This is a genomic window from Aridibaculum aurantiacum, from assembly GCF_017355875.1.
Classification (GTDB): domain Bacteria; phylum Bacteroidota; class Bacteroidia; order Chitinophagales; family Chitinophagaceae; genus Segetibacter; species Segetibacter aurantiacus.
Genome location: NZ_JAFEWC010000003.1, coordinates 5001 through 235686, shown reverse-complemented (window position 1 = coordinate 235686; position 230686 = coordinate 5001). Strand labels below are relative to the sequence as shown.

At 42.8% G+C, this 230686-nt stretch carries 179 protein-coding genes, 1 tRNA gene, 2 rRNA genes and 1 pseudogene (2 of these 183 only partly in view); 68 read left to right on the top strand and 115 right to left on the bottom strand.

Annotation, left to right across the window (positions count from 1 at the left end):
- The 16 genes from J4N22_RS14795 to J4N22_RS14720 all read right to left on the bottom strand — a co-directional run.
- Window positions 1-454 carry the start of an alpha-L-arabinofuranosidase gene (locus tag J4N22_RS14795; RefSeq protein WP_207495818.1) on the bottom strand. It extends 1283 nt beyond the left edge of the window, so the window shows 454 of its 1737 coding nt (coding positions 1-454); its start codon is at window positions 452-454; its stop codon lies off the left edge, out of view.
- Window positions 455-475: 21 nt separating this feature from the next.
- Entirely contained in the window at window positions 476-3352 is a 2877-nt protein-coding gene (locus tag J4N22_RS14790) for a glycoside hydrolase family 31 protein (RefSeq protein ID WP_242692243.1), read from the bottom strand.
- Window positions 3353-3367: 15 nt separating this feature from the next.
- Entirely contained in the window at window positions 3368-4474 is a 1107-nt protein-coding gene (locus tag J4N22_RS14785; RefSeq protein ID WP_207495816.1) for an SGNH/GDSL hydrolase family protein, read from the bottom strand.
- Between the two features lie 10 nt (window positions 4475-4484).
- A complete protein-coding gene (locus tag J4N22_RS14780) occupies window positions 4485-5438 on the bottom strand; it encodes a glycoside hydrolase family 5 protein (RefSeq protein ID WP_207495813.1) in 954 nt (317 codons plus the stop codon).
- 6 nt (window positions 5439-5444) lie between these two features.
- Window positions 5445-6848 carry a sialate O-acetylesterase gene (locus J4N22_RS14775; protein ID WP_207495811.1) on the bottom strand — a complete coding sequence of 468 codons (1404 nt, stop codon included), beginning with the start codon at window positions 6846-6848 and terminating at the stop codon, window positions 5445-5447.
- 197 nt (window positions 6849-7045) lie between these two features.
- A complete protein-coding gene (locus J4N22_RS14770) occupies window positions 7046-9355 on the bottom strand; it encodes a glycoside hydrolase family 3 N-terminal domain-containing protein (protein WP_207495809.1) in 2310 nt (769 codons plus the stop codon).
- Between the two features lie 32 nt (window positions 9356-9387).
- The gene (locus J4N22_RS14765) at window positions 9388-10566 is read right to left on the bottom strand and encodes an AGE family epimerase/isomerase (RefSeq protein ID WP_207495803.1); all 1179 of its coding nucleotides are present in this window, start codon (window positions 10564-10566) and stop codon (window positions 9388-9390) included.
- A 70-nt stretch (window positions 10567-10636) separates the two neighbouring features.
- Window positions 10637-11872: a glycoside hydrolase family 130 protein gene (locus J4N22_RS14760; RefSeq protein ID WP_207495802.1), complete on the bottom strand. Its 1236-nt coding sequence runs from the start codon at window positions 11870-11872 to the stop codon at window positions 10637-10639.
- A 68-nt stretch (window positions 11873-11940) separates the two neighbouring features.
- A complete protein-coding gene (locus tag J4N22_RS14755) occupies window positions 11941-13362 on the bottom strand; it encodes an MFS transporter (protein ID WP_207495801.1) in 1422 nt (473 codons plus the stop codon).
- Window positions 13363-13829: 467 nt separating this feature from the next.
- Window positions 13830-14999 carry a glycoside hydrolase family 26 protein gene (locus J4N22_RS14750; RefSeq protein ID WP_207495800.1) on the bottom strand — a complete coding sequence of 390 codons (1170 nt, stop codon included), beginning with the start codon at window positions 14997-14999 and terminating at the stop codon, window positions 13830-13832.
- Between the two features lies 1 nt (window position 15000).
- On the bottom strand, window positions 15001-16239 hold the full coding sequence (locus J4N22_RS14745; protein ID WP_207495799.1) for a glycoside hydrolase family 26 protein: 1239 nt from the start codon (window positions 16237-16239) through the stop codon (window positions 15001-15003).
- A gap of 2 nt (window positions 16240-16241) precedes the next feature.
- The gene (locus J4N22_RS14740) at window positions 16242-18584 is read right to left on the bottom strand and encodes a glycosyl hydrolase (protein ID WP_207495798.1); all 2343 of its coding nucleotides are present in this window, start codon (window positions 18582-18584) and stop codon (window positions 16242-16244) included.
- A gap of 152 nt (window positions 18585-18736) precedes the next feature.
- Entirely contained in the window at window positions 18737-20287 is a 1551-nt protein-coding gene (locus J4N22_RS14735; protein ID WP_207495797.1) for an IPT/TIG domain-containing protein, read from the bottom strand.
- Window positions 20288-20317: 30 nt separating this feature from the next.
- A complete protein-coding gene (locus J4N22_RS14730; protein ID WP_207495793.1) occupies window positions 20318-21463 on the bottom strand; it encodes a glycan-binding surface protein in 1146 nt (381 codons plus the stop codon).
- A 38-nt stretch (window positions 21464-21501) separates the two neighbouring features.
- Window positions 21502-23178: a RagB/SusD family nutrient uptake outer membrane protein gene (locus J4N22_RS14725; protein WP_207495789.1), complete on the bottom strand. Its 1677-nt coding sequence runs from the start codon at window positions 23176-23178 to the stop codon at window positions 21502-21504.
- Between the two features lie 12 nt (window positions 23179-23190).
- On the bottom strand, window positions 23191-26358 hold the full coding sequence (locus J4N22_RS14720; RefSeq protein ID WP_207495787.1) for a SusC/RagA family TonB-linked outer membrane protein: 3168 nt from the start codon (window positions 26356-26358) through the stop codon (window positions 23191-23193).
- 218 nt (window positions 26359-26576) lie between these two features.
- Between J4N22_RS14720 and J4N22_RS14715 the strand changes: the two genes are divergently transcribed.
- Entirely contained in the window at window positions 26577-27461 is an 885-nt protein-coding gene (locus J4N22_RS14715; RefSeq protein WP_207495785.1) for an AraC family transcriptional regulator, read from the top strand.
- A 13-nt stretch (window positions 27462-27474) separates the two neighbouring features.
- Here J4N22_RS14715 and J4N22_RS14710 read toward each other — a convergent pair whose 3' ends face one another.
- The 39 genes and pseudogenes from J4N22_RS14710 to J4N22_RS14520 all read right to left on the bottom strand — a co-directional run bounded on the left by J4N22_RS14710 (window position 27475) and on the right by J4N22_RS14520 (window position 76177).
- Window positions 27475-27735 (bottom strand): hypothetical protein, encoded by a 261-nt coding sequence (locus tag J4N22_RS14710; RefSeq protein WP_207495783.1) that lies wholly within the window; start codon window positions 27733-27735, stop codon window positions 27475-27477.
- Window positions 27736-27996: 261 nt separating this feature from the next.
- Window positions 27997-28725 carry an oxygen-binding di-iron domain-containing protein gene (locus J4N22_RS14705; RefSeq protein ID WP_207495781.1) on the bottom strand — a complete coding sequence of 243 codons (729 nt, stop codon included), beginning with the start codon at window positions 28723-28725 and terminating at the stop codon, window positions 27997-27999.
- Between the two features lie 137 nt (window positions 28726-28862).
- The gene (locus tag J4N22_RS14700) at window positions 28863-29780 is read right to left on the bottom strand and encodes a DUF5655 domain-containing protein (RefSeq protein WP_207495779.1); all 918 of its coding nucleotides are present in this window, start codon (window positions 29778-29780) and stop codon (window positions 28863-28865) included.
- A gap of 211 nt (window positions 29781-29991) precedes the next feature.
- Entirely contained in the window at window positions 29992-30324 is a 333-nt protein-coding gene (locus J4N22_RS14695) for a four-helix bundle copper-binding protein (protein WP_207495777.1), read from the bottom strand.
- A gap of 110 nt (window positions 30325-30434) precedes the next feature.
- Complete coding sequence (locus tag J4N22_RS14690) at window positions 30435-30965, bottom strand: DUF2911 domain-containing protein (RefSeq protein ID WP_207495775.1); 531 nt, start codon at window positions 30963-30965, stop codon at window positions 30435-30437.
- 140 nt (window positions 30966-31105) lie between these two features.
- The gene (locus J4N22_RS14685; protein WP_207495773.1) at window positions 31106-31852 is read right to left on the bottom strand and encodes a hypothetical protein; all 747 of its coding nucleotides are present in this window, start codon (window positions 31850-31852) and stop codon (window positions 31106-31108) included.
- Window positions 31853-31914: 62 nt separating this feature from the next.
- On the bottom strand, window positions 31915-32481 hold the full coding sequence (locus J4N22_RS14680) for a DUF3347 domain-containing protein (RefSeq protein ID WP_207495771.1): 567 nt from the start codon (window positions 32479-32481) through the stop codon (window positions 31915-31917).
- A 28-nt stretch (window positions 32482-32509) separates the two neighbouring features.
- Window positions 32510-33709 carry an efflux RND transporter periplasmic adaptor subunit gene (locus J4N22_RS14675; protein WP_207495770.1) on the bottom strand — a complete coding sequence of 400 codons (1200 nt, stop codon included), beginning with the start codon at window positions 33707-33709 and terminating at the stop codon, window positions 32510-32512.
- Window positions 33706-35016 carry a heavy metal-binding domain-containing protein gene (locus J4N22_RS14670; protein ID WP_207495768.1) on the bottom strand — a complete coding sequence of 437 codons (1311 nt, stop codon included), beginning with the start codon at window positions 35014-35016 and terminating at the stop codon, window positions 33706-33708. The genes J4N22_RS14675 and J4N22_RS14670 overlap by 4 nt, the downstream gene beginning before the upstream one ends.
- Window positions 34994-36247 carry a TolC family protein gene (locus J4N22_RS14665; RefSeq protein WP_207495767.1) on the bottom strand — a complete coding sequence of 418 codons (1254 nt, stop codon included), beginning with the start codon at window positions 36245-36247 and terminating at the stop codon, window positions 34994-34996. The genes J4N22_RS14670 and J4N22_RS14665 overlap by 23 nt, the downstream gene beginning before the upstream one ends.
- Entirely contained in the window at window positions 36231-38165 is a 1935-nt protein-coding gene (locus tag J4N22_RS20125) for an efflux RND transporter permease subunit (RefSeq protein WP_207495766.1), read from the bottom strand. The genes J4N22_RS14665 and J4N22_RS20125 overlap by 17 nt, the downstream gene beginning before the upstream one ends.
- Window positions 38162-39454: an efflux RND transporter permease subunit gene (locus J4N22_RS20120; protein WP_207495765.1), complete on the bottom strand. Its 1293-nt coding sequence runs from the start codon at window positions 39452-39454 to the stop codon at window positions 38162-38164. Before J4N22_RS20120 ends, J4N22_RS20125 begins: the two co-directional genes overlap by 4 nt.
- A gap of 185 nt (window positions 39455-39639) precedes the next feature.
- On the bottom strand, window positions 39640-40035 hold the full coding sequence (locus J4N22_RS14650) for an HYC_CC_PP family protein (RefSeq protein WP_207495764.1): 396 nt from the start codon (window positions 40033-40035) through the stop codon (window positions 39640-39642).
- Between the two features lie 217 nt (window positions 40036-40252).
- Entirely contained in the window at window positions 40253-40609 is a 357-nt protein-coding gene (locus J4N22_RS14645) for an L-rhamnose mutarotase (protein WP_207495763.1), read from the bottom strand.
- Complete coding sequence (gene fucP / locus J4N22_RS14640) at window positions 40606-41808, bottom strand: L-fucose:H+ symporter permease (RefSeq protein WP_207495762.1); 1203 nt, start codon at window positions 41806-41808, stop codon at window positions 40606-40608. The genes J4N22_RS14645 and fucP overlap by 4 nt, the downstream gene beginning before the upstream one ends.
- 33 nt (window positions 41809-41841) lie before the next feature.
- Window positions 41842-44037, bottom strand: a complete 2196-nt coding sequence (locus J4N22_RS14635; protein ID WP_207495761.1) for a right-handed parallel beta-helix repeat-containing protein — start codon at window positions 44035-44037, stop codon at window positions 41842-41844.
- Complete coding sequence (locus tag J4N22_RS14630; protein ID WP_207495759.1) at window positions 44034-44684, bottom strand: GDSL-type esterase/lipase family protein; 651 nt, start codon at window positions 44682-44684, stop codon at window positions 44034-44036. The genes J4N22_RS14635 and J4N22_RS14630 overlap by 4 nt, the downstream gene beginning before the upstream one ends.
- A gap of 19 nt (window positions 44685-44703) precedes the next feature.
- A complete protein-coding gene (locus J4N22_RS14625; protein ID WP_207495757.1) occupies window positions 44704-47745 on the bottom strand; it encodes a T9SS type A sorting domain-containing protein in 3042 nt (1013 codons plus the stop codon).
- Window positions 47746-47851: 106 nt separating this feature from the next.
- On the bottom strand, window positions 47852-48886 hold the full coding sequence (locus J4N22_RS14620) for a DUF5017 domain-containing protein (RefSeq protein WP_207495755.1): 1035 nt from the start codon (window positions 48884-48886) through the stop codon (window positions 47852-47854).
- Between the two features lie 25 nt (window positions 48887-48911).
- Entirely contained in the window at window positions 48912-50825 is a 1914-nt protein-coding gene (locus tag J4N22_RS14615) for a RagB/SusD family nutrient uptake outer membrane protein (protein ID WP_207495753.1), read from the bottom strand.
- A 19-nt stretch (window positions 50826-50844) separates the two neighbouring features.
- Window positions 50845-53463, bottom strand: a pseudogene (locus J4N22_RS14610) (SusC/RagA family TonB-linked outer membrane protein); the annotation flags it as partial.
- A gap of 12 nt (window positions 53464-53475) precedes the next feature.
- Window positions 53476-54219 (bottom strand): TonB-dependent receptor plug domain-containing protein, encoded by a 744-nt coding sequence (locus J4N22_RS14605; protein ID WP_207495751.1) that lies wholly within the window; start codon window positions 54217-54219, stop codon window positions 53476-53478.
- 331 nt (window positions 54220-54550) lie between these two features.
- On the bottom strand, window positions 54551-56539 hold the full coding sequence (locus tag J4N22_RS14600) for a sialate O-acetylesterase (RefSeq protein ID WP_207495749.1): 1989 nt from the start codon (window positions 56537-56539) through the stop codon (window positions 54551-54553).
- 3 nt (window positions 56540-56542) lie between these two features.
- The gene (locus J4N22_RS14595) at window positions 56543-58303 is read right to left on the bottom strand and encodes a glycoside hydrolase family 3 protein (protein ID WP_207495747.1); all 1761 of its coding nucleotides are present in this window, start codon (window positions 58301-58303) and stop codon (window positions 56543-56545) included.
- Between the two features lie 48 nt (window positions 58304-58351).
- The gene (locus J4N22_RS14590) at window positions 58352-60583 is read right to left on the bottom strand and encodes a right-handed parallel beta-helix repeat-containing protein (RefSeq protein ID WP_207495745.1); all 2232 of its coding nucleotides are present in this window, start codon (window positions 60581-60583) and stop codon (window positions 58352-58354) included.
- A 118-nt stretch (window positions 60584-60701) separates the two neighbouring features.
- Entirely contained in the window at window positions 60702-64763 is a 4062-nt protein-coding gene (locus J4N22_RS14585; RefSeq protein ID WP_207495743.1) for a hybrid sensor histidine kinase/response regulator transcription factor, read from the bottom strand.
- A gap of 156 nt (window positions 64764-64919) precedes the next feature.
- Entirely contained in the window at window positions 64920-66686 is a 1767-nt protein-coding gene (locus tag J4N22_RS14580; RefSeq protein WP_207495741.1) for a hypothetical protein, read from the bottom strand.
- A 24-nt stretch (window positions 66687-66710) separates the two neighbouring features.
- Entirely contained in the window at window positions 66711-66881 is a 171-nt protein-coding gene (locus J4N22_RS14575; protein WP_207495739.1) for a hypothetical protein, read from the bottom strand.
- A gap of 66 nt (window positions 66882-66947) precedes the next feature.
- Window positions 66948-67865 (bottom strand): bifunctional molybdenum cofactor biosynthesis protein MoaC/MoaB, encoded by a 918-nt coding sequence (moaCB, locus tag J4N22_RS14570; RefSeq protein ID WP_207495737.1) that lies wholly within the window; start codon window positions 67863-67865, stop codon window positions 66948-66950.
- A gap of 42 nt (window positions 67866-67907) precedes the next feature.
- On the bottom strand, window positions 67908-68354 hold the full coding sequence (locus tag J4N22_RS14565; protein ID WP_207495735.1) for a molybdenum cofactor biosynthesis protein MoaE: 447 nt from the start codon (window positions 68352-68354) through the stop codon (window positions 67908-67910).
- Window positions 68355-68386: 32 nt separating this feature from the next.
- A complete protein-coding gene (locus J4N22_RS14560; RefSeq protein WP_207495733.1) occupies window positions 68387-68620 on the bottom strand; it encodes a MoaD/ThiS family protein in 234 nt (77 codons plus the stop codon).
- Window positions 68621-68628: 8 nt separating this feature from the next.
- A complete protein-coding gene (locus J4N22_RS14555) occupies window positions 68629-69369 on the bottom strand; it encodes a TSUP family transporter (protein ID WP_207495731.1) in 741 nt (246 codons plus the stop codon).
- Entirely contained in the window at window positions 69369-70550 is a 1182-nt protein-coding gene (locus J4N22_RS14550) for a molybdopterin molybdotransferase MoeA (protein WP_207495729.1), read from the bottom strand. The genes J4N22_RS14555 and J4N22_RS14550 overlap by 1 nt, the downstream gene beginning before the upstream one ends.
- Window positions 70551-70567: 17 nt before the next feature.
- Complete coding sequence (gene moaA, locus J4N22_RS14545) at window positions 70568-71548, bottom strand: GTP 3',8-cyclase MoaA (RefSeq protein WP_207495728.1); 981 nt, start codon at window positions 71546-71548, stop codon at window positions 70568-70570.
- A gap of 105 nt (window positions 71549-71653) precedes the next feature.
- Window positions 71654-73036 carry a tRNA uridine-5-carboxymethylaminomethyl(34) synthesis GTPase MnmE gene (gene mnmE / locus J4N22_RS14540; RefSeq protein WP_207495727.1) on the bottom strand — a complete coding sequence of 461 codons (1383 nt, stop codon included), beginning with the start codon at window positions 73034-73036 and terminating at the stop codon, window positions 71654-71656.
- 84 nt (window positions 73037-73120) lie between these two features.
- Window positions 73121-73969 carry an energy transducer TonB gene (locus tag J4N22_RS14535; protein WP_207495726.1) on the bottom strand — a complete coding sequence of 283 codons (849 nt, stop codon included), beginning with the start codon at window positions 73967-73969 and terminating at the stop codon, window positions 73121-73123.
- Between the two features lie 53 nt (window positions 73970-74022).
- On the bottom strand, window positions 74023-74559 hold the full coding sequence (locus tag J4N22_RS14530; protein WP_207495725.1) for an ExbD/TolR family protein: 537 nt from the start codon (window positions 74557-74559) through the stop codon (window positions 74023-74025).
- Window positions 74560-74587: 28 nt separating this feature from the next.
- The gene (locus J4N22_RS14525) at window positions 74588-75253 is read right to left on the bottom strand and encodes an ExbD/TolR family protein (protein WP_207495724.1); all 666 of its coding nucleotides are present in this window, start codon (window positions 75251-75253) and stop codon (window positions 74588-74590) included.
- Between the two features lie 63 nt (window positions 75254-75316).
- Window positions 75317-76177 (bottom strand): MotA/TolQ/ExbB proton channel family protein, encoded by an 861-nt coding sequence (locus J4N22_RS14520; RefSeq protein ID WP_207495723.1) that lies wholly within the window; start codon window positions 76175-76177, stop codon window positions 75317-75319.
- Between the two features lie 357 nt (window positions 76178-76534).
- Between J4N22_RS14520 and J4N22_RS14515 the strand changes: the two genes are divergently transcribed.
- A complete protein-coding gene (locus tag J4N22_RS14515; protein ID WP_207495721.1) occupies window positions 76535-79087 on the top strand; it encodes a zinc-dependent metalloprotease in 2553 nt (850 codons plus the stop codon).
- 186 nt (window positions 79088-79273) lie between these two features.
- Window positions 79274-80416, top strand: coding sequence for a lipid-A-disaccharide synthase (gene lpxB, locus J4N22_RS14510; RefSeq protein WP_207495719.1), 1143 nt, complete (start codon window positions 79274-79276; stop codon window positions 80414-80416).
- Window positions 80417-80541: 125 nt separating this feature from the next.
- Here lpxB and J4N22_RS14505 read toward each other — a convergent pair whose 3' ends face one another.
- The gene (locus tag J4N22_RS14505) at window positions 80542-80778 is read right to left on the bottom strand and encodes a hypothetical protein (protein ID WP_207495717.1); all 237 of its coding nucleotides are present in this window, start codon (window positions 80776-80778) and stop codon (window positions 80542-80544) included.
- A gap of 41 nt (window positions 80779-80819) precedes the next feature.
- Window positions 80820-81143 carry a DUF6728 family protein gene (locus J4N22_RS14500; RefSeq protein WP_207497033.1) on the bottom strand — a complete coding sequence of 108 codons (324 nt, stop codon included), beginning with the start codon at window positions 81141-81143 and terminating at the stop codon, window positions 80820-80822.
- Between J4N22_RS14500 and J4N22_RS14495 the strand changes: the two genes are divergently transcribed.
- Window positions 81142-84528 carry a fibronectin type III domain-containing protein gene (locus J4N22_RS14495; protein ID WP_207495714.1) on the top strand — a complete coding sequence of 1129 codons (3387 nt, stop codon included), beginning with the start codon at window positions 81142-81144 and terminating at the stop codon, window positions 84526-84528. The two genes, J4N22_RS14500 and J4N22_RS14495, sit on opposite strands and share 2 nt — an antisense overlap.
- Window positions 84529-84539: 11 nt before the next feature.
- On the opposite strand, the gene J4N22_RS14490 is transcribed toward J4N22_RS14495, so the two are convergent.
- Window positions 84540-85226: a phosphatase PAP2 family protein gene (locus tag J4N22_RS14490; RefSeq protein WP_207495712.1), complete on the bottom strand. Its 687-nt coding sequence runs from the start codon at window positions 85224-85226 to the stop codon at window positions 84540-84542.
- Between the two features lie 180 nt (window positions 85227-85406).
- Between J4N22_RS14490 and J4N22_RS14485 the strand changes: the two genes are divergently transcribed.
- The 15 genes from J4N22_RS14485 to J4N22_RS14415 all read left to right on the top strand — a co-directional run bounded on the left by J4N22_RS14485 (window position 85407) and on the right by J4N22_RS14415 (window position 101279).
- Window positions 85407-85886 (top strand): nucleoside deaminase, encoded by a 480-nt coding sequence (locus J4N22_RS14485; protein WP_280923986.1) that lies wholly within the window; start codon window positions 85407-85409, stop codon window positions 85884-85886.
- Window positions 85886-87307 carry an FAD binding domain-containing protein gene (locus tag J4N22_RS14480; RefSeq protein ID WP_207495711.1) on the top strand — a complete coding sequence of 474 codons (1422 nt, stop codon included), beginning with the start codon at window positions 85886-85888 and terminating at the stop codon, window positions 87305-87307. Before J4N22_RS14485 ends, J4N22_RS14480 begins: the two co-directional genes overlap by 1 nt.
- On the top strand, window positions 87304-89601 hold the full coding sequence (locus J4N22_RS14475) for a xanthine dehydrogenase molybdopterin binding subunit (protein WP_207495710.1): 2298 nt from the start codon (window positions 87304-87306) through the stop codon (window positions 89599-89601). Before J4N22_RS14480 ends, J4N22_RS14475 begins: the two co-directional genes overlap by 4 nt.
- Window positions 89598-90929, top strand: a complete 1332-nt coding sequence (allB, locus tag J4N22_RS14470; protein WP_207495709.1) for an allantoinase AllB — start codon at window positions 89598-89600, stop codon at window positions 90927-90929. The genes J4N22_RS14475 and allB overlap by 4 nt, the downstream gene beginning before the upstream one ends.
- The gene (alc, locus tag J4N22_RS14465; RefSeq protein WP_207495708.1) at window positions 90911-91945 is read left to right on the top strand and encodes an allantoicase; all 1035 of its coding nucleotides are present in this window, start codon (window positions 90911-90913) and stop codon (window positions 91943-91945) included. Before allB ends, alc begins: the two co-directional genes overlap by 19 nt.
- Complete coding sequence (locus J4N22_RS14460; protein WP_207495707.1) at window positions 91942-93348, top strand: urate hydroxylase PuuD; 1407 nt, start codon at window positions 91942-91944, stop codon at window positions 93346-93348. Before alc ends, J4N22_RS14460 begins: the two co-directional genes overlap by 4 nt.
- 4 nt (window positions 93349-93352) lie before the next feature.
- Entirely contained in the window at window positions 93353-94219 is an 867-nt protein-coding gene (gene uraH, locus J4N22_RS19990) for a hydroxyisourate hydrolase (RefSeq protein WP_242692242.1), read from the top strand.
- 60 nt (window positions 94220-94279) lie between these two features.
- A complete protein-coding gene (locus J4N22_RS14450; RefSeq protein ID WP_207495706.1) occupies window positions 94280-95698 on the top strand; it encodes a DUF6986 family protein in 1419 nt (472 codons plus the stop codon).
- Window positions 95698-96681 carry an XdhC family protein gene (locus J4N22_RS14445; RefSeq protein ID WP_207495705.1) on the top strand — a complete coding sequence of 328 codons (984 nt, stop codon included), beginning with the start codon at window positions 95698-95700 and terminating at the stop codon, window positions 96679-96681. Before J4N22_RS14450 ends, J4N22_RS14445 begins: the two co-directional genes overlap by 1 nt.
- A 30-nt stretch (window positions 96682-96711) precedes the next feature.
- A complete protein-coding gene (locus J4N22_RS14440; protein ID WP_207495704.1) occupies window positions 96712-97098 on the top strand; it encodes a response regulator in 387 nt (128 codons plus the stop codon).
- A gap of 95 nt (window positions 97099-97193) precedes the next feature.
- Window positions 97194-97508, top strand: a complete 315-nt coding sequence (locus J4N22_RS14435; RefSeq protein ID WP_207495702.1) for a hypothetical protein — start codon at window positions 97194-97196, stop codon at window positions 97506-97508.
- 100 nt (window positions 97509-97608) lie between these two features.
- A tRNA-Ala gene (locus J4N22_RS14430) sits at window positions 97609-97681 on the top strand.
- A gap of 718 nt (window positions 97682-98399) precedes the next feature.
- Window positions 98400-99653 carry a putative DNA modification/repair radical SAM protein gene (locus J4N22_RS14425; protein WP_207495700.1) on the top strand — a complete coding sequence of 418 codons (1254 nt, stop codon included), beginning with the start codon at window positions 98400-98402 and terminating at the stop codon, window positions 99651-99653.
- Window position 99654: 1 nt separating this feature from the next.
- Window positions 99655-100422, top strand: a complete 768-nt coding sequence (locus J4N22_RS14420; protein ID WP_207495698.1) for a TIGR03915 family putative DNA repair protein — start codon at window positions 99655-99657, stop codon at window positions 100420-100422.
- A 200-nt stretch (window positions 100423-100622) separates the two neighbouring features.
- Window positions 100623-101279, top strand: a complete 657-nt coding sequence (locus J4N22_RS14415) for a hypothetical protein (protein WP_207495696.1) — start codon at window positions 100623-100625, stop codon at window positions 101277-101279.
- An 8-nt stretch (window positions 101280-101287) separates the two neighbouring features.
- Here the strand turns inward: J4N22_RS14415 and ade are convergent, their stop codons facing one another.
- The gene (gene ade, locus J4N22_RS14410; protein ID WP_207495695.1) at window positions 101288-102940 is read right to left on the bottom strand and encodes an adenine deaminase; all 1653 of its coding nucleotides are present in this window, start codon (window positions 102938-102940) and stop codon (window positions 101288-101290) included.
- A 79-nt stretch (window positions 102941-103019) separates the two neighbouring features.
- On the opposite strand from ade, the gene J4N22_RS14405 reads away from it, so the two are divergent.
- The 3 genes from J4N22_RS14405 (at window position 103020) to J4N22_RS14395 (ending at window position 106761) form a co-directional block, all read left to right on the top strand.
- Window positions 103020-103826 (top strand): hypothetical protein, encoded by an 807-nt coding sequence (locus tag J4N22_RS14405; protein WP_207495693.1) that lies wholly within the window; start codon window positions 103020-103022, stop codon window positions 103824-103826.
- 167 nt (window positions 103827-103993) lie between these two features.
- Window positions 103994-106360 (top strand): TIM-barrel domain-containing protein, encoded by a 2367-nt coding sequence (locus J4N22_RS14400; protein ID WP_207495691.1) that lies wholly within the window; start codon window positions 103994-103996, stop codon window positions 106358-106360.
- Between the two features lie 179 nt (window positions 106361-106539).
- A complete protein-coding gene (locus J4N22_RS14395) occupies window positions 106540-106761 on the top strand; it encodes a hypothetical protein (protein ID WP_207495689.1) in 222 nt (73 codons plus the stop codon).
- A 67-nt stretch (window positions 106762-106828) separates the two neighbouring features.
- On the opposite strand, the gene glgP is transcribed toward J4N22_RS14395, so the two are convergent.
- Both glgP and J4N22_RS14385 read right to left on the bottom strand, forming a co-directional pair.
- On the bottom strand, window positions 106829-108490 hold the full coding sequence (gene glgP, locus J4N22_RS14390; RefSeq protein WP_207495687.1) for an alpha-glucan family phosphorylase: 1662 nt from the start codon (window positions 108488-108490) through the stop codon (window positions 106829-106831).
- A gap of 191 nt (window positions 108491-108681) precedes the next feature.
- A complete protein-coding gene (locus J4N22_RS14385) occupies window positions 108682-109632 on the bottom strand; it encodes a hypothetical protein (protein WP_207495685.1) in 951 nt (316 codons plus the stop codon).
- Window positions 109633-109747: 115 nt separating this feature from the next.
- On the opposite strand from J4N22_RS14385, the gene J4N22_RS14380 reads away from it, so the two are divergent.
- On the top strand, window positions 109748-110407 hold the full coding sequence (locus tag J4N22_RS14380; RefSeq protein ID WP_207495683.1) for a metal-dependent transcriptional regulator: 660 nt from the start codon (window positions 109748-109750) through the stop codon (window positions 110405-110407).
- Window position 110408: 1 nt separating this feature from the next.
- Window positions 110409-111233, top strand: coding sequence for a ZIP family metal transporter (locus tag J4N22_RS14375; protein ID WP_242692241.1), 825 nt, complete (start codon window positions 110409-110411; stop codon window positions 111231-111233).
- A gap of 110 nt (window positions 111234-111343) precedes the next feature.
- On the opposite strand, the gene J4N22_RS14370 is transcribed toward J4N22_RS14375, so the two are convergent.
- From J4N22_RS14370 to porU, 6 genes are all read right to left on the bottom strand, one after another.
- Window positions 111344-112702: a murein hydrolase activator EnvC family protein gene (locus J4N22_RS14370; RefSeq protein ID WP_207495681.1), complete on the bottom strand. Its 1359-nt coding sequence runs from the start codon at window positions 112700-112702 to the stop codon at window positions 111344-111346.
- Window positions 112703-112731: 29 nt separating this feature from the next.
- The gene (gene lolB1, locus J4N22_RS14365; RefSeq protein WP_207495679.1) at window positions 112732-113550 is read right to left on the bottom strand and encodes a lipoprotein insertase outer membrane protein LolB1; all 819 of its coding nucleotides are present in this window, start codon (window positions 113548-113550) and stop codon (window positions 112732-112734) included.
- Window positions 113551-113563: 13 nt separating this feature from the next.
- Window positions 113564-114025 carry a dUTP diphosphatase gene (dut, locus tag J4N22_RS14360; RefSeq protein WP_242692240.1) on the bottom strand — a complete coding sequence of 154 codons (462 nt, stop codon included), beginning with the start codon at window positions 114023-114025 and terminating at the stop codon, window positions 113564-113566.
- A 45-nt stretch (window positions 114026-114070) separates the two neighbouring features.
- Complete coding sequence (gene ispF / locus J4N22_RS14355; RefSeq protein WP_207495677.1) at window positions 114071-114547, bottom strand: 2-C-methyl-D-erythritol 2,4-cyclodiphosphate synthase; 477 nt, start codon at window positions 114545-114547, stop codon at window positions 114071-114073.
- Between the two features lie 67 nt (window positions 114548-114614).
- Entirely contained in the window at window positions 114615-115781 is a 1167-nt protein-coding gene (gene porV / locus J4N22_RS14350) for a type IX secretion system outer membrane channel protein PorV (protein ID WP_207495675.1), read from the bottom strand.
- A gap of 80 nt (window positions 115782-115861) precedes the next feature.
- Window positions 115862-119278 (bottom strand): type IX secretion system sortase PorU, encoded by a 3417-nt coding sequence (gene porU / locus J4N22_RS14345; RefSeq protein WP_207495673.1) that lies wholly within the window; start codon window positions 119276-119278, stop codon window positions 115862-115864.
- A 417-nt stretch (window positions 119279-119695) separates the two neighbouring features.
- Here porU and J4N22_RS14340 point away from each other — a divergent pair, with 417 nt between their 5' ends.
- From J4N22_RS14340 to J4N22_RS20115, 4 genes are all read left to right on the top strand, one after another.
- The gene (locus J4N22_RS14340; RefSeq protein ID WP_207495671.1) at window positions 119696-121234 is read left to right on the top strand and encodes an SUMF1/EgtB/PvdO family nonheme iron enzyme; all 1539 of its coding nucleotides are present in this window, start codon (window positions 119696-119698) and stop codon (window positions 121232-121234) included.
- A gap of 175 nt (window positions 121235-121409) precedes the next feature.
- Entirely contained in the window at window positions 121410-121814 is a 405-nt protein-coding gene (locus J4N22_RS14335; protein WP_207495669.1) for an RNA-binding S4 domain-containing protein, read from the top strand.
- 70 nt (window positions 121815-121884) lie between these two features.
- Window positions 121885-122568, top strand: a complete 684-nt coding sequence (gene trmD, locus J4N22_RS14330; protein WP_207495667.1) for a tRNA (guanosine(37)-N1)-methyltransferase TrmD — start codon at window positions 121885-121887, stop codon at window positions 122566-122568.
- Between the two features lie 644 nt (window positions 122569-123212).
- Window positions 123213-123347 (top strand): hypothetical protein, encoded by a 135-nt coding sequence (locus tag J4N22_RS20115; RefSeq protein WP_255551711.1) that lies wholly within the window; start codon window positions 123213-123215, stop codon window positions 123345-123347.
- A 143-nt stretch (window positions 123348-123490) separates the two neighbouring features.
- On the opposite strand, the gene J4N22_RS14325 is transcribed toward J4N22_RS20115, so the two are convergent.
- A complete protein-coding gene (locus J4N22_RS14325) occupies window positions 123491-124012 on the bottom strand; it encodes a thioredoxin family protein (protein WP_207495665.1) in 522 nt (173 codons plus the stop codon).
- Window positions 124013-124046: 34 nt separating this feature from the next.
- Between J4N22_RS14325 and J4N22_RS14320 the strand changes: the two genes are divergently transcribed.
- Both J4N22_RS14320 and pckA read left to right on the top strand, forming a co-directional pair.
- Entirely contained in the window at window positions 124047-124607 is a 561-nt protein-coding gene (locus J4N22_RS14320) for a UbiX family flavin prenyltransferase (RefSeq protein ID WP_207495663.1), read from the top strand.
- A 212-nt stretch (window positions 124608-124819) separates the two neighbouring features.
- Window positions 124820-126427: a phosphoenolpyruvate carboxykinase (ATP) gene (gene pckA / locus J4N22_RS14315; protein ID WP_207495661.1), complete on the top strand. Its 1608-nt coding sequence runs from the start codon at window positions 124820-124822 to the stop codon at window positions 126425-126427.
- Window positions 126428-127122: 695 nt separating this feature from the next.
- Here pckA and J4N22_RS14310 read toward each other — a convergent pair.
- The 4 genes from J4N22_RS14310 to trpS all read right to left on the bottom strand — a co-directional run bounded on the left by J4N22_RS14310 (window position 127123) and on the right by trpS (window position 130787).
- Complete coding sequence (locus J4N22_RS14310) at window positions 127123-127701, bottom strand: TPM domain-containing protein (protein WP_207495659.1); 579 nt, start codon at window positions 127699-127701, stop codon at window positions 127123-127125.
- A 921-nt stretch (window positions 127702-128622) separates the two neighbouring features.
- A complete protein-coding gene (locus J4N22_RS14305) occupies window positions 128623-128928 on the bottom strand; it encodes a hypothetical protein (RefSeq protein ID WP_207495657.1) in 306 nt (101 codons plus the stop codon).
- Between the two features lie 179 nt (window positions 128929-129107).
- Window positions 129108-129743: a deoxynucleoside kinase gene (locus J4N22_RS14300; protein WP_207495655.1), complete on the bottom strand. Its 636-nt coding sequence runs from the start codon at window positions 129741-129743 to the stop codon at window positions 129108-129110.
- A gap of 63 nt (window positions 129744-129806) precedes the next feature.
- Complete coding sequence (trpS, locus tag J4N22_RS14295; protein WP_207495653.1) at window positions 129807-130787, bottom strand: tryptophan--tRNA ligase; 981 nt, start codon at window positions 130785-130787, stop codon at window positions 129807-129809.
- 162 nt (window positions 130788-130949) lie between these two features.
- Here trpS and recG point away from each other — a divergent pair, with 162 nt between their 5' ends.
- From recG to J4N22_RS14280, 3 genes are all read left to right on the top strand, one after another.
- Window positions 130950-133058: an ATP-dependent DNA helicase RecG gene (gene recG / locus J4N22_RS14290; RefSeq protein ID WP_207497002.1), complete on the top strand. Its 2109-nt coding sequence runs from the start codon at window positions 130950-130952 to the stop codon at window positions 133056-133058.
- A 200-nt stretch (window positions 133059-133258) separates the two neighbouring features.
- Window positions 133259-136873: a DUF7948 domain-containing protein gene (locus J4N22_RS14285; protein ID WP_207495651.1), complete on the top strand. Its 3615-nt coding sequence runs from the start codon at window positions 133259-133261 to the stop codon at window positions 136871-136873.
- A 20-nt stretch (window positions 136874-136893) separates the two neighbouring features.
- Window positions 136894-137910 carry a PorP/SprF family type IX secretion system membrane protein gene (locus J4N22_RS14280; RefSeq protein ID WP_207495650.1) on the top strand — a complete coding sequence of 339 codons (1017 nt, stop codon included), beginning with the start codon at window positions 136894-136896 and terminating at the stop codon, window positions 137908-137910.
- A 119-nt stretch (window positions 137911-138029) separates the two neighbouring features.
- On the opposite strand, the gene J4N22_RS14275 is transcribed toward J4N22_RS14280, so the two are convergent.
- Window positions 138030-138845 carry a hypothetical protein gene (locus tag J4N22_RS14275; protein WP_207495648.1) on the bottom strand — a complete coding sequence of 272 codons (816 nt, stop codon included), beginning with the start codon at window positions 138843-138845 and terminating at the stop codon, window positions 138030-138032.
- Between the two features lie 206 nt (window positions 138846-139051).
- Here J4N22_RS14275 and J4N22_RS14270 point away from each other — a divergent pair, with 206 nt between their 5' ends.
- Window positions 139052-140464 (top strand): FAD-binding oxidoreductase, encoded by a 1413-nt coding sequence (locus tag J4N22_RS14270; RefSeq protein WP_207495646.1) that lies wholly within the window; start codon window positions 139052-139054, stop codon window positions 140462-140464.
- 59 nt (window positions 140465-140523) lie between these two features.
- A complete protein-coding gene (locus J4N22_RS14265; RefSeq protein WP_207495644.1) occupies window positions 140524-141138 on the top strand; it encodes a hypothetical protein in 615 nt (204 codons plus the stop codon).
- Here the strand turns inward: J4N22_RS14265 and J4N22_RS14260 are convergent.
- A complete protein-coding gene (locus J4N22_RS14260) occupies window positions 141107-141658 on the bottom strand; it encodes an LOG family protein (protein WP_207495642.1) in 552 nt (183 codons plus the stop codon). The two genes, J4N22_RS14265 and J4N22_RS14260, sit on opposite strands and share 32 nt — an antisense overlap.
- Before the next feature lie 87 nt (window positions 141659-141745).
- Here J4N22_RS14260 and J4N22_RS14255 point away from each other — a divergent pair, with 87 nt between their 5' ends.
- The 8 genes from J4N22_RS14255 (at window position 141746) to J4N22_RS14220 (ending at window position 150204) form a co-directional block, all read left to right on the top strand.
- On the top strand, window positions 141746-143302 hold the full coding sequence (locus tag J4N22_RS14255; protein ID WP_207495640.1) for a sodium:solute symporter: 1557 nt from the start codon (window positions 141746-141748) through the stop codon (window positions 143300-143302).
- Window positions 143303-143345: 43 nt separating this feature from the next.
- The gene (locus J4N22_RS14250; RefSeq protein WP_207495638.1) at window positions 143346-143984 is read left to right on the top strand and encodes an O-methyltransferase; all 639 of its coding nucleotides are present in this window, start codon (window positions 143346-143348) and stop codon (window positions 143982-143984) included.
- Complete coding sequence (locus tag J4N22_RS14245; RefSeq protein ID WP_207495637.1) at window positions 143984-145084, top strand: glucosaminidase domain-containing protein; 1101 nt, start codon at window positions 143984-143986, stop codon at window positions 145082-145084. Before J4N22_RS14250 ends, J4N22_RS14245 begins: the two co-directional genes overlap by 1 nt.
- 29 nt (window positions 145085-145113) lie before the next feature.
- Window positions 145114-145656, top strand: a complete 543-nt coding sequence (hpt, locus tag J4N22_RS14240; RefSeq protein ID WP_207495636.1) for a hypoxanthine phosphoribosyltransferase — start codon at window positions 145114-145116, stop codon at window positions 145654-145656.
- Window positions 145657-145778: 122 nt separating this feature from the next.
- Entirely contained in the window at window positions 145779-147476 is a 1698-nt protein-coding gene (locus J4N22_RS14235; protein ID WP_207495635.1) for a vWA domain-containing protein, read from the top strand.
- A gap of 125 nt (window positions 147477-147601) precedes the next feature.
- On the top strand, window positions 147602-148996 hold the full coding sequence (gene fumC / locus J4N22_RS14230) for a class II fumarate hydratase (protein ID WP_207495634.1): 1395 nt from the start codon (window positions 147602-147604) through the stop codon (window positions 148994-148996).
- Window positions 148997-149186: 190 nt separating this feature from the next.
- Window positions 149187-149528 carry a PadR family transcriptional regulator gene (locus J4N22_RS14225; RefSeq protein ID WP_242692239.1) on the top strand — a complete coding sequence of 114 codons (342 nt, stop codon included), beginning with the start codon at window positions 149187-149189 and terminating at the stop codon, window positions 149526-149528.
- Window positions 149529-149535: 7 nt separating this feature from the next.
- On the top strand, window positions 149536-150204 hold the full coding sequence (locus J4N22_RS14220) for a hypothetical protein (protein ID WP_207495632.1): 669 nt from the start codon (window positions 149536-149538) through the stop codon (window positions 150202-150204).
- 19 nt (window positions 150205-150223) lie between these two features.
- On the opposite strand, the gene J4N22_RS14215 is transcribed toward J4N22_RS14220, so the two are convergent.
- The gene (locus tag J4N22_RS14215) at window positions 150224-150661 is read right to left on the bottom strand and encodes a response regulator (RefSeq protein WP_207495631.1); all 438 of its coding nucleotides are present in this window, start codon (window positions 150659-150661) and stop codon (window positions 150224-150226) included.
- A 184-nt stretch (window positions 150662-150845) separates the two neighbouring features.
- On the opposite strand from J4N22_RS14215, the gene J4N22_RS14210 reads away from it, so the two are divergent.
- Together J4N22_RS14210 and J4N22_RS14205 are read left to right on the top strand one after the other, a co-directional pair.
- On the top strand, window positions 150846-151844 hold the full coding sequence (locus J4N22_RS14210; protein ID WP_207495629.1) for a 2-hydroxyacid dehydrogenase: 999 nt from the start codon (window positions 150846-150848) through the stop codon (window positions 151842-151844).
- Between the two features lie 157 nt (window positions 151845-152001).
- A complete protein-coding gene (locus J4N22_RS14205; protein ID WP_207495628.1) occupies window positions 152002-153522 on the top strand; it encodes a hypothetical protein in 1521 nt (506 codons plus the stop codon).
- Window positions 153523-153841: 319 nt separating this feature from the next.
- On the opposite strand, the gene J4N22_RS14200 is transcribed toward J4N22_RS14205, so the two are convergent.
- The 7 genes from J4N22_RS14200 to gldF all read right to left on the bottom strand — a co-directional run bounded on the left by J4N22_RS14200 (window position 153842) and on the right by gldF (window position 163008).
- On the bottom strand, window positions 153842-154522 hold the full coding sequence (locus tag J4N22_RS14200) for a lipoprotein signal peptidase (protein ID WP_207495626.1): 681 nt from the start codon (window positions 154520-154522) through the stop codon (window positions 153842-153844).
- 173 nt (window positions 154523-154695) lie between these two features.
- Complete coding sequence (gene arsM, locus J4N22_RS14195; RefSeq protein WP_207495625.1) at window positions 154696-155670, bottom strand: arsenosugar biosynthesis arsenite methyltransferase ArsM; 975 nt, start codon at window positions 155668-155670, stop codon at window positions 154696-154698.
- Between the two features lie 2 nt (window positions 155671-155672).
- On the bottom strand, window positions 155673-156794 hold the full coding sequence (locus tag J4N22_RS14190; RefSeq protein WP_207495624.1) for an inorganic phosphate transporter: 1122 nt from the start codon (window positions 156792-156794) through the stop codon (window positions 155673-155675).
- Window positions 156795-157018: 224 nt separating this feature from the next.
- The gene (locus J4N22_RS14185) at window positions 157019-159478 is read right to left on the bottom strand and encodes a bifunctional UDP-N-acetylmuramoyl-tripeptide:D-alanyl-D-alanine ligase/alanine racemase (RefSeq protein WP_207495623.1); all 2460 of its coding nucleotides are present in this window, start codon (window positions 159476-159478) and stop codon (window positions 157019-157021) included.
- Between the two features lie 15 nt (window positions 159479-159493).
- A complete protein-coding gene (locus tag J4N22_RS14180; RefSeq protein ID WP_207495622.1) occupies window positions 159494-160474 on the bottom strand; it encodes a TerC/Alx family metal homeostasis membrane protein in 981 nt (326 codons plus the stop codon).
- A 64-nt stretch (window positions 160475-160538) separates the two neighbouring features.
- Window positions 160539-162248 carry a gliding motility-associated ABC transporter substrate-binding protein GldG gene (gene gldG, locus J4N22_RS14175; RefSeq protein ID WP_342450936.1) on the bottom strand — a complete coding sequence of 570 codons (1710 nt, stop codon included), beginning with the start codon at window positions 162246-162248 and terminating at the stop codon, window positions 160539-160541.
- Window positions 162249-162285: 37 nt separating this feature from the next.
- A complete protein-coding gene (gldF, locus tag J4N22_RS14170) occupies window positions 162286-163008 on the bottom strand; it encodes a gliding motility-associated ABC transporter permease subunit GldF (RefSeq protein WP_207495618.1) in 723 nt (240 codons plus the stop codon).
- Between the two features lie 89 nt (window positions 163009-163097).
- Between gldF and J4N22_RS14165 the strand changes: the two genes are divergently transcribed.
- Window positions 163098-164279, top strand: coding sequence for a hypothetical protein (locus tag J4N22_RS14165; protein WP_207495617.1), 1182 nt, complete (start codon window positions 163098-163100; stop codon window positions 164277-164279).
- A gap of 196 nt (window positions 164280-164475) precedes the next feature.
- On the top strand, window positions 164476-164745 hold the full coding sequence (locus J4N22_RS14160) for a hypothetical protein (protein WP_207495616.1): 270 nt from the start codon (window positions 164476-164478) through the stop codon (window positions 164743-164745).
- Between the two features lie 64 nt (window positions 164746-164809).
- Here J4N22_RS14160 and J4N22_RS14155 read toward each other — a convergent pair whose 3' ends face one another.
- The 3 genes from J4N22_RS14155 to J4N22_RS14145 form a co-directional block, all read right to left on the bottom strand.
- A complete protein-coding gene (locus tag J4N22_RS14155; RefSeq protein ID WP_207495614.1) occupies window positions 164810-165139 on the bottom strand; it encodes a HesB/IscA family protein in 330 nt (109 codons plus the stop codon).
- A gap of 68 nt (window positions 165140-165207) precedes the next feature.
- Window positions 165208-165627, bottom strand: coding sequence for a Fe-S cluster assembly scaffold IscU (gene iscU / locus J4N22_RS14150; protein ID WP_207495613.1), 420 nt, complete (start codon window positions 165625-165627; stop codon window positions 165208-165210).
- A gap of 110 nt (window positions 165628-165737) precedes the next feature.
- Window positions 165738-166955, bottom strand: coding sequence for an IscS subfamily cysteine desulfurase (locus J4N22_RS14145; protein ID WP_280923985.1), 1218 nt, complete (start codon window positions 166953-166955; stop codon window positions 165738-165740).
- Between the two features lie 149 nt (window positions 166956-167104).
- Between J4N22_RS14145 and mce the strand changes: the two genes are divergently transcribed.
- On the top strand, window positions 167105-167509 hold the full coding sequence (mce, locus tag J4N22_RS14140) for a methylmalonyl-CoA epimerase (RefSeq protein WP_207495611.1): 405 nt from the start codon (window positions 167105-167107) through the stop codon (window positions 167507-167509).
- 251 nt (window positions 167510-167760) lie between these two features.
- Window positions 167761-168150, top strand: a complete 390-nt coding sequence (locus J4N22_RS14135; RefSeq protein WP_207495609.1) for a hypothetical protein — start codon at window positions 167761-167763, stop codon at window positions 168148-168150.
- 83 nt (window positions 168151-168233) lie between these two features.
- Here the strand turns inward: J4N22_RS14135 and rnc are convergent, their stop codons facing one another.
- The 3 genes from rnc to J4N22_RS14120 form a co-directional block, all read right to left on the bottom strand.
- Window positions 168234-168944, bottom strand: coding sequence for a ribonuclease III (gene rnc, locus J4N22_RS14130; protein ID WP_207495607.1), 711 nt, complete (start codon window positions 168942-168944; stop codon window positions 168234-168236).
- A 4-nt stretch (window positions 168945-168948) separates the two neighbouring features.
- Window positions 168949-170202: a beta-ketoacyl-ACP synthase II gene (gene fabF / locus J4N22_RS14125; RefSeq protein ID WP_207495605.1), complete on the bottom strand. Its 1254-nt coding sequence runs from the start codon at window positions 170200-170202 to the stop codon at window positions 168949-168951.
- A 116-nt stretch (window positions 170203-170318) separates the two neighbouring features.
- Complete coding sequence (locus J4N22_RS14120; RefSeq protein WP_026751146.1) at window positions 170319-170555, bottom strand: acyl carrier protein; 237 nt, start codon at window positions 170553-170555, stop codon at window positions 170319-170321.
- Window positions 170556-170872: 317 nt separating this feature from the next.
- Between J4N22_RS14120 and J4N22_RS14115 the strand changes: the two genes are divergently transcribed.
- The gene (locus tag J4N22_RS14115; protein WP_207495603.1) at window positions 170873-171301 is read left to right on the top strand and encodes a GNAT family N-acetyltransferase; all 429 of its coding nucleotides are present in this window, start codon (window positions 170873-170875) and stop codon (window positions 171299-171301) included.
- A 54-nt stretch (window positions 171302-171355) separates the two neighbouring features.
- Here J4N22_RS14115 and J4N22_RS14110 read toward each other — a convergent pair whose 3' ends face one another.
- From J4N22_RS14110 to J4N22_RS14100, 3 genes are all read right to left on the bottom strand, one after another.
- Complete coding sequence (locus tag J4N22_RS14110; RefSeq protein ID WP_207495601.1) at window positions 171356-171829, bottom strand: YcxB family protein; 474 nt, start codon at window positions 171827-171829, stop codon at window positions 171356-171358.
- Between the two features lie 80 nt (window positions 171830-171909).
- Window positions 171910-173286, bottom strand: coding sequence for an alkaline phosphatase D family protein (locus J4N22_RS14105; RefSeq protein WP_207495599.1), 1377 nt, complete (start codon window positions 173284-173286; stop codon window positions 171910-171912).
- Window positions 173287-173477: 191 nt separating this feature from the next.
- Entirely contained in the window at window positions 173478-176840 is a 3363-nt protein-coding gene (locus tag J4N22_RS14100; RefSeq protein WP_207495597.1) for a vitamin B12-dependent ribonucleotide reductase, read from the bottom strand.
- 568 nt (window positions 176841-177408) lie between these two features.
- Between J4N22_RS14100 and J4N22_RS14095 the strand changes: the two genes are divergently transcribed.
- Window positions 177409-178164: a phosphoglycerol geranylgeranyltransferase gene (locus tag J4N22_RS14095; RefSeq protein WP_207495595.1), complete on the top strand. Its 756-nt coding sequence runs from the start codon at window positions 177409-177411 to the stop codon at window positions 178162-178164.
- A gap of 147 nt (window positions 178165-178311) precedes the next feature.
- On the opposite strand, the gene J4N22_RS14090 is transcribed toward J4N22_RS14095, so the two are convergent.
- Genes J4N22_RS14090 through J4N22_RS14080 form a run of 3 tightly spaced genes read right to left on the bottom strand, consistent with a single transcriptional unit; the run spans window position 178312 to window position 181437 of the window.
- Window positions 178312-179598: a M20/M25/M40 family metallo-hydrolase gene (locus tag J4N22_RS14090; protein ID WP_207495593.1), complete on the bottom strand. Its 1287-nt coding sequence runs from the start codon at window positions 179596-179598 to the stop codon at window positions 178312-178314.
- 22 nt (window positions 179599-179620) lie between these two features.
- A complete protein-coding gene (locus J4N22_RS14085; RefSeq protein ID WP_207495591.1) occupies window positions 179621-180364 on the bottom strand; it encodes a LytR/AlgR family response regulator transcription factor in 744 nt (247 codons plus the stop codon).
- Between the two features lie 14 nt (window positions 180365-180378).
- Window positions 180379-181437, bottom strand: coding sequence for a sensor histidine kinase (locus J4N22_RS14080; protein WP_207495589.1), 1059 nt, complete (start codon window positions 181435-181437; stop codon window positions 180379-180381).
- A 292-nt stretch (window positions 181438-181729) separates the two neighbouring features.
- On the opposite strand from J4N22_RS14080, the gene dxs reads away from it, so the two are divergent.
- The 3 genes from dxs (at window position 181730) to J4N22_RS14065 (ending at window position 186295) form a co-directional block, all read left to right on the top strand.
- Window positions 181730-183664, top strand: a complete 1935-nt coding sequence (gene dxs, locus J4N22_RS14075; protein ID WP_207495587.1) for a 1-deoxy-D-xylulose-5-phosphate synthase — start codon at window positions 181730-181732, stop codon at window positions 183662-183664.
- A 78-nt stretch (window positions 183665-183742) separates the two neighbouring features.
- Window positions 183743-184375 carry a murein L,D-transpeptidase catalytic domain-containing protein gene (locus J4N22_RS14070; RefSeq protein ID WP_242692237.1) on the top strand — a complete coding sequence of 211 codons (633 nt, stop codon included), beginning with the start codon at window positions 183743-183745 and terminating at the stop codon, window positions 184373-184375.
- A 183-nt stretch (window positions 184376-184558) separates the two neighbouring features.
- A complete protein-coding gene (locus J4N22_RS14065; protein ID WP_207495585.1) occupies window positions 184559-186295 on the top strand; it encodes an ATP-binding response regulator in 1737 nt (578 codons plus the stop codon).
- Window position 186296: 1 nt separating this feature from the next.
- Here the strand turns inward: J4N22_RS14065 and J4N22_RS14060 are convergent, their stop codons facing one another.
- Both J4N22_RS14060 and J4N22_RS14055 read right to left on the bottom strand, forming a co-directional pair.
- The gene (locus tag J4N22_RS14060) at window positions 186297-187112 is read right to left on the bottom strand and encodes a segregation and condensation protein A (protein WP_207495583.1); all 816 of its coding nucleotides are present in this window, start codon (window positions 187110-187112) and stop codon (window positions 186297-186299) included.
- A 73-nt stretch (window positions 187113-187185) separates the two neighbouring features.
- On the bottom strand, window positions 187186-188166 hold the full coding sequence (locus J4N22_RS14055; RefSeq protein WP_207495581.1) for a DUF3078 domain-containing protein: 981 nt from the start codon (window positions 188164-188166) through the stop codon (window positions 187186-187188).
- Window positions 188167-188297: 131 nt separating this feature from the next.
- On the opposite strand from J4N22_RS14055, the gene J4N22_RS14050 reads away from it, so the two are divergent.
- The gene (locus J4N22_RS14050; RefSeq protein ID WP_207495579.1) at window positions 188298-189212 is read left to right on the top strand and encodes a DMT family transporter; all 915 of its coding nucleotides are present in this window, start codon (window positions 188298-188300) and stop codon (window positions 189210-189212) included.
- Here J4N22_RS14050 and frr read toward each other — a convergent pair.
- The 4 genes from frr to rbfA form a co-directional block, all read right to left on the bottom strand.
- Window positions 189205-189768 (bottom strand): ribosome recycling factor, encoded by a 564-nt coding sequence (frr, locus tag J4N22_RS14045; protein WP_207495577.1) that lies wholly within the window; start codon window positions 189766-189768, stop codon window positions 189205-189207. The two genes, J4N22_RS14050 and frr, sit on opposite strands and share 8 nt — an antisense overlap.
- 103 nt (window positions 189769-189871) lie before the next feature.
- Window positions 189872-191014, bottom strand: a complete 1143-nt coding sequence (locus J4N22_RS14040; protein WP_207495575.1) for an MraY family glycosyltransferase — start codon at window positions 191012-191014, stop codon at window positions 189872-189874.
- 343 nt (window positions 191015-191357) lie between these two features.
- Entirely contained in the window at window positions 191358-192575 is a 1218-nt protein-coding gene (locus tag J4N22_RS14035; protein WP_207495573.1) for an FtsX-like permease family protein, read from the bottom strand.
- A 30-nt stretch (window positions 192576-192605) separates the two neighbouring features.
- Entirely contained in the window at window positions 192606-192980 is a 375-nt protein-coding gene (gene rbfA / locus J4N22_RS14030; protein WP_207495571.1) for a 30S ribosome-binding factor RbfA, read from the bottom strand.
- A 67-nt stretch (window positions 192981-193047) separates the two neighbouring features.
- Here rbfA and J4N22_RS14025 point away from each other — a divergent pair, with 67 nt between their 5' ends.
- On the top strand, window positions 193048-194880 hold the full coding sequence (locus tag J4N22_RS14025; protein WP_207495569.1) for an ABC transporter ATP-binding protein: 1833 nt from the start codon (window positions 193048-193050) through the stop codon (window positions 194878-194880).
- A 75-nt stretch (window positions 194881-194955) separates the two neighbouring features.
- On the opposite strand, the gene J4N22_RS14020 is transcribed toward J4N22_RS14025, so the two are convergent.
- Window positions 194956-197934, bottom strand: coding sequence for a DUF4394 domain-containing protein (locus J4N22_RS14020; RefSeq protein ID WP_207495567.1), 2979 nt, complete (start codon window positions 197932-197934; stop codon window positions 194956-194958).
- 213 nt (window positions 197935-198147) lie between these two features.
- Window positions 198148-198837, bottom strand: coding sequence for a TraR/DksA family transcriptional regulator (locus tag J4N22_RS20215; RefSeq protein ID WP_342450935.1), 690 nt, complete (start codon window positions 198835-198837; stop codon window positions 198148-198150).
- Here J4N22_RS20215 and J4N22_RS19980 point away from each other — a divergent pair.
- Window positions 198818-199153, top strand: coding sequence for a hypothetical protein (locus J4N22_RS19980; protein ID WP_242692236.1), 336 nt, complete (start codon window positions 198818-198820; stop codon window positions 199151-199153). The two genes, J4N22_RS20215 and J4N22_RS19980, sit on opposite strands and share 20 nt — an antisense overlap.
- On the opposite strand, the gene ileS is transcribed toward J4N22_RS19980, so the two are convergent.
- Both ileS and J4N22_RS14005 read right to left on the bottom strand, forming a co-directional pair.
- A complete protein-coding gene (ileS, locus tag J4N22_RS14010; protein ID WP_242692235.1) occupies window positions 199124-202477 on the bottom strand; it encodes an isoleucine--tRNA ligase in 3354 nt (1117 codons plus the stop codon). The genes J4N22_RS19980 and ileS overlap by 30 nt on opposite strands.
- 157 nt (window positions 202478-202634) lie before the next feature.
- Window positions 202635-204893, bottom strand: coding sequence for a TonB-dependent receptor (locus J4N22_RS14005; RefSeq protein WP_207495564.1), 2259 nt, complete (start codon window positions 204891-204893; stop codon window positions 202635-202637).
- A gap of 199 nt (window positions 204894-205092) precedes the next feature.
- Between J4N22_RS14005 and J4N22_RS14000 the strand changes: the two genes are divergently transcribed.
- On the top strand, window positions 205093-205551 hold the full coding sequence (locus J4N22_RS14000) for an AAA family ATPase (protein WP_207495563.1): 459 nt from the start codon (window positions 205093-205095) through the stop codon (window positions 205549-205551).
- A gap of 55 nt (window positions 205552-205606) precedes the next feature.
- On the opposite strand, the gene J4N22_RS13995 is transcribed toward J4N22_RS14000, so the two are convergent.
- The gene (locus J4N22_RS13995; RefSeq protein WP_207495562.1) at window positions 205607-207826 is read right to left on the bottom strand and encodes a TonB-dependent receptor family protein; all 2220 of its coding nucleotides are present in this window, start codon (window positions 207824-207826) and stop codon (window positions 205607-205609) included.
- A gap of 383 nt (window positions 207827-208209) precedes the next feature.
- Here J4N22_RS13995 and J4N22_RS13990 point away from each other — a divergent pair, with 383 nt between their 5' ends.
- The 4 genes from J4N22_RS13990 to J4N22_RS13975 all read left to right on the top strand — a co-directional run bounded on the left by J4N22_RS13990 (window position 208210) and on the right by J4N22_RS13975 (window position 211477).
- Entirely contained in the window at window positions 208210-208794 is a 585-nt protein-coding gene (locus J4N22_RS13990; protein ID WP_207495561.1) for a YceI family protein, read from the top strand.
- A 30-nt stretch (window positions 208795-208824) separates the two neighbouring features.
- Window positions 208825-210216, top strand: coding sequence for a hypothetical protein (locus J4N22_RS13985; RefSeq protein WP_207495560.1), 1392 nt, complete (start codon window positions 208825-208827; stop codon window positions 210214-210216).
- A 213-nt stretch (window positions 210217-210429) separates the two neighbouring features.
- Entirely contained in the window at window positions 210430-211071 is a 642-nt protein-coding gene (locus J4N22_RS13980; protein WP_207495559.1) for a hypothetical protein, read from the top strand.
- 205 nt (window positions 211072-211276) lie between these two features.
- Entirely contained in the window at window positions 211277-211477 is a 201-nt protein-coding gene (locus J4N22_RS13975; protein ID WP_207495557.1) for a putative periplasmic lipoprotein, read from the top strand.
- A gap of 108 nt (window positions 211478-211585) precedes the next feature.
- Here the strand turns inward: J4N22_RS13975 and J4N22_RS13970 are convergent, their stop codons facing one another.
- Entirely contained in the window at window positions 211586-213211 is a 1626-nt protein-coding gene (locus tag J4N22_RS13970; protein WP_207495555.1) for an amidohydrolase, read from the bottom strand.
- A gap of 121 nt (window positions 213212-213332) precedes the next feature.
- Between J4N22_RS13970 and hemN the strand changes: the two genes are divergently transcribed.
- A complete protein-coding gene (gene hemN, locus J4N22_RS13965; protein ID WP_207495553.1) occupies window positions 213333-214700 on the top strand; it encodes an oxygen-independent coproporphyrinogen III oxidase in 1368 nt (455 codons plus the stop codon).
- A 37-nt stretch (window positions 214701-214737) separates the two neighbouring features.
- Here the strand turns inward: hemN and J4N22_RS13960 are convergent, their stop codons facing one another.
- The 7 genes from J4N22_RS13960 to gyrB form a co-directional block, all read right to left on the bottom strand.
- Window positions 214738-215271: a CopD family protein gene (locus J4N22_RS13960; protein ID WP_207495551.1), complete on the bottom strand. Its 534-nt coding sequence runs from the start codon at window positions 215269-215271 to the stop codon at window positions 214738-214740.
- Between the two features lie 47 nt (window positions 215272-215318).
- Window positions 215319-216386 carry a ferrochelatase gene (hemH, locus tag J4N22_RS13955; RefSeq protein ID WP_242692234.1) on the bottom strand — a complete coding sequence of 356 codons (1068 nt, stop codon included), beginning with the start codon at window positions 216384-216386 and terminating at the stop codon, window positions 215319-215321.
- 303 nt (window positions 216387-216689) lie between these two features.
- Window positions 216690-217262, bottom strand: coding sequence for an outer membrane beta-barrel protein (locus J4N22_RS13950; RefSeq protein ID WP_207495547.1), 573 nt, complete (start codon window positions 217260-217262; stop codon window positions 216690-216692).
- Window positions 217263-217681: 419 nt separating this feature from the next.
- Window positions 217682-218197, bottom strand: a complete 516-nt coding sequence (locus J4N22_RS13945) for an outer membrane beta-barrel protein (protein WP_207495545.1) — start codon at window positions 218195-218197, stop codon at window positions 217682-217684.
- A 130-nt stretch (window positions 218198-218327) separates the two neighbouring features.
- Window positions 218328-218846 carry a hypothetical protein gene (locus J4N22_RS13940; protein ID WP_207495544.1) on the bottom strand — a complete coding sequence of 173 codons (519 nt, stop codon included), beginning with the start codon at window positions 218844-218846 and terminating at the stop codon, window positions 218328-218330.
- 125 nt (window positions 218847-218971) lie between these two features.
- Window positions 218972-219178, bottom strand: coding sequence for a hypothetical protein (locus J4N22_RS13935; RefSeq protein ID WP_207495542.1), 207 nt, complete (start codon window positions 219176-219178; stop codon window positions 218972-218974).
- Window positions 219179-219336: 158 nt separating this feature from the next.
- Complete coding sequence (gene gyrB / locus J4N22_RS13930; protein WP_207495540.1) at window positions 219337-221316, bottom strand: DNA topoisomerase (ATP-hydrolyzing) subunit B; 1980 nt, start codon at window positions 221314-221316, stop codon at window positions 219337-219339.
- 542 nt (window positions 221317-221858) lie between these two features.
- Here gyrB and J4N22_RS13925 point away from each other — a divergent pair.
- The 5 genes from J4N22_RS13925 to J4N22_RS13905 all read left to right on the top strand — a co-directional run bounded on the left by J4N22_RS13925 (window position 221859) and on the right by J4N22_RS13905 (window position 228876).
- Window positions 221859-222263 (top strand): RNA recognition motif domain-containing protein, encoded by a 405-nt coding sequence (locus J4N22_RS13925; protein WP_207495538.1) that lies wholly within the window; start codon window positions 221859-221861, stop codon window positions 222261-222263.
- Between the two features lie 167 nt (window positions 222264-222430).
- Window positions 222431-223333 (top strand): formate/nitrite transporter family protein, encoded by a 903-nt coding sequence (locus J4N22_RS13920; protein WP_207495536.1) that lies wholly within the window; start codon window positions 222431-222433, stop codon window positions 223331-223333.
- Window positions 223334-223545: 212 nt separating this feature from the next.
- Window positions 223546-224838 carry a hypothetical protein gene (locus J4N22_RS13915; protein ID WP_207495534.1) on the top strand — a complete coding sequence of 431 codons (1293 nt, stop codon included), beginning with the start codon at window positions 223546-223548 and terminating at the stop codon, window positions 224836-224838.
- Between the two features lie 302 nt (window positions 224839-225140).
- Window positions 225141-227792 carry a bifunctional acetaldehyde-CoA/alcohol dehydrogenase gene (adhE, locus tag J4N22_RS13910; RefSeq protein ID WP_207495533.1) on the top strand — a complete coding sequence of 884 codons (2652 nt, stop codon included), beginning with the start codon at window positions 225141-225143 and terminating at the stop codon, window positions 227790-227792.
- 208 nt (window positions 227793-228000) lie between these two features.
- The gene (locus J4N22_RS13905) at window positions 228001-228876 is read left to right on the top strand and encodes an aldo/keto reductase (protein WP_207495532.1); all 876 of its coding nucleotides are present in this window, start codon (window positions 228001-228003) and stop codon (window positions 228874-228876) included.
- Between the two features lie 260 nt (window positions 228877-229136).
- Here J4N22_RS13905 and rrf read toward each other — a convergent pair.
- Window positions 229137-229248: ribosomal RNA gene (gene rrf, locus J4N22_RS13900) — 5S ribosomal RNA — on the bottom strand.
- Window positions 229249-229379: 131 nt separating this feature from the next.
- Window positions 229380-230686: ribosomal RNA gene (locus tag J4N22_RS13895) — 23S ribosomal RNA — on the bottom strand (it continues 1577 nt past the right edge of the window).

Sequence of the window (230686 nt, the reverse complement as noted above, 5' to 3'; positions counted from 1 at the left end):
GGGCATCTGCAGGCGGGCTATTCCTATTAGCATTCCAAAAAAAGATGTCGCTGATGCTGCCGCCCGGACCTCTTAAATATCCCGGCTTCAACTGCGTGATATGATTCAGTAGAGTTGGCTCCGTTACCATCTGCGTCATCCAGGTGTTTGTATTGTTTCCAAAAAGTGTAGGTGGAATTTTACTGATGACAGTAGCATTATTGACCGTGATGTTATAGCTGGCTGTAGCTGGAACAGTAGTATCAATATATGCAGGTGCTGTAAAATTTCTCGGTAACCAATCGTCCATGAAAAAGCCTATGGTGGCAGCTACCGGCGGATCGGTTCGCGTAGTCGTGTCTGTACCACCACTGCCACTACCTCCAGTATTGCTAATGGCTTTTTTGCAGCCAATGCTACTTATCAATAGCCATATTGCTAGTTGGTGAAGAAAAACCTGTAGGCACTGTTTCATATTAATGATTTTAGACCGCCTTTACCTATTTGACTGCGTCACTTTCACAGCACTACCATTGTATCGAACTGTAGTAGCCGCAGCTTGTTCAAAGTCTAGTGGCTTGGCTGCATTCTTATTTACCCATATCACCCTGAACGTCCTGTTGGTTAGCATGCCGTTGAAACTTCCTTTTCTTTCACCAATGGTCAGCTGCTTCGTCTTTTCGTTGTAAGTAAATGAAATATTGCTATACTGGCCCTTCTCATAATTGTAATTCACATCTTCATCTTCATACAAATTAAAAGAAGCATCTCTGCCTGTATACACAAAGAGGGTGATGGTATCTGCACGTTTTTCAGAAGTATACTGCAGCTCCGGACCGAAAGGAATAATGGAACCTTCTTTTACAAACACAGGCATGGTTTCATAAGGCGCATCTACATTTATAGATTGTCCACCGGCAAAATATTTACCTGAATACAAGTCGTACCAGCCGCTTCCTGCAGGCAAGTATAGTTGCTTCCTCCTCTCCTTGTATTCATACACAGGATTGATGAGTAGCGATGGTCCAAACATATACTGATCGCCTATGGAATGCACTTTTTTATCTGCGGCAAAATCCATCACCAAACCGCGCATCATAGTGTAGTTGTTATGATAGCTGGCGCCTGCCAGTGAATAGATGTAAGGCAGCAAACGGTAACGGAGCCTGTTGTAGTACACCATGCTTTTATAGGCAGGATGATCTTCCGGTGCTATGTTGAAAACTTCGCGGAATGGATACTGGCCATGCACCCTGAACAGTGGTGTGAACGCACCAAACTGGAACCACCTTGTATTCAGTTCACGCCACTCTTCTGTATCTGTTGCAGTCGGTCTTTCATACCTGTTCTCTACTACAAAGCCACCAATGTCCATGGTCCAGTAAGGCAGCCCAGACATAGAAAAATTTACACCGGCAGCTATCTGTGCTTTCATATCATGCCAGCGTGCACCTATGTCGCCACTCCATATAGCAGCAGCATACCGTTGCGAACCGGCAAAGCCTGAACGTGTAAGCAGGAACACACGTTTGTTGTTATCAACAGAGCGCTGGCCTTCATATATACCTTTTGCATTTTGCAATGGATAAGCATTTACATATTCGGCCACCAGTCCTGCAGACACTGGTGTCATCTGTTCTTTCCTTCGCTGTGGCGAAACGTTGGATAACAGGTCGGGTTCGCTTGCATCCATCCACCATGCATCAATGCCCTTTGTATAGATCTTGCTGTGAATGAGGTTCCAGAAAGCCTTACGTGCTTCAGGATTGAAAGCATCATAAAATGTAGAAGTATAGCCAGGGCCAACCCAATCTTTTTGCCTGTCGGCAATGTTGCGCTTGTACAACCAACCCCTTTTATTGAAGTCATTATAAGCAGGTATGCCTTCATAAAATTTTGGCCATACCGATATCATCAGCTTCGTATTGTACTGGTTGTGCAACACCTTTATCATACTATCTGGCGAAGGAAAACGAGCGGCATCAAACTCCTGGCTGCCCCAGTCATTTTCCTTCCAGTAAAACCAATCGAGTACAATGTTATCAAGTGGAATTTTTCTCTTGCGAAATTCAGCTACAACATTCAGCAACTCTTCCTGTGTTTTGTATCGTTCACGGCTTTGCCAAAATCCCATTGCCCATTTCGGAACTATAGGAGCTTTACCAGTTAATGTTCTGTAGCCGCTTATAACTTCGTCAATGTTCTTACCATACACGAAGTAATAATCCATATGCTTACCAGCTTCAGAAGAGAAACTGAATGTATTGGCATCTGCTGTTGGTACAGGCTCCTGCCATTTAAGTGAGATATAAGATTCTGATCCTTCAGGTATCCATTCGATTTTTATTGATTGCTTCTGGCCTTTTTGCATTGCCACATCCAACAATGCAGGCGCAGGATTCCATGCTCTTCTCCACCTGTCTAGCACCAGCTTATTGTTCAGCCAAACCTTTAGATAACCACCATAGGTAAACCTCATCTTGTGATTGCCGCTGAATGAGCTTGCTATACTTCCTTGCCACGTTACAGACCCATTCTCAGTTTTGAATTCAGCTGGCAGCTTTAGCTTTGAATCGTTTACAAACTCCATATCAATGGTGGTCTCTGCACGGGTAAGCACTACATCATCCGATTTTGTTTTATCATTTGCATACGAGGCAGTCAGCCAACCTTCTTCACCAGTTTTAGCAAATAGTTGTAAAGAAGAAAGCGGAAGATATTCCCTTACGTCTCCAGCTTTTGTTATAGAATAATTATCCCAAAGGATACCATAGTTGTTGGGTGAAACAAGAAATGGAATGGCCACTTCTGTATTGTTTTGAAACATGGTCACCTGCTGTCCCATGTAGTTGTAAACATCATCCTGGTGCTGGCCAAGACCGTAGATAGCGTCCCCGGGTTTTGTCTCAAATGTTTGGATGATGTTGTACGAGCGCTGCCCTTCAAAGGTCACAGGAAGTAGTTGTTTTGCAGCTGCACGCTCCGCTATAATTTGTTTGCCTGCTTTGTCAAAGAAAGCAACAGCACCGGTTTGCAATGAAGCAACAGCTGTTATAAAAGGCGTAGCAAGCCGCACTTCGTTTGCAGTATTGGTTATAGTAAAACCAGATGTTTGTGTGGTGGGATAGATCGTCACCAGGCTTTGCACTTGCGGCATTTCTTTAGCAGGCGACGCAGTTACCCGAATGATGGAGTTGTTGATGACCTGCAGCCTTACAGCATGTGCACTGCCAGGGTATTGTTGCGCCGGGTAAATGATAATACCATCTGCCATCTTGGTAAAAGGAACTACAGGAGTAGCATGTGCTATGCTCGTAAATAGCAGCAGGAACATTAAAATCGTGCTTTGGCTTCGTAGGTTCATCTTAATCATGTTAGGTTTTTTTGGCTACAATAGCTGTCGGTAAACAGGCAGCAGTTCTTCAGCAAGTATTGCATGGTCTTCTACACTTGGATGACCGGTACAACCTCGTGCTTTCATCTCTTTGAAGAAGTATACATTAACAGGCTTTGCAGCTGGATAAAGCTTATCCACACTTGCTTTTACAGCAGCTATACAATTTTGTAATGTTGTTCTTCTGTCACCACCAACCATTGGGCTGCTGAGCAATAGTATCTGAGCAGCAGGATATTTTGACCGCACCAGTTGAACGAATGGAATGTAGTTGTTTACAAAGCTTGCGCTGTCAAAAGGCAGGCGTGCTTTCTTTCCATCACCATTGCTATAGTCGTTGGTGCCTAAAGCAATACTTACGATAGCAGGTTTATATGCATTGAAGTTCCACTTGCGATCACTGTTTACCTGGAAGTCAGCATTCTCATACACCTGCGGCATGTTTGGCCCATTACTGTTCCAGTTTCTATAAATGCCAATACCGCTTACACTGCTTACTACATAGTCGGTTCCTAAAGCCCTTGCTACACGCGGTCCATAAGCCATGTAAGCATTGTGCTGGTCATGGTATTGGCCTTCACCGCATGGCACTTCCGATGGGTCGGCAGCAGCACCACATGTAATGCTGTTGCCAATGAACTCAATAATTGGTGCTATAGGTTTCACTAAAGGCGCTATGTTCTTTGCAGTAACCTGTTGTATATACACAGGACCAGTATGCGCCTCAGTTGCTTTGTACAACCACACAGTATGAGTGCCTTCATCATTAGCCGTTATGGTAATAGGCTGGTTATTGCTTCCATTAATTCTAATACGTTTTTGATAAACACCATCCAGTTCGTATTGAAGATAATTATGACCCGAAGAATTATTGATGGAAGCATGAATGATACATTCTTTACCCGTAAAAGAAAAACCAACATGCGCTGCTGAACTGATCAACTCCAGTCCACCCTGTTCAGTAGTGATGGTTCTGCCATAAGGATGTAAGGCAGAAGCAGCCAAAACATTAGAAGTAGAACCAGCTCTACGCATTGCACTGCATCCTGATAAAACAAGTGCAACCAGTAGTAACAAAATTCTATAGTTGTACATCATCATCACCCTTCATTTATTTCATTCGCTTGTTATACTTCCGTAAAAGTTCTCTTGATCTTATTCCTGATTCTTTCAGGTCACTTTCTTTCCAACCGCCTGTAGCACTTGCTCCTTTCTTAAGCACCGAACATGTTTCATCTTTATCAGATACTGACCATGTAACCCAGCTGATCTTATTCTGTTCGCACCATTCTATCCATCTCATCCATTCCTCATTATCCAGGGCACCATCACCACTGGCTTCCATACCTGCTGACTCAGAAATGAAGATAGGAATGCCTTTTTTCAATGCATCGTTGCACCTGTCCCTTAGCTCCTGTTTATGGGTGGCTGCATAAAAATGAACGGTGTACATGATGTTGCTATAGCCCTTCAATGGATCATCGGCAACAATATGAATGTCCTGGTCCCAATGCGGGTTACCAACAAGAATGATGTTATCACCATCAATACCACTGATGGCTTCAATGATTTCTGCAGAATATGCTTTTACTTCTTGCCAAGTTTCCTTATCAGGCTCGTTGAATATTTCGTAAATAACATTTGGATACTTGCCATACTTGGTAGCCATCTCCATGAAAAACTTTTTGGCCTCTTTGGTTTGGATATTATGGCTGTGCCAATCGATGATTACATAGATACCTGCTTCAATGGCCGCATCTACAACAGCTTCTATTTTTGCTTTAGAACCTTCCGGGTCCTTCAGGTATCCACCATTTGGTTCTATACCCATTGCCGCACGAACTACGTTGCATTTCCAATCCTTCGCCAACCATTTTACTGCTTCCTTATTGTAAAACCGTGGCCAGAAGTTGTGCCAACCAAAGCTCATCCCGCGCAGTACAACAGGCTTGCCTTTTTCATCTACTAACTGTACACCCTTCACTTTTAGTTTACCGTGCTGCTTTACCGGTTGCGCATTTACAACCATGGAAAGCAACAAACACACAAGAAGTACCAGGCGCATAAGTTTCTATTTTATTGATGAAGTATCTACCTCCCAATCATCCGTTCTGAACGGAGCAAGAGGTAAACCAATTTTATTGAAAACATTACCAATGGCAGTATTGCTAAAAGCATAACGAACAGCTACAGGCTGAGCAACAGTTTTATTCGTAACGACTATTGTATTTCCTTTGATTGCAGCCTCTGCAGGATAGAAAACTTTATCTGCTCCGGCTATTGAAAAACCTGTGATCACTTTGCCTTGCTGTTGCAGACCGTACTGCGCATGCTGAAAATGCAAGGTCACTTTGTTCTTATTTATTTGCATGCTGCTGTACATCGGACTGTTAGCATCAGTAGTATCAGTTACATATGTCAGGTGTAAAGCAAGGTTGGCTAATCGATAACCAACATCACGTTTTTTGATGGGATGTATATCAGCTGTATCATGCGCAAGATCTGTGGTAACTACCATTCCTGTTTTAGGTACTGATAGCGTTTGCTGCTGCGCCTCACGAAGCAGTGCAGCTATGTTACGATTTCCATATGCGTGCGGCGCCAGTTGTACATAGTAAAATGGAAACTCGTTGTTCCACTTATTGCGCCACGATTGTATCATTGCTGAGAACAGCTCTTTATACGTCCTTGCAGTACCGGTGTTGCTTTCGCCCTGGTACCAGATAGCTCCTGCAATGTTGTAGTTGGTAAGTGGAGCAATCATTGCATTGTAAGCAAGGCCGGGCGTTACCGGCCACCATGGCTTAGGCTCTTGTTTAGCAGCTGCTGATTTCAATCTTTCATTGCTGTTAACAATCTCTGCAGGTGTAAATGCTTCTGCAGGTATCCCACCCCAACTGGCATGTACCAGGCCGATGGGCACATTCATTTCAGCATATAGCTTCTTGCCGAAATAATAAGCAACCGCGCTAAACCATTTTACATTGTTGGTATCACTAGCCATCCAAGCACCTTCTGAGTTTTCCTGTGGTGCTTCAGCCGATTTACGTGCAATGTGAAAGAAGCGAAGGTTAGGATTAGCAGCAACAGGAATATCTTCCTTCATCTGCGGCAGCCCCCAGTAGTAGTTCATTTCCATGTTAGATTGGCCGGAGCAAACCCATACTTCACCTACCAGTACATTCTCAAGAACAATTGTATTCTGCCCTTTTAGTGTAATGGTGTATGGACCACCTGCTTTCGGTGTAGGTAGCTTTATTTGCCACTTCGCATGTCCATCTCCTTTTACAGAATCTGTTTTATTATTCCACGATGTGGTGATGTAGATCATTTCACCAGGCTCGGCCCACCCCCATAATCTAACGTTGCTACTTTGCTGCAATACCATATTGCTGCTAATGATGTTGGGCAGCCGCACATTCGCATGCGCCATCATTGAAACAAACACGCTAAGCAGTAGAATAAAATTCTTCATCAATCAATTTTATTTGATAGCAGTTAAACGCAACACCAGTACATCGTGCGGTGGAACCGTTGCTGATAAAGGCTTTCATCATGGCACGAGCATTAGTTGCAATGACATCATCCTTGCTGCCTGCCCCGTCTTTTCGGGGTCGCACACTTAATCCACAAATCATTATGCAACCACAGTTTCACTTACTACTAGCACTACTAATACACCTGCGTCTTGTTCACTATAACAGTAGTATTCAAACCTGCTACCTGTATTTTAAAATCACCTTGCTCTACAACACGCTTGTTGTTGGTGTTTACAAAAGCAAGGTCCTTCACAGGAATTTTGAACGTCACCTGCCTGCTCTCACCAGCCTTTAGATTTATCTTATCAAAACCTCTCAATCTTTTTACATCAGGTGTAAGCGAAGCGATCTCATCAGATATATACAACTGCACAACCTCTTTTCCTTCCCTGTTACCTGTATTGGTTACAGTAGCTGTAATGGTGATGGTTTCAGCAGGTGAATAAGCTTTTTTATCAGTAGTAAGATTGCTATAGGTAAAGCTGGTATACGACAAGCCATGACCAAAGGCATACTGCGGGTTAAAGTCTGCAGAATAATCATAAGCGCCTTGCGGGTTGGCTATCTGGTCAGAATGCTTGTGAATGTATGGCGTCAGAGAATTTGCATAACGAGGGTAGGTAATTGGTAGTTTACCACTTGGGTTCACGTCACCTGATAATACATCAGCCAATGCATCACCACCATAGTTGCCAGGCAAGTATATGTTCACAATAGCAGCAGCGCCTGGTTCTATTTGACTTATAATACGAGGACGACCTTCACTCAATACCAGCACCACTTTCTTCCCTGTTTGCATCATGGCTCTTGCAAGCGCTAGTTGGTTATCAGAAAGATTGAGTTCATTCAGGTTGCCTGGTGTTTCTGTATAACTGTTCTCGCCAATACATAGCAGTACAACATCAGCATTGCGTGCAGCAGCTACTGCGGCGTCTATATTCACTACACTGTCTTCCCAATATTTGCCTTGCATTTTGTAAGCAACACCTTCAGCAAAAGTTACATTTCCATTGCCAAACTTCTTTTGAACAGCTTCCAAAATGGTGTTGTGTTCTTTGGTGAATTCATCTGTTCTTTCGCCTTGCCATGTATAGCTCCAGCCACCATTCAGCACGCGCATTGAATTAGCATTCGGACCTGTTACCAATATCTTAGTTGAAGTAGCCAGTGGTAAAGCATTGTTCTCATTCTTCAGCAGCGTGATAGATTCTGCAGCTGTATTGTATGCACTTCTTGCAAAATCAGCACTTCCAAATTTTGAATAGTTACCTGCAGTTGTTACAGGAGTATTGAAAAGATCCAACTCATACTTCACACGCAATACCCTGCGCACCGCATCGTCAATACGTGCCTGTGTTACTTTCCCTTCTTTAACCAATGCAACCAGGTCATCACAAAATTCTTTGTAGTTGTATGGTATCATGCTCATGTCTATCCCGGCATTGATACAAAGCATCAACGCTTCCTTATTGTCTTTTGCAATACGGTCACGCTTGGCTATGTTCTCTACGTCCTGCCAATCGGTAACGATGAAGCCTGTAAAGCCAAGTTCATTCTTCAGCACATCGGTAAGCAGGTACTTATTCATGTGTGTTGGAATGCCATTGATAAGGGCAGAATTAACCATTACATTACGTGCACCTGCTTTTACAGCAGCAGCAAATGGTGGCAGGTGATACTCACGCAGGTAATGCTCAGGTATCCATGCATTGGTCCTGTCTTTACCATATTTAGGATCAGAATAAGCCAGGTAATGTTTCAGGCTTACAGATAGTTTTTCTTTACTACCAATCGGATCTTGTGCACCACGTACATAAGCTGCACCCAACTCACTAATTAGGTATGGGTCCTCACCAAATGTTTCCCATATGCGTGGCCACATTGGATTGGTGCCAAGGTCAAGTACAGGAGAGAATGTCCACGGCACACCGGCAGCGCGGCTTTCATAAGCTGTCACCACAGCACCCTGGTGGACCAGCTGCCTGTTCCATGTTGCAGCCTGTCCTATCTCCTGCGGGAAGGATGTAAAGCCTTTTACATAGCTGGCGCCATGTATTTGGTCAAGGCCATAGATAACAGGGATCTTCAGCTTGTTTTGCTGCGCAGCATTATGAATGTCACTAACTACTTTATTCCACTCCTGTGCAGATAATAAGATGCTCGGAGGCGTATTCAATATAGAACCTACTTTGTACTTCACCACTACATCACGCAGCTTATTCTCATCCAGCGTAAAAGTCTTGGTTGCATAATTTACATTGCCGATCTGGTCAATAGCCACCTGCGCCATCTGGCCCACCTTTTCTTCCAGGCTCATCTGTTTTAGCAGGTTGGTAATCTTAGCTTCTGTAGCGGAATTTAGCTGAGCCATTGTCTTACTACTTGGTGTTATAAAAAATATTGCAGTTGATATAGCCAGCAGTATGCTTCTCCTGTTATTCATATTGGTTTACTTAAGCTTTCGTTATTGGTTATTTATTTAATCCTGTTTATGATCTCAATACATGCGCGTCCATTATGGTAATTACATTTCCACAACCCGGCTTTATCCTGTCCTTCCATGATGCTATAGTCTTCAGTCACTCCCCAATACCATTCACCTTTGTTATGGTCTTTTATGTGACGCTTGATGAATTGCCAACTCGCAATAGACTTCTGCAGGTAATCTTCCTCATCACTCACCTGGTAAGCATTGTAAAAGCCAACCATGGCTTCAGCCTGTGGCCACCAGTGTTTTTCTTTTACAAGATGTTCTCCCTCCTTTTCATACCATAGTCCTCCATCTTTATCTAAACCTCTTGCAGCAGCATCGGCTAGTGTTTTTGCTTTTTCTTTTAACGCTTGCACCAGGTTATGATCCTGAATTATTTCAGCTGCTTCATGTACCAGCCAAGCTGCTTCTATATCGTGTCCATACGATACCATATTACCTTTCGATGTCCAGTCTTCGCTAAAGAACAGGCGCAGGTGATTCGTTTCCTTATCTATGATATGATCTAAAAAATTATGAATGAGCTCAGCTATCTTTTCTTTCAATCCTGCATCTGGCCAAACGCGGTATAGGTTGGCGAAACCTTCCAGCACATGCAGGTGCGTGTTCATGGTCTTTTTCTCATTGGCATCTTTATCACTTAGCCGAAGATCTTCTATCTCTTGCCACTCTCTGGTGTAAGCTTCTATGTAGCCACCATACTTACTATCATAGCTATGTTTCAAAATGTCTTTATACAGTGAGATAGCTAGTTCTTTTGCATCATTATCTTCAGCAGCTTTGGCATATTCACTCAGTCCATATATAGCGAAAGACAAGGCGTATACCTGCTTTTTTGTATCCAGTGCATCACCCCTGTGATCCACCGTCCAATACACGCCACCAAACTTTTTATCTATGAAATAATTGCGGATGTACTTATATGCACGTTCTGCCATTTGCAGGTACTGCACATTCTTATTAAGATTATAAGCAGCTGAAAAAGTCCATAAGAGCCGGCTGTTCAGAACTGATCCTTTAGGTGCTTTCACATCTACCTCATTGTCATTGTTCACTCTTCCCACAAAGCCGCCATTGGCAACATCTACTGTATGCTTCATCCAATAGTCGAGTATATTCTTCAGCTCTTCCTGTACCTCTGCTTTATATTCCTGTTTCGTCATTCGTTTCTGTAGTAGTAATAAGTACTAAAATAGAGGGAGCCAATAGAAATGGGCTCCCTTTCATTAAACCTTAACGATTGCTTGCATGAGAAAAAGTTTCAGCTAACACAGGTTTAACCTGCTTCTCTGTTGCTGATAAATGTTGGTTGTTGTTTATTATGTTGTTGATGGTATTCACACTTGCAGCAGAACGTAATCCATCTTCCGGCGTGTTCATTACATAGTCCACAAGTTTATCAATGGTAGATGTGGCTACATGCTGGCGTGTATCAGATGAAGCATAATAAATGAGGACTGTTCCGTCGTCATCAGCTATCCATCCGTTAGCAAAAAGAACATTCGATACATCACCAATCCGCTCTTCACCTTCAGGTGCCATAAAATAACCAGCAGGCTTATGTATCACTTTGGTTAGATCATGAAGGTCAGTCATGAACATGTACAAGACGTAGCGTAAGCCCGCTGCAGTATTACGCACACCATGAGCCAGGTGAAGCCATCCATGTTCTGTTCTTATAGGTGCAGGACCTAAACCATTCTTAGCTTCATACACTGTATGATATGTCTTTGGATCTATTACCTCCTCGTGTGGTACAATGGCACCATTGATATCATCACTCAGGCCAAACCCAATGCCACCACCTTTACCTGCTTCTATAAAACTATCCTGCGGCCTTGTATAAAAAGCATATTTACCTTTCACAAATTCAGGATGCAAAACAACATTTCGTTGTTGTGGTGATGGTGTTCTCAAATCAGGTAAACGCTCCCATGTATCCAGGTCTTTTGTACGTGCAATACCACATTGCGCAATAGCCGCAGATTGATCTCCAGGTGCTGCACCAGGATCTTTCCGCTCTGTACAAAACAGTCCATATATCCAGCCATCTTCATGCTGCACCACGCGCATGTCATAGACATTTGTATCAGGTACATCTGTTTCAGGCATAGTAATAGGATGCGACCTGAACCTGAATCCATCAATTCCATTATCACTTTCAGCAACGGCAAAAAACGATTTACGATCAAGACCTTCCACCCGAACCACAAGACAATACTTACCATCTAACTTAATGGCTCCACTGTTGAAAGTGGCATTGATGCCGAAGCGCTCCATCAGGTAAGGATTGGAGTCTTCATTCAAATCATACTTCCAGTTCAAAGGAATATGTTGGGCTGTAACAACAGGATATTCATACCTGTCATACACGCCATTGCCTATCACTTCTTTTTTATTTTTTCTTTCTACCAGCTCCGTATGCGCTTTTTGCAAAGCCTGCAGCCTGCATAAAAACTCTGACCTCATTGTAGTAGTTGTTTATCTACCTCACGGTGTTAAAAAATATATTCCTCTAGTTGTTTTTAAAAATGTTTCTAAACCAGTTCTGGTAGTGCTATCACTTTCTCTTCATTCCTTCTTGCTACCAGGTCATTGCTTACTTCCAGCATAAACGAGTCGCTTAGCTTGTAGAAAACAATGAATGCAGCTGATAGTAATGCCCCTGCAGCAGGTATAAAACTCAACATCATCCTGATACCTGTTTGTGCCTCTGCAGATTGAACGGCATTGGCTTCAAAACCCCACACCGCCAGCAGCCAACCGGTTAATGCTCCTCCTAATGTCCATCCCAATTTTTGCGACATTGACGAGGAAGAAAATATCAATCCTGTTGCTCTTCTACCTGTTCTGTATTCGGAGTAATCAGCAATGTCGGCATACATACTCCATAGCAATGGGAACACGGTACCTGCACATATGCTTATCAAGAATTGGAAAGAAAATATGAGCATTAAGTCGTTCTCGCTAAACGTAAAGAAGATGCAGCTGAGCGCCGACGCCAGTAGCATCGCATACAAAAAGGTGTTCTTCTTTCCTATTTTATCTGATATTGGTTTGGCCAATACAACACCTATGATATTTGCGGCTTGTCCCAGCACCAGGTACAAAGTGCTATAGTTGATCGCTACATCAAAACCAGGCAGCATGAAGGCTTGTTGGTTAGCGAAGTAGTATTTGAAATAGTATATAGCTGAACCATCACGCAGCGAGTTGAAGATTAAGGTAAACACGCCAGCTCCTAACAGTATGAACCACGGCTTATTCTTCGACAGGTCTTTCAGGTCTTCCTTCAGCGATGTCTCCTGCTCCTTTGGCGGCTTCACACGCTCTTTTGTCCAGGCAAAGGTGAAGTAGAATAAGGTAGATGCTATGATGGCAAACACCACCAGTGTCCATTGCCAGCCGCGCTCAAGGTCAGCAGTACCGCCTGCAGTTTTACCAAATACATCCACCAATGGCTCTGCACATGCCAGCACCAGTATACTACCTGCAAAAGCAAAAATGAAACGGAAGGTTGAAAGCGTTGTTCTGTCCTTGATGTTTGGTGTCATCACTCCCATCAGCGATGCATATGGCACATTGATGGCCGAGTACACCATCATCATAATGGTATACGTGATGTAAGCATACACCAGGTTGCCTGCAGTAGAAAAGCCTGGTGATGTAAACGTGAGAATACCCATTAATCCAAAAGGCACCGCCATCCACAGAATATACGGGCGAAACTTACCCCAGCGGGTTTCTGTTCTGTCGGCAGCAATACCAAACAGCGGGTCGTTCACGGTATCCCAGATACGCGTCACCAGGAACATAGTACCTACCGCAGCCGCAGCTAATCCCATCACATCGGTATAGTAAAACAGCAGGTATACCGAAAACAATTTCCAGAACATGGACGAGGCGAAGTCGCCAAATCCATAACCTACTTTTTCTTTTAATTTTAATGGTTCAGTCATCCTTTTTTTTGTTTTTGGGCCTGGGCTATTGTGCTACTATTTTGCTTCTGTTGCGTCGCACACTTGTACTGTAATTTTTTAATGTGCTGTTTTCTACCTTTTGCTTTATTGGGCTAAAGCCCAATTTTGATTGATATTTTTTTCCGCCGGCTGAAGCCGGCGGCTATTGATTCAAATTTCACCTTCATCTATTTTCTTTTCCGCCGGCTAAAGCCGGCGGCAATTGATTGAAACATTTTTCTATCCACCGGCTAAAGCCAGCGGCTATTGATTGAAATCTCACCTTCATCTATATTCTTCCCATCGGCTAAAGCCGGCGGCTATTGATTGAAACATTTTCCAACCACCGGCTTAAGCCCGGCGGCTATTTGAAAACTCACCATTCACAATTCATCATTCACATCTCACATCTCACATTTAGACAACTCACATCTCACAACTCACCACACTACTCACAACTCACCACACTACTCATACATCTTCGGTAGATCCTTTTCAAACAAAGTGTACGGGTCGTTGTAAAACTTCATGAAATCAGGAACACTGCCCTGCCCCGGGAAGGGTGCATAATAATGCGTTGGACTTGTTCTATCATTCCGCCATACCAGCACATAACATAGTTGAATACCCGGCTCCTTCATCACCTTTAGCAGCACATCTGTCCACCATGTTGGATGAGGAATTGACTCCAAACCTGTCTCTGTAAAGGCTGCTAACTTGCCTGCTTTCTTAGCATAGTCTGAAATTATCTTCAACAGCTTGGTGGCTCTTGCTACATTGTATTTTCCATCCCTTCCCATGTCGCCGTAGTTATCCATCCCTACCATGTCCACCCACTCATCACCAGGATATCTTTCTAAGAACTCTTCTTCTGTTTCGAACTTGTTATCCGGTGAAAAGGCATACAAAAAATTATGGACCCCTATACTATCTCTTAAATAAGAAACAGTGAACTTCCAGAGCGTTACAAACTCTTCTTTTGTGCTGTGCGATTTACCCCACCAAAACCAATCTCCATCGAACTCGTGAAATGGGCGAAAGATCATAGGCACCAGCTTGCCATCATTACCGCGTGTACTTTTAGCCCATTCACCTATGCCACGTAGTATTTCTTTATACTGTTGGTTAGCACTACCTCCCGGAATGATATACCGGACAGCAGGTAATGAAACCGAATCTTTCCAATAAAAACCACCACCTGCTATAGGATTAGAGAAATGCCAGGCTACAGTAACTACACCGCCACGGTTGTATGTGTCTGCTACCGTCTTACGTAATTCTTCTTTAGTCTTTTCTATAGCCGCCGCAGGCCTTCCAGAAAATCCACTTAAGTCAACACCTATAACAGCAGGGTGTGAACCGGTCACTGATTTAACGTCGGATCTGTCTGCATCGCCTGCCCATCCATGTCCATATTCCGTCGCATGCTGGTGACCAAACAGTGTATGGTTCTTTGATAGCTGCATCAGGTTTTTGAAAAGTGCTTTCGTTTCTGGAGTAGCATTTCTATCAATGGTATTAGTTGCCGCTATTCCCGTTGGCGTAATCGTTCCTGCCTGTTTAGCACTATTGCAACCCAATAGCATCACCAGGCTAACTGCTATTGCTCCTCTTGATATTTGTATTATCCCGCTCATGCTATTTTAATTCGTACATCTTCGGCGCTTCATCGCCAAACATGATATACTCACTGTTCTTGAACGTGTTGAAATCAGGCGCTGCTGCATGACCTACATAAGGTGTCCAAAATGCGCTGGTGGTATTGGCCCAAACCAATGCATAAGCTATCTCTACTTTATTTAGTTGCAATACTGCCTGTAGCTTTTGCGTATACCAGTTTGTTTGTGTCAGGTTTTGCAAACCTGTCTCGGTAAGCGCTGCTATCTTGTTTGCCTTCTTAGCATAATTAGAAACTATCACCAGTTTGGATGATGCAACTGAATTCGAAATATTGGTAGCGAGGTCGCCATAATTATCTACGCCCACAAGGTCTACATATGCATCGCCTGGGTAGCGCTCCAGGTATTGCGCTTCACTCGTAAAATTTTTATCAGGCGACCAGCCATACAAAAAGTTGCGAACGTTCAGACTATCGCGCAGATACGTAACAGTAAACTGGAAGAGCGTCTTGTATTCAGCAGGTGTGCAATGCGCAGCGCCCCACCAAAACCAATCACCATCAAATTCGTGAAAGGGACGAAATATAACGGGCACAAGCTTGCCATCTGCACCAACCAATGATTTCGCAAAATCACCAATGGTTTTCAAAGAATTTTTATACACCTGGTGGTGGCTGCCACCGGGGATGATTTTGTTAACAGCAACTACAGGTGACTGTGCCCAGTAGAAACTTCCTTGCGAAACCGGGTTTTGATAATGCCATGCAAAAGTGTTGACACCACCTCTATTGTATGCTTCTATTGTAAGCTGCTTTGCTATCTGCGCTTCATAACTAAACCAGTTGCCGGTTTGAAAGTTGGCGATGTGCAGGAAGTCGTGGCCGTATACTGCAGGGTAGCTGCCTGTTACATCCTTCACATCCGATTTTTGCGATGATACTGAAGGCAAATGCTGTTCGTTGGCCCACTGCGTATTGGCATTTGTAACACCTCGTTTCGTAGCATCCTGGTGCCCAAACAATACATTTGTTTTAGCTAGTTTTTTCAGGTTGTAAAATAATGCTGCTGTTTCGTTGGTTGCATTCTTATCTACCAGCCACGATTTTACCGTAGCCAATGTTGGTATAGGTTCTGGCTGTGTACCAAGACCGGTAGTACCTACAGTCCAATCATCTTTTTTATTACAAGCTATACATGCTGCTGCACACATTACTACTAGCACCTTATGAGCAACCTTATAGTTGTTAATCATTTTCATTGTTATTGATTACCGTTCTTACTATACAGCTTTTCTTTACTTACTTCCTTTTGAAACAATGTCTTCGGGTTGTTGTAAAACCGCTTGAAATCTTCCTCTGATACATCACCTCTCTTAGGTGTATAGTAGTGCCACTTACCGTTGTGAAGGCCAGCATTTCTCCAAAGAAGGATATAAGAAATTTTGTGGTTAGCAACGGCTGGCCATAATGTTTTTGTCCACCATTGAGCATAAGGAGTAGCTTCAAAACCAGTTTCTGCCAATGCAGGTAATTTATCTTTCTCGCTTGCTATCTCAGTTAGTATGCCTAAACGTTGATCAAGGCTTTTTGCAAAGCGTGTATCTTTTATTGGATCACCAAACTGGTAGGTGTCGAAGCTTACCATGTCTACATACTCATCACCAGGATACCGCTCAAGAAAATCTTCTTTGTCTTTAAAATCGGCAGTGTTGTATAAGTACAAAAGGTTGTGAACGCCTTTATTCTTTTGCAGGTACTCATAAGTAAAGATCCACAAGCGCTTGAATTCATCCGGGGTGCAGGTGTTTTTTGTCCACCAAAACCAGTTGCCGGTTAGCTCGTGGTAAGGACGAAACAGTACAGGGATATATTCACCCTTGTCACCTTTCAGCGATAACATAAATGCTGCAAGTTTATCAAGCCACTGCTTGTATAACTCATGCTTGCTTCCACCTGGTAATACTGCTGCTACACCACCGTGCGTAGTATCCCACGAGTTCTTACCCGTTACCGGATGCGCATTGTGCCAACTGATGGTATTTACACCACCTCGTGCATAACCTTCTTTGATGAACCTTTTCATTGCATCAAATGGAACACTATCCAGGTTATGCTTCCGTCCCAGTTCCAGGTCGCCAAGTTCCCAACCATATACTGCAGGATAATCACCCGTTACCTCTTTTACATCACTCTTACCTGGAACATACTTCCAGTCTACACCATAAGCCAGGTCATCCTGGTGGCCAAACATGATGCCTTTGTCAAGCAACCGAAACAGGTTGTTGTACAAGTTCACTGTTTCCTTTGTAGCCTTTTTATCGGATGGAAGTTTAGTAGTACTTGCCTGGGAGGTTCTGTTGGTAAAAGAACTAATGAGTTTCCATGTAGATGAATCGCTGTCGAAAACCGTATTCAATCCTTGCTCTTCCATCGGCGGATCGCCCATATAATCATCTCCATCTTTCCAGAATGTTTGCCCGGCTATTGGTCGTGCAGTGCCGCCAAAAGCCCAGAAGTTGAGGCCAGCCAACACATCATTATTCTCTTTATTCCGCTGCCACTCGTTCAGTACGGTCCTGTATAAGTTGTCGCGAACTTTAGTAGATGCAGTTGGATCAAAAGAATGATGATCGCGTGGAAGCCCAAATTCTTCTAACACCAGTGGCTTCTGCAGTTCGGTAGCAACCACAATGTGTTTATGTAAATAATCAAGTGTGTTCTTCCTTACCGTAGGGTAATCTTTTTCTAATGTTTCTTCTTTAAACCATCCCCAGTTCTTTGGCCAGATGTGAATGGTGGCGTAGTCAATATTTTTATTCGCGTGGATCGTTCTGTACAAATCCATATCACCATCGGTAGCCATGCTCCCTTCGTGACCAATGGTAACAAGATGATTGCGATCAACTGATTTGATATATGCTGCTACATTGGCTATCCAATTCTTATAATCTTCGTTAGCTGAAGGACGCATTGGTCGTGGTTCATTACCCAGTTCCCACGCCATAATAGCCGGATCGTTGATGTACTTCCTGTTGGTTAATTTGTTGGTTCTGTTTACCACCAGTCTTACCTGTTCCAGGTAAGACTCTTTACATGGCCTACAGCTATAAAACTTACTTGTATAATCTCTTAGTTCATCCCAGTTCAACTTCCGCTGCATAACAGAATCTGCTATCTGTCCATTCCAATTCAGGTATTGAAGAAAGCCGCCACTCCACTCCCAGTTGTTGCTGAGAAAAAGTACCGCCTTCATGTTTCGCTTGTTCAGTTCTTGCAGCAACAGGTCGAGGCCTTGCAATTTGGTCTCATCAAAAACACCCTTCTTCGGTTGCAGTGCAGGCTTTACTCTTTGCACACCGTTTATCTGACCAGTACCTTCTACCCCTACCAGCACTCTAAGATTTACAACGCCATTTGTTTTTAGAAAGTCAAGTTCCTTCTGCAACCTTTCTACTCCGCGTTTCTTGTCTTTCTGCAAACCCAGGTAGCTGCCATACCAGTAGTTGGTGCCAACATAGTAATACGGTTTTCCATCCAGCATGAACTGGTGATTTTGTACCCGCACAAATTGTTGAGCAACGCCACTTGCAGTTATGAAAAGCATACAGAGAAAAAGGAGAATAAATGGGGGTCGCATTATGATCACAGATGAACGATAATTGAATATTCGGTTTAGACAAAAGCCGGCTCAGGTAACCGAGGTTGTATGAACCGGCTTTTGATTTTATATTTTGTAATACAGTAGTGACCTATCTACTAGCGTAATCCCACATGGTCAATATGAATAGTACCTGCAAAACCAGCAGCCTGCAGTACTATCTCATCCAGGCTGGTTGGATTACCCATACTTGCCAACGTTACGCTGAAAGTTGTCCATTCGCCACCAACAATGGTAACCTGTGGAGCAGGACCTCCATAGTTTCCATTGGTGATCACCTGTAGTTTCTTTCCATTCATACTTGCATCGCCAAACACAGAGAACTCAAGGCGAGTATAGCCGGCAGTAGACTGTGAAGTTGTTGCATGGAAAGTGATACCCTGGTAAGTATTTCCACCATACACAGCGCGGATAGAATGTGTACCCTGGCGCACTACTGATGTACTGCTAAAATCAGCTACCTCGGTATACGACCAGTTCTGGAAGGTATTGTGTAGCTGATCTGTATAAATAGGGAAATTGAAATTTGCTAAAGGAGGCAGACCACCATTCAGGTCAAGTGTTTGTGGTGTTTCTACAGTGAGTGTAGAATTAAAAACACCCAATACCAATTTGCCTTTTAGTGTACCAACAGGAACAGTAACCACCAATTGAGTAGCTGACTGGCTAACAAAATTTGTTACAGCAGCTGGTGCACCGGTAAATGATACAGAAGTAACAAGATCAAGGTTGGTACCAGTGATGGTAAGGTTTGCACCCGGATCGATTGGATTAGGTGCAAGGGAAGTAACCGCAGGCAGCATCACATCCAGGTCAACAGGTGACTGAACAGCAACACCAGAAGCCGCTACCAACTGCAGTTTTCCTTTTACTGTAGCAGCAGGCACACGCACTTGAATTTGTGTAGCAGACTGGCTGAGGAAAGTGGTAACATGCGCACTTACACCAGGGAATATGATCCTTCTTACAAGGTCAAGATTAGTACCGTTGATAGTAAGTGTAGTTTGGTGCTTTACCGGGTTTGGAGTCAGAGTTGTAAAAGCTGGAAGAGTTACACGCAATGTATCCGCAGTTATGAATTGCTTTGGTTCGGTACCAGAATAAAACAGTGTTAGCGGACCTGTTTGTGCATCTTCAGGCACCTTTACTACCAGTTGAGTCATTGTCCTGCTAACAAAGGTGTCAACCACTTTATCATTGGCAAAAACTACTCTTGTTACCCAGTTAAGGTAATTACCATTGATGGTAATATTTTCTCCGGGACGAGCCTGTGGCGTAAGGGAACTAACAGTTGATTCTACCTGCAGGTTCAGCTGTGTTTTAGAAACGATATCACCTTGTGGTGTTTTAAGCGTTACAAAACCTTTTTCCGCTTGCTGCGGTACTCTTACCAGTACCAGCTCTGGTGTTTGTTGTATAAAAGATGATTGAGCTACAGTAGCACCATTTCCTGTAAATGTTATTTCTGTTACCCGGTTCAGGTTGTTTCCAATGAAGCGTAAGGTATCTCCATGCATAGCTCCTGTTGGGCCAAAGCTCAAAAGAACCACTGCATCAGATCCAACATCATTATTCTTTTTACATGCGGCCACCCCTACTACCAGGAGGCATAACAATGAAAGCAGTCGTAGGTTGATATATTTGATCATTATTGTTGTGTTTATAATCTGGTAAATAGGTTATCGGATGACCTTTGGAACAACCCTGAAGTTGTCGAAAGAGATATCTGCATCTAAATCACCAGGACCTTGAATAAGCAATCTTGTCCAGTAACCGTTAGGATTTACAGTAGGTCTTACGGCATAGCTTGCTACTATATCCTCGAAAGGAATGATAACAGTATTCCATTTACCTTTTGAATCGTATGGAGGCTTCCATAGGTAGTTGTTATTGTCTTCCTGTTGCAGACCTACGTTTATCCTTATCCAACTGTTGTTGTAAGGCTTCATGGTATTGATCTCAAACTTCAGGTTGTAATCTTCTGGCTTGATGATAGCAGCATCAGGGATATTCTTGCTGTGGTTAGGCATTGCCGATGCAGGTCCACCAGCTATCTCATTCCAGCTCCATGCGCCCAGCATTTTCTTTACCCTTATATAGTTGCCATTGATCTTTGGAGGATCGTTAGGGCCAGGATTTGAAACAACATAAGAAGAGTTCCACCAGCCCTCGTATGGATCGCTTGTGATGACCATATTCCTGTTATCCCTGAACCAGAAGTCTGATTTTGTTTCACCAAAATTCGTCTTAACAGTTATCTGTCCAGGCTGAGCACCTGCAGGAACACGCACTTCAATTATCCTGTCAGTTACAGATACCAATGTACCTGTAACACCACCTGTAAAATGAACAGAAAGCGGCTCGTAGAAATAGTTACCATGAATAACAGCTATATCTCCCTCATTTACATATTCGCTCACCATGCTGCTCACAACCGGCTTACTAATCTGCACTTCAAAGTCGTGCAGTAGCTGCTTGCCATTGGAGAATATGATCTTCATTTTGTTGTTGATAGAAGTAGGGATCGGCTGCGGTACATTCACCAGGATGGTTGTGCTGGTAATGTAGGTCGGATTCAAAGTAGCACGTTGATCGTTGAACCATATCTCTACTGCATCCTGCAGGTTCTCACCTACTATTGCAATTAAGCTTCCCTGGCCAGCACCAACAAGTAATGAATCAGCAGAGGCAGGATTCGTTACACGTACATACTTTATTCTTGGTTCACCTCCATTAGGAAGTTGTTCCTTTTTACACGATGTATAAGTACCTATAACAGCCACTGCCATTATAAGCATCAGTATCGTTTGTTGTATTTTTTTCATAATGACTTCAATGATGTTTTTGGAAAAAGTTTTTCTGCTTATGGATAATCAACAGCTGGCTTATTAAGATTAGGCGCCTGGCTCAGCTCCACATTTGGAATAGGCAGACGGAAGTTACCTGCGTTAGCATTTATTTGTCTTTCTGTAGTGTGCCAGGTAGTTTTCTTGATGGTCCACATAGTAGGATTAGGGAATGCATCAGGAGTGATGTTGTAGTATCCTCTATCCTGCTCGTTCAGGATGCTATAAGCTTTCTGTGGATTGTAGTAATGCAGGCTTACGAAGTCGTACCATGCCATACCTTCCATTGCAAATTCCAATATCCTTTCTCTAAAGATCATATCGAATGTCAATGGATCTGTTTCAGCAGGAAGTCCTGCCCTTGTATGCACTTTATTGAAATACTCTAATGCTGTTGCATCTGTAGTTGAAGCACTGTTACCCAAAACTGCTTCTGCATAGATCAGGTACATTTCTGCAAGACGCAACATGTATGTGTTGTTAGGATAGTTCTGTGAAGCGGCTTCTCCTCCTACATCTTCTGCTTTACCTACCACATATTTTTTGATGCTGGCAAAATTCACATCACCGGCTACATATGGGAAGATCAAACGCTGGTCAACTCCATTCAATGTTTGTGTTATCTCAGGATAGTGAGCGCCAGGCAGCATGTAAGTAGCTTTCAGGCGTTGATCAAGTGTACGGCCTCTTAGCATGGTATCACCAGAAGCTGTAAATCCTTCGTACTGCTTGAACATCCACCAGGTTGCTCCTTTATCACCTCCCCAGCCATCGCCATTGGCAATGTCAGGACCATAGTTTAAATAAGCAGGAGCTGTATTTTGGAAACCCCAGCTACCTGGTGCAAATACCCACTGCAGCTCAAACAAACTTTCCCTGTTGTTGTCGTAAGGAAACTTGAAAAGGTTCTCGTAATTAGGCAGCAGTTGCGCACCGCTGTTGGTGATCACACGCTGTGCATAATATTTTGCACTATCAAGAAATTCTTGCTTTCTACCGGTAGGACCAGTTGCTTCAACACCTGCTCTTGTAAGGTAAAAACGGGCCAGCATACCTTCTGCAGACCAGCGCGTAATGCGGCCAGGCTGTGAAGCTGTGGTAGGTAGATTTTCTGCTACTGCACGCATTTCACGGGTAATGAAACGCCAGATGCTAGGAACAGTATGCTTACGAAGTGAAGTATCAGTAAGCAGTTCAAGGTTGTTCTCAATTACAGGAACCTCGCCCCAGTTGCTCACCAGGAAACGATAAGCTACAGCACGCATAAATCTTGCTTCAGCAATAGCCGTTGCTTTTACGCTTGGCGATACACCTGCACCTGCATACTTGTTAATGTTGTTGATGGTAAGATTTGACTGCGCCACCACGTTAAAGAATGCACGCCATGCTGCACCATTCTCACCATTATCACCTGTAGTATTGAAGAGGACGTTTCCCCTGTCGTTCCATGCAGAGAAGGCTGTACCCGCCCTGAAGTCACCAAGGTTATAATAGGCTTTGTCGTTGTAATCAAACCATACCCTGTTGTAGAGCGATGCTGTACCAGCCATTACTTGCGCATCGGTTTGATAGAAGCCGGCATCAACAATGGCGGATGTTGGAGGTTTCTCTAAAAACTCCTTTTTACATCCTGTAGCGAACATGACCGGAATAACTAATCCAATCAAATATTTTATAGAAGTTACTTTCTTCATTGTCTTAAAAGTTTAGAAGTTAACACCTAAAGTGAAGGTGTAAATCGGAGTTAACGGATAGCGACCGAAGTCTAGACCAATAGCCTGGTTGGCAGAACTTGCATCTCTTCCCACATATGCACCCACCTCAGGGTCGAAACCAGTATATCTTGTTAGTGTAGCAAGGTTCTGAGCACCTAATGTAGCTCTTACGCCTCTTACATAACGCTGTCTTGAAATAAGCGATGTAGGCAGGTTGTATGATAATGAAACGTTCTTAAGCCTGATGAAAGAACCATCTTCTACAAATAGACTTGTGTTGCGTACATAGTTACCATTTACATCGGCACCAGCAATGATACGCGCTACTCTTGTTCCAGGATTTGCCAGGTAAACTTTACCGGAAGGATCCGTATTTACTTTAGCATAATCAAGTGCGTTAGTTAGCAGGTTTCTACCAAGGTTGATGTTGTTAGGATTTGAATTAGCTGAAGCCATGTAGTTATAGATATCATTTCCATAAGTACCTGTGATCAGCACACTAAGGTCAAAACCTTTGTAGCTAAATGTATTGGTGAAACCGCCAAACAATTTAGGCCAAGGATTACCTATAAAGGTTTGGTCTGCTACATCTATTTTACCATCACCATTCACATCTTTAAACTTATAATCGCCTACCCAAATACCGCCTGAAGCAGCTGTTGGATACCTGTTGCCATTGTTATCAACCGGCACAGCACTATTGTTTATTTCATCAACAGATTGGAAAACGCCTTCTACCACATAACCACGGAACAACCATGGCTCCATACCTACAGCAGAACGCTGTGTCCAGTTGTTCAACCACCATGATGTACGCTCAAAGAATGCTCTTTCAGAGTTCAGGTTTTTGATGACTGTTTTAAAGCTTGACAGGTTCAGGTTACTTTCCCACCTGAAGTTCTTGTTGCTAACATTTGTTGTGTTGATGGTTAAGCCCCATCCTTTTGTTTGAAGTGCACCTGCGTTCACTGTTGGCGCACCTACAGAACCAGTACCATTGGTTCCCATATACCATGGAAGACCAGCAGGCATGATCAGGTTGTCAGTGTTTTTAATGTAGTAGTCAAACTCTACGTTGATCCTGTTGTTCAGCATACCTATGTTCACACCCACGTTATCTGTTCTTGTTTCTTCCCACTGCAGCTTTGGATTAGGATAAACTGAAGGAAGGAAACCTGTACCCCATGGAGTAGCACCTGCACTTAGCGGAGAATAGATGGCTGAGTTACCACTACCCTGGTTACCTGTAAGACCAGTTTCAAATCTCAGTTTCATTTCGCTGATGAAAGGGATCTTGAAGAAGTTCTCCTGGCTTATTCTCCATGCTGCAGAAAGTGAAGGGAAAGTACCCCAACGATTTTCTGGACCAAAGTTGATAGAACCATCTCTCCTGATAGTACCGGTGAAAATGTAGCGGTTGTCGTAGTTATAGTTCAACCTTCCAAGGTATGACTCCATAGCCCACGGACCAGAACCACCACTGTTGCTTGCTGTTGTTGCATCACCTGCATCCAGGTCAAAGATGTCATTGGTAAGAAAACCTGTTCTTCTTGCCATTACATTTTTCCATTGTGACTCCTGTGCTTCGTGGCTCACCATGATGCTGGCGTTGTGCTTACCAAACTGTCTGCTGTATTCCAGCAACTGGTTAAAGTTCCAGTAAGTGCTTTGGTTGGTACCATTGGTAAGCGTAGCAGTTACGTTTCTTGCCCATCCTATAGCATAAGTAGGTGTGTACAAGGTAGAGTTACCATAGTTCACACTGGTGTTAAAGGAGGTTCTGAAAGTAAGGCCTTTGTAAAGGTTCAGTCCAAGGTTAAGACCACCTAAGAACTGCCTCCTGGTGTTGTTATTGGTAGTTAAAGTAGCTATAGCAATCGGGTTTACCGGGCTGTACTGGTGAGCAGGATTGGTTATATCACCACCACCCCACGAACCATTCAGGTTTTTCACCGGGATCTCTGGGCTCAACTGCAAAGCGTTTGAGATAACATTTTCATTACTGGTAGTAAGTTGCTCTTTAGTCTGGTTAAAGTTCAGGTTGGTTCCCAAGGTGATCCACTCTCTTGGCTTTGTCTCCAGGTTCACCCTGAAGCCATACCTGTCAAATCCAGAACCTACAGCTATACCTTCTTGCTTCAGGTACTCGCCAGATACATAGTAAGTAGTATTGTTGGCACCACCACTTAAGCTAAGCTGGTGCTTGCTCATAGCGGCATTATTGAAAAGCTCACCCTGCCAGTCAGTTCCAGGTCCAAGTAAAGAAGGATCCATCAATTCTCCTCTTACCGCACCACCTGCAATTGCCCTGAAATCTTTTACCATCTGGGCGTATTGTGGCAGGTTCATTACAGCCAATCTTCTTGGAGGAGTTTGCACGTTGTATTGGAACTGGTAGTTCAAACGTGCTTCACCAGACTTACCTCTTTTGGTAGTGATCAGGATAACACCATTTGTACCACGTGAACCATAGATAGCAGTAGCAGAAGGCCCCTGCAGTATCTGCATATCTTCTATATCATTTGGGTTCAAACCAGCTAAAGGGTTAGCAGAACTTTGTGCACCAAAAGATACTTGTGACCCCTGTACCTGCACTCCGTCTATAACATACAGAGGTTCAGTATTACCATTAATAGAACTCACACCCCGAATGTTCACTGATATACCACCACCAGGCTGACCTGAATTCTGGGTGATATAAACACCGGCAGCTCTACCTTGTAAAGCTTGTTCGATAGTGGTATTTACTGTGCGCTCAATTTCCTTTGCCCCTACTGAAGTTTGTGCAGAGGTAAGGTTTGCCCTGTTGGCGCGGCCGTAACCTACCACCACCACATCAGTCAGGTTGCTGGTACCAGGCGTTAATGCCACAGTATAGGCAGACGTTCCGCTTTCAATGGCAACTTCCCTGTTTTGCATACCTACATAAGATATAACCAGGGTTCTTGCATTGGCAGGCACACTTAAGGTAAAAATGCCTTCCGCATTGGTGGTTGTCAAAATACGGCTATCCCTTACAGCAACGGTAGCGCCACTTAAAGGATTTCCTTTATCGTCGCGTACAACCCCTGTGATAGTCCTGTTTTGAGCAAAAGTGTTGAGAAATAGTAGTGCACATGAAAAGACCATGAGCACTCTTCGGAGTAGAAGATTCTTCATATAGCTTGCAGTTATTTGTACCAAAACTATTTGTCTTACTAACACCACTTCAATACTATTTTATCTTTTACCAGTATTTTTTTGATTTTTCGGTAAAAAATGTAATCGGTAACAATTTTTGTAAGCCTTTAAAATCAATAGCTTTGGAGATGCAGCTTTTTTACTCTTTATAATGATACTATATTGATATCCTGACTGCTATAACTAAACCTGGAGCTATGAACGCACAATTACTTAGAGAGATTACCCCACTTACCCAAAGTGATTGTTTTACCCTTTTTTCACGTACAAAAACAGATTTTGACTTTCCCCTGCACTACCACGAAGAGATGGAAATCAACTTCATCATGAATGGAAAAGGAGCAAAAAGGGTGGTTGGAGATCATATAGAGGAAATAGACGACCTGGAACTGGTGCTGGTAGGTTCCGGCTTGCAGCATGGTTGGTTTACGCATAAATGCAAGAGCGAAGAGATCAAGGAGGTAACCATCCAGTTTCACCGCGACCTGTTTGACGAAAAATTCCTGCAACGCAACCAGATGTCGTTTATCAGGAGCATGTTTGAAAGATCAGTTAGGGGCATCCTATTTTCAAGGGAAACGGCAGAAGCAATTATGCCGCGAATGATGGCTCTACCACAAAAACATGGATTTGATTCAGTGATAGAATTAATGTCCATACTGCACGACCTATCTACTTCGCGCAATATGCGTACACTAAGCGATGTATCGTTTGGAAACAGCGAGCCGCAATCGTACAACAGCCGCAGGGTAGAGAGCGTAATGCAGTACCTGCAAAAGAATTTTGATAAAGAAATTTTGCTGAGCGATGTAGCCAAAGTAGCCGGCATGACTGAAGTAGCACTCAGCAGGTTTTTCAAACTACGCACCGGCAATACTTTCATCGATACGCTTAATGAAGTGAGGCTTGGACATGCATCGCGAATGCTGATAGACACCACGCAAAGCATAACAGAAATAGCCTACAAATGTGGCTTCAACAACATCTCCAACTTCAACCGGCTGTTCAAGAAAAAGAAGCATTGTACACCTAAGGAATTCAGGGAATCTTATACAACCTCAGGCGTTAGAACATTTGTTTAGAAAGCCATCAATCTTACGTGGCATGAGCAAGCCAATACCTGGTTTGCTTATCACTGCTGGTTTCCATTTTTAGCATGCCATCGTGCTGCAATTGCCGCAGCGCTTCATTGGTTGCAATTGTCAATTCTGCTACCCCTTCTTCAGTTGCAGTTCCCTCTAATTCCATTATTTCCATAGCCACTTCGTCGGCAGTAGCTCTTTGCAGCAACGATAGTACATACATAACCTTTTGCTCTAGCGAAAGATTTCCCTCATATGTTCCAGGCACATTCATAGCTTCCCGTTTTTCTGAAACTTAATTAGATAAATATGTTGCCAGCATTTGTACAATAAGCATCCCCGGTTGCCACGCTCGGTTCATCTTTATATTTTCATGGCGGCGCTGCCAGGTTCAGTGTTTATCCAGGAGAGGCATCTTGTTCCATGTGCTGCTAACATGATATTTGTCTGCCTAATTCATATCATCCAGCCAAACTTGCATTAATACCCTTGTTGGCGGGTGGATTGTTGTCATGGAGTTCCAAGGACTATTTCGTTAGTCTCTATTACCCCACATTTCTTTCATTACAACATTAAGGTCTTTTAATGCCTGGCTGCAATTACCATAGAAAGAGGAACCATGCATAGTAGCTAGTGTCTTTGGCTCAAGGGCTGCCAATGAATAAAGTAATTTCTCTGTATGATGCGTATAAGGGGTGTATTCCATTAGAGGCCCTTGCTCAAATTCAAGCATTGAACTTTTGTGAGGACCTAGAATATCCTTGTCTGTGATATCAGCTCCGTTTCCATTTTGATGAAACAAGTCTGAACATAACAAAGTTTTATTTGTCTCCTCAAACATTACCCCTGCATCCCAACCGTGGGGTAAATGAGGAGTTCGGATAAAGCGGTAATTATATTTTCCTGTATTTAAAACAGCATTGGCTGCCATTGCATATGCAGGTCTTATTGCAAAGTCACTCATATTAACAATAGCCCCGGCTTCGCTACAAACGGCTTGTGCATTTGGCGCCACCTGTAACCATTCATTTAATGCTCCACACTCATCTACTTCAAAGTGACTAAAGCCTATCCACTTTATAGAAGAAGGAGTAATGACTTTACTTACTGCTTCAAGAAGCACGGGAAAGGTTTGTCTTAGACCGGCATGATAAAGCATCGGCTCATCATCTTTAATTAAAAAATGATTGAACTGCAAATTGAATTCCTGCACAAAAATGGAAATTCGAAAAACATCCGGAGCTATTTCTGAAACTTTAGTCATGGGATTTTTCCTTTTATTGTAAAAGCTATTATTAGATTTTTATTAGGTTGACCCAGGAAATGCTAAGGCCTTGCTGACGTTCAACAGCTTGGCGTTGTGACGACATTTTGTGTAACGTCTGCTCACAATGTAAAGGATTATTTTTTGTTCCGCTTGAGCGATTGCTTAACTAAACTCATAATGTATTCGATATCCTCATCAGTTCTTAATGAAATTTCATAATCGCCATTTCCCCAATGTCCTATTTCGCTGACATCTCTTGCAAGATGTTTGGGATCGTCTAAAGCATCCTTTGGAAGATTAAGCCAAAGTTTCAAACCGTTTCTTTGTATATGAATGTCAACTACGTTGGAGCTTGCTACAAATGCAACATATTTTTTCTTCGGCTTTACTTCCAAGTTGTAGAGGTTAAGAATGGCAAGTTTTACTTTTTCATAAAGCTCTTTTGTACCATCAGTTGCTATGTCAAGGTGTTCTTGTTCTGTGTATACTTTTATTTCTCTACTAACAGTTTCAATTGTTTCGTCCTGTCTAGAAATTGTCTTCACACTTTCTTTAGCGCCAGCTGTTTGGATTTTTAATATGTTAACTGTTTGATTACTGAAACGTTTTATCTCCCATAGTTCAATTGGAAGGTCTTTGAAATTTATTGCTTCACGTTGATATGGAGTGAAAGAAGGGGAAATAAATATAACTTTTGATTGGCTCCAATCTACATCATCCCTTTTCAGGGTGTCTGAACAGTTTTCATTATATTCCAGAATGAAGTCTGCTTTATTATTTAGCATCAATGATAAGTAGGCATAACCTTGGTCTATAACACTGAAGTTTTTGTCTCTTTTGTATTCAATTATGACAAAAGATTTTTGGTCTTTGTCAAAGCTCAATGTGTCAATGCGAAAGTTGTTGATACTAAACTCTGAACGTACATAGTCAAGTCCGAATACCAATCTTAGATTGTCTTCAATAAGTTTCTGAATATCTCTTTCTAACTTGAAGTCAGTTTCCTTAATTAGAGTCAGTTTCCCCTTTTCAGTTATGTCAAATAGTGCCATTGGAGTAGTTAGTTGGTAAAACAGATTGTGTGTAATGGATATTTATGTTATTACACGTTGTTAAGCTAAAACTTTTGCATTAATAATTACTGTGTTGCTAGTATACTTTTGTATTGTCATTAAGACAATCCGCACAATTATTAGCGCCAAAAAAAGGCTTGTACATCAGTACAAGCCTTCCATCTTAATAGCCAGCATATTCAAACAACCATTAAGCTGCCATTCTCCTGCACTCTTCGGCACAGCGATGACATATTTCTGCACATTCTTTACAATGATCGTGTTCGTGCTTCGCACATTCGTCACCACAGGCCTGGCAGATATCTGCACAGACCTTACATAACTGAGCAGCGGTTTGGCCATTCATGCTCATTACCTGTGCAGCTGCATAGCAGATGGTTGCACATTCCATATCCAGCTGGATACAACGTGCCATCATTTTTACATCATCTTCCTGCAGACATGCAGAGGCGCAGTGATTACAAATAGATGCGCAACGTAAACAAGCTTCTATACAACTTTGATACTGTTGATTGTGTGCCATAGTTTATTTTTTTTGAAGTGATAAATGCAGCCTACAGCTGAGGCTGCTGTAAAATCGCAAAACAACTATACCACCTTCATCCACTTCATCTTCTAGTACTGGCCTTACTACTACAACACGGTTACCGGCAGCGTTACCTTCACCTTTTCCCAACGTACAGCCAGGTTGCCCTTATTAGTACCTGCGGGTTCTATAAAATACTGCAGCCGCTCAAGATGGGCAGCTTTCTGAGGTTTTACATTCACACGCACTACATCCTCCCCTGCCTCATACTCTGAAGCAAGGTGCTGGTTGAAATTCTTGTTTATAATCAGCGTCCATGTGTTCTTACCCGGAATGGTGAAGAATGCATACGTTCCTGCAGTGACCTTCTTATTACCGATCATTACATCCTTGTCAAAAGTTATCCGGGTAGCATCGTGTGCGCCTGTAACCCATACTTCATCCAGAGGCACCAGGCCGCCCCAGATAATGCGCTTACGCACACCCGGCGAATGATAATTGACGGTAAAACTTGCAGCACCAATTTTGGCTTCAGCAACCGATTTTATGCTCTTCTTGGTGGTGTCTTTTACCAGGTTCGGGTTGTAGCATACATCTTCTTTTTGCGCTTGTACAGCAATGGAGAGTACTGCTAACATAACAACCACAAGGATTCTTAATAGCTTTTTCATTTTGTTCTTGGAATTAATATTTATAGTTTGAATGGTTTAGTTGGCAAATGTGCCTGATATTAATTAAGCTTTTTGCCAACAAGCTGCTATTGTTTTTTTAGCAGCTGTTATGCTTTTGTTGAAGTTGCTCTCCTGCTTCTTAACCGCCCTTTCCTGCTGATCCAAAATAATATGAACCCACTGGCAATGGTCAATAACCCAAAAACAGAAAAGATGCGCAGCAGCCAGTTGTTGATGTTGTCGCGGTTTTCATAATCCATAGTATGCATCATCCATAAAAAGTCGAACACACGCCACTTATCATTTCGGAAAGATTCTACTTTACCTATATCAGCAGAAACATATACTGTGGTATTGGTAGGATGATCAAAGGTGATTGCCCACGCAGGTAGCGGCTTCTCCCTATACTCATGGTGACCATGCGTTGAGGTAAGATATTCTACTTGCTTTACTTCAGGCTCTCCATGAAAACTTTGGGCAGCTACCTGTACAGCTTCTTCTTTAGTTATAGCCCCTCGAACAGTTCCGGTAGTGGCATCAGCCAATGCCTTTTGCTGTTTGCCAGCTGAGAAATAGGTTAATGAATAACAAGGTTTCCCCAGGACCTGGATGAGCTGCAACGATTGGATTGAATCAACCGCAGGTAATGCATGAAAAACTTCAGATGGAGAAACCAGCGGAAGATTTCCAGTGAGCCGCGGCACATGCTTGTGTTGAAAATCTCCATGTATCTCATCGATATTTGTCCAGCTAAAGTATAATCCGCCAACCGTCCAAAAAAGAAACTGTATACCCAGTACAACGCCCAGGTAGCGGTGACTTTTCCTGATATAGTAGTGCCTGCTTTTGGCCATGCAGAGAAGGTTTGGTGTTAGGGTCAAAAATTAAGGAACCTGCTGTTACAGGTTCCTTGAGCTTACTTAATAGTTTCCTTTACTTCACCACACTTCAGCATCTTATCGCCGAAGTAAGGGTTGCGTATCTCTTCATTTGAGCTTAACCACGATGCACCTTTATCGTTGAAAGCCATTGGGCAATGCTGCACATAAACCTGCCCGCTCTCAAGCCCTGCCTGCTTCACAAGTTTGGTCATTTCATTACTCAGCGTTTCATAATGTTTACGCTGCGTTTCCAAATCTTTTGCTGTAGTTATCTTAGCTGCAGCAGATGCTATGGTGCCGCCGCCACTCATTTGTTTTGCGCCAGCTTCTATAGCATTAGCTGCCACCTTTGCTTCGTTGGCATCACTGTTCACTAAAGCAGTAGAAAGATGCACATAATGCTGGTACACGGCGTTCAGGTTATCATCTTTCAGTTTTACACTTGCTGTTTGCTGTGCCTGCTCCACTGGCTGCTGGTTGTTTTGCCTAGCAGCATGATCATGCCCATCTTCCTGGTGATCATTCTTTGCTTCATTACCACCACATGCTACCATTGCCACCATAGAAATCATTGGCAATCCGACTTTGATTATCTGTTTCATTTTGTTTGTTTTTTATTTAAAGAATTATTTAATGATTGTGTTGCCCTGCAGGCGTTTTTCCTTTCTTCAAAACGAATTCGCTGTACAGTAGGTACGCTCCACTAATGACTACTGCTTCACCTTCGCTTAATCCAGATTTGATCTCTACGCGGTTGAAATTTTCCGCTCCTGTAGTTACAGAACGAGCCTCAAAAATGTTTGGCTCTGTCTCTATCCAAAGATGTGTTCCATTGCCATCGCGGATCAATGCATTTACCGGCACGGTTACCGCATCCGACACATTGGAGATAGGCACATCAACAAATACCTGCATACCTGCTGTATACCTGTTACCGGGATTAGGTATCTTCCCCCTGATGGTTAGCAACTGGCTACCTGCCTGCAGTGAAGGCGCTATAAAATCTACACGCATCTTATGCTGCACATCATAGCCTGCTATGGTTACAGTCACCAGCTGTCCTTCTCTTACCGAGCTGGCTTCCGTTGTATATAGATCTGCCTCCACCCACAGGTCCTGGAACCCTTCTACACGTACTATAGGTGAGCCTTCAGCCACATACTGCCCTTCTGCTGTAAATAGTTCGGCTACCACACCTCCGGCTGTAGCATAGTAGGTGATATACGGTGAAGGCTTCCTGCTGGTTCGCAGTTGTCTTACCTGTTCACCTGTCTGGTCAAATAGCAGAAGTCGTTGCTTTGCTGCATCAGCTATCTGCTGAAACTTTGCATCACCAGGAAATTGCTCAGCCTGTGCAATAGCAACCAGGTATTCCTGCTGCATAGCTGCCAGCTGCTCTGAATATATCCTGTACAGCGGCTGTCCTTTGCGGATGCTCACGCCTGTCTCTTTTACCAATAAAGTTTCTAACCTGCCAGCTACCCTGCTCGAAATGATCTCGATTTGTTCAGGGTTTATCACCAGCCTCCCATTCAGCTGTTTGGTAGATGAAAACGTACCTGTACGAACCGTATCTGTAACAACATTTGCAAGCATACGCTGTGCATTGCCTAACATCAGGTTCTCTTCTACATTGTTCTTATCAAAAGGAACGAGATCCATAGCACAAATAGGACAAGTGCCGGGGCTTGTTTGCACGATCTGCGGGTGCATCGGGCAGGTATAGGTTTGTGTTGTAGTAGTCTCTTCCGTATGCTGCTGGTGTTCTTTACATGCATCAAAACCGAACATGTAAAGCAGCAATACGACTATCGTAATGAACTTCTTCATTGATCAATGTTTTCTTGTAAACGAATGAAGCTTTCGCTGTCAACCATAAAGCTGGCGTTCTTTGCTATCAGCCAATCCTGGATATTTTCCTGCACCTGTACCATTCCATGATAACGCATGCCTGCACGCACTTCGCGAGGCACAAAAACCTCGTTCTCTTTTTTGAAAACAATGCTCTTGCTTCCGAGTGCTACCACAGCCGATTCCGGCAGCCACCACCCCCGCGCTACCACGGGTATATTGCCAGCGAGCAATTGCCCCGGCTGCAGGTTACGATCGTGTAAATAAACACGTACACTGGTAAAGCCAGAACCGCTGCGTTGAGCAGGCTCTATTAATCCTATATTACCTGCATATACTTCGTTGGGTGCAGCTACCAATTTGTAGATCATCTTTTGCCCACGCTGCACCTGGGCAGCCAGTGTAGGATCCAAAGAAAATTCACCTACTACACCACTCTGCTCATATACACTGAAAATGGATTGGCCTGCATTTACATATTGCCCTTCACGAACCAGTACAGGCGCATTGTTTACCTGCGGCTGCGCGGTTGCAGAAGCAGTACTACTTCCTCCTCCCATTCCATCCATACCGCCACCGCCTGAGGAAGCAGTAGTAGCCATAGGAGTAGATGTAGCAGGGGCGGCAGATAATGAGGTCTGGTCGAAAATATAGCCTGAAACGCTGCTATACACTGGCACCCGGTACGATGGCTGGCCAGTACGTATCACCTGCGCTATTTGTGCCTGCTGCATACCCAGCAATGCCAGTCGCTGTTTGGCCCGCTGTAGCAGTGCTGGATTGTTATCCTGCCTGCTGATATAGATCAATTCGCGTTGGGCTGCTGCAAGATCCGGAGAATAGATCTCCATGATCAACTGCCCCTTCTTTATAGGTTGATAATTGTACTTCACGTACAGTCTTTCTATGCGGCCACTCACCCTGCTTGAAATGCTCACCTGCTTACGTGTATCATAAGCAATCACACCCTGCACCGGCACAGAAAAGATGCGTGTTCCGCTTTCTGCAACAATGGTGGGAACAGAGGAGATCACCTGTTCATTAGAAAACTTCAGCAAGTGCAGCAGATTACTATCCACGGCCGCTTCTTTGTGCGATGACATGGGTACGAGATCCATACCGCATAAAGGGCATGAGCCGGGTTTATCCTGCACTACCTTCGGGTGCATGGGGCAGGTATATTGTTGCGCCTGCTCATGCACATGCTCCTTTTTTTGTTGTTTACAGGCAATGGCTGCTATCAACAAAAACAACAGCAACCAACTACCTGTACAGCTCTTTTTCATAATCGACGATCATTTGGTAAAACTTTAGTTTTTCATCCAGCAGGTCCATCTGCATCATGTTCAATGCTTCATAACTATCGAGCAGCGCCGTCACCGACAGTTTGTTTTCCTGGTATACCAGGTAGTTAGCATCAAACGTTTTTTGCAGTGCAGGAAGCACTTTCGTTTCTATGGTTGATAATCTTCGTTGCATGGATTGTATCTCAGCCTGCATACCATACAGCATACCCTGCGTTTCCTGCAGCATAGCTGCTCTTTCACGCTCCATCGATTGTATGTTTAGCTGCATGGCTTTGATATCCGATTTGTACATCCTGGATGCCCATGGCGCAATGGGAATGCTTATCATGCCCATGATGCTATAGGCGTTGGGCATCATCCTGCTCAGTGGCATCATATGATCAAACTGCACTTTAAAATCCGGCTTGCTTTCCTGCCGCATAGCATCTATGTTCAGCAGCATAGAACGGATGTTTTCATTCATTCTGTAGATATCGCTGCGCTCTGCAGAAAGTTGTGCAGTATCTATAGCGGCTTCAGGTTTGAAGCGCACATTATAAGTGGTGTCAATCATCAACTGCTGGTTGCCTGGCCTATTCATGAGAGAGTTCAAAATGGCCTTAGCTCTTTCAATCTCACCAAGCTGCATCTGCACCATATTCCTGTTACGCTCTATCTCTGCATCCGACCTGTATATGCTGCTCAATGCTGATTGATTGTACGGGTAACGCACTTCTTCTATCTTCTTCATCATTGCCAGCACCTGCTGGTTGCGTTGCAAAACCTTAATGCGCTGCAACGCTACAAGCCAGGTATAATACTGACGCTTCGCCTGTGTACGCAGCTCGTTAAGCGTAACGCCTCTTGAAGCAAGCTCCACGTTTCCCTGCGACTCAATAAACCTGCTCTTTGCACGCTGTTTAGAAAGGTTGGGTATATCCTGTTCGGCACGTATCATCACCATTCCCCTATCCCGTGCATCCATGATCTTTTGCCCGGGGTACGGCGTTTGCCAGGTACCCATACCAACCATTGGCGCCATCCATGCAGTAGCTGCTTCGGCGCTGTATTTATAACTCTCTGCACGCAGCCCATAGGTCTGCAGCAGGAGGTTGTTACTATCTATTTTTTGAATGATACCCGGTAAACTAAGTACCGTATCCTGCTGTGCAAATGACAGCACAGGAGCAACTACAAGGAGGCTTATCATCCATTTAATGCGCTGCATCATACACTTCTATTTTTCCGTGTTTACGTAATTCGTATTCTTTTGTCATCAGGAAGATGAGCGGGGTAACCAACAGGATATGTGTAGCTGATGTAATGACACCACCTATCACCGGTAGAACGATCGGCTTCATCACATCTGTTCCTACACCTGTAGCCCAAAGGATAGGCACTAAACCAAACAATGTTGTACATACTGTCATCAGCTTTGGCCGAAGCCTTTTAGCTGCGCCGCGTACCACGTATTCTTCAAGGTCTTTTCTTGTTATGGTTTCTCTTGAATTTCCTTTTAGTTGGATCAGTTGGTTCATTGAGTCATTTAGGTAAATGACCATCACAATACCTGTTTCTACTGCTATACCAAATAGGGCAATGAAACCAACAGCTACTGCTACTGAAAGATTAATGCCCCAGAAGAAGATGATATAAGCACCGCCAATAAGAGCAAATGGAATAGAGATAAGGCTGAAGAATGCTTCTCTTAAAGACTTAAAGGCAAAGTATAAAGAGAAGAAAATAATGAGCAGTACGATAGGTGCAATGAGCATGAGCGTACGCTTACCACGAATAAGATTTTCATACTGCCCGCTCCACTCCAGGAAATAACCTTGCGGTAAGATGCCTGCTTGTTGATTGATCTTTGCCATTGCCTCTTCCACTGTACCACCCAAATCCCTATCGCGCACATTGAACATAACAGCGCCACGAAGAATCGCATTCTCGGAAGTGATCATAGGTGGACCATCTTCAAAAGCAACATCGGCTACGGCACTCAGTGGCACTTCGCCAAAACCTGGTGACACCAGCGGAATACGCCGCACCTGCTCCACGCTGTTACGATATTCCTGGGCTAGCCGAACACTAATAGCAAAACGCTGCCGGCCTTCTACCGTTTGGCTTACAGGCGCTCCACCCAATGCTGTTTCTACTGTTTGATTCACATCATCTACATTCAATCCATAACGCGCCATGTCTGCACGACGAACATTTATGGTCAAATATTTTCCCCCGGTGATAGGCTCTACATAAAGATCAGTAACACCGGGTGTGCCTTCCAGCGCAGCTTTCACTCTTTCAGAAACTGCAGCAATGGAATCCAGGCTTTGTCCATATACCTTAATACCTACATCGGTACGAATGCCTGTTGCCAGCATATTGATCCGGTTGATGATCGGCTGTGTCCATCCATTTACCACACCTGGTATCTGCAGCTTCTTATCCAGCTCGTTTACTATGTCTGCCTTCGTGATACCATCACGCCATTCTGACTTAGGCTTCAGCATGATGATGGTCTCGATCATACTGATAGGAGAATTATCTGTAGCAGAACTCGCACGACCAGCTTTACCTAATACCTTATCTACTTCGGGCACCGACATGATGATCTTATCCTGCACCTGCAGTATCCGTTTTATTTCACCATTGGAAATATCAGGCAAAGTGACCGGCATAAATAAGATACTTTGCTCGTCAAGTGGCGGCATAAATTCACTGCCTAAGCTCCTGATCAAAGGAATACTTACGAGTAAGGCTATGATGTTGATAGCAAGGGTTGTTTTTCTCCACCGCAGCACCCTTCTTATTACAGGCTCGTATAGCCTTTCTAAAAAACGGTTAACAGGATTGGAGTTCTCCGGTCTAAACTTTCCTTTTAAGAAGAAAGAGATGAGAACAGGTGCCAGTGTAAGCACCAGTATAGCATCCACTATCATGATGAAAGTTTTAGTGAAGGCCAGTGGGTGAAATAGCTTTCCTTCCTGGCCAGTAAGCATGAATACAGGAAGAAAGGAAGTGATGATAATAATGGTGGCAAAGAAGACTCCACGCGATACCTGCTTGCTTGATTTTTCAATGACAGCAAGCCGATCTTCTTCACTTATCCAAGGTTCTTGTTTGATACGTTTTTTCCTGCGCCAGATCATGATTTGTTTTTTTGTTGTTCCTGCCATAGCGCATAGCGTTCGGCTAAATGTTTATATGCGTTCTCGCTCATGATGATACCATTGTCTACTATTACACCTATAGCCAGTGCAATACCTGACAGCGACATGATGTTCGACGAGATCCCAAATGCATTTAATAAGATGAAACTGGTAACTACAGTAATGGGAATTTGAATGATGATGCTTAACGCGCTTCGCCAGTGAAAAAGGAAGATGATGACGATGATGGAAACCACGATCATCTCTTCAATGAGTGTTTTCTTGATGCTGTCTATGCTTTCCTGTATCAGCTCTCCCCTGTCGTAAATGATATCGAACTTAACCCCTTGCGGCAGCCCACGTGCTACTTCAGCCATCTTTGCTTTTACGTTCTCAATCACTTCTGCAGCATTCTCTCCATAGCGCATGACCACTATGCCACCCACACGTTCACCTTCTCCATTCTGATCAAAAATGCCCAGCCTGGTCTCGCCGCTCATTTGCACGGTAGCTACATCTGCTATGCGTACCGCTATACCATTCTGCGTTTGTACAGGTATATTCTCTATTTCCTGGATGGACTGCAGGTAGCCTGAAGTTTTGATAACATAGCCAATGTCACTCAGCTCAAACTTGCTACCACCACTCTCGTTGTTGTTAGCCCTGATAGCACTGATCACATTATTGGGAGATAGTTTGTAGTACAGCAACCGGTTAGGATTAAGCGTTACCTGGTACTGCTTCTGGAAACTGCCAAATGAAGCGATCTCGCTCACTCCTTTTACATTTTGCAGTGCAAACTTTACATACCAGTCTTGTATGGCACGCTGCTCACCAAGATCAACATCTGGCGCATTTAATGTATACCAAAGTATATGACCCACACCTGTTCCATCAGGTCCTAGCTGCGGACTTACACCTTGCGGAAGACTTTGGTTGACGGTGCTCAATCGTTCCAGCACACGAGCCCGTGCCCAATAAACATCTACATCATCTTCGAATATCACGTAGATGAAACTCATTCCAAACATGGAATTAGCACGAACATATTTAATACGCGGTATGCCCTGCAGGTTGGTCACCAAAGGATAGGTCACTTGGTCTTCTACCAGTTGGGGGCCCCGGCCCATCCATTCGGTAAAAACGATCACCTGGTTTTCAGACAGGTCAGGAATGGCATCAATGGGATTGGTGCGGACAGCATAGATGCCCCAGGCAAGCAAGCCAATACTACAGATCAAAACAATGAACCTGTTTCGTAGCGACCATTCAATAATTCTATGAACCATTGTGTAGGTTTATGTGCAGTTGCTCATCATAAACAGGTGCTTATATAGCACGGCAGAAACGATGTACAACCAGAAATCTATTATTGTTCAAGGAAGACTATCAACAACCAAGAGGAATAAAGAAGGTGTTGATGAAATAGAAATGAGAAGGCATCCTGGACCAGGTGCTTCTAAATGTGAGGGTATCAGATGCGGAAGTTGCAATTGAGCAGGTAAAGCTGATCGTGAACTTGTAATGGCGGAGCATGGCTAACAGGGAACTCCAGTTCTACAGAATTAGCTACCAGTCCCGGAAGTTCAGAAAAACCTGTAGGTATATATGCTACAGGAGGAAGAGGAAAGAATGTAAAACCAGGAGTGATCTTTTGATCGTCCTGTACCTTCAGCTCTTTGTGTTCGTCTTTGCAACAGCTATTGTTGCTTTCTGCCTTCTCCATTCCACACGAAGAACAATCTTCACCTTCATCAGCAAACAAACTTACGTCTACCAGTTTACCCATGCAGTAATGCATGTTGAAGGTAGCGCCAACAGATGTGCCGAGATATAAAATAGATAATATGAGAACGATGAACCGCTTCATGAGCTGAAGCAAAGGTATTTACTTTTTTTACTGTAATGTGCTAAAAAATTTGAAGCCTTTTCCGAATTAGCAAGTGCACGTTTTTAATGCACAAATCGTTTCAGCTTGTTATTGGGTCAGCCGATGTCTTTATACATTTAGAACGGTTCCGCCGCCGGTCATTGCTGCTATTTTTTCTCTAGCCGAAACATCTATTAATCTCAAGGAAGAAAACTTTTTATTCCTCCTTCGTCACCACCTGTTCTTCCAGGTCAAACAACTTTTCCATCAGCATCCATTTTTCACCAGGTTTTGCCAGCGGCAATGGCTCCTGGTATTTCCACATAAGTTGCTCCCACTCCTGCACCTTAGAACTGGCTTTATCAAGTGTACTTTTATACTCAAAGCTAAAACCATCTTGTACATCCATTATCATGAACAGCCTGGTGTGAAGCCGGTAGATCTGCATCTGCTGTATACCCGATCTTGTAATGTTTGACAGCACCTCAGGCCACACATGCTTATGGTGCTCTTCGTATTCTTTTATCAATTGTGGATCATCTTTCAGATCGAGTGTAAAGCAGTAGCGCATCATGCAGTTTTTGGTTTATATCCTGATATAGCAAATATGAAAACCACTATAAAACAGCCAAGTGGTATGATGTAAGAGAAAGGTGTAGAATATGCTTCGGCCAGTGAGCCCATTGCAAAAGGCACAAAAGCTCCTCCTGCTATAGACATGATGATGAATGAAGAACCTTTCTTAGTTAAGGAACCCAGGTCTTTTATACCCAGCGCGAAAATGGTCGGAAACATGATGGACTCAAAAAAGAAAATAGCCATCAAAGCATAAACAGAGATCATACCATGCAGCCAGATAACACAAGCACATAAGATGATGTTTGCTACAGCATATATAGCCAGCAGCTTCTGTGGCGGCACCACCTTCATAATGGCTGTACCCGCAAAACGTCCAATTGTAAAAAGAACAAGGCTTGCCGAGAGCAGGTATGAAGCACGTTCATCAGTGATGCCTAAACCTTTTTCTGTACAATAATTAATGAAGAGTGCAGCAATACCAATTTGCGCAGCTACATAAAAAAATTGCGTGAATACAGCCAGTACAAAATGCCTGTGTTGCACAAGCTTCCTGCTATCTGTAGTCTGAGCTTGTTTACTTGTCTCTTCTTTTACGTCGGGCATAGGTGTACGAAAAAATAAAGGCGCAACCATAAGCACAACGGCAGCAATAAGTACGTAAACATATTTTACAGAATTAAGGCTACCACTATTGTCGGCCAACACTGCTCCTCCAAAAAATAATTGAGCGCCAATGATAGGTCCAAGAAAAGAGCCCACGCCGTTGAAGCTTTGAGCAAGGTTGAGCCTGACAGCAGATGTCTCCGGTCTTCCCAACTTTACGATGTAAGGATTAGCAGCAGTTTCTAAAAATGTAAGCCCTGAAGCAAGTATGAACAACGATAACAAGAACAGGTAGAAACTATGCGACTCAGCCGAAGGATAAAAGGCAACAGCACCTACTGCATACAAGATAAGCCCGATGATGATTCCCTTCTTGTAACCGAGCTTGTTCATAAGCATACCTGCTGGCAGTGCCACTAAAAAATATGCTCCAAAATAAGCAGCTTGTAATAAGGTAGAACTTTGCTTGTTGATGTTGAGCGTATCCTGGAAATGTTTGTTCAGTACATCTAACAAGCCATACGATAACCCCCACAAAAAGAACAGGGAAGTAACGAGAATGATAGGAATGATAAAGTTTATCTTTTTCATATGGAGCTGGTGATGGTTAGCAGGTAGCAATCGTTATTCTGTATAATCATGATGCGAAGCATCGAGTAGTTGACTGAAAGCTTGGATAAGATGTTGTGGCATCTGCGCCCGTTTCTTCCATTGCTTACTTCCATAAACACCTGCTTCCCTATGGTCAAAAGGTTGGAAGCCGATGCGCTGCATGATGCGCTTGTTCTTCACCCTGAAATCATATTTACCAGCATCAGCAAAACGTGGATCGCCCATGATAGATTTTACATCCCGCTGCTTCTGAAGCCATTCAACAGGTGTTTTACCCGGGTATTTAACTACTGCACTTCCTGCAGCAAAAAAGCAATTTGAATCAACACGCACATCAGCATTTAGCCAATGCTCTTTTGGATGGCTCTTATACAGCTCGCCACGGGTAAAGTATATGATGTTGTTGGTAAGCGAAAAAGAGCGATGCTCCTCAGCGCGGCTCACTTGTAGTTGCGCTTCGTTCCCTAAAGCAAAAATGTTGTTCCTGATAATATTCTCTTTACCAAAGTGCTGGTGAAAGCCGGCGCTCTTGGTTCGGTAAACAAGGTTATTTTCTATCAAGATATTGCTGGATCCTTCATCAGTATAAATCCCCCAGCCACCGTAGGTATAAGAAAAAACATGATGCACTTTGTTGTTTCGGATAACAGTGCCAGGAGAAGGACCTAATGTATAGATACCTCCCATGTCGCTCAACTCACCCCAACCCAAATGATGAATATTGTTGTACTCGATAGTATTGTTGATGCTTGGGCTTGGTTTGTAACCCCAGATCCAACCAACAGAGATGCCACTGTAGCGCAGGTCTGCTATATCATTATGCGAAACAGTATTACCAGCAGCATTGAAAATAGTAACACCTGCAGCACATGGGAACACATGTCCACCTGATTGGATGATATTGTTGCGGGCTACTATATTGTTGGTCAGTTCTGTTGCATCGTCAGGAATATTTGTAGCTCCTATTTTTATTCCACCAGCACCCAGGTCATACAAGTAGCTATTCTCAATCACACTGTTTGAGCAGTTGTTCCTAAACCAGATGGCATTGGCCCCGGTATTTTTTATTTCGCATCCACTGAATAAAATATTGTCTGCATGATCGACCATGATAGCAGCCTCAATTGGTGCAGCTGCCTGCACAGGCTCCTGGCCTGGATAAGACATCTTATAACCTGAAACCTGGAACGACAGGTTTTGGAATGATAGGTTAGCAACCGTAGCATCTTTGGTTCCTTTGATGATCACCAGTTGCTCCAGCAGTGGCACATATGCCTGAACATTTTTTAGTTCCTGGTTTGCGGCAGGGATATATGTCAGCAGCCTGCTTTTCTTATCATAGAACCATTCACCTGCGGTATCGAGTGCCGCTGCATAATTTTCTACAAAATAGGTACTCTTATCATTGATCGGGTTCCAAGGTTTCATGCCCATGCCCCTGATGGTTAGTGAAGTATCATCAAGATTGATATCGCTGATATACTTACGAGTGTTATCCCATTTGTGGTAAAACGTAAGCACTACATCCTTCTTCTCTTCCGGCGTTACCGCCATCAGCCAGTTATCATTTTTGCCACCAAGTTTTACCTGTTGGTATGCACTGGTTGCTACACGACCAGTACCTTTTTCTATAACTGTTTCCTTTACATTTTGTGGCGTATAAAATCCCTTATTAGGTGTTCTTGCACGTGTAGCACGAAAGCCATTAATGTACAATTGCTCAAAGTTGAAACCAGCTTGCAGTATGCCTGAAAGATCAGCTTTCCACCTGCCGTTTTCATTCATAAAGTTCTTTATAGGAATGCCTCCAATAAATACTGCTTTTCCTTTTGAACGATATAAAATAGGTGCACTACTACTACCTGCATCCACTGTTTCAAAAACAAGCGGAGCATTCAGGTAGTAGGTGCCTGGTTCTATGAGCACTTCAACAGCTTCCTGCAAAGGACCCTGCGCTTTCATTTTACGGATAGCATTACGTGCCGCCAGTACGGTGGCAAAGGGACCATCTGTATTTGTTCTGTTGGCTTTTGCAATTGTACCTGACCAATTATCATTTCCTTTTGTAGAAACATAAAATGTAGTAGCAAATGATCCAAGAGGCATTAGCAGCATTAGCAGCAGGCATGCAGCAATTGCCTTGATGATTACCAGCTTATAATGATGCTGCACTTTCTCCTTCCTGACTGGCCAGTTCTTCAATATCATTTTATATATCCTTTTAACGCGTGTGCCCACACATCGTATCCCTGTTTAGTAAGATGAACGCTATCTGAAACATACAAAGAAGGTATAGGTCGTCCCAGCTCATTCAACATGGGTGTGAAGACATCTGCATATTGTATTTTCCTATTAGCTAAAGCATATTGTTTCATCTTTTCATTCAGCTCTTTTACCTGCGGCAAATACTTCATTCGTGCAGGACTTGGCTTAACAGCAATGTAGGTAATAACCGCCTTTTTATGCATTGTTCTTAATGCGCTGATGAAAGTGATAAGATCATTATAAACCTGCTCTACCGGCTTACCTGATGCTATGTCATTATCACCTTCATACACCAGTACCTGCACTGGCTTATGTTTACCAACTATGCGTTCGGCAAAATGAATAGCATCACTTGTATGGGAGCCACCGAAGCCCCTATTCAATACCATTGCACCAGGAAAATAATTAGCTAGATTATCCCACCTGCGTATGGTAGAACTACCAATGAACAGGTTTACTTTTTTCTTTGGACCATTGATCGAATCGTTTTTCTCGAAAACCTTTATCTCCTTCTCGAACCGCAATGGATCCTGCGCAAAAACAAGTACTGGTAGCAGCAGCAAAGAAAGAATTAGGATCTTGTTGATCATGTGATTTTGTTCAGCCAATTTACTTGATAAATGTGCTTGTCAGGGAACTATGTTCTGTTACCACTCTCAGCAGGTAAGTACCAGCTGGCAGAGACGATGCATTAATGAACAAGTTGTTCATACCGCTTTGCAACCACTTGCTATCCATGAGCATTGTTTTGCCATGCACATCAATAACTGTAAGCATTGCTTTACCTGCCAGTAGTGCATTGTAAGAAATATTCAATACATCTTTTACAGGATTAGGATAAGCATGCATGCTCTCGCCTCCAATACAGCTATTCTGTACTTTGATGACTGTGCTATACGCATAGCTACCATCGTTGTCAACCATCTTTAGCCTGTAATATGCTGCTCTTGTTGGTTGCTTGCAAGTAGCCTTATAAGCACCACCTGCACCTACTCCTGCTTTTATAACAGCTACTTGTTTGAAAGCTGTGCCTGATAAACTTTGCTCTACTTCATAATGCTTTATACTCTTTTCACCAGTAATGGTCCATTGCAGTTTAGTTGCACAATCTTCTGTTGTTCCTGTAAAACTTGTGATAGAGACAGGAAGTGTAGAAGGATCTTGTTTTTCCAAGATAAGAGAACTAAAAGGAGCTATAGTTGCGGTGCCGAAGTAGCTATTGCCTTTTACATCTTTATACACATCACTACCCAAATCAACATCCTTTGGCGTAGCCGTATTATTCACTTCAAAACGAACAAAATCTCCTGGATCATTTTCTGTTACCGTCAGTTCATTGAACTGTATGTTATCCAACCAGATCTTGTTAGCGGGTGTATTGAGTGTGAAAGCAAGTATAGTGTTGTTGTTGTCGTAATATGGAGAAAGCAATAATTCAACTTCTTTTCTATTGGTGGACACAGGAACGCTTTTGAACTTGGTAACACCGAATGTAGAACTTGCATTTGCTAGAATAGCGATGTTCAAATATGCAGTATCTGTATTGCCTTTCATGCTGAACTTTAGCCTGTAGTATTTTCCGAAGTTGAGCGTACCAATGGTTATATGCGCACGAGATGATTTAGATACGGCTGTATCAGCTAGATCCAGCATCATGCTACCGCCATCAAGTACATTGTGATTATCCCAGGTGGGCCTATTGGTACCAGATGCCGGCGTAAGTGTATATGCTGTTGTACCTACTGTTAGTCCTGTAGTAAACTGGCTATTGTTACTGTTGGTGATCCTGTTAGCTCCTATTGCAGTAACAGTAACGGGTGCTTTGTAATTGCTTTCATAGCTACCATTTTCGTCATAGCCAAGCTTGCGCCAATTACCTATAGCCAAACCATCTGTGATGCGGGGTGTAAAGCTGGTAGACGATGTTTGTACAAAAGCTGAGTCTTCTTCAAACGGGTGGCGGTAGTAATTACTATCAATAGTACCTATCGTTGTCATGAAGGTTTTGTTTCCCGTTTGTACCAGTCCGCCCTGCTGAAACAATTGCTTCTGGTAAAAGATATTGCTAATTATCCTGTGGTTCTTTGACGTAGTTGTGTTGTCAGGAAAATAACCAAAGCCATATTGGTTATTGAAGAAAGTATTGTTCCGCACCGTATGGTTGCTGGTGGTGATGTTCATCATCAAACCAGCGGACATGATATTGTATACAGTATTTCCTTCTATAAGATTGCCGCTACTGCTGTTGTCCATGTAGATACCGCAGGAATAATTGCTATTCACTGCACCTGAGTTTACTCCATAGATATTTGGGTAAGCATCACGTATAATGTTACCTGTTATTTCGTTATTACCATAACCATAAACTGTGGGAGCAAAACCCTTGAAAGTATATATGCCACCAACATCGGCTTTTACCATGGCAAATCTTGAAACCTGGTTGTTCATTACTTTCAGCCTGCTGCCTTCGAACCGGATACCGCAGTAGCCAACACTGTCAATAATATTGTTGGCTGCTATAGCATCACTACCAACAAAATTGATCGCATTGTATTGGTTGTTGGCTTGCTCACCCATTCCTGCCCGCAGTGCAGTACGCGTAATCGTGTTACCGGTTACCTGGTAGTTGCGGGCTGTAATGAAGATGGCGTTGTTGTTGGTGTTGGTAATAAAGTTGTTGGATATATTAACAACAGAAGCACGGTTAACCAAAATAGCATTGTGGTTGTTTTCAAAAGAACAATTGGTGATGTCTATACCTGTAGTTGTCATTCCCGCTGTACTGTCTATCCTGATGGCGTTTTCATTGCTATTCCTAAAGGCAAGGTTTTGAATGCTGAAGTGACTGATGCCACTGGCAAAAAAGCAATTGGCCGCAACAGGAACTTCCGTCTTCAAGTTATTAGGATCAGAGCTGGAATAGATATAAAGCTTCTTTGCTGTCCGGTCAAAATACCATTCTCCTTGTTGATCGAGCGTGCCTATATGATTTTGAATAAAGTAGCCATAACCCGTATTGATGGTGTAATTACCTACACCCGGCGAAACGAATGTTAATGAATCATTGCGGTGCAACTGGATGGTAGGACGCTGTAGCAAGAACAAATTCACTCTTACAACAGCTGTAGCACCTGTCCAGTTCTGACCCATCAATTGGTTGTCTATTAATAGTGAATTGCCGGTACCACGTTGTATACGCCTGTATCCTTCATTGGCAGAATCTGCATTAGGAAAACGACCTATTTGCTGCGAAGCATCATTGATGAAAAAGTTATTCAAGGATGCTAATGTACCGGTGTAATCAGCAACCCAAATATTACTGCTGTGTACCGTCCAGTTAGAAATAACAGCAGCAGCATTTATCACCGGGGCATCACCCGTACCATAAGCATCATACACAATTTTAGCAGAGGCTGTTCCTGAATTAACTGGTAATATCTCTCCTACAAATGCATCACCTCTTTTGAAACGAATAGTATCTCCAGCCACAATCGTGTTCATCATGCTATTAAGCTTGCTGATTGTTTTCCAGGGAGCGGCTGCAGAGGTGCCGGAATTTGCATCATCACCAGATGCAGAAAGATAATAAGTGACCTGGCTAAACGACGTAGTAGCCACGAACAACAGTGATAGAAATAAAATTTTTCTCATGACAAGATTGTGATCGTTTGAAGATTATGCAACCAATAAGGACATAGTACTGCCAGCTGCCCTATTTCTAGCGCTGGCAGTAGAATAAAATTGAGGAAAGAAAGTACTATGGAGTAATGGTCAACTGCAGATGTTTAACCACCTGGTGTTGTTTGTCGTTGTTGTAATTTCCTGCGACAAACGTTACGTTGTATACACCCGGTGTTCTGAAAAAGTAAAGGTATTTAGCATAGATGCCGGGCTCATTGTTGTATACATATGTAAAGCCATTGAATGCACCATTGATGTCATTCTTGATTGTTACACCAACATCTCTACGAACCGTTTTTAAATCAACCGGTGAAGTGATCAGCCAGTCATCGTTTTCATCTACATTGGTAGCTGTACCTGGATCGAATGTTATAGGATAAGCAGAACGTATAGTAATACCATGGCTATTTACAGAATTATTGCTGGATGAAAATCCTCCCTCGCCTACATTCCATGCCATGAAGCCAGGTGTTGAATTGTTTTTCAAACTTGCCTGCACCCATCCTGTATTTGCAAAATTGTTGAACAGGAAGCTATTGGTACCATCTGGTAAAAAGTTGGTCAGGTTTAAGTTCTGAACATTCCATTTACGCTGTGCTGATGTAGCATACTTGTTATTCTTTACCCTGAAGGCGATATGTACAGAAGAAGCATCATTGAAATCTGCAAGGCTGATAGAATCTGATGTAACATAAGTGGTAGCAAGTGTTGTAGGCCACTTGGTGTTCCTGCTAGTTATGTTCGTCCAGGTAGCATTTACAATATTGGCTGAATCATACCCGCGCAAGTTGGTAGAAACAAGCAACTGTAGTGAATCAGGATTAGCTAATAATCCTTGCTGCATAGAAGTTTGAAACACCAGCTTCGGATTGCCGGCCATCATTGTTCTTTCGCGGTTCTCGTACCGTTTTCCCATTTCACCCGAATAGAAAGTGATCTGGTTTGGTCCTGTGTTAAAGTTGAAGATCACACTGTCTCCTACCTTGTAAGTTGTTTTTTCTGTTGTTACCTGGAAATCATCCGGCGCAACAAGCGCATCGTATTTTGTACATGCAGTCATAGTAGCCACAACTGCTATAGACAAGCCTATATTGAGATATTTCTTTTTCATATGAAGATCATTAGGGTGTTAGAAATTACCAACCAAAGTTTTGAGTGATGGCTGCGTTTTGTGCCAGTTCGAAATTGGCAGGAATAGGCAGCAATACATAACGCTGTGGATTGCGAAGAAAATTATTAGCAGCAGCTGATGCAGCAAAAGTATACGTGGTTGGTGCGTTTGCACTTACATCGTTCTGTATTGCTTCCATAGCAGTCGACATCATATTCCACCTGATAAGATCTTGTCTTCTTACACCTTCAAAACATAGTTCACGGCTTCTTTCATCCATTAGGTCCTGGAAGGTGAAAGTAGATACATCAACAGAAGGTGCAGGCGCTGTAGGATTAAGACCATATGCTCTTCTTCTTACCATGTTGTAGTAGTTAACAGCAGTAGCACTTGGTGAACCATTTACTTTCATATCTGCCTCTGCAGCCATTAGCAGTACATCTGAATAACGAATGATTGGGAAGTTGGAAGATGTATTATTCTGTAGTCTTACAGGAGGAACACTCACTTCATATTCCCTTCTCCATTTACCAACACACCTGTCGTATGCAGTAGGATAATTAGCACCCGCTGCTGTTACGTTAATAGCTGTTAGTTTTCCACCAGCTACGGTAGCAGTTGCTGTGGCACCGGTACCTACTGTAGCCACAGTGGCCGATGTAGCATAACCAGTAAAAGTAATTGTTGGTGCACTTGTATATCCTGTACCAGGATTATCAATAACTACAGACGTGATACCACCCGTTCTATTGGTATAAGCAGTAGCTGTAGCGCCCGTACCACCACCGCCAGTTATGTTTACAGTAAGTGTGTTGTACTTACTGTTGTTTTTGAAAACATATGGCGCAATTGCCCAGTCTCTGCGCTGGTCGCCGGAACCATACAAACGATACAGCTTATTATGAACGCGGTAAATGCCTGAACCAAATCCATTAGGGGATGTTGCAGAAGCATCAGAATTGTAAATACCCATGATAGCACCCAGCTGCTGCGTTACTACAAAACCAGTATTAGCATAAGCACCGGTAGCATTTGATTTAGATAAAAAAGCAGCATCCCATATTCCTTCAGTTGTATTCCTGTCGTTCATGTTGTTCTGCATATTGTTGATGAACAACCGTGCATACGCAGGTGTACCATTTACCAATGATGTAGAATTCAACGCGTGCTCATTTGAAGTGATCACCTTCTGAGCCCATGAAAGCGCCAGTGGATATTTAGACAGATCATTGATAGGATTACCAGCCATTGCTAAGCATACACGTGCAAGAATAGCCTGCACAGCAGTCTTGCTTACAACAGTTGGTGTAGGGGTAGCAGACTGCCATTGTTGTGGCGCATTGATAGAAGGAACCATACCTTCTGCCTCTGTCATTTCTTTTATGATGTACTCATAAATCTCTCTAGATGAAGTGCGTGGCACATTGAAGTTGGTGCCCATTTCAGTAGAAAGTTGTTTCTTAAAAGGCACACCTTCTACACCTCCGAAACGTGTTACCAATAAGTAGTAATAGTAAGCACGCAGGAATTTTGCCTGTCCAAGAATGTTCGCTTTTTTAGCTTCATCCATTTCAAATCTTGAACCTGCATCCAGTATTACGTTTGCTCTTTCGATGCCTACATACAACTGGCGCCAGATGTTACTAACGTTTGTTTCCGCTGCACTGATGTTGTACAATTCTGTAAACACAGTAGAAGCATTGATACCACTTCTGAAAGATTCATCAGCGCCTGCTTCCAGGTAGCCCCACAAACCCTGGCCATACAATGCATCTTGCTGCAGTGGCCCGTAGGTAGCAGCAAGCTGGTGTACCAGCTGCGTTTCGTCGGTAAAAGAAGTAGGGTAATTAGCCGGGCTCAGCGTAAGATCTCTCTTACAAGCACCTGCTGTAAGTATGATTAGCGAGAGGGAGAGTATATATCTGAAATTTATTTTCATGGCGATAATTGTTAGAAGATTAGAAGTTAGCATTTAGGCCAAACGTTAGTACAAATGCTCTTGGATAAGGTGTATAATCGTATCCACCGGCCAATGCTGTATATCCACTACTTGGCTGAACAAAGGTGTAGCCTGCACCACCACTGGTTGAACTACCTACAAACGTTCCTCCGAATGGAGAGTTGGCTGGGTTTGATGCGCGGTAAGTATTCACCTCCGGATCTTGTCCTGTATACCTGGTTAATGTCAGCAGGTTTTGAGCAGACACATGTAATCTTAAGTTTGACATGTGGATCTTCTTAAGCGCTGAAGCTGGCAGATTATATCCCAATGAAACTGTTTTCAATCTTAAGAAAGAACCATCTTCTATTATCCGTGAAGAAACTCTTGGACTAGCACTTCCTACATCACCTTTCATATTGAAACGAGCCGCAGGAATATCATTGGTAGGATTATTTGGTGTCCAACGATTAGCATAAGAAGCAAATTGATTGAAGTTCAAATTATAACCTCCAGTGCTTTCAAAAACTACCCTGTTGGCGTTCAGTATTTCGTTACCATAGCTCCATTGTGCAAATACATTTAGCGACCAGTTCTTATACGTGAAGTTGTTAGAGAAACCACCAGTATGAATAGGCAGTGGACTACCCAAAGTTGTACGATCGTTTGCATCTACCACACCATCATTATTAAGGTCTACATATTTAGGATCGCCCGGGCGAACATTGGCTGAATAAGTAGGAACATTTGGCTTCACCTGGTAGTTACCGTTGGCCAGTTGATCAAAATCGCTGAACTGGTAAACACCGCCCCATTGGAAGCCATAGAACTGTGATAATGGTCCGCCTACTTTACTTATCCATGCGTTTGCATTACCAGAAAGACCCCATGCTGTTTGTATAGATTCCAATCCACTGTAGAAGTCAAGTATCTGGCTCCTGTTAGTGCTGATATTGAAGTTTGAATTCCAGCTAAAGTTCTTTGTTTTTACATTGGTGGTGTTAAGCGTAAACTCGAAACCATTATTTGCAATAGCTCCTGTATTTTGATATTGAGAGTTTGCTCCATTAGGATAACCTGCACTGAAAGGCAGCCTTACACCCATCAGGAAGTCTGTGGTCTTTTTCCTGTAATAAACAGCGTCTACTGATATTCTTCCTTGAAGGAATTCCAGGTTCAATCCATAATCAAAACCAGTTGTTTTCTCCCATGTAAGGGCGCTGTTGCCATAGAAGAAAGGCATGATACCACCTACAGCTACATTATTCCAGGCATAGCCAGAGTTGTTGGTGATACCTGTTAACTGGGCAGAGTAACTAAAATCACCTACACGGTTGTTACCGGTGCTACCATAGCTCACGCGCAGCTTTGCATAACTGATGATTGGCTTTAGCTTTTGCATGAATTTCTCTTCAGAGAAAGTCCATGCTGCACCACCCGATGGGAAGTAACCCCACTGGTTGCCTGCTGCAAAGCGAGATGAACCATCTGTACGTAACGCACCAGTCAGGTAATATTTACGGGCAAAGTTATAGTTCACTCTTCCGAAGAAGGATGCAGTTTGGTTATGTGTACGACCTCTTGATGCCTGTGCAGGTGTACCAGAACCAAGCGCCAGTATACCCAGGTATTCACTCGCCTGTGGAATATTTACAGAACGAAGTGAAGTAGACTGCTGCTGTGCGTACTGGTATTCAAAACCTGCAAGCCCATCTACATTATGGTTCTTACTAAAAGTATTGTTGTAAGTAATGGTATTGGATGTAGAATAAGATTGCGCAAGTGAAGTAGCTATGGAACCATTGATACCAGCAGTATTAGGTGTAGCTCCTGCAGCGTTTTTAAACAAGTTACCTTGTTGTGTTTGCGAGTTATAAAATTGCTCAAGCGAAACAGTGGTTGAATTGTATCCACCTGTCAATCTTACCCTAAACTTCCGTAGGAATGCATAATCCAGGTAAGCATTTACAAAACCAGTATTGGTAGTTGTTTTTCTATGTTCATTTTCAGCCTGCTTTAGCGGGTTGATCAGGTTGTCGCCCAATGACACTGAAGAGTTACCGTTGTAAAACTCTAGCATTGCCGTACTATCAAAAAGGTTATTGGCAACATCCTGGTTTGACAAACCAGTGGTTGGCCTGTACTGCCACATGCCCTGCACCACGCCACCATTATTGGTAGTAGCAGCTACAGTACCATAAGCAGGCGTGCTGGAGAAACTTGCACTTACACCACCTCTCAGGTTCTTACCTAGTTTCTGATCAAGTGAGAAACGACCATCATAACGCTTCATGCCTGTGTTCAGGATGATGCCTCTCTGGTTGTAAAATCCACCGGATAAAGAATATCGCGTGTCTGCATTTCCACCAGAAAGAGAAACGGAATGTATTTGTACTGCACCTGTCTGCAACAGCATATCCTGCCAGTCAAGTGTTTTAGCTGTTCTATACGACTCTAGGTCTATTCCTTTTGCAGGATCTAAATAGATATCATGAAAGCGACGGCTAGGAACACCAGCAGTACCTGCCAGGCTATCCAGCTCCAACTGAAGCTTTACAAACTCGTAAGCGTTCATCATTTTCACACGCCTGATATCTTTTTGGATACCATAAGAAAAGTTGTAAGAAAGCTTTGGAGGACCGGCCTTACCTTATTTAGTAGTGATGAGGATAACACCGTTACCACCTCTTGAACCATAGATAGCTATTGAAGAAGGATCTTTCAGTACTTCAAAAGATTCAATATCGTTTGGATTGATGGAATTAATGTCCATGTTCTCTACAGGAAAACCATCAATTACAAATAATGGCGAAGTTTCCTGGCTTACTGAACTTCCTCTTATAGATATAGAAGCAGCACCACCTGGCTGTCCATCTACAGGGCTCACGGTAACACCCGCTATTCTACCTGCCAGCATCTGGTCGAACGAAGGCACCGGCGCCTTCTTCATATCTTCTACGTTGGCTTTACCAACAGAGCCTATCAGGTCTCTTCTTTTGGTAGTACCGTAACCCACTACTACCACGTCATCCAAAGAAGATAGTGTCCGTTTCAGCACTACGTCTACAACTGCTTTCCCGGCAACACTTACTTCACGAGCTTCATATCCTACATTACTAAATACAAGTACAGCCCGTGGATCCCTTAGTTCCAGTGTGTATCTACCGGTTTCATCAGTAGAAGTTCCGCGGTTGGCAGACTTAACAGTTACGGAAACGCCACTTACTGGCTTACCATCTTCGTCTCTTACAATACCTGCCACAGATTGCAGTTGGGCAAAAGAAAATACTGGTGCTACTACCAGGATGAGTAGTAAGACCTTTAAGAGCATGTTTGGTTGTAGAAGAATGGCAACTCTGTTGAGTATTCGTCCACGTGCATTGAGTTTTTTCATACAGCAGTTGTTTAGATCATTAGCCGGCATACCCGGTGATAAGGTTTGTTTAGGTGTATTAACAGGAAAATCTTTTTATTGGAAATGGGAAGTTGTTTCCTGCCTTTCCTGGAGTGGGTAAAGCTTGAAGCCTGTAGCAGGCCCGGGAGGAGGATAATGTACCCAAAGGGTAAATGGAAACTGGCATAATCGTTAGAATTAGAAGTTTGTTTTGTTTGGCAATCCGAGCACTAAAGTGGTCTCAAATCCAAAAAAAGAGGTGTTGTTATGTTGCATCTACCTTTTAAAATGTTTCATTTTCGGCTACAACAGCTATTTTTCAGCTGATTAGCTATTGTTCATCAGATTTTTTTACGAGGAAGTCCTGCAACTTGTCGGTGCGAAAAGGCACAGCCGGAAATCCTTCTTTATTATAAAAGTCAAAAGCTGGTGGTGTATTCTCAAAGGCATAACGAACATGTAAAGGCGCAGGCACTTTATTGCTGCTGACGATTACTTTGTTGCCGCTAATTACCGCTTCGGCCCTGTAAAACCTATTATCAGCACCCGCTATTGCAAAAGAGCGGAGGCTGCCTGTTCCGGTTTTCGAAACTATCCCCGAACCAATGTTCTTGAAAGACAAGATCGCTTTGCCGTCTTTGATCTCCATCTGGTGGTAGGTAGGACCGGCAGCAACCATTTTTTTGTGACCATAAACTTTATTGAGCGCCACAGCAGCTAATCTTTTACCAACCGTTTGCTTGTCATCGGGGTGTACATCTATGGCATTGCCTACATCGTTGGTGATAGCAATGCCGGTATTAGGAATTGTACGCGCAATATTTGCCTGCGCTTCCTGCACTACCGGCCAGCCTGTAGCTACAGGTTCTTTTTTTACAGCACCATAGCTGGAAATCTGCACCATTAGGAAAGGCAGTTTGTCATTGCCCCACATTTGGCGCCAGCGGCCAATGAGGCGCGTAAGCATGTTTTCATACAGCATACTTTCTTCTGCACCTGTATTTCCTTCACCCTGGTACCACAAAAAACCTTTTACAGGGTACTGCCGCAGCGGATGTATCATAGCATTAAAAGCAAGCGTAGGATATGAATTCACAAAATCCACAGCATTCATTGGTCCCATAGCGCCGGCAGTATCAAAAGTTTTTCCTTGCCTGAAAAGCCAGTTACCGCTTAGTTCTACCTGGCTGGCTCCTGATCTTAGGTGTGGTTTGGAAACAGGACGAAAACCTGTGCTCTCACTTTCGTTGAAACACAAGACAATGATCTCATTGTCGCCAGCGTGCAGGTATTGTGCAGGAAACTTGAAGCTGGCGTTGTAGTAAGGATTTAGCTGCGAGCCAATATAGTTGCCATTGATGAAGAACGCGCTGGCAAAATTGATGCGACCGAAATTAGCCGCAATAGTGTCTTGCAGAAAAGCTGGCTCAACATGGAAGTTTCTCTTAAACCAGCTTATCCCTTTCTTCACTTTTATGTCCTGGTCTTGCAGGTAACCTGGAACTACAATCTGCTTCCAACCCGCATCTGCAAAAAAGGAAGGATCCTTTTGCAATTGTTTAGCAGGAGACACAAAAGCCGACGCAGCATAAATATTCTTCTCCCATTGAACCAGGTTGATGCTATCCTGCTTGCGTTGCGCAGCAATAAAACCCGGGTGAATTCTATTGATCTTCTTTATTTCATTAGGGAAATCCTGCAGGTCGGCTGCACTCATCCACGCCTGTATAGGCGAGCCACCCCACGATGCATGAATGATACCGATCGGCACCTTCTCGTGCTTGTATACTTCTTTGGCAAACTGAAAACCTACCGCAGTAAAAGCATCTATGGTTTTGCTGCTCGCCGGCACCCACTGCCCTTTAACAATGTCCTGCTGTGGATATTCAGCAGCTACCTGGTCAATGTTCAGTTGGCGTATCAGTGGGTAATCTGCATCTTTCAATTCTTCATCCCGGTTCTTAATGGTGCGCATGCGATAGTTCATATTGCTTTGCCCGCCGCACAACCATACATCGCCAAAGTACACATCAGAAAAGGTTTTAGTTACTCCATTTGCTGAAACACTGATGGTATAAGGCCCGCCTGCTTTTGTCTTAGGCAACACTGCTTTCCACGAACTGTCAGCAGTTGCAGTCGCTTTATAACTTTTGTTATTGAAAGAAACCTCTATTGTATTTCCCGGCGCAGCCCAACCTATTATCGGCATCGGCCGGTCGCGCTGCAGTATCATATGATCTGCATAATACTTTGGCAGGCGCACCTGCGCATGCAGTGAATGCTGCAAAAAAAGTAGGCAGATAAAGAGAAACCTGGTCATCTTTTAAGGCTTGTAAGGGTCGCTGGTGTTAATAAACTTGTACTTGTGCAGCGCATCGTTGCCCAGGTCTACAGGAGAAGTACCTCTTGCAGGTATCTCACCCATCATCACCCGCACCACCGCTGCATGCATTTCCGGGTTATTAGAATATGCATTGATACAAGTATTTACCCGCTCAAAATATTCATTTGCGAGGTATGGACTGCCAAAAGAAATCACCATCACCTTGTCTTTAGGCATCGAATTGATGGCCCACGCCGTTTGCGCCTGGTCGTCCCACAATTGCAACGGACCAAAAGGTGCATGTGGTATACGTACAAAAGCAAAAATGATCTTATCGTATTTCGCAGAAACATGCTCTTCCCATCCCTGGTTCTCGTAAAGCAGGTCGTGTTGAAAATCAACTTCAAAACCTTTATTTCCCAACTCCTGCTGAAGTGATTTCAATGCTGCCAATCCACCATCTCCACCTTTCCTGCTTTGTGGTGTAACGCCTACGATCAATATTTTCTTTGTTTTCTGTGGGTTCAATGGCAGCATATTCTCCCTGTCTCGCACAAGGGTAACAGCGCTTTCGCAAATATTTTTTGCAGTTTCACGAGAGAATGCTTTTTCCGCATCGGTCATGTCTTTTACCAAGACGCGATTTGGTTTTAGCAGCCCAAAGCGGCTCTTCATTTTCCAGATGCGGCTTACTGCATCATCCAGCCTTTCCATCGGTATTTCGTTGCGCCTGATGCGTGCTTCCAAAGTATCCATGAACTCGTATGAAGGCCACAGCAAAACATCAACGCCTGCTGCAAAACTGGCTACTTCGCCTTCCAGCTGGTTGTTGTACCAGCCTCTAAATCCACCCATTGTCATTGCATCAGAAACAATGACTCCATCAAAACCCATCTTCTTTTTCAAAAGATCTGTCAGCAGTTCTTTTGATAAAGTAGCCGGAGGATAAAAACCGTTGATCTTCTCTTTTTGATAGGAAGGCAAAGTGATATGACCTGGCATAATAGAAGCCACACCACTGTCAATTAATGCTTGGAAAACTTTCCCGTGATACTTATTCCATTCATCCCATGTAAGATTGTTGGTGCTGGTAGTAAGGTGCTGGTCGCGGTAGTCGGCACCATCACCAGGAAAGTGCTTGATTGTAGCAGCAACGCCATTATCCTGCAGTCCCTTTATTTGCTTACTCAACAGCCTGATGGCTTTGTCCGGATCGTCAGAAATGCCACGCACGTTTACGATCGGGTTCATTGGGTTGATGTTTAGATCAGCCACCGGGTGCAGCACCCATTCTATACCCAATGATCTTGCTTCACTGGCCAAACTCTTTCCATATTTATACATCAGGTCGGTAGAGTTAGCGGCGCCTAAAGCCATTTCGCGTGGCAGAGTAGTCATGCCCGGTAAGGCAATACCATTTTCATAATCCTGCTGAAATAACAGCGGCATCCTGCTGGCTTGCTGGTACGTATGAACCGACTTGCGAAGGTGCGCTACTTTATTTTCTTCTTTTACTCCTACAAACAACTTCCAGCCCATGAAAAAACCAGTGACTGGATAGCGCTTAAAGAAGCCTTGCAACGAGCCGCCGCCCAGCTCCAGCTCCTTCTTGTTGTCAGGAAGCATCAGCATAGTCTGGCCTATCTTTTCGCGGAGCGACAGCTTTTTCCAGCCGTCGGCACCTGCATCGTATTGTGCACTAACACGTGTGCCTGTAACTACAAGGCATAGTGATAGCATTAGTAAAAAAGGTCGTTTCATTTTCAGTTCGTTTTTTTTATGGCGTATTAGCGTGTGGTTACAGGATACCTATTGCTTTTTCTCTATAAACTGGTCTTCGTTGGCCAGGTTGCCGGCGCGAAGCCGGTTGGTCAATCCTCCTGTTTCTTTACGTGTAGGAAGTTGTTGCCGGTATTGATCTTTTTGCAATCCTATCTGAAGGAAAAACGTGTTGAGTGAAGGCAGCTTTTCCAAGATCGCTGCATTATCCGTTCGCAGATCCAGCAATGCATAGTTGTAAAAACCAGCATCGGCAATAGAAGGAAGCTGGAGGTTTCCTTCCACTGTTACCGCACCTTTTTCAGGAGCTACAAAAGGTCCACTTGCTACGGTTACATTATGTATCATCTTGCTTCCGTTTGGATACTCCGGCTTCCAATCTTCCTTTAGAATATCCTTCCACAAGTGATGCGTTACCTCATACTGCTGCTTTAGTTGCTCACCGTACGATTTCCATGGCTCTTCGTACGGCTTCATCTCTTGCAGTCGTGCTTCATAAGGCGTGTTCAGCTTGTAGTTGCGATTTATACCACGGTCATCAATGTTCTGGCTCTTGCTGTTGATGATTAGATTGTTCCGGGCAATGTTATCATGGCCTCCGCCAAATTTGATGGCTTCTATAGCATCGTGCACAATGTTGTTGTAAAACATGTCGCCGCTATCACCATCATCGCAGTACAAGCCATTGCTGCGGTTTATGTGGTGTATAAAATTGAAGCGAAAAACGTTGCCATAGGTTGACCAGCCGCCATAGTTGTAAAAGGCACCATTGTCAGCTTCCTGCAGGGCAATATTGTGTATCTCGTTAAACTCAAAAATGCAGTTGTTGATTAGATCGGTACGGATAGCACTCTTCGGCAGATCGTGCAGCAGGTTGTTACTTACTTTCACACCTACACTGTTTGCCAGCTGGATGCTTTCGCTAAACGTAAGCTTGCCAATGTTATAAATATGGTTGTTGTGAATGGTGCTGTTTGAGACAATCAATTTCTTCCGATCTCCTTGGTCTTCCATTACAATGCCTGCCGCGCCTGTTTCGTAAATGGTATTGCTGGTGATGGTGTTGTTGATACCGCCGCGGGCATAGATGCCTGCTCCACCTGTATTGAAAATAGTACAACCAGCTATCGTTATGTTGCTGCAATCTTCTAAACGCACAGCTTGCGAAAGTGCTCCCCTGATGGTAAGCCCTTCGATGCTGATGTTGCTGGCATCCTTAAAATGAAAAACCGGCATCGTATCAGCCACAATTTCTACTGATAAAGCCTTAGCTGTAATAGATGGGTAGTAATAGATTTTCTGATCTTTTACATCCAGTGCCCATTCTCCTGGCTGGTCTATCTCTTCCAATGCATTGATGAGTTTCCATTTTTCTATACCAGAACCTACACGCCACAATGGACTAGTGCTGGCAATTTTAGAATATTTAGAACCCATTCCATCACGCGGTTGCTCTACCAGCTCAATGGAAGTATTATCCATCTGCTTCACTTTGCTGGTGATAGGCCCCCAGGGCACACGCCAAAAGCCTTTCAGCCAGATCTCATGGCCAGTGTTCAAGGCGTTCATCCAACGGGTGGCGCGGTTGGTACCATCCAGTTCCAGTTCATTTGTAGTGTCCTTATCTTCAGGTCTACCACCTGCTGCATATAAAAACGTGGTGTTATTTTTAGCTCCGTTATAGGTTGCCCAGCCTGTTTCATTTTGTTTACGAAGTTGCTCCTGCTCATTAGGCCACTGCGCTATTGGCTGCCGCTTTTGGTTTGCGTACAGATCAATTGAAGGCCAGGCTTCCATAAAAGAAGGATCTGGAGAAAATCTTTTTAGCCGCTCGTTTGTAAGTTTAGAAACATCAAATTCTAACAGCTTTCGCCCATCTACGGAAGGATGCAAACGTGCATAAACCTGCTTGCTAAGTGGCTTCCATTGTGCAGCAGGTAATGGCGTGGCAACTGTAAGCGTTACTTTTTCGCCATTGTAAGCTTTGATGGTAAGATGTGGTGCAAAACCTGCAGCAGGAACTTCAATAGATTTTTTCAACCAGTAGGTGCCCTGCCTGATTATAATGTTAGCCTTCGTTGCGGCTGGCTTTTGCTGCTTTATATGAGCAATGGCTTTTTCTACTGTTGCAAAAGGTTGGTTGATGCTGCCATTGTTCTTATCGCTACCGGTGGCCGACACATAGCAGGTAATATTTACCTGCGCCAGCCCAAAGAGCGGCATCAGCAGTAAAAGAAGCAGGTATGGTTTAGCAGAAGGCATAGCAAATCGTGATCGTGTTGTAATTCATCTGCAAAATCGACTTCTGAGGTTACTGGCAGCTCCCTTTTTGTTGCAGATGACCCCTATTTTGTTTCAGATTGGATGTTTTTAATGATGATCAAGCTTTTTCCTGCTGAATAAGTGCATTCACATATTCAGAAGGCGTTTTGCCATATTGTTTTTTGAACGCCGCCGAAAAAGCGGAAGGGCTCTTAAATCCTACTTCGTAAGCAATATTTGAAATGCTGCTGCGGCGCTCCAGCAGCAGCTCCATACCTTTCTTCAGTCGAAGGCCGTAGATGACATCCAGCGGGTTTTGCCCCGTCAGCGCTTTCATCTTTCTAAACAAATGGCTGCGGCTCATGAAAACAGCTTTGCCCAGTTCTTCCACACCAAAGCTGTCGTCGCCAAGATTAGCTTCAATAGCGTTGTGCACGTTCTCCAGGAATTCTTTATCCAGCGGGTTTTCGGAAATGGTAACAGGAAGCGGTTCCTGCTGGGTCTTGTATTTGTCTACCAGCTTACGGCGGGTTTCAATAAGGTTGCGTGCTTTTATCTTAAGCACCTCCGGGTGGAAAGGCTTGGCTATATAATCGTCTGCACCGGTTTGCAGGCCTTCCATTTTGTTATCTATGGTAGCACGTGCAGTTAACAGTATCACCTGTATGTGGCTGGTCTCGACGGCGGTTTTAATCCGCTTACACAAGGTAATGCCGTCCATCTCTGGCATCATCACATCACTTATCACCAGGTCTGGCTGCTCTGTCTCAAGGTGTTGCAGCGCCACCACCCCATTAGCAGCCTTAATAATGTTGTATTCGCTGCTGAACAGCATGTCCAGGTAATCTAGTACCTCTACGTTATCTTCTACAAGCAGAATGGTAGGACGGTCAGCATCGTGTTGTTTTTCGCCTGCTACCACCACTGCCTGTGCCGTGGTCACAAAATCTGGTTGATAGACCGGCTCTGCTGGCTGCGCTACCTCTTCAGGTATTACCCGCTCTACCGGCAGTGTAACGGTAAATATGGTACGAACACCGGGTTGACTAACAGCAGATATCTGTCCATTGTGAAGCTCAACGATCTTCTTGGTGAGATATAATCCTACACCTGTTCCATGGCTATTGTTCTGCGAGAAAAATCTTTCGAAAAGCCGGGCCTGTTCTTCGGCTGTGATGCCTCTACCTGTATCAGAAACCTTTATTTGCAGGTAAGCAGTTTCAGCGGCAGGCTCCTGTTGTAGCTCAACATCCAAACGGATCTCCCCACCGGCAGGTGTGAACTTAAATGCATTTGACAGCAGGTTGTTCAGCACGATCTCCAGCTTAGGCTTATCAATAGAAACTACCAGCCGCTCCACGTTGCAGCTGTATAAAAACCGGAGTTTGTTACGCTGCGCCACCAGGTCAAAATTGGCAAACACTTCTTTGGTAAATTCTACCACATCGTGCCGCGCAGGCAATAGCTGCAGTTTATCCTCCTCCATCTTCTGGAAAGTCATCAGCTCGTTGATCAGCGACAACAACTTTTTACAGTTGTTATGGATCATGCGCAGTTTTGTTCTTGCTTCGCCCTCTATTTCAGGCGCTGTTATCAGCTCCTCCACAGGGCTTACGATCAGCGAAAGTGGCGTGCGAAACTCGTGTGAGATGTCGGTAAAGAAAGTGGTCTTCATCTCGTTCATCTTCCGGATCTGCGCTTTCTCCATTTGCTCAAACCGTAGCTGGTTACGCTGGCGTGTCTGTACCTGGAAGTACCAGATAATACCAAACAAGAGGGCATTGAACAACAGGAAGTATAACACCTTCGCCCACCAGGTTTTCCATGGTGGAGGTAAAATAGTCAGCTTCAGGCTTTCTGCTTTTTCGCTCCATTTACCTGAACTATTGGCTGCCTTTACTTCAAAAACATAATCACCTGCATCCAGGTTGGTGTAGGTAATGTTGCGGTTGGAGGCATCTGTATATATCCAGTCTTTATCAAAACCAACCAACCGGTAAGCGTAGTGATTTGCAGCCGGATTGGTAAAATGAAGTCCTACAAATCCAATAGTGAATAAATTGTTTCTGTAATTCAGTTCTATCTCTTTTGTAGCAGAAAGAGGTTGTGTCAATACAGTATCACCTTCATACACCTCCTTCACGTTTACCACCTGGTTCAGCAATTTTAGAGAGGTAAATCGTACAGCTGGTGCATGTACAGGTTCTTTGATAGCCAATGGATCAAAAATGACAAAGCCATCATTGGCTCCCATTAGCAGGTGACCATCAGCTGTTTTACTGCCGGCATTACTTCCAAACTCCACACCTTGCAGGTAGAGGTTGAAATCGTTGTTCTTCGTATTGAATTTCACAACACCCTGGAGAGTCGCCAGCCACAGGTTGCCTACACCATCGGCTTGAACACTATTTACCGACCGACCGGGTAAGCCATCCTGTTCATTGAAATTCTTTATATCAAATACAGGCTTTCCTTGTTTCTGTTGCAGTTGTACACGTACCAACCCTGTGGCAGAACCGAGCCAAAAGGTATTGGTTGGATACTCGCCTATCCCATAATAAGTAGTGGTTGGTAATGATGCGCCGTTGCTGCTTATAACAGGAGCATATTTTTCAGTATTAGGATCAAAAAGGCCGCAGCCCCCATTTTCGAAACCTAACCAAATACGGCTGCTTGCATCTTCATAAACAAATCGAACAAAACCACGGCGAACGGCGGCATCTACACTTGGTTTTTGTGCATAATCAATGGTATCTCCAGCTGGTGTTATTCGAAGCAGGCCTTTATTGGTTCCCAACCAGATATTTCTTTTCCTGTCTTTTAGCAGGGCAAAAACAGCATGATCAGTTGCTGCAGTTTTACTTATGCTTTGGCTTGTTTGATTGGTTGCAGTAATGCCATTCAGGTGGCCTGACCATACCTGCCCCTCATCTACCATTAAGCTGCGGATATTTTGGTGTGGCTGCGGTATCTTTTTAGTAGTACCCTGTGATGTATTGAAGAGGAACAAACCATGGTTAGCAGTGCCCAGCCATATATCATTTCCATTTGCAGAAACCAGTCCGCGCACCTGGTCGCGTGTATCTTTTTCTGTGAATGTGAGGTAATTAAAGGCCAGCATGTCGAGGTTCAGCTTGTTTAAGCCACCTTCCGTACCACACCATAGATTGTTGTCGCGGTCAATCATTACTTTGTAGGTAATGTTGTTGCTGATACTCTTGTTGCTGATCGGGTTGTTTTGATAAATGACTAGTTGCTCACTTCCTTTTGCACCCGATATTTTTCCAAGACCATGCTCCATCCCCAGCCATATATCGCCATTTGGTGCACGACGAATATCAAAAACCTGTTCATTATCCAGTTGATGACTACTTCCTGCAAAACGATTAAATGGGGTGGCGCTTCCCTCTTTTCCCGGAGAAGCCGATAATGGCAATTTCAACAATCCATTGCCTGCGGTAGCAATCAGTAGCTGATCGTCAACTTCCAGCAGGCTCCAAATCCTGTCTCCATAAGGGTTTGACTTTAGCTTTATTGGGAAAAATGATGCTGAAGAAATATTGCTATTGTACCGGATGACACCTTCGTGTGTTGCCAGCCATAGGCCACCCATTTTAGAAGAAACTATGCTACTGACAGGCGCGTTCAGGTTCTTATTTTTAAAAACCTGCAGTTTCTTAGAACGTTTATTATAAATAGCAAGACCCAATGGAGTTCCTATATATAGGTGTCCATCGTGGTTCAGTAAGGTGGAAATACCTCTTTGTAAAATAGGATGATCTTGCGCCTGGAGACCTTTTACAGTTACAAATTCTTCTTTAACGCTGTTGTAATTGCTGATGCCCTCGCGTGTGCCAAACCAGATGGTCTTTTCTTCGTCTTCCGTTATTGCATAAGCCCAGCTATTAAGCACATTTTGCGCCTGGTTGTCGTAGAAGTTTCGCTGGAAATTATAGCCATCGTAGCGACAGGTGCCGTTCATAGTACCCACCCACAAGTAGCCCTGGCTATCCTGGAATAGGTTACGTATTCGTATATCTGGCAAGCCGTGGCTGCTGTTATACAATTCAAATACAGGTGTAGGGCTGATGAGCTTTTGGGCAGTGGTTGAAAACACTAACAACAAAAACTGCAACAGGAAGAAACTCCGTATACAGAAGCCTCGCCAGGTTGTTTTCATTATCAATTTCCTCTTTACAGTTTCTGATGCGGAAGGTAAGAATCCGCAGCGACAACATGTTATAAAAAAAGATGAATCAACAAAAACATCAGGATGACCAGGATGATATAACCCAGGCCCACAAATACTTTCAGCCTTTTCTTAGGATAATGCATCTTACTTGCTTATTAATTTTCTGTACTTATTAACTGACGCATCCATTCCCATTTCTTTATGATAAACAGGGGCTTCGTATACAAATGCATTGGGTTTATAAAGAGTAGCGACCTGTGGATTACCTGCTTTTAATTGCCTGTATTGCTGCCACAGTTTGTCGTAATTAGCAATGGATGCGGCCAGTGCTTTGGTATTATACTTTCCGTTTTTATCTCCCTGGAAACCAATCGCCATGATCTTCCAGCCTTCTGCAATAATGTTGTGTAGCAGCAATCCATAGTTAGATGAAAGCCGCACGTATTCTTCATCGGCTTTATCTTTCATTTTTACCTGCTTGCTTAGGTTGACAACCTGATGCCAAAGTTTTACCGCCTCAAATTTTTCATCAACAGCTTTTTGAAGCAAGCCCATGCTGTCATAAGAAACAAATGCTTTGTACAAAACACCTTCCGAGTCAAATTTTGCCCCATTAGTGTTTGGATTGATGCCGCCGAGAAACTCATCCCGCATCCACCAAACCCACTCCGGGTCAAACTGCTGCATTGCACTGTTGTGACCTTTTAAGACAGCTGTTGCAGATAAAAGGCTCAATTTTCTGAATGCTTGCCTGCTGCTGCCTGTGATGCCGGCCTTATCCATAAATTGTTCAAAAGCTTTTTCTTCGGACATTGACGGGTCAGCGGCCCAGGTGCTCAATACAAAGGCATTTACCTTGCACCAGAATTCGTTGGAGATATAAGGACCTACCCAACCGCCGCCTCGGGACCACGACCATACACCTTTGAAAGTGGGGCTGGATGCAATATCCCGCAGGCTTTTTTTCCCTTGCTGCGGTTTCGAGGTTGCATATTCTTCAAAGCCTTCTATAACTCCATTCATTACATAATTAGGATAGGCTCCTTTGCCTTCGTACTCACGCTGGCACTGCACCTCTACCACCTGCGGGTGATTGCCAATGGCAAGCGTAGGATTGAAATCAAAGGTGCGATGGTAGTCGCCTTTCGTATGCTTAACCGAGAAAATAAGATTAGGATGAGGGTCAACGTTTTTGGTCACATTCAGATAATAAACAGGCTCTTCGTGCATTCCCCCAAATGACCACGTTCTGTAAAAAATCTTCTTGTTTCGCTTTACACATACCTCATCCCTAAGAAGTTGTAATAGTTTTATATGACTTTGTTCGCCCTTGGTGATGGGATTATTACCCGTATGGAAGGGTACATTATTGAGATAAGTTTCGCCGGTACGTATCACCAGCCCGTCTAACTCAGGAAATTGTTGGAATAGCTCATCCAGCATCAGCCGATGAAGTTCGATCGTCTTTGGCCGCTCTAACGAGATCTTGCCATTTTCATCCAAAATCTCATCGGCATACACCTCCACCAGCTTTTTTGGCAGGACTATCAGGTCAGTAAAATAATAAGCTTTGATACCAGCTTTGTGCGCATTGGCAATGTTCGAGCGTACTTTTGCGGCAGCATTTTCTACCCAGGTACGCTCCTTAGTTCCTTTTGGGAAAATATCTTTTTGAAGCGCATCGAAAGTTACGGCAGCATGCGCAAAAGTAAAATCGTTGATGACCTGCCCATTGAAGCCGTTCGTTTTTAGGTATGCAGGATCTGTGAACGCAGAATTAGTAAGCGGCTCACCTGGATTGTGATGCACCATATCGAGAATATGATCCAGTTTTTGTTGTGCAAATACGCTTTGGGTGAAGCAAAGCTGCACAAACAGCAGCAGCAAAAACAAAGGCTGAAATGGCTTCATCGTTAAGTTTTAGAACAAACGAAACTATTGAGCCTGAGGAAGTAAGACTGTCGCTATTGTTGCAGGAACTGTTGTGTTTGTTGCAGGAAAGGCTTTATAGTGTTCTTTTTTAGAAAGAAATATGTTTAAAGCTATTAATTGAAAGATGGCAAAACCACAGGCATCTAATTTATCAGAACTGGTAACGCGTACCATTGCGGCAAGTTAAATGGGCCATTAGAACTGCTACAGCAAATACAGCCGTTAGTTAAAACAGCATCATCAATCATCATTATGCCTAAGCCCCTCCGCAACATGAAATACATGGAGGATGTATGGAAATAGTGCATCCATTGTTTCTACTGCACCTTTGGTAGAGCCGGGTAAGGTCAGCACCAAACTATGATTGATGAATCCTGCAACGCCACGAGACAACATGGCATACGGCGTGCGCTCCTGCCCATAATTTCGTGCAGCTTCCATGATGCCCGGTATCTGTTTATCTAACAGTGGTTCTATGGCGTCGGGTGTTACATCTCTTTTAGATAAACCTGTTCCACCTGTAAAGATGATGATATTGAAGTGCTCGCCACTAAGCTGCCGCGCAGTGAGTTGTATGGTATCAAAATCATCGGGAATAACTTTATACGTGGAGGTGCTAAGGCCACTTTGTTGCAGTTTTTCTATAACTGCTTTGCCGGCAACATCCTCTGCGTTTCCTGCAGCCACACTATCCGAACAAACAACCACTGCACATTGCAATTGCCCTGCAGGAAAATCTTTGTGTTGAGACTTCCCTCCTTTTTTGCTTACCAGTTTTATAGTGGAAATCTCCACTTCCTTGTCAAGCGGCTTCAACATATCGTACATGGTAAGAGCCGTAATAGAAGCGCCATGCATGGCTTCTACCTCTACTCCTGTTTTGTATATTGTATGCACTTCCACGCGGATGATAATAGAAAGACCATCAATGGCATGTGTGATAGAAGTGAATTCAATTGGCAACGGGTGACAGTCAGGAATCACATCACTTGTTTTTTTAACCGCTAAAAAGCCTGCTGCACGGCTGAATTCAAACACATCACCCTTTGGCACCAACCTGTTTTGAATAGCATCTATTGTCTCCTGCTTCGACACTGTTACCAGTGCCTGCGCCACGGCTTGTCTTAAGGTTTTGATCTTAGGTGTAATATTTACCATGAAAAGTTGTTATGATGCCGGGACTTTTTTAATGAAGGTTGATCAGGGATTGTTCTGCTTCCATTGATAAGTTTCATCTACAAATATCTCTTTTCCCCAAACAGGCAGTTCGGCCTTTATGCGCTCCACCACTTCATTACATGCGTCAATTGCTGCCCTGCGGTGTTTAGATGAAGTGAAAACAAATAAACATATTTGGCCAGCGTCCACTTTTCCAAGGCTGTGGTACACGTGCATGCAGGTTAAAGAAAATTTGTTAAAAGTAGCTTCCCTTATCTCGTGCATTTTCTCCAAAGCCATTTCTTCATAAGTGGTATAATCTATGGCGGCTACTTGCTTGTTGTCAACAACATCTTTCCGCACTTGTCCAAGGAAGATACTATGAGCACCTATACCTGTTTTGCTAGCATGTTTTGCTATACTATCACCAATAAACGCAGGATCTATAGGTCCATTTACAAATATGTTCTTTGGCTGCGGGTTGCTCATGTTGTCTCTCCTGGTTAGTCTATAATAATAATCTATCCTCCTGAAAAAGGAGGCAACAAAGCTACTGTTACATTTTCTTTGAGTTGTGTATTTGAATGTATGATCTCTTTATCAACAGCCAGCAAATATGTAAGGCAATGTAAGGCAGGATAATGGCTTAGGAGGAAAGTGTTCAAGGCATCTGTATCATGCACTTCCTCCTCCAGTGTTAGATGGTTCCCGGTAACTTCAGCAACCTTTCCAAAAGCCAATAAGTTTACTTTCATATTCACTACTAAATTGTCAGCAGTTTTATCACTGCTATAAAAAGAACACCTGCCAAAACCCGTTTCAAGATTAGCTGGTTAAACTTGTGGGCACCAAAGTATGAACCTGCCATTCCACCCACCATTGCTATTGCCACTAAAGCATACATGTTGGTGGAAAATTCTAACCCTTGATAAAGCTGGCCTGCTAAGCCTGCTAACGAATTGACAAAGATGAATAATGCACTAATAGCAGCTGTTTGTTTCAGGTTCGTCCATTTCAGCAACAATAGCACCGGCGACAAGATAATGCCTCCGCCAATCCCGATCATTCCTGATAATAGACCAATGATACCTCCAATCAATATAGCTATTACAGTTGAATAAGTTTTTCGATCAGTTTCCTCATTCTTACGGAAACCAAAAAATCGAAGAACTGCAAACAGGAGTAGTACTCCTAAAATCTTTTTATAGAGATCCTGATCAAGGCTGATTAAGCCCCCGATAAAAGACATAGGAATGGATGCTGCGGCTAGCGGCAGAAATAACTTCCAGGTGAAATGACGGGCCTTATAAAATTGTATGAATGCGATGAGCGAAACGAAGATGTTCAATACTAAAGCTGTGGGTCGCATCACATCCGGTGCCATGTTGAATATAGCCATCAATGCCAGGTAGCCACTTGCTCCACCATGCCCTACAGAAGCATAAAAAAAAGCAACTGCTACCAGTGCAAAATAAAAGATTAGGACAGGCTCTATCACGCTCACTAAGGTAAAATATGAACTTCAACCACATCACCTTTTTTGTATGTCGTTTTGGCTTCTACTAAACAAACCAAGCAATCGGCCATAGCAAAAGATCTCATTTTATAAGACTCCTGTGCGTCTAATGGCAACACTTCATTGTTTACAATCATTCCCTTCAGGAAGTGCCTTAGCTGTGTGTTCTTGTTATAATCCTGCGCCAGGGGAAGATGTACAGTTTTCAAGAACGGCTTTGACAGCCCCATCATCAGCTGGATAGCAAGAAGTACATATTCGTAGAAGCACGTAAGCACTGATGAAGGATTGCCTGGCAAACCAAAAACTATGGTAGTATCCTTTTTAGCAAAGAGCAAAGGTTTGCCTGGTCTTTGTTTTACTTTATGAAAAACCTGTTCAACTTGCGCATGTTCTAATGCCTGCGATACAAAATCATAATCACCCACACTTACGCCTCCTGTTATCAATACCAAATCTGCCGTGCCTATAGCAGTTTCAATAACAGATGTTATAGAAGTAAGATCATCGTCTACCCACTGCACACTTACTCCAGTTATACCAATTGCTTGCAAAGCTGCAGTAAGTGCATAAGAATTGGATTCATAAACCTGCCCATACTGTAGTTGCTCACCCGGCTTTTGAAGTTCTTTGCCAGTAACAATAATGGCAACTGATGGTTTGGCAACTGCTATTACTTCGGAAATACCTAAGCCTGCTATGAAACCAATAGCCCCCGCAGTTAATGTAGTTCCCATTTCTAAAGCCAATGCTCTTCTTGGTATTTCAGAACCAATTTGCCGCACATTGCTGCCTTTTACCAAAGCATCATCCAGTACGTGTAGTTGCCTATTCTCTACCACGGCCTTCTCCTGCATCACTACCGTATCTAGTCCTGCGGGAACGGGAGCACCTGTAAATATTCTTACTGCTTGTTTATTACTTGTCGCTATTTCTTTTGCTGAACCTGCCTGCACCTCGCCTACTATAGCTAATGGTTCTCCTTTCCAATCATAGAATTTGAATGCATAACCGTCCATTGACGATTGCATAAAAGGAGGAAAGTCTTGCGGAGCATATATATCTTCTGCCAGCGCTAAGCCTGTTGCATCTTTCAACGATAAAACCTGGGCTGGAAGTTGTTTGCTATGCAGGCGAATAAGGTCTTTTGCTTCTTGTACGGAGATCATTTACTTGTTCTTTATCACTAACCGCCTATGGTTATCATGCTCCTGTTCTTCAAAGAAGCAGTATCCAATTCTTCTATGTTGCCAGTAAATTGGCCACCTCTTTCGGCAGCCTTACTTCCAATAGAATGCCTGATGAGCGGAACGATATCTTCACCTCTTCGCAATGCTGAAAGAAGGTCTGTCTCCTTTTGTGAGAACAGGCAATTCTTCATTTTGCCATCGGCAGTAATACGCATCCTGTTGCAATTGCCGCAGAAAGGAGAAGTGATGGTGCTGATAACGGCGAACGTACCTACATGATCCGGAACTATATACTTTTTCGTCGTATCATGGATATCATCCTTCAACTTAATATAATCGTACTCCTCGCCAACTACCTCCAAGATCTGTTTCCATCCAAATACCTTCTGGCTCTCCCAATGATTGCCGGAAAAAGGCATAAACTCTATGAATCGGATATGAACAGGAAGCGCTTTGGTCATGGCAACAAAAGCATTGATCTCATCATCATTCACGCCTTTCATCATCACCACATTCACCTTTACATGAATGTTCTCCTTCGATAGTTGCCGGATGTTGCTCAGTACCCTTTGATACGCGTCCCTCTTTGTCATCACCTGGAACTTGTCTTTATCAAGGGTATCTAAACTAACATTCACAGATCGGACACCGGCATTCTTTAGGACAGGAATAAATTCATGAAGCCGCGTTCCGTTGGTGGTTAAAGTAAGCTCAACAGGATACCTTGAAAGCTGCTCAATGATTTTGGCTGCATCTTTACGCACCAATGGTTCACCACCTGTCAGCCTGATTTTAGTTACACCCAGCGACACAAATGTTTTTGCTATCTGGTCTATCTCTTCCACCTGCATCAGGTTTGTTGATGCGGTTACAGCATGATCTTCGTCAGGCATGCAATAGAAGCAACGCAGGTTGCAGTTGTCTGTAATAGAAATGCGTAAATAATTATGTATCCTATTGAAGCTGTCGACCAGCATATTGTTGTGAAGTTGTAAGTATAAATCTAAGCAGTTTCACAAGTTTTATAGGAACATATTTTTCTTACGCTATGGGTTCAAAAACTATAGGGTTTCCACTTCAAGTTACTTTCCGATACAAAACTTGCTGAAGATATAATCGAGCTGGTCTTCGTTGGTTATCTCACCGGTGATCTCGCCCAGGTAATGCAGGCAGCGACGAATATCCAATGCTACCAGGTCACCCGGTATACCGTTATCAAGTCCTTCTTTTATTTCTTGTAAAGATTGATCAACCAGTCGAAGCGCTTCGTAGTGTCGCGCATTGGAGATGATCGTATTTTCTTGTTGTAAATTTTCAGATATCACCTGGTCAACCAGCCGTTGCTTTAAGGTTTCTATGTTGCGTTTGTTGGCTGCAGATATAAACAACACCGGGATCTCTGAATATTTTTCAGCCAACTCTTCATCAGTTGCTTTATCTGCTTTATTTCCTACAAGTATGAATTTTATTTGCTGCTGGTTCATTTCGTTTACCAGCACCAGTAGTTCAGCTGTAGTCATTTCTGTTACATCAAAAAGATACAGGACCACGTCGGCCTGCTTCATTTTCTCCAGGCTTTTTTCAACACCGATGCTTTCTATAACATCGTGCGTATGCTGCCTGATACCTGCCGTATCAATCAGCCTGAACAGAATACCGTCGATATTCAGGATCTCCTCAATGGTATCGCGGGTGGTACCTGCAATTTCACTTACAATTGCACGGTTCTCATTCAGCAAAGTATTCAGCAAAGTAGACTTGCCGGCATTTGGTTTTCCAATAATGGCTACCTGCACACCATTTTTGATAACATTACCCAAAGCAAAGGATGATAATAACTGGGTAGTTGTGATACCTGCAGTTTCGATAAGTTGGTATAGCTGGGTACGATCAGCAAATTCTACATCTTCCTGGCTGAAATCCAATTCCAATTCGATAAGTGCTGAGAAGGAAAGAAGCTGATCACGCAGTTGTTTTAGAACAGAAGAAAATCCGCCACGGATATTCTGAAGCGCATGTTTGCGGCTCGCTTCGGTATTGCTGGAAATTAGATCAGCAACAGCCTCAGCCTGGGTAAGATCTAGTTTTCCATTTAGAAAAGCACGTTGAGTGAACTCTCCTGCTTTTGCCAGTCGAGCCCCTCCTGCAGTAAGCGCTTGTATGATCTTTTCCAACACATAAGGCGAACCGTGAGATGAAATCTCTACTACGTTCTCACCAGTATAAGAAGCTGGCGCTTTATAAAGTGAAATAACTACCTGGTCTATGGCTATACCATCCTTCTTTAGAAGTCCCACATGCAGTGTATGCGATGGCTGATCTAAAAGATTTTTAGAAGGAAATAATTGATTGGTGATATGGATGGCATCATTTCCACTTAGCCTTACAACGCCAATGGCGCCTACACCTGGTGGTGTAGCTAAAGCAACAATCGTATCATCCCATCCTGCCAGCTTACCTAACATAGTTATTTATTAGAGGCTGCAAGTTAGGTACAAAAAAAAGATCCCCCGGATTGGAGGATCTTAATAAAAAAGCCAATGTGATTATTATTGGTCTACCACCTGGAATGTGATGTGCTGTATAGCCTGGTAAATTACGTTACGACCATTTTGTACAGCTGGATCCCATTTAGGACCTCTTTTGATAACCTTTACTGCTTCTGGTCCGCAACTAGGACAAGCTTTTGGAACATCAATCGCTTGCACGTTACTGATGCTACCTTCTTTGTCCACGATGAATTGAACTCGTACAGTGTAATTTCCTGCAGGAGCGCCATCATCAGCTGCTACGTTAGCGTTCAGGTTTCTTTCAAGGAACCTTCTCCAGGCTTCAGGTCCACCAGGGAATTTTGCTTCTTTTTCCACTTTGGTGAAAACCTTGTCGTAGTCTTCTTCTACCTTTTTAGGAGCTTCTACTACACCAGTACCTTTTTCTTCTACCGGAGGGGCAACAAAACCTTCGTCTTTCTTACCTTCCTGGTTGATGGTACCGATCTTAGTGTCCTCCATCTTTTCTATCTCTTTAATCTGCTCTTCAGGCTTCACCTGCTCATCCTTCACAATTTGCGGAGGAGTGAATTTGGTGATCTCCACTTTTGGTGGCTCTGGAGCAGGAGGCGGCGGAGGAGGTGGTGGCGGCTCAGGCTTCTTCTCTTCCTGCTTTTTAATATCCTCTAATTGCACGTCCTGTACAATTATTTGCTTACCCTCATCTTCCGGACCACCTGCGAACAAAGTGGTTAGAATAAGAAGTAAAGCTGCCAGGAGCATTACACCCAAGGCAATACTAAGCCTGCGGGAGTAAGTCTTACGCAGCTGGTAAGCTCCGTAGTCCTTGTTCCTACCCTCAAAAACGATGTCGAGGATGTCGGCAGTTCGAAGTTGATTAATATCCATTTTTGATGTCTTTAAATGTTAGATGCATGTGGTGTAGAAATCCATAACAAAAATTATCCGCCTGCTCCTTCAGTTAAACTAACTAACTGTGCTTCAACAGGAGAAATTTCCACTAAGGCGTAACGCTTAATGTCATTAATCGTCATCTCATCAAGAATATCTACTACATCTTTATACGTAGACTCTGGTCCAGGTTTGATAACTATTACCAGGTCGTCAGCAGGCGTTCTTCTTTTCTTTTCAATGATCACATCGCGGATCTGCTTCATAGTGCTCGACTTGAAGTTTGAACCGGTAGGATCCAATTGACCTTCATAATAAAAGACACCTGTGTTTTTTCCAAGCATCAGGGTAAGTGCACCACTTTCCTTTGCTTTGTTCTGCTCTTCAGGCTTGTCAGCATCCTTTGGTAGGAACAGCCTCATTGCTGTTGGCTGACTCATGGTGGTGGTGAAGATGAAGAAAGTAATAAGCAGGAAACCAAGATCCACCATCGGTGTAAGGTCTACACGTGTGGATAGTTTTTTGGCCTTCTTAACTCCGGGTCCTTTCTTATGTCCACCTCCACCGGAGGTATCCATTTCTGCCATGGCTCAAATGATTTTATTGTTAATAATGTTAGTCCTCTGAAATCTTACCACCCTGCATGAAGCGTTTCCAAAGATCGGTTCCTTCCGGAACGCCTTCAGGATTGGTAATCATCTGAAACTTGAATTGGTCGTTCTTCTTGAATGCATCAATAACATTCTTGAAAGTTGGATACTTAGCAAGATTGTCGCCTTTGATAAGGAGGTTCATTCTCTCCCCGGCAGCAGCATGTCCTAAAACTACGTAACGCATCCACTCTACCATTTCATTGTTTGCAGTATCCTGTGCAGGAATTCCAGGCAGAGCCTGACCATTGAGTTGCTCCTTTGGTAGTCTTAAAAAAGACTTCAATTGACCTACAGATGTACCGAAAAGACTGGCATCTTTAAAAAGCTCTACTTCTTCAGGTGTAAGTCCAACACTTGTGCTGGAGTTTATCTGACGAGCCATTTCTTCTTTAACTGCTTTGTTATCAAGCGAAAGGAAGACCTTGCCATCTTTGGTGAAACTTACTAGCGTTACATCTTTTTCAGGCGCCACTTTAGACGAAACTGAGCTTGGAGTAGTTACTGCAACTGTTTCAGAAGGTTTGAATTTTGTTGTCAAGATAAAGAAAGACAACAGGAGAAAAGCCACGTCACACATTGCCGTCATATCCACTGACGTGCTTTTGCGTGGCAATTTGGGTCTGGCCATATTTACTTATTTAATTCAATGATTAGATTCAAAACTTCTCGCATTCCACAAATAATCCAAAGATTATTTATAGTTAGCTGCGAAGCTCTGTGTTAAAGTAAATCCAGATTCATCAATACCATAAGTGATAGCATCAATCTTAGTAGTAAAGATGTTATAGAAAATGATAGCCAATGCAGAAGTACCGATACCTAATGCGGTATTGTAAAGGGCTTCAGCGATACCTTTTGAAAGTTCACGAGCAGCATCACCACCACCAGCTTCTCCAAGAGCGGCGAATGACCTGATCATTCCAAGTACGGTACCAAACAGACCGATCAAAGTAGCAACAGATGCGATAGTAGAAAGGAACACAAGGTTCTTCTCAAGCATAGGCAGTTCAAGAGCTGTAGCTTCTTCTACTTCTTTTTGGATGTTTAATACTTTCTGATCTGTTTCAAGTTCAGTGTTAGCAATCATCTCTTTGTACTTACGCAGACCAGCTTTCATTACATTACCAACAGAACCTTTTTGCCTGTCGCACTCAGCAATTGCTTTATCTACATCTTTATTAGCAAGATGAAACTGTACTTTCCTGATAAATTCTGCAATACTTCCTTTACCAGAAGCCTTAGAGATAGTTAACAACCTTTCAACCACAAACACGATTACAACCAAAAGGTTTGCTATCAGAACAGGTACAACTATACCACCTTCATAAATTCCATTCAACGCAGATTTAGGGCCAGTGTGGTGAGGCCAAAACCATGCACCTGATGTATCAGGATTTTCAAAACCGCTTGCATTACCCATCACAAAACGCCAGATTAAATAACCCGTAAGTATACAAGCAAACGGGGCGATCCATGCAATTACATTTCCTGACTTCTTTGGTTGAACTGAATTTGGGCTTTTTGCTGTAGCAGTTGGTTTAGATTCCGCCATGATTCGATGTTTTTAGATTTAAGAATTTGTTTAATTGTTTACTTCCAAATTTTGGCAATTCTACTGAAAATAATGATTAAAGAAGAATGCGTTTCGTCATAATTTTTTATAACGCCAACAAAGTAAGCATTTTAGAATGATCAGCATGCTTCTATCATCATCTTCTAAAGGTATAGCAACATTTAGGCCATTAGAAATATATGTATTACAGGGTAAACCTATCACCTATTGGCTCTATACATTATCTCTTGATTATTACTATACATCTGTAGTGGTGGTAAGTTCATCTACTTTAACTAAAAACAAATGCGTTCATTCGTACCTTCATCACCTTTTTTTATAAACTCCTATTAAAGAATGAAAATTAAAAAGTTAGGATTAGCTACTCTATTAGCCTTTTGCTATACCTTATCAATTTCGCAAACAAGGCCGACCCCTCCACCTACCCCACCTACACCGGGCAATACTGCTGGATCACCAGCACCAGTTACTCCTCGTAGTACTATCAAGCCTTATAAAGAGGTGATAACTGATAAAGCGGTCTCTAAAAAAGGTTTGTTCACAGTACATAAAGTAGAAGACAAATATTTTTTTGAAATAGCAGACTCTACCCTCAACAGGGAGATCATGGCTGTTACAAGGTTTATCAAGGTGCCTTATAACAAGCAGTCTGGCTATAGCACTTTTGGCGGTGAATTGACAAACAATCAAACCATCACCTTCGAAAGAGGTCCGAGCAATAATGTTTTTATGCGGGTGGTAACGCTGGTAAATGTTTCCGATACATCAAACGTTATCAGCAGGGCAGTAAGCAATAGTAACCTAAATGCTATCGCAGCTGCGTTTCCTATTGCAGCTTATGGTAAAGACTCAGCCAGCGTGGTTATAGAAGTGACTGACTTTTTCAAAGGCGACAACCAGGTGGTAAGTATCAGTCCATCGTCTAAAAGAATGTTTGGATTAGGCTCATTGGCTACGGATCGTTCTTATATATCTACCATTCAAACCTTCCCTATAAATACTGAAATAAGAACTGTTAAAACTTTCAATGCCTCTCCATCACCAGGAGGTCTAACAACAGCAGCACAAATACCAGCTGCCAGTTCAGCGGGTGCTGTTACGGTTGAGCTCAATACATCTTTGATGTTGTTGCCTAAGGTGCCAATGCAGGTAAGGTATTATGACAGGCGCGTAGGTTTTTTCAGGGATCATTTCACCACATTCAATGACCAACAACAGCGTGTACAGGAAAAAAACTTTGCCGTACGCTGGAGATTGGAACCTAAAGATGAGGATGTAGATAATTGGAAAAGAGGTGAACTGGTAGAACCTAAAAAGCCGATCATATACTATATAGATCCAGCTACTCCACGCAAATGGCGCAGTTTCCTGATCCAAGGCATCAACGACTGGCAAGTAGCATTTGAAGCCGCTGGTTTTAAAAATGCTATTGTAGGAAAAGAGTGGCCTGAAAATGACTCATCTATGAGCCTTGAAGATGCACGTTTTTCAGTATTGCGCTACTTCGCTTCCGATATTGAAAATGCTTATGGTCCTAATGTTCACGACCCGCGTTCAGGAGAAATTTTGGAAAGCCATATTGGATGGTATCACAACGTAATGAAGCTGGTTCATAACTGGTTCTTTATACAAGCCGGTGCTGTTAATCCACGTGCTCGTAAAATGGAGTTTGATGATGACCTGATGGGTCAACTGATACGTTTCGTTTCGTCTCACGAGGTTGGACATACTATTGGCCTTGCACATAATATGGGCAGCAGTAGTACGGTTCCTGTAGAAAAACTGAGAGACAAGGCATGGGTTGAGAAAAATGGACACACGCCTTCTATCATGGATTATGCGCGTTTCAATTATGTAGCACAACCAGAAGACAATATAGCGGATGCAGGCTTATTTCCGCGGATAGGCGACTATGACAAATGGGCGATCCGTTGGGGCTATGGTTACATTCCGGGCGAAACAGAAGCGGAGCAAAAAGCAGCCAGCAACAAGCTGATCATTGAAACCATAAAGAACAACCCACGCACGTGGTTTGGAACTTATGAGCAGGGAAACCAAAATGATCCGCGTAGCCAGCGTGAAGACCTTGGCGACAACGCAATGAAAGCAAGTGAATATGGTATAAAAAACCTGAAGGTTGTACTTAAAAATCTTGCTGACTGGACAAAAGAGGAGAACGACCAGTACGAGAACCTGCAGCAAATGTATGGTGCACTTATTGGCCAGTTCAGGCAGTACATGAGCCACGTTGTAAACAATGTTGGTGGTGTATACCAGAACTTTAAATCTTCAATGCAAGATGAGCCTGTGTATGAAGTAACGCCTAAGGCTATTCAGCGCGATGCTGTAAACTTTCTTCACAAGCAACTGTTTCAAACACCTGAGTGGCTGATCAACAACAACTATATGAATCGCCTGAACAATCTTGGCACCAGCGATCCTTTAGGTTCTGCACAGGAAAGCATACTAACCTCGTTGATGAGTAACGACAGGCTGAGCAGGTTACAAGCTTCCGCTCTTCGTTTCGGCGATAGCAAAGCTTACAATGCTATTGAACTTCTTAACGATATACAGTCAGGTTTATTTACTGAATTGAACAGCAAAAAAGCTATTGACTTTTATCGTCGTGGATTGCAAAAAAGCTATGTTACTAAGCTGGACAATATGCTCAACCCACCTTCATCATCAGGGATGGTGATCATGATTGGAGGAAGCAGCAGCGCTGGTAGTTCTACAAGGAATGATATGCCTGCCATTGCCCGTGGTCAGCTTTTGAAACTGAGAACACAGGTAAATGCTGCCATAGCAGGAACAACTGATAACATGAGTAAACTTCACCTTTTAGATCTGCAAGAGCGCATCAAAAGAGCACTTGATCCAAAAGCATAAGTTCTTATTCAGATAAAGCTAAAGGCTGGCATTTTGCCAGCCTTTTTTGTTTATGCTCTTCACTAATATGCATCGTACTTCATTAGGTAAATGAAGACGTTTGGCTTTCGGTGGTACAAGAAGCCAGCTCCCACTCCGCCTGTTCTTTAAGTTCCTGTACATTGCACAAAATTGAATGGGCACTACATGAAGTATTACATCATTGCAGGGGAAGCAAGCGGCGATCTGCATGGAAGCAATCTTATAAAGCACCTGCACCAGTTGGATAATTCGGCTGACATAAGGTGTTGGGGTGGCGATATGATGCAACAACAAGGCGCAACACTGGTAAAACATTATCGTGATCTTGCTTTTATGGGCTTTGTAGAAGTGCTTATGAACCTGCGCACCATCTTCAGGAATATTGATTTTTGCAAACAAGACATAGCTGCCTATAAACCAGATGTTGTCATATTTATTGATTATCCCGGCTTCAACATCAGGCTGGCGAAATGGGCAAAGCAGCAAGGTTATAAAACCATTTACTACATATCGCCGCAGGTATGGGCATGGAAGGAAAACCGGGTAAAAACCATCAAAGCTTACGTAGATAAGATGCTGGTGATACTTCCTTTTGAAAAAGATTTTTATAGCAAGTGGGATTACAAAGTGGAGTATGTAGGGCATCCACTGGTGGAAGTAATAGAAGAATATAAACGTACTGCTAATACTAAGCCTGACGATCAACAAGGAACCAGGAACCAGGAACCTCCTTCCATCACTCCTCCTATCATAGCACTATTACCTGGAAGCCGCAAGCAAGAGATAAACGTAAAGTTGCCGATCATGCTGGAAGTAAGTAAAGCCTTTCCGCAGTATCATTTTATTGTAGCCAAAGCACCGGGTATGGATGATGAATTTTATCAACCGTTTCTTGCACCCTTTGCCAACGTCTCTGCTGTTGGTGGTAAAACATACGACCTGCTTAACCGTAGCACTGCTGCCCTGGTAACAAGTGGTACTGCTACTTTAGAAACTGCCTTATTTGGTGTACCCGAAGTAGTTTGCTACAAAGGCAATAAGATATCTTTTGCCATTGCTAAACGGATCGTAAAGATCAAATACATCTCGCTGGTAAACCTGATAATGGATAAGCAGGTAGTAAAGGAGCTGATACAAGATGACTTGACAACGGAGAATTGTATAAAGGAACTAAAAGACCTGCTGGAGAACCCTGCCAGACAAAAGCATCTTCAAAAAGATTATGCAGATCTAAAAGCGCTCTTATCACAGGGAGGACATGCATCATCAAATGCCGCCAAGGTGATTATGGAGTTTATGGAGGAGTAGGTTTGGGGTTTGGGGTTTGAAGTTTAATGTTTAATGGAAATAGGTATATGGCATACAGGACCATATTCGGGAATAAGATTACCATCTAGTACCGAACATCAAACACAAAACTTCTAACTAACCCTCTACACCGCAATATCTTTTTCCTCAGGGCCCGAACTTCCTTTAGAACCTTTATATGCTTCATTAGCATGCTGCCGTTCCATTTCAGCTATTTCATGTGGTGTAAGGTCTGCCTCCTCTTCCAATGTCAGCTTTTCATCTGCTTTATCGCGATGAATCTGGGGTGTAACCTTGCCGCCGGATTCTGTTGAATGAGATTGATTGTTATCTTCTGCAAATGCATCGTTAGCTATGTCCATAATTTTGGTTTTACTGGTATAAATGCAAATTGGAAGCCATCTTACCTGGTCAATGGCAGAATCACAAAACGTACTATCATGAAGATGATAGCCGCCAGGAATACAAGGATTGATATCCGGTTCATGCCGTGCATGTACTTCATCCATTGAGTATGTGGTTGTTCCGGATCTTTTTTCTTGATATATAAATATTCTGCAATCTGCTGCCAGATACCCATAGTATATTGATTTAGAAGTATGTGCAATAAAGTTACAAAGGTCCTCGATAGAAGGTAACGCTGCATGGAAAGAAAATGCAATGTTACAATGTAAATGTAACCCCCTATTACCATTACTTTCGCAATCCCCCCAACGGGTTCTGCCATGAAACAACACCTCTTATTTTTCTTCTGCATCATTGCAGGGTTTTCGCATGCTCAAACGCCAGTAAACATGTCGGTACAGCCGCGGTTTACCTTCACAGAAAATTTTTCCTCTATTGCCACCTGGAGTTTTGCCAGCGGTTCTACAGGTCAAATGACAACTACAGGTGCTGAATGGTGGAAAGGCGTAGCTGCAGGTGGATCCGGAAGTATACCCAATGGGACACGTATCACCACCTCCACCACCAACTTCTCCACTTCTGAAAATTCTGGCGGTCTTCACAAAGGCAACGAAAGCCTGGTGCTTCTTTCAACCGGCACAACTGATAACACCACATCAGCCGCTGTAGATCTTTATCTCAATTTCAGCACGCTGAATGCCGGCTTGCTAAACTTTGACTGGAAAAGCATCAACAACTCTTCAGGAAATCGAAATGGGTCACTTCGTATATATGCCTCAGTAGATAATGTTTCCTTTACAGAAATAACTGGCGCACAGGTTTTGAACTTTACCAATAATAATCCTACTGCAGGATCAGTAAGAAATGTTCAACTGCCCGCTGCTTTCAACAATGCGCAGACTGCCATCCTTCGTTTTTACTATCACAATGGCACCGGGGGAACAACAGGCGCACGACCTAAAATATCGATTGATAATTTACAGATAACAGCCGTTCCGCCTGCTACATGTGTGGCGCCGCAACAGCAACCAACGGCCTTAGTATTTAACTACGTAACACCAACCAGCATACAGGGATCAGTTACCGCATCCAATCCTGGAGCAGATAGTTACCTGGTGCTGGCTACTACCAATGGCACACCTGATTTTCCTGAAAATGGCAGTACTTATCATCCAGGCGACAATATTGACGATGCAGTGGTAGTATCTACTTCAGGTACATCTTTTAATTTCTCAGACCTGAACCCCGGCACACAGTATTACTTTCATGTATTTGCATATAATGCTTTATGTAGCGGAGGGCCTGCATACAATACAGTGAACAGTTTAACGGGAGATGTTGTGACACCATCTGGTAATCAGCCATGCGTTGCGCCACAGGCTCAGCCAACTGATCTAATTTTATCCAATATTTCCAGCACTTCAGTTTCAGGAAGTTTTTCACCGGCAAGCTATACAGATGAATACCTGGTTATAAGGAGCAGTGATCCATCTTTATCTGTATTGCCTGTGGCAGGAAATACTTACGCAGCCGGCGATACTATTGGTAATGGTATTGTTGTCTCCTCTTCAGCAGCTACAAACTTTACAGCTAACGGTTTAGCATCTTCCACTACATGGTACTTCTATGTATTTGGCTACAACAACCAGATGTGTAATAATGGACCTGCTTATTTACAGGCAGCTCCTCTAACAGCAAATGCTACTACACAGGCTTTACAACCTTGTAATACGCCATCAAGCCAACCTACTAACCTGCAGCTATCGCCGGGCAATGACTTTATCAATGGCTTGTTTGATCCGGTTTTTGATGCTGATCGTTACCTGGTGATCGTCAGCACATCCTCTACTCTATCAGCCGCTCCGGTTGATGGAGCATCCTATACTGCAGGTAGCGCATTTGGAAATGGAACCGTGGTTTCTTCCAGCTTTGCTACAGGGTTTAGAATTAGTAACCTGCAGCCAGGAACTTCTTATTACGTATTTGTATTTGCCGTAAATCAAGGATGTGTAGGCGGGCCTAAATATTTTTCGCCACAACCGCTTACTGCTACCACTACCACCACTACGGCACCTGTTTTCAATCATTATTTCGGCAACCTGCATGCGCACTCGAGGTATAGCGATGGCAACAAAGACAACAGCACATTTACTCCTGCAGACAACTATGCTTATGCTAAGAATTCGCTGTGCATGGATTTTCTTGGAATATCAGAGCATAATCATGCTGGTGCAGGTATGAAAAAGCAGAACTGGTTGCCCGGTTATACGCAAGCAATGAATGCTACCAGTTCCAACTTCCTTGCTTTGTATGGTATGGAGTGGGGTGTGACCAGCAGTGGCGGTCACGTGCTGGTATACGGTGTAGATAAACTGGTAGGTTGGGAAACCAACAATTACGACTTGTATGTGGCCAAGAGCGACTATACCGGCACACCTGCAACAACAGGAACTACAGGTTTATTCCGCTTTTTGAATAACTGGGGAAATAATGCTTTTGCTATTCTTGCACATCCAGGCAGTTCTGACTTCAATGCTCTTTTGCAGCAGCCTTACAATGCTACTGCTGATAGTGCAGTTATAGGCACTACCGTAGAAAATGGTCCTGCTTTCTCTACTGTTACTAATTATTCCAATCCAGCTTCGCCTATGGGCTTCCTTTCCTACTACCGCAATATGCTGGCTAAAGGATATAAGATCGGTCCAAGCCTGGACCATGACAACCACAACACCACATTTGGCCGAACGGCATATTCGCGACTTGCGGTTATTGCGCCTGATATCAGCAAGGCTTCTTTTATGCAGGCAATGCGCAACAGGAATTTTTACGCTACGCATGATTGTGATACACGTGTCAGCTTTACACTCAACCACCACATAATGGGAAGTGAAGCATCGGGAAACAATGCTCCTGCCATCACCATTCATGTATCAGATCCTACAAACATTTCCGCTGTTGCAACCATCCGCCTAATGAAAGGAGAACCGGGAAGTGGTGTACTTGCCAGTGAAGTTTATGCTCATACCGGCAACACACTCAACTTCACTGACTTTGACCTGCAGCCAAACACTACAGGATACTACTATGCAGATATTACCATGGACGGTGCACGAACCATTACAGCCCCTATCTGGTATACTCGCCTGCATGGCAGCGTACTATCGGCTGAAGTCATTTCTTTCACTGCAGTTAAGACCACAACTCCTTCAGTAAATCTTACCTGGAACGTGGCAAAAGAAGAAACACTGGAAACGTACGTAGTAGAAAGATCATTGAACGGAAGCCAGTTTGAAACCATATATACAACCCGTACAAGTACGGCAGCAAACGGTCAATATTCAGCGCTTGATCTTACACCTGCGAATGGTTTAAACTACTACAGGTTAAAGATGATAAGCAAGGATGGAAAAGTTAGTTATTCTAAAGTGGTAGCTGTTAATTTCAAAGATGCCAATGTTACTTCTTTAGATGTTTATCCTAACCCCGTAAGCAGTGTTTTGCAAATGAACATCAACAGCACAACAGCTGAAACTGCAACCGTTTTTATTCAAGATGTATTTGGCAGAAGTATACTTGCGCGGTCTATAGGTTTAAGAAAAGGTGTACAGGTTATTCCTTTGTCGCTTGATAATATTCCTGGCGGCACTTACTTTATCTCGTTGCAATTAAAAGATCAAAAGTTATCAAAGAAGATAGTCAAGCAGTAAAATATAATCATCTAAAGGCGCCGTTTGTGGCGCCTTTTTTCTTGCCGTTCAAGTAACCAAACAGCCAGCAGCAACCATGCAAGTCCTACACAAAAACCTCCCAGTACATCAGTAGTATAATGCACCTGAAGATATATTCTGCTAAAACCAATCAATAATGCTACAACAGATAGTAGTACTGAAACAATAGCTTTAATTGAAAGCTTCCAATGCGTTTGCCATAGCAGGTAAATAAGCAACCCATAAAAGATAAAAGCAGACATAGAATGCCCGCTTGGAAAACTAAAGTTCTCAAGAAAGTCTGTTAATTGATCTGCCGGTCTTTCACGCCTGAATAGCGACTTCAGTATCAGGTTGATCAAATAACCTGTCAAGCCAACCAAAGCAATACCAGCAGCAAGAATTTTATTTTTTACATAAAACAAATAGACAGCAGTTAGAACAACATAAGCAGGAAATAAGAAGTCTCTTGATGCAAGGAAGCTTATTCGTGTCATCCATGCAGTGGTGTTATCATTTACTAAGTGAACCGATACATAAGTAGCCACTTGTTTATCCAGTACATATTCTTGCTCCCATAGCACTTCGTGAATAATGAAGCCAAAACCAAACAGCGCCATTAAAAACATCACTAGCAAAAGCAGGAAGCGCAGCGGCAACTTCTTCAGTTTTTCATTTTGTATGCGGGTCAAGTTCATACTTATATTTTAAATAAGACTTAGTTCAAACAAAGCTTTTACCAAAGTGACAACCACAATAAATGTTTTTGTGAAGCACTTCAATAATCCTATTTTTAGAAACACTTGCTGATGCTGTTATTGCTAAAATACGAGGCCACGTTATTGCGCATCAAGTAAGCAACCTTAAACGATCGACTTATGGAAAAACTGGATGGTTCTGATTTCATGCGCGAAGCAATACGTTTATCAACTGAAAATGTAGAACTCGGGAAAGGCGGACCTTTTGGTGCCGTTATAGTTAAGGACGGAAAGATCATAGCGCATGGCACCAACCAGGTAACTGCCACCAACGATCCCACTGCACATGCCGAAGTAGTTGCTATCCGCAATGCATGCAAGACACTTAATACTTTTCAGCTGGATGGCTGCGAGATCTATACAAGCTGCGAACCTTGCCCAATGTGCCTTGGCGCTATTTATTGGGCTCGACCTGCCAAATTGTTTTATGCCAACTGCAAAGAAGATGCTGCCAACATCAAATTCGATGACAAGTTCATCTATGAAGAAATAGCAAAACCAGTAGAAGAACGCAGCTTGTTTACCCGACAGATCTTACGCGAAGAAGCATTGGAAACTTTTAGAAAATGGGCAGATGCAGAATCTAAAATTGAATATTGATGCTGCGCTTCATACTCAACAACCAGGAGATAACCACTGATCTTGCTGCCGGTAGCACGGTGCTTGATTTTGTGCGTTATCATAAAATGCTAAAAGGCACCAAGATCGGCTGCCGCGAAGGCGACTGCGGTGCATGCACAGTGCTGGTAGGCGATATAGAAAACAACCGGCTCATCTACCGCTCCATGACCAGCTGCCTGATCCCATTAGGTAATGCACAGAGAAAACATATTGTAACGGTTGAAGGTGTAAATATGGATCAACTATCGCCGGTACAGCAGGCAATGGTAGATACCAATGGTACCCAGTGCGGCTTCTGCACCCTTGGATTTATTATGTCATTTACTGGTTTTGTTTTACATCCTGCTACTAAAAAATATGATGAAGCCATAGCAGCTATTGATGGCAATATTTGCCGCTGCACAGGATATAAATCTATAGAGCGCGCTGCACAAGTAATTACACAGCTTGTACATGAAAAGCCTGTTGATAAAACTACAAGCTGGCTGGTTAAACAAGGTTTTCTTCCTGCTTATTTTATTGGCATAGAAGAACGACTGCATGTGATTAGAGAACAGCTTAAACATGCGCCACACTCAAATGGCGAGACAGATAAATTGCGCATTGGTGGCGGAACTGACTTGGTTGTTCAAAAGCCATCTGCTGTTAAACACGCACCTGTACAATTGCTTTCAGATACGGCTCATCTTAAAGGCATTCAAGTTGTGAATGGTGAATGCATGATTGGTGCTTCAGTTACTGTAAGTGAGTTTGTTGAATCGACATTTATCAACCAGATGTTTCCTTCGGTAAAGAAGTTCATCAAGCTCGTTTCTTCTACGCCTATCAGGAATATGGCAACCATAGCAGGCAACCTGGTAAACGCCTCCCCTATTGGTGATATGACCATTTTCTTTTTGGCTCTTGATGCAAATATTATTCTGAATGACGGAACACAGCAGCGCAACATCCATCTAAAGAATTTTTACAAAGGATACAAGCAACTGGATAAACATGCTCCGGAATACATTGAGAAGATCATCTTTAAAGTGCCACCTGCACAAGCTGTTTTCAACTTCGAAAAAGTATCGAAGCGAATGCACCTGGATATTGCCAGCGTTAATTCTGCTTGCTTGATAGAATGGAAGAATAACATCATTTCTTCTATTCATTTATCAGCTGGTGGTGTAGCTCCTTTTCCAAAACATTTAAGCATAACCTGCGAGTTCTTGCAAGGCAAACAACCTACAGCAGAAGTACTGAAAGCAGCTATAGAAATCATGAATGGCGAGGTGTCACCCATCAGTGATGCAAGGGGAACAGAAGCATACAAAAGACTACTGCTGCGGCAGTTGTTTTTAGCGCACATGCTACAACATAAAGCTCCTGCTAACGAAGTAAAAAAACTATTGCTGGCATGATAGCTCAACCTGCACATACCACCACCAAGCCTGTTGCCAATATAGATGCAGCAGGACATGTTACCGGTCGTTCTATTTATGTAGATGATATACCGGCCATGGAAGGAACGCTGTACGCCAAAATATATGACTCCACCATCGCGCATGGATACATTACCAACATCAACACATCTGCAGCAGAAAAAGCGGAAGGTGTTGTTCGTATATTTTCTTATAGCGACATTCCCGGCGCTAACGAAATAGGCGGCATCATTCACGATGAGCCATTGCTTGCAGAAAAAGAAGTAATGTTTCGTGGGCAGCCGATTTTATTAGTAGTTGCAGAAACTGAAGAAGCAGCCGAACATGCACTCACGCTAATAAAAGTTGAATACGAATCGCTGCCCATCATTACCTGTCCACGTGAAGCATTCAAACAAGGACAACTGCTAACAAAATCAAGAAGCTTTTCTAAAGGCAATGCTGCAGAAGCTTTCAAGAGCTGCAAGTATGTATTTGAAGGAAAGACTGAGACTGGCGGGCAAGAACATCTTTACCTGGAAACACATGGTGCCTATGCCATACCTGTTGAGAATGGCAACATCAAATTGTATTCATCTACACAAGGATTGAGGCACGTACAGGAAACCGTGGCGCATGTGCTAGGAGTAGGCATGCATGCTATAGAAGTAGATGTAACCCGCCTTGGTGGCGGCTTTGGTGGAAAAGAAGACCAGGCTGCAATGTGGGCCAGCATGGCCGCACTTGCCACACACCATCTAAAGCGACCTGTAAAGTGTATCCCTCACCGCATGGAAGACATGCGCATGAGTGGCAAACGCAATCCTTATAAAAGCGATTATAAAATCGGTCTTGATGAGGAACTAAACATTATAGCATACGAGGCTACCTATTTTCAAAATGGTGGTGCTGCGGCAGATCTATCTCCCGCCATATTGGAGCGTACTTTATTTCATGGTACTAATACTTACAATATTCCGCATGTACAGTTAACAGCTAATTCATGCAGAACCAATCTTCCACCTAACACAGCATTTCGTGGCTTTGGCGGGCCACAAGGCATGTTTGTAATAGAAGCAGCAATTGATCATGCGGCAACTGCATTGGGTGTAGATAAAGACCTACTGCAAAGAAAAAACCTGCTGCACGATGGAAGCGAATTTCCATATGGGCAGGTAGTGCAGGAAAGCGAAGCAATCAACTGCTGGGAGGATGCAAAACTTCGTTTTGAATTTGATAAAAGAAAAGAAGAAGCCGCTATTTATAATGCAAATAACGACCTGCATAAAAAAGGTGTGGCCGTGATGCCTATATGTTTTGGCATCTCATTTACCAACACCATGATGAACCAGGCAAGAGCATTGGTGCATGTGTATTGGGATGGCAGCGTAAGTGTAAGCACCGGCGCGGTAGAAATGGGGCAAGGCATCAATACAAAGATGATGCAGGTAGCAGCACAAACCTTTGGCATTTCGCAGAAAAAAATAAAGCTGGAAACAACCAATACAACACGCGTAGCCAATACATCACCTTCTGCAGCAAGCGCCACAGCAGACCTAAATGGTAAAGCTTTAGTAATAGCATGCGAACAAATAAATGACCGCCTGTACCAGCTGGTGCGCAAGCTTTACAATACCCACGCAGAGGCAACCATCAAAATTGTTGATGAGAAGATTTTTATTGATGGTGTTCAACAGGATAAGACTTGGAATGAACTGGTTTTAGCTGGGTTCCAGCACAGGATAAACCTGAGTGCAAAAGGCCATTATGCTTCACCTGTTATTCATTTCGATAAGACCACAGAGAAAGGTCATCCCTTTGCTTATCATGTTTATGGCACTGCCATTTTTACTACCACAGTAGATTGCATACGTGGCACCTACGAGATAGACAGTGTCAACGTGGTGCACGACTTTGGATCAAGCATAAACAGGCTGATAGACCTTGGCCAATGCGAAGGCGGCATCGTGCAAGGCATTGGCTGGATGACAATGGAAGAGGTGGTATATAACGAAGAAGGCAAACTGCTTTCGAATGCTCTTTCTACCTACAAAATACCAGACATTTATTCGGTACCTAAAGAACTAAACATTCACTTCCTGCATACGGATGGAGCTGAGCTGGCGATTTTTAAATCGAAAGCTGTTGGTGAGCCACCACTCATGTATGGCATCGGTGCTTATTTCGCTATTCGCAATGCCATCCTTGCTTTCAATCCGCAAGCTGATATTCCTTACTCGGCTCCTATCACGCACGAAAAAGTTTTGATGGCCTTATACACCAAGCAAAAATGAGGAAAGGAATATATAGTAAGCGTTGCTGGACAGGTGGCCGGTTGCAAGAGGCAACTGTATGTTTCAACAATGGCAAAATTGAAGAGATCATTTCAGGTGCCATGCCTGCAGGTGAGATAACAGATGCAGGTGATCATATACTTATGCCCGGTATAATTGATGCGCACGTACATGTGAATGAGCCGGGACGTACAGATTGGGAAGGTTTTGATACCGCAACAAAGGCAGCTGCAGCTGGTGGTATCACCACCATAGTTGATATGCCACTCAATGCATCACCGGTCACAACTACGCTTGCTGCATTTCATGAAAAGCTGGAGGCAACAAAGGGCAAGCTGCATGTAAACTGTGGCTTTTATGCGGGTCTTGTACCGGGCAATGTGCATGAGCTGGAAGGCATGATTAACGCTGGTGTTCTAGGAGTAAAAGCATTCCTGACGCATTCAGGCATTGATGAATTTCCAAATGTGGGTATACAAGAACTGGAAGAAGCAATGCCGCTACTGGCAAAGCACAAGGTTCCATTACTTGTTCATTGCGAGCTGAGCGATGACAAACATGGAGATGATCTTGCAGCCAATCCTACAAGCTACCAAAGCTATCTTAACAGCAGGCCGCGCCACTGGGAGAATTATTCTATCAAAATGATGATCGACCTGTGCCGCAAACACAATTGCCCTACACATATTGTACATGTATCAAGCAGTGATGCATTGGCGATGATTGCTTCAGCAAAAGCCGAAGGATTACCATTAACTGCTGAATCATGCCCGCAGTATCTCTACTTCAATGCTGAAGAAATACCGGATGGAAACACGCTGTACAAGTGTGCTCCTCCTATTCGAGAAAGAGAAAACAATGAACAGTTAAAGCAAGCGCTGAAAAATAGAATACTCGATTTCATAACCACAGATCATTCTCCGGCACCACCTTCTATAAAAGAAATAGCTTCAGGAAATTTGTTGGAAGCATGGGGCGGAATTGCAGGTCTGCAGTTTTTACTGCCTTCTTCATGGACGGCACTAAAGCAGCAAATAACCTTAGAAGAATTTATTCCGTTAGTAACCGAACAACCTGCAAAGTTCCTTTCTGCTAATAACAACAAGGGCTTGATAAAAGAAGGCTACGATGCAGATCTTACCATCTGGTCGCCTGCAGAGCAACTTGTAATAACGGAGGAACAGGTTTATCACAAGCATAAGCTGAGCCCTTACATCGGGAAAGAATTGTATGGTAAAACATACGCTACTTATGTAGCTGGCGAACTGGTGTACAAAGACCAAAACATCATTAACAAAAACAAGGGACAATGGCTTTTGAGAAAGTAACAGAGATCATAAAAGAACAACCATCTTTCACACAACTAACCGACCTTGCTGCAGAGCGATTAGGTGGAAAGGTGCTGTATGCTACTGATGATTTTTTTGCAGAAAAAGAAAACCTGCTAAAGCCAGGCAGAGGCATTTTTAAAGCAGACAAATACACCGAACGGGGCAAGTGGATGGATGGCTGGGAAAGCCGTCGCAAACGAACACCCGGACATGATTGGTGCGTGGTACAACTTGCTACCAGCGGACGTATTACCGGCTTTGATATTGATACAAACTTTTTCTTAGGCAACCATCCGCCACACGCCTCTATTGAAGCTGTGTATATAGAAGATGCAACCAACATCCCCAATTGGGATGATGCATCAATCGAATGGGAAACCATCTTACCCAAATCACCACTTGATCCTGGTAGCCAGAACTTTTACCAGAGCACCAGCTTTAAGATCTACAGCCACATCAGGCTGCATATTTACCCCGATGGTGGCGTGGCAAGATTAAAGGTTTATGGAGAGGTTCATAAAGACTGGAACGCACTAAAGCCAGGTGAAGTGGTGGACCTTGCAGCAGCCATCAATGGAGGCAAAGCGATTGCCTGCAACGACATGTTCTTTAGCAATATGAGTAACCTGTTGATGCCCAGCCGCGGCGTAAACATGGGCGATGGGTGGGAGACAAAAAGAAATCGCACACCTAACAACCGCGATTGGGTTATCATCAAGCTTGCGCACCCTGGTTATATATGTAAAGCTGTGGTAGACACCTGCCATTTCAAGGGCAACTATCCTGATCGTTGTTCTATAGAAGGCATCATGGCCACAGGCGAAACCAATGTTGTCAACAGCAACGAATGGCAAACAATATTACCAGAACAAAAGCTACATGCTGATGAAGTTCATACGTTCGAAAAAGAGCTACTTGCTTCACCGCTGATTTCGCATGTACGGATAAATATATTTCCTGATGGTGGCGTTAGCAGGCTGCGCTTATATGGTACAATCAACAGCAGCCTATGATTTTTGGTGTTATATATGTTGTGCTTGCTTTCATGCTGATCATGCTGTTGCGGCTTACTTATTTCTTTCCATCACTTAGTAAAGAGGAAGGTGAAACAGAAGAAGGAGAAAGGAGGAAGGAGATGCTGGATGGTTTCCAGGGTTATGTATACGCGGCCATTATTTTTATAACCATAGCCACCCTTACCAATACTTATTTTGCTATCAAAGGCACTCCTTGGGAAGGTCATTTTATGGAATGGCTGAACATAGTTGTACGCCTCATGCACATCACTTTTGGCATTGCATGGATAGGTGCGTCTTTCTATTTTGTCTTTCTGGAGAATGCACTCAATCGTACCAAAGATGTTCGTGAAGAATTGGCCGGTAATTTATGGGCAGTACATGGTGGTGGCTTTTATTATTTAGAAAAATACAAAGTTGCACCTGAACGAATTCCTAAGGATCTACATTGGTTTAAGTACGAAGCATACTTCACCTGGCTGTCCGGTTTCAGCTTGTTGTTTGTAGTGTACTATTTCAATGCGAGAGCATTTTTGATAGATCCAAACATTCTTGACATTTCGCCTGCAGCCGGCATTGCTATAGGCATTGCTTCGCTGGTGGCAGGATGGATTATTTACCATTTTTTATGTAAAACGGCTTTAGTAAAAAAGCAGGCACTGTTTGCGCTTGTGGGGTTGGTGATTGTGACAGCATTTGCTATTTTTTATACCAATGTTTTCAGTGGCCGTGCTGCATATATTCACTTTGGCGGTATGCTGGGAACACTGATGGCAGGCAATGTTTTCTTCATCATTATTCCATCGCAGAAAGCTATGGTGAAAGCGGCCAAAGAAGGTGAGCCACTAAACCCTGAGCTGGGAAAACATGCAGGCCTAAGATCGCTGCACAACAATTACCTGACGCTGCCGGTTTTGTTCGTAATGATCAGCAATCATTTTCCCAGCACGTTTGGCTTTAGCAATCCCTGGCTAATGCTTATGATCATAACTATAGGCACAGCAGGCGTAAAGCACTATCTTAACCTGCGCGAAAAAAAGCAGTTGAACATATACGTATTACCGGTATCAATCGTCATCTTACTGGCAGCAGCTTTTATTTCAGCACCACCCAAAGATCCGGGAGCATGCAATGATATCATAAGCATCAATGAAGTAAACATGATCGTGCAGAAAAGATGTGTGAGCTGTCATTCATCTCAACCTACAGATGATGTTTTCACAGCTCCGCCTAACGGGGTGGTGTACGATACGCCGCAGGATATCATCAACATGAAAGAAAAGATCATGCAGCGTGTAGTAGTAACGAAGACAATGCCGCAGAACAATAAAACAGCTATGACCGAAGCTGAAAGAAACATTATACGATGCTGGATAGAACAAGGCGGTCAAAATAAATAACAACATGACAATAGAACGATTCAATCAACAAGAAGAACAAACAGTACGTGAACAATTATTCACCTGCTGTGGCAGCAATCGCTGGGTAGACGAATTGATGAAACATTATCCATTTGCCTCTGAAAAAGACCTCTTACAACACACCCTCAGCGCCTGGTACGACACGTGTAACAGTGACGACTGGCTGGAGGCATTTTCACAACATCCAAAGATCGGCGACATAGAAACAGTGGAAGAAAAATTTGCATCGACCAAACATCTTGCTGGTGCAGAACAAGCTGGTGTAGCTACTGCTTCATCTTCATTGATAGAAGCATTGGCAAAAGCTAACAAGTCGTACCACGTAAAATATCGCTTCACTTTTATAGTATGTGCTACGGGCAAATCCGGTGATGAGATGTTGCGCATGATGGATGACCGTTTGCGTAATACATACAAGGATGAATTGCACATAGCCGCCAACGAGCAAATGAAGATCACGATTATCAGGCTTAAGAAATTGCTGTATGAAGCTGATTGGAGTTTTCTTCCTGTTAGCCAAATAACCACACATGTGCTAGACACTTCCATAGGTAAACCTGCCCGAAACATCACCATTGCACTACAGCAGGAACAGAACAACAGCTTCCATACCATTGCCCAAGGTGTTACCAACCACGATGGAAGAATAGCTGACCTGTTACCTCCTGGCCGTATTGTGGAAGGTGGCAATTACAAGATGATATTTGAGACTGCAGATTACCACCAGTCGCAGCAAGTGCAAAGTTTTTATCCAAGGGTGGAGATACAATTCAGCGTGTTTGATGGGCAGCACTATCATGTACCACTGCTCCTTAATCCATATGGATACAGCACTTATAGGGGAAGCTGATCTGCGTGCTGGAAGAGTTATTTAACTGCAGATATCAATCTTTAAGAAGAAATCATACATATGAACCCATCCATACCAGGAAATAAAAAAGAAGAATTATTCAACAGCTTAAGCCAGGCTAATCTTGCTTTTCAAAAAAAATATCCTGGCGACAGAACGGAAAGGCAGCCCGTGCACACCGTGTATGGTGGAGCCAATTTATTTAAGTACAATTCAGCAAAAGTGTTGGGTGAAAGAGCTATAGAAAGCTTCAGCACCTATGCACCTGATTTTGTTTCTTTCGGTAAAATTTTCAACCTGGATGGAGTTCAACAACTGGCAGGCACTACACCTGCGGAGCTTAAAGAACAATACGAACAACTAAGCAAAGAAGAGAAACGCAAACATCCTGCACGTCTTGCTTATGAGGTTTACCATAAAGTGCAACGGAAGCTAGAGACCGAAGCCATAGAAGATTTTCGCATCGACTTTGAAGATGGCTATGGCAACCGTAGCAATGAAGAGGAAGATGAGACCGCAGTAACCGCAGCCAAAGAAGTAGCACGTGGTATGCAGGAGAATACACTTCCGCCTTTCATAGGTATACGTATTAAGCCTTTTACGGAAGAGATGAAAGAACGCGGCCTGCGTACACTTGATCTCTTTGTCTCAACACTGGTAAAAGAAACTGGCGGCAAGTTGCCGGAGAATTTTGTGGTGATGCTGCCAAAGGTTACCATTCCTGAACAACCAAAAACACTTGCAGCATTGTTCGATGTGCTGGAAGAGGAACTGAACATTACACGCGGCAGCCTGAAGATGGAGATGATGGTGGAGACGACACAATCCATCATGGATATTGATGGCACCAACCCGTTATACCGCTTCATCCAGGCCAGCAACGGCAGGTGCATCGCTATGCATTTTGGAACCTATGATTATACGGCTTCTGCAGGCATCACTGCACGCTACCAGGAGATGGATCATCCTGTTTGTGATTTCGCACACCATATGACCAAAGTTGCACTTGCGCATACCGGCATCTGGTTATCTGATGGCGCAACCAATACAATGCCTATAGGACCGCATCGTGGTGATATGACCGAAGAACAACTGGCAGAAAATAAAGCTGTGGTTCACCGCGCTTGGAAGAAAGGCTATGACCACATCAGGCATTCTTTGTGGAATGGCTACTACCAGGGCTGGGACCTGAACCCGGCACAACTTCCTATGCGGTATGCCGCGGTCTTCGCATTCTTTTTAGAGAGTTATGAAGATGCAGTAGAGCGCCTGAAGACCTTTGTAGAAAAAGCAGCAAGAGCTACTTTGATAGGCGATGTATTCGACGACGCAGCAACCGGGCAGGGCTTGCTCAACTTCTTTTTAAAAGCCCTGAACAGCGGTGCTATCACCGAAGAAGAAGTATTACGAACAGGCTTAACCATGGAAGAAATAAGAGGTCGTTCATTCAAAAAAATATTGGAGAACCGGGCGAAGTAATGGAGGTATGGCAGTATATACATGACAAGCTGCAGGTTTCAGTAAAGGTGCTGCTGCTATGGGTGCTGGAAAGTGAAGGCAGTTCGCCTGGCCGACGGGGGTTTAAAATGGCAGTAGCAAGCGATGGTAGCTTTGAAGGAACGATAGGTGGTGGTATTATGGAGCATAAACTGGTGGAAAAAGCCAAAGCCATGCTTACAGAAGATGCAACTAGGATTTCGCTCATGCAGCAGTACCACGATAAGCAACATGCAAAAGATCAATCAGGTATGATCTGCTCCGGCAGCCAACGTATAGCTTTTGTTCCGCTTAATCCCTCTTCACTTGTACAGGTAGCAGCAATTGTAAAAGCGATCTGCAACCATGAAAAAAAGATGGTACAGCTAACACGGGAAGGATTAACTATAACCTCTACAGTGGATGCGACTTGCGGTTTTCAACAGTTGCAAAATGAAGAATGGATCTATACAGAAAAGGCAGATCAACGGCCTGTTATACACATCATCGGTGCCGGGCATGTTGGTCTTGCTTTAAGTGAACTGATGCACTTTCTTGGTTTTTATGTGAAGATGTATGATAACAGAGAAGGCTTGAATACTTTTACCAACAACCGGTTTGCGCACGAGAAACATGTGGTAGATTATCATAGAATAGTTGAAGTGCTACCGTCCAATAAAGAAGAATTTGTGGTGATTATGACGTTTGGCTACAGGGATGATAAGATCGTTTTTCGCCAATTATTGGATAAAGAATACTACTATCTCGGATTGATGGGAAGCGATGCTAAGATCAAAACGCTGTTGCAAGAACTGGAAGCCGAAGGATTTGATCCAGCAAAGTGGAAACATTGCCATGCGCCTATCGGCATCAACATTTTTAGTAAGACTACCAAAGAAATAGCAGTAAGCATAGCTGCAGAAATCATAAAGGAAAAGAATAAAAACCTGTCATCAGGAAGGGCTTATTCATTAGAGCAGGAATAATTTTTTCTGGATCTAGTGCAACAGAAACTTATGGTTTTAAAGATACTTTTTGTTGAAGACGATCCGGAGGATGCTGAAATGATCAGTGAAGGATTCTCACGCCTGGGATTTACCCAATTTTATTTCTGCAATGATCCTGTTACAGCATTTGATCATTTAGAAACGCTGCAGGACGAGGAATTACCAACCCTCATCGTTTGTGACTATTTCATGGGCGAAATGACCGGGATGGAATTACTGCAACGGTTAAAGTTTCACCCGCGCTACGAGCACATCCCGGTGTACATATACACCGGCACCATGACAGAAGAATTAAAGAATGTATTGCTTGCATCTGGTGCAGTGGAGGTGGTACAAAAACAATACGACCTTGAAATGCTGGGATACCAATTGGTGCGTTTTATAGAGTTAGCCTAATGCGGGTTTCCCATAATGAGAAGTTTATAGTTTTTATTTCCCACCTACAACTTTTTTACTTTGGTTGTTATCAATGTTGTAACACAACACAATCGATGAAAAAACTATTACTGCTAATTGTGATCACTTGCACAGTTACATGCCTCTCACCGAATAATGTTTCAGCACAAACTTCAAACACAGAGGCCAAGGTCCCTAAGCCGGTTCAAAAAGCATTTGAAGACTACATCATTTCAAATGGTTGGGTGCCACTAGCATATTTAGTAGAAGTTGATTATGTATTTAAAGATGCAAAAGGTAGTTATGTTTATACAATCAGAATTACCGACTTACGATCACCGCATGAACATAAATACACAAATAAAGTTCTGGTTGTTCATCCTACAGGAGTCGTAGAAGAAAGATTATGATAATACTTTTCCTTTGATAGCTGCCCCTCGAAATATCAAGAATAGCGACAAAAAAATGTTTGCTGCATTAGGGATCAACCAATACATTTGCAGCCATCATGGGGAATTAGCTCAGTTGGTAGAGCGCTTGCATGGCATGCAAGAGGTCAGCGGTTCGACCCCGCTATTCTCCACAAGCTTTAAGCCCCGCAAGGGGCTTTTTTGATTCTATTAGTTTATCGCCTTTTAAACCTCTGATGATGTTGGTAAACTGTCATGCCGACGAAGGAGGCATCCTATTTTTATATTTGTAGAGGGATCCCTCGTACCTCGGGACGACATACTTCTTGTCATGCCGACGAAGGAGGCATCCCCTGTTCCTTGTTTGCATATAAATCACTTGTACCTCAGGATGACAAAGCACTCGTTGTCATGCCGATAAAGGAGGCATCTAAATCTTAATCTTTCTCATGGAGATCCCTCGTACCTCGGGATGACATACTTCTTGTCATGCCGACGAAGGAGGCATCCCTGTTCCTTGTTTGCATATAAATCACTTGTACCTCAGGATGACATAGCACTCGTTGTCATGCCGACGAAGCAGGCATCTCCTGTTCCTTGTTTGCATGGAGATCTTTGTTCCTCGGGATGAGATAGCACTCGTTGTCATGCCGACAAAGGAGGCATCCCCTGTTCCTTATTTGCATGGAGATCTTCGTTCCTCGGGATGACATAGCAGTCGTTGTCATGCCGACGAAGGAGGCATCCCCGAAGCTAAAAAATCCCCCCCTGTTGAAGTGTGCGACGCAACAAAAGCCACTTCATTGCACAGATGCTGGCACCATAAAATTAACATAGCACCACCTACAGCCCTTGCTAAAGTTTTTAGTATTTTTGAAGCAACACCACGAAATGAGCGAGAGGATACGGGAGAAGTTAAGCATACTGGCCGATGCGGCTAAATATGATGTGTCGTGCGCATCGAGCGGCAGCAAGCGCAAGAATGAGAACAAAGGCCTTGGCAACGCCAGCAATGGCATCTGCCATGCCTACACCGAAGACGGCAGGTGTGTGTCGCTACTGAAAATACTGCTGACGAACCATTGCATTTTTGACTGTGCCTACTGCGTTAGCCGCAAAAGCAACGACATTAAACGTGCTGCTTTTACCGTGCAGGAGGTGGTTGACCTGACCATTAATTTCTACCGTCGCAACTACATCGAAGGTTTGTTCCTGAGCTCCGGCATTTTTAAGAACGCTGACTACACCATGGAGCGGCTGGTGCGCATTGCAAAGAAGCTGCGGACTGAAGAAAATTTTCATGGATACATACACCTGAAAGCCATACCTGGCGCCAGTGACGAACTGCTGCAGGAAGCTGGCTTGTATGCCGACAGGCTTAGCGTAAATGTGGAAATGCCAACCGAGCAAAGCCTGAAGCTGCTGGCGCCCGATAAGAACCGGAAGGATATGATTGCCCCGATGAAGTACCTGAAGGGTGCCATCATTGCCAACAAAGAGGAAAAGAAACTATTCAAAAAAGCTCCGCTGTTTGCACCTGCCGGCCAAAGCACGCAGATGGTGGTGGGCGCTACTCCAGAAAATGACCTGCAGGTACTTTGGATGGCGGACCAGTTTTACAAGAAGATGAACATGCGGCGGGTATACTACTCCGGTTATGTGCCCATTAGCAACGACAACCGCCTGCCTGCTATTGGTACACCCGTACCTATGATACGTGAAAACCGGCTGTACCAGGCAGACTGGCTGCTGCGCTTTTACGGCTTTAGCCTGCAGGAGATAGTGGACCAGGAGAACCCTGTGCTTGATATGGATATAGATCCTAAGCTTGCATGGGCGCTGAGAAACCCGCAGCTTTTTCCTGTAGATATAAATTATGCTGACCTGTATATGATCATGCGTGTACCGGGCATTGGTGTGGGCACGGCCAAAAAAATTGTTGCGGCACGCAAGCACCAGCAGCTTACGGCAGATCATGTAAAGAAGTTAGGAATAGCATGGAACAGGGCCCGCCACTTTATCACCTGCGCAGCCGATGCATATACACACAAAGACCTGCTGCCACTGCAACTAAAGTCGCTGATCATGCAGCAGACCACGAGCAAGTACCAGCCGAATTTCTCACCCCAGTTAAAGCTGTTTTAGAATGGTAACGATGCTGTACGACGGCAGCTTTGAAGGCTGGCTGACAGCTGTTTTTGAAGTGTATGAATATAAATATGCTGCTGTGCAAATTGTTACTTCAGAGCAGCACCAGCCAAATGTTTTTGCCACTATAAAGAATGTGGTTACAGATGAAGCAAAGGCTGAAAGAGTTTGGAAGGGGCTGAAACAAAAGATTTCAGCGAATGCGGTAGCGCAGGTGTATAAAACATTTTTAGGCGAAGAAATTGGCGTAGAGAATAAGCTGCTGGAGTATGTTCAGTATGCCTTCAGTAGGCCACAAAGCATAGAAAGTGATTTTGCTCATTCAGCTGTTTTGTATGTATGGCAAATGGCAAAAAAGGTGCACCGGGAAAAGCACCGGATGGAAGCTTTCATCCGTTTCCAGAAAATGAAGGACAATCTTTACTACGCGGTTTGCCAGCCGGACTATAATGTACTCCCGCTTATAGAAAGGCATTTCAAAGATCGGTATGCTGACCAGCAGTGGCTGTTATATGACACCCGCAGGAAGTATGGGCTGTATTACGACCTGCAAAACGTATCGGTGGTAGAAATGCACTTCAGCGAAGAAAGCAACGAGGGAAAAGAGCTGCAACATGCATTTGATGAACACGAAGCGCTATACCAGGTATTGTGGAAACAATATTTTGACAGCGTGAACATTGCAGCAAGAAAGAATACCAAATTGCATATCCAACACATGCCAAAGCGCTACTGGAAGTACCTGCCGGAGAAAAGGCAGCTTTAATCGAAATGTTTCTCGTCATCAAAATCGTGCAGAACTTTTAAAGAAACATGAGAACCAGTGTTTTCTGATGTCGCTATCGTTTTGCTGCTCAATGATTTTTTTAGCATGTAAAATATCCGCCTGAAAAAACGTTTATTAGTAATACAATACCTGTATTTTGAACTGGCGTCCCTTTTTGTAGACTAAACAACTGCCCTTCCATGAACTCTAGAAAAAACACATTCTCTGTAGCCAAATTTTTAAAAATAGCGGCAGTGGTAACACTTATCATTGCTGCTATAGAGATACCAATCATTTACTTCTACTTTTCTAAAAAGAATGATACAGATACTGCCGGTATTGCCGCTACTACTATAGCCACAGCCAAAGTTGATACCCTGCAAAGCAAATTTGAACAACAAAAGACTGTAGTAACTGAGGCGCCTGCACAAGACATAAAACCACAACAACAGGTAGAAGTGTCTGCAACCAATGCACCTGTTACTAGCGCACCACTACCAGTTGTGGCAGAGGTGAAGCCTGCACTGCAACCTGTAAAAGCGGATACTGCAAAACCTGCTTCGAAAGCGGAGCAACCAGTAGAGAAGCCTGTTAAAAAAGTTCAACTAACGGAAGAGCGCATGCAGCAGGTACTAAGCCAGCTTAATGCACAAAGAGAAAAATCAGCGCTTGCCGGTAAATGTGTAAAGATCAGGCAAACTGCCAACAGCAATGTGCAGGATGGCTTTAAAATAGCTGGTTTCCTGAAGTCAAACGGTTATATCATTTCTGGCAGAGAGACGGTTTCTAAAACCATAAAAGGCATTGCAGTAACTGCGGGTGCAGACTGTATGGCTGTAACCATTGGTTCATTATAAGACCTGCCTCAGCTAATAAAGCTGAAGGTATCTCCGTCGAACAAGCCTTTGTCGCTAAGCTTTAGGTGTGGTATTACCAGCAGCGCCATAAATGATAAGGTCATAAATGGAGCAGACAATGAAGAGCCCAATGCTTTTGCTTTTGCATCGATAGCTGTGTATTCTTTTGCTACTGCATAACCGTCTTTTGCACTCATTAATCCTGCAACAGGCAAGGCAAGTACAAGCTGATCAGTTCCATCTACCACACTCACTCCTCCCCGCTCGTTTATTACCAGGTTGATGGCTGTTGTGATACTATCATCATCTACACCTACAGCTACTATATTGTGGCTGTCATGTGCTACTGATGATGCAATAGCTCCTCTTTTAAAACCAAAATTTTTAATAAAAGAAACTGCTGGCGCAGCCTGGTTGTAGCGATTTACCACCACCAGTTTCAGTACATCAATTTCTGTATTGCTCACCAGCTCATCATTGCTATTGGTAAGCAGGTTGGCGTTCTCCATTATCTTATTCGTGATCAACTGCCCATCCAGCGCCTCTATCACTGGCACCAGTTCATGACCAGCACGACGGACTGTGATACTGGCTGCATCTATTGGCTCACAATTGAATTTATTGATAGGAGTAACAGGCACCGCAGCTATCAAAGTCTTTCCATCTTTAGCTACCAGTTTACCATCTATATAAGTTGAAAGGATTTTGAACGAAGTAAGATCTTCAGCAAGGATAAAATCAGCAGGATCACCCTGGCGAAGTAGACCAACCTTCATTTTGTAATGCAATACCGGATTTACACATGCCACCTGCAATACTTTAAATACATCGATACCTTTTGCTACCGCTCTTGCACAAAGCTGGTTGATATGACCTTCTTCTAAACTATCAGGGTGCTTGTCATCGCTGCAGAACATCATCTGCTCATAGTGCTCATCAAGCAGCGGAATAAGTGCTTCAAAATTTTTAGCTGCACTGCCTTCACGTATCAGGATCTTCATACCAAACTGCAGCTTATCCAGCGCTTCTTCAGCAGTAAAACATTCATGATCGGTGCTGATGCCTGCATCGATGTATTGCTTTGCCAGCTCGCCGCGTAAGCCGGGTCCATGACCATCTACAGGTTTGCCAAGTTTATGCGCCGCAGCTATTTTTTCCATCACCTCTGCATCGGCATGTAATACTCCCGGAAAATTCATCATCTCGCTCAGGTACACGATCTCTTCCCTTTCAAGCAAAGCAGCTACATCTTTGGCATCAATCACAGCACCTGCTGTTTCAAATGTGGTAGCAGGCACACAGCTAGGTGCACCAAAATAAAATTTAAAAGGTGTTTCCTTACCATTTGCAATCATGAACTCCACTCCTTCTACACCATTCACATTTCCTATTTCGTGTGGATCGGAAATAGTGGCCACTGTACCATGCACCACTGCCAGCCGTGCAAATTCGCTTGGCACCAGCATACTGCTTTCTACATGCACATGGCTATCTACAAACCCGGGAAGAATGAAACCTTCTACCACTGCATCATCTGCAAGTTTTTCTATGGAAGCAATACGTCCATCTTCTACATGAATAGCGGCAGCAAAAATTTGCCGGTTAGGAACATCTACAAGATTACCTTGAACAGAAAAAGAGTGGGTAATGTTAGTATTCATTAAAAGAATTTTTAGAAGCTAAATGTTAACAAGTGCAACTGCTGCCCGTCCCCTATTTTTGGAGATATAAAAAATGAATATGAGAAAACTTGCCAGCCTCTTTGCATTTGTTTTGTTTGCTACCATTGGATTTGCTCAAACAGCGGATGAAGTTATCAATAAATTTATTGAGGCTACCGGCGGAAAGCAAAAACTGGATGCCATCAATACTTTGCAGTACAGCCAGCTTATAAAACTTCAATCACCCATGGGTGCTTTTGAACTGCCTGTTGATTTCTACAAAGAAAAAGGTAAGATGGCCCGCATCCAATCAAGCATCCAGATGGGACCTGAATCAATGAATTTTTATACGCTTGTTAATGATACAGCAGGTTACATTATGCTTCCTGCCAATCCATTCACAGGTGCTGAAGGTGGTTTACAAAAAATGAGTGCTGAAGACCGCAAGGCTAACCTGCAGCAAACAGATGTGCAGGGAATATTTCCAGCGCTGGTAAATTATGCAGCCAAAGGAAATAAAGTTGAGAAGCTACAGGATGCGAAGGTGAATAATGAAGACACATATAAGATCAAACTAACCGATGCCACTGGCCAGGAAACGATCTACTATTTTAGTAAAACGAGCAACCTGATTGTAAGGCAAGATGCCAAAGGTGCTGCAGCAGCAAACCTAAGTGGCATGGGAGGTTTGATGAATAGCATGGGCGCAGGTGGCAGAATAGAAAAAATGGAAACTACCATTCTTTACAACAATTATATAGACGTAGAAGGGATTAAGTTCCCGACTAAGATGACCATAAAAACAGCTATGGGCGATAGTGAAGCTGAATACTCAAATATAAAAGTTAACCAGCCGATCGATGCAAAATGGTACAAGGCTGAATAAGATATTTTTGAATATGAAGGAAAAGGCGCTGATGTTAATCATGCGCCTTTTTTATTGTGTGCCAATTGAATTTCTGTAGTTTTCCGGTTAAACCTTTATAGATGATTGGCCGCTATACAATATCCTCTTTGCTATGTTGCTTGTTAATAAATTTTGCTGTAGCACAAATGCCTGCTATTACCAGCGACGGCGCAGTAATACTCAACAAGCCAACGGCCAAATGGACCATCACACCTTACGCTGCTAACATCATACAAATAGTAGCAGAACCCAAAGGCTATAACAGGAACGAGAACATAAGTGATGCTATTATTTTGAAGCCATCAAAAGCTGCGGTAAAAGTATCTTCTATACAAGGCGCTGATTATGTAGTTCTATGGGATAGCATGCGTATGGAAGCAAAGGGCGACTCATTGATCTTTGGTCAAAGGCAGGCAGTACTTATAGGATTGAATGATACCGGGGACTATAAGGGTTTCAGGTTCTTATTACAAGGCGATGAAAAAATTTTTGGTGCAGGTGAGAGAGCGCTTCCCCTAGACAGGCGAGGCTATAAATTCAACCTGTACAACAATCCGTGGTATGGCTATGGAATGGGTGCCGATAATCTTAATTACTCTGTTCCCTTTATTACCTCTTCGCATCTCTATGGCGTTTTCTTCGATAATGTTTCAAAAGGTTATTTAGACATTGGCAAAACAAATCCTCAAGTACTGGAGTATGGTGCAATGAGTGGTCAACTAACATTTTATATCATTCTTGGAAACAACTATGCTGACATCCTTACCTCCTACCATAAACTTACAGGTACACAACCGCTGCCGCCACGGTGGGCACTGGGCAATTTCTTAAGCCGTTTTGGTTATACAAGTGAAGCGGAAGTAAGAGGTATCATGCAGCAAATGCGTAGTAGTAATATCCCTTACGATGCTGTCATCTTCGATCTCTTCTGGTTTGGCGATAGCATAAAAGGAACCATGGGTAATCTTGATTGGGTAAATAAAAAAGCATGGCCTAATCCCACAAAGATGATCAGCGATTTTAAAAAAGAAGGCACACAAACCATACTTATCACTGAACCATTCGTAGTAAAGCAGTCGAAGAATTTTGCAGCTTCACGACCGTTTCATGCGGTAGATAGTTTGCGCAAGCCATACCTTCTAAAGGACTTTTATTTTGGAGAAGCAGGCTTGATCGACATTTTCAGAAGGGACAGCCGTGACTGGTTTTGGAGCAAATACAAAGCACAGATGAACCGCGGCGTAGTTGGTTGGTGGGGCGACCTGGGTGAACCGGAAAAACATCCTACTGATCTTTATCATAACCTGAAAGATCTTGGATACAAAAGACTGTTCAAAGCTGATGAGGTACACAATGCATATGGTCATTACTGGACCAAGATGTTGTTTGACAAGTACGCCAAAGAGTATCCAAACATGCGCTTGTTTAGCCTAAACAGGAGCGGCTTTGCAGGCACACAGCGCTATTCTATTTTTCCATGGAGTGGCGATGTAAGCCGCAGTTGGGATGGGCTGCGTGCACAACTACCGGTAATGCTGGGGATGAGCATGAGTGGTGTACCATATATTCATGCTGATGCAGGCGGTTTTGCAGGGGGTGAAAAAGATGGAGAGCTCTATGTACGCTGGTTGCAGTTTGCACAGTACACGCCTATATTTCGTCCACATGGTACCGAGCTTTCAAAGGTAGATGCTACGGCACCTTCATTTCCGAGCGAACCTGCACTATGGGAGCAACCATATAAAACTTTTGCAAAGGCAGCAGTGGATGAGCGTTATGCCTTGATGCCTTATGCTTATACATTGGCCTACGAACAGGCTATCAAGGGAAAGCCATTGGTAAGTCCTTTATACTATAATTTTCCTGGTGATACAGCTGCATATTCTGTAGAAGATCAATACATGTGGGGCGAACATATGATGGTTTCACCGGTACTGCAAAAAGGCGCTACATCACGTCGTCTTTATTTACCTGAAGGCAAATGGTACGACTCAAAAAGTTTTGCTGCTTTTGAGGGCCGCCAATGGGTAACTGACACCGTTTGGATCTCTTCCATTCCTGTTTATTTACGTGAAGGAAGTTTCATCCCTTACCTTGGAAAACAGGTGAAGAATACACAGGATTATTCCACTGAAAACTTGATGATCACTTACCTCCCTTCTGCCGGGGCAAGTTCATATATTTTGTTTGATGATGATGGAAAAAGTAAAAACTCTATATCGAGCAAGGCGTTTGAACTTATTAGCTTTAACAGCAGCGGATGGGGTGAAAGCTGCACGTTTACCATTACCAGCAACAATGGGAAATTTGCGGGGAAACCTACCTCACGCAGGTTCAATCTTGCAATACCTGGTTTAGAAAAATTGCCAACACACGTATATGTAAATGAGAAAGAAGCACAACAATCTAAATCAACCACTGCACCTACGATTTCATGGGATGATATTATGAAGGCTGCTTATATTGAATTCACTTTTACCGGGCAACCCATTGAAATTAAAGTGGTTCAATAATCATCTAGGCTCAAAGGATATCTGCCCATTCATAAAGAATAATGAAGTAAGTAGGCATATACATCAACCACTTGCATCATAGTGTTCCTTCTTGGTAAAAACAATATGGCACGCAAGTAGTCTCACCTGCTGCTACGGCACATTTTTTGAAAATGGTAAGGCATTAAAATTCCTTATCCATGAGCTCTAAGCTAACCTACACACTTTTAAATTTCTTCTTTTGGTGTTGCCTCATTGTTATGATCTTTTACGCAGCACTTTCTATCATCTTTTTTGGTCAGCACCAGTTTGACAACATTCAAAAACTGGTATGGTCAAACCCGCTGTCTTACATTATTGCGGCTGCTGTATTGGTACTGCCATTGGCAAAGAAGCGTTTCAGTGATGACTACATTGACTAACACTAAAGCAGGAGAAATTCTTTTATTGTATGAAACAACAAACCCACCAATTGGTGGGTTTGTTTCTTTATCCTTCGTAATTAAATACTTTCTGGTAATACTCATCTGCCATTCGGTTGCTATCAAACTTGAAGCGTACATCACGCATCCCGTTCTTTACTACCTGGCGCCATGTATCTGGATTATCGTAGTATGTAGGCAGAATTTCATTCTCCAGGATTTCATACAACTTGTTCAGGTCGTATTCATCCTGCTCCTGCACATGCATGTTATCGTAATCTGCTTTTGGAACCACGTATCCATTGTTGCCGTGGTTGATGAATTCTGGTATCCATCCGTCATCGGTACTAAAGTTCACTGCACCATTCATTGCTGCTGTCATTCCACTGGTACCTGATGCTTCTCTTGGTACACGAGGATTGTTCAACCATACATCAGCAGCTTGCTTCAATCGCTTGCTAAGTGCAAGTTCATATCCAATTACAACAGCTACATTTTTATAGCCTTTGCTCAGGTGAACCAGGTGATTGAAATCGGTGATAGCAGGGTAATCAAGTGGGTAAGGTTTACCAGCCCAAATGATCTGTACCGGGCGCTTGCTATCGCTTGTCAATTTATTGAACCTTTCAAGATCACGAGTGATCAATTCAGCTCTTTTATATCCTGCAAAACGACGTGCCCAAACAATGGTAAGTACATTTGGATCGAAGATCTTTCCGGTTTGATCGGCAACTATTTCAAAAGCTCTGCGCTTCAGGTGTTTCTTCCTGTCATCAAAAGCTGCATCGTTACCTTCTTCTTTAAACCTGTACAATTGTTTGTCGGCCCAATACCTCCAATCCTGTGCATTGGTGATAGAAGTGATAGGACAAATATTTTCGTATTGGCTCCACATCTGGCGGCTTACATGACCATGTAATTCAGATACGCCATTAGCTATTTTAGCGAAGCGTAATGCTACCAATGAGTGATTGAAAAGATCGTCTTTTATTCCTGTTAGCTTACGTACCTCATCTAATGGTAAGCCGCAGAAATAACTCATTTTATGACACAGGTAAATGTCATGTTTTTCGTTACCTGCTTCTTCAGGAGTATGCGTGGTAAATACAAGATGCTCTCTTAGCTTCTCTACACTCTTCCACTTGTTAAGCAGGTAGAAAGCTGCAGACACTGCATGTGCTTCATTCAGGTGATACTTCTGTGGATTGAACCCTATTTCATCTAAAAGCTTAGCACCACCAACACCTAACAGAATAAACTGAGCCACCTTAGTTGCCACATTACCATCGTACAGGCGGTGAGTGATGGTTTGAGATACATAATCATTCTCTGGTAAATCAGTACTCAACAAGAACAAAGGAGCACTGTTGAATGTAGTAGGATTAAGGTAATAAGCCTTTACCCAAACCGGGTGATCATGAATAGTGATCTGGAACTTGATACCTGGATCTTCTAAATAAGAATGATTTTTTTCGAGCCATGTTACCTGCAAGGTTTGATCCTGGTTGCGTGCCTGGTCGTAATAACCGTACTTCCATAGAATGCCTATACCTACAAGGTTTTGGCGTAATTCATATGCGCTGCGCAAGTGAGAACCTGCAAGGAAGCCAAGGCCTCCACTGTATATTTTTAAAGGCTGATGTATAGCGAACTCCATGGAGAAATAAGCAACACGCTTAGCATAACGCTCATCAACTGTAAACGGGACTTCGTACTTTCTAAAGTTCATAATTGTTTCTTTGGGGTCAAATAGTGTTTGCAATATAAACGCAAATATTTGAAATGTATTTTTTACACAATCTGCGATTAGTCATGTTTACCCTTAGTTAAGGTATTTAAAGGGAAAATTAATTTTGGTGACAGATAAGTAAATGAAGACGCAATAACATGATAAATAGTTGTTATTAGAGCGCCAGAAGTTTATTGCTTTTTGGTAGTAGTAGCTTTTGCTGGTTTCTTTTTTGTAAAAGTGTGGTCGAAAAAACATGTAATACCACGATAGTTTCCGCAGCTACCAGTCTCCTTTACTTGCACTTTACTGGTAGAAAAAGTAAAATCAACCACACAAGGATCTGTTGAAGAAGAATATTGTCCTGTAGTAGCTGAAGTCATTGATAATTCACCTTTTAAATTACCACTACATGCATCTTCGCCCTGGTTGATGAAGTATATGAAGAAGTGATAAGTGTCTGGTGTTTTTGCATCACGAATGGAGAGGATATTGTTCTTACCCAAAAGATAATCACCGCTATACTTGTTCTTCGTAGGAAAAGTATCAATTGGATTTAAAACTGTATTTGCATCAAAAACCTGCGGAACATTTGTTTCAGTAAGAACGGTGGTAAAGGTACCTGCTGTATTATAAGCCAAGATTTGCCTGTTGTACATCAGTTCGTTGTCTTTGTTCCACTCACTGTTCAGCGCTATTGACAGTTTCTTATCTATGGTGGCTGTATTGTTTACTTTGTCTTTAGCTGTTGTTATCAAAGGCATTGCAGCAGAAAATTTATCCTGGTTGAAAACCAGTAATACCACGCTTGATTTCTGCTTGCCCTTTACATATACAGCCAGGTAATCTTCTTTCTCCTTTTCGTCCAGCTTTGCTACCGGGCGAACGATATAATTAGTGTCTTTACCAAACACATTTTTAAAAACAGAATCAGGTACAAACTGGTACAATATACTATGTGCAATTGTGGTTGTATCTGCTACTTTATGAATGTTAGAATCTGCAACAGAAAAAGGAAGTTCACTGGTGGGAAATACTTCAGCAAAATCTTCGAAAGTGACTGCTTCATCTCCTGCCATAGATCGCTTTTGTTTACATGCAAAAAAAACCATGAAGGATAGCAGCAGTAAAGTTAATCTCATAATGATGCTGGTTATCTGGTAAAAATAAGATTAATCACTATGCAATAATCGTTCTAGCAATCTTGTTCAGCTGGGTATAAATTTTTAGATTTACCTAAATTTAATTTTCAATGAGATGAATTTTTCGACGAGCGAAGAGAATTATATCAAGGCAATATTTCATTTACAAAAATCAGAAAACGCGGTTAGCACCAATGAACTGGCCGCACAGCTATCTACCAAAGCAGCATCGGTAACAGATATGCTTAAAAAGCTGAAGACAAAAAAGCTGCTGCACTATGAGCGTTACCAGGGTTTCAGGTTAAGCCCTGAAGGAAAAAAGATAGCGTTGAACATTATACGCAAGCACCGGTTGTGGGAGTATTTTTTAGTAGAAAAACTACAGATGGGATGGGATGAGGTACACGAGATAGCAGAAGAACTGGAGCATATCAACAGCCCTTTGCTTATCGAAAAGCTAGATGCCTTTCTTGAATATCCAAAGTTTGATCCGCATGGCGATCCCATTCCTGACGTACACGGAAAGATGGCTACCAACAGGCAAATAAACCTGATAGACCTTGAGCTGAATACAACAGCTGAAGTATGTGCTGTAGGCAGTCAATCATCCGAGCTGCTTGAGTTACTCCGTCACAGGCACATAAGCATAGGAACAACATTAGAAGTGAAGAAACGCTTCAACTTTGATCATTCACTTGAAATAAAGATCACCGGCAAACCGGCTTTCACCATCAGTCAACAATTAGCGCAAACACTGTTTGTAAAAGTTATTTAGAATGGAACAAATTCAATCTTTCTTTTCAGGAATAGGACCGGTATGGTCAGCCCTATTAGCTACCACTTTTACCTGGTTAGTAACTGCCGCAGGAGCTTCGGTGGTTTTCTTTTTTAAAACCATGAAGCGTTCTTCGCTTGACGGAATGCTTGGGTTTACAGGAGGCGTAATGGTAGCAGCAAGCTTTTGGAGTTTGCTTAATCCATCTATAGAAATGAGCCGCACCTTATATCCTACTGCACCATGGATGCCTGCTGCGGTAGGCTTTTTAGGCGGTGCTTTATTCATCTATTTCTTAGACAGGTACATGCCGCACCTGCATATAAATTTTGGTGTAGAAGAAACAGAAGGCGTAAAAACAAAGCTTCATAAAACTACTCTGCTTATACTTGCCATCACCCTGCATAATATACCTGAAGGATTAGCTGTAGGTGTATTATTTGGTGCTGCTGCCAATGGCATGGAAGGCGCTTCTATAGCATCTGCTATTGCACTTGCTATAGGTATCGGCATTCAAAATTTTCCTGAAGGAATAGCTGTAGCAATGCCCTTAAGAAGGCATGGAGTTACCCGCATAAAAAGCTTTTGGTACGGGCAATTATCAGCTATAGTAGAACCGGTAGCAGGCGTAGCTGGTGCTCTTGCTGTTATCTATATGCAGCCTATTTTGCCCTTTGCCCTTGCCTTTGCTGCAGGAGCAATGATATATGTGGTAATAGAAGAAGTGATACCAGAAACGCAACGCGATAAATACACTGATATATCCGTACTGGGATTTATTGGTGGCTTTGTGGTAATGATGATACTGGATGTTGCACTTGGTTAATAGCAACTTTCACAATAAAGTACTCCTACAACATTTTCCTGAACATATATAACGACAAAGGCTTCAGCAGTACGCTGAAGCCTTTACAATTTATTGAAGCTTTTATCAAACTATCTTCTTCTTAACCATGATTCAGGGTTCATGTGCTGGCCACGCTCTGTGGTAACCATGAATACAACTTCACCTTCACCATCATCATTTGCAGCCGCACGACCTAGTACAGTACCAGGCTTAACTGCTTGTCCACGGCTTACACTGGCACTACCAAGGTGACTGTATGTGGTTAAATACTTACCATGCTTTACCAGCACCGCTTGCTCTCCACCAATATCTATTACTGATATAACCTCACCATCTGCTACAGCTTTTACTGTAGAACCAGTAGGCAAAGAAATAGTTATACCATCACTTCTACCTCTTAACTTGGTTCCTGCAATGGTATATTCTCCAAAAGGAATAGAAACATGTCCTGCATCTACCGGCCATGGCAGCCTGCCTCGGTTGGTTTCAAAATTTATAGACATTGCCTTGCCTTCTTCTGTAGACTCCAGTGGTGTGTATACCCTTTCCGTTTTAGGTGCAGTAGTTACACCGGTAGTAGCGGGCTCTGTTCTGCGCGAAGATGATGTAGGAGCTGAAGGTGTATTGTTATTGTTAGCCGCATTGCGGGCAAGAGCTTCTTTACGCAACCTTTCTTCTTCAGCTTTTTGTTTGGCCAAAGCATCAGCTCTTCTTTTTGCTTCCAGTTGTTGCTCACGCCTGATAGCTGCAGTGATAGCTGATTGAATTTGCCTCCTGTCATTCTCACGTTTGCGTATAGCGGCAGAAAGATTTTTCTCTTCACTTTGCAGCTTGGTCACCACCTGGTTCTGCTCTTTACGATCTTCTTCCAGTACCTGCAGTTGCTTGCTGTGATCTTGCAGCGCAACCGCTTTTTGGTTCTTGCTGTTGTTTAGGCTGGCGATCTTGTTCTCTACAATACTCTGCGTTTTATTGATGTTTGCAACCTGCTGCTCACGGTATTGCCTATAGCTTTTTAGGTAAGTCACACGCTTGATAGCATCATTGAATGTAGCAGCAGAAAAAATAAAATTTAAGTAGTCGTAGTTACTACGGTTTTTATAAGCAAACACAAGACTTTTAGCATATTCCTGCTTTAGTGTATCCAGTTCACGGTTCAGCTTGTTTATCTCCAACTGAGAGAGATAGATGTTATCGTCTAGCAGGCGCATGTCTTTGTTGATCGTATTGATCAATTCTTCACGTGCAGCTATTTTCCGCTTTACCAGGTTATAATTAGCAAGCGATTTACTCTTACTGTTGCGTATCTGTTTTAGCGACCTGTTGAGCTCTTCTATCTCACGCTTCAGATCATTCTGTTTACGTTGTAGTTCCTCTTTGTTTTGCTGTGCTACCAGGACAAAGCCGGCTACCATAAGTAGCACCAGGAGTACTATTTTGTTGAACATGACCTAAGGTTTTTTCAGGTTAATAATTTCTATTGCCTTTTGTAGTTCCTTGGAATACTAAAAGGAAATGTAGTAGGTTGGTTAAAAGTATATTGCTTGAAATCAAGATTGATGTCAAGTTTAGATTGCTCTGCTACAGTTATTCTTCGTTTGGTAGAGAAAGGTACACCTGCAGAAGTTTCATAATTGCTAAAGGTAATATCGCAGGTTCTGTTACGGGTTACGTCTATATCGTCCAACTTGCTGTGCAAGACTTTGAGGTTTTTATTATCCAGCGTAAGAAGATGTTTAAAGAACCTTCCTTTCATCAATACATTCAATTGGTTGTTTGCATCTACTTTATAAGAAACAATATTGCTGTCGATGAAGACAGGATTACCAACTACCAGGTCTTGCAATGTTTGAAAATCGAAAGGAAGCTGAGTCATTTCCTGCAGGTAGCTGATGCTGCGTAGTTGCACAGTCTTCTTCAGCAGGTTCATCACTTTCACGCTATCCTGTGTTATCAGAACTCTGAAACCTTCTATACCTAAAGCTCCGCGAAGAGATAACCACATGATGCTATCCTTACGTACACGGATAAATGCAGTAGCCTCATCACCGCCTTCTTTACCGTCGTACTCTACCCGCACCTTTGCATTGAAGGTGGTGAAATCAATATTGTTAGTAAGAACTTTTTTGAAAACTGCTTTAGCCTCTTGCAATGAATCGACAGCTACGTCTTTCACTATCACAGTTTGTGTAGTATCAACTTTAGAAATAGCAGTTTGTATACGCTGCACTTTTTTAGCTGGTCTGCAAGCAACCAGCAATGAGAAAAGGCAACAAATGATAAATACAATTCTCATAATCTTTTACAACTTAATTTTTGCCAGTGTGACCAAATCCGCCAGCGCCTCTTTCAGTAGTTCCCAATTCATCTACCAGTTCTAACTGCACTTGCTCTACCCGCTGTATTACCAATTGCGCTATCCTGTCACCATGTTCTATTTGCTGCACTTCTTCCGACAGGTTTACCAATATTACTTTGATTTCACCGCGATAACCTGCATCAATAGTTCCTGGTGTATTCAGGCATGTTATGCCTTGTTTGATTGCTAAACCACTTCGTGGCCGCACCTGCGCTTCATACCCTACAGGCAACTCTATTGATAATCCTGTTGGTATCATTACTCGCTGCAGCGGTTTAAGCAAAACAGGCTCATTTAATTGAGCCCGAAGATCCATTCCTGAAGAACCACCTGTTGCATAAGATGGCAATGGATTGGATGACGTATTTACAATTTTAAGCGTTAGTTTTTCCACTAAAGCAAATGTAGCCATTGACATGTAGTGAAGCAGAAGAAGTTATACATCGCTTTGTTAAAACTAAACCCGCTGAAGTAAGGCTGTTGCATAGGCTACTACACCCTCTTCTCTACCTACAAAACCCATCTTTTCAGTAGTAGTTGCTTTTATAGAAACATCTCTTTCACCCAACTGTAGAATGGATGCAATCGCTTGCTGCATCTGGCTGACGTAAGGCTTTATTTTAGGAGCTTCTAAGGTGAGGGTGGTATCTATATTCACTACTTTATATCCTTCAGAGGTTATAAGGTCATAGGTACGTTTTAGCAATATCTTGCTGTCAATATTTTTGAACTCAGCAGAAGTATCAGGAAAATGAACGCCTATATCACCAAGGCACAAAGCACCCAGTAAAGCATCGCATATAGCATGAAGTAGTACATCTGCATCACTATGACCTAAGGCGCCTTTGTGATGTGGAATGTTGATTCCGCCAAGCCAGAGTTCCCTTCCTTCTACCAACTGGTGAAAGTCTATTCCTGATCCTATTCTAAACATATTGTAGGTATAAATGAAAAAGGCGAAGGTAAGAACCTCCGCCTTTTATAATCAATTAGATGATCGCTTATCTTGAAGCAGAACCATTAGTATTATTATCCAGGTCGAACACAAGGCTAAAGCGTAGTGTGTTTGAAAGCGGGTTACGGTTAACACCTTGACCTGTAGGGATCAGGTAAGAAAAGTTCAGACCGAAAACATTGTACTTAAGACCTGCGCCAAGTGTAAAATATTTACGGTTACCTTTTGTACGGTCTTCGTAAAAATATCCTGCACGCATCATGAACTGCTGGTTGTAAGTATATTCTGCACCACCTGAAATTTGAAATTCTCTTAACTCTTCGCCAAAGCTGCCAGCATCGCTGAAGCTGCCAAACCAGCTGCTGATAACACTCTTGTTACGATACCTGGCAAGACCTGCACTATCACCTAAAGCTGGTGGTGTAGGCACCAGTAGTTTATTTACATCAGCACCAACAGTTAGTTTATTATCATCATCAAATGACCATGTATAAGCTGCACCTAAACCAAGGTTTGCAGGTATATAATCTTTTTGCGTAGCGTCGCTAGTGTAAGAAATTTTAGATCCAAGGTTGCTAAGCACTATACCCCAGTTCCATCCTGCACCCTGCTCATTAACACCTGTATGGAATAAAGAGATATCACCTGATACTGCGTTACCAGCTTTGTAAGAAACGCCATTTACAGCCTGTCCACCAGCAAGGTTACTATTGATGTAACGAAGTGCTACACCCAATCCCAATCTTTCACCCAGTTTGCGGCTATAACCAAGGTCAATTGAAAATTCTCTCGGACGGAAAGACTGAAGATCGTTTCCTGCAAAATCTGTGAATTGAATATTTCCTAAACTAAAATAGCGAATAGATGATGAAACGGCCTGCTCTTCATCCAGCTTGTAGTAGCCAGCCAGTGAAGCAAGATAAACATCATTTAAACCCAGGTCTTTTAACCATGGAGTATATGTAGCGGCAATGCTTGTTCTGCTTTGTGCAAAAGGAGTTTTAGCCAGGTTCCAAAAAGAAGCATTCGCATCAGGAGACGTAGCAATACCTACATCGCCCATTCCACCGGCACGTGCATCTGGCGAAATCCTTAAAAAAGGTACTGCAGAAGTTACTACGTTTATTTTATTGGCATCCTGAGCATTACTGGCTGTTCCTAGTAATAGACCCAATAAAACCGCAGCAGACATTCTCAGAGTTGATTGTTTCATCGACACTATTTGTTTAGTTAAGAGTGTGTAAAAATAGAAGAATATTTCAAACGTGCAACAAAATAATGAGCCCCTGAAACCTACAGAATGTACAGCTTTTCAAGCTTTTCAGCACGTTTGCCGTCGGCGCCGGTTACAACTATTCTATATATATAAACGCCTCTGCCTAACCTGCTTCCATAGCTGTCACAACCATCCCATTCTATTTCCGTGCTTCGGTTGCCATCACTTTGAACGATCTTCTGCAACTGGTGAACCAGCTTGCCAGACACACTATAGATTTGAATCAAGGTCTTTAAGCTGCTTCCGGGTTGATTATGTTCAAACCAGAAACTTGTGCGGTTAGTAAAAGGGTTTGGATAGTTCAAAACATGTTGCAATTGCAGGTTTTCAGACCGGGCAACTACGAATTCTAAAAAGGTCTCGTTGCTGTTATTGGCCACGTCCCAAGCCTTTACTTTAAGTGTATGTGGCCCCGGCTGCAGCAATGGAAGTTGGAAGCGAACAGTTCCCTGTTTATAATTATCTATATCTGCTTCGTAAAAATCATTCAGGACAAGGAGGTTCTTTTCATCCCCATCCAGTATAGCAGTAATGTCATGTCCGATACCGGTACCTGTAGTATTGATACCTGATGAGTCTTTCAGCTTGATGATCAGCAACGGCTGCTCGTTTACCAACCCGCCGTTCACAAACTTTTCATCATTCAGATATGCTTTCAGCGACGGACCTTCTTCATCATTGATGGCAGTGTTACCAGTGCCGCCAATGAAAAAATTAGTAAAAAGACCATTTGCATCTTTGCTTCCATTCTCAGCATAGAAGCTCATTCTGCCATTTCCTAACTGGTAGTTGATATCCTTCGGCACGATAAACCTGAAACTGAAATAACCATTGGTAACTGTAGCCTTTCCTTTATAAACAACATTTGTTTGTTGATTGAATGTTGTGGGCAAACTTCCCGGATCATTTGCTAACGTAGACACAGGTTGTGCTTTATCAAAAACGGTGGGATAGATGGTGCCATTGAACGAGTGGAGCTGAATACCATTATTATCTGTAAGTATCCCGGTAATAGTACATTCTTCCAATGCTTTCAAAGTATCCGCCGCTGTAGCAGGAAGACCATTTACTGCCTGAACCTGCACCTTCCATTCAGGAAACGCCAGTCGCATTGCCGGATCGCCCAGCAAAGTAAACTTACGGTTGTTGACCACATCAGCAGAAGCATTGAGCGTATGGTTCTTCGTAATTCTGATAGCTTCTCCTAGTGAGCGATACTTTCCGGCTGCATCGGGCTGCAGTGCAAACTGCAGGTAAGCGTTGTTTATGATCCTGTTACTGAAAGCAAACACCAGGCGAGTGGTGGTAGTAAGAGCAATAGCACCTTTTTTATAATCCACCAGCAGGCTTTCTCCTAAAGATTTATTAGCCGGGTCATCAAAGGGAGCAAAATCACAAGTCGCCGTGATCATCAATGGCAGCTTGTCTTCATTGTTCAGCTGGTTGATCAGGTCACGATCAAAAATAGCTTCTTCAGCAAGACGCTGGCTGCCGCCGTGGCCACTGTAGTTCCAAACCAGGTTACCATTAAACATCTGGTTGATGATTGCCTGGTTCACCGCAGGGTACCTGCTTCCACCACTGCCACTTTCTTGTCTGAAGGCATCCAGGTATATCTTGTACTGGTTGTACAACGGATTAGCGGTATGGGCATTAGCTGAGATTAGTTCAGCATCATTCAGGTGCAGGTTTCCATCTTCATCGTCGGCAACAAACGTCAGGTTGTTTCTCCAACTGCCCAACGTAGCAGGGCTGTGGTAGTGAATGATCTTTTCTACAAATAGCTTAGCCTCAGCCGCGGTAGCTGCCGGTATGCGGCCAATACCAATATCCAGCAGACCAGGAGGCGAGTTCAGGTTGATATCATCCGCATCATCCAGTAAACCAAAAAAATCATCACTGGTATAAGTAGCCAGCGGATCCAGGCTGTTTATGCTTTGGTACGAAGGCACCAGGTTGGTATTAGCAGCCACTCGATTTTTATAATCAAAAGAAGCATCTCCAAACAAAAGCAGGTATTTTGGCCGCTTAGTGGTATCTGCCCCTGCCCTGTCGTAAAACATTTTTACATAATCCCTCACGGCAGCCGGATCAGGTATACCCGAGGCAAACTCATTAAAGATCTCCTCCGTTGTAGCCACCGTTACTTTCATCCCACTATGTTGTGCATGAAATGCAGCAAGCTTATTGGCTTCACCACGCAGCAAAGCATTTGTAACAATGATGTAATCAACTACAGCAGGTGCATGCAGGTTCTGATTATTCACCTTTCCCACAACTGTAGGCACTAGGAATTCTTCACCACTTATATATATGTACTCCCGGAGCCTGCCAGCATCATTCGAAAAGCTAACATTGCCGCTGCCTTGCAGGTTCATACGCAGCGGCTCCAGTGGGTTAGTTACTTCCCACACTTGCGCATTGGCTGTTGCTCCCGAAAGACTGAATGTGGCAGTATTCCCAGCTCCTACTGAATGCCAGTCTCTAAAAGGCTGCTGGCGTATGCCCGTCATTACCAGGTTGCGCCTGCACGAAACCTGCAGCCAGTTCAACCATCCCTGTGCGTTAAATGTTCCGGGGATGAAACTATAGTTAATCGTTACTGCCTCCTGCCCCGCCGGCACCGCTGCCTCCAGCTGGTTTTCTACAGCAAAAGCTTCCAATATATTTCCACTTACAGCTGGTATATTGATCATTGGCAAATTCTGCCCATTGACTCTTATCTCGAACCTGCTGGCTGCACCCACACTGCGCGCTGCAATATTGGTTCTGAAAGTAAGTGGTGAACCTGCAACTATTGAAGGAAATGTATAGGTAAACGAGCGGTGAAGGGTATTGCCCGGCGTACTGCTGAACTCCTCTCCATACCATTGCTTACCGCTACGCAAAAAATTGATGGTATCTACTTCGTGCGCAATTCTATCATCAAAAGTAGAAACTGGTATGCCTGTGCCGGTAGCAGATGATGTTTGTATGCGTTTTCCTGTACCTCCTATACTTATATAGTAGTAACACACATTGCTGTACAGGTTTTTTACAAAGTTGAAACGCTGCCCAAGGCTATCCTTCTGCCATGCATCCGGGCCAGCTGAATAAAAAAGAAAATAGTCACTACCATTCAAAACTCCATCACCACCATCTACTACCTGGATAGCATTTTCATACAGATCATCTATGCGCGAAACAGCATTGTTTTCCGGCAACATACCACCGCCATTACCATACAAGCGAATAGAAGCAGACGGGATGCTTTGACTGTTTATTCCCAGCGCATTAAAAAAAGCAATATCTATTTTATACACGCCCTCCTTAGCAACTGCAATCTTGTAGAAGTTGCCATTGGCCAACACAGATTGAGAAGAATACGTACGTTGCGCCCCAGCTAAGTAAGGAAAAACTGCAAGAAGGATTAAAAAGATTGGGAGGCGCTTCATCTACCATCCAAATTTATAGGGCAGTTTCCGAAACTCGTATTTTAAATACAAGACAATGCCCAACATGGACCCAAGACCTGCCAATTCTCATTAAATTTTCCTGAAGAAAAAGCCTTGCGCTTTTACCTATTTCCTTCAAGGACACAAGTCTTAAAAGCCAAAATACACTCATAATCAAAGCTGAAACAGAACAATACTTGCACGCTAAGCACCGTTTACAAACTGCATTTGTAGTAAAAAATGTACGGGAGCAGTTTTACAAAATTGCTAACAATCCAGTTTTTGCAGCAGAAGAAGATTATTTGATTAATTCTTTTATATTCGCAAGTCTAATCACCAGAGATCACCCAATTATATCCCGTATAGAATAATATCTACTCCTTATTTTCGTTCAACTTAGAAGTTAAATTGTCTCACATGCAAAGATTATTGCGTCTTAAACATTTTACGCTGGTTTTAGCGGCTGCCGCTGCTTTAGGCTCGTGCAAGGCTAAAAAAGCCAAAAGCGACATGACCGGCTGGAATTACAACGACAAGAACATGGGTGGTTTTCATGTCGCAAAAGCCAAAGACATTAAAACCGGACCGGGATTAGTGTTTGTTCAGGGTGGTACCTTTACAATGGGCGCAACCAACGAAGACATCATGGGCGACTGGAACAATATTCCACGCCGTGTAACTGTCAACTCATTTTTTATTGATAAAACAGAAGTAGCAAACGTTCACTACCGTGAGTACATTCACTGGATTGAGAACGTGTTCAGCGATCCTCAATATGAAGCAGTGGTAGAAGGTGCTAAGCCTGATACACTGGTTTGGAGAAGCGAACTTGCTTACAACGAACCTTACGTAGAATATTATTTCCGTCACCCATCTTACAACTTTTATCCTGTAGTAGGTGTAAACTGGAAGCAGGCGCACGATTTCTGTATCTGGCGTACCGACAGGGTTAACCAGAACGAGTTGATCCAGGCTGGCTACCAGAACAAGAATGTTCTGAAAACAGAACTGCAAGGTGGTGGACAAGAAAACTTCAATACCAAAGCTTACCTGATGGGTGAATACCAGGGTGTACCTGGCAAACCTAAAAAAGGTGGATTGGTAGACGCACAAGGTCGTCCTCGTAACACCGTACGTTTCGATGATGGTATCCTGTTGCCTGGTTACCGCCTGCCTACAGAGGCTGAGTGGGAATATGCAGCATTGGGTTACATCAATCAAAACCCACAAGTACGTGGCAGCGAGAAGAAACGTGGTGAGGAATTGGTTTCTAACAAGCAGATATTCTCATGGAACAACGATGGATACGATAACCTGCGTGCAACCCGTCGTGGTACATGGCAAGGTAGCTTCCTGGCTAACTTTAAGCGCGGAAGTGGTGATAACATGGGTACTGCCGGTGGTCTGAACGACCGTTCTGCTATCCCTGCCGAGGTTACAGCATTCTTCCCTAACGGGTTTGGTGTGTACAATATGAGTGGTAACGTGAGCGAGTGGGTAGCCGATGTTTATCGTCCGCTTACCAATGTAGATGCTGACGATTTCAACCCATACCGTGGTAACAGGTTCCAGAAAGTGGATATGTCTGGTGGACAAGGTAATCTTCGCGACGATCTTGGACGCATTAAAATGGTGGACGAAGTAGACTCTACTTTACGTAACCGCCGCAACTACCAACGTTCTTACGCTATTAACTATATGGATGGTGACTCACTTACCAATACCCAGTATGGTTATGGTATCACTACCCTTATCAGCGACAAGAGCCGCGTTATCAAAGGTGGTAGCTGGAACGACAGAGCTTATTGGTTGAGCCCAGGTGCCCGTCGTTTCCTGGAAGAAGATCAGAGCAGTAACACCGTAGGTTTCCGTTGCGCTATGACGCATTTTGGAGCTCCTGAAGGTAAAGGCCGCAAAACTGGTAACTTCTTCCCTTCGCGCAGACAAAAGAGATAAGGAAAAGGTAAATACAAAACAAGGCCATCCGTTTTTCGGGTGGCTTTTTTGTTACACCAACATTTCATCTTTTGGCGACAGTTGAGGCGACGCTCCGTTCATCTTTATAACTTTGGGCAACGGTGGTGCAAATACTACAGGTGTTTATATTCCATTACATCATCAAGCAAATCACATGGCTGAAAAAGAAAAACTAAGAATAGATAAGTACTTATGGTCAATCCGCTTATTTAAGACCCGTAGCCTGGCATCAGAAGCCTGCGATAAAGGTAGAGTTAGAATGCAGGGAGCACCTGTCAAAGCGTCTAAAACAGTGAACATTGGAGATGAATACGAGGTGAAGACAGAAGCAAAAAAATGGGTGATAAAAGTGACCGGGCTGCTACACAACCGCGTGCAGTTCAGCGAAGCAATCAAGTACTACCTTGACCTTACACCAGAAGAAAACCTGGAGATCGCAAAAGTACAGGCTTCATCTTTTCATACAGGCAAGCGCTTGAGTAAGATTGGCAGGCCAACCAAAAAAGAACGCCGCGACCTGGAAGATTTTACAGGCGCCCCCGGTGAACCGGAAGAATAAACCTCATTCTTATTATTTCTCAATACAACTTCCATAGCCTCTTCTTTCTTTTTACTACTAAGTTTGCGGCATGAAGATCGACATCATATCTGTATTGCCGGAGCTAATGGAGAGCCCGCTATCGCACAGTATAATGAAGCGTGCACAGGACAAAGGGCTGCTGCAGGTAGAGGTACATCCTTTACGCAAATGGGCCGTTAACAAACATGGCCAGGTAGACGATTACCAGTTTGGTGGCGGCGCCGGTATGGTGATGATGTGCGAGCCGTTGGCCACCGCCATTGATGAACTACAGGAAAAGAACGGCAAATACGATGAGATCATTTACATGACTCCCGACGGCGCTCGTTTTGAACAACGCACCGCCAACATACTGTCAATGAAACAACAGCTACTGATCATCTGTGGTCATTACAAAGGCATAGATGAGCGTATTCGTGAGCATTATGTAACCATGGAGATCTCTATTGGAGATTATGTACTAAGTGGCGGCGAAATAGCTGCTGCAGTGGTTGTAGACGCTATTGGCAGGCTGCTGCCAGGCGTTCTGAACGATGAGACCTCTGCCCTGTTTGATTCATTCCAGGACAATCTATTGGCGCCTCCTGTGTATACACGCCCTGCTGACTTCAGAGGTTGGAAAGTGCCAGATGTACTGCTTGGTGGCGATCCTAAAAAAGTAGACGAATGGCGTCATGAGCAATCCATCAAGCGAACAAAAGAACGCCGCCCAGACCTATATGACGAAGAGTAAATAGAAATCCTTTTTAGAAACATCGTAGTTCTACTAATATAACATGTCCGATTCGGATATCTTCTAGGACTCTAGAAAGCAGATTCACCACCTGCTGCAGTTATTTTTGGTATACCAATTTATCCAGTACCCTTTCGATATCCAAGTATGAAAAGCCCCGTTTTATCCAATTTCCGAGAAACCAAAGAAATCCAATTCTGAAAAACCAGGAGTTTCCATTTACCTTGAAAAACCACAAGGCTAATCAGGAAAACAAAACTCAGTTCAGCCCCACCCACCAGTGGGGTTGTTTATTTTATAGCTGATATCATACCAGGAAAGAATAAACTTCCACTTCTCGTCCGCTAAGAGCAGTATCCTGTCTTTTATAAGCACTCCATCAAAATATTTTCTACAAATTGCATCGTCTTCATCAAGTGGCCGTTTCTAAACCTATGCAAGAAAGCTAACCACAACACCAAAAATGAACTTGATGTTGACAACCCCTGGATCACCTTTATCAAGCCCCTTTTCGGGGCTTTTGTTTTTTTATCCCTGTTACCAAAAGAGATTACTCCTGGAAAGTTTGAGAAATAAAAAAGGGGCCTAGGATAAAGATCCAGCCCCGTTTTAATCCAATATTCTATGAAAAACCATACACATAGATGGCAGCAGTAGAGGTTAAGTTGCAGCGAGTTATGCAGTTAGAGCAATTAATTGTTCAAACTTTATCTTTTGTTGAAAAACTGGCAACTGAAGTAGGGAAATTGAAAAACAGGATGAAAAAACCTGTGAAGTAATTTGAAATGCAGAAGAGGCAGGTAGTAAAAAGCAAAAAGGGCCAGGATAGAAATCCAGCCCTGTTTTAATCCAATATTCTATGAAAAACCATACACATAGATGTGTGCATGTGGAGGTTAGTTGCAATCGCTTACAATTAGATTTACTTCCAGGTAGCAGCAAAGCCGGCAGCGTATTCCTCTAGTGTTTGTGAAGGCTTTTTCATAGCGAAATATTTCAATAGCATTTCCATTTCCCCAGCACTTATTTCACCATGCTTATAAAAGGGCTGCCCACCCGGAGTGATGATAACAGTTGTAGGATAAACAATACTTCCCCTTGTTAGGTAGACGGCAAAGTCATGCACATCATACCGCGGGTTGAAAGTGAACGCCTTGTTATTCCACATAATAGTGTCCTTTCCTTCGGCATTGAACTTAAAGCGCAGGTAATTTTGCTTCAGGTAGCTTACCACCGAATCATTTTTAAAAGTGGTAGCATCCATGATCTTACAATAGCGGCACCAGTCAGTATAGATATCAATAAAAACAGGTTTATTGGTGGACGCTGCTAAATGCGTTACTTCCTGCCATGTTTGCCATAAACCCTGATCTGCCTTTTTCTTTTGTGCATGCGCGCCCATACCTATCAGCAACAGCAACATCAATGGCATAACTTTTTGCATCCTACTTTTGTTAGAAGCCAAAGTTATCATATACATGCCCAACAAGATTGTTATAGCTATTACAGGCGCCAGTGGAGCTATTTATCCAAAACTTTTACTTGATAAATTGATACAGGCAAAAGACCAGTGGGAGAAAGTTGGCGTAGTAATGAGCAATAACGCTAAAGATATCTGGCGCACAGAACTGGGCAATGAAGATTATAAGGATCTGCCAGTAGACTTTTACGACAAGTACGACTTCATGGCTCCCTTTGCTTCTGGCTCGGCTCAATTTAATACCATGATAGTAGCACCCTGCAGTATGGGCACGCTGGGCCGTATAGCAGCAGGCACCAGCGACGACCTGGTAACACGTGCTGCCGATGTGATACTAAAAGAACGACGCAAACTGGTGCTCCTTCTTAGGGAAACGCCTTACAACTTGGTTCATATCAGGAACATGGAAACCGTAACGCTTGCCGGTGGCATCATCTGCCCTGCCAGCCCCTCCTTTTATAGCAAACCTGCAACCATTGATCAACTGGCTTCGACAGTAGTAGATAGGCTGCTGGACCTTGCTGGTATTGACATCAACAGTTTCAGGTGGGGAAATTGATACTTTTTCTTTTCCTCATTTTTTTTAAGAAATGAAATGAACTGTAGTTAACACTAAAAGGTTTAGACAGTTCATATTGCCATATTTGATCTTTATCTAAAGGAACTACCCATTCTTTGCATACTTTCAAATCCTCACACGATTGCGGGTATTCTTTTTGATAAAAATTAAACTATAGATTTGTCATTCACTAAAAAACGATTGCATAATTTATGTCAGTGCCAACTATCATGATTCCATTAGAAAAGATCTTACAAGTAGGTTTACCGGAAACAACCAACATTCACTACCAGCTAACACCGGATGAACTGGTGCAACAAGCTGTAGAACGCGGGCAAGGCGAACTGAACGATACAGGCGCTTTGGTGGTTAAAACAGGTGAATTCACCGGGAGAAGTCCGCAAGACAAATTCATTGTAAAAGATTCAATCACTGAGAACACTGTTCATTGGAACAATTTCAACCTGCCGATCGACGAAAAATATTTCCATCAACTAAAGAAGAAAGTGCTTAACTATCTCGGGCAGCAAGACGAGGTGTGGGTAAGAGATTGTTATGCATGTGCACATCCTGAATATCGCCTCAACATCAGGGTTATCAACGAAAATCCGTGGAGTAACCTGTTTGCCTATAATATGTTTCTACGTCCAACTGATGACGACCTGGAAACTTTTGAAGCAGATTGGCACATTATACAAGCACCTGGTTTTTATGCTGACCCTGCAGTAGATGGTACAAGGCAACACAATTTTGCTATTGTATCTTTTACTGAAAAGACGATCATCATTGGCGGCTCAGGTTATACCGGCGAAATGAAGAAAGGCATCTTTACCATTCTGAATTACATACTTCCACACGACCGCAATGTGCTTAGCATGCACTGCAGTGCCAACATGGGCGAAGATGGCGACACCGCTATTTTCTTTGGCCTGAGTGGTACCGGTAAAACAACATTGAGCGCTGATCCTAATCGCAAGCTGATTGGCGATGATGAGCACGGCTGGAACGGCAATGCTATCTTCAATTTTGAAGGGGGCTGCTACGCAAAAGTGATAGACCTGAGCGAAGAAAAAGAACCTGAGATTTTCCATGCTATTCGTCCAGGCGCTATCGTGGAAAATACCACCTTTTTAGATGGTTCTAACCAGATAGATTTTGCTAGTAAAAAGATAACTGAGAACACGAGGGTTAGTTATCCGCTTACTTATATCAGCAACGCGCTTGAACCTTCTATAGGCAATACACCTAAAAATATTTTCTTCCTTACTGCAGATGCTTATGGCATTTTGCCTCCTGTAAGTAAACTCACACCGGGCCAGGCAATGTACCAGTTCATTAGCGGCTACACTGCAAAAGTAGCAGGCACCGAGGCAGGTGTTACCGAGCCTAAGTCTACTTTCAGTGCATGTTTTGGCGCACCTTTCTTACCGCTTCACCCTGGCTTTTATGCAGAAATGCTGGGTGAGAAAATGAAAGAAAACCAGGTGAATGTTTGGATGATAAATACCGGTTGGACCGGCGGACCTTATGGTGTGGGTAACAGGATAAAACTTGGCTATACCCGTGCTATGATAACAGCTGCATTGAACGGCGAACTGGACAAAGTAGAATTTGTAGCGCATCCTGTTTTTGGAATGATGATGCCAACTTCATGTCCGGGTGTTCCGGCCGAGGTGCTTAACCCGAGGAATACATGGGAAGACAAAGAAGCATACGATGAGCGTGCAAAAGACCTTGCTCAACAGTTCCGCAAAAACTTTGAAAAATATGCAAGTGGTGTTACAGAAGAAATACTGGCCGCTGCACCTTCAATAGATTGATCTCTAAAAGAGAGGATAAAGGTTCCCTTATGATTGCTTCCAATGTTACAAGCTCTGCCACCAGGTGGAGCTTGTTTCTTTTTGTAAACGAACCAAATGAGATAATCAATAAAAAGCAGGAGCAAAAATTATCGCTTTTCTTCTGGTTTAGCCGGGTTACCGGGAATTGTGGCGTTTAAAATGTTCCAGAATCTTTGTTCAGTCATAGAGGTTGGAAATTTTGAGCACAATTGCAGGCAAGATGGAACATGTTTATGTAGTACTGGTAGTTGAAACACCGATGCTTCATACACTTGTTGATAATGATTAAAAAGAGAAAAGATTGCTTCATGTTCTTCCGCCAGTAATAAAGAAACATGCGTGTTGTAGGCAGCAATTCTTTTACATTGTCAGTAACACTCCATGATAATTCAGCGGATAAATGACTTCATAAAACCACTCGTCTGCGGCTGTATTGATGCGTCTTCCAATCACTGTAAATAGACCTATTAAAACTGCTAAAAATAATGCTTGATGTTTCATTTTTATGGTTGCCTACAACGTAAAAGCGTTTATGAAGTTGTGGCCTTTTAAAAAACATCAGTCTCAATTAACCACAGGGGCAAAATAGCGATTTCAAGTTCAATGCTTAATCTCCAGCCTCAATTTTATAAACACACTGTACATGCCGTTTTGTATTCGCAGAGCAAGAGAGATTAAAGATTAATTGCTTTCTTTTCTGAATTTTTTATAAGTGCTTCCATTAGAGTTTTTAGTCCATTTAGAGTTCCGTCAAAATATCTTCCTTGGCGGAAGGCGGGAATAAAAGCTTTATCAACAACTTCTTTAGTTTCTCCGTCTGTCAATACCTTTTCAATACCGTAGCCATTTTGAATTCTTATTTTTCTGTAGCCTCTACTGATGCCGATTAACACACCGTTATTTTTTTCTTTTTGTCCTACGCCCCAATATTTTGCAATTCTCAAAGTCAAAGCGTCTAAACTGTCTTTAGTCATCATTAATGTATCGAATGTTACAATAGCCATTTGCACGGTTGTCCTTTTCTCGAAGTCTAAAATCAAACTGTCTAAAATGTCCTCCTCATCGTCCGTATAAAGGTTTTCGTAGTCGTTAACATAACCAGATGGCTGCGGCAAACTGTCCCAAAATATTTGTCTGAATAAATTTATTCTTTTGGCGGTACTATCTAAATTCTCTGAAGATTGACAGAAGGAAATACTTGCAATTGCAAAAATAAAAAAGGTTAGAAAACCTGCTCGTTTGTTAAATTTCATAAAAGTGGCATATAACGTTCACGGCTTCATGCAGGTGCGGCATTCGCCCCACTTCCGCCGTGAGCCGGTGTTGATTTATTAATGAATATTCAATTTAACAGCTTTTGCTCAACAAATAACTTCCCGCCCGAACCGAAGATGAATAAAATATCACTGCCGATTGCTACCTCTTACGCCACGCTTGAATGAACCGATCGATGGCAGAAGTTAAGTTCTATGAGCAGCATAGCTTTTATGCAAGAACCATGTTATTTTTCGTCGTGTATAGTTTTAAAATATGATTCTATCTTTTTAAAATCTTCAATTGTCCATCCATTGATTGCTTCTTGACTGAAAATTATTTTTTTATCTTTTTCAAATATGAGACAGTCAACAGGGTACCTATATCTGTACCGTTTTCTCGTGTATATCTTTAAGTGATCCCTATTATCTATTTTAATAATCCTGACTTTGTCAAAATTTGTATAAGTTAATCGTAAGGAACTTGTAGTAGCATCATATTTAACACTTAGTAGAACATTATAAGCAAAATAGCAGCTAACGATAAATAATAAGAAAAGGACAAACATTAGTATAAACAATAAGTGCTGCATTCCATTAACAACAATATATAAAACGAGACTAATGAGTAGCCACCTGATGTATGCAGTAAATATCTTCAAGACCCTTCTCCAGTATGAACCGTAAAACGCATCTAAATTAAACGCGACATTTTCAACATCCATTTTAGCTCTTTCAAATGTTTTGGTATTGCCACTAATTCCCGCTAACGTCAAAGATGTTGTGAAGTGGCTATATTCCGTGTTCCAGCCGCTTCAATTACTTCTTACCGTCTGTTATTTTATAGTTGAAAGATAGTTATGAAGCAGCCATTTTTGAAACATATTGTTAAGTGCTGTTAATTAGAAGAATTAGCTTTCGTTAAAAAGGAGTAAACTGAATATCATATCCGTAAGGATTGTCTTCGGGCGGCTTCACTGGGTCTGTCTCGTAAACTTCTATATCATGCGTAACCCTATAGCCAATTTGCCCGCCAATGCTTTGGAAAACATCAGCGGCCTGATTTGCATCCAACGCCCAAATCTTCATTGCGATTATAGCAGTGCCAGGTCTGCACTCAAAGCCTTCAACCAACTCGCCCACCAGCCCTTGAGCTAATAACGTGTAATGCTTAAATGGTGTTGTTAATTTCCCGTACCGAAGATTGAGTTTCCAATCTTTCTCCACGTTGAAATTTGAGATTTTTTAATAGCGCCTAACGAAGCTAAACCTTACGCTTTAACAAACAATATGTTGATATAATAATTTTAGTATTAATATTAGCACAATCCATTCTTACCGCTTTTTTTGCACAAAAAAAAGCAGGAGCGCTAACTCCTGCTTTTTTGAAAGAATTTATTGCTGTACTAAAACAGCCCAAACAACTGCGCGTCTATTTTATTGATGATATCTCCCATATCTTCTGAGTTCTCGCCAAACTTGTTCTTATCTACATCTATAACCAGTAGTGGCCCCTCTTTGTAATTCTCGATCCACTTGTTGTAATATTCATTCAATTTCTTCAGGTAATCCAGCCTGATATTTTCTTCGTATTCCCTGCCGCGCTTTTGTATTTGACCTACCAGCGTAGGCACCGACGCCTGCAGGTAAATAAGCAGATCTGGTGGCTGCACCATGCTTTTCAGCGTTTGAAAGAACTGGTAATAGTTATCAAAATCGCGCTTGCTCATCAAACCCATGTCGTGGAGGTTGGGCGCAAATATGTTCGCATCCTCGTAGATCGTCCTGTCTTGTATAATTGTTTCTGTACCTCTTTGTATCTCCAGCAACTGGTTCAAACGGCTGTTCAAAAAGTAGATCTGCAGGTTGAAACTCCAGCGCGGCATATCCTCGTAAAAATCATTCAGGTACGGGTTATTAGCTACATCTTCAAACTGAGGTATCCAGCGGTAATGCTTGCTCAACGCTTCGGTAAGGGTGGTTTTGCCGGCACCTATATTCCCGGCTATGGCTATATGTTTTGGTTTTTTATTCTTTGGCATTTGCTGGAGTTACCTTTTTGTAAAGTGGGCGAAAATAGCAGGATTTTGTGTAGAAGAGGCTGTCTAAAAGTAATTTAATCCAATTGCCTCACGAACCAGTTTCATGGTTTCACTGGCACTTGCTCTTGCCTTTTCTGCACCCTTCTCCATCACCTGGCGCAGGTAAGCATCATCTGCTAAAATGCCATCTACCTTTTCACGAATAGGAGCTATAAAAGCCACCATATCTTCAGCCAGTTGCTTTTTCATGTCGCCATACCTGATGTTGCAGGTATTGAAGTCAGCTTCATATTTTTCAATAACCTCCTGGCTGCTCACCAGCTTCATCAGCAAAAACAAGTTGGAGATATATTCAGGTTTTTCTGAATTAGGTTCTGTAGGTCCCGCATCCGTTTTAGCCTTCATCACCTTCTTTCTTATCATTTCATCATCATCGGCCAGGTACAGCGTAGCCATTTGGTTTTCGCTCTTACTCATTTTGCCACTGCCATCCAGGCTCGGCACCTTTACCAGCTCCTGGCTATAGTTAAATGCCATTGGTTCCGGGAAAACGTCACCATACCTGTGGTTGAAACGCTTTACAAAATTGCGCGCCATTTCCAGGTGTTGCTCCTGGTCTTTACCTACCGGCACCAGCGACGCACGGTGAAGTATGATATCAGCTGTTTGAAGGACAGGATAAGTAAGCAAACCGGCATTTACATTATCCGGGCTTTGACGCACCTTGTCTTTAAAAGTTGTTGTCTTTTCCAGCTCGCCCTTATAAGCCAGCATGTTCAGGTACAGGTACAGCTCGCTGGTTTCGTATATATGACTTTGGCAATAAAAAGCAGCCTTATCCGGGTCAAGTCCGCAGGCGATGTTCTCCGCCAGCACGCGATGCACATTACCCTTCAGTTCTTTTGTATCAGGATGCGTGGTTAGCGAGTGAAGGTCTGCTACCATAAAATAGCACTCAAACTCCTCCTGCATTTTTACATAATTCCTGATGGCACCAAAGTAATTACCAAGGTGCAAAAATCCTGTGGGCCTGATCCCACTCATTACAATAGGCTTTGCTTCCATAAGGCGGCGAAGATAAAGTGAACTAAGAAACCTGCAGAGAGAAAATCAGCTGGCATTACTTAAAAATCATTACCCCTGCTACTACAGCACAACGACCAACCACAAGGCCTTAACCACTATTTTTGCTGCCAAACTTTTACTATCAATTCTGCGCCCTCCATATTAGACAGCCCTATAGAATACCTGAAAGGTGTGGGACCACTGAAGGCTGATATGCTGAAGAAGGAACTGAACATCTTCACCTTTGGCGACCTGCTGGAGCACTTTCCGCTGCGACACATTGACAAAACAGCCGTAAGTAAAATAGCCGCCATCAATTCATCTACCGAATTTGTGCAGGTTGTGGGCGTGCTGGACGAAATGGTGGCAATGGGAGAAAAAAGAAGTAAAAGATTGATCGCCCAGCTGCGCGACAATACGGGTGCAGTGGAATTGTGCTGGTTTCAATCAATTCACTTTGTGCAGAAGGCCCTTGTGCCGGGGCAGAAATACCTGGCTTTTGGAAAAGTGAGCTTTTTCAACGGCCGCCCGCAAATGACACACCCCGAGCTGGAGCCTTACAATCCCGCAGTGGCAGAAGGCAAAGGATTAGAACCTATTTATCCTACCACCGAAAAGCTAAAAGCAAAAGCGCTCAATGGCAAACAACTGGGAAAACTAACAGCGGCACTCCTCGCCATCATTTCTCCCAAAGACATCCCGGAGATGATCCCTGCTCCCATTGTATCCAGGCTGCAGATGGTGCCGCGTTACGACGCTTATGTAAATATTCATTATCCTAAGTCAGCAAGTATTTACCAGCAGGCGCTTTACCGCCTGAAGTTCCAGGAGTTTTTTATTGCGCAGGTAAGGCTGGGCATTACCCGGCTGCAGCGTCACCGGCACAGCCAGGGCGTGGTGTTCGAAAAGGTGGGTGAATACTTCAATACGTTTTACAACCAATACCTCCCCTTCCAGCTTACTGGCGCGCAAAAAAGGGTTTTGAAAGAAATACGTACCGATACCGGCCGCGGCAAACAAATGAACAGGCTGCTGCAGGGCGATGTAGGCAGCGGTAAGACCATTGTTGCGCTCTTAACCATGTTGCTGGCCGCCGACAACGGCTACCAAAGCTGCCTGATGGCACCCACCGAAATACTGGCTACGCAGCACTACAACGCGCTGAACGAACTGCTGCAAAACATGCCGGTAGAAATAGGCTTACTAACCGGCAGCACCAAAATTGCACAGCGCAGGCAATTGTTGCAGCAGCTGGCAGATGGCTCTTTGCATATGGTAGTAGGAACACACGCGCTTATAGAAGATCCCGTTGTTTTTCACAAGCTAGGTCTTTCCATTATAGATGAACAGCACAGGTTTGGCGTAGCGCAGCGGGCTAAACTGTGGGCTAAAGCAGCCATTCATCCACATGTGCTGGTAATGACGGCCACACCTATTCCGCGTACACTGGCTATGACCGCCTATGGCGACCTGGATTATTCCATTATGGATGAACTGCCGCCGGGTAGGCAACCGGTAACCACCGTTCATCGCAATGAGATGCACCGCGTAAAGGTGATGGATTTTATAAGGCACGAGATAGAGAAAGGTAGGCAGGCTTACATCATCTTTCCTTTGATAGAAGAAAGCGACAAGCTGGACTACGAGAACCTGATGGATGGATATGAACATGTGAAAGCATTTTTTCCTGAACCGAAGTACTGGATAAGCATGGTTCATGGCAGGCAAACACCTGAAGTGAAGGAAACCAACATGCAACGATTTGTAAAAGGCGACACTCAGATAATGGTAAGTACTACGGTAATAGAAGTTGGTGTCAATGTGCCAAATGCATCCATAATGGTCATTGAAAATGCAGAGAAATTCGGCCTGTCGCAGCTGCACCAGTTACGGGGCAGGGTAGGTCGTGGTAGCGAAAAAAGCTATTGCATCTTGCTTACCGGCAGCAAGCTGAGCAACGACGCAAGGGAAAGGATCAAGACCATGTGCGATACAAATGATGGTTTTAAAATAGCAGAAAAAGACCTGGAACTGCGCGGCCCCGGCGATATTGAAGGAACGCGGCAAAGCGGTGCACTCAATTTCAAGCTGGCAAGCCTGGTGAACGATAAACCCATTTTAGAACAGGCAAAGCAGGAAGCTGAACTGCTGCTGGAAAACGACGAGGATCTGGGAGCAATAGATAATGCTCCGTTAAAGAACTACCTGTCTTTGCAAAAAGGTAAGACAGCCTGGAGCAAGATCTCGTAAGTATTTACCAAGAAGTGGCAGCGTATTTCTTGTTGAAAGCGCAGCCGCTAAATGTTAAGAAATTGATTCAGGTAAGACTAAGTACTTTTATTTCAACCCTCTCCCGGTTTAATTGAACAAGAAGATTTAACAATACCTGCTACTGATCTGTAAGTAGCTTTATTCCATATATTAAAGTAACTTTTCAAAAAATAGACGACTTGAAACATCGAGTATCATTAGCCCTGGTCGTAGCCTTTATTTGTCTCCAATTTACCAGCTTAGCGCAATATGCAAACCTGGAATTTATAGAAAACAAAGGGCAGTGGGATTCTAAAGTAAAATTTAAAGGTTCAATAGCAAATGGCGGTTTCTTTTTAGAAGAAAATGGTTTTACCGTAGTAAAAGAAAACGATGAGGACATGGAACGTGTGGGTGAATATTTTCATGGCCACTCGCATGCTGCTGCAAGGAAAGCACCTCCTGCCACCTCTGAAAAAGAATTGAATGTAAGGGCACATGCTTACAAGGTGCAGTTTGTAAATGCAGGCAATCCTACCATTGTTCCCGACAAACCTCTCGATACCTACAACAACTATTTTATTGGAAGTGATGCTTCTAAATGGGCAACCAATTGCCGCATCTACCAGGGCATTACTTACCAGGAAATTTATCCCGGTGTAGATGTTCGCTATTACACTTCTGAAGGAAAATTAAAGTACGACATCATTGTAAAGAAGGGCGCTAATCTTGCCAGGATAGCCATGAAATACGATGGTGTGGATGGTCTTTCTGTAAAAAATGAAGAACTGATCATCAAAACTTCAGTAGGCGAAATGCGTGAACTAGCACCTTATGCGTTCCAGGTTATCAATGGTGTAAAACAAGAAGTAAAATGTCGTTTTAAAGTAGCAGGCAAGCAGGTTCAATTTGCAGTGGAAAACTACAACCGTAACGAACCACTCATCATCGACCCTGTATTGATCTTCTCCACCTTTTCAGGCAGTACCGCCGACAACTGGGGCTATACAGCTACCTATGGAAACGACGGAACTTTTTACGCCGGCGGTATTGTGTTCGGCTCTGGTTTTCCTACCAGCCCGGGCGCTTACCAGGTAAATTATGGCGGCGGAACTACCAGTAACTCACTTGCAGGTTTCGATATAGGTATCATGAAGTTTAGTGCTAATGGCACCCAAAGATTATATGGTACTTATTTAGGCGGAACTGGCAATGAGCAGCCAACCAGTTTAATAGTAGATGGGCAAGGCAACCTTGTCATTGGTGGAAATACAACTTCTGCGAATTATCCGACTACTGGCCCGGTGATAGGCCCAGGTGGCGATTGGGATATTTTCATAACCAAACTAAATGCTAGCGGCACCAACCTGGTAGGTAGCCGCAAAATAGGCGGTTCAGGAAGAGACGGTGTTAATATTCGTCCTAAGAGCGAACCTCCATTGGGTGCTGCTTCCATCCGCCGCAACTATGGCGACGACTCCAGGAGCGAGGTCATGTTGGATGGATCAAATAATATTATTCTTGTTTCAAATACTCAGTCAGGAAATTTCCCTGTTACGCCAGGCGTGTTCCAGTCAACTTTTGGAGGCGCGCAAGACGCGGTTGTCATCAAAATGACACCCAATGTTGACAATGTACTTTTCAGCAGCTTTTTAGGTGGCGCAGGCGATGATGCTGCTTTCGTAGTTGCTATCCATCCTATAAACGGCAACTTGTATGTTGGCGGCAACACCACGAGCATTTCCGACCTACCGGGTGATAAAACAGGTGTACTGTACCCGGGTTTCCAGGGTGGTGTTACGGATGGTTTTGTTTCAATTGTAAATCCTGCAGGTACTTCTCTTATTCGAACTACTTATATAGGCACTACCGGTAATGATATGTTGTATGGCATCCAGTTCGACAACAGGGGCTTCCCCTACATCATGGGTACCACCACCGGCACATGGCCAATATTGAATGCAGCTTTTAGCCAGGCAGGTGGTAAGCAGTTTATCTCCAAACTACAACCTGATCTTTCAGGATATGTATATTCTACAGTGTTTGGAACCAACTCACCTACTCCCAATCTTTCACCTACAGCAATGCTGGTAGATAGATGTGAGAACGTATACGTTTCAGGATGGGGAGGCAGCATTAACGATGCAGCAGGCACTTATCCTAACTCAGGTACAACAGGCCTTCAGACTACACAAGATGCTTTACCCTATCCACGCGCTGATAGGATTTCGGATGGTAGCGATTTCTATTTCTTTGTTTTAGAAAAGAATGCTACCCGCCAATTATATGGCAGCTTCTTTGGACAGTTTGGTGGTTCAGGCGAACACGTAGATGGAGGTACAAGCCGCTTCGACAGGCAAGGTATTATCTACCAATCGTTGTGCGCCAACTGTGGAAGAAATGCTAGTTTTCCTACTACACCCGGGGCATGGGCAGCAACCAATGGATCAAACAACTGTAACCTTGCTGCAGTAAAAATTGAATTCGACTTTGCCGGTATTGCCAATACAATTGAATCATCCATCAACGGTGTTCGTGGCGACAGTTCAGGCTGTGTTCCGTTGCGTGTCAGGTTTGAAGACTTGAATGCAGAAGGTCAATCGTACAGGTGGGACTTTGGCGACAATACGCCAGAAGTAACTACTACTGTTCCTAGCGTAGAGCACATCTATAATGCTGTAGGCGACTACAGGGTGCGGCTAATTTCAATCGACAGCAACTCCTGCAACATCTCTGATACATCGTACCAATGGATAAGGGTAAGAGAGGATATTGCTACACCTAATTTCAACTTTAGCAAAGTAGGTGGCTGTGCTTCTACTACTTACCAGTTCAACAATACATCTACATCTGCTACAGGCAGGCCATTTACCAATACATCATTCCAATGGTTCTTTGATGATGGCACACCGCCTGTAACCACGGGTACAGCATCTATCAATCACACCTTTGCCGGACCAGGAACATATAGGGTAAAATTGGTAGTGGTGGATACTGCTTTTTGTAACGCCCCGGATTCCATTATCCAAAATGTACGTATAGCAGCCAATGTAAGAGCCAGCGTAAGAAATGTTGACTCAAGCGCTTGTGCTCCACATACCATTACGTTTGACAACAACTCCCAGGGAGGTGAAAGCTTTGAGTGGGACTTTGGTGATGGCACTACATCTACTGAACAATCTCCTACTAAAACATATACTATTCCCGGAACGTACAACATCACTTTGGTGGCAACGGACAATAGTACGTGTAATGTAACGGACACGCTCAGGTTTAGGATCGTAATAAGTGGCAGCCCAACAGCGTCCTTTGTTTACACACCTGTACCACCAAGAGAGAACACTCCGGTAGAGTTCTTCAATAATTCAACTGGCGCCAGCAGTTATAGGTGGGAGTTTGGTGATGGAGAGGTATTGGAAACTACTTCCACCAATCCAATTTCACACATTTTCAATGAAACACGCACCTACCAGACTTGCCTGATCGCAATCAATCAATACGGTTGCCGCGACACAATATGCCAGCCTATACAGGCACGCGTTATCCCGCTATTGGATGTACCAAATGCATTTACACCAAATGGTGACGGTGTAAACGACAAAGTTTTTGTTCGCGGATTTGGTATAGCAAAAATGAACTGGAGGATCTACAACCGTTGGGGTACTGTTGTATTTCAAACCAACAACAGAACCGAAGGCTGGGATGGAACATACCGAGGCGCTAAGCAACCCAAAGAAGTTTATCACTACGTGCTCGATGTAGAATTCTCTGATGGAAAGAAATACCAGAAGAAGGGAGATATTACCCTATTATGATGAAAAGAAAAAAGACGATCATGCCTAACATTCTAAAATATAAATTGCTCGTGTGGATGCTGGCTTTAGGCACTATGGCTACTGCCCAGGATCTTCACTTCTCTCAATACTTTAATGCGCCTTTATTGGTAAATCCTGCCAATACTGGTTTCACTCCTGATGGAGATTACCGCTTTGGTATAAACTATCGTACACAATGGGCTGCTATAAGCAACCCCTATAAAACCTTTAGCGCATTTGGCGATGTTCAGTTATTTGGCGACAGGTTTGAAGATGGCTGGGTGGGCGTTGGCGGCGCTTTGATGCGCGATGTGGCAGGTAGCGGCAACCTTACCAGCACACGTGCATTCGGATCAGTTGCTTATCACCAGGCAGTGGGGCTAGGTAGCTTGTTCAGTGCTGGTTTCAACCTTGGCTATGTTAACAAGCGGGTGGACTTCACTAAACTTACATTTGATAACCAGTGGAACGGTAAGTTCTTTGATATTACAGTTCCTACAGGCGAAGGTTTCATAAACAACCAGGTGAATTACTTTACGCTGCAGGCGGGTTTGAACTATGCTTATTTCCCTACAGAAAATGCTTACTTCAATGTTGGCTTAAGTGCTTCTCATATCAATCGTCCCCGCGAAAGTTTTTTTGATGGATCTGTTGCAGATGAAAGGCTTTCACCAAGGTATACAGCTTTTATCAACGGTAGCTTCAGGGCAGGGGAACAGTGGATCGTAAATCCAAATGTTTATGTAAGTAAAATGGCTACAGCTTACGAAACAGTTGCTGGTGTAAATGCGCAAAGAGATCTTAGCGGCGATGGAAGCACGCAGTTGATCATGGGCGCCTACTACAGGTTGAATGATGCCATCATACCCATGGTTGGTTTCCAGGTAAATGGTTACAGGCTTACGTTCAACTATGATGCTACTGCTTCAGGCCTTAGCCCTTACAACGGAACACGTGGCGCCTACGAAATATCAATCATTAAGCAAGGGATGATCAATACCAATAGTGATCTGAAATGTCCTGCTGTAAGATTTTAAATACCAGGCTTTGTTTACAATAAAAGAGGTGGATCAATGATCCACCTCTTTTATTATAAACCCAAAACTTGGAAGGCTGGAAGGTTTGCAACAAGCCCCGCTTCCTTTATATAGAGTTGTTATATCCTCGCACTCCTGTCATTCACTATTTTGAAATTGCCCTTCTTGTAGTACTGCTTGTATTTATCAGAAGTGGCTGGTGACTGCTTGACGTCGTTTATAAAAAGTTCATTGTTCTTTACTTCTATGGTATAAGGTTTCCCTTTTTGCAGCAGCCCGTCCGCTTCCAGAGCACTTACAAAGTCTTTCACTCCTTGTGCTTCTTCACGTGCTTTTTCTATTTCTATTCTTGCACCTTGCATAGATCGCTCTACGTCGGCACGTATCTTTTCCCTGTCTATTTTTATGTGGTGCCTGCTCTTTTCAATATCCTGCTTCGCCTTTTGCAGGTCAGCTTTCATCTTTACCATGTCTACCTCTTTCAGTTGTGTCATGGCTGCTTTTATTTCTTGCTGCATATCCTCAAAATCAGCCTTACTCATATTTTTCCCTACTTCATGCTCTAGCTTATCAAAATCAATCTTCTTCAATGCTTCTTCTACACGCAACGCTATTTTATCTACATCTATATTTTTCAGTTGCTGATCCAACTCCTGGTTTATTTTTTCAAGCTCCTGCTTTTCCAGTTTAATATCCAGTTGTTTCATTTCTTCATTCAGCTTCCGCATTGCTTCGTCCAGCTTTTCTAGATCTTTAGTATCCATAACTCCACCAGCCCGGCGGCGTGATGAGGTATCTTGTTCTCCTGTTGAATACTCTTTTCGAAAGGAGTCTGATTTACTCCCACCCTTTTGACCAAAAGCTGAAATACCAATGATGGCTACAGTAACTACAAGGGCTACTACAAGTTTGGTGGCGTGTCTTTGAAGTTTCATATACAGTTGTTTGAGATTTTGATTACGAATTATTTCGTATCAAATGTACGATCTACTTCGTAGAATGTTACTCCCGCTAATGGTTGTTAGAAATATTTAACATTTAAAAGCTTTGCCCCCACTTTAGTATCTATTGGCATTTTTGTACAGGAGCAAGTTTTTAAGAACTGGCTATTTATTCCGAGTTTTGTTGCAAAGCACCATTAATGAACGCAGTTTCGGACGCAACCTTATCCCTTGAACATCTTTCACAGCTGAAGTCTATTGTAGGTGAACCATATGTATTGGCAGATGAAGAAAGCCTAGAAAACTATGGACACGACCAGACAGAACACCTGCTATATCTTCCTTCGGTAGTAGTAAAACCGCGTACACCAGAAGAAATAAGTGCCATTTTAAAAATGTGTAACGAGGATTATATACCGGTAACTCCCAGGGGTGCAGGCACAGGGCTAAGTGGTGGTGCATTGCCAAACAGGGGCGGTGTTTTAATATCAACTGAACGACTGAATTCCATTCTTCATATTGATGAACGTAACCTGCAGGTGACTGTAGAACCTGGCGTTATAACAGAAGTACTTCAGGATGCGGTAAAAGAAAAAGGATTGTTCTACCCGCCTGATCCAAGTAGCCGCGGCAGTTGTTTCATTGGTGGAAATATTTCTGCCAATAGCGGTGGTCCAAAAGCAGTGAAATATGGGGTGGTAAGAGATTATGTACTGAACCTGCAGGTGGTTTTACCAACCGGCGAGATCATATGGACCGGTGCTAATGTGCTGAAAAATTCAACCGGCTACAACCTTACCCAGCTAATTGTTGGTAGCGAAGGAACATTAGGCATTGTTACGAAGATTGTTTTGAAGCTTATTCCCCTGCCAAAGTACGACCTGTTGATGCTCGTTCCTTTTAAGTCGCTCGAGAAAGCCGGGGAAGCAGTGAGTGCCATCTTCAGAGCAGGTTATACACCTAGTGGGCTTGAGCTAGTAGAAGTAGAAGCGCTGAAGATTGTAAGTGATTTTATCAATAATACCACTGTACCTATTCCCGATGATATAGCTGCCCACCTGATAATAGAAGTGGATGGCAATAACATGGATGTGATGATGAGCGAGATGGAAGCCATCAGCGAGCTTATGTTGCAGTACGAAGCTGAAGATGTATTATTTGCCGACGATGCACAACAAAAGGCTGAGCTATGGAAAATGCGGAGGCGTGTAGCTGAAGCTGTAAAACTTGCTGGTTATACTATAGAAGAAGATACGGTGGTACCACGAGCAGAATTACCTGCGCTTATTCACGGGGTAAAAAAGCTGGGAAAAGAATACAACTTTCACGCTGTGTGCTACGGACATGCGGGCGATGGAAACCTTCACATCCGCATAAAAAAAGAAGGCACAGCCAATAGCCAGGACGACCTGGAAGTGATAGCCGGCATTCGCGCTTTGTTCAACCTGGTGTACAGCCTTGGCGGAACCATTAGCGGGGAACATGGGATTGGGCTGATTCAAAAAAGATATTTAGATATCGTGTTTACCGAAACGCACCTGAACCTGATGCGCCAGATTAAGAAGGCTTTTGATCCGAATAATATCCTGAACGCAGGTAAGATTTTTGATTAAAATGCATGCACCCAAATCCCTTCTTTCATTCATTTTTTTGATTTATTCAACATACACAGATGAAAAGACTAAAACACCTACTTGTGCTTTTTTTAGTAGCTGCTACACTTCCGGCAATTGCCCAACGAGATAATGAAGATGATGAAAGGAGAGGCTTTGATAAGAACAGGCTTTTTGCCGGCGGAAGTATCAATGTAGGATTTGGCGCAGGTAGCTTTGCCGTAGGAGGTAATCCGCAGATCGGCTATAGCCTTACCCAATGGTTAGATGCAGGTATCACAACCAATATTATCTATAGCTCGCAGCGGTACAACTGGTATGGCTCGGAACTAAGGCAGCGTTCGTGGACATATGGTGGTGGACCTTTTGTAAAGATCTTCCCAATCAGTATGATCCACCTGCAGGCACAGTACGAGTACAACCGTATATCAGGAAATGTGGAGCAGATTTCTACAGGTTTCCGCGAAACTTTTGGAGTTGGTGCGCCTAGTTTATTGGTAGGTGCAGGTTATGGCCAAAGAGTGGTAGGTCAATCTTCTTTCTTTACTACCATACTTTTTGATGTTACTAAAAATGAACATTCACCTTATATAATGGTGGAAGGACAACGCAGGATCTCTCAGCCAATAATACGTGCAGGCTTTACAGTTTATTTTGGTAGAAGAGGTCGATAACTTCTTCTGCTGAATTCACAACTAAGATTCTGTCTGTCCAGTTTTCATACAAAAACGCGCTTTGCTGCATCTGATTAATATGCGCAATCAAGTGATCATAAAATCCTGCTGAATTAAGCAGGATTACTTTTTTCTCATGGATCTTAAGCGTATTCCATGTCAGCATTTCAAAAAGTTCATCAAGGGTACCAAAGCCGCCAGGTAAAATGATGGCTGCATCACACAAGTCATACATTATCTTTTTGCGGCTGTGCATATCCTGCACTATCTGAAGGTCTGTAATGCCTGTATGTTGGTGTTCCCATCCAATCAGTATCTCTGGAATGATACCCATTACTTTTCCTCCTTCACCCATTACTGCATCGGCCACTGCGCCCATCAGTCCCTTACTGCCACCGCCATATATCAGGGTGATATTGTTCTTCCCCATAAAAGCTCCTAGCTCCTGTGCATGTTGAACATAAACAGGGTTATTACCTTTTTGTGATCCGCAGAATACTGCAAGCGATGTGTATGGCATATGGTGACAGTTAAGGCGGCAATATTAGCTCATAATTTTTTACTACTTTTCACCGCTTTAGCAACCTAATGATTATATAATACCCCTATGTCGCCATACCTGTTGTTCTCCTTTGTTCTTGGATATTTTCTTTTACTACTAGTAGTAGCCTGGTATACCAGCCGCAACAGCAACAATGATAGTTTCTTCATTGGCAATAGAAGCAGCAACTGGATGCTGGTGGCATTCGGAATGATAGGCACCTCGCTTAGCGGGGTAACCTTTGTAAGTGTTCCCGGCACGGTTGGCTCGTCCGGTATGCAGTATTTCCAAGTGGTGATTGGTTATTTTTTAGGTTATATAGTTATAGCGTATGTGCTACTGCCGCTGTACTATAAAATGAACCTGACATCCATCTACAATTACCTGTCGCATAGGTTTGGGATCGTTAGTTATAAAACGGGTGCTGTTTATTTCCTGCTATCGCGTACACTGGGTGCTACTGCCCGTATGTACCTGGTGATAAACATTCTGCAGATATTCATTTTAGACTCAATGGATGTTCCCTTTTGGGCTACGGCACTGGTCATTCTTGTGCTCATCCTGTTATACACTTTTGAAGGTGGTGTAAAAACAATTGTTTACACCGATATGCTACAGACCTCGTGCATGCTCATTGGACTTATCGTCTGCATTTTTGCTGTTTTAAATATCATGGACCTCTCAGTTGGAGAAGCCATCAACCAGATGAGCATGAAAGGCATGACGGAGATCTTCAATACAGACTATAAATCACCGGGTTTTTTCCTGAAGCAGATTATTGGTGGTGCATTTATTACCATCGCAATGACTGGTCTTGACCAGGAGATGATGCAAAAGAATATCAGTGTTCGTACGCTTAAAGATTCGCAGAAGAACGTAATGACATTAAGTGTTGTATTGCTGTTTGTAAACCTGTTGTTCCTGTTAATGGGAGGCCTACTTTACCTGTATGCAGGCGCCAATGGACTAGCAGTAAAAGGTGATGATCTTTTCCCTGCCATTGCATTAGGCAATTACCTTTCTACCGGCATTGGTATCATTTTCATAATCGGGTTGATCTCTGCACTATTCCCTAGTGCAGATGGTGCTCTTACAGCACTTACTTCTTCCTTTTGTATAGACATACTTGGACTAAAAAGAAGAGAGGACCTTGACGAAGCCGCAAGAAAAAAGACCAGACTTACTGTACACCTTACATTCGCCATTATTTTCTTTTTGTGTGTAATGGGCTTTAAATGGGTAAATGATAAATCAATCATCGACGTCATTCTTAAAGTGGCCGGCTATACCTATGGACCACTGCTAGGTTTATTTGCTTTTGGTATCTTAACCCGAAGAACGATCAACGACCGGCTTTCATTGATCGTTTGCATAGCAGCTCCGCTCCTCGTTATTTCGCTTGACCTGCTGAATAATGCTGAGTGGTTCGCTGGCAAACTGCGCCTTGCAGAAACAACGGCTACAGCACTAAAAGATTTCTCGCACAGGTTGTTCTATGGTTTCCGCATTGGTATTGAGCTTCTGATCATCAATGGAATTTTAACCTTCATTGGGCTTTGGATGATCTCATCAAAGGCTGAGGCAGTGCCATTACCTGTGATGGACGAAGTAAAAGAACTGTAGAACCGTCTTTACATCCAATTTTTTCTAGCATAAAATCCTTTTCATGGAGTTAATAAATGCCCTGGCCGAGCAGTATGCAGAGTTGCATACAAGTGCATCGTCCGAAGTATTGCAACAAATACAGGATGACACCAACAAACTTCACCCGCATGCACATATGCTTAGTGGTCATGTACAGGGAAGGTTCCTTAGCTTCATCAGCAGCATCATCCAGCCTAAGTATGTGTTGGAGATAGGTACATTCACAGGTTACAGTGCTTTATGCCTGGCAGAAGGACTGCAACCTGGCGGGCAAGTACATACTGTTGAAATAAGAGAACAGGATGCAGCTATATCATTAAAAAATTTTATGACTGCCGAAAAGAATAATGAGGTAGTTTTACACCTAGGCGACGCACGGGATATCATTCCCTCATTGCCTTACCACTGGGACCTGGTATTTATAGATGCAGATAAAGTAAGCTATATTGAATACTATGAACTGGTAGTTCCACGTTTAACCAATAACGGCATCATCATAGCCGATAATGTGCTGTTTCACGGGCAGGTACTTGAAGAACCTGTAAAAGGAAAAAATGCGCTGGCTATCGATGCATTTAATAAACATGTAGCAAAAGACGACCGGGTAGTACAGGTGATGCTCACCTTACGCGACGGTTTGCTTTTAATAAAAAAGAAATAATGAAAAAATTCCTGAAGCTTGTCTCCACGCTGCTGGCCACTATTTTATTATTATTTCCAGCGATTGCCCAAAATGAAAAAGATCGTGTTGCTAACTACATTAACCAGTACAAAGACCTCGCCATTGCTGAGATGCTGCGTACCGGGATTCCCGCTTCTATAAAATTAGCCCAGGGAATTTTGGAAACTGGCGGCGGACAAAGTGAACTGGCGAATGTTGGCAACAACCATTTTGGCATTAAATGCAAAACCGAGTGGACCGGCGACCGCATGTTTCATGATGACGACGCAAAAGGTGAATGCTTCCGTAAATATGAATCTCCTGATCAATCTTATCGCGATCACTCTGATTTTCTGCGCAATAGAGCGCATTATGCTTTTCTTTTTAAACTGGATCCAACCGATTATGAGGGTTGGGCAAAGGGCTTAAAGAAAGCTGGCTATGCTACCAACCCAGCTTACCCGCAGCGTTTGATGAAGATTATTGTTGAGAACAACCTGCAGCATTTTACTTTGCTGGCGTTGCAAAAACAACAGCATAGAGAACAAGAATTATTTGCTACGAACAATACCCAGCCTGCAAGGCAACAGGAAGTAGTGGCACATACTCCACAAAAAAATAACGAGCGTCCAGCTACTGCCACACTAACTGTGGAACAGAAAGCAACCGTAGCATTATCGGCTGCAAAAAGTAGGTACAATTACAATGAACCTTTTACCATTAACGAAGTAAAAGTGCTGTATGCACAGGCTGGAACTTCACTACTGGCTTTAGCCAACAAGCATAATGTAACGCTGAAAAAGCTGCTTGAATTCAACGACCTCAAGGATGATGGTATTATGGTAGCCGACCAATTAGTTTACCTGAGCAAAAAAGCAAAACGCGGCAGCAAAGAAGTTCATATAGTAGAGGCTAATGAAACTTTATATGATATCGCCCAGAAAGAAGGCGTTCAACTACAGAGCCTTTTAGAATTCAACAGGCTGCAAAAAGGAATGGAACCTGCTGTAGGTGAAAAGATCTTCTTGAAAGCGCCATCTCCATCTACACCTAAACTTGCTTCAACAAGTTTTTCTACGAAGCAGGTTACAATGAAATAACAACTTAACTTGGCGGCAAATTTTGCGGCATGCCAGGCACCATAAAGGTTCACGATAAAGAGTTCGTTCCCTATATTTCACAAGAAGAGATTACTTATAAAGTAAAAGAACTTGCAGCGCAGTTAAATGCTGATTACGCAGGTAAGCGTCCTTTGTTCATATCAGTTCTCAACGGCTCTTTCATGTTCTCGGCGGACCTCTTTAAGTACCTGACCATTGATGCAGAAATCTGTTTTATCAAACTAGCTTCTTACAAAGGAACCAAAAGCACAGGTCATGTGATCACGGCTATTGGCCTTGACACTGATATTACAGGCCGCGACATCATCATCCTGGAAGACATCATTGATACAGGTAAAACCATCAACCAATTCCTTCCGCAGGTTCGCAATCAACAACCTTCCTCGCTAAAAGTAGCCGTGCTGCTACACAAGCCCGAAGCCACAGTATTTCCCATTGATATCGATTATGTCTGCTTTACAATTCCTAATAAGTTTGTATTAGGCTATGGCCTTGACTACGATGGCTTAGGCAGAAACCTGGGCCAGCTTTACCAATTGAAGCTAGATTAGTTAATATATAGGCGAATTCGTTGTATCTTATGGGCTGACGTATCAACCCAAAGATTGCTTTGCGAGTAATTGTAGTCTTATATCTTGCTTTACTACCAATCCACTCCTTTTCCCAATACTACTTGCGAGGGGAAGTAAAGGATCAGCAGGGGCAGCCACTAGTGGGTGTACGTATCACACTTGCCTCCACGGGTGAAGTTCCTTTTTTCTCTGGCAACCTTGGAACCTTCGGCATTCCTACCTCCAAGAAAATTGACACTATCTCTCTCACGCTTGAAGGTTTTGAAAAACTAGTTTCACCTGTCGTTACGCAAACCTATTCCTCTTTTGTAATGAAGATGCTGCCGCGGAAAATTAGCAGCAACAAAATGCAATTGGCATCTTATACCAAAAACCTTTTGACCAATGAAAAAGCTCTGCTTCCCGCTTCAGGTGAAAGTTATGCTGCCACTATAGAAAATCAGTTCCTGGATGTAAAGGAATATCCGGAAACTGGTTTTGCACTGCATGTAGACAGGGCTAGCTATAGCAACATTAGAAGGTTTATAAATAACAAAAGCAAACCTCCACCCTACGCAGTGCGCATAGAGGAAATGCTAAACTATTTCAACTTTAATACGAGCCAGGATGAAGAGCAAAAAGAAGTAATAGATGTAAAATCAACCATCATCTCATGTCCATGGCAGCCGGGCAACCAGTTATTGTTCTTAAATCTTCACGCAAAAAAGCTGGACCTGGACAGAACGCCTCCTTCTAACCTTGTTTTCCTGATTGATGTTTCCGGCAGTATGGACCACAACAAACGCCTGCCCCTGATAAAAAGTGGTTTCAAGTTGTTGGTCGAAAATCTACGTGCTATAGATACAGTTTCTATTATCACTTATGGTTCGCTTGTAGGTATCAATTTAGAACCTACCAGTGGCGCCGAAAAACAGAAAATCATTGATGCTATTGAAGGATTACAACCTGCAGGTTCTACACCCGGTGAAGCTGCTATACGGATAGCTTATAAAATAGCCGCCAGCAATTTCATTCCTCATGGAAACAACAGAGTTATCCTGGCTACTGATGGAGATTTTAATGTGGGCCAACAGTCGGAAAAAGAGTTGGAAGAGCTCATTGGTCAACAGAAGCAATCAGGCATTTACCTCACCTGCCTTGGTGTAGGCATGGGCAATTATAAAGACAGTAAGCTGGAGGCGCTGGCACGCAGGGGCAACGGAAACTTTGCTTATTTAGACACCGACAAAGAAGCCGAAAAGGTGCTGGTAGAAGAATTTGCGCAAACAGTTTATACTGTAGCTAACAATGTACAGGCAAATATTTGCTTCAACTCTTCAAGGGTTAAAAGTTATAGACTGATTGGTTTTGACAATAAACGAGATGCAGTAAAAGACAGCACCAGCCAGGTAGAAGGTGGCGACCTTGGCAGCGGGCATTCTTTGTTAGCAGTTTTTGAAATTGTACCGGAACAACCCCACCTTCCAAAAACAAAAGAACCTGCGGGTAATTTGCAGGTGTCGTACAAGCTGCCATCGTCAGCTGGTACCATCATCAAAGATTTTGCTTTAGATGGACAGGTAATTCCTTTTGAAAAATCAGACTCCTCTTTACGATTTGCAACTGCGGTTATCATGTTTGGCAGCTTGCTAAAACAATCTCCTTTTGCCAAGCCGATGGATTGGAACATGTTGGAGAACATTGTTAACAATGCTGCATCCAAAACAAACCTATTGCAACAGGAATTTGTGCAGTTGGTTGAACATTCCAAGAAGATGTATAAAAAGACGAAAAATAGAAGATCTTTCTTTCGCTCCTGATATAAAAAAGCATTTGTTACAGTGTATTGCTGTATGCGTGCAGCATGCGCATCTTTCAATTTAAGTAATTCAACCTGAACATCTATATCTCCTACCTTTGCCCCGCCAAACAAACACTACAACGTATGGATTACCGTATAGAAAAAGACACCATGGGCGAGGTGAAAGTACCGGCTCATGTTTATTGGGGAGCGCAAACTCAGCGCAGTATCGAGAACTTCCCAATCGCACAGGACATCAATAAAATGCCTAAGGAGATCATCAAAGCTTTTGCGTATTTAAAAAAAGCAGCGGCCATTACTAATATGGAAGCAGGTGTTTTACCTAAAGAAAAATCTGACCTGATAGGCCAGGTGTGCGACGAAATACTGGAAGGAAAACTGGACGATCAGTTTCCACTGGTGGTATGGCAAACAGGTAGCGGTACGCAAAGCAATATGAACGTGAATGAGGTGATTGCTTATCGCGGGCATGTTATAAAAGGTGGCCAGCTTTCTGATAAAGAAAAATTCCTTCATCCAAATGATGATGTAAATAAGTCGCAGTCTTCCAACGATACTTTTCCGACGGCTATGCATATTGCTGCTTACAAGATCCTGCAGGAAGTAACCATACCGGGAATAAAAAAACTACGTGATACTCTTGCTGCCAAAAGCGAGCAGTTCATGGACGTGGTGAAAATTGGTCGTACGCATTTTATGGATGCAACACCACTTACACTAGGCCAGGAGATCAGCGGTTATGTAAGCCAGTTGGACCATGGGCTGAAAGCTATCAACAATACGCTTGAACATCTTACTGAACTTGCTCTTGGTGGTACTGCGGTAGGTACAGGTATCAATACACCTAAAGGTTATTCTGAAAATGTAGCGCGTCATATTGCTGATCTTACAGGTCTTCCATTCATTACTGCTCATAATAAGTTCGAAGCACTGGCAGCACACGATGCCATTGTAGAAGCACATGGTGCACTGAAGACTGTAGCCGTTAGCCTGATGAAAATTGCTAATGATGTACGTATGCTTTCTTCAGGACCACGCAGTGGAATTGGTGAAATCTTCATTCCTGACAATGAACCAGGATCTTCTATCATGCCGGGTAAAGTAAATCCAACACAGAGTGAAGCATTGACTATGATTGCCGCACAGGTATTGGGTAATGATGTTGCCATCAACGTAGGTGGTTCTATGGGGCATTTTGAACTGAATGTTTTTAAGCCTGTGATGATCTACAACTTCCTGCATAGTGCACGCCTGATTGGCGATGGTTGTGTAAGCTTCAATGATAAATGTGCGGTTGGTATAGAAGCAATCGAAGCAAACATCAAAAAGCACGTTGACAATAGCCTGATGCTTGTTACTGCACTAAATACCAAGATCGGTTATTATAAAGCTGCTGAGATAGCACAAAAAGCGCATAAAGAAGGAACTACATTGAAAGAGATGGCTGTAAAACTTGGCTATGTTACTCCGGAAGAATTTGATGAAGTAGTAGTGCCGGGTAATATGGTAGGACGATAAGGAAGATGTATGATGTCTGATTTTGAGATGTCAGATTTCTGATTTAGTGATTTTGGGATTTATAGATTGGATCTAATAAAACAAAAGCTGCTCGTTGAGCGGCTTTTGTCTTTTTATACCGGAGGAGAATTTTTCATCATTCTGCATACCTAACTTTCCAATGTATTGTTCTCTTATGTATATTAGCAGCATGAAACAAAACAGCCAGTTATTCAAAGGTTCACTAACCACAATTGTGCTGAAGCTACTAAGCGAGCAGGATAGGATGTATGGCTACGAGATCACAAAGAAGGTAAAAGAACTTACCAACGGAGAAGTAAATATCACAGAAGGTGCTCTTTATCCTTCACTACATAAATTGGAAGCTGATGGATTACTGACTGTTTCAATAGAACATATTGGTAACCGGCCACGCAAGTACTACAGCCTGACCAAAGCAGGCAAAAAAGAAGTACAAAATAAACTGGCCGAGCTAAAGTCGTTCTTTCAACAAATGCAACTTGTATTAAATCTTCCCTTAACTACAAATTGATTTCACCATGCCACTAACTGATCAACAAATAGAGCATCTATTCGCCTTTACCAAGAAGAAATTGGTACATTACTACGATCTGCAGGTAGAACTGGTGGACCACCTGGCAAGCAGTATAGAAGATGAGATGGCGGCTGATCCAAAGCTTGCTTTTGAGCATGCGCTGCAAAAGGTGTACAACCGCTTTGGCATTTTTGGTTTTGCCAAAGTGGTACAGGAAAGAGAAAATGCTTTGTGCAAGAACAACCGCAGGATCTGGTTGGCAGCGGTAAAACAATTTTTTACTGTACCTAAAATCGCTTTTACGGCTTGCGTGTTCTTCGCCTGCGTTTTCCTGGGGCAGTTTATAGATCCTACATTCAAAGGGATAGTTGTGTCGGCTTTATGGATCGCTTTCAGTATTGTGGAAGGTCGATTTATGTACAAAGCGAGGAAGCAGGCAACAAAGACACTTCTGCTTACACAGTACACTACCGTATTCTCCATCTCTGGATTTATGTTTCCTTACTATGCCTTTGTTATAAATCCTATTATTAGCAACAACTATCTATTTGCTGCACTAATGGTTGGAGTGGTAGTGGTGGAGTTGGCTGTTATTCAAGTAAACCAACAGGTAAGAAAAAAGGCTATGCAACTGTATCCTGAAGCTTTCAAGAATCTGGTTCCAGCATCTTAGTTGGGTTAGTAAAACAGTCTCAGCTTTCTATTACAAATTCCTGTAGAGGCGGCTGCTTTACCTGGTTGAAATAACTACTGGAAAGAATTCGATCGAATATGTCAGCAAATGCCTGGCCTGCGAAGCATTTCTTTATGAAATAGGTGGCTCCCAGTTCATAAGCAATCTCAATGTTAGGAGGATAAACTTCCTTTGATAACATGATCACTGGAACCTGGTTGAAGCGCTTCATATCTCTTATCTCCCGCAAGGTTGATAAGCCATCTTTATACCTAAGGTTTACATCCAGGAAAATAGCATAGGGCTCTATGGCAGTCTGTAGCATATTCAAGAGACTGTAACCATCATCCAACCGCATTACCTCTATACCCGGCTGCTTACTTACCGCACGAAGAAAACCAACATATTCTTCATTATTATCCTCAGCCAATAAAACCAACCGTGTAGAATTATCCATAGACGTTTAAGGGTTAGCCAAGCCATTTTTTTGAAGGGGTAAAAGTATTGCCTCATAGCTTCTTAAACAATCGTACATCTACTATGGGCTATTACTACCAACATGTTATTTCACGCGGTTGGTTTCTGCTTTTGATGCTATACAATTAATACATGGTTAATGATGATGCTCCTAACTTTAGCACATGAAGATTACTTTTTTCTCTACCCAGCAATACGATAAAGAGTTTTTCATTGAGCACAACAAAAGCTACAACTACGAACTTGATTTTTTAGATGTACCGCTTAGTAAAAAGACTGCAGACCTTGTAGCTGATAGCCCTGTGATCTGTGTATTTGTAAATGATAAAGTAGATGCCGCTGTCATGGAAAAATTAGCTGCCCGCGGTGTAAAAACAATTGCTTTGCGCTGTGCAGGATTTAATAATGTAGATCTTGATTCTGCAAGGCAGCATGGCATTCGTGTTTGCCGTGTTCCTGCCTACTCCCCTGAAGCCGTAGCAGAACATGCAGTAGCAATGATATTGACACTAAACCGTAAAACGCATAAAGCATACAACAGGGTACGTGAGCAAAATTTTTCGTTGAACGGCTTACTCGGCTTTGATCTTCACGGTAAAACAGTAGGTGTAATAGGTACAGGACTAATAGGAAAATCCTTTTGCAGGATCATGCTGGGCTTTGGCTGCAGGGTATTGGCTTTCGATGTAATTGCGAACAAAGAACTGGAGCAAATGGGCGTAGAATATGTTCCGCTGGTTGATCTTCTGCCACATAGCGATATTGTTTCATTGCACTGCCCGCTTAACGAGCAGACCCACCACCTGATAAATTGCGATACTATAACCATGATGAAGAAAGGCAGTATGCTCATCAACACCAGCCGTGGAGGTTTAGTGGATACCTCTGCCATCATTGCTGCACTCAAATCAGGTCATCTATCGCAGGTTGGAATAGATGTGTACGAACAGGAAGAAAAACTATTTTTCCGCGATCTTTCAGGAGATATCATACAAGATGACCTAATAGGAAGATTGATGAGTTTCCAGAATGTACTGATAACTGCTCACCAGGGTTTTTTTACACGCGAAGCATTGCACCAGATAGCAGCCACAACTTTTGAAAACATTCATGCTTTACTGGTACAAGATGCGCCTACACAAAAAGGTGCTATACTGGTTTAGAATCCTGGTTAGCAAAAAAGAGTGGAGCGGCTGCTGTTTCAAGATTTAAAGAAGGATTATTCAATCAATTTTCTTTTAGCCAGCAGGCAGCGGTGAGGCTTTAATTAAAATCATAGGTCGAAAGATTTCTCTCAGCAAAAAAGATTTTCTTTGTTTCATGAAAAGACTAAAGTATCTATTGGTAATACTGGCGGGCATATTTGTAATTGCAGCTTGCCAGAAGGAACTAAGTGTAGAAAGTGGATTAACAGGTGGACTGGCAACTGGTACATTGAAAGATTCTCTTGGAGATTGTCAGCCTGTTAGCATCAACGGCAATTATGTTACAGACAGCACACTTAGAGCGGATAATTATGTATATGTACAGGTACAGGTAACGGCACCAGGTATCTATCGTATTACCACCGACCAACAAAATGGTTTCAACTTTAGAGATTCAGGTTATTTTCCTTCTGCAGGTTTACAAACAGTAAAATTGATGGCAATAGGCCGTCCTATTCTTCCTATCCCTACAAATTTCACCGTCAACTTTGGTACCAGCCAATGTAATTTTATTGTGAATGTAGTTGACTCATCTGGCGGAAGCGGAGGTGGAACTCCGGCTGCATTTACTTTCAATAATACAGCAGGCGTTTGTGCTAGTCCAAACATCCAGGGGACATACCAGGCAGGTACACCACTTACAGCTAATAATACCGTTACGCTTAGTGTAAATGTTACTACCCCCGGCACTTACAATCTTACCACTACCACTATGAATGGCATGACCTTCTCAGGAAGTGGAGTATTGGCTACTGCAGGTCCTGCAACCATTGTGTTAAGAGGAACAGGAACACCAACTGCGGCAGGTACTACAGCTTTTGCTGTTACTACAGCTTCAGCAGGTTGTGGCTTCTCTATCAATGTCACTTCTGGTAATACACAAAATGCTACTTATACACTCGCAGGTGCCGGTGGTCCATGTACAGCTGCTACTGTTAATGGTACTTATACAGCAGGCACACCTTTGAATGCTACCAATTCTATCACTGTACAAGTGAATGTTACCGCACCGGGAGCTTATAACATGAGCACCGTATCAGCAAGCGGTATCAGCTTCTCAGGATCAGGAAACTTTGCAACCACTGGTCAGCACAATGTAACATTAGCAGGATCAGGAACACCAACCAGCGCGGGAACTGCTACCATAGGTGTAGCTGCCGGCACGTCAGCTTGTTCTGTACAAGTAACCATCAATCCAGGTTCTGGTACAGGTGGTGGAGCTACAGCGGCGGACTCTGCATGGAGGTTTAGCCAGGGCGCCAGGTTCTTCCATGGACCAATGGATACCGCTTACATCGAAACATTCCAGGGCTTTACTTTCTTAAGACTGGAAGGATATACTTTCGCAACTAACGACTCTACTTTCCTGGCAGGAATTCTACTTCCTGGAGGAACAATAACACCTGGTAACTATAGCACTTCCAATGGAAGCATCTTTGCTTTTCTTGATGCTAACTTCGATGAAATATATGAGGCGAATGCAGGCACACCGGGAGCAGCCATCAACTTTACTATCAGTAGCTACAACACTACCACTAGAGTAGTTACCGGCAGTTTCACCGGTAATGCATTCAATGCTGCCGGCTCAGTTGTTCCTATTACAGGCGGCACTTTTAGAGCCGTAGTAGGTCAATAAGAGAAAGGATCAATGATATTGAAAGGGTCGCCAAATGGGTGACCTTTTTCTTTTTAAACATTAATATGAAGGACGTAAAGAAGATAATCGAGCAAAAATAGGAAGCAAAAGGTTGCCGCTTCAATAAGCCGGATTATCAGTAAAAGAAATGAAAAGAATTAGCTCTAGACTGAAGAGCAAGACACCGAAGAAGTGAAGTTTGAGATTTAGCAAAGTTCAAAAGCTATTGATAGGATGATGTAGATCAAATATTCTTCCCTTACATCTACCAGCTATTAGCTTCCATCTACCAACTAACAACTCACACCTAACAACTTTCTTAAAGTACCTGCACATTATCATCCACCGGCGCATTGGTTTCTACAGTGCTCTCTTGCTTTTTCTCTTCTTGCTTGAAGAATTTATTCTGGAAGATCAGGATGATGATGACACCAACTGAAATAGCAGCATCAGCTACATTAAAAACAGGTCGAAAGAATTCAAATTCTTCTCCGCCCCAAAAAGGCACCCACGAAGGAAAATGCGCATTGGTAATTATGGGGAAGTACAACATATCTACCACCTTACCATGTAAAAAATTGGCGTAACCGCCACCTGCAGGAAAGAGAGTAGCCACATTCTGAACATATGGATCACTTGCGCTGAAGATCATACCATAGAACAAACTATCAATAAGGTTTCCTAAGGCACCTGCGAAAATGAGTGCAGCACAATAGACAAAGCCGGGGTGATATTTCTTTTTAATAAAATCACGGATAATAAAAACACCTGCAATAACAGCTACAAGCCTGAAAAGTGTAAGCGCCACTTTCCCCCAATCACCACCCCATTTCCAGCCCCAGGCCATTCCTTCATTTTCAACAAAATGAATGCGGAACCAGTTCATGCCCATTACCTTGATCTCCTGGCCTATGTAGAAATTTGTCTTGATATAAAACTTAGAAACCTGGTCGATAAGCAAAACCAATATTACCAGTAGGATGATATTCCGCGACTTCACCAATTGAAAATTATTTAGCGGTCAAAGATAGGGAAACAGCATACATAGCTGAATCAATTATACAGTCTGTAACATCTAAACAAAACGGCAGGGAAAAGGGAAATGCGCTTCCCCTCTCTCCTGCCGCTTATGTTTTGCAATTTTATTTTACAGCCTCACCTGCTCCCTTTCAACTAGCAACAGCCACCGCCATCATAGAAGTAGTTACTTTCAGAAATGAAGATATCATTGCGACCAAATGCAGCAAGAGCGCCGGCAGTTTTATCGCACACCGCCAATGGTTGATTAGGAAGCAGCACATGCCCCTTCTCATCATCAAAGCATTCATCTTTACCAAAGTAAATAGCTGTCTTACCTGTGAATACACAAGGACCATCTGCCGGCATCGGATCTTTAATAGCACACACCTCCACACTTTCAATGTAGATCAACTCATCTGTTGCATAATTAGCCGGATCAAGAATACGATAAGGTCGTTTTGCTCTTATTTCCACTGTACCAAAGCCTACATCGGTGATCATTTTGATGTATTCCTTTAGTGGCAAAGAACCACTTAAGCAAAGAGCCCTCAGGCGCTCATCTTCGCGTAGCACTTCCGGCATTTCCTGCTCGCATGTAGGATCTGAAAGTACCAGCCTGCCCCGAGGCTTTAGCACCCTGTACATCTCCTGAAGTGCCTTCTTCAGGTCATCGTGCTTAAAGATGTTAAACAGGCAGTTTTGTGCAGCTACATCAATGGAATTGTCTTCTATAGGCAAATGAAGCGCATCACCTTTTACCAGGTTTACAAACTCGCTCCGGAACCATGGATTTACCTTTTCCGCTTCTACAAAATTCTGCCTGCTTGCTTCCAGCATTTCATCTACCACGTCTACACCTGTTACACCACCTAGTTGCCTGCTGAAATATGCAAACTGCAGCAACTCCATTCCGCCACCAACGCCTACATACAATATGCGCGGGTTGTTTACAAGATCACGAGGATTAACCGTACTGCCGCATCCATAGTTCATCTCAAGCATCCGTTTAGGAATGCTTAGCCCCGGCAATTGCCAGATTGGTGTAGTGGTGCAGCAAAGGCCAACGTTAGGATTTTCGGCTGCGTCCTTGTATACATTTCTTGTCGTTTCTAAATAAGCCTGTTCCATAGTTATAGCTGTATGTTTTTAAATATAAAGTAAAAGCAGCTGCTAAGCAGTGCTGCCAGTGGCAGTGTAAGCACCCATGACAAAAGGATCTTCATCATTTCATTGGGATTGGCTGTATGGTTGATAACGCCTACGCCAAAAATACTTCCTACCGATACATGCGTAGTTGATACAGGCATACCAAATACTGAAGCTGTTATCACAAGGAAACCCGTAACCATGTTTGCTGTAAATCCCTGGCCGTGGTTGAAACGGGAGATCTTTTTACTCATGGTTTGTGCCACTCTTCTTGCATTCAATAAACCACCAGTTACCATAACGCATGCTAATAAACCAATGTAAACCGGGATGTTGAATAGCTGCGTGATCAGCAGTAGCGAAACGAACTTTGGCGTATCATTTAAACCACGTGCAAATGATACAATGCCTGCACTTATATAATGTAAATTATTCAGTAAGGGCTGAAAGCTGATGCCAAGGAAACGGCCATTGTACTGCATCAAGCATTCATCATTAGTAGCTACTGTAGCTTGCAAAATAGGCAAAGATTGGAAATGGCTGCCACTTGTTATAGCCGCAACTGGTATCCATTTTTTACCAATACAAATGCAGCTTTCTTCTTGTATACCTGCAGCCTTACGTGCTTTATGAAATAGACTATATAAAGAGCCGCTTGCTAATACGGCTATCAGCGGGCTTAGCAACAAAGGCAATAAAAAAGTAGTTCCTAAAGTAGAAAATTTAACTGCCGTACCAACGGCTACCACACCGGCACCTATCAAACCACCTACCAGGCTATGTGTAGTCGAAATAGGAAATCCAAATCGCGTGGCTAATAAAACTGTAGTCCCAGCACCCAATGCCACTGATAAGGCAAATGGAACAGATTGGATAAAATGATCCGGAACCAAACCTTTTCCAGAAAAATTTTTAATAAGTGTAGCTGCAAAAAAATAAGAGCAGATAGATCCTGCGAAAGTGGCTACAGTAGCAAGTACCAATGCTGATCTATAAGATAAAGTACCACTACCCCATAAAGTTGCCACCCCTTTAAAGTTATCATTTGCCCCATTGAAGTAGGTGAGGAACAATACAGCCAACAAGAGAAAGATCACTATCATCATTGGCTGCCTCCTGTACTTTTGAGTGGAATAATATCATTAATGCGGTTGGCTTCCGTTGCTTTAACTAAAGCAGAGGCTAATGGCGATATAGTAGTAAGATGAAGCAATCAAAACATTCAACAATCAATATACGATTTAGTTGAAGGTTTAGTTTATTAGCGAAGAAACAAACCAATTCAAGACAGAAAAGCGGTACAAATGCAGAAGATTGAAGTAGTGAAAGATTACTCTTCGTAGTACACACGCTTTACGCGCAGGCTTATATTGGTCATGATTTCGTAAGGAATGGTTTCGCACCATTTAGCCAGTTGCTCCACCGGCAGGTTGGGACCAAATATTTCAACTGCGTCACCTTCCTTTACATCTTCTATATCTGACACATCTATCATCGTCATGTCCATGCACACATTGCCAACTACAGGGGCTGTTGCTCCTTTCAGGAAAACTTTGCCATTGCCATTGCCGAGCTTTCTTCTAAAGCCATCGGCATAACCAATCCGTATAGTGGCAATAGTGGCATCTTTCTGAAGCATCCCTTTCCTGCTATAACCTACACTTTCACCAGCCTTCACTTTTCGTATCTGAGAAATGGTAGTTCGTAAGGTAGCCACCGGTTGCAGCTGCAATACATTGCTTGCCGATGTATCTATACCGTAAAGGCCAATGCCTAACCGCACCATGTCGTACTGCATGTTGGGGTGCCTGAATATAGCTGCCGAGTTGGATATATGTGTGATAAAAGGATAGTCAATCACCTGCTTAAGGCGCTGTACAAAACCATTAAATGTTTTACCCTGGTATTGTGTAAAGGCATCGTGCTCCTGCTCCTCGCTTCCCACCAGGTGAGAGAAAACCGACTTCACCACAAGAGTCTTATGAGCCTGCAGGTACGCTAGCAATTCTTCTACATCTTCATGTTCGAAGCCAAGCCGATGCATGCCTGTATCTAGTTTGATGTGAATGCCCACCTGCTCTACACCTTGCTTTTCTACATAACTGCAGAATGAATTTAGCAGGTCAAGCGAATACATTTCTGGTTCAAGGTTGTACTGTAGCAGCACTGGAAAAGTAACATCTTCAGGGTTCATTACCATCACCGGCATGTGAATGCCTGCTTTACGTAATTCCACACCTTCATCAGCATAGGCTACAGCCAAATAATCTACTTTATGATATTGCAACACGCTGGCCACTTCTGCACTGCCACTTCCATAGCTAAATGCTTTTACCATAGCCATTACTTTGGTAGTTGGCTTCAGGTATTGGTGAAACTGCTTCAGGTTGTTCACCATGGCAGAAAGGTTTACTTCCATTACCGTTTGGTGAACCTGCTGCTCGAATAAGCTGCCGATTTGCTCAAACTCAAAAACCCTTGCACCTTTCACTAGTATTACTTCATCTCTAAAGGTAATGAGCGGGAGCTGCTGCTTGAACTCTTCAACTGAGCGAAAAAAATGTCTATCAGGCAAACCGGAAAACAAGCTTTCGAAAGAACATAGATCGTTTCCTATACCAACGAACTTGTCAATTTTGTAACGGAGTAATGCGGCTGCCACTTTAGAATATTGTTTTACCGCATGACCTGATTCTCCAAGATCAGATAAGATGACGGTAGCTTTTTGTTTGCCTGCTTGCTGTTGTAAAAAATCAAGAGCGATATTCAGGCTGCTGATATCGTTGCTGTAACTATCGTTAATGATAGAGCAATTGTTGATGCCACGCTTCATTTGTAGCCGCATCTCTACCGGCTGCAGCAGTTGCATGCGCCTGCTGATGACTTCATTTGGTACGCCCATCAGCAACAGTATACACCAGCAGGAAATAGCATTCTCTATAGATGCATTATCAGAAAAAGGAATGGTGATAGAAACCTCAGCATTTTTATATTCAGCTACCAATAATGACTGGTTGCCTTTTTTCTCTACCGATAGCAATCGCAGATCTTTCCCTTTATATCCCCAGGTAAAAACATTTGCCTCCTGGTGTTCATGCAGGTAATTCTCAATCAACGCATCTCCATTGTTGCAGGCTATCATTTTGGCCCCGGCAAATAATTGAAACTTCTCCTGTAGCTTCTCTTGCTTACTGGCAAAATTTGCCCCGTGCGCTTCACCAATATTGGTTAGTACGCCAATGGTAGGTTTAATAATATTCTCCAGCACTGACATCTCACCCGGCATCGATATACCTGCTTCAAAAATAGCAAGCGTGTGTTGCTCGTTTAGCTGCCACACACTTAGCGGCACACCCACCTGCGAGTTGAAGCTCTTAGGACTGCGTACAATATTCTGATCAGCGTATAACAATTGGTACAACCACTCCTTTACTATGGTTTTGCCGTTACTGCCGGTAATGCCTATAACAGGCAGGTTGAAATGCCGCCTGTGCCATGCCACCAGTTGTTGCAGTGCCACTAAAGGATCGTCTACATAAACAAAATTTGCAAGAGGAAACGGTGATGGATCAAATTCATTTTTTACTACAAAATTTCTTACACCTGCAGCATACAACTCGCTTACAAAATCGCTTCCATTTCTGCGGCTGGTTTCTATTCCAAAAAATAATGTAGCTGCTGCCATTACCAGCCGCCTGCTGTCGGTAAGCAGGTGCTCTATAGCAGTGCCCGGTTCAGCAAGAACTGAACGGGCATTCAATACCTCGGCAATGGTAGAAATAGGATACATGATGGCAGCAAACAATTATAAAGTTCCGTCGTCCACTTCTTTAGGCGTACCCTTCCGTTTTACTTGCATTGAGTAAAGGATAGAACCTAACAAGCAAACCAGTATAACAGCTAACGAGATGTAGATAGATATATGGATATCGAAGAATTCGATCAGCATTTTTACACCTATAAAAACAAGCACAATGGCAATACCCTGCTGAAGGAAGTCGAACTTATTTACTGCTCCTCTTAATAAAAAGAACAGGCTGCGCAAACCAAGAACTGCAAAGATGTTGGATGAATAGATCACCAGTTTATCATCGGCAGAAAAAGGAACATTGGCTTTTTCGCGTACCAGCGACACAACTGTTGGTATACTATCCAACGCAAAAACAATATCGATTGCAGCCAGCATGACCACCACCAAAGAAAGGGTGGTAAAGAAGATCTTCCCCTTGCTCTTAATTACATAGCGGCCATTCGGCTCTACGTTGGTTATCCTAAAGATCTTTCCTGCCCATCTATAGATGAGCGACTTTGACGGATCGAATTCTTCTTCATCTTTTTTGAAGAACAGCTTGGCACCTGTATACAACAGGAAGAAGCCAAACACGTATAACAACCAGTGGAAGCGTTCTATCAGTTCTATTCCCAGGTAAATGAATACCACCCTGAAAATGATTGCCAGTATGATCCCAACAAATAAGGCACGTGCAGCATCTGCTTCTTTTACTTTGAAGAATGTAAAAATGAGAATGAACACAAAGATGTTATCAATGCTCAGGCTCTTCTCCATGAGATAGGCCGTCAGGAATTTCATTCCTACAATTCCTCCCAGCTCGTACCACACGAAGCCGCAGAATGCAAGAGAAATAGCCACCCAGAATATTGATTGGTAAAATGCTTTTCGTAAGGTGATGGTGGTATTGGCCTTGGTAAGAAAAGCAAGATCGAGGATCATTGACAGAGCCAATACGATCCCGAATATGAGGTACGTGATTTCGTTATCAGTCATTGAAAAAAATTGAGTGCAAATGTATGCTTAGGACAAGGATTACTTCAAAATAAATACCGTCCTCTTAGTTAGCATATTGCTTTTTACGCAGGGCCTGGTAGATCCATCCGAAAAGTAGTACCAGGAGTATGGGCAACAGCAGGTTTATAAGCTGCCATTTTGTTTTTTCATTCTGAACCCGCTGCTTATCCAGCAGTCGCAGGGTTACATCTTTTGATCGTGTTTCCAGTATGCCGCTCTTGCTAACCATGTAATCCACCGTGTTCATCAGGAATTCTTTATTGGCAAAAGCATAATTTTCGTACTGCTGCGTTCCCATTGGCAGCGCACCTTCACTTTGGGTTACTACATTGGTCACAATATCAGCATCACTCACTACCACCTGTTTTGACTCTTTTACGCCGGATGCAGCAAATGGCACATCTGTATAAGTTCGCAGGCTATCACGCAAGGCAGTGGTAAGTCGATTGGCATAGAGTGAAGAGAACTTTCCTTCTAACAGCACGGCCACCGGCACATAGCTACGGTTGAAGGTTCTTATGTCATCTTCTGTTTTTACTGATTGTAAAGTGACTATAGCCGGTGTACTTAAACTACGGCTTAATGTATCGGTACTTAGTAAAATTGTTTTCTTGATACCGGGAGCTTGTACTGTATCAATGGAAGAAGGAAAAATGCTCAATACATCGTCCAGGTTTTTAGAAATAGGATGTGTACCTGTAGAAGTGAGTAAAGGGTAATAAGGAAAAGGTACACGTGAAAATTGTGGTTGTCCATCTGCACGCTGCCCCACTACCATTGGAAGCTTAGCACATTTCAGGTCTTGCAATAAATCTCCATTGATACGAACACCATACTTAAACAACTGGTCGTCTATGTTCAGGTTTTTATCAAAAGCAACAAAGTCAGCTTGTGACCTGTATAAACTGTCCAGTTCTGCATACAATTTATCAATGAACCAGATGACGTTGCCACCCTGCATCACGTACTGATCAATCTTTAGCTTTTCTACATCCGTGAAAGCATTAGCCGGCTTCACTACAAGTAAAGCATTTATCTTCTGCGGGTCTAAGTGGCCGATCTGGAGGTCGAGGACGCCAAGGTTATAGTTATTTCTGAGTACATCAAACAGGTCGCGCACAGTAGGGTTAAGTGGCTGTCCATTACCAGCTGCATATGCTATTACTGGCACTTCAGTACGGGTAAGTTTGTCTATGGCATCGGCCAGTTTAAATTCAAGCAGTGCCTCGCTATAATTTAAACTTGTTTCTTCATCCATCCCGCTCTTGCCACTCATCAGGTCTATGCCAATGCGCCTGTCTTTGTAGCTTACTATAGCTCCCGGAAAAATCAATCGTTCAGAAGTCTCTTCACCTTCTTTGGCCGTAACCTGGTTGGTGAAAGGCCGAACGCCCATCTGCACCAGGCTATCATAAATCTCCATGCGTAGGCTATCTGGTAAGCCTTCACCCGGCCGGAAGAAGCGGTATTGAACGTTTGCTCCACCATATTCTTTGAACTCGCTCAGCAGCTCATCAGTAGCATTACTAAGCTTTCTAAACCCAGAACTAAGTTCCCCGGTAAGAAATACATCCACCTGCACATCGTCATCCAGGTTACGTAGCAGGTTGATGGTAGAAGGGCTTAGTGAAAAACGTTTTTCCTTAGTAAGATCTAACCTGAACCTACCAAGCGAAGCCACATACACTACTACCAGCAGTATGAGCGTAAGCCAAAGCCACCAAAATTTATTCTTTAATATTTTATCGATCACTGTCCCTTGTATTAATAATGATGCTCACTCTGATTGTTTATCTCCTTACCAGGTTCCGCTGTGTTACCAGCAGGAAAAGGAAGATAACAGCAAAAAAATAAATGATATCGCGGGTGTCTATCACTCCCCTGCTGATACTGCGGTAATGAAAATCTATTCCCAACATTTCTATGTAATAATCAGCTCCTGCATTAAACAGCGAAAGGTTGCTGATAGCATTAAAACCACTGTAGAGGAAGAAGCAGATAAAGGCCGAAACAATAAAAGCAACAACTGTATTGTTTGTAAAACTGCTTGCACAAATACCTACTGCTGTATACACTGCACCAAGCATAAGTAAACCAATATAACTACCGGTAGTAGCTCCTACATCTATACCACCCCGTGCACTTAGTTGCTGAATACTTACGGCATAAACTACGGTTGGAAGCAATGCAATAGCCACTACTAACAAACATCCCAGGTATTTACCCCACACTATATTAGCAGGACTTACAGGAAGCGTTTTTAGTAACTCAAAAGTGCCGCTTTTATATTCATCTGCTATGCTTCGCATGGTAATGGTTGGAACCAGGAAAAGCATTACAAAAGGTGCAAGTGAAAAAAAGTTCTCCAGGGAAGCATAACCAAAATCGAGAATGCTGGATGCAGGAAAAACAAACAGGAACAAACCCATTAACAACAGAAAAACCACGATAGCTATATAACCTGTAAGACTGCTAAAAAATTGCCGCCATTCCTTTTTGCAAATCATCCACATAAGCTCAAAACTACTGCGATTGAAAATAATCTATTCAAGATTTTCAGTTAAATAAAGAATATGTAAATTGTACACAAACTAAATGCTATATGAAAAAAATCTTTACACTCTTTGTGGCCTCTATGGCTATTCAATTTTCTTATGCTGGTACTCCTACTTTGGATGGAGTTATTTCACCAAGCGAAGGCTGGGGTTCGCCAATAGCGGTGGGCAACAATATACCAGGATGGGCCGGCGCCAATGCGAAAGCTTTGTATGTAACAGCTGATGCAAACTATGTATACTTCGGCGCAGAAGTTTCTGCACAAACCTGGATGTCGTGGGCCTTTATAGTTAATACAAAAGCTGGTGGCGCCACGAACGACTCATGGGCAAGGCAGGTAACCTATAATCATACAAACAAACCTGACTTTGCTTTTCGTGGTCACTTTGGTGATTATGCCCAATACAATGTATGGGACGGTGCGGCGTGGGGCGGTTATGATGGTGTTGCCAATACAGAATTTGCAGAAAACATTACCACAACAAATGAAAATGGATTCATTGAATTACGTGTGCCATTATCACTGATACAACACGCTAGTCCAGGTGATGTACAATTTTATATTACCGGCGACAACAATAGTCATGGAAGTTTTGATGCTGTTCCTAATGACAATAATTCTACTGACTGGAGCGCACCTGGAAATGCAACTACATTATCTAATTATGCCACTAATGTAACGCTTCCTGTTACCTTATTAGACCTTAAAGCAACTAAACTTACTTCATCTGTTTTGGTGCAGTGGTCGGTAGCCAATCAACATGGCATTGAAGGTTACGACCTCCAGCATTCTACTGATGGAAGATCATTTAGCACAGTGGCTACCACAACAGCCGGAGGAAGTAACAACGTTTCTTCACTTTCTGCCACTCATAACGCTCCTGCTAATGGTGCTAACTACTACAGGCTTTTGATAAAGGAAAGAATGAGCAGCCGGGTAAGTAAAGTGGTTGCAGTAAATTTTGGTTCAAGAGGGAAAGATTTTGTAGCTACTGCACAACCTGGCGCTACCTCTATTGCTATTCAGCTGAATAATATAGCGAAAGGTGAGTATCGTCTTTCAGTTTTAAAGAATAATGGACAGCAGGTTCACAACCAGGTTATCCGCCACGATGGCCAAAACCAATCTATGGTAGTAGAATTAAAATCTACAATTTCAACAGGTTTATACAGAGTGGTATTACACAATGCTACGCAAAACCTTGTAAGCACACTACTATTACAATAATTGATAAAAATGAATATGTGAGGCAGAAGCAGCAGGTGGCAGACCATTGATGTCTAACATCTGTCTGACAACAACTACGGTTATTTTGAACCGTTGCTCCGGTCAAAACTAAGCTGTTAATCAAATCCCTGCAATTGCAGGGATTTGTGCTTTATGGAAAATGCTTGCTACTGCATCTCCGTCTAAAACCATTGTTATGAAAGTAAAATCATTTGTAGCACTAGCTACAGTGTTTGGCATTTTTGCATGTACTACTGCTGGTGCCCAAACCGAAAAAAGAGAAAAGAAACAGAAATCTACTACGGAGCAACGTACGCCTCCACCTCCACCGCCGGCTCCGCAAGCTCCACCGCCTCCACCAGCACCGCCAACAGTGAAAGAGGCTAAACTACCTCCGCCTCCACCTCCGGCACCTAAAGTTGAAAAGCTACCTCCACCTCCACCAAAGGTTAAGAAAGAAGATTAATAAAAACAGAAACGCCTTTGTACATACTATACAAAGACGTTTCATACCTTAATCTATAAAAAAATTATACTGCAAAACTCTCGCCACAACCACAACTGCGGCTAGCATTCGGATTGCTGAAGTAAAATCCTTTACCATTCAATCCATCAGAGAAATCTAAGGTGGTATTTACCAGATAAAGAAAACTTTTCAGATCAGTAACCACTTTTACCCCATTGTCTTCAAACTCCTGGTCCATTGGCTTCTTTTCGTTGTCGAAATCCAGTTTATAGCTTAATCCACTACAACCTCCACCAACTACTGATACTCTTAAAAAGAAATCACCAGTTTTTATATCTGCCTCTTCTTTCAATCTTTCAACCTTAGCGGCAGCCTTATCACTTACATAAATCATATCGCCTGTTTTAGCATTAAGATGTGCCACCAGCTTTTGAAACTTATTCGAGCTGGCAGCTCTTACTACTAGTGAACTACACTTTCTTCAAATTTGATCTGCTCCAGGCCATTCTTTGCCCTATAATCGTTGATTGCAGCCTTGATGGCATCTTCAGCTAATACCGAACAGTGGATTTTAACCGGAGGCAGGTTCAGTTCTTCTACTATTTCCATATTGTCAATAGTCAAAGCCTGGTCAACAGTTTTACCTTTTAACCATTCTGTTGCAAGAGAAGAAGAAGCAATAGCCGAACCACAACCAAAAGTTTTGAACTTAGCATCAGAGATCACACCTGTTGCTTCGTCTACTTCTATTTGGAGACGCATTACGTCACCACATTCAGGAGCACCTACCAAACCGGTACCTACATTCTTCTTTCCTTTATCCAGTGTACCTACGTTCTTCGGGTTTTGGTAATGATCAATTAGTTTTTCTGAGTAAGCCATAATATTATTATTTAGATCGTTTTTTAAAATGTTGACTACAAAATTACAACTGTTTAACCCTTTGGTCGTGTTATTGTTTTACGAACCTAAGAATTAGCAGTTCCTTAAAATTAGTGGTGTGCCCACTCAATTGAATTCAGGTCGATACCTTCTTTGTACATCTCCCAAAGTGGGCTCATTTCGCGCAGCTTCAGAACGGTATTAGAAACCTGTTCAATTGTATAATCGATCTGCTCTTCAGTGGTGAAACGTCCTAAGCCGAAACGAAGTGAACTATGCGCAAGGTCATCTCCCAAACCAAGAGCCTTCAGTACATAACTAGGCTCCAAAGAAGCTGATGTACATGCTGAACCTGAACTAAGAGCAATATTCTTATTAAAGCCCATCAATAAACCTTCACCCTCTACGTGTTTGAAAGAGATATTGGTAACATGTGGCAGCCTATGTTCACGGTTTCCATTTACATACGCTTCTTCTATTTTAAGTAATTCTGTTTCCAGTTTGTCGCGTAAAGCACCTAATCTTTTTGCATCCTGGTCCATTTCCAGGCGGGCAAGCTCAGCAGCTTTACCAAAACCTACAATGCCAGGAACGTTCAATGTACCACTACGCATACCTCTTTCGTGGCCGCCGCCATCCATTTGGGCAGTAACTTTTACACGAGGATTTTTACGACGCACATATAAAGCACCTATACCCTTAGGACCGTACATTTTATGACCGGTGAAAGCCATAAGGTCAATGCCGTCTTTATTTACATCAACAGGTATTTTACCAACAGCCTGAACTGCATCGCTAAATACAAGAACGCCATGTTTTTTTGCTATTGCGCTTATTTCACGCATAGGCTGCACAACGCCAATTTCGTTATTAGCATACATAATGGAAATAAGGATCGTGTTCGGCTTAATGGCTGCTTCCAGTTCTTGCAGATCAATCAGGCCATCTTCCTTCACATTCAGGTAAGTAACCTCACCACCTAGTTTTTCTACGTGTTTACAGGTATCCAATACTGCTTTATGCTCAGTATTAGCTGTGATGATGTGGTTGCCTTTGCTGGCGTACATCTCAAAAACACCTTTGATAGCCAGGTTGTCGGCTTCTGTTGCTCCACTGGTGAAGATGATCTCTTTAGGATCAGCACCTATCAATTTGGCAACTTGTTCACGCGCATAATCAACAGCTTCTTCAGCTGCCCAACCAAAAGGATGGTTTCTGCTGGCAGCATTACCAAAGCTTTCAGTGAAATATGGAATCATTGCTTCTACTACACGAGGATCACATGGTGTAGTGGCATTATTATCAAGATAAACGGGTAATTTCAACATAAGAACCAATATTTTAACTACTACTTGTATTTACACAAAAGTAAACCAATAGCACCTATAATTTTGTGCCATTAAAGCTGCCTTTGCTGTTTTTCCTGATTTCGTAACATGAGGCAGTATTTACTCATCCTTCTTAACTTCTTCTTTCAATGAAAAATATTGAGCATATAGGCATTGCCGTAAAAAGCCTGGAGGTTTCCATTCCACTGTTTGAAAAAATATTGAATACGTCATGTTATAAAACAGAAGTAGTTGAGTCGGAAAAAGTCAATACTGCATTTTTCCAGATTTGGGAATCGAAAGTAGAATTATTGGAAAGTTTGGACCCTGAAGGCGTAGTTGCCAGGTTCATTGAAAAAAAAGGTGAAGGCATTCATCATATAGCCTTTGAGGTTAAAAATATTGAAGACGAGATGAAGCGATTACAGCAGGAAGGCTTTGTTTTACTGAATGAAAAACCGAAAAAAGGAGCAGATAACAAGCTGGTTTGCTTCCTGCATCCAAAGGGGACTAATGGTGTTCTAATTGAAATATGCCAAGATGTAAATATTTGATATACAATTAATTATCTTAGTTAAGACCTATATACTGATTGGTTGATAAATACCACATTTATTGGATTACAGAACAACATGAGGAACCAAAAACCACTTGTTCTGAAACTACTTATTTAGATACTCCAATCAGACACAATTATTTTTTATAGCAATAGTCGAAAAAGCTTTAGAAGACCGTAAAAACACGCTTTCTTCCAATTGGCACAGGGCTTGCCTTACCTGTAGAAACAACAACAAAGCGAGCTCACATGGCAAAGCAATTCAACTTCCGTTTTTTCTTCCTTTATATACTTGCTACTGTATTTTCAGTGATCACTGTATCTGCACAAAACGATGAGGCTACTACCTTAAAAAGTCGTCTTGCTGTGGTAGCACTGGAAGATAAAACCAATATCTGGGTAAGTGATTTTCCAAAAGGATCAACAGTTGTTCTGTTTGATGAAGAAGACAACCTGATCACTATTACATCTACCAATGAATATGGAGCTGCTTACATCAGTTTGCCTAAAACTATCACAACTACCATTTTTGCTAAAACAATGAATGGTGAGATTAATGTTTCTAACAAAGCTGCACGCGCTGTAAAAGAGCAGAATGTAGCTTCTAAGAACGATCAATCAAGCGCAACCAAAGCCTAACATAAACTTAAAGAACATTAGGCCTCTCCCAAAAGAAGAGGCCTTTTTTATTGCCAATAATTTTTTTGAAATAAAGGAGCGGGTTATAGACCTAGCTTTTCTATAGCTAGTTGTGCGGCTATCTGGCTAGCATCTTTTTTATTGAATGCTTTACCGATACTAAGTTGCTCGCCATCCAGCACTGCGGCAACGGTAAAAACACGTCGGCTATTTTCAAGCTTTTCATCAAGCGTTTGAAAAGTAAGTATGCGGCCATTTTTGCTCGCCCAGCCAATCAGTTTATTCTTCAGGTTGATGTCAATGTTTTCCAGGTCATCAACATATAAATGAGGGATGATGATATGTTTTTGCACCCATGTTTGCGTGCGCTTGTAACCTTTATCAAGATAAACGGCACCAACCAATGCTTCAAGTGTGTTGCCAAAAATTTGGCTGCCTTTCAGCGAACCATCAAACTTATTGTACAGCGTAATTTTCTTGAGACCGATCTTGATAGCAAGATCATTCAACTGCTGGCGGTTAACCATCTTACTGCGCATTTCAGTAAGGAAACCTTCGCCTTTGTAAGGATATTTTTTGAAGAGATAATCAGCAACGATAGCACTTAGAACTGCATCGCCAAGATACTCCAGGCGTTCATTGTTCTCATCCGTACCTTCTTTAACTGACCTATGGCTAAGAGCAGTGGTATATAAAAAAATATTGCCGGGCTTTATGCCCAGCACATTTTGCAATTGCTTTTCAAGTGATTGTTTTCCCTTATTCTTCCCTAAAAATTTTCCGAACAATTCCACAATGTTAAGCTACGTATTTTTTCACTATCACTGCTGCATTGTGGCCACCAAAACCAAACGTATTACTTAAAGCAGCATTCACTGTACGCTTCTGTGCAGTATTAAAAGTAAAGTTCAGCTTTGGATCCAATTCAGGGTCGTCGTTGAAATGATTTATAGTAGGAGGAACAATATCGTGAACTAAGGCCTGTATACAAGCTATGGCTTCTATTACTCCAGCGGCGCCCAGGCAATGGCCGGTCATGCTTTTGGTTGCACTTATATTTAGCTTGTATGAATGTTCTTTAAAAACATCCAATATCGCTTTTACTTCGGCACCATCGCCTAATGGTGTAGATGTACCATGCGTGTTAATATAATCTATGTCTTCTGGTTTCATACCCGCATCATCCAAGGCACATAACATTACGTTTTTAGCTCCTAGTCCTTCAGGGTGCGGGGCTGTTATATGATGCGCATCAGCTGTAGCACCACCACCTGATACTTCGCAGTAGATGTGTGCACCACGTGCTTTCGCATGTTCCAGTTCTTCTAAAATTAAAACACCGGCTCCTTCGCCCATTACAAAACCATCACGGTCTCTGTCGTAAGGACGACTTGCAGTTTGATAATCATCGTTGCGCTCACTAAGTGCTTTCATAGCATTGAAACCACCTACGCCAGCTTCACTGATCACACTTTCGCTACCGCCTGTTACAATTGCATCTGCTTTTCCAAGCCTGATATAATTAAATGCATCAATGATAGCATTGGTAGAAGAAGCACAAGCACTAACCACAGCGAAGTTGGGACCACGGAAACCATGACGCATAGATATTTGCCCTGCAGCAATATCAAGGATCATCTTAGGTATAAAGAAAGGATTGAAACGCGGTGTTCCATCTCCCTTAGCAAACTCTACTACTTCTTGCTGGAAAGTGATCAAACCACCTATACCGCTGGCGAAGATCACACCAACTCGATCTACGTTTACATTCTCTTTGGTGATACCTGCATCTTGCACAGCCTGGTCGCTGGCAACTAATGCGATCTGGGTAAAGCGGTCTATTTTACGCGCTTCCTTTCTATCGAGGTATTGTGTAGCGTCAAAATTCTTAAGCTCACAAGCAAATTTGGTTTTGAATTTAGTCGCATCGAATTGGGTAATAGGATTCGCACCAGAAACTCCATTTACCAAGCCATCCCAATATGAATTCAAATCATTTCCTAATGGAGTTAATGCACCTATTCCTGTTACAACAACTCTTTTCAATTCCATAAATACCTGTGGTTTTAAGTGAATAATCCGCCTACAGAAGCAAACTTGCTATGTGAGGCGGATTAAGATTATTGTCAAAAACCCTAAACTGTAGTTTTAGGGGCAGAGCAATGACATTATTTAGCGTGCTCTTCCAAATAGGCAACAGCCTGGCCTACAGTAGTGATAGTTTCAGCTTGCTCGTCAGGAATAGAAATATTGAATTCTTTTTCAAATTCCATAATAAGTTCAACGGTGTCTAGTGAATCTGCACCTAAGTCATTTGTAAAAGAAGCTTCATTGGTTACTTCTGCTTCGTCCACTCCTAGTTTGTCAACAATGATTTTCTTAACTCTTGTTGCGATGTCTGACATTGTTATAAAGTTTAGTTACGGTTGCAAAAATATAGATTTTGGTAAATAAGCAACGAAATCAATGATTTTTATTTCCTTATCTAATAGCGTATTATAACGCATTCAAGAACTTCATCTTTTTGACCACTGCGCTTATTGCTTTTTTCTCTATAGAAACCATCTATAAAAGGTTTCAGCTTACCTGTGTTTTTTGTTGTGGCTTCATGAAGGTCTGGTAGCTCACTCTTTGAATTCATCATGAACAAAAAATGATTGAGGTATGATTCTAGTTGATGGAAGTTCTATTTTTATACAACTAACAAACATCTAACTAGCATATGCCATTAAAGATCATTGATCACGGAACGGAAGAATACAATAGAATGGTGGACCTGCGCTACAACATTTTGCGCAAGCCTTTAGGATTGTCATTTACTGAAGAAGAATTAGAACGTGAGAAAGGTGATATGTTGATTGGGGCTTACGAAGATGATGAGATGCTGGGTTGTTGTATGCTAACTAAAGTAGGTCCGCAAACAGTAAGGCTAAGACAGATGGCTGTAAAGCCCGGACTGCAGGGAAAAGGAATTGGACGAGTTTTAATGCAGTTTGCAGAGAACCTTGCGCGTGATAGGGGCAATACAAAAATCACCATGCATGCGCGTAAGTCAGCCATTGGCTTCTACGAAAAACAAGGCTATAATATTATAGGACAAGAGTTTGAAGAAGTAACCATACCGCACTATGTAATGGAGAAAAACCTTTGATAGTTGGAGGTTAGAAGTTGGAAGTTTGAGGTTAAGGTAACCAGGAACCATAAACTACTCTCCAATCTTTTCCTTAAACAATTGTCGAAGGTCTGTTCTTTCATTGTCTTCCAACGCTGCTTTGGGAACAAGAAAAAACGAACGGCTATCGAAGTAGAGGTGAAAGAAATGCGGACTTTCTACAAAGCGGGAAAAGTTTTTCCATGCCCATTGCATCTGTCCACGTGCATTTTCCAGCAATACATGATGTTCACTAAAAGACATTTTAAATGTATCACGAAAGGTAGATGCGCGTTTGTAGACAGTCTTTGGCAGAATAAACCAGAAGGAGATCATTAGCACCATCCATAACAAGGATGCAACGAGAAATGCCAACGGTGACACTTTTCTAAAGAAGAATAGGCTGGCTGAAATAATTGTAAATACATTTACCACTATCAATAAAATCTTCACCTCGGGGCGAGAAATAAAATGATAACGTAATGCCTGTATCACCTGCTTTTTATCATATCCAAAGTATATCTCCATCTTATTGTTTTCAGTGCACCAAAAGTAGGAAAAGAGTAACTGCAAAATAGAAGCCGATATCTATCAAAGGCAACAGGATGTTAGCGTGCTGGTTTGGGAGTACTAATATCCTTGAGCGCAACTGCCCACTCAGCCAACTGTTCCCCCTTTTTATTCAGAAATACCACCTTCATAATTCGTTCTGCACCTTTACCTGTAAAAGATATCCTGCTATAGTTATTCTGATCGTCTACCCGCAGCAACATATTTGGATCTGAAGCCTCAGCTGGCGACCTGCGTGACAGGCCTGCTGTAAGCGAAGAAGCTGTAATATCATAAAGCGGGTAATTGCCATTACGCTCTCTCTTTACAACTGAGGAAAGATGCCTGTCGCCTGTTAAGAATACCAATCCATTGATCGGATGCTGCTGCAAGAAATCCATTAACTCCCGGAATTCGGTGCGATAATGAATGAAACAGTCTTTTACAGATGATTGATTTAGCACCTGGCTGCCGGTGGCGATCACTCTGAAATGAACCATAGAGTTGGAATTGCTTTGCAATAAAGCATTCTTTAGCCACTCCATTTGTTGCTCCCCAAACATCCGTTTTGCTGTATTCTCCAAACCTCCAATTGAATCAACCATTTCATCATTGCTTCTAAACCAGCGGTCGTCCAGCAGGAAAAAATCAACATCGCTGAAGGTGAACTTAGTGAAGATGCCTTGCCCGTTCTGTCCATAGGAGGGATTGGCCCAGTACTTCATAAAGATGCTGCGGCTGGTATCTTTCAGTATATAACTTTTATCTGCATTGTTGGGACCATAATCATGATCGTCCCAGATAGCATAATGCGGCATTGCCTTTAGTAGCGGCTGAAGTACAGGCATACTCCTGTCACGGGAGGCACGATACTTCAAGCCCCATTCGCTGTTGTAGTCCACCTCGCGGGTGTACCAGTTGTCGCCTAGCCACAGCATAAAAGATGCATTGGTCTCAGTGGCCATGGTAGTAAATATGGAACTGTCTTTTCCGTAAGGCACACCTGGCCTGTCGTAGTTATCGTTAAAATAAGCACAACTGCCGGTGACAAAGGAAAAGTCAGGCGCATCAGTTCGGTATTGCCACAGCGGCTGAGTTGTGACCTCGCCAGCACCGATAACGGCATTCTCTTTACCCATCACTACATTATATAAATAAGTAGTTGCTGGCTCCAGTTGTGGCAACTGCCATTTATAAGTATTTGGAAAAGCAGTGTAATCTTTTTTCATTACTATCCTCTTGGCTGTTGCTTTCGGCTTGTCCTTTGGCCAATAAAGCAAAATGGCTTCTGCTATGCCTTCTTTTAGTTCCACCCATATGGTGGCGGTACGCATGTCTATATGGCCAGGCATGGGACCACTTACTACACCAGCAGGTTTTTGAGCAAATAGGTAGGAGGTTAGAAAAAGGAAAAGCAGAACGAGGCTTGACTTCATATGATCTTGTTGAGCTGCAAAATACATGTTTGCTGTAATACAGCAGCCTATCTGCTGCCATAACCACAACTGTACAAGAGTGCGACGCAACGGAAGCTGAATATGGATTGGCAGGCGGCTTCCAATCATTTCAAAACATAAAAAAAGCCACCTGGAAAGGTGGCTTCGGCAATCATGAAAAACCAAAATGACTAGCTACATCCCATGCTGTTGCCGCAGTTCATACACTTGTAGCAGGTACCGCTACGGATAGTGATATGGCCACAGGTGTTGCAGGCAGGAGCATCACTTTGCATATTTTTATTAGCTGCGTTCAAAGCTTCCAGGCCGTTGCTAACATTGGCTGTTGCTTTGGCTACCGCTTTTTCTGCTTTAGGAGCAGCACCATTATTGGATGGAGCGGTTATGCGTACACTGCTTAATTCAGGTTTAAAATCTTCTATATCATCACCCAGGTTCATTACCTCTGGCTTATCAAGCACATGCACCAGGTCAGTACGATCCAGGTACTCGTAAGCTAGGCAACGGAAGACGAAATCAACCAACGATGTTGTTGTCTTGATGTTTGGATGATCTACCATTCCCGCTGGTTCAAACTTGGTGAAGACGAACTTCTCCACGAACTCTTCTAGTGGCACACCGTATTGCAGGCCTACAGAAACGGCTATTGCAAAACAGTTCATCATACTGCGAAGTGTCGAACCTTCTTTCGCAAGATCGATGAATATTTCACCGAGCGTATTGTCGTTGAATTCGCCGGTCCGCAGGAATATCACCTGGCCATTGATCTTTGCTTTTTGGGTAAATCCACGACGCTTTGCCGGCAGCGACTTACGCTGAACAATATCACTCAGCTTACGCTTCAGTTTTGTATCAGGCGAAGCATGCATGCGCTTGGTTACTTCTTCCAATAGCTCCTCTACTGTAAGCTTGCTCAGGTCAACGATGTTAGACTCTGTAGTTTGAGGTTGAAGGTTTGAGGTTTGAGGTTCTACAACTTCTGAAGATGTATCCTCTGTTGTTTCGTCCTTCTTCTTTTTATCGCTTTTATTGCTCAGTGGCTGCGATAGTTTAGAACCATCACGATACAATGCATTTGCCTTCAGACCCAACTGCCAGCTAAGCATATAGCAATCAGCTATCTCTTCTACTTCAGCTTCGTTTGGCAGGTTGATGGTTTTAGAAATAGCGCCACTGATGAAAGGCTGTGTAGCAGCCATCATACGGATGTGCCCATGTGCGTGGATATATCTTTCACCTTTTTTACCGCATTTGTTAGCGCAGTCAAAAACTTTCAGGTGTTCTTCTTTTAAATAAGGTGCACCTTCTACTGTCATTGTACCGCAGATGTAATCGTTGGCTGCGTCTATCTGCTCCTCAGTGAATCCTAGTGCTTCCAACAGGTTGAAGTTCCAGTCGCTATACTCAGCTTCTGTAAAACCAAGTCTTTGCAAACAAGCTTCGCCAAGCGTGAAACGGTTGAATACAAAACTAATTTCAAATGCTGCTTTCAATGCATCGTTCAGTTTCTTGATCTCTTCGCCAAGAAAACCTTTCTCGCTCAGCGACTGCTGGTTGATGAATGGAGCACCTTCGAAAGAGGCAGAACCTACTGCGTATTTGATGATAGCATCGGTTTCTTTTTCGCTGTAGCCGAGGTTTCTTAAAGCTAAAGGCACGCTCTGGTTGATGATCTTGAAGTATCCGCCACCGCTTAATTTTTTAAACTTCACCAAAGCAAAATCTGGTTCTACACCGGTAGTGTCGCAATCCATTACCAAACCAATTGTTCCGGTAGGAGCAATAACAGTTGTTTGCGCATTGCGATAACCATATTTTTCTCCTAACTCTACTGCGCTATCCCATGCTTTGCATGCTGCTGTCAGCAAATAATCAGGGCAATAAGTTGCTTTTATTCCTTGCGGCTTGATGCTGATCTTTTCATAAGCATCTGCATCGTAAGCAGCCAGTCGGTGGTTGCGCATAACACGCATCATGTCTTCAGCATTCTCAGCATACTTATTAAAAGCGCCTAAGAAGCTGGCCATTTCAGCGCTTGTTTTGTACGCTGTACCAGTCATGATAGCGGAAATAGATCCTGCAATAGCTCTTGCCTCTTCACTATCGTAAGCGATACCACTTACCATTAACATGCTTCCAAGGTTGGCAAAACCTAAACCCAGTGTGCGATAGTCGTATGATAATTGTGCTACTTCTTTACTTGGGAACTGTGCCATCAGTACGGATACTTCCAATACAACTGTCCACAGGCGGCAGGTATATTCAAAACCTTCTACATCAAAAACATTGGTATCGTCGTTGTGAAACTTGCGCAGGTTCACAGATGCAAGGTTACATGCAGTATTGTCGAGGAACATGTATTCAGAGCAAGGATTAGAAGCCCTGATTTCTCCACCCTTAGGGCAGGTATGCCACTCGTTAATGGTAGAGTTGTACTGCAAGCCTGGATCTGCACAACGCCATGCGGCATAAGCTATTTTATTCCACAACTCGCGGCTATTGACCTTCTTCATGGTGCGGCCATCGGTACGAGCTGTCAGTTCCCAGTCTTCTCCCTTTTCCAGTTTCTCGAAAAATTCGTTTGGTACACGAACAGAATTATTAGAATTCTGTCCAGATACTGTGCGGTATGCTTCGCCTTCGTAATCACTGGCATAACCTGCAGTTATTAAAGCACTTACTTTCTTTTCTTCTTCTACTTTCCATTCAATGAAGTCTACGATCTCAGGATGATCCAGGTCGAGACAAACCATTTTAGCCGCACGACGTGTAGTGCCACCACTTTTGATTGCACCAGCAGCACGGTCACCAATCTTCAAAAAGCTCATCAATCCGCTGGATGTACCACCACCACTCAGCTTCTCTCCTTCTCCACGAATGTTACTATAGTTTGTTCCTACACCAGAACCGTATTTAAAGATCCTGGCTTCGCGAACCCACAGATCCATAATTCCACCTTCATTTACCAGGTCATCTTCTACACTTAATATAAAACATGCATGCGGCTGCGGACGCTCATAAGCCGATGTAGATCTTTTCAGTTTTCCATCTTTCTGATCAACATAATAGTGTCCCTGCGGCGATCCTTTTATACCATAGCTCTCGTACAAGCCGGTATTGAACCATTGCGGGCTGTTAGGCACACAAGCCTGGTTCAATATGCTATATACCAGTTCTTCGTAAAATACCTGTGCATCTTCAGTTGTTGCAAAATAGCCATTACGCTCACCCCACACTCTCCAGCAGTTGGCCATACGATGCGCCACCTGTTTAGATGAGGTTTCGCGACCAAGCGTACCATCAGCTTGCGGTACACCAGCCTTACGGAAATATTTTTGTGCAATGATATCCGTTGCAATCTGGCTCCATCCTTTTGGAACCTCTACATTGGTCATTTCAAAAACAATTTCACCCGACGGGTTGCGAATGACACTGGTACGGTAGTCATACTCAAACTGGTCGAACGGAGAAACGCCTTCTTTGGTAAAGCGCCGCTGGAACTGGAGTCCTTTTTTGCTGTTTGGTGTAGGCATGTGAAGAAGATTTATATTGATTAAATGGAAGTTTGAAAAGCCCGTCAAAAAAATTGAGGCGGGTAACGAAAATATCCTTCCTTTCTTGTATGAACGGCTTTCAAATATGCACAGATGTGGAAAATGAATGTGCAGAAATTGGAAGCCTTTACAGGGAGTGAGTTACGTGCAATGTCCACACGATGTAGATAAAAAAAGGCATCAAATAAGTTTTTTGGCATACGTTGAAAGCGCCCAAATTTTCATATCTGAAGGCTATAACACTAGTCCCAACGTTCCTAAAGCCTATAAGTATTTGAATTATTCATAAGCTGTTTTCTTAATTGGTCTCCTAATCATGCAAGCCTACTTCTTTAGTATTATCACGAAAGAGGTTTCCTAATAAATACGAAGTAACTGCTTGATATAAGTGGCATTACTTTAGTATAACTTAAATAAAGCGCCTAGTCCCCGGCTCCGTTAGCGCCGTACACAGTTGTTTTATAGTATGTTTGGAGCGATTTGGACAGGTTAAAACTCATACAAACGATTTTTTTAGCATTTTTGCAATACCACGATAACCAATTGCATGAAGAATAAGATTTACCAGCACTTTGTAAAGAATAAACAGCAAGGACATAAATCTTTTGCAGTACTAGTAGATCCTGATAAAGTGGATGCTGCAAAGATTGAACAATTGGTTTCACTGGCTACAACCTCTAAAGTGGATTACTTCCTTGTTGGTGGTAGCCTGCTTATCTCCAATCATCTAGATGAATGCATCCAGCAGTTCAAGGCGCTATGCGATATCCCGGTTATCCTTTTCCCTGGTAGTCCTTCGCAGGTAAGCAAATACGCTGATGCTCTTTTGTATCTTTCTCTTATTTCAGGTAGAAATGCCGAGTTGTTGATCGGCCAGCACGTGGTAAGCGCTCCTTTCGTAAAAAGCAGCGGACTCGAAATAATGCCTACCGGTTATATGGTAATTGACGGTGGTGCTCCTACTACCGTTTCTTATATTTCCAATGCAGCACCCATTCCAAGCGACAAGAACGAGATAGCACTATGTACTGCTATGGCCGGCGAAATGCTGGGAATGAAACTCATTTATATGGATAGCGGCAGCGGTGCCAAACGTCCTATCACCGAGAGCATGATAGAAATGGTGAGTAGCCATATAGAGGCTCCATTGATCATTGGCGGCGGTATTACCGACCCGGAAAAAGCTTATCGCAACTGCAAGGCAGGCGCCGATGTAATAGTGGTAGGAAATGCTATTGAAAAAGATGCCAGCCTGATAAAAGAGATGGCAGATGCAGTGCATGGAACAACTGTGACTGCATAAATGCCTAACGGGTAATCTTGTAAATTTTTCTTTTGTATCCGGCACATGGCCATTACTCAACCTTCGTTGCGTCACACTCTTGTACCTCCGTGCGTATCAACATCCAACCTCCAACACCTAACAACAAACACCTACCAACTCCATCGCCTACCTCTTCAGGTTTGCTGCATTCACCCTTGTAGGTGTATCCGTTCCTTTTATAATTGAAGCAGAACTGGTGATGATAGCCTTGATAATGGCTGTCATATTTTGCAGATCCAGTGTACCTACTTCATCTGTTACCTTGTGGTAGTTAGGTTCCGAATCCATTTTAGATGTAGAAATGGTATGCGCCGGCACTCCTAGCCGCGCCAGTGTAGCATTGTCTGAACGATAAAACAACTGCTGCGCAGGGTAAGGATCAGGGTGAAAAGTGAAGGCAGACCCTTCCAGGTTTTTCTGCAAAATCTTTCCCATATCTGTTTCATCAAACCCTGTGATGTAGGCTGAATTCTTGCCCCACTTACTATCAGTACCAATCATTTCCAGGTTGAACATTGCCATCACCTTGGCAGGGTTTAGCTGCTGCGAAAAATACTTGCTTCCATAACCGCCCATTTCTTCTGCGGTGAAGGCTGCAAAAACAAGTGTACGTTCGTTATTCCTGGCTCTTTTAAAATATTTAGCGGCCATAATAACACCAGTGATACCTGATGCATCATCATTTGCACCATTATATATTGAGTCTCCATTTACAGGTTTACCAATTCCTATATGATCGTAATGACCAGAGAAAATTACCTGCTCATCTCTCTTAAATTTTCCCGGCAGTACACCTACTATGTTGTGCGCTACTACAGGCGTAACCTGCTGCCGAACTTTGATATCATAGGAATCAGCGGGTGAAGCAGTCAATACAAATACTACGTTATGTTTTCTTGGAAAAGTGTACGACATAAACCCACCAAGCCTGCGGAAGACGCGTGAAAAACTCGTGTCAATAAATACAACTGTATTCTCAGTAGGTTCAAAATATTGGCCGATCTCTGCACCTATATTACTGCCTTTGGCAATGTGAACTTTACGGTAGCCGCTGGCAGCGTTTAAATCTATTTCGGTATTGGTGCTAAAAGCAACTATACTCTTGCTATCGATATTTTGACCATCTACAGTAGCCGTAGCCGAAACAACAGAAGGCTTCAGCATTTCGAACGACTGCTTGTAGCCGGTTACACCTTCCAGTTGTTCAAGCCCAATTTTCCTGAATTCCGCAGCAATGAAGTCTGCCGCTTTTTCAATGCCTGGAGTAAATGTTGCCCGGCCTTCCATATCGTCGGCGGCCAATGTCCCAATTATTCGTTGTACTTCTGTTTCAGTAACCTGTTTGTCCAGACGTGGTGCTACAGCGCACCCTGTTGCTGCCGAGAGCAGCAATAACCAGAATATCTTATTCATGTGTATAGTTAAGAGGGAAATCTTATAAGCTCATCATTTCTTTGAACTTTACTGTTTGCCTGCGGCTAACTTCTATTTTTTCGCCACCTTTCAGTTCAAGCAGAAGACCTCCATTGAAATAAGGTTCTATTTTTTCTATCCACCGCATATTGATGATGTGTTTGCGGTTGGCTCTAAAAAATACTTTGTCATCCAATCGCTCTTCCAAAGCATTCAGCGATTTTAAGATCAGTGGTTTGTTAGGACCAAAAAATACTTTAGCGTAATTGCCCACGCTTTCAAATAAGCGGATCTCGTTAAGCTTTACAAACCAGCATCTTTCGCCATCTTTTACAAACACCTGGTCCTGCTCACCCAGTAAGGTATTGCGTGGAGCAAAACTCATTCCATTGGCAGCAGCAGGTTCTTTTGCCTCTTCCAGGTGAAGTTTCTGGATGGCATCAGATAGGCGCTTTGGCTCTACCGGTTTTAGCAGGTAGTCAAGAGCATTTACTTCAAAAGCTTTCAGTGCATACTCGTCGTAAGCGGTGGTGAATATCACCTTTGGCAGCCTGTCAAGATCCTCCAGCAGATCGAAGCCTGTCTTTCCCGGCATCTGTATGTCAAGGAAAATAAGATCAGGCGAATGTTGTTCAATTTTCTCCAGGCCTTCCTGCACATTGGAAGCCTCATCTATGATATCGATCTCTCCAAAGTCCTGCAATAATTTCTTCAGTTCGTTACGCGCCAGGCGTTCGTCGTCAATAATGATTGTTCTTACAGACATGGCATTAAAAGGGTTTATTTAGTTAAGATAGTAGTAGCTGGCATTGTAACGGTAGCCTCCACCGTATTGTCATCGTTGTTTCTTATTTGAAAATGTGCTTTGTCGCCGTACAATAACTGCAACCTGTTTTGGGTGCTGTACAATCCAAAGCCATCAGGATTGAAACTACCATTCATATGTCCGGTATTCTTTACGATCAACTGGTGTGAGTCATCTTTAAAATCAGAAATGATCCTAATCACGCCACCATCTACTCTTTTACTTATTCCATGTTTAATGGCGTTTTCTACCAGGGTCTGCAGCATCATAGGAGGCACCGGTTGGTCCAGTGTATCCTCATCTATATCAAATTCCACCTGCAGCCTGTCTTCAAAACGAATGTGCTCTAGTGCCAGGTAGTCTTTTACAATATTTAGTTCTCTTTCCAAAGGAGCAGTCTCTACCTTTTCAGCTTGCATGCTGCTACGAAGGATATTGCTCAACTCGGTGATCGCCTGTCTTGCTCTTTCAGGGTTCTCATCCACCAGTGCACGGATACTGTTCAACGCATTGAAGATAAAATGCGGGTTGATGTGCGATTTGATAGTCTTTAATTCCAGTTCTTTTACCAGGCTTTGTAAACGGATCTTATCCAATTGCTCTTGCCTGCTTTTCTCTATATAGTGGTAGGTAAAATAGATCAGGTTCCAGATAAGCAGGAAAAGGAAACAACCATACGATGCCCGAAGCGTTTTGTTGAGCAAACCATATTGCTTGAACTGTTCGCTGGTGAAACCAAAGATGTCTTCGAGGTATATGCTGGTAAATGCAAATAATATGGAGAAGCCCACCGTGGTAAGAAACATGTAGGTGATCTGGCTGTCCAGTTTCAACTTCAGGAAACCTACTTTATTAATGAACGACCGCATCATATGGGTGATGCAGATACCTAAGAAGGCGTCGAGAAATAGTACCTCGAAGAAAAAAGGCTGAACCTTAGTACGTAACGTGAGGTAAAAGAAAGTATAGACTATGATATAAGTACTCCACCCACCAACCTGGCACAACCAATATTTCGAGATCTTATTATTCATACTACGTAAAGTTATTTATATGGCTCTAGCGGCACATTCACCAGTTGATGTATGGTGCGATAGATATGTAACTGGTTTAAAACATAGTTACAACATTATTTGAAAGTAGCCATTGTTGATTAAATTATACGCAATTGTACCTGCAATAGTTGCGTTAGCCAAGATAGAAGACAGAAGCAGGAATGATACTTGAAGATATATTGTTATTCAACAGCAGCTTTTACAACAATTTGTAATACCTGTTTGTTGCTTTTGAGGCGTTATAACTAATTTGCAACATTATTTTTCATAAATGGAGATCACACCCGGTTCTTTACTTAAAACCATCGACAGTCCTGCTGACCTGAAAAAACTTTCACGTGAACAACTTCACAAAGTATGTGATGAGTTGCGTCAATTCATTATTGATGTGGTAAGTGTTCACGGGGGGCATTTTGCTGCTAGTCTTGGAGTAGTAGAGCTTTCAGTTGCATTGCATTACGTTTACAACACGCCTTACGATCAGTTGGTTTGGGATGTAGGTCACCAGGCTTATGGTCATAAGATACTTACCGGGCGCCGTGATAATTTCTACACCAACCGCAAGTATCATGGATTAAGCGGTTTTCCGAAAAGAAGCGAAAGCGAGTACGATACTTTTGGTGTAGGGCACTCTTCCACCTCTATTTCTGCAGCTTTGGGAATGGCTATGGCGGCGCGCTATAAAGGCGAAACCGACCGCAAAACAATTGCTGTAATAGGTGATGGTGCTATGACGGCCGGGATGGCTTTCGAAGCTATGAACCATGCCGGCGTAGCAGACAGCGATATGCTTATCATACTGAACGACAACTGTATGAGCATTGACCCGAATGTGGGTGCACTGAAAGAATATTTAACGGATATCACTCTCTCTCCTACTTACAATAAGCTGAAAGATGATGTTTGGAAGGCACTTGGAAAATTGCCTGGAAAAAACTTCACACAGCCTGTCGCGCACAAGATTGCTGAAAGCCTGAAAGGAATGGTAAGCAGCAGCGCCAACTTATTTGAGGCATTGAAGCTGCGTTATTTTGGTCCTATAGACGGGCACAACATCACTAAGCTTGTAGATACACTGAAGGACCTGAAGCAGATACCGGGACCAAAGATCCTGCATATCGTTACTGTAAAAGGTAAAGGTTATGCGCTGGCCGAAAAAGATCAAACGAAATGGCATGCGCCAGGTTTATTTGATAAGATAACAGGCGAAATAGTAAAGAAGAAATACGATGCACCGCAGCCGCCAAAGTACCAGGATGTGTTTGGGCATTCAATAATAGAACTAGCGGAAGCTAACGACAAGATAATGGCCATAACGCCTGCCATGCCAAGTGGTTGCTCTCTTAAATACATGATGGAGAAAATGCCGCACCGTGCTTTTGACGTAGGCATTGCAGAGCAACATGCTGTAACGGTAAGCGCCGGTATGGCTACGCAAGGCATGCGCGTTTTCTGCAACATCTATTCATCATTTATGCAGCGTGCCTTCGACCAGGTGGTACACGACGTAGCAATACAGAAACTTCCTGTGGTGCTTTGCCTGGATCGTGCTGGCCTGGTGGGTGAAGATGGACCTACACATCATGGAGCTTACGATATTGCTTACTTCCGTTGCATACCTAATATGGTGATATGTTCGCCAATGAACGAAAGCGAGCTGCGCAATATGATGTTTACAGCTCAATTGGAAGAAACTGATTTACCGGTTGTGATACGCTATCCACGTGGCGAAGGTGTGATGACAGAATGGAGGACACCTTTTGAAAAGATCCAGATTGGTAAGGGAAGAAAATTGAAGGATGGGCAGGATGTAGCTATTCTCACACTTGGTCATCCTGGTAATTTTGCTACAGCCGCAATACGTGAGCTAAGAACACAAGGGCTTAATCCAGCACATTACGACATGCGTTTTGTAAAACCACTTGATGAAGAAATGCTTCATGAAGTGTTTACTAAATACAACAAAGTAGTAACTGTAGAAGATGGCACTGTGGTAGGTGGTTTTGGAAGCGCAGTATTAGAATTTATGAATGCACATCATTACAAGGCCGACGTAAAACTGCTTGGCATTCCTGACAGGATAGTAGAACATGGAACGCCTAAAGAACTACATCGCGAATGTGGTTACGATGCCCAGGGAATTGCAGATGCTGTAAGAGAATTGATGATAGAAAAGATAAACGTCAGCTCTTTGATAGCTGGATAAATAAATTCTTAGAAGTAGAAGAGGCTGCCGAACGGTAGCCTTTTTTATGGAATTTATTTTCATCTGTATCTTAAGCACATGAAGTGGAATGCCTTCCTGTTGTTTATAGCTATTCTTTTTGTAGGTTTCCTGCTGTATATCAACAAACCTGCTTCCCATATTCCTACACAAAAGAAGAAGGAAAACCTGGCGCCGGAAGAAACCCAGGCAGAGCGACTGAATAATTTGGCAATGCAAGCTGCTGACTTCTGCCGTAAGAAGAAGTACAACCAGGACGTATGCTTCTTAATAGACATGCGCAGACCAAGCGGCAAGAAGCGTTTCTTCATTTACGACCTCAAAAACCGGAAGATAAAAGATGCCGGGTTGGTGGCTCATGGCAGTTGCAATTCTCTTTTTCTTTCAGAAGGGAAATTTTCTAATGTAGAAGGAGGCGGCTGCAGTTCACTTGGCAGGTACAAAGTTGGTAACCGATACAATGGAAACTTTGGACAGGCCTTCAAACTTCATGGGTTAGACAGTACCAATAGCAATGCATTCAAAAGGTTTGTTGTACTGCATGCATACCATTGTGTACCCGATATAGAGGTGTACCCGGCGCCAATATGCAACAGCCTGGGTTGCCCGATGATCTCGTACAAATTCCTGGATGTTGTAAACAAAGAGATCAGCCGATCTTCTAAACCCATTTTGCTTTGGATTTTTAAATAGAAAGAGTCTCATTTTTCTTGTTTATTCCGCATCCCGCTTACATTTGCCAGTATTTTTAATCCACCTTGACCTGATATTAATTTTTGCCAAAAACACCCTGTAAGTACAATAACTTCTCCTGTTAGCTGTTATAATACATGGCATTTTTGATAAAAAGCCAGCTTCAAACTGTCCCCGATACCCATGAGAAAAAAAGCAACTCCTGTTATGGATGTGCATGATGTAACCGAAACCTCTAACCGGGTTTTTCAATTTGGTGCAATTGCCCTCCTTTTTGCTTTTCTAACAATCATCACAAATGTTATTCATGGCAATACCTTGTCTACCATTTTGGTTTCTGCCATGTTTATCTGCATGGCGCTCATCCTTTGGCTAAACAAGTATGGCTACGGCACCATCACTAAAATTGCCATTGTTTCTGTTATCAGCATTTTCATTATGATCATTGCCTTTGCTGAAGGGCGTGATACAGGTGGATATCTATATTTTTTACCGGTTTTGTTTGCGCTTCCCTTTCTAATAAACAACAGCAAAAGTTATTTGTGGGAAGTTGTCACCTATTTCTCTATTACCATCACATGCTTTGCAATCGTGCTTGTTTTCTGCGATGAAAGAAGTACCTGGCAGCACATTTCGGATGAAACCTACACCAAGATGTTCTACATCAACAACTTCTCTATAGTTGTTTTGTCGGCAGCATTTTCTTACCTAAGTATTTACCTGGAGCGCAAATATGCCAAGGCACTTGTGATACAGAAAAATAAAGCAGAAGATGCGGTTGAGGCACGTACAAAGTTCCTTTCTAACATGGGGCACGAATTGCGTACGCCCCTCAATGGGATCATTGGCGCTACTAATCTTATCCGCAACGGCTCATCGTTACCTGAGCAACAGAAGTACCTGGATATTTTAAAATATTGCTCGGACCATATGTTGGGCCTGGTGAACGATATTTTGGATTTCAACAAAATTGAGCAGGACAAACTGGAACTCCATCCTTCAAAATGTAACCTGAAGCATATTCTAACCCAGTCGCTGCTACCCTTCTACAACCGGTTTGAAGAAAAACAACTGGAGCTAAAACTAGAGATAGATCCTGAACTGGATGCATTGATAATGGCTGACGATGTACGCCTGGTACAAGTCATCAATAACATGCTTTCTAATGCGCTGAAGTTTACTGAGAAAGGTTATGTAAAACTGGAAGCACGCCTTAAAAAACATGAGGAAGGAAAAATGGAGGTGCTTTTTTCTGTCCAGGATACAGGTATTGGTATTCCTACAGATGTCCAACATCGCATCTTTGACAGCTTCTGGCAGGTGTACAACGAGAGCACCCGTAAGTATGGTGGTACTGGTTTAGGATTAACCATTTGCCAGCGACTTTTGCAACTGATGAATAGTAAACTGCTGCTGGAAAGTACGCAGGACAAAGGAAGCAAGTTCTACTTCACCATCACCTTCCCTGTAGTGAGTATAAACCAACCTTCGTCAATCAAAGGAGAAACCGATCTTTCTGATCTTTCTGGTTATAGAATATTGATAGCCGAAGACAATCTGATCAATATGATGATTGCTAAAAAGATTTTGGAAGATTGGAAGGCAGTAGTAACACCTTGCGAGAACGGCAAAATAGCAATGGATGTGTTGGCTAAGGATAACAATTACAACCTGGTACTGATGGATCTTGAAATGCCTGAAATGGATGGTTATACTGCCTTGAAGGAGATCAAGCTACTACATGGCCACCTGCCAGTAGTAGCGTTTACTGCTGCGCTCATGGATAATAATATGTACACCAGCCTGGTAGAACAAGGTTTTAAAGATTGTATTCTCAAACCTTTCCAGCCAGCGCACTTACTTTCCAAGATCAAGAAGTACGCTACGAAACCAATGCAGGAAATGGCGGAGATGAATTAAACTACTCTGCTATTGGATCTGTAGGTAAAACCGGTGAAACATTATTGCCCGCGACTTCCTCCTCTTGCCTGTTTTCATTCCACTCTATAATGAAGTTGTTTTTGCCTTCGCCTACCATTATGCTCATATAATGCAACTGTATTAGCTCCAGCATTGACAGGAAAAGAAAGATGGCGTGGATGCGGTCATTACAAACCTCGAAAACTTTTTCAAAAGAAACGGTTCGTTCTTTCTGTGCTACGTCCAGTACATACTCCCGGCTTTCTTCCATTGAGTAGTTATACCTTACCACCGTGTGCACCGGTTTGTTCTGGCGCTCATGAACTTTCATCATCACCTTTTCAAACGCCTTCATCAGCTTGAAGAGGCTGATTGTTTGTATCTCGGTGCCTTCACCAGCGGTTTCACCGATAGCGTTTAGTTCTTTTTGCAGGTTTCCGCGGCGCAACATTAGCATACGTGTAGCCTCCATTTCAGCCATCTGTACCGCAGCTTCTTTGAAACGTTTATATTCCAGGATCTTATCTACCAGTTCCTGGCGCGGATCAATTTCATTGCCTTGAGCGTCTACTTCCTTACGCGGCAACAGGAGCTTCGCCTTTATGCGCATCAGGGTAGAAATGAACAGGATAAACTCACTGCTCAATTCTATATTAAGCGACTCCTGCGAATGGATATAATCTAAAAAGTCGTTGGTGATCTTACTAATGGGAATGTTATATATATCCAGTTCATCCCTTTCAATGAAAAATAGCAGCAGGTCAAAAGGACCTTCGAACTGCGGGAGTTTAATCTGGTAGGTTTCTGTAGTCGCCATTAGAGTAGAGTTATAAATAAAAAAGTCCTGCAAGCTAAGCCTACAGGACATCACAAATGTAAAGGATTATGTATTAGAACTTCACGGACAAGCCTACTCCCAAAATAGACTTCAACTGTGTTCCCGGGCTGCTTTTCTCATACCCAAATATCTGAGTATCATCATCGTATTGCAAGTCGAAGTTATATACAACGCCCAGGTAGCGGTTCACTTTCAGGTGAAACATATTTGTCCAGAATATATCCACATTGCCCGGGTGATGATCTAAACCATCAGAGAAAACATCCAATCTTGAGCGGTAGGTAACATTAGGAATAATCTCTTTATTATATCCTACACTCGCCATAGCACCTGCTTCAATTTTCACTTCCCTGTTTGGTTGAACATTGTAATTGGCCGCCAACTCGTATGGCCTGTTGGCAACAATTATCCATCGTGCATGGGGACCAACATGCAGGTTGAAAGCGCCACCTTTACCATAATAATCTACACCCAGTGAAACGCTGGCTATACCCGGCGCCAGGAATGCTGAGATCCTTTTAGGTATATCACCATCATAATCATATCCATCAGCAAATTGTGTTCTGAAATTACCCCATGCACCATACCTGAAACTGGTAGTACCAATCTGGCGGGTAAGGCGAGAAACAAAATCAAGCTTGTCATCATTTTTTACAATTCCAAACTTGTTACTATTCAGAAAACCAAAGTTTGCATCCAGCATATTATCCCAATGCAAATTCCCTTTGGTATGATTAGCATATAGATTAAGAAAACCGTTTGCAGCAAGTGTAAAACGGTCGCCGCCAGGAGCCCAGTTACGTGTACCGCCTTGAGATAACGATACACTTACCATTCCCCCACGTTTCCATTGGCTGGTCGTTTTATTGGTAACCGTTGTAGTGCGTGTAGTGGAGGAAGTAGGTTGAGCAGTTAAACCTATACATGCAGAAGTATAGAGTGCAGTTAGTATCAGTTTTCTCATTGTTTGCAGTTCGAGTTGGTAAAATTTATAAGCTGCTATGGTCGAAGCAAATATAATCTTTAATATCATTTACCAAATTTTTACCAATTGATGAACTATAGCCAAAGCCATTGCAAATACTGGCAATGAAACTTCTATGCTAACAAATAAATAAGTATCCATTCAAAAGCCTTTAGCGACATTTGCCGCAAAATCAAGAATTGAAAAACTGGTTGATCAATTGGAGCATATTTATTCTTCTTTCTATTATTTGGGGAAGCTCGTTCAGATTGATGAAGATTGGAATGGAAGAATTATCTCCTTACCAGGTAGCGGCAATAAGAATGCTAAGCGCGGGTGTAGTTCTACTTCCCTTCACCATCAAAGCAATCCGGAATATCGATAGAAGTAAGATCAACATCGTGTTGTTATCTGGCCTTCTTGGCAGCTTTTTCCCTGCATTTTTATTTTGTATTGCAGAAACAAGAATAGATAGTTCTCTGGCCGGCATCTTAAATGCTTTGACGCCCTTGTTCACCATCCTGATAGGTGTTCTTTTCTTCAAAATGAAGGTTTCCGTTCAAAGGTATATTGGGGTTATTGTTGGTTTTATTGGGCTGGCGTTACTGTTTATCTCCCGTGGAAACATCACGCTTGGCTATTTATACTTTGCCTTCCTTGTATTGCTAGCCACTATTTTTTATGGTATAAATGTCAACATCGTAAGCAGGAACCTGAAGAACACGGCTTCAATGGATATAGCGGCGTTAGCATTTACATTTCTCATACCGCCATCGCTATTGGTGCTATATATTACTGGCTATTTTTCCAAACCTACCACCTATGCTTTTTGGCATGCAACTGGCGCAAGCACTATACTAGGGGTTTTCGGTACCGCTCTGGCGTCTGTCTTCTTTTATGTACTGGTAAAACGAGCCGGTGGTCTTTTTGCATCCACTGTTACTTATGGAATTCCGTTTGTAGCAGTGTTTTGGGGAATACTTGGAGGAGAAGTTATAACACCTGTACAGGTAATGTGCCTCGGAATTATTTTGTTGGGCGTCTACCTGGCAAACAGGGTGAGTAAAGAAAAAATCCCGGTGCAGGCTGCATCCGGGACTTCAGTTTCTAAATAGACATGATGTCTTTTTCTTTTGCAACAAGTAGTTTATCTACCTGGCTTATATACTTGTCTGTCAGGTCTTGAATTTCTTTTTCTGAGTCTTTAGCTGCGTCTTCACTTAATCCTTCTTTCTGAAGTTTTTTCACTTCTTCTATTGCCTCGCGCCTGATATTTCTAATGGCAACTTTTGAATGCTCTCCTTCGCCACTGGAACGTTTTACAAGTTCTCTTCTTCTTTCTTCTGTTAAAGGTGGCAGGTAAAGGCGAATGTTTACACCATCGTTCTGTGGGTTCAAGCCAATGTTAGAAGCAATGATAGCTCTTTCTATAGGCTGAAGCATATTACGCTCCCATGGTTGAATACTGATGGTTCTAGCATCCATAATGTTGATATTAGCAACCTGGTTAATAGGCGTAGGTGAACCATAATAATCTACATTGATCCCATCGAGCATAGTAGGATTTGCTTTTCCTGCCCTGATCTTTACAAGTTCAGCTTCCAAATGACCAATGGCCTTTTTCATGGATGTTTCAGCGTCATCAATTACCATTTCCAATTCTTCAGACATAGGTTGAGTATTTTACGCGGCAAATCTACTTAAATAGACTAAAAATTATGAACTAAAAAAGCAACCTCATCGGTTGCTTTTACTTTATTCTGAAAATTTTCTTTTACTCCTCTTCTGCCACTGCAGCAGGATGATTTGCTAATGAAACCAAACGAATGCTTTTGGCTTCTCTCCTGGTTTTTTCAGCATCACCTTTAATAACACGCAACTTAAACCGTGACCGCCTGATATACAAAGTATACACCCAACCGAAAAAGCCAGCGATCAGGGTGAAAATAAGATTGGTAGTTCCAATGAACTGCAGGAAGTAAGCTGAAGCCGCAACTAATAAAGTAACGATACCACAAGTGTAAGTAACGCCTTTGTGATTGAAGCCCCTGTCTAATAACAGATGATGAATATGATTTCTGTCTGGGCTGAATGGCGATTTACCTTTCATTATCCGCATACCGAACACTCTCAATGTATCCATTAAAGGTATCAGCAGTATTCCAAAACCTACAGCCGGGGCTGCCGTAATAGGAAATGCGGTATAAGTAGCGCCTGTTTCTATGAATTTGATAACCAGAATTGTATTCACTAACCCGATAAGAAGTGAGCCGGTATCGCCCATGAATATCTTAGCCGGGTTGAAATTGTAATATAAGAATGCTATGATAGCTCCAGAAAAGGTGAAGCCAAGTGTAGCATAGGCGTAATTGCCATTTAATAAGAAGAAAGTTCCAAATAATAATGATGTAACTGCGCCAACTGTTCCTGCCAGTCCATCTACTCCATCAATCAGGTTGAAGGCATTGATGATAACAACTGAAGCAAACATGGTAAGCAAATACTGGGCAAACACCGGTATTTCATTGATACCCATAAAGCCTTGCATGTTGGTAATTACCAGGTTCGCTTTGAAGATGAGAATACCACTAACAATCAGCTGACCTATGAATTTTTTGCCGGCAGAAAGTATCAGGATATCATCTTTTATACCTACAAAGAAAATGACAAGGAAAGCAGCCAGGTAATACTGGAATTCAGGTGCCCCTTGAACAAAATTGTATGTAAGCAGTAAACTAACGGTAAAACCAATGAACATTCCCAAACCACCTAAGGAAGGAATCGGACTGGTGTGGATCTTTCTCTTATCATCTGGTACATCATAAAGCTTCTTTTCATTGGCAACCTTGATGATGACCGGTATTGAATAAAATGTAAGTGCAAATGCTATAATCCCACCTAGTATGATCTGTTCCATGCAAAAAGCAATTTGTTTCTATTAATTTATTTATTGGGGGACTGTTAAGAGCCCGCAAATTAAACCGATTTTAAGCAAAAACAGAAATTAATGTTTTACTTAATAGATACTTCATACAGCATGGTCGTTATCCATTTGCAGTATTTTTCCCATATTTAGAAAGATGGGAGAAATACGGTAATAGATGTAAGTGTGGCAAAAAAAATTGAAGGAGAACCTTCATTTGCTGGCCACATTTGCATAAAAACATTGCCACAGTCTTGTTTAGTATAAGTGAAACGAAAAAATTCTATGGCTTAGAGTTTTTGTTCATAGCTGATGTAGAAACTGCTACTCACTTTCACTAACTCTTCAGCGAAAATTGCTGCCTTGACGCCTTACGTGCAGGGATGTATGCAGCTAATAATGATATAAAGAACACGGTACTCACTACCAGTAAAAAATCCTGCGGCAACATTTTTACCGGGTAGTAATCAATAATAAAACTTCCGCCTGATAACTTTAAGAGCTTATACTCGATTTGCAGGTAACATATGCCCGCGGCTAAAAGTATCCCTATGCCGCCACCAACTGTCGCCAGCACGATGCCTTCATTTACAAAAATCCGTTGTATATAATGGTTGTCGGCGCCCATTGCACGAAGAACAGCAATGTCTTTCTGTTTTTCTAAAACAAGCATGGTAAGCGCTCCTATCATATTAAAGGCGGCAACTACCAGTATGATAGAAAGAATGCCATAGATCACCCATTTCTCCATTTGCATCACCGCATACAGACTTTGGTTTTGCTGGTAGCGCGTTTGTACCTGGTAATCTTTCCCAAGGACCGCAGACAGCTGATCGGTTATGTCTTCTACATCTGTACCCGGTGTGAGTGCTATTTCTGCAGCGGTATATTCATCCTCTGCCATGTCGAGCATATACTTTACAAAGCCGAGATTGGTGATGGCGTACTTATTATCAAAATCTTGTTGCAATACAAAAGAACCACTGACAAAGGCATTGTAAGAATTCAATGCATCCATACCAGAGAAGTTAACAGCCTTTCTATTTGGCAGGTAAACCGTTAGTGGCTGAATACTTACACCCGGTTCTACGCCAACAGCATTCTCTATTCCCGCACCTAATACCAGCAGTGGATCGTCCGCCACACCGGTCAGGAACTTACCTTTTATAATATGCTTCGCCAAGCCATTTACCTGCGTGTATTGCTCATCTACACCCTTCAGGTATATAATAGATTGGTATTCTTCATTAACTAAAACAGCTTTTTCTTCAGCTATCAGGCTCATGGTGGCTACGCCAGGTGTCCCTCTTAGTTTCTGTAATTGATCGGTGGTTAATGTGATTGTTTTCCCTTTTGCAGGACCTACCCGAACATCTGCATAAAAATCAGCATAAAGACCTTTTACAAGATCTTCAAAGCCATTGAAAACACTGAGCACTAGTATAAGTGCTGCAGCGCCTACAGCTATGGCCAATATGCTGATCCACGAAATGATGTTGATAGCATTGGTGGTTTTCTTTGCTTTGAAATACCGCCATGCAAAAAGAAAGGTCATTTATAATAACTGCTTAAGTGGCAACAGAGTCTACTGCTCTGCTGGTTTATCATCATCTGTTTTTATCTGCTTGAATATTTCTTCCATTTTGAATACGTAGTCAAGCGTATCGTCTAAGAAGAACTGGAGAACCGGTATACGGCGCAACTGGGTTTTTACCCTGTCACTCAATTCCCGTTTTACTTCCCAAGCCCTTCCTTCTATTTTTTTCAATGCTTCCTTTGGATCAGGAACCTGGAAAAGGCTGAGGTATATACGCGCCTCCAAAAGATCGGGCGTAACCTTAACCGCCGAAATGGATACCATACCTCCATCCATCATGTTCATTCCCAGCCTCATGAAAATATCATTGAGCTCTTGCTGCAACACCGCTGCTACCTGTTTCTGACGTTTTCCTTCCTGCATTATTAAGAAAATTTATGCTTGTAAAAGTAGTTACTTTGTGCCGATTTGATTTTGATTAACACGACTGATGAAAAAATACTCCCGGATCTTTAGATATCTCTCTGCTCATAAAGGCAACATTGTTCTCTACTTCATTTTTACGCTTCTATCCATAATTTTCTCACTTATCTCTCTTGGTACGCTGCCGTTCTTTTTACGACTGATCTTTTTTCCCGACCAGTTGGTGCTTACCAGGCCTGAGGTAATAAAAAGCTCAAACGACTTTGTACAGGTGATAAATTATGAGTTAAGTAACCTGATAAAGCAAAATGGTGCCAACGGTCCATTGCTCGCTTTGGGATATATATGTATTGCAATCATTGTTACTATCTTACTCAAAAACCTGTTTTTCTACTTATCTTTTTATGTACTCACACCTATAAAAAACCATGTATCCACCAGGCTTAGAGCAGAAGTGTACAATAAACTGCTGATGCTTCCAATTGGATATTTCACGGAGCAACGCAAAGGTGATGTTATGAGCCGCATGACCAACGACATCGGCGAAGTGGATGGTTCGGTGGTGGGGACACTGGAAGGATTGATCAAGGACCCGCTTTACATCATTATCATTCTAACCATACTTATAGTTATCAGTCCGCAGCTTTCGCTTTTCCTGCTGATCTTTCTTCCTCTGACAGCGCTGATCATTGGGCGCATTAGCCGGACACTAAAAAAACAATCGAACATAGCTGCCGTGAAACTTGGAGAAGGTTTATCTATTTTGGATGAAACCCTTACAGGATTACGCGTTATTAAAGCTTTCAATGCAGAGCAACTGCTTCGCAATCGTTTTTTTGGTATCAACGACGACCTGTATCATTTGCGCAACAAAATGCAGTTCAGGCGCGACTTGGCCTCACCGTTAAGCGAGGTGCTAGGCGTAGGTGTATTGTGCGGCATTCTGTGGTTTGGTGGAAGACTGGTTTTAGGCGGCCTTGCAGGTGAACTTAGCGCTGAAGGATTTATCGGCTACATCGTCATCTTTACCCAAATTCTTAGCCCGGCAAAAGCGCTGTCAGGTTCATATTATAATATTCAAAAAGGTTCAGCTGCTATTGAGCGTATAGAGGAAATATTGAATGCCCATGTAAAAGTAGATGCTAACGAGAACGGGCTGAAGATGGATACGTTCAAAAACAAGTTAGAGTTTAAGAACGTTGGATTTAGGTACGAAGACAAGGTGATATTGAAGAACATCAATTTCACTGTAGAAAAGGGAAAAACGGTAGCACTGGTAGGTTCTTCAGGTGCAGGTAAAAGTACACTGGCTGATCTTGTACCACGATTTCATGATGTAACGGAGGGCGAAGTACTGATAGATGGTGTGAACATAAAAGATTATTCACTGCATTCTGTAAGAAGTCATATGGGAATTGTAACCCAAGAGCCAATTCTCTTTAATGATTCAATTGCAAAGAATATAGCGCTGGGTATGGAAGAAGCCACACCTGAACAAATAGAACAAGCCGCTAAGATTGCAAATGCCCACAATTATATTTCGCAGAAAGAAGAAGGTTATGCTACCAACATAGGTGACCGTGGAAGCAAGCTCAGTGGTGGCGAAAGGCAAAGGCTTACCATTGCACGTGCAGTACTTAAAAATCCGCCCATACTTATATTAGACGAAGCCACCTCTTCGCTGGATACAGAAAGCGAAAGACTGGTGCAGGATGCCATTTACAAAATGATGGAAAACAGGACCTCCATTGTTATCGCCCATCGCTTAAGTACTATTCGCCATGCAGATGAAATTTTAGTACTTAATAAAGGCGAAATAGCAGAACGCGGCACACACGAAGAACTCATAAACCACAACGGTATCTACAGGCGACTAGTAGATATGCAGGAAGTAAAATAAAAGCTCACACTCTTTTATAAAAAGCAATAGCGATCATTCCTGATCGCTATTGCTTTTTACTGGTATTTCTATAGTCTATTGCTTCTGAACAGTCTGCCTATGAATTACGTTTTCGCCATCCAACACCAGCAGGTAATAAACTCCCGCAGGCAGAGAGGAAAGATCAAACCTGTTGCTCATAGTGCCGCTGCTTACTTTTTCCTGTTTTACAAAAATAACTTTACCTGATCCATCTACTAGGCGAGAGCTTACAACAGTCCCTACATCAAAAATGGCAGTTACATTCAGTTCACCGCGTGTTGGATTAGGGAATACTTTCACAGGCACCACATCATCAAACACTGCTTGTAGCACACGACTGGTTTTTTTCGTTCCATCTTTATCTACTTGTAAAAGCCTGTAGAAGTTTGCTCCTTTTACTGGTGCCAGGTCATTGTACTCGTACGAGATCTGCTGGGTGCTGTTACCATTCACCGCTTTTGAACGGATCACACCTGAAATGGCTGTAAAGTCAACCCCGTTCGTGCTACGCTCAATGATAAAATGATCGTTGTTGATCTCCGTTTGCGTGATCCAGCTAAGCCTGCTGCTACGGCCAACTTTCTCTAGTTTAAATTCAGCCAGTGTAACAGGCAGGGGCGCATCCATGCTGCTAACAGCGAAATCAGAAATAGGCATACCTCCTATTGTTCCCACCAACGTTGCCTCACCAGTTTGCAGGTTCAACGTATAAAAATTGCTCATTCCTGCACTATTAGTGGCAGATAAAAATGCAGTATTCATCATTGTGGCTACGTCGGTATACACATCCATATCCAAACCCATAGAAGTAGTAGTGTTCACCGCTGTACTACCTATGGTTGTTAGTACTCCACCATTTGGAGATGCACTGGTAGCAAGCGCATCCAGGCTATAGTCGTAGTAATAGATAGTTGTGCTTGTAGCTCCTGCTACACTATTGGTATAAGCTACTGCACGAATATCTGGAGCAACCAAACGATTGGTATCTGCTGCATCATAACTCAGATCAGTATCTGTTCCAGCTAAAGCGCCATCATTAGGATTGAGACGATAATTCTTCCGGCTACTGCTGGTCACCCTGATCCTGTCAACTGTTGGGTTGAAATCAAATCCTATATCAGTCATACCAGCAGCTAACATAATAGCTGAACCTACTGTGGTTGCTGCACCGGTAGCAGGGTTGATGAGGTACAATTGTGTAGCTCCCGATGAAGCATAACCCATTCCAAATAATTGACCATTTGCTGGTCTGAAATCAATACCCACCAATGTTTGACCTGCCGCAATTCCTGTCACAGCCACTGAACTTACAATCGTGCCTGGCATATTTGCATTAAAGCTTACAAGATTGCTTCCTGACAGTGCATATACAAGTTTGCTAGGAGGAGGTGGCGCAATGTAAACAGCAATATTGCTTACCAACCCACTCATTCCTACCTGGCCTATTTGCCTGGTAGCTCCTGTTGCCAGGTTGATGCTGTAAAGGTTGCTGCTGGTGCCGTTGGTACTTGCTACCAAAAAAGCATTATTGGTAGCCGCCGCTCTGTTAGATGAAATGTCCATGTCAATCATTGCCGAAACATTGGCTGTAATGCCGGTACTTCCTACAGTGTTCATTGTACCATCATTAGGAGCTGAACTGGTGGCAAGGATGTTCAAGTTTATATCATAATAATAGATAGCTGTGGTGGTAGCACCGCTGAAGCTGTTGGTATATGCAACTGCATGTACAGCTGGCATTGCCGAAGCATTAGGATCACCTGGTGCATACGTAAGAGTACCATCGGTTGCTCCTATTGCACCGTTGTTTGGATTTAGCCGGTAGTTGTGCCGCTGATCACTCGTAACGCGTATCCTGTCTACTGTTGGGTTAAAATCAAAACCAATACCCGTCATTCCAGTAGCTAATGTTACAGGAGCTGCTACTGCTGTTGCAGCGCCTGTAGATGTATTCAATACATAAAGCTGGGTGGCGCCATTACTACTATTGTAGCCCATAGCAAAAAGCTGCCCGGTAGCAGGTCTGAAATCTAATCCAACTATGGCTTGTCCGGCTGTAATGCCAGAGATCATCATGCTACTGGTAAATGTATTAGGCGTATTAGAAAAGAAAGTAACCAGGTTGTTTCCACTCAACCCATAGATCAACTTATTTACGGGTGTGGGATCAACCATAACAGCTATATCTATAATATCCAACCCGCTACCTATCATTCCCACCAGTGTTGCTGCCCCTGTAGAAAGATTTAACCTGTAGAAGTTGCTATTGCTACCGCTGGTACCAGCTAAAAGATATGCTGAATTGGTACCGGTGCCAGTGCTGGTATATATATCCATATCAATCGCTGATGTAGATGCTGCTACTATACCTGAAGAGCCGATTGTATTCATAGTGCCGGCATTAGGTGCACTGCTGGTGCTTAAGGTATTCAGGTTAAAGTCGTAGTAATAGATTGCAGTAGTGGTGACAGAAGGAAGATTGTTTGAATAAGCCACTCCCCTTATGTTAGGTGTAGCACCTGCATTAGGATCACCTGCTGCATAGGTAAGCGTTCCATCTGTGGCAGCCAGTGAACCGTCATTCGGGTTCAACCGGTAGTTCTGCCTGGTGGCACTTGTAAGGCGTATCCGATCAACAGTTGGATTGAAATCAAAACCGATAGATGACATACCTGTAGCTAAAGTGATGGTGTTTCCTATCGGTGTCATGGTGCCGCTGCCTGGTTTAATTCGATATACCTGCGCTGCGCCGGTGGTGGAGTGGTAGCTAAATGCATATAGCTGCCCGTTTGCTGGTCTAAAGTCAAGGCCTTCAAAAGTGTGATTGGCAAGGAGTCCTGTAAGAGGGACCGAAGAAGTGATGGTGCCGGGCGATGCAGCCTCAAAACTTACCAGGTTTAAACCTGAGGTGACCGCATAAACTTTCTGAGCATTTACCTGGCTCATCCCGTTTGGTATCAAAAACATGCACAACCAGAAGGCAGGTGCGAATAAGAACTTTGGCAGATGGTAGAGAGTAGACTTTGTCTTCATATTCTTCAGTTTAATTTACAATTTGTTACTGCCAAATACGAAGACTGGTTCTTTATGGTTTTTATGTTTTCTTAACTCTACATGATGTTTTTAAAGATTTTTCAAGGCTGTTGAAAAGATGAGATTGTTTTGATTTTGAACGTGCTACAATTTCTCGTACACAAAAAAAGGGAGCTACTATGTAGCTCCCTTACGTAAGAATATGTGTATAGTTTACTTTACTATTCCCAACTTGGCTTCCATGCTTAAAGTAGCATGAGGTACAGCGCGAAGACGTGCTTTATCTATCAATTTGCCAGTAACCCGGCAAATACCGTAGGTCTTATTTTCAATACGCATGATGGCTTTTTCCAGGTGATCGATGAAGGTGATCTGGCGACTTGCCATCTGGCTAAGCTGCTCACGCTCCATACTCATGCCACCATCTTCCATCGTCATGTAGCGGTTATCAGTTTCGTCGCCACCCAATTCGTCGCGGCGGGTGATGAGACCTTGCAAGTACGCTAATTCTTTTTTAGCTGCATCCAGCTTTTTGTTGATCAGCTCCCTGAATTCCTGTAGTTCTGCATCGCTATATCGCATGGTAGGACCTTGCGGAGTTGGTGCAGGTGTATCCAGTACGCTTTTCATGAAGTCTGGCTCGTAGTCAACTTTTTTATCGGTAGATGTTTTTGGTATAACTACCGGCTTGGCTGCTTTTGGCTCTGCCTTCTTTGCGGCCGGAGCTTTTGCTGCAGGTGCTTTTTCTTCAGTTTTTGCAGGAGCCGCTGCCTTAGCGGTCTTTTTATCTTCAACAGGTTTTGCAGGAGCTGCCTTAGCTGCTTTAGCTTCAGGAACTACCGCTGCTTTCTTAACTGTTGTGGTGGCCTTACTTTCTTTGGTATTGTCTGATGCTTTTTTCACAGGCAAATTTGTTTTTGATGCAGCACTTGCAACAGCCTTTTTAGGTGCTACAACCTTAGCTGCGGGTTTACTTGATTCGGCTACTTTATTCCCATTTTGCTTCGCTGTTGTTCCTGCGCCAGGCTTGGCTGCTTTTGCTAATTTGTCAGTTGCCTTTTTTGGAGTGATCTTTTCCGGGGCAGATTTAGACGTTTTTGCACTTGGTTTAGCCTGTGCTGGTTTAGCTGTTTTTGAAGCACTAGCAGCTGATTTTGCTGCTGTTAAGGGTTTTTTAGTAGCCATTAGCTTATGTGTTTTTAGTTACACTCACTTTTAGCCGGATATCATTTACTTCAATTTCGATGCCATTGGCAAGCTCGTTAACAAAGTGGATGTTATCTGCCAAAATTTCCGCGCAAATATATTTGTTGTACGTATTTACGGAATCTGCGATCTGGTCGTTCTGCTCGATCTCAATAACGATCCTGTCAGTAAGATCGAAGCCACTGTCTTTCCTTAGATTTTGGATACGGTTAACGAATTCCCGTGCTTCTCCTTCTCGCTTTAGCTCATCGGTGATGGTGATATCCAGGGCTACTGTAAGGCTACTTTTACTTGCTACACTCCAACCCGGTATGTCTTCTGCTGTTATCTCTACTTCGTTTGCTTGCAAGGTAAGGGGTTCACCATCTATGTCCAAAATATATTGACCATCTTTCTCCATTGTGGTGATATCCTGTTGATTAAACTTCGCAAGGGCTGTAGACACTGCTTTCATCTTCGGTCCCAGCTTCTTACCAAGAGCAACAAAATTTGGCTTTATCTTCTTGTTTATAAAACCTGCTGTTTCCTCCAGGTACTGTATCTCCTTTACATTCACTTCCGACTTTACCAGGTCTTCCACCTTTTGCAGCTGCACCTTCATCACCGGGTTTAGAACCGGGATCAGCACTTTTTGCAAAGGCTGACGCACTTTAATGTTCACCTTTTTCCGAATGCTTAATATAAGAGAGGAAGCGTCCTGTGCTAGTTGCATGCGCTCCTCTAAATCTCTGTCAATTGCATTTTCATTGGCTACAGGGAAATCAACATGATGTACGCTTTCAGCCTTAAACCTGCCGGTAACGCCGTTCAGGTTTTGGAAAACTGCGTCGGCAAAGAATGGAGAGATTGGTGCAATCAACCTTACCACTGTCTCCAGGCACTCGTACAGCGTTTGGTAAGCCGCAATCTTATCTTGCTCGTATTCACCTTTCCAGAAACGGCGGCGGCAAAGGCGCACATACCAGTTGCTCAGGTGCTCGTCTACAAAATCTTCAATGGCACGACCAGCCTGTGTAGGCTCGTAATCATCCATTTCTTCAGTAACCGTTTTTACCAACGTATTGAGCGACGACAGTATCCACCTGTCGATCTCAGGGCGCTGGTCAAGTGGTATGTATTCTTCTTTGAAAGCAAAACCATCAAGATTGCTGTACAATACGAAGAACTGGTAGGTATTGTATAAGGTGCCGAAGAACTTGCGCTGCACTTCCTGTATTCCTGCTATGTCAAACTTCAGGTTATCCCACGGGCTGGCATTGGTAATGAGGTACCAGCGGGTAGCATCAGCTCCAAACTTTTCAATTGTCTGGAATGGATCAACCACATTTCCCAGTCGCTTACTCATCTTGTTCCCGTTCTTGTCAAGAACAAGCCCATTGGAAACAACCGTTTTATAAGCTACGCTATCAAATAGCAAAGACCCTAAAGCGTGAAGTGTATAGAACCAACCGCGTGTCTGGTCTACACCTTCGGCTATAAAATCAGCAGGAAAAGCTTTTCCTTCATCTACAAGGTCCTTATTTTCAAATGGGTAATGCCACTGCGCATAAGGCATGGCACCACTGTCAAACCATACATCCACCAGGTCGGGAACACGCCTCATTTCTCTGCCGCTTTCGCTTACGAGTATGATTTCATCCACATACGGTTTGTGCAGATCCAAGATGCCTTCGTGCAGGTAGTTCTTGTTTACATCACCACCCAATACTTCACTTGCTTTGCGGATGCCGGCATTTAATTCTTCTATAGAACCAATACATACTTCTTCTGCTCCATCTTCTGTGCGCCATACCGGTAGTGGTGTACCCCAGTAGCGGCTACGGCTCAGGTTCCAGTCCACCATGTTCTCCAGCCAGTTTCCAAAACGGCCTTCACCGGTTGATTTTGGCTTCCAATTGATGGTTTTGTTTAGCTCCACCATCCGGTCTTTTAGCGCAGTGGTTTTTATGAACCATGCATCCAGCGGGTAGTAAAGCACCGGCTTATCAGTTCTCCAGCAGTGAGGATAGCTGTGTTCGTATTTCTCTACTTTAAATGCTCTATTCTCTTTCTTTAGCTTCACGCTGATGTCTACATTCACATCAGCGAAATCTTTTTCGTCTTTATAATTCTTTACAAACCTGTTGCTGAATTCACCTAGTCCATCCACAAATTTCCCTTCGCGGTCTACCATGGTAAGAATACCAATGTTGTATTTTTTACCAACGCGATAGTCATCGGCGCCAAATGCAGGTGCTGTATGCACGATACCTGTACCGTCTTCAGTTGTTACAAAATCACCCAGGATAACGCGGAATGGCTGCGGTGCTTCACCAGTAAGGCTATTAATGTTCGCAGGACTGTTAGCTTCATATGGTAACAGTTGCTCGTATTCTACAAATTCAAGATCTGCACCTTTTACTTCTGCCAACACCTGCCATGGCAGTAGCTTCACCCCTTCTGCATAATTTTCAAAATCTCCATTCTCTCCTTCAGGCTTGAAGAACTTGTGCAACAGCGCCTTTGCCATTATCACATTTATAGGCAAATGTGTGTATGGGTTAAAGGTTTTCACCAGCACATAATCAATAGCTGGTCCTACGGTAAGACCAAGATTGGAAGGTAAGGTCCAAGGTGTAGTGGTCCAGGCGAGGAAATAAATATCCTCATTATTTGCTTTTTCTACCAGGAAGTTCGACTTGTCGTTCTTCAGCAGCTTAAACATCGCCACTGTAGATGTGTCCTTTACATCTTTATATGTACCAGGCTGGTTGAGTTCGTGGGAGCTAAGACCCGTACCTGCACCCGGGCTGTACGGTTGGATGCTCACGCTCTGGTACAACAATCCCTTATCGTACAGGCGCTTTAGCAGCCACCAAAGTGTCTCTATATATTTATTATCAAAAGTGATGTAAGGGTCTTTCAGGTCAACCCAGTAACCCATTTTTTGGGTCAGCTCATCCCACTTGTCCTTGTACTTCAGTACCTCTTTGCGGCAGGTTTCATTATAATCAGCTACAGAAATGGTTTTGCCAATATCTTCTTTGGTGATCCCCAGCATCTTTTCCACGCCTAGTTCTACCGGCAAGCCATGTGTATCCCAGCCGCCTTTCCTTTTTACCTGGAAGCCGCGCATGGTTTTGTACCTGCACACCAGGTCTTTTAGTGTACGGGAAATAACGTGGTGAATGCCGGGCATACCGTTGGCGCTGGGTGGCCCTTCGTAAAAAACAAAGGGAGTGGCCCCCTCACGCAGGTCTACACTTTTTTCAAAAGCCTGGCTCTCCTCCCATTTGGCCAATATTTCCTTTTCTATTGCCGGCAGGTTGAGGCCCGAAAACTCTCTGTATTTATTCATAATAAAAGAAACTCCTGGTTATGCTAAAAATGTGCGCAAAGGTAAGGAAAGACAGAAAGCAGTTGGAAGCAGGAATCTGTGAAAGTAAACTGCTGTTACCGTTTGAGTGATTGAGATGACAGCCGGCAATTTCGCCCTTTGCTACAACTAGCAACTTTTACTTCAAGATCCACCTGACGCCCACAAAAACTTTAGCGCCTTGTATGGGTGCATAATTATAGGTGGGGTCAAAAGTATAGCCGTTGGGATTGGTATCTGGACGAGAATCTCCATTTGCATCAAAATATTTACCTCCTGGTTTGTTGAAAGGGTCGTCAGAATGCAGGATGGGATTTGACGGCACAAAGTCCAGCAGGTTCTTCACTCCGCCATACCATTCAAATTGCTTGAAATTTTTCGTCAACTGGAGGTTCATTATGCAGTACAGCGGAGACTGAGCAGGCCGAAAGTCATTTGGAAAAACCGGAAGATACATGGGACCATTCACCCTTCCTGTCCAATCGATGGCTATACCCGCCTTAGGAAAAGTATAACTGACAGCATAAGTACCGGAAAACTTTGGCGCAAAAAGCTGCGGCACTTTCTCTGGTAAACCATTTTGCCCCTCCTCCACCTGGTAAACATCCATATAGGTTACACCTGCATTCACTTTCAGGCCCTGCTTGAAACCTGCGTCAATGTTTAGCGTCAATCCTTTAGAAATGGCATAACCATACAGGTTATCGTAAATGATCTTGTTACGGTCAGTAAAAAAATCGCCCACAATCTTGTTAGTGAAATAGGTATAAAAAGCACTTGCGTCCACAGCTATGAAACCATTGTTGAGATTGATATGGCTGGTGTAGTTTATGTTGGTGTTCCAGCTTTGCTCCGGCTTTAGTTCAGAAGTGATCACCACATCGCGGGCTCCTGTAAGGGCAGCGTGATCTTCAGTAAAAAGATTGACGACGCGGTAACCATTGCCCGCACTCATACGCAAGCTATTGTGGCGATTAGGAGCATATTTGAAAGCAAGTCGTGGCGTAAAAATGCTGCCGTGGTTATTGTTATGATCGTACCGCAGGCCAGCCAGCAGCGTCAGCTTTTCATTCACCTTCCAATCATCTTGTACAAACAAACCAGGTAAATAAGTAATGGCAGGCATATTAACACCACCACGTTTTTGAGTAGCGATAGAATTATCATCGTACCATGTATAACGCAATGGCAGCCCGACGAGGATATTGTGTTTATTGATGGATTTTAGATATCTCAGTTGTGCAAAAGCCACATGTTGCAGTGCTTTATAAGGTGTAGTGCCGTAGTAGCTATCCTGCAGGTGGTAGTTGTACGATACATCAGCATACAGGTTTTTACTAAACTGGTAGTTGCCTATCAGCTCGTACCTGTTGGTATAAATGCTCTCGCCATATATGCTGTCCGATCCGCGAAACGACCTGTTCCACTGCAGCTCTCCTCCCCAACGGTTTTCGTATATATACCTGCCCGCCAATGTAAACAACCGGTTTTCCTTTCGGTGGAAATTCCATTTATTAAACAGCGACACCCGGTTCTGCAGTGTTACATCGGTAAAATTATCATTGTTGATATCACGTCTTTGCCAGTAGTTGAAGTAGTTGACACCAATGATAGATGATGACTTTTGAACATTGAATTTGGCATTCACATCAGCATTGTATTCACCTACACTGGTAGCAGACAGATCCACTTTTAGTTTATCAGCTGTCAATGGATCTTTAGTGATAATATTGATCAAACCACCTACTGCTTCGCTGCCATACAAGGTAGATGCGGGACCTTTTACTATCTCTACTCTTTTCACCATACTATTGGGTATACCCGATAAACCATAAACGGTAGAAAGGCTGCTGACGATCGGCATCCCATCTATGAGTATCATCGTATACGGACCTTCCATACCATTGATGTGAATGTCGCCAGTGTTGCACACATTGCAATTAAGCTGCGGTTGCACACCGTTCACCATCTGCAGGCTTTCAAAAATATTTGGTGAAGGATTTTTCTTGAATAATACTGGCGTGTACACTTCTACCGGGATCGGGCTGTCCATTTTGCTAACCGCTTTCAAAGTTCCGGTTACCACTACTTCCTGCATGTTGCCCATCATCCTTTCAAGTTCCACTTCGGGTAAAACTGTATGCAAAGAATCCGCTTGAAAAACAAGCTTTTTATGCTGGTATCCAATACCAGAATAATGAAGTGTGATGGTCTGCGGGGCAACACCTTCTATATCAAATTCTCCTTGTGCATTTGTGATAGCTCCTTTTTTTTGTCCTTCCACTAAAACGGAGATACCGGCTACGGGCGCTCCTTCACACACTACTCTACCTTTTAGTTTTTGTGCTTCACAAAAAAAGGAAAACGTGCAAAAGAGTATGAGTAGAATGATCTTCATTTTTAGACTAGCCTAAATTTTTATTTAAACGAACTTAAAGAATTCTTTCCAGATAAAAAACTTTGCCACCACCTGCTGCGCAAGCTTGTACAGGTAATGAGAGTTATGTATACGTTTTTGGTGAACAGCAGGATGTTGTTCTATTCTCACTAAAACATTTCAGGAAGCTATGTGGCAGGATTTTATCAAAAGCTCACTCATGGAAGCGATAATCTTCTGTGGCATACAGGCAGCAGGAAAAACGAGTTTTTTCATAAGAAGGTTTATTCATACCCACCTTAGAATATCGCTTGACCTGCTGAATACAAGGAATAAGGAAAGGCAAATGCTGCAAACTTGCCTTGATATGCAACAACGTTTTGTGATAGATAATACCAATGCTACCAAAGCCGCACGGGCTAACTATATAACACAGGCAAAAGAGCGGAAGTTTAAGGTAATCGGCTACTACTTTACCACAGGTGTATTGCAAGCCATTGAACGAAATAAACAGCGGCAAGGAAAACACCTGGTGCCGGAAAAAGGAATTTGGGGAACGAATAAGATATTAGAACCGCCGGCTTACGAAGAAGGTTTTGATGAACTGTACACGGTGAAAATAACTGATAATGATTTTGTCGTGCAATTTCTACCGAAGCCAGTGCAGCCATTGCTATAAACAAAAAGTGCCACCGTTTCCGGCAGCACTCTTTTCTATTTCTGATTGGGGGACATTACAACTTGGCGCCTACAGATATAAAGAAGGTTCTTCCATCGGCTGGCAGTACACCAGGACCAGGATAACCACCTGCACGGCGTGTGAAATATCTTGCATCAGCAAGGTTGTTAATACCTGCTCTTACGTTCAGTGCCTGGCTAACTTTATAAGTAGCGGTCAGGTCGATCACATTGTACGAAGGTATAAGCCCGTTTTGTGCATTAGCAGTTGGCTTAGCTGTATTATTAGCGTCGCTATATGTTTCACCTACATAGCTCAACTGGCCGGTGATCAACAGGTTTTTGTAACCAGCAGATATACCCGTACGAAGGATGTTAGATGGTGCGTTCTCAACTTTCTTTCCTTTGGTGTTAGCGTCTTTATGATTGCCACTGTAACGAGCATCTAAATAACTATAAGTAACAAAAGTTGATAAGTCGAAGTTGGTATTGCCATTAAAAGCACGAACTGCATTAAATTCTACAAAGCTTTCCAAACCCTTGCTGGTGCTTGCACCTACATTGGTGATCAACCTATAGCTTGAAGGTGTGCCACCCGGATTAGAAACGGTTACCGTTCCTACGCGATTGTTGTACTGCAGGTAAAAACCACTTACATCAAACTTCAACCAGCTGTTTATTTTACCGCGGTAACCCAGGTCCATGTTATAACCTCTTGCGTCTTTAAGCTCAGGATCCACTACATCGGTAGTAGGAGGCGCTTGCAGGTTTGCAAACTGGATAGGACGATATGCCTGCGCATAGCTGGCGTAGAATTCAGTTTCTTTTGTTACATGGTATTCAGCACCTATGCCACCCAGCACAAAGCTCCTGCTGCGGGTAATGTTTTGCAGATTGATCTCTGAACCATTTGGAGCAAAACCTTGCCTGCCTGATGCAGAACCTTGCAACCACTCGTAGCGTACACCTGGAATGATCAGGAACTTATCTGAAAGCCTGAAGATATTTTCTACGAATGCTGCAGCATTTTGAGAAGTGAAGGTTACATCACGTGGATAATCACCAATCACGGTCATATCATAATTGCTTCCTGTAGTGCCACGGCCATCTGCTTGCCTGTAAGTAGCGCCGGTATACATACGAATACCGCCCGAAAAGGTGTTCTTCATTGTACCCAGGTTGTAATCAGCAAGCACCCTGCTTTCTAAAGCATAGTTGCGGTATTTATCAATATTCAATACACGGTTGTTGTATTGCCGTGTAGCTGGATTGATGGTATCAGCCACATTAGCACCTTGCATAAAACCTACACTATTACGATCACCAATGGTGGCAAATAGTTTAGTATTCCAGCGGGCATTTTCGCTTATCTGGTAATTGGCTATAAGCGCAGGAGTTGTCCATGTTACATCAAACCAGTTGCGGCTCCTGGTGCTTTGTTGTGCATCTGCACCAAAAGCACTATCGGTAAGTCCACCCGGTTGTTGGCTGCGGATGTTAGAACGCATCAACTCTGCAGTAAGAGACAGTCTTGAATTTACCTGGTAAGTAACTGTTCCAAAACCGGCATTGGTATAAAAGCGACTGTTTTGTCTCCAACCTTCTCCATTGCGATGGTCGAAGAAACCATAATAATGTACTTTACCTGATTTACCACCAATAGCATTATACGAGTTGAAAAGGCTGTTGCTACCAATGTTTTGCTGCGTTTCGAATTCAAACGGCTTATTGATCTCGCTACCATTGCGCAATATGTAATTAACCAATCCACCGAATTGCGCTCCATACTGCAATGAACCTTGTCCACGCACTACTTCTATACGCTGAACCGCTTGCAATTGTGGGTTGTAATATGCTTCCGGGTATCCAAAAGGATCGGCAGAAATATCGTATCCATTCTGGCGAACATTGAACTCCCAGCTACGGTTAGGGCTTAATCCACGCGCCGCAATACCTATCTGTATACCACTTGGGTCACTTTCCCAAATGTGTATGCCCGCCACTTTCGACATTACCTGGCGCATGGTATTATTCACCACGTTTCCTTGTACATTATCCAATACAATAAGGGCATTTTTCTTTCCTGCGTAGATGCTGGTTCCAACTACTTCAGGCATTTGCTGGTAGTCGCTGCGGCTGCCGCGACCTACCACTGTTACATCAGCCAAATATTTTTGAGCAGTTATAGTATCCTTCTCTACAATTTTATTATGGTCCTGCGATTGTGCTGTCGATATCACTCCAATTGCAATCAGTGCTAAAAAGCTATGTTTCATTTCTGGTTTTTTGAACGGGGGCAAATGTGGCGCTATCGAGTGGTGATAGCTTACGGAATCAGGAAAAGAAACTGCCGAATCAGGAAAACCGTCAGTAGACGCGTTTCAGGGAAGGTTGATCAACCTATTATAAGATGAAAACCATCTTACCTATATATACACTTAGGCACTTCGTTTTTATAAAGAATACGCTTCGCCACTCCTTTACTAGTTACTATACTCCTCTGTTTAAGGCAATTATATCCTGCTTGATTCCTTCACCAAAAAACTGCTCTCATGATAACAATCATCTTAGCTTATGATGCATGGCAGCAAATAACCTTATGCGCACAAATAGTTTTGCTCCGTAATCATTACACAAACACACACCAAAAATCATAATCATGAAACGTTCATTCACAACAAAAATGCTGGCACTTGCGGTCGGCCTGGCTACTCTCACTTTTGGATATGCACAAACACCATATCATACGCAAGCTTTGGATGTTAAGCTTAGCGGAACATCAACACTTCACGACTGGCATATGGATGCAAAGCAAGGAACAAGCGATGCTGCATTCGTGGTAGAAGGAGATAAACTGACCTCTATTGCAAAATTAAACTTCACCCTACCGGTAAGAAACCTGAAGAGCGAATCATCTGGCCTTGATAAGAATGCTTACAAAGCCATGAATGTAGAAGCAAATCCAAACATCCAGTTTGTACTTACTGCATCATCTATCACACCTGCAGGTGGAAATAACTACAACATCAAAGCAGTAGGAAAACTGACCATTTCTGGTACTACAAAAGATACTGAGCTGCAAGCCACCGGTACTTATAACCCTGCAGATAAATCAATAACCGTTAACGGTTCTAAGAAAATGAAGATGACCGACTTCAATGTTAAACCTCCTACAGTAATGATGGGTACCATTAAAACCGGCAACGATATCACTATCTCTTACAACCTGAAATACACCAAGTAAACCATCACAAAACATATCAAAAACAAAGAAATGAAAAAGCAATTTTTAAAGTATACCCTAACTGCAGCACTGGTTGCTGGTTGTATACTGCCCCAAACTACTATGGCTCAAAAAGGACTGGGCGAAATTTATGGCCGTCCTTCTTACTGGAACCCATACGATCAAAGAGGTATCAACAGGTTTGAAACTTCAAAACTACCTGACAGCATTCCATTTGAAGGACCACGTGTACGTTTCGGTGCTGGCTTCACACAGCAGTTCCAGAACATTAAGCATTCTAATACTGCACTAAACAATGGTGGTAACACACCAGCTACTGCAGGTGCTAATAAATTGTACCCGCTTACTCCAGGTTTCATGACTGCACAGGCTAACCTGTTCATTGATGTACAACTGGCTGATGGTATCCGTTTGAACGTTACCAACTATATGTCTTCTCGTCACCACAACGAGTTCTGGGTAAAAGGTGGTTATATCCAATTTGATAAACTTCCATTCAAAGGAAAATTCTGGAACGACCTGATGGAGATCACAACCATTAAAGTAGGTCACATGGAGGTTAACTATGGCGATGCTCACTTCCGTCGTCCTGATGCTGGTCACACACTACAGAGCCCATTCATGGAAGGAAACATAGCAGATGCTTTTGCTACTGAAATTGGTGGTGAAGTGTATGTTCAGAAAAATGGCCTGTTCGGTATGTTTGGTATGACCAACGGTATGATCAAAGGTCACGTTGACTCTACCACTCCTGGTATGCTAGGCACTGAAGTAGTAGACCCTGTAACTAAAAGAAATCCTTCTTTCATCTTGAAAGGTGGTTACGATAAAACTTTTGCTCCAAGAGTAAGAGCTCGTATAAGCGGTAGCTTATACCACAACAGCAGCCAGAACGGTAGCGGCCTTACACTGTACAGTGGCGACCGTGCAGGTTCTAACTACCAGAACGTAATGGAAACATGGGCAAGTGGTGGTGCTGCAAAAGCTTACACAGCTATGTATACTTCAGGTCGTTTCAACCCTGGCTTCAGCAAAAAAATGACAGCAATGATGTTGAATGCTTTTGGTAAATACCAAGGTTTAGAATTCTTCGGAACATTTGAAACAGCTAATGGCCGTTCTAAAACTGAAAGAGACGATCGCAACATGACACAACTTGCAGGTGAACTTATCTACCGCTTTGGTAAAGACGAGAACCTGTATGTAGGTGGTCGTTACAACACTGTAAGTGCAAGATTGAACGGTTACACAGAAAATGTAAAGATCGATCGTACCTCTTTAGCAGCTGGTTGGTTCGTAACTAAAAACGTACTGATGAAAGCTGAGTATGTAATGCAGAACTACAACAACTTCAAGAATACAGATTTCCGCAACGGAGCTAAATTCAACGGGTATGTGATTGAAGCAGTAGTTGGCTTCTAAGGTATTCCAACTGCCACACATTTATAAAACAAACAATTGGGAAAGCCGCTTAATTAAGCGGCTTTTTCTATTTAAATCTTTTTCAATAAAAAGAGATAACTGATACCAATCACTATTGCTTTTGATATACATCATAAGAAAGAAAATAAGGGTAAGATAGCTTTACATAGAGCAATTGATATAGTGAAACAGGACATTTAAATTCTTTAGATCATGAACACTTCTAATAAAATTTTTAACCTGCTACTTACCTTATTCTTTTTATTGGTAATGGCACCAGGCATAGCAGATGACCGGGATAAAGAAAAGAACAATAAAAAAGAAGCTGTAAAGTGGGCTGTACAGAAAACAAGCACACTACGCATCAATGGATCTACCAACATCAACGAGTTTGGCTGCGACATTAAAGGCTACTACCAGGCAGATACCATTGCATGCATAGAAGAAAATGGTGTAAGCAAAACAGTAACACTGAAAGGTGCGCTAGCTATTGATGTAGCAAGGTTTGACTGTTACAATAAGATAATGACCACCGACCTGCAAAAGACACTGAGGGTTAAAGAACATCCTAAAATGATCATCCGCTTCCTTTCACTGGACCGCAACCCGGTAATGGGCAACAACAAAGACTTTATGAAAGGATGGGTAGAGATAGAACTGGCTGGCACCACACGTAAATTCGAGATCTGCTATTCTTTCGCAAAAACAAATAGTTCTCTTATCACGCTCAATGGTTCTCGGTCATTTTCATTTGCAGACTTTGCCTTGGTTCCTCCAAAAAAACTTGGTGGTCTTGTAAAAGTGAAAGATCATTTTGATGTAGAATTTAAACTCCTTCTCGATCCGATTAAATAATAAACTACACTGCAAAACTGGGTGATGGTTTTACAATTGTGGTGTGTATGAGTGAAGCCCGGGGCGCAGGTCCTGGGCTCTCTTTTTTATTTAAGCTGAAACTTCCGGTGCTATCTGCACAAATTTTTTAATAACAATGACAGCATAAAATGTTTTGACCCGCTAATCATGTGGCACAAACTTTTAATACCTAAGAAGAAACATCATGATGAAAAAGATATTGGCACTAGTAGCAATAGCAGGAACATTGGTAGCCTGTGGAGGAGAGGGTACAGCAGACCCAACAGATACTTTGTCTCCAAGGCAGAGAGATACATTTGTAGTTGATCCTACAGGTACAAGAGGAATAGATACTACTACTCCTCTACTAGGAGCAGATACTACAGGTACAGGCCAGGGAAGGTAAACCAACTGTTATAATACCAAAGAAGATCACCATATAGTGATCTTCTTTTCTATTTTATGAAATACTACTTAGGTTGAAAAACTATTGCAACCTCCTTTCTTCTCCCAGTTACAGCACCTTCTTACCACCCAAGTAAGTGGACAAAACTTTGGTAGCTAATATCTCCTTCTCATCCACCTTCATCAGGTCTTTATCCAAAATAATGAAATCAGCTTTTTTACCTTTTTCTATACTGCCTATTTCCTTCTCCAGGAAGCAAGATTTTGCTGCCCAAATAGTCATTCCTTTTATTGCTTCCTCCCGTGTAAGTGCATTTTCAGTTTGAAATCCTTTGGCAGGATAACCCTTTTCATCTTTACGTACTACAGCTGCAAGAAAGGTTTTAAAAGGACTTATATCTTCTACCGGGAAATCAGTACCCAGTGGTATCCATCCGTTTTGCTTAAGCAGCTGCTTATAGGCATAAGCTCCTGTTATGCGCTCCTTACCCAATCTTTCTTCGGCCCAATACATATCGCTGGTAGCATGTGTAGGCTGTACAGAAGGAACAATATTTGATTTTCCAAACAGCCCGAAGTCGTTCCAGTTTACAACCTGTGCATGTTCTATTCTCCACCGCTTGTCGTTGGTGCCATTCAGAACTTTGTTGTAAATGTTCAGCACTTCCCTATTGGCACTATCGCCAATAGCATGTGTGCACATCTGGTAATTGGTATTTACAAGTGCTTGTGCCAGGCTATCAAAATAGGTCTTCTCCTTTAGCAGGAAACCTTTCCATCCTTTTTTATCGGCGTATTCTTCCAGCAAACAAGCACCCCTGCTACCCAATGCACCATCTGCATATACTTTTATTCCTTTTACATACATCTTATCCGTCTTGTAAGGCTCCTTGCCCAGGTAGCGGCTATAGTTGGCGGTATCATCACTCAGCATCACGTATAGCCGTACATCTATAGCACCTTCTTTTTGTAGACCATCTATCACCTGCACATCGTTGTACATGAGACCGCAATCCGCTACAGTTGTTAGTCCTGTAGCAAAGAGATTTTTTTGCGCTTCGCTCAGCCATTTCACATAATCATCTATGCTGGCCGCAGGAATTTTGGCGGTTATCAAATCAACTGCATTATCTATAAGTACACCTGTCAGCTTTCCATTCTTTGTTTCTATTTCGCCACCTATAAGGGCCTGGCCAGCTACCACACCTGCAGTATCCAATGCTTTCTGGTTAGCTATAGCCGCATGACCATCCACACGGGTAAGAACTACCGGTGTACCAGGAAAAAGTTCATTAAGCTTTTCATTGGTAGGATAAGCTTTTCCTGGCCACTTATTCTGGTCCCAGCCACGTCCCTGTATCCACTTTTCTTCAGGATGTTCATCAGCAAATTTCTTCACACGCTCCACCACTTCATCCCAGCTTTTGGTACCAAACAGGTCCACCATGAAAAGGCTTTTTCCATAGCCTAAAAAGTGTGCATGGGCATCAATCAACCCGGGATAAACAGCTTTGCCCTGCGCATCAATTTTTTCTTTTGCTGCGTACTTGCCCAGTATGTCGTCATTGGTTCCTACTTCCACTATTTCACCCTCACTTACAGCAAAAGCTTGTGCTGTAGAAAAACTATCATCCACTGTATACACCACTGCATTGTGCACTACCAGGTCTACTTCGGTTGTACTGCTGCATCCAGTAAAAATTACCAGCAATAAGATTCCTAGAATATATTTCATTAAGTTTTATTTGGTGGCAAATGTACATAACACAGGTGCAGCAATAACATCAACCGGCCAGAGGCTGCAAAAGCTGCCTGTTGTCATTTTTTACACCTGCCACCGCCGGTAGCTTTGTATTATGAATATTGATGTATCGTTACTGCAGAAATATAATCAACCCGTACCGCGCTATACAAGCTATCCTACTGTTCCACATTGGGATGCTGGTATAGATGTGCCTAATTGGAAGGAATTGGTTCGGCAACAATTTCAAATAAAAAACTCTAATGAAGGAATTAGTCTTTATATCCACCTTCCGTTTTGCGAGTCGCTGTGTACCTACTGTGGCTGCAATAAAAAGATCACGACGAATCATAGTGTAGAAGATGTATACCTACAGGCGGTACTAGATGAATGGAAACTTTACCTGGAACTGATGCCAGCTAAGCCGGTGGTAAAAGAACTGCATTTAGGAGGCGGTACACCTACCTTTTTTTCTCCTGCTAATCTTGATAAACTGGTGAGCACCATCCTGAATGATTGCATCATTCACCCGGCAAGGGAATTCAGTGTAGAAGGTCATCCGAATAATACAACCAAAGAACACCTGGAAACGCTGTACAATCTTAACTTTAGAAGAATAAGCTATGGTGTTCAGGACAATGATCCTACTGTTCAGAAGGTCATCAACCGCATTCAGCCTTTTGAGAACCTGGTACAAGCAACTACATTGGCAAGGGCTACAGGTTTTAATTCTGTCAACTTCGATCTTATATACGGGCTGCCATTCCAAACCTTAGAGAGCATACAAAGAACCGTTGAACAATGCGTGACGCTACAGCCTGATCGAATCGCTTTTTATAGTTACGCCCATGTGCCATGGAACAGTCGCGGCCAGCGTTTGTTCAGCGAAAAAGATCTGCCTCCTGCCGATCTTAAATTGCAACTATACCTGCGCGGCAAAGAACTCTTTACGAACAATGGTTACCACGACATCGGCATGGATCATTTTGCACTTCCACATGATGACCTGTATCTAGCATCAGTAGAAGGTAAACTGCATCGAAATTTTATGGGCTATACCACACAGGCAGGTGGACTTTTGATTGGCTTAGGCGTTTCATCCATTAGCGATATAGGCATTGCTTATGCCCAAAATGAAAAGTCGTTAAAAGAATATTATTTAGCAATTGATGATAAAGCCCTGGCTGTACATCGAGGCTATGTTTTAACTGAAGAAGATAGAGCCTTTAAAAGCTATATCCTTAATATTATCTGTCGCGGAACAACAACTTTTGCTGAAGAACATCTGCCGTTGCTAAGAGAATATGCTTTTCCTGAACTGGCTTTATTACGTGAAGATGGATTAGTAGAGTTTGACGAACTGGGCCTACAGTTGACTTCTAAAGGAAAAAACTTTGTCCGTAACATTTGCAAGGCTTTTGACTTGCACCTTGCACGCTACAAGCATGAAGGAAGTTCTCCTATGTTTAGTAAGGCTATATGATTAGGAAGACACCATAAAATGAAAAAGGATTCAGCAGTTACTTCTTTTGCCTAAGAGCTTTATAGATCTTAATGGCACACATGAGTAACGCAATGAAAAGGATCAAACCAACGAGTCCCCAAACAACACTCAGGTTTTGCTTTACCACTACCAGCATTACAATTGCTATTAGAAAAATTGTGGCCACTTCATTCCATACACGCAGCTGCTGCGATGAATACTTAAGCAAGCCTTTGGTGTGCTGCAAAAAAATGCGGTGAATCGAATAATGGTAGAGGTACAAACCCAGTACGAAAGCAAGCTTTATCCAAAGCCATGAAGGAACAGATTCGAAGTAACCTAATTCGTACATCACCCAGGGACCAAAGATTAAAGTAAGAATTGCAGAGGGCCATGTGATACCATACCAAAGCCGCTTCATCATTATGCCAAATTGTTCTTGCAATGCATCACGTATAGGCGCTTCTCTTTCCTGCGCTTCTGTGTTGTAAATAAACAATCGCGGCATATAAAATAAGCCGGCGAACCAGGTTACAATAAAGATGATATGGAGCGCTTTTATGTATAACATGTTTTTACAACAACATCAATAGTATGAGCAGCTAAACCAGCAAATTTTTAAATTGTTTTTGTCTCCAGCGTATCCTGCAGCACCATCTTCTCAGAACCTGATTTGATATCAGAAATGTAGTTCTTAAGCGTCTGCACCCATAGCGGGTGTACATTAAGGCATGGTATCATCTGGAAGCTCTCGCCACCTGCATGAAGAAAAGTTTCTTTTCCTTCTTCGGCTATTTCTTCTAAAGTTTCAAGGCAATCGCTGATGAAAGCAGGACATGCAACAAGCAATTTTTTCACGCCTTCTTTTGGCAGCTCTTCAAAACGCACAGCCGTGTAAGGCTTCAGCCATTCTGCCCTACCCAACCGCGATTGAAATGAGTAGGTATATTTCTCTTTAGGAATACCAAGTTTTTCTGCTACCAATTTAGTAGTTGTAAAGCAATGATGCCTGTAGCAATATTTATGTGCTGCAGACGGCACCTCGCAACATGCATACATCTTCAGGCAATGCTTGGCAGTTATATCTCCACTCTTTACATGCGCTTCTGGCACACCATGGTAGCTGAACAATACCTGGTCATAATCCTGCTCCAGGTATGGTCGTATACTTTCTGCCAATGCATTTATGTAATTCTCCTCGTTGTAATAAGGCTTTACAACCGTGAGTTTAAAACCGTAGTTATGCTTTGCATGTACATCTTTTGCATGCTCTACTGCTGTTTCATAACTACTCATAGCGTAGTGAGGGTACATAGGTATTGCTATCACTTCTTCTAACCCTGGCTCCCGCTTCAGCAGGTTATCATATGCAGCTTTCATGGTAGGGTTACCATACCGCATAGCTATCTCCACAGGTTCGTCTACAACTTGCTGCAGTGCCTGTTGCAATTGTTTTGTCAGCACTATCAACGGCGATCCATCTTTGGTCCAAATGCTTTTATATGCCTCTGCTGATTTTGGTGCACGAAATGGTACAATGATGCCACCTACCAGCATCGACCGAAAAACAAAAGGAGAATCAATTACACGAGCATCCATTAAAAACTCCATCAGGTACTTCCGTACATCTTTCACCTCTGTAGAATCAGGCGAACCCAGGTTCATCAATATTATTCCGCGTTTCAATGCTGTAGCCTTTTTTAAAATAATTGAGCAAATGTAACCATCCATTCCCCGAAAAGTTCAATGCTATTCTGCAATAGAAGCTTACCTACTCTTCAAAAAAGAAAACTTATGCGTACATGTACCATGCAAAGCTTTATTAATCAGCAGAAGTACATGTGGGAGCAGTTGTTGCGACGCTCCGTTCAACATACATTTTCCAATTGAGCATTCCTCTCCACCGCTTGATTAAATATTCCTTCTGTTTCTAAAAAATATAAAAGCCGGGAATTACCCCGGCTAAGCAATATGGTTCAACAATATTTCTTACAACTTGAAGTTGTAACCTAGTCGTAGCCCTACAAATGGATTGCTGCGGCTATCGTTCGGCATTCCTCTTCTTATTACATCTTCGTACCTGAGTGAAAGATCGAAGTGGTTGCTTAGAAAATACCCGATGTTACCTGCGTACACAAATCCACCTTGAGATCCACCAGAGCCACCTACTGCTGCAGCGCTATAACCTGCTTGTGGTTCCAGGTAAAAACTACGTGGTCCAAAACGGTAACGGAAACCAGCTTTGAAAGGAATAAGCTGGGTAGCGTGCTGTACTGCAGGATTGCTGTTGTCTCTAGAAAAGTACAGGTAAGATGCCTGGGCTGTAATATCAGTATTTACGCCAACAGGGAAAGCAAATTTGATATCACCACCGCCACCAAAGTCTGTTGTTTTGTCAAGATTGCCAATTGGCTTAGCTGCGGTAACTCCAAAGCTCATCGTAGGTCTTCCAGAAAATGCTACATCTGTTGATCCTGTTCCGGTTGTTGTTGATTGTCCAAAGCTGTAGTTACTACCTATTAAAGCAGCTGCAACTACCATTAGTCTAATTGTGTTTTTCATAATCATACATTTTACTAACCCTTTGTAAAAAAGCATGCCTGAGAAAAAAAGTTGTGGAAAATGAAGCTGATTTTGAAAATGAAGATTTATATTTTAAAGGTCTTTCCGACAGTCAAACAAATTGATTAAGACACTGATTTACAATGTATCAGCTTGTTTAAGAACAAAAGCACCCATTATTCTACATACTGAACTTCCTGCCTTTTTTCTACAATCAAATGCTGAAGGGCGCAAATGTTGAATGGCCAATTCTTGAGTAGGATTGTGTACAAATACTATATATATCCTAAGAATAGAAGATGCTGAACCATTTGTTACGTAGGCAATTAGATGAAATTACAGCGTGTAAATAATAATAATATTTAACAAAAAGCCCCCGGCAAATCTGCCAGGGGCTTTAGCTATAAAAACTGGAATACTTATAACCTGAAGTTGTAACCTAACCTAAATCCAAGGAAATTCAGGTTGGCATTGTTACGGCTAATTCCTTCGTAACGTGCAGATAGATCTAAACTATTAGATATTCTATAGCCAGCTTTTGCCGCGTAAGTAAATCCACCAGTACCGGATGTATTTGAATTAGGAGTACTAATAGAAGTGTAACCTAATTGAGGTTCCAGGTATAAGCCAGGTCCAACAAAGTAGCGAACACCTGCTTTTATTGGAATGGTATTAACGGCAGGATATTTAAATGTTCCTACTTCATCGCCGGAAAAACTGATATAACCTACCGTTAAAGTAAGTGCTGTTCCGGTTCCAACATTGTACCCAAAATCAGCAGTACCACCAATACCGATTTTTTGAGTGTTATTGAAATCACCGGTTGGCACACCTACATCCAGGCCTACACCTAATGTTGTTTGACCTACCTGGGCATAGCTAGCCGTGGTAAATAATGCTGCTGCTACAGTCATGCATGCAAGGATCTTTTTCATATAAAAAGGAGTTTTAGTTGTTGATAATCAAATAAAAATCGTGCCTGCAAAGGCTAAACAAAATACTTCACCAGGCATGATAAAAATGAAAAAGCCCCGCAAAGCGAGGCAAAGAATTTAGATAAATAGATCATCTTCTTTTTGCGGCAATATTGTAAGCTGTACGCAATCCAACATGTGAAAGAGTTACATTTTCTTTGGTAGCCGCTTCGTAACGGAGCCCTACATCCAACATATTGCGAAGTAGAACAACTCCTACACTGCCAACATAAGTGAATGCTCCCTCATTTTGGTAACCCTTCATACTAAATAAAGTATAACCAACTTGCGGTTCCACATAAAATGCGTTAGGAAAACGATAACGGAAACCTGCTTTCAGCGGTATGGCACCAAGGGCTAAAGTCTTCCTGGTTTGTCCAGCGAAACTCTGTTGTGATAGTGGAAGTGTTACTTCTTTACCAGAAAAACGTAAATATCCTGCTGAGACTGTTACATCTCCATATGGTATCACAGGAAAAGCAGTTTTCAAACTTGCGCCCAATCCTATTCCAGCGCCTGTTTTAAGATCACCAGTTGGCAATGCTAATTCTAAACCCGCACTCAGCGATGCACTACCCATTCCAGGTTCCTGTGCATACGATCTATGCATGAGAAAACAAGTTGTTATCAACAAAAAGACGCGTATAGGTTTCATTACTCTGTCCGTTGTATATACCGCTGCTGTACTAAGCAAACTTTCTAGAAGTTTACTTAGCAAAACAAACTGGTAATGCTTTAGAATCCTTTTGTAGCTACACCATCTTCAATGGCTTGTAGTGCTTTTGCTTCACTCATGATAGCAGCCATCTTATTTCCTTTACCATCGTGGCCACTAGCCATATATCCACCCTTGGCTGTTTTAGATATTACTGCTTCATGCATCGGTACATTTTTCTCTTTTGTTTTTAAGCAATAAGCCTTGATCATTTTTGAAGTATCCATTGTTCTGTTTTTGAAAAATTTCTAATAATAAAGTGCACAAGCTACAATTTTTCTGCTAAGGCAATTTTCACCCTGCAATAGCGCTGCAGCAAGAAGTGTTATAAATAAAAAAAGGAAGGCTTTAGACCTTCCTTCTTAGATATGATTATTAGCAAGTACTAAACATCAATTTTAGCGTACTTAGCATGGGTTTCAATAAACTCACGACGTGGTGCTACTTCGTCGCCCATCAGCATGCTAAATATCCTGTCTGCTTCTGCAGCACTTTCTATTGTTACTCTTTTCAACGTACGACGAGCAGGGTCCATAGTGGTTTCCCAAAGCTGGTCAGCATTCATTTCACCAAGACCTTTATATCGCTGAATGGTTACGCTTTCATCTTTTCCGCCACCAAGCTTTTCTACAAGGGCTTTACGTTGCTCTTCATTATAAGCGTAGTCCTGGTCCTTACCTTTCTTTACCAGGTAAAGAGGCGGCTGTGCTATATAAACATATCCTGCTTCTACCAACTCCTTCATATACCTGAAGATGAATGTAAGGATGAGCGTAGCAATGTGACTTCCGTCTACGTCCGCATCCGTCATAATGATGAGCTTGTGATAACGAAGCTTTTGAAGGTTCAATTGCTTAGGATCTTCAGGCGTTCCTACCGTTACACCCAAAGCTGTATACATATTGCGTATCTCCTCATTCTCGTAGATCTTATGCTCCATTGCTTTCTCTACGTTCAAGATTTTACCACGCAATGGCAAAATAGCCTGGAAACTTCTTTCCCTTCCCTGCTTTGCAGTACCACCTGCTGAGTCACCTTCCACCAGGTATAACTCGCATTTTTCAGGATCTCTTTCTGAACAATCTGCAAGTTTACCAGGCAAACCACCGCCACTCATTACCGTTTTACGCTGCACCATTTCGCGGGCCTTTTTTGCCGCCACACGAGCTTGTGCTGCAAGAATGATCTTGCTGATAACGTTCTTAGCTTCCTTTGGATTTTCCTCAAGGTATGCTTCCAAAGCACGCGCTACTGTTGTTTGTACAATACCACTTACTTCACTGTTACCAAGTTTTGTTTTTGTTTGTCCTTCAAATTGTGGCTCGGGTACTTTTACAGAAATGATAGCACTCAATCCTTCCCTGAAGTCATCACCTTCCACAGCTACTTTGGCTTTTTCAAACAAACCTTCTTTATCACCATAAGTTTTAAAAACCCTCGTCAATGCCTGCCTGAAACCAGTAACGTGTGTACCGCCTTCAATTGTATTGATGTTGTTTACGTAGGAGAAAATGTGTTCTTTAAAATCATCGTTATACGTCATTGCCACCTCTACCGCTACATTACTAGCCACATCATGTCCTTCTACAAAAAGCGTATTAGCAATCAATGGAGAACGATGGCCATTTTTGTCAAGCATTTCTACAAACTCAACAATACCACCTTCGCTATAGAAACTTTTAGAATAAGGTTTGCCTTCTTCGTCCAGTTCGCGCATATCGGTGATGTTGATAGCGATCTTCCTGTTTAGGTAAGCAAGCTCTCTTAACCTTCCTTCAAGTATCTCTCTTCTATAAACAGTTTCCTGGAAGATAGAGCCATCAGGCCAGAAGCGTACAGTGGTACCGGTTATATCAGACGTACCTATTTCCCTTACAGGATAGGCAGGGGCACCACAATGATATTCCTGTTCGTAAATCTTTCCGTCCCTATGTACAGTTACATGTAGCGTGGTACTAAGTGCGTTCACACAACTTACACCCACACCATGCAATCCACCACTCACTTTATACGATCCTTTATCGAACTTACCACCAGCGTGTAACACTGTCATTACAACTTCAAGTGCACTACGCTTTTCTTTGGTGTGCATTGCCGTAGGAATACCACGACCATCATCACTTACACTAATGGAGTTATCTTCATGAATGGTTACGTTGATGTTTTTACAGTAGCCAGCAAGTGCTTCGTCTATACTGTTATCTACCACTTCATATACCAGGTGATGCAGACCTTTAATTCCTACATCGCCTATATACATTGCAGGTCTTTTTCGCACAGCTTCCAATCCTTCTAACACCTGGATGCTATCTGCCCCGTAACTCGCATTCTGTACTACTTCGCCGGTTAAAATTTCTTCGTTCATAAATGATTGACAATCCTTCGATTTAATGTTTCTCGGAGGTGCGCAAAACTACGTAAAATATAGGGTTCTTGCTGTTAATGAAACAAGTATTTAGGGCTTCATTGGGTTAATGGTGATAGCCTGTGAATAATGTATGAATACCGCCAGGAATAACTTTATGCAGTCCTGGAAATGTTCAAGAAAAAGTTCTCTGATCAACTATTTTTTCCTCGGTATTAGGAGGATGATTGAAACCCTTATCTACATCCATTTTCTGCATCATGTTGCTAGATTTACCTGTTTCTCTGCATATAAACTGATCTTAACTTATCTTATTTTATGGCTAGAAGCTTAGTTGCCAATTACTTACCAACATTGATTTCCAAGATGGTAGTTTTCTTTTTCAAAAAATATGAAGTATAAATAAAATGTCTATCTTCGTTATTCCACTAATGATCTTTACAGTTTCAATTGTTCTCTGGACGTTTTTAAAGTAAATGTTTCTCTGGTACGTTGTTCGCTGTGTTCATTATGGTTTTTTTTATTTTTTTAAAGTTTTACAAATGAACATTTACGTTGGAAACCTCAGTTGGACAATGACTGAGCAAGATTTAGCCGATCTTTTCACTCCATTCGGCGAGGTAGTATCTTCTAAAATTGTTACTGACAAATTTAACGGCAACCGTAGCAAAGGCTTTGGTTTCGTAGAAATGTCTGATGACGAAGCTGGTCGTACTGCTATCAGCCAGTTAAACGAAAGCGACATCATGGGTCGTAAAATCGTTGTTAACGAATCACAGCCTCGTCCAAAAGACGGTACTGGTGGTGGTGGATTTAAGAAAAGAAGCTTCGGCGGCGACAGCGGCAGCGGCGGCGGATTTAGCCGTGGCGGTGGTGGTCGCAGCGGTGGTGGAAGTGGCTTCAACCGCGGCGGAAACGGCGGCGGCGGTGGTTACAATCGCTACTAATTCTTGCAACAAGAAATCTGTAAAGTCTGGCTCATTGCCGGACTTTTTTTATGCCCATACGTGCAGTGCAGTAACCACGGATAATGATTAATATCATATTTGCTAACAACTGCTGTCATGCTTAATCCTTGCTGCTACATCCACATTTGCTGGACAAAAGAAGTGACATGGGATATAACACTCCTCAGCAACTTGCAGAAGAATTCAGTAAAACTGCAACGGTTAAAGATGCATATACACTGCGAAAACTAGGGGTGTATTCTCTATTGGGAGGCGCTTTCGTAGCACTCGGTGGGCTTTTATCGATTATCACTTCGGGAGGTATGCCTGAAGTGTCTTCAGCAAACCCCGGCATAGCCAAACTGGTGTCAGGAGCAGTTTTCCCCTTGGGGCTTATCCTGGTTTTGCTTGGCGGAGCAGAATTATTTACCAGCGACTGTGCAGTAATGGCTTACAGTTACTTTAATAAACAAACCAAGCTTTATCGATTGCTGCGTATTTGGTTTGTAGCCTATGTTGGCAATTTTGTAGGGGCTTTGATAGTTGCTTATCTTTTTGCTTACCAAACTGAAATACTCTCCGTAGACCCGTGGCTATCTTCTGCAAAAAAAATTGGGCAGTATAAAACTTCACATTCGTTCTCTACCACTTTCATAAAAGGTATAGGTGCCAACTGGCTTGTTTGCCTTGCAGTATGGCTTTCATATTCAGCCAAAGATGTTACAGGAAAAATATTGGCTATGTGGTTCCCAATCATGTGTTTTGTTGCATTTGGATTTGAACACTCTATTGCCAATATGTTCTTTATTCCAACATCTATCCTACTGGGAGCTGACATCACAATGTATGAATTTTTCATTGTGAACCTGTTGCCGGCAACCTTAGGAAATATAGTAGGAGGAGCTTTGTTTTTAGCTATTCCGTACTGGTACATGTTCTCGTACAAAAAACCAGAAATGGAAGAGTTTCTCAATGTACAGTTGAATAGTACAACAACACTCAACATGCCCTTGTCTAAAACACGGCCAATTAAAAGCAAAGCTAACCAACTTGTGAAATCAGATAATTAGGATAATGCCAAGTAGGCGTAAAAAGCACTTGAAAAACATTTACCTATTTTCTTAAGGATTTACAATTGTTTCATCTTCCCAGGACTAGACGAGACCATATGCTACATCGTTTCAACAACTTTATTATAAAACTGACCTGGTCATTACTTGTGCTTTTCATCTTGGATATTACTGATTCATTTGCGCAAGGTTCCAGTGAATACGGTTCAGGCATGAAGTTGAACCTGGATGAAAAAGGCAGCAAGTATATCCGGTTCATTTTCTGGAACCAGATTTGGGCACGCAGCATCAAAAACAATCCCGGAACATTGGTGGGTGGCGAACCTTCTGACAGAACTTTTGACATAGGCGCACGACGCATACGTACCATAGCTTATGCACAGTTATCGCCTCGCTACCTGATCATGGCACATTTTGGCATAAACAACCAGACGTTTACAAATGGTGGTGGCACAGTTTCAGCGGGTACAGGAGCAAATGGTGCAGGCAAGAAGCCGCAGATTTTTTACCATGATGTTTGGAATGAATATGCAATTATTCCTTCTAAGAATGCAGTAACAGGCAAAGCAAATAAAGCCTCTTTGTATGCTGGTGCTGGCTTGCATTATTGGAATGGCATTTCACGACTTACTTCTGCAAGTACTTTAAACTTTTTATTGATAGATGCACCATTGTTCAATTGGCCTACACTGGAGATCTCTGATCAGTTTGTGCGGCAGTTTGGGTTCTATGCAAAAGGTCATGCAGGAAAATTGCATTACCGGTTCAACGTAAATAAACCTTTTGCCACCAATACAGCTCCCGTTGCTGCTGGAGTAGCAGTAGATAATAATGGTGATCCTAAACCGGCTGTAGGCGGCTATGTAGACTACCAGTTTCTTGACCAGGAAAATGAAGTGTTACCTTTTAGAGTAGGCACATACGCAGGCACCAAAAAAGTTTTAAATATAGGTGCCGGCTTTTATCGCACCAAAGATGGAACAAAAAGTATTATTGCTGAAAACACCATTCAAAAACATGACATCAACATCCAGGCTGTAGATGTATTTGCAGATCTTCCTTTTGGTTCTAAAGAGAAAAACATGGCAATAACTGCAAGTAGCACTTTATATAAATATGACTTTGGCCCCAACTACACGAGGACTATAGGATTAATGAATACAGGTATTGTTGATCCATCTTTTACAGGTAAAAGAGTGCAGGAAGGTGCTGGCAATGCAAGGTTCTTATTAGGAACAGGGAAAATCTGGTATACACAAGCAGGTATTATGTTGCCTAAAAATATTTCTTCTAAAGTTCGCTTTCAACCCGTAGCAGCATACACACTTAAAGACCTGGAAGCATTGGAAGAACTGGGACATTATTACGATATAGGTTCCAACTTCTACATTGATGGACATAATGCCAAAATAACTTTGCAGTATTCGAGCAGGCCACTTTACCACAACAAAAAAGTATTCACCCGCGCTGGAGAATGGCAGATGCAATTCCAGATCTACTTATAAGAATTCTTACAACGCACATGTGAAGCCGCACTCAATGATGCGGCTTTTGTTGTTAGTTAATGACATGCCTGGTATCATTTCTTCCGCTATCTACTATCATCAGTAGCATTGATGTGTATCATACATATTAGATTATAATACAACTACGTTTACATCGAGTAAATAAGCTATTCGATCTTCATTCTCGCACACCTGAAGCTTATTTTCTTGTCGCTAAAAAGATGCGCATCCGGTTTCATTTCCAGGTAACTCTTTGCGCATCCAGGGAACAATCGTATTTAATAAACTCTCAAGGAAGCATTATGAAAGTAACAAACGCAAAACAGCTTGAACAGCGGATCAAGCAAGTGAGGGAAGCGCAGAAGTGCTACTCCACTTATTCTCAAGAAGAGGTAGATGAAATTTTTCGCCAGGCCGCAATAGCCGCTAATAACGGAAGGATACAACTTGCAAAAATGGCCGTAGAAGAAACAGGTATGGGCCTGGTGGAAGACAAGGTGATCAAGAACCACTTTTCATCTGAGTACATCTACAACCAATATAAAGACGAAAAGACGTGCGGTGTGATAGAAACTGACGAAGCTTTTGGTATCACAAAAATTGCTGAACCTATTGGTGTGATTGCAGCAGTTATCCCAACTACCAATCCTACATCCACCGCTATTTTCAAGGCTCTTATTGCTTTAAAAACGCGCAATGGTATCATCTTTTCTCCTCACCCACGAGCTAAAAATTCAACCATCGCTGCGGCTACCATAATACTGGAGGCAGCTGTAAAAGCAGGTGCTCCCGAAGGCATCATTGCGTGGATAGATGAACCATCTGTAGAGCTATCGCAAATTGTAATGGCGCAGTCTGATCTTACATTGGCTACCGGGGGTCCGGGTATGGTGAAAGCAGCATACTCCAGCGGCAAACCAGCTATTGGAGTGGGCGCAGGAAACACACCAGCTATCATAGATGAAACCGCTCACCTAAAAATGGCGGTCAACTCTATCCTTCTTTCCAAAACTTTTGATAACGGCGTTATCTGCGCATCAGAACAATCAGTGATTGTTTTGGATGAGGTTTACGAAGAAGTGAAGCATGAATTTCTTGATCGCGGAGCTTATATTCTGCAAGGCGAAGAGACAGATAAAGTACGTGCAGTAATTCTTATCAATGGCGCTCTTAATGCGAATATAGTAGGACAACCTGCAGCTAAAATAGCCGCTCTTGCTGGTATTACCGTTCCTGAGAATACTAAAATTCTAATAGGTGAAGTAGAGTCTGTAGAACTGGATGAACCATTTAGCCACGAAAAACTTTCTCCATTACTAGCCATGTATCGTGCTAAAGATTTTGATGAAGCTTTACAAAAAGCAGTACGCCTGGTAGAACTTGGCGGCTTTGGCCACACATCAGTTTTGTATACAGACCAGGTAAAATCAAAAGATCGCATCCAGCAATTTGGCGCAGCAATGAAGACCGGTCGTACCATTATTAATATGCCTTCTTCACAAGGTGCCATCGGCGATATCTACAACTTTAAGTTAGCTCCATCGCTCACGCTGGGCTGCGGCTCATGGGGTGGTAATTCCGTTTCAGAAAACGTAGGCGTAAAACATCTATTAAACATCAAGAGTGTGGCAAACCGCAGAGAAAATATGCTATGGTTCAGGGTACCTGAAAAGATCTATTTCAAGTATGGCTGTATGCCCGTGGCCCTTCGCGAACTAAAAGAACTAGGCAAGAAAAAAGCATTCATTGTTACAGATAAAGTACTGTATAATTTAGGTCTGATAGATCCTGTGATAAAAGTGCTTGAAGAGATAGATGTAGACTTCAAAATATTCTTTGATGTAGAACCTGATCCTACCTTGGCTACTGCCCGCAAAGGAGCAGAAGAAATGAAGAGTTTTGAACCAGACACCATCATTGCTTTAGGCGGCGGTTCACCAATGGATGCAGCCAAGATCATGTGGGTTTTATTTGAACATCCTGAAGTACGTTTCGAAGACCTAGCTATGCGATTTATGGATATCCGCAAACGTGTATATGCATTTCCTAAAATGGGTGCAAAGGCCAATTTCGTAGCCATCCCTACAACAGCTGGCACAGGTTCTGAGGTTACACCATTTGCTGTTATCACCGATGAAAAAACAGGCATAAAATATCCTCTTGCTGATTATGAACTAACGCCCGACATGGCCATTGTAGATGCTGAACTCATGATGAATATGCCGAAAGGTCTTACATCGGCTTCGGGTATAGATGGACTTACACACGCACTGGAAGCTTATGTTTCTGTGCTTGCTTCTGAGTATACAAATGGCCTCGCGCTTGAAGCCATCAGGCTCATCTTCAAATACCTGCCTGACGCTTACAATGAAGGCACAACCAACATCAAGGCGCGTGAAAAGATGGCGCATGCTACTACCGTTGCAGGCATGGCCTTCGCCAATGCATTTCTTGGTATCTGTCACTCGCTGGCGCACAAGTTAGGTGCTACCCATCACGTTCCGCATGGTGTGGCCAATGGACTGCTTATCACCGAGGTAATCAGGTTCAATGCGGTTGATAATCCTAGGAAGCAGACTGCTTTCCCGCAATACAAGTATCCTAATGCAAAATGGAGATATGCTCGCATAGCCGACTACCTGCAACTGGGAGGAACCACCGACGAAGAGAAAGTTAAAAAGCTTGTAGCAGCCATCGAACAACTAAAGGCTAAAGTGGGAATACCAGCTTCCATAAGGGAGTATGGCATCACTGAAAAAGCCTTTTATTCCACCATTGACAGTATGTCCGAACAGGCATTCGACGACCAGTGCACAGGTGCAAATCCACGCTACCCACTTATCAGCGAGCTAAAGCAACTGTATATAAATGCATACGAAGGTCAAACACGTGTACGGCGTGTGCAGGCCTTGCAGGAACAACCAGTTCTAGAACTGGAAGAAGAAGCAGTTTAAAATTTGGAAGGCCGGCAATAGCTGGCCTTTCTTCTTTTTCTTTATAAAATCCTTCAGCTTAGCCACACCTACAAGCTTTGTTTACAGGGCACACGTTCAGTATGCGCAGCATAGTGTAATGACATTTCAAATCTTTCCACAATAGGTAGGTATTGTCAATGTTTTTTTGCCGAAGGTTAATGCTATACCTTTAGGCATCACTCCTACTATGCAAGCCATTTCATCACCTATAGCCGGATGTATGCGCTGGGGAAGCTGGGGCTCCAACTTCAGCACCTACGATTACCAGCAAATGATAGAGAGCTGCCTCCAGGCAGGCATTCATTCCTTTGACCATGCTGACATCTATGGTCATTATACTACTGAAGCTGAGTTTGGTGCCGTTATTAAATCCTCGCCTGCTATTCGGGAAAACATCAAGATCATTACAAAGTGCGGTATCAAGTTAGTTGCTCCTACCAGGGCCGGACATATCATCAAGTCGTACGATACAAGCTACCACCACATTATTGCTTCGGTAAATCAGTCACTTGAAAACTTCCATACAGATTATATTGATGTCCTACTCATCCATCGTCCCGACCCGTTGCTCAATCCTTCTGAAGTAGCACGTGCAGTACACGATTTAAAAAAGGCGGGCAAGATCCTGCAGTTCGGTGTCTCTAATTTCTTACCTCACCAGGTAAATATGCTCCAAAAATTTATCACCTTAGAATATAACCAGGTTGAGATCTCAATTATGCAAATGGCTGCGTTGCATAATGGCGTTCTAGAAAATTGTCTTGAACACGGTATCATTCCTATGGCTTGGGCACCATTGGGTGGCGGACTGATAACGGATGACCTGGATGAAAAAAATATAAGGATTGCCTCCGCCGCTAAGTTGGTAGCCGAAAAGTACAACACTGGCATCAACCAGGTATTGATAGCCTGGCTTCATACACATCCTGCACGCATTATTCCCGTTGTTGGTTCCACCAAGATTGAAAGGCTACAACAAGCTAAAGAGGCAGAAGACCTCCAGCTAACAAGGGAGGAATGGTTTATATTATGGAGAGCCGCTACCGGAGACGATGTGCCTTAGTACATGAAGATTTTTTTGTTACCAGCATCACCGCTCTTGTCAGCATTGTTGCGTCGCACACTTCAGCAGCAAACAATAGATTGGACGATGAAGCTGATCACTGACTAGTTTATTTGTTCTTAGCAAGCGAACTTTGGAATACTCAGCCCGCCTGAGGTTTATATTTCCGGTTTTACTTTTTGACTTTTTACTTTTGACTTTATACTTAAAGTACAGGAATAAAAAAACCCTTACAGAATAAACTGTAAGGGTTAAAATAAATATGGCAGCTACCTACTCTCCCGGTTGGAATACCAGTACCATCGGCCATGGCGGGCTTAACTTCTCTGTTCGGTATGGGAAGAGGTGAACACCGCCGGCAAAACCACCATAAATCGGTAAATAAGTTGATCGGTTGATCAGTTGGCTGGTTGACGGGTGTTACCTATCAACTATTCAACTTGTCAACTACTCAACCTACAATAATGTACATATTGGGAAGTTGTAATAACCAGAATAAAAAAAAATTAAAGCTTACGGGCAATTAGTACTACTCGGCTTTGATGTTACCACCTTTACACCTGTAGCCTATCAACGTCGTAGTCTCCGACGACCCTTAAAAGTAAACTCATCTTAAGGAAGGTTTCACGCTTAGATGCTTTCAGCGTTTATCCTGTCCGTACATAGCTACTCGGCACTGCACCTGGCGGCACAACCGATACACCAGCGGTACGTACGACCCGGTCCTCTCGTACTAAGGTCATGTCCTCTCAATTTACTAGCGCCCATCACAGATAGGGACCGAACTGTCTTGCGACGTTCTGAACCCAGTTCACGTGCCACTTTAATCGGCGAACAGCCGAACCCTTGGGACCTTCTCCAGCCCCAGGATGTGACGAACCGACATCGAGGTGCCAAACCTCCCCGTCGATATGAGCTCTTGGGGGAGATCAGCCTGTTATCCCCAGAGTACCTTTTATCCTTTGAGCGATGGCCCTTCCATACAGAACCACCGGATCACTTTAGCCGTGTTTCCACCCTGCTCGGCTTGTTTGCCTCACAGTCAAGCACCCTTTTACTAATGCGCTCTGCGTACGATTACCAACCGTACTGAGGGTACCTTTGCAAGCCTCCGTTACTTTTTAGGAGGCGACCACCCCAGTCAAACTACCCACCATGCAATGTCTCCCGAATGGGGATTAGACCCTAAGTAAACAAAGGTTGGTATTTCAACGACCGCTCCACGATGGCTGGCGCCACCGCTTCATAGCGTCCCAACTATGCTACACATTGTTTACTCAAGATCAATGCAAAGTTGTAGTGAAGGTTCATGGGGTCTTTCCGTCCCGTGACGGGTAACCGGCATCTTCACCGATACTACAATTTCACCGGGCTCGCGGAGGAGACAGTGTTCAACTCATTAGACCATTCGTGCAGGTCGGAACTTACCCGACAAGGAATTTCGCTACCTTAGGACCGTTATAGTTACGGCCGCCGTTTACTGGGGCTTCAGTCAGGAGCTTTGGGGTTACCCCCGAACACCCTTCCTTAACCTTCCAGCACCGGGCAGGTATCAGGCTCTATACGTCAACTTACGTTTTTGCAGGGCCCTGTGTTTTTGTTAAACAGTTGGTTGAACCAATTTACTGAGACCACATCGCTGTGGTACGCTTTATCCCGAAGTTACAGCGTCAATTTGCCTAGTTCCTTCTCCGCGGCTCACCCGAGCGCCTTAGAATACTCATCTCGACTACCTGTGTCGGTTTACGGTACGGGCCGCTTTAGCCTAGCCTTAGAAGATTTTCTCGGAGGTCTGATTAGGGACATTATC

What these genes read in the sequence shown, in the direction of transcription:
- J4N22_RS14790 (WP_242692243.1), bottom strand. Translation starts at nt 3,352, where the DNA reads ATGATTAAGATGAACCTACGAAGCCAAAGCACGATTTTAATGTTCCTG.
- J4N22_RS14785 (WP_207495816.1), bottom strand. Translation starts at nt 4,474, where the DNA reads ATGATGATGTACAACTATAGAATTTTGTTACTACTGGTTGCACTTGTT.
- J4N22_RS14780 (WP_207495813.1), bottom strand. Translation starts at nt 5,438, where the DNA reads ATGCGCCTGGTACTTCTTGTGTGTTTGTTGCTTTCCATGGTTGTAAAT.
- J4N22_RS14775 (WP_207495811.1), bottom strand. Translation starts at nt 6,848, where the DNA reads ATGAAGAATTTTATTCTACTGCTTAGCGTGTTTGTTTCAATGATGGCG.
- J4N22_RS14770 (WP_207495809.1), bottom strand. Translation starts at nt 9,355, where the DNA reads ATGAATAACAGGAGAAGCATACTGCTGGCTATATCAACTGCAATATTT.
- J4N22_RS14765 (WP_207495803.1), bottom strand. Translation starts at nt 10,566, where the DNA reads ATGACGAAACAGGAATATAAAGCAGAGGTACAGGAAGAGCTGAAGAAT.
- J4N22_RS14760 (WP_207495802.1), bottom strand. Translation starts at nt 11,872, where the DNA reads ATGAGGTCAGAGTTTTTATGCAGGCTGCAGGCTTTGCAAAAAGCGCAT.
- J4N22_RS14755 (WP_207495801.1), bottom strand. Translation starts at nt 13,362, where the DNA reads ATGACTGAACCATTAAAATTAAAAGAAAAAGTAGGTTATGGATTTGGC.
- J4N22_RS14750 (WP_207495800.1), bottom strand. Translation starts at nt 14,999, where the DNA reads ATGAGCGGGATAATACAAATATCAAGAGGAGCAATAGCAGTTAGCCTG.
- J4N22_RS14745 (WP_207495799.1), bottom strand. Translation starts at nt 16,239, where the DNA reads ATGAAAATGATTAACAACTATAAGGTTGCTCATAAGGTGCTAGTAGTA.
- J4N22_RS14740 (WP_207495798.1), bottom strand. Translation starts at nt 18,584, where the DNA reads ATGCTTTTCATAACTGCAAGTGGCGTTGCTCAACAATTTGTGCGGGTA.
- J4N22_RS14735 (WP_207495797.1), bottom strand. Translation starts at nt 20,287, where the DNA reads ATGATCAAATATATCAACCTACGACTGCTTTCATTGTTATGCCTCCTG.
- J4N22_RS14730 (WP_207495793.1), bottom strand. Translation starts at nt 21,463, where the DNA reads ATGAAAAAAATACAACAAACGATACTGATGCTTATAATGGCAGTGGCT.
- J4N22_RS14725 (WP_207495789.1), bottom strand. Translation starts at nt 23,178, where the DNA reads ATGAAGAAAGTAACTTCTATAAAATATTTGATTGGATTAGTTATTCCG.
- J4N22_RS14720 (WP_207495787.1), bottom strand. Translation starts at nt 26,358, where the DNA reads ATGAAGAATCTTCTACTCCGAAGAGTGCTCATGGTCTTTTCATGTGCA.
- J4N22_RS14715 (WP_207495785.1), top strand. Translation starts at nt 26,577, where the DNA reads ATGAACGCACAATTACTTAGAGAGATTACCCCACTTACCCAAAGTGAT.
- J4N22_RS14710 (WP_207495783.1), bottom strand. Translation starts at nt 27,735, where the DNA reads ATGAATGTGCCTGGAACATATGAGGGAAATCTTTCGCTAGAGCAAAAG.
- J4N22_RS14705 (WP_207495781.1), bottom strand. Translation starts at nt 28,725, where the DNA reads ATGACTAAAGTTTCAGAAATAGCTCCGGATGTTTTTCGAATTTCCATT.
- J4N22_RS14700 (WP_207495779.1), bottom strand. Translation starts at nt 29,780, where the DNA reads ATGGCACTATTTGACATAACTGAAAAGGGGAAACTGACTCTAATTAAG.
- J4N22_RS14695 (WP_207495777.1), bottom strand. Translation starts at nt 30,324, where the DNA reads ATGGCACACAATCAACAGTATCAAAGTTGTATAGAAGCTTGTTTACGT.
- J4N22_RS14690 (WP_207495775.1), bottom strand. Translation starts at nt 30,965, where the DNA reads ATGTTAGCAGTACTCTCCATTGCTGTACAAGCGCAAAAAGAAGATGTA.
- J4N22_RS14685 (WP_207495773.1), bottom strand. Translation starts at nt 31,852, where the DNA reads ATGGCCAAAAGCAGGCACTACTATATCAGGAAAAGTCACCGCTACCTG.
- J4N22_RS14680 (WP_207495771.1), bottom strand. Translation starts at nt 32,481, where the DNA reads ATGAAACAGATAATCAAAGTCGGATTGCCAATGATTTCTATGGTGGCA.
- J4N22_RS14675 (WP_207495770.1), bottom strand. Translation starts at nt 33,709, where the DNA reads ATGAAGAAGTTCATTACGATAGTCGTATTGCTGCTTTACATGTTCGGT.
- J4N22_RS14670 (WP_207495768.1), bottom strand. Translation starts at nt 35,016, where the DNA reads ATGAAAAAGAGCTGTACAGGTAGTTGGTTGCTGTTGTTTTTGTTGATA.
- J4N22_RS14665 (WP_207495767.1), bottom strand. Translation starts at nt 36,247, where the DNA reads ATGATGCAGCGCATTAAATGGATGATAAGCCTCCTTGTAGTTGCTCCT.
- J4N22_RS20125 (WP_207495766.1), bottom strand. Translation starts at nt 38,165, where the DNA reads ATGATCTGGCGCAGGAAAAAACGTATCAAACAAGAACCTTGGATAAGT.
- J4N22_RS20120 (WP_207495765.1), bottom strand. Translation starts at nt 39,454, where the DNA reads ATGGTTCATAGAATTATTGAATGGTCGCTACGAAACAGGTTCATTGTT.
- J4N22_RS14650 (WP_207495764.1), bottom strand. Translation starts at nt 40,035, where the DNA reads ATGAAGCGGTTCATCGTTCTCATATTATCTATTTTATATCTCGGCACA.
- J4N22_RS14645 (WP_207495763.1), bottom strand. Translation starts at nt 40,609, where the DNA reads ATGATGCGCTACTGCTTTACACTCGATCTGAAAGATGATCCACAATTG.
- fucP (WP_207495762.1), bottom strand. Translation starts at nt 41,808, where the DNA reads ATGAAAAAGATAAACTTTATCATTCCTATCATTCTCGTTACTTCCCTG.
- J4N22_RS14635 (WP_207495761.1), bottom strand. Translation starts at nt 44,037, where the DNA reads ATGATATTGAAGAACTGGCCAGTCAGGAAGGAGAAAGTGCAGCATCAT.
- J4N22_RS14630 (WP_207495759.1), bottom strand. Translation starts at nt 44,684, where the DNA reads ATGATCAACAAGATCCTAATTCTTTCTTTGCTGCTGCTACCAGTACTT.
- J4N22_RS14625 (WP_207495757.1), bottom strand. Translation starts at nt 47,745, where the DNA reads ATGAGAAAAATTTTATTTCTATCACTGTTGTTCGTGGCTACTACGTCG.
- J4N22_RS14620 (WP_207495755.1), bottom strand. Translation starts at nt 48,886, where the DNA reads ATGAAAAAGAAATATCTCAATATAGGCTTGTCTATAGCAGTTGTGGCT.
- J4N22_RS14615 (WP_207495753.1), bottom strand. Translation starts at nt 50,825, where the DNA reads ATGAAAATAAATTTCAGATATATACTCTCCCTCTCGCTAATCATACTT.
- J4N22_RS14605 (WP_207495751.1), bottom strand. Translation starts at nt 54,219, where the DNA reads ATGAAAAAACTCAATGCACGTGGACGAATACTCAACAGAGTTGCCATT.
- J4N22_RS14600 (WP_207495749.1), bottom strand. Translation starts at nt 56,539, where the DNA reads ATGACCAGGTTTCTCTTTATCTGCCTACTTTTTTTGCAGCATTCACTG.
- J4N22_RS14595 (WP_207495747.1), bottom strand. Translation starts at nt 58,303, where the DNA reads ATGAAACGACCTTTTTTACTAATGCTATCACTATGCCTTGTAGTTACA.
- J4N22_RS14590 (WP_207495745.1), bottom strand. Translation starts at nt 60,583, where the DNA reads ATGCCTTCTGCTAAACCATACCTGCTTCTTTTACTGCTGATGCCGCTC.
- J4N22_RS14585 (WP_207495743.1), bottom strand. Translation starts at nt 64,763, where the DNA reads ATGAAAACAACCTGGCGAGGCTTCTGTATACGGAGTTTCTTCCTGTTG.
- J4N22_RS14580 (WP_207495741.1), bottom strand. Translation starts at nt 66,686, where the DNA reads ATGAAGCCATTTCAGCCTTTGTTTTTGCTGCTGCTGTTTGTGCAGCTT.
- J4N22_RS14575 (WP_207495739.1), bottom strand. Translation starts at nt 66,881, where the DNA reads ATGGTACGCGTTACCAGTTCTGATAAATTAGATGCCTGTGGTTTTGCC.
- moaCB (WP_207495737.1), bottom strand. Translation starts at nt 67,865, where the DNA reads ATGGTAAATATTACACCTAAGATCAAAACCTTAAGACAAGCCGTGGCG.
- J4N22_RS14565 (WP_207495735.1), bottom strand. Translation starts at nt 68,354, where the DNA reads ATGAGCAACCCGCAGCCAAAGAACATATTTGTAAATGGACCTATAGAT.
- J4N22_RS14560 (WP_207495733.1), bottom strand. Translation starts at nt 68,620, where the DNA reads ATGAAAGTAAACTTATTGGCTTTTGGAAAGGTTGCTGAAGTTACCGGG.
- J4N22_RS14550 (WP_207495729.1), bottom strand. Translation starts at nt 70,550, where the DNA reads ATGATCTCCGTACAAGAAGCAAAAGACCTTATTCGCCTGCATAGCAAA.
- moaA (WP_207495728.1), bottom strand. Translation starts at nt 71,548, where the DNA reads ATGCTGGTCGACAGCTTCAATAGGATACATAATTATTTACGCATTTCT.
- mnmE (WP_207495727.1), bottom strand. Translation starts at nt 73,036, where the DNA reads ATGTTAGGTAAGCTGGCAGGATGGGATGATACGATTGTTGCTTTAGCT.
- J4N22_RS14535 (WP_207495726.1), bottom strand. Translation starts at nt 73,969, where the DNA reads ATGGATATTAATCAACTTCGAACTGCCGACATCCTCGACATCGTTTTT.
- J4N22_RS14530 (WP_207495725.1), bottom strand. Translation starts at nt 74,559, where the DNA reads ATGGCAGAAATGGATACCTCCGGTGGAGGTGGACATAAGAAAGGACCC.
- J4N22_RS14525 (WP_207495724.1), bottom strand. Translation starts at nt 75,253, where the DNA reads ATGGCCAGACCCAAATTGCCACGCAAAAGCACGTCAGTGGATATGACG.
- J4N22_RS14520 (WP_207495723.1), bottom strand. Translation starts at nt 76,177, where the DNA reads ATGGCGGAATCTAAACCAACTGCTACAGCAAAAAGCCCAAATTCAGTT.
- J4N22_RS14515 (WP_207495721.1), top strand. Translation starts at nt 76,535, where the DNA reads ATGAAAATTAAAAAGTTAGGATTAGCTACTCTATTAGCCTTTTGCTAT.
- lpxB (WP_207495719.1), top strand. Translation starts at nt 79,274, where the DNA reads ATGAAGTATTACATCATTGCAGGGGAAGCAAGCGGCGATCTGCATGGA.
- J4N22_RS14505 (WP_207495717.1), bottom strand. Translation starts at nt 80,778, where the DNA reads ATGGACATAGCTAACGATGCATTTGCAGAAGATAACAATCAATCTCAT.
- J4N22_RS14495 (WP_207495714.1), top strand. Translation starts at nt 81,142, where the DNA reads ATGAAACAACACCTCTTATTTTTCTTCTGCATCATTGCAGGGTTTTCG.
- J4N22_RS14500 (WP_207497033.1), bottom strand. Translation starts at nt 81,143, where the DNA reads ATGGCAGAACCCGTTGGGGGGATTGCGAAAGTAATGGTAATAGGGGGT.
- J4N22_RS14490 (WP_207495712.1), bottom strand. Translation starts at nt 85,226, where the DNA reads ATGAACTTGACCCGCATACAAAATGAAAAACTGAAGAAGTTGCCGCTG.
- J4N22_RS14485 (WP_280923986.1), top strand. Translation starts at nt 85,407, where the DNA reads ATGGAAAAACTGGATGGTTCTGATTTCATGCGCGAAGCAATACGTTTA.
- J4N22_RS14480 (WP_207495711.1), top strand. Translation starts at nt 85,886, where the DNA reads ATGCTGCGCTTCATACTCAACAACCAGGAGATAACCACTGATCTTGCT.
- J4N22_RS14475 (WP_207495710.1), top strand. Translation starts at nt 87,304, where the DNA reads ATGATAGCTCAACCTGCACATACCACCACCAAGCCTGTTGCCAATATA.
- allB (WP_207495709.1), top strand. Translation starts at nt 89,598, where the DNA reads ATGAGGAAAGGAATATATAGTAAGCGTTGCTGGACAGGTGGCCGGTTG.
- alc (WP_207495708.1), top strand. Translation starts at nt 90,911, where the DNA reads ATGGCTTTTGAGAAAGTAACAGAGATCATAAAAGAACAACCATCTTTC.
- J4N22_RS14460 (WP_207495707.1), top strand. Translation starts at nt 91,942, where the DNA reads ATGATTTTTGGTGTTATATATGTTGTGCTTGCTTTCATGCTGATCATG.
- uraH (WP_242692242.1), top strand. Translation starts at nt 93,353, where the DNA reads ATGACAATAGAACGATTCAATCAACAAGAAGAACAAACAGTACGTGAA.
- J4N22_RS14450 (WP_207495706.1), top strand. Translation starts at nt 94,280, where the DNA reads ATGAACCCATCCATACCAGGAAATAAAAAAGAAGAATTATTCAACAGC.
- J4N22_RS14445 (WP_207495705.1), top strand. Translation starts at nt 95,698, where the DNA reads ATGGAGGTATGGCAGTATATACATGACAAGCTGCAGGTTTCAGTAAAG.
- J4N22_RS14440 (WP_207495704.1), top strand. Translation starts at nt 96,712, where the DNA reads ATGGTTTTAAAGATACTTTTTGTTGAAGACGATCCGGAGGATGCTGAA.
- J4N22_RS14435 (WP_207495702.1), top strand. Translation starts at nt 97,194, where the DNA reads ATGAAAAAACTATTACTGCTAATTGTGATCACTTGCACAGTTACATGC.
- J4N22_RS14425 (WP_207495700.1), top strand. Translation starts at nt 98,400, where the DNA reads ATGAGCGAGAGGATACGGGAGAAGTTAAGCATACTGGCCGATGCGGCT.
- J4N22_RS14420 (WP_207495698.1), top strand. Translation starts at nt 99,655, where the DNA reads ATGGTAACGATGCTGTACGACGGCAGCTTTGAAGGCTGGCTGACAGCT.
- J4N22_RS14415 (WP_207495696.1), top strand. Translation starts at nt 100,623, where the DNA reads ATGAACTCTAGAAAAAACACATTCTCTGTAGCCAAATTTTTAAAAATA.
- ade (WP_207495695.1), bottom strand. Translation starts at nt 102,940, where the DNA reads ATGAATACTAACATTACCCACTCTTTTTCTGTTCAAGGTAATCTTGTA.
- J4N22_RS14405 (WP_207495693.1), top strand. Translation starts at nt 103,020, where the DNA reads ATGAGAAAACTTGCCAGCCTCTTTGCATTTGTTTTGTTTGCTACCATT.
- J4N22_RS14400 (WP_207495691.1), top strand. Translation starts at nt 103,994, where the DNA reads ATGCCTGCTATTACCAGCGACGGCGCAGTAATACTCAACAAGCCAACG.
- J4N22_RS14395 (WP_207495689.1), top strand. Translation starts at nt 106,540, where the DNA reads ATGAGCTCTAAGCTAACCTACACACTTTTAAATTTCTTCTTTTGGTGT.
- glgP (WP_207495687.1), bottom strand. Translation starts at nt 108,490, where the DNA reads ATGAACTTTAGAAAGTACGAAGTCCCGTTTACAGTTGATGAGCGTTAT.
- J4N22_RS14385 (WP_207495685.1), bottom strand. Translation starts at nt 109,632, where the DNA reads ATGAGATTAACTTTACTGCTGCTATCCTTCATGGTTTTTTTTGCATGT.
- J4N22_RS14380 (WP_207495683.1), top strand. Translation starts at nt 109,748, where the DNA reads ATGAATTTTTCGACGAGCGAAGAGAATTATATCAAGGCAATATTTCAT.
- J4N22_RS14375 (WP_242692241.1), top strand. Translation starts at nt 110,409, where the DNA reads ATGGAACAAATTCAATCTTTCTTTTCAGGAATAGGACCGGTATGGTCA.
- J4N22_RS14370 (WP_207495681.1), bottom strand. Translation starts at nt 112,702, where the DNA reads ATGTTCAACAAAATAGTACTCCTGGTGCTACTTATGGTAGCCGGCTTT.
- lolB1 (WP_207495679.1), bottom strand. Translation starts at nt 113,550, where the DNA reads ATGAGAATTGTATTTATCATTTGTTGCCTTTTCTCATTGCTGGTTGCT.
- dut (WP_242692240.1), bottom strand. Translation starts at nt 114,025, where the DNA reads ATGGCTACATTTGCTTTAGTGGAAAAACTAACGCTTAAAATTGTAAAT.
- ispF (WP_207495677.1), bottom strand. Translation starts at nt 114,547, where the DNA reads ATGTTTAGAATAGGATCAGGAATAGACTTTCACCAGTTGGTAGAAGGA.
- porV (WP_207495675.1), bottom strand. Translation starts at nt 115,781, where the DNA reads ATGAAACAATCAACTCTGAGAATGTCTGCTGCGGTTTTATTGGGTCTA.
- porU (WP_207495673.1), bottom strand. Translation starts at nt 119,278, where the DNA reads ATGAAGCGCCTCCCAATCTTTTTAATCCTTCTTGCAGTTTTTCCTTAC.
- J4N22_RS14340 (WP_207495671.1), top strand. Translation starts at nt 119,696, where the DNA reads ATGCAAAGATTATTGCGTCTTAAACATTTTACGCTGGTTTTAGCGGCT.
- J4N22_RS14335 (WP_207495669.1), top strand. Translation starts at nt 121,410, where the DNA reads ATGGCTGAAAAAGAAAAACTAAGAATAGATAAGTACTTATGGTCAATC.
- trmD (WP_207495667.1), top strand. Translation starts at nt 121,885, where the DNA reads ATGAAGATCGACATCATATCTGTATTGCCGGAGCTAATGGAGAGCCCG.
- J4N22_RS20115 (WP_255551711.1), top strand. Translation starts at nt 123,213, where the DNA reads ATGGCAGCAGTAGAGGTTAAGTTGCAGCGAGTTATGCAGTTAGAGCAA.
- J4N22_RS14325 (WP_207495665.1), bottom strand. Translation starts at nt 124,012, where the DNA reads ATGCAAAAAGTTATGCCATTGATGTTGCTGTTGCTGATAGGTATGGGC.
- J4N22_RS14320 (WP_207495663.1), top strand. Translation starts at nt 124,047, where the DNA reads ATGCCCAACAAGATTGTTATAGCTATTACAGGCGCCAGTGGAGCTATT.
- pckA (WP_207495661.1), top strand. Translation starts at nt 124,820, where the DNA reads ATGTCAGTGCCAACTATCATGATTCCATTAGAAAAGATCTTACAAGTA.
- J4N22_RS14310 (WP_207495659.1), bottom strand. Translation starts at nt 127,701, where the DNA reads ATGAAATTTAACAAACGAGCAGGTTTTCTAACCTTTTTTATTTTTGCA.
- J4N22_RS14300 (WP_207495655.1), bottom strand. Translation starts at nt 129,743, where the DNA reads ATGCCAAAGAATAAAAAACCAAAACATATAGCCATAGCCGGGAATATA.
- trpS (WP_207495653.1), bottom strand. Translation starts at nt 130,787, where the DNA reads ATGAGTGGGATCAGGCCCACAGGATTTTTGCACCTTGGTAATTACTTT.
- J4N22_RS14280 (WP_207495650.1), top strand. Translation starts at nt 136,894, where the DNA reads ATGCCTAACATTCTAAAATATAAATTGCTCGTGTGGATGCTGGCTTTA.
- J4N22_RS14275 (WP_207495648.1), bottom strand. Translation starts at nt 138,845, where the DNA reads ATGAAACTTCAAAGACACGCCACCAAACTTGTAGTAGCCCTTGTAGTT.
- J4N22_RS14270 (WP_207495646.1), top strand. Translation starts at nt 139,052, where the DNA reads ATGAACGCAGTTTCGGACGCAACCTTATCCCTTGAACATCTTTCACAG.
- J4N22_RS14265 (WP_207495644.1), top strand. Translation starts at nt 140,524, where the DNA reads ATGAAAAGACTAAAACACCTACTTGTGCTTTTTTTAGTAGCTGCTACA.
- J4N22_RS14260 (WP_207495642.1), bottom strand. Translation starts at nt 141,658, where the DNA reads ATGCCATACACATCGCTTGCAGTATTCTGCGGATCACAAAAAGGTAAT.
- J4N22_RS14255 (WP_207495640.1), top strand. Translation starts at nt 141,746, where the DNA reads ATGTCGCCATACCTGTTGTTCTCCTTTGTTCTTGGATATTTTCTTTTA.
- J4N22_RS14250 (WP_207495638.1), top strand. Translation starts at nt 143,346, where the DNA reads ATGGAGTTAATAAATGCCCTGGCCGAGCAGTATGCAGAGTTGCATACA.
- J4N22_RS14245 (WP_207495637.1), top strand. Translation starts at nt 143,984, where the DNA reads ATGAAAAAATTCCTGAAGCTTGTCTCCACGCTGCTGGCCACTATTTTA.
- hpt (WP_207495636.1), top strand. Translation starts at nt 145,114, where the DNA reads ATGCCAGGCACCATAAAGGTTCACGATAAAGAGTTCGTTCCCTATATT.
- fumC (WP_207495634.1), top strand. Translation starts at nt 147,602, where the DNA reads ATGGATTACCGTATAGAAAAAGACACCATGGGCGAGGTGAAAGTACCG.
- J4N22_RS14225 (WP_242692239.1), top strand. Translation starts at nt 149,187, where the DNA reads ATGAAACAAAACAGCCAGTTATTCAAAGGTTCACTAACCACAATTGTG.
- J4N22_RS14220 (WP_207495632.1), top strand. Translation starts at nt 149,536, where the DNA reads ATGCCACTAACTGATCAACAAATAGAGCATCTATTCGCCTTTACCAAG.
- J4N22_RS14215 (WP_207495631.1), bottom strand. Translation starts at nt 150,661, where the DNA reads ATGGATAATTCTACACGGTTGGTTTTATTGGCTGAGGATAATAATGAA.
- J4N22_RS14210 (WP_207495629.1), top strand. Translation starts at nt 150,846, where the DNA reads ATGAAGATTACTTTTTTCTCTACCCAGCAATACGATAAAGAGTTTTTC.
- J4N22_RS14205 (WP_207495628.1), top strand. Translation starts at nt 152,002, where the DNA reads ATGAAAAGACTAAAGTATCTATTGGTAATACTGGCGGGCATATTTGTA.
- arsM (WP_207495625.1), bottom strand. Translation starts at nt 155,670, where the DNA reads ATGGAACAGGCTTATTTAGAAACGACAAGAAATGTATACAAGGACGCA.
- J4N22_RS14190 (WP_207495624.1), bottom strand. Translation starts at nt 156,794, where the DNA reads ATGATGATAGTGATCTTTCTCTTGTTGGCTGTATTGTTCCTCACCTAC.
- J4N22_RS14185 (WP_207495623.1), bottom strand. Translation starts at nt 159,478, where the DNA reads ATGTATCCTATTTCTACCATTGCCGAGGTATTGAATGCCCGTTCAGTT.
- J4N22_RS14180 (WP_207495622.1), bottom strand. Translation starts at nt 160,474, where the DNA reads ATGACTGATAACGAAATCACGTACCTCATATTCGGGATCGTATTGGCT.
- gldF (WP_207495618.1), bottom strand. Translation starts at nt 163,008, where the DNA reads ATGTGGATGATTTGCAAAAAGGAATGGCGGCAATTTTTTAGCAGTCTT.
- J4N22_RS14165 (WP_207495617.1), top strand. Translation starts at nt 163,098, where the DNA reads ATGAAAAAAATCTTTACACTCTTTGTGGCCTCTATGGCTATTCAATTT.
- J4N22_RS14160 (WP_207495616.1), top strand. Translation starts at nt 164,476, where the DNA reads ATGAAAGTAAAATCATTTGTAGCACTAGCTACAGTGTTTGGCATTTTT.
- J4N22_RS14155 (WP_207495614.1), bottom strand. Translation starts at nt 165,139, where the DNA reads ATGATTTATGTAAGTGATAAGGCTGCCGCTAAGGTTGAAAGATTGAAA.
- iscU (WP_207495613.1), bottom strand. Translation starts at nt 165,627, where the DNA reads ATGGCTTACTCAGAAAAACTAATTGATCATTACCAAAACCCGAAGAAC.
- J4N22_RS14145 (WP_280923985.1), bottom strand. Translation starts at nt 166,955, where the DNA reads ATGTTGAAATTACCCGTTTATCTTGATAATAATGCCACTACACCATGT.
- mce (WP_207495611.1), top strand. Translation starts at nt 167,105, where the DNA reads ATGAAAAATATTGAGCATATAGGCATTGCCGTAAAAAGCCTGGAGGTT.
- J4N22_RS14135 (WP_207495609.1), top strand. Translation starts at nt 167,761, where the DNA reads ATGGCAAAGCAATTCAACTTCCGTTTTTTCTTCCTTTATATACTTGCT.
- fabF (WP_207495605.1), bottom strand. Translation starts at nt 170,202, where the DNA reads ATGGAATTGAAAAGAGTTGTTGTAACAGGAATAGGTGCATTAACTCCA.
- J4N22_RS14120 (WP_026751146.1), bottom strand. Translation starts at nt 170,555, where the DNA reads ATGTCAGACATCGCAACAAGAGTTAAGAAAATCATTGTTGACAAACTA.
- J4N22_RS14115 (WP_207495603.1), top strand. Translation starts at nt 170,873, where the DNA reads ATGCCATTAAAGATCATTGATCACGGAACGGAAGAATACAATAGAATG.
- J4N22_RS14110 (WP_207495601.1), bottom strand. Translation starts at nt 171,829, where the DNA reads ATGGAGATATACTTTGGATATGATAAAAAGCAGGTGATACAGGCATTA.
- J4N22_RS14105 (WP_207495599.1), bottom strand. Translation starts at nt 173,286, where the DNA reads ATGAAGTCAAGCCTCGTTCTGCTTTTCCTTTTTCTAACCTCCTACCTA.
- J4N22_RS14100 (WP_207495597.1), bottom strand. Translation starts at nt 176,840, where the DNA reads ATGCCTACACCAAACAGCAAAAAAGGACTCCAGTTCCAGCGGCGCTTT.
- J4N22_RS14095 (WP_207495595.1), top strand. Translation starts at nt 177,409, where the DNA reads ATGAAGAATAAGATTTACCAGCACTTTGTAAAGAATAAACAGCAAGGA.
- J4N22_RS14090 (WP_207495593.1), bottom strand. Translation starts at nt 179,598, where the DNA reads ATGAATAAGATATTCTGGTTATTGCTGCTCTCGGCAGCAACAGGGTGC.
- J4N22_RS14085 (WP_207495591.1), bottom strand. Translation starts at nt 180,364, where the DNA reads ATGTCTGTAAGAACAATCATTATTGACGACGAACGCCTGGCGCGTAAC.
- J4N22_RS14080 (WP_207495589.1), bottom strand. Translation starts at nt 181,437, where the DNA reads ATGAATAATAAGATCTCGAAATATTGGTTGTGCCAGGTTGGTGGGTGG.
- dxs (WP_207495587.1), top strand. Translation starts at nt 181,730, where the DNA reads ATGGAGATCACACCCGGTTCTTTACTTAAAACCATCGACAGTCCTGCT.
- J4N22_RS14070 (WP_242692237.1), top strand. Translation starts at nt 183,743, where the DNA reads ATGAAGTGGAATGCCTTCCTGTTGTTTATAGCTATTCTTTTTGTAGGT.
- J4N22_RS14065 (WP_207495585.1), top strand. Translation starts at nt 184,559, where the DNA reads ATGAGAAAAAAAGCAACTCCTGTTATGGATGTGCATGATGTAACCGAA.
- J4N22_RS14060 (WP_207495583.1), bottom strand. Translation starts at nt 187,112, where the DNA reads ATGGCGACTACAGAAACCTACCAGATTAAACTCCCGCAGTTCGAAGGT.
- J4N22_RS14055 (WP_207495581.1), bottom strand. Translation starts at nt 188,166, where the DNA reads ATGATATTAAAGATTATATTTGCTTCGACCATAGCAGCTTATAAATTT.
- frr (WP_207495577.1), bottom strand. Translation starts at nt 189,768, where the DNA reads ATGTCTGAAGAATTGGAAATGGTAATTGATGACGCTGAAACATCCATG.
- J4N22_RS14040 (WP_207495575.1), bottom strand. Translation starts at nt 191,014, where the DNA reads ATGGAACAGATCATACTAGGTGGGATTATAGCATTTGCACTTACATTT.
- J4N22_RS14035 (WP_207495573.1), bottom strand. Translation starts at nt 192,575, where the DNA reads ATGACCTTTCTTTTTGCATGGCGGTATTTCAAAGCAAAGAAAACCACC.
- rbfA (WP_207495571.1), bottom strand. Translation starts at nt 192,980, where the DNA reads ATGCAGGAAGGAAAACGTCAGAAACAGGTAGCAGCGGTGTTGCAGCAA.
- J4N22_RS14025 (WP_207495569.1), top strand. Translation starts at nt 193,048, where the DNA reads ATGAAAAAATACTCCCGGATCTTTAGATATCTCTCTGCTCATAAAGGC.
- J4N22_RS14020 (WP_207495567.1), bottom strand. Translation starts at nt 197,934, where the DNA reads ATGAAGACAAAGTCTACTCTCTACCATCTGCCAAAGTTCTTATTCGCA.
- ileS (WP_242692235.1), bottom strand. Translation starts at nt 202,477, where the DNA reads ATGAATAAATACAGAGAGTTTTCGGGCCTCAACCTGCCGGCAATAGAA.
- J4N22_RS14005 (WP_207495564.1), bottom strand. Translation starts at nt 204,893, where the DNA reads ATGAAGATCATTCTACTCATACTCTTTTGCACGTTTTCCTTTTTTTGT.
- J4N22_RS14000 (WP_207495563.1), top strand. Translation starts at nt 205,093, where the DNA reads ATGGAAGCGATAATCTTCTGTGGCATACAGGCAGCAGGAAAAACGAGT.
- J4N22_RS13995 (WP_207495562.1), bottom strand. Translation starts at nt 207,826, where the DNA reads ATGAAACATAGCTTTTTAGCACTGATTGCAATTGGAGTGATATCGACA.
- J4N22_RS13990 (WP_207495561.1), top strand. Translation starts at nt 208,210, where the DNA reads ATGAAACGTTCATTCACAACAAAAATGCTGGCACTTGCGGTCGGCCTG.
- J4N22_RS13985 (WP_207495560.1), top strand. Translation starts at nt 208,825, where the DNA reads ATGAAAAAGCAATTTTTAAAGTATACCCTAACTGCAGCACTGGTTGCT.
- J4N22_RS13980 (WP_207495559.1), top strand. Translation starts at nt 210,430, where the DNA reads ATGAACACTTCTAATAAAATTTTTAACCTGCTACTTACCTTATTCTTT.
- J4N22_RS13975 (WP_207495557.1), top strand. Translation starts at nt 211,277, where the DNA reads ATGATGAAAAAGATATTGGCACTAGTAGCAATAGCAGGAACATTGGTA.
- J4N22_RS13970 (WP_207495555.1), bottom strand. Translation starts at nt 213,211, where the DNA reads ATGAAATATATTCTAGGAATCTTATTGCTGGTAATTTTTACTGGATGC.
- hemN (WP_207495553.1), top strand. Translation starts at nt 213,333, where the DNA reads ATGAATATTGATGTATCGTTACTGCAGAAATATAATCAACCCGTACCG.
- J4N22_RS13960 (WP_207495551.1), bottom strand. Translation starts at nt 215,271, where the DNA reads ATGTTATACATAAAAGCGCTCCATATCATCTTTATTGTAACCTGGTTC.
- J4N22_RS13950 (WP_207495547.1), bottom strand. Translation starts at nt 217,262, where the DNA reads ATGAAAAACACAATTAGACTAATGGTAGTTGCAGCTGCTTTAATAGGT.
- J4N22_RS13945 (WP_207495545.1), bottom strand. Translation starts at nt 218,197, where the DNA reads ATGAAAAAGATCCTTGCATGCATGACTGTAGCAGCAGCATTATTTACC.
- J4N22_RS13940 (WP_207495544.1), bottom strand. Translation starts at nt 218,846, where the DNA reads ATGCATAGATCGTATGCACAGGAACCTGGAATGGGTAGTGCATCGCTG.
- J4N22_RS13935 (WP_207495542.1), bottom strand. Translation starts at nt 219,178, where the DNA reads ATGGATACTTCAAAAATGATCAAGGCTTATTGCTTAAAAACAAAAGAG.
- gyrB (WP_207495540.1), bottom strand. Translation starts at nt 221,316, where the DNA reads ATGAACGAAGAAATTTTAACCGGCGAAGTAGTACAGAATGCGAGTTAC.
- J4N22_RS13925 (WP_207495538.1), top strand. Translation starts at nt 221,859, where the DNA reads ATGAACATTTACGTTGGAAACCTCAGTTGGACAATGACTGAGCAAGAT.
- J4N22_RS13920 (WP_207495536.1), top strand. Translation starts at nt 222,431, where the DNA reads ATGGGATATAACACTCCTCAGCAACTTGCAGAAGAATTCAGTAAAACT.
- J4N22_RS13915 (WP_207495534.1), top strand. Translation starts at nt 223,546, where the DNA reads ATGAAGTTGAACCTGGATGAAAAAGGCAGCAAGTATATCCGGTTCATT.
- adhE (WP_207495533.1), top strand. Translation starts at nt 225,141, where the DNA reads ATGAAAGTAACAAACGCAAAACAGCTTGAACAGCGGATCAAGCAAGTG.
- J4N22_RS13905 (WP_207495532.1), top strand. Translation starts at nt 228,001, where the DNA reads ATGCAAGCCATTTCATCACCTATAGCCGGATGTATGCGCTGGGGAAGC.